Origin of the sequence: Rhizobium sp. NZLR1 (assembly GCF_017357385.1) — a bacterium.
Taxonomy (GTDB): domain Bacteria; phylum Pseudomonadota; class Alphaproteobacteria; order Rhizobiales; family Rhizobiaceae; genus Rhizobium.
In genome coordinates this window covers 3,902,757-4,085,000 of record NZ_CP071632.1, presented here as the reverse complement: position 1 = coordinate 4,085,000, position 182,244 = coordinate 3,902,757, and the positions used below count along the sequence as shown (strand labels likewise).

162 protein-coding genes, 1 tRNA gene, 2 rRNA genes, 3 pseudogenes and 1 riboswitch (2 of these 169 running past the window's edge) are annotated in these 182,244 nt (G+C 61.2%); of the genes and pseudogenes, 97 read left to right on the top strand and 71 right to left on the bottom strand.

Translation table 11 applies throughout. The features are described 5' to 3' along the window. The 6 genes from J3O30_RS20075 to J3O30_RS20050 form a co-directional block, all read left to right on the top strand. Window positions 1-2,215 (top strand): 23S ribosomal RNA (locus J3O30_RS20075); it begins 665 nt to the left of the window's first position. A gap of 220 nt (window positions 2,216-2,435) precedes the next feature. After that, window positions 2,436-2,550, top strand: a 5S ribosomal RNA gene (gene rrf / locus J3O30_RS20070). A gap of 170 nt (window positions 2,551-2,720) precedes the next feature. After that, window positions 2,721-2,797, top strand: a tRNA-Met gene (locus J3O30_RS20065). A 277-nt stretch (window positions 2,798-3,074) separates the two neighbouring features. After that, the gene (locus tag J3O30_RS20060) at window positions 3,075-3,869 is read left to right on the top strand and encodes a hypothetical protein (RefSeq protein ID WP_207581942.1); all 795 of its coding nucleotides are present in this window, start codon (window positions 3,075-3,077) and stop codon (window positions 3,867-3,869) included. A gap of 201 nt (window positions 3,870-4,070) precedes the next feature. Further along, window positions 4,071-4,859 (top strand): DUF2092 domain-containing protein, encoded by a 789-nt coding sequence (locus J3O30_RS20055; RefSeq protein ID WP_207581941.1) that lies wholly within the window; start codon window positions 4,071-4,073, stop codon window positions 4,857-4,859. Beyond that, window positions 4,856-5,185 (top strand): hypothetical protein, encoded by a 330-nt coding sequence (locus tag J3O30_RS20050; RefSeq protein ID WP_207581940.1) that lies wholly within the window; start codon window positions 4,856-4,858, stop codon window positions 5,183-5,185. Before J3O30_RS20055 ends, J3O30_RS20050 begins: the two co-directional genes overlap by 4 nt. A gap of 12 nt (window positions 5,186-5,197) precedes the next feature. On the opposite strand, the gene J3O30_RS20045 is transcribed toward J3O30_RS20050, so the two are convergent. The 10 genes from J3O30_RS20045 to J3O30_RS20000 all read right to left on the bottom strand — a co-directional run bounded on the left by J3O30_RS20045 (window position 5,198) and on the right by J3O30_RS20000 (window position 17,282). Continuing rightward, window positions 5,198-8,380: a multidrug efflux RND transporter permease subunit gene (locus tag J3O30_RS20045; protein ID WP_207581939.1), complete on the bottom strand. Its 3,183-nt coding sequence runs from the start codon at window positions 8,378-8,380 to the stop codon at window positions 5,198-5,200. Window positions 8,381-8,420: 40 nt separating this feature from the next. Then, entirely contained in the window at window positions 8,421-9,617 is a 1,197-nt protein-coding gene (locus J3O30_RS20040; RefSeq protein ID WP_207581938.1) for an efflux RND transporter periplasmic adaptor subunit, read from the bottom strand. Between the two features lie 173 nt (window positions 9,618-9,790). Further along, window positions 9,791-10,555: a DUF4239 domain-containing protein gene (locus tag J3O30_RS20035; protein WP_207581937.1), complete on the bottom strand. Its 765-nt coding sequence runs from the start codon at window positions 10,553-10,555 to the stop codon at window positions 9,791-9,793. Window positions 10,556-10,687: 132 nt separating this feature from the next. Beyond that, window positions 10,688-11,821 carry a calcium:proton antiporter gene (locus tag J3O30_RS20030; protein WP_207581936.1) on the bottom strand — a complete coding sequence of 378 codons (1,134 nt, stop codon included), beginning with the start codon at window positions 11,819-11,821 and terminating at the stop codon, window positions 10,688-10,690. 297 nt (window positions 11,822-12,118) lie between these two features. Next, complete coding sequence (locus tag J3O30_RS20025) at window positions 12,119-12,826, bottom strand: SDR family NAD(P)-dependent oxidoreductase (protein WP_207581935.1); 708 nt, start codon at window positions 12,824-12,826, stop codon at window positions 12,119-12,121. 159 nt (window positions 12,827-12,985) lie between these two features. Continuing rightward, a complete protein-coding gene (locus J3O30_RS20020; protein WP_207581934.1) occupies window positions 12,986-13,336 on the bottom strand; it encodes a ribbon-helix-helix domain-containing protein in 351 nt (116 codons plus the stop codon). Between the two features lie 24 nt (window positions 13,337-13,360). Beyond that, window positions 13,361-13,957, bottom strand: coding sequence for a DJ-1/PfpI family protein (locus J3O30_RS20015; protein ID WP_164016307.1), 597 nt, complete (start codon window positions 13,955-13,957; stop codon window positions 13,361-13,363). A gap of 189 nt (window positions 13,958-14,146) precedes the next feature. Next, window positions 14,147-14,542 carry a DUF779 domain-containing protein gene (locus J3O30_RS20010; protein WP_207581933.1) on the bottom strand — a complete coding sequence of 132 codons (396 nt, stop codon included), beginning with the start codon at window positions 14,540-14,542 and terminating at the stop codon, window positions 14,147-14,149. A 102-nt stretch (window positions 14,543-14,644) separates the two neighbouring features. Continuing rightward, window positions 14,645-16,153 (bottom strand): aldehyde dehydrogenase, encoded by a 1,509-nt coding sequence (gene adh, locus J3O30_RS20005; RefSeq protein ID WP_207581932.1) that lies wholly within the window; start codon window positions 16,151-16,153, stop codon window positions 14,645-14,647. Between the two features lie 169 nt (window positions 16,154-16,322). Next, window positions 16,323-17,282: a helix-turn-helix domain-containing protein gene (locus J3O30_RS20000; protein WP_207581931.1), complete on the bottom strand. Its 960-nt coding sequence runs from the start codon at window positions 17,280-17,282 to the stop codon at window positions 16,323-16,325. 208 nt (window positions 17,283-17,490) lie between these two features. Here J3O30_RS20000 and msrB point away from each other — a divergent pair, with 208 nt between their 5' ends. Continuing rightward, on the top strand, window positions 17,491-17,973 hold the full coding sequence (msrB, locus tag J3O30_RS19995) for a peptide-methionine (R)-S-oxide reductase MsrB (RefSeq protein WP_207581930.1): 483 nt from the start codon (window positions 17,491-17,493) through the stop codon (window positions 17,971-17,973). A 25-nt stretch (window positions 17,974-17,998) separates the two neighbouring features. Here msrB and J3O30_RS19990 read toward each other — a convergent pair whose 3' ends face one another. Both J3O30_RS19990 and J3O30_RS19985 read right to left on the bottom strand, forming a co-directional pair. Beyond that, the gene (locus tag J3O30_RS19990; protein ID WP_207581929.1) at window positions 17,999-19,225 is read right to left on the bottom strand and encodes a TIGR03862 family flavoprotein; all 1,227 of its coding nucleotides are present in this window, start codon (window positions 19,223-19,225) and stop codon (window positions 17,999-18,001) included. A gap of 69 nt (window positions 19,226-19,294) precedes the next feature. Next, the gene (locus J3O30_RS19985) at window positions 19,295-19,717 is read right to left on the bottom strand and encodes a helix-turn-helix domain-containing protein (RefSeq protein WP_207581928.1); all 423 of its coding nucleotides are present in this window, start codon (window positions 19,715-19,717) and stop codon (window positions 19,295-19,297) included. Between the two features lie 71 nt (window positions 19,718-19,788). Between J3O30_RS19985 and J3O30_RS19980 the strand changes: the two genes are divergently transcribed. The 6 genes from J3O30_RS19980 to J3O30_RS19955 all read left to right on the top strand — a co-directional run bounded on the left by J3O30_RS19980 (window position 19,789) and on the right by J3O30_RS19955 (window position 28,019). After that, window positions 19,789-22,062, top strand: a complete 2,274-nt coding sequence (locus J3O30_RS19980; protein WP_207581927.1) for a heavy metal translocating P-type ATPase — start codon at window positions 19,789-19,791, stop codon at window positions 22,060-22,062. A 328-nt stretch (window positions 22,063-22,390) separates the two neighbouring features. Then, a riboswitch (cobalamin riboswitch) is annotated at window positions 22,391-22,616 on the top strand. Window positions 22,617-22,885: 269 nt separating this feature from the next. Beyond that, on the top strand, window positions 22,886-23,107 hold the full coding sequence (nrdH, locus tag J3O30_RS19975) for a glutaredoxin-like protein NrdH (RefSeq protein WP_007631990.1): 222 nt from the start codon (window positions 22,886-22,888) through the stop codon (window positions 23,105-23,107). Window positions 23,108-23,120: 13 nt separating this feature from the next. After that, complete coding sequence (gene nrdI, locus J3O30_RS19970) at window positions 23,121-23,525, top strand: class Ib ribonucleoside-diphosphate reductase assembly flavoprotein NrdI (RefSeq protein ID WP_207581926.1); 405 nt, start codon at window positions 23,121-23,123, stop codon at window positions 23,523-23,525. Beyond that, window positions 23,504-25,708, top strand: a complete 2,205-nt coding sequence (nrdE, locus tag J3O30_RS19965; protein ID WP_207581925.1) for a class 1b ribonucleoside-diphosphate reductase subunit alpha — start codon at window positions 23,504-23,506, stop codon at window positions 25,706-25,708. Before nrdI ends, nrdE begins: the two co-directional genes overlap by 22 nt. A 16-nt stretch (window positions 25,709-25,724) precedes the next feature. Continuing rightward, window positions 25,725-26,699: a class 1b ribonucleoside-diphosphate reductase subunit beta gene (gene nrdF / locus J3O30_RS19960; protein ID WP_207581924.1), complete on the top strand. Its 975-nt coding sequence runs from the start codon at window positions 25,725-25,727 to the stop codon at window positions 26,697-26,699. Window positions 26,700-26,801: 102 nt separating this feature from the next. Then, on the top strand, window positions 26,802-28,019 hold the full coding sequence (locus J3O30_RS19955; RefSeq protein WP_207581923.1) for an adenylate/guanylate cyclase domain-containing protein: 1,218 nt from the start codon (window positions 26,802-26,804) through the stop codon (window positions 28,017-28,019). An 11-nt stretch (window positions 28,020-28,030) separates the two neighbouring features. Here J3O30_RS19955 and queE read toward each other — a convergent pair whose 3' ends face one another. The 4 genes and pseudogenes from queE to J3O30_RS19935 all read right to left on the bottom strand — a co-directional run. After that, the gene (queE, locus tag J3O30_RS19950; RefSeq protein WP_207581922.1) at window positions 28,031-28,759 is read right to left on the bottom strand and encodes a 7-carboxy-7-deazaguanine synthase QueE; all 729 of its coding nucleotides are present in this window, start codon (window positions 28,757-28,759) and stop codon (window positions 28,031-28,033) included. Continuing rightward, entirely contained in the window at window positions 28,756-29,112 is a 357-nt protein-coding gene (gene queD, locus J3O30_RS19945; protein WP_207581921.1) for a 6-carboxytetrahydropterin synthase QueD, read from the bottom strand. The genes queE and queD overlap by 4 nt, the downstream gene beginning before the upstream one ends. After that, a complete protein-coding gene (queC, locus tag J3O30_RS19940; RefSeq protein ID WP_207581920.1) occupies window positions 29,112-29,822 on the bottom strand; it encodes a 7-cyano-7-deazaguanine synthase QueC in 711 nt (236 codons plus the stop codon). The genes queD and queC overlap by 1 nt, the downstream gene beginning before the upstream one ends. A gap of 113 nt (window positions 29,823-29,935) precedes the next feature. Beyond that, window positions 29,936-30,460: pseudogene (locus J3O30_RS19935) on the bottom strand (substrate-binding domain-containing protein); the annotation flags it as partial. A gap of 229 nt (window positions 30,461-30,689) precedes the next feature. Here J3O30_RS19935 and J3O30_RS19930 point away from each other — a divergent pair. The 4 genes from J3O30_RS19930 to J3O30_RS19915 all read left to right on the top strand — a co-directional run bounded on the left by J3O30_RS19930 (window position 30,690) and on the right by J3O30_RS19915 (window position 35,131). Further along, window positions 30,690-31,949 (top strand): ABC transporter substrate-binding protein, encoded by a 1,260-nt coding sequence (locus J3O30_RS19930; RefSeq protein WP_207581919.1) that lies wholly within the window; start codon window positions 30,690-30,692, stop codon window positions 31,947-31,949. 141 nt (window positions 31,950-32,090) lie between these two features. Continuing rightward, entirely contained in the window at window positions 32,091-33,044 is a 954-nt protein-coding gene (locus tag J3O30_RS19925) for a sugar ABC transporter permease (RefSeq protein ID WP_207581918.1), read from the top strand. Continuing rightward, window positions 33,041-34,012: a carbohydrate ABC transporter permease gene (locus J3O30_RS19920; RefSeq protein ID WP_207581917.1), complete on the top strand. Its 972-nt coding sequence runs from the start codon at window positions 33,041-33,043 to the stop codon at window positions 34,010-34,012. Before J3O30_RS19925 ends, J3O30_RS19920 begins: the two co-directional genes overlap by 4 nt. Window positions 34,013-34,015: 3 nt before the next feature. Further along, a complete protein-coding gene (locus J3O30_RS19915) occupies window positions 34,016-35,131 on the top strand; it encodes an ABC transporter ATP-binding protein (RefSeq protein ID WP_207581916.1) in 1,116 nt (371 codons plus the stop codon). A 7-nt stretch (window positions 35,132-35,138) separates the two neighbouring features. Here J3O30_RS19915 and J3O30_RS19910 read toward each other — a convergent pair whose 3' ends face one another. From J3O30_RS19910 to J3O30_RS19900, 3 genes are all read right to left on the bottom strand, one after another. Next, the gene (locus tag J3O30_RS19910; protein WP_207581915.1) at window positions 35,139-37,385 is read right to left on the bottom strand and encodes a glycoside hydrolase family 2 TIM barrel-domain containing protein; all 2,247 of its coding nucleotides are present in this window, start codon (window positions 37,383-37,385) and stop codon (window positions 35,139-35,141) included. A 263-nt stretch (window positions 37,386-37,648) separates the two neighbouring features. Then, window positions 37,649-38,647 carry a LacI family DNA-binding transcriptional regulator gene (locus J3O30_RS19905; protein WP_207581914.1) on the bottom strand — a complete coding sequence of 333 codons (999 nt, stop codon included), beginning with the start codon at window positions 38,645-38,647 and terminating at the stop codon, window positions 37,649-37,651. A gap of 9 nt (window positions 38,648-38,656) precedes the next feature. Continuing rightward, window positions 38,657-39,664, bottom strand: coding sequence for a Gfo/Idh/MocA family oxidoreductase (locus J3O30_RS19900; protein WP_207581913.1), 1,008 nt, complete (start codon window positions 39,662-39,664; stop codon window positions 38,657-38,659). 202 nt (window positions 39,665-39,866) lie between these two features. Here J3O30_RS19900 and J3O30_RS19895 point away from each other — a divergent pair, with 202 nt between their 5' ends. From J3O30_RS19895 to J3O30_RS19875, 5 genes are all read left to right on the top strand, one after another. Further along, window positions 39,867-41,159 (top strand): extracellular solute-binding protein, encoded by a 1,293-nt coding sequence (locus tag J3O30_RS19895; protein WP_207581912.1) that lies wholly within the window; start codon window positions 39,867-39,869, stop codon window positions 41,157-41,159. Window positions 41,160-41,279: 120 nt separating this feature from the next. Beyond that, window positions 41,280-42,167, top strand: a complete 888-nt coding sequence (locus J3O30_RS19890; protein WP_207581911.1) for a sugar ABC transporter permease — start codon at window positions 41,280-41,282, stop codon at window positions 42,165-42,167. 1 nt (window position 42,168) lies between these two features. Continuing rightward, window positions 42,169-43,080 (top strand): carbohydrate ABC transporter permease, encoded by a 912-nt coding sequence (locus J3O30_RS19885; RefSeq protein ID WP_207581910.1) that lies wholly within the window; start codon window positions 42,169-42,171, stop codon window positions 43,078-43,080. Window positions 43,081-43,099: 19 nt separating this feature from the next. Beyond that, on the top strand, window positions 43,100-44,182 hold the full coding sequence (gene ugpC, locus J3O30_RS19880; RefSeq protein ID WP_207581909.1) for a sn-glycerol-3-phosphate ABC transporter ATP-binding protein UgpC: 1,083 nt from the start codon (window positions 43,100-43,102) through the stop codon (window positions 44,180-44,182). 19 nt (window positions 44,183-44,201) lie between these two features. Beyond that, window positions 44,202-44,951: a ThuA domain-containing protein gene (locus J3O30_RS19875; protein ID WP_207581908.1), complete on the top strand. Its 750-nt coding sequence runs from the start codon at window positions 44,202-44,204 to the stop codon at window positions 44,949-44,951. 38 nt (window positions 44,952-44,989) lie between these two features. Here J3O30_RS19875 and J3O30_RS19870 read toward each other — a convergent pair whose 3' ends face one another. The 3 genes from J3O30_RS19870 to J3O30_RS19860 form a co-directional block, all read right to left on the bottom strand. Beyond that, a complete protein-coding gene (locus J3O30_RS19870; RefSeq protein ID WP_207581907.1) occupies window positions 44,990-45,901 on the bottom strand; it encodes an SMP-30/gluconolactonase/LRE family protein in 912 nt (303 codons plus the stop codon). A gap of 94 nt (window positions 45,902-45,995) precedes the next feature. Further along, entirely contained in the window at window positions 45,996-46,817 is an 822-nt protein-coding gene (locus J3O30_RS19865; RefSeq protein ID WP_207581906.1) for an SDR family oxidoreductase, read from the bottom strand. A gap of 92 nt (window positions 46,818-46,909) precedes the next feature. Next, window positions 46,910-48,097, bottom strand: a complete 1,188-nt coding sequence (locus J3O30_RS19860) for a phytanoyl-CoA dioxygenase family protein (protein ID WP_207581905.1) — start codon at window positions 48,095-48,097, stop codon at window positions 46,910-46,912. A 92-nt stretch (window positions 48,098-48,189) separates the two neighbouring features. Here J3O30_RS19860 and J3O30_RS19855 point away from each other — a divergent pair, with 92 nt between their 5' ends. Both J3O30_RS19855 and J3O30_RS19850 read left to right on the top strand, forming a co-directional pair. Beyond that, window positions 48,190-49,215, top strand: coding sequence for a LacI family DNA-binding transcriptional regulator (locus tag J3O30_RS19855; protein WP_207581904.1), 1,026 nt, complete (start codon window positions 48,190-48,192; stop codon window positions 49,213-49,215). A gap of 64 nt (window positions 49,216-49,279) precedes the next feature. Beyond that, the gene (locus J3O30_RS19850) at window positions 49,280-50,497 is read left to right on the top strand and encodes an adenylate/guanylate cyclase domain-containing protein (protein ID WP_207581903.1); all 1,218 of its coding nucleotides are present in this window, start codon (window positions 49,280-49,282) and stop codon (window positions 50,495-50,497) included. Between the two features lie 22 nt (window positions 50,498-50,519). On the opposite strand, the gene J3O30_RS19845 is transcribed toward J3O30_RS19850, so the two are convergent. From J3O30_RS19845 to J3O30_RS19825, 4 genes are all read right to left on the bottom strand, one after another. Continuing rightward, window positions 50,520-51,299 (bottom strand): SDR family NAD(P)-dependent oxidoreductase, encoded by a 780-nt coding sequence (locus J3O30_RS19845; RefSeq protein WP_207581902.1) that lies wholly within the window; start codon window positions 51,297-51,299, stop codon window positions 50,520-50,522. Window positions 51,300-51,378: 79 nt separating this feature from the next. Continuing rightward, window positions 51,379-51,774 (bottom strand): DoxX family protein, encoded by a 396-nt coding sequence (locus J3O30_RS19840; protein WP_207581901.1) that lies wholly within the window; start codon window positions 51,772-51,774, stop codon window positions 51,379-51,381. Window positions 51,775-52,541: 767 nt separating this feature from the next. After that, window positions 52,542-53,690: a galactonate dehydratase gene (gene dgoD / locus J3O30_RS19830; protein WP_207581899.1), complete on the bottom strand. Its 1,149-nt coding sequence runs from the start codon at window positions 53,688-53,690 to the stop codon at window positions 52,542-52,544. Between the two features lie 64 nt (window positions 53,691-53,754). Further along, window positions 53,755-54,510 (bottom strand): FadR/GntR family transcriptional regulator, encoded by a 756-nt coding sequence (locus tag J3O30_RS19825; RefSeq protein ID WP_207581898.1) that lies wholly within the window; start codon window positions 54,508-54,510, stop codon window positions 53,755-53,757. A gap of 210 nt (window positions 54,511-54,720) precedes the next feature. Between J3O30_RS19825 and J3O30_RS19820 the strand changes: the two are divergent. The 10 genes and pseudogenes from J3O30_RS19820 to J3O30_RS19775 all read left to right on the top strand — a co-directional run bounded on the left by J3O30_RS19820 (window position 54,721) and on the right by J3O30_RS19775 (window position 67,791). After that, window positions 54,721-55,705: pseudogene (locus J3O30_RS19820) on the top strand (arabinose ABC transporter substrate-binding protein). A gap of 66 nt (window positions 55,706-55,771) precedes the next feature. Beyond that, window positions 55,772-57,277 carry an L-arabinose ABC transporter ATP-binding protein AraG gene (gene araG / locus J3O30_RS19815; RefSeq protein WP_207581897.1) on the top strand — a complete coding sequence of 502 codons (1,506 nt, stop codon included), beginning with the start codon at window positions 55,772-55,774 and terminating at the stop codon, window positions 57,275-57,277. A 17-nt stretch (window positions 57,278-57,294) separates the two neighbouring features. Then, window positions 57,295-58,245 carry an L-arabinose ABC transporter permease AraH gene (araH, locus tag J3O30_RS19810; protein WP_207581896.1) on the top strand — a complete coding sequence of 317 codons (951 nt, stop codon included), beginning with the start codon at window positions 57,295-57,297 and terminating at the stop codon, window positions 58,243-58,245. Continuing rightward, on the top strand, window positions 58,242-59,132 hold the full coding sequence (locus J3O30_RS19805; protein ID WP_207581895.1) for an aldose 1-epimerase: 891 nt from the start codon (window positions 58,242-58,244) through the stop codon (window positions 59,130-59,132). Before araH ends, J3O30_RS19805 begins: the two co-directional genes overlap by 4 nt. Then, window positions 59,133-59,912, top strand: coding sequence for an SDR family oxidoreductase (locus tag J3O30_RS19800; protein WP_207581894.1), 780 nt, complete (start codon window positions 59,133-59,135; stop codon window positions 59,910-59,912). 151 nt (window positions 59,913-60,063) lie between these two features. Then, on the top strand, window positions 60,064-60,495 hold the full coding sequence (locus tag J3O30_RS19795; RefSeq protein WP_207581893.1) for an OsmC family protein: 432 nt from the start codon (window positions 60,064-60,066) through the stop codon (window positions 60,493-60,495). 214 nt (window positions 60,496-60,709) lie between these two features. Next, window positions 60,710-61,318: a TetR family transcriptional regulator gene (locus tag J3O30_RS19790; RefSeq protein WP_207581892.1), complete on the top strand. Its 609-nt coding sequence runs from the start codon at window positions 60,710-60,712 to the stop codon at window positions 61,316-61,318. 49 nt (window positions 61,319-61,367) lie between these two features. Beyond that, window positions 61,368-62,507 (top strand): efflux RND transporter periplasmic adaptor subunit, encoded by a 1,140-nt coding sequence (locus J3O30_RS19785; protein ID WP_207581891.1) that lies wholly within the window; start codon window positions 61,368-61,370, stop codon window positions 62,505-62,507. A 25-nt stretch (window positions 62,508-62,532) separates the two neighbouring features. Continuing rightward, window positions 62,533-65,676, top strand: coding sequence for an efflux RND transporter permease subunit (locus J3O30_RS19780; protein ID WP_207581890.1), 3,144 nt, complete (start codon window positions 62,533-62,535; stop codon window positions 65,674-65,676). A 204-nt stretch (window positions 65,677-65,880) separates the two neighbouring features. Next, the gene (locus tag J3O30_RS19775) at window positions 65,881-67,791 is read left to right on the top strand and encodes a family 20 glycosylhydrolase (protein WP_207581889.1); all 1,911 of its coding nucleotides are present in this window, start codon (window positions 65,881-65,883) and stop codon (window positions 67,789-67,791) included. On the opposite strand, the gene J3O30_RS19770 is transcribed toward J3O30_RS19775, so the two are convergent. Next, the gene (locus tag J3O30_RS19770; RefSeq protein ID WP_207581888.1) at window positions 67,788-68,705 is read right to left on the bottom strand and encodes an ROK family protein; all 918 of its coding nucleotides are present in this window, start codon (window positions 68,703-68,705) and stop codon (window positions 67,788-67,790) included. The two genes, J3O30_RS19775 and J3O30_RS19770, sit on opposite strands and share 4 nt — an antisense overlap. A gap of 294 nt (window positions 68,706-68,999) precedes the next feature. Here J3O30_RS19770 and J3O30_RS19765 point away from each other — a divergent pair, with 294 nt between their 5' ends. The 9 genes from J3O30_RS19765 to J3O30_RS19725 all read left to right on the top strand — a co-directional run bounded on the left by J3O30_RS19765 (window position 69,000) and on the right by J3O30_RS19725 (window position 78,903). Then, a complete protein-coding gene (locus J3O30_RS19765) occupies window positions 69,000-69,578 on the top strand; it encodes an exopolysaccharide biosynthesis protein (RefSeq protein WP_207584382.1) in 579 nt (192 codons plus the stop codon). Window positions 69,579-69,703: 125 nt separating this feature from the next. Continuing rightward, complete coding sequence (locus J3O30_RS19760) at window positions 69,704-70,654, top strand: sugar-binding transcriptional regulator (RefSeq protein WP_207581887.1); 951 nt, start codon at window positions 69,704-69,706, stop codon at window positions 70,652-70,654. Between the two features lie 145 nt (window positions 70,655-70,799). Next, window positions 70,800-72,110, top strand: a complete 1,311-nt coding sequence (locus J3O30_RS19755; protein ID WP_207581886.1) for a sugar ABC transporter substrate-binding protein — start codon at window positions 70,800-70,802, stop codon at window positions 72,108-72,110. Window positions 72,111-72,248: 138 nt separating this feature from the next. Beyond that, window positions 72,249-73,121, top strand: a complete 873-nt coding sequence (locus tag J3O30_RS19750; protein WP_207581885.1) for a sugar ABC transporter permease — start codon at window positions 72,249-72,251, stop codon at window positions 73,119-73,121. Between the two features lies 1 nt (window position 73,122). Beyond that, window positions 73,123-73,953 (top strand): carbohydrate ABC transporter permease, encoded by an 831-nt coding sequence (locus tag J3O30_RS19745; protein ID WP_207581884.1) that lies wholly within the window; start codon window positions 73,123-73,125, stop codon window positions 73,951-73,953. A gap of 17 nt (window positions 73,954-73,970) precedes the next feature. After that, window positions 73,971-74,969, top strand: coding sequence for an ABC transporter ATP-binding protein (locus J3O30_RS19740; protein WP_207581883.1), 999 nt, complete (start codon window positions 73,971-73,973; stop codon window positions 74,967-74,969). Window positions 74,970-75,053: 84 nt separating this feature from the next. Next, complete coding sequence (locus J3O30_RS19735; protein WP_207581882.1) at window positions 75,054-76,535, top strand: mannitol dehydrogenase family protein; 1,482 nt, start codon at window positions 75,054-75,056, stop codon at window positions 76,533-76,535. A gap of 96 nt (window positions 76,536-76,631) precedes the next feature. Then, window positions 76,632-77,327 (top strand): HAD family hydrolase, encoded by a 696-nt coding sequence (locus J3O30_RS19730; protein WP_207581881.1) that lies wholly within the window; start codon window positions 76,632-76,634, stop codon window positions 77,325-77,327. Beyond that, window positions 77,320-78,903 carry an FGGY-family carbohydrate kinase gene (locus tag J3O30_RS19725; protein ID WP_207581880.1) on the top strand — a complete coding sequence of 528 codons (1,584 nt, stop codon included), beginning with the start codon at window positions 77,320-77,322 and terminating at the stop codon, window positions 78,901-78,903. Before J3O30_RS19730 ends, J3O30_RS19725 begins: the two co-directional genes overlap by 8 nt. A gap of 3 nt (window positions 78,904-78,906) precedes the next feature. Here J3O30_RS19725 and J3O30_RS19720 read toward each other — a convergent pair whose 3' ends face one another. After that, window positions 78,907-79,761 carry a MurR/RpiR family transcriptional regulator gene (locus J3O30_RS19720; protein WP_207581879.1) on the bottom strand — a complete coding sequence of 285 codons (855 nt, stop codon included), beginning with the start codon at window positions 79,759-79,761 and terminating at the stop codon, window positions 78,907-78,909. 233 nt (window positions 79,762-79,994) lie between these two features. Here J3O30_RS19720 and J3O30_RS19715 point away from each other — a divergent pair, with 233 nt between their 5' ends. Continuing rightward, window positions 79,995-80,708: a sulfate transporter family protein gene (locus tag J3O30_RS19715; RefSeq protein WP_207581878.1), complete on the top strand. Its 714-nt coding sequence runs from the start codon at window positions 79,995-79,997 to the stop codon at window positions 80,706-80,708. A 2-nt stretch (window positions 80,709-80,710) separates the two neighbouring features. On the opposite strand, the gene J3O30_RS19710 is transcribed toward J3O30_RS19715, so the two are convergent. Beyond that, window positions 80,711-81,136, bottom strand: a complete 426-nt coding sequence (locus tag J3O30_RS19710) for a VOC family protein (RefSeq protein ID WP_207581877.1) — start codon at window positions 81,134-81,136, stop codon at window positions 80,711-80,713. 82 nt (window positions 81,137-81,218) lie between these two features. On the opposite strand from J3O30_RS19710, the gene J3O30_RS19705 reads away from it, so the two are divergent. Beyond that, window positions 81,219-81,797, top strand: a complete 579-nt coding sequence (locus tag J3O30_RS19705; RefSeq protein WP_207581876.1) for a TetR/AcrR family transcriptional regulator — start codon at window positions 81,219-81,221, stop codon at window positions 81,795-81,797. On the opposite strand, the gene nth is transcribed toward J3O30_RS19705, so the two are convergent. Continuing rightward, on the bottom strand, window positions 81,762-82,541 hold the full coding sequence (gene nth / locus J3O30_RS19700) for an endonuclease III (protein WP_207581875.1): 780 nt from the start codon (window positions 82,539-82,541) through the stop codon (window positions 81,762-81,764). The genes J3O30_RS19705 and nth overlap by 36 nt on opposite strands. Window positions 82,542-82,563: 22 nt before the next feature. Between nth and J3O30_RS19695 the strand changes: the two genes are divergently transcribed. Continuing rightward, window positions 82,564-83,061, top strand: a complete 498-nt coding sequence (locus tag J3O30_RS19695; RefSeq protein WP_207584381.1) for a DUF2244 domain-containing protein — start codon at window positions 82,564-82,566, stop codon at window positions 83,059-83,061. Between the two features lie 79 nt (window positions 83,062-83,140). Continuing rightward, window positions 83,141-84,013: a bifunctional helix-turn-helix domain-containing protein/methylated-DNA--[protein]-cysteine S-methyltransferase gene (locus J3O30_RS19690; RefSeq protein ID WP_207581874.1), complete on the top strand. Its 873-nt coding sequence runs from the start codon at window positions 83,141-83,143 to the stop codon at window positions 84,011-84,013. A 37-nt stretch (window positions 84,014-84,050) separates the two neighbouring features. Here the strand turns inward: J3O30_RS19690 and J3O30_RS19685 are convergent, their stop codons facing one another. After that, window positions 84,051-85,076, bottom strand: coding sequence for a sugar-binding transcriptional regulator (locus tag J3O30_RS19685; protein ID WP_207581873.1), 1,026 nt, complete (start codon window positions 85,074-85,076; stop codon window positions 84,051-84,053). Between the two features lie 406 nt (window positions 85,077-85,482). Here J3O30_RS19685 and tal point away from each other — a divergent pair, with 406 nt between their 5' ends. Both tal and J3O30_RS19675 read left to right on the top strand, forming a co-directional pair. Then, a complete protein-coding gene (tal, locus tag J3O30_RS19680) occupies window positions 85,483-86,448 on the top strand; it encodes a transaldolase (protein ID WP_207581872.1) in 966 nt (321 codons plus the stop codon). A gap of 93 nt (window positions 86,449-86,541) precedes the next feature. Next, window positions 86,542-87,210, top strand: a complete 669-nt coding sequence (locus J3O30_RS19675) for a DUF1345 domain-containing protein (RefSeq protein ID WP_207581871.1) — start codon at window positions 86,542-86,544, stop codon at window positions 87,208-87,210. On the opposite strand, the gene J3O30_RS19670 is transcribed toward J3O30_RS19675, so the two are convergent. Further along, window positions 87,207-88,007 (bottom strand): anti-sigma factor, encoded by an 801-nt coding sequence (locus tag J3O30_RS19670; RefSeq protein ID WP_207581870.1) that lies wholly within the window; start codon window positions 88,005-88,007, stop codon window positions 87,207-87,209. The two genes, J3O30_RS19675 and J3O30_RS19670, sit on opposite strands and share 4 nt — an antisense overlap. Beyond that, window positions 88,004-88,756 (bottom strand): sigma-70 family RNA polymerase sigma factor, encoded by a 753-nt coding sequence (locus J3O30_RS19665; RefSeq protein ID WP_207581869.1) that lies wholly within the window; start codon window positions 88,754-88,756, stop codon window positions 88,004-88,006. The genes J3O30_RS19670 and J3O30_RS19665 overlap by 4 nt, the downstream gene beginning before the upstream one ends. A gap of 299 nt (window positions 88,757-89,055) precedes the next feature. Between J3O30_RS19665 and J3O30_RS19660 the strand changes: the two genes are divergently transcribed. From J3O30_RS19660 to J3O30_RS19625, 8 genes are all read left to right on the top strand, one after another. Beyond that, window positions 89,056-90,030, top strand: coding sequence for an MBL fold metallo-hydrolase (locus tag J3O30_RS19660; protein ID WP_207581868.1), 975 nt, complete (start codon window positions 89,056-89,058; stop codon window positions 90,028-90,030). A 20-nt stretch (window positions 90,031-90,050) separates the two neighbouring features. Continuing rightward, window positions 90,051-90,515 carry a tetratricopeptide repeat protein gene (locus tag J3O30_RS19655; RefSeq protein WP_207581867.1) on the top strand — a complete coding sequence of 155 codons (465 nt, stop codon included), beginning with the start codon at window positions 90,051-90,053 and terminating at the stop codon, window positions 90,513-90,515. Window positions 90,516-90,577: 62 nt separating this feature from the next. Further along, window positions 90,578-91,021 carry a DoxX family protein gene (locus J3O30_RS19650; protein ID WP_207581866.1) on the top strand — a complete coding sequence of 148 codons (444 nt, stop codon included), beginning with the start codon at window positions 90,578-90,580 and terminating at the stop codon, window positions 91,019-91,021. Window positions 91,022-91,120: 99 nt separating this feature from the next. Further along, complete coding sequence (locus tag J3O30_RS19645) at window positions 91,121-91,612, top strand: hypothetical protein (RefSeq protein ID WP_207584380.1); 492 nt, start codon at window positions 91,121-91,123, stop codon at window positions 91,610-91,612. Between the two features lie 143 nt (window positions 91,613-91,755). After that, complete coding sequence (locus tag J3O30_RS19640; RefSeq protein WP_207584379.1) at window positions 91,756-92,034, top strand: hypothetical protein; 279 nt, start codon at window positions 91,756-91,758, stop codon at window positions 92,032-92,034. Between the two features lie 260 nt (window positions 92,035-92,294). Further along, window positions 92,295-93,035 carry a response regulator gene (locus J3O30_RS19635; protein WP_207581865.1) on the top strand — a complete coding sequence of 247 codons (741 nt, stop codon included), beginning with the start codon at window positions 92,295-92,297 and terminating at the stop codon, window positions 93,033-93,035. Beyond that, window positions 93,032-94,405, top strand: coding sequence for a HAMP domain-containing sensor histidine kinase (locus J3O30_RS19630; RefSeq protein ID WP_207581864.1), 1,374 nt, complete (start codon window positions 93,032-93,034; stop codon window positions 94,403-94,405). The genes J3O30_RS19635 and J3O30_RS19630 overlap by 4 nt, the downstream gene beginning before the upstream one ends. Before the next feature lie 163 nt (window positions 94,406-94,568). Further along, window positions 94,569-95,234 carry a DUF3313 domain-containing protein gene (locus J3O30_RS19625; RefSeq protein WP_207584378.1) on the top strand — a complete coding sequence of 222 codons (666 nt, stop codon included), beginning with the start codon at window positions 94,569-94,571 and terminating at the stop codon, window positions 95,232-95,234. 17 nt (window positions 95,235-95,251) lie between these two features. Here the strand turns inward: J3O30_RS19625 and J3O30_RS19620 are convergent, their stop codons facing one another. The 7 genes from J3O30_RS19620 to J3O30_RS19590 form a co-directional block, all read right to left on the bottom strand. After that, the gene (locus J3O30_RS19620) at window positions 95,252-95,425 is read right to left on the bottom strand and encodes a DUF1328 domain-containing protein (RefSeq protein WP_007631868.1); all 174 of its coding nucleotides are present in this window, start codon (window positions 95,423-95,425) and stop codon (window positions 95,252-95,254) included. A 209-nt stretch (window positions 95,426-95,634) separates the two neighbouring features. Further along, window positions 95,635-97,062, bottom strand: a complete 1,428-nt coding sequence (locus J3O30_RS19615) for a gamma-aminobutyraldehyde dehydrogenase (protein ID WP_207581863.1) — start codon at window positions 97,060-97,062, stop codon at window positions 95,635-95,637. Between the two features lie 13 nt (window positions 97,063-97,075). After that, on the bottom strand, window positions 97,076-97,888 hold the full coding sequence (locus J3O30_RS19610) for an ABC transporter permease (RefSeq protein ID WP_207581862.1): 813 nt from the start codon (window positions 97,886-97,888) through the stop codon (window positions 97,076-97,078). Beyond that, on the bottom strand, window positions 97,878-98,840 hold the full coding sequence (locus J3O30_RS19605) for an ABC transporter permease (RefSeq protein ID WP_207581861.1): 963 nt from the start codon (window positions 98,838-98,840) through the stop codon (window positions 97,878-97,880). Before J3O30_RS19605 ends, J3O30_RS19610 begins: the two co-directional genes overlap by 11 nt. Further along, window positions 98,837-99,823, bottom strand: coding sequence for an ABC transporter ATP-binding protein (locus tag J3O30_RS19600; protein ID WP_207581860.1), 987 nt, complete (start codon window positions 99,821-99,823; stop codon window positions 98,837-98,839). The genes J3O30_RS19605 and J3O30_RS19600 overlap by 4 nt, the downstream gene beginning before the upstream one ends. A gap of 182 nt (window positions 99,824-100,005) precedes the next feature. Continuing rightward, window positions 100,006-101,166: an ABC transporter substrate-binding protein gene (locus J3O30_RS19595; protein ID WP_207581859.1), complete on the bottom strand. Its 1,161-nt coding sequence runs from the start codon at window positions 101,164-101,166 to the stop codon at window positions 100,006-100,008. 119 nt (window positions 101,167-101,285) lie between these two features. Then, window positions 101,286-102,194: a LysR family transcriptional regulator gene (locus J3O30_RS19590; protein WP_207581858.1), complete on the bottom strand. Its 909-nt coding sequence runs from the start codon at window positions 102,192-102,194 to the stop codon at window positions 101,286-101,288. A gap of 179 nt (window positions 102,195-102,373) precedes the next feature. On the opposite strand from J3O30_RS19590, the gene J3O30_RS19585 reads away from it, so the two are divergent. Continuing rightward, the gene (locus tag J3O30_RS19585; protein WP_207581857.1) at window positions 102,374-103,114 is read left to right on the top strand and encodes a hypothetical protein; all 741 of its coding nucleotides are present in this window, start codon (window positions 102,374-102,376) and stop codon (window positions 103,112-103,114) included. Window positions 103,115-103,179: 65 nt separating this feature from the next. On the opposite strand, the gene lysS is transcribed toward J3O30_RS19585, so the two are convergent. The 5 genes from lysS to J3O30_RS19560 all read right to left on the bottom strand — a co-directional run bounded on the left by lysS (window position 103,180) and on the right by J3O30_RS19560 (window position 109,002). Continuing rightward, window positions 103,180-104,676, bottom strand: coding sequence for a lysine--tRNA ligase (gene lysS / locus J3O30_RS19580; RefSeq protein ID WP_207581856.1), 1,497 nt, complete (start codon window positions 104,674-104,676; stop codon window positions 103,180-103,182). Window positions 104,677-104,697: 21 nt separating this feature from the next. Continuing rightward, window positions 104,698-106,152: a glutamate--tRNA ligase gene (gene gltX, locus J3O30_RS19575; protein WP_207581855.1), complete on the bottom strand. Its 1,455-nt coding sequence runs from the start codon at window positions 106,150-106,152 to the stop codon at window positions 104,698-104,700. Window positions 106,153-106,397: 245 nt separating this feature from the next. Then, window positions 106,398-107,147 (bottom strand): TerC family protein, encoded by a 750-nt coding sequence (locus J3O30_RS19570; RefSeq protein WP_207581854.1) that lies wholly within the window; start codon window positions 107,145-107,147, stop codon window positions 106,398-106,400. 218 nt (window positions 107,148-107,365) lie between these two features. Beyond that, window positions 107,366-108,205 (bottom strand): AraC family transcriptional regulator, encoded by an 840-nt coding sequence (locus J3O30_RS19565; protein ID WP_207581853.1) that lies wholly within the window; start codon window positions 108,203-108,205, stop codon window positions 107,366-107,368. A gap of 116 nt (window positions 108,206-108,321) precedes the next feature. Beyond that, window positions 108,322-109,002: a TetR/AcrR family transcriptional regulator gene (locus J3O30_RS19560; protein ID WP_207581852.1), complete on the bottom strand. Its 681-nt coding sequence runs from the start codon at window positions 109,000-109,002 to the stop codon at window positions 108,322-108,324. A 152-nt stretch (window positions 109,003-109,154) separates the two neighbouring features. Between J3O30_RS19560 and J3O30_RS19555 the strand changes: the two genes are divergently transcribed. The 5 genes from J3O30_RS19555 to xylA all read left to right on the top strand — a co-directional run bounded on the left by J3O30_RS19555 (window position 109,155) and on the right by xylA (window position 116,221). Further along, window positions 109,155-110,363: an HlyD family secretion protein gene (locus J3O30_RS19555; RefSeq protein ID WP_207581851.1), complete on the top strand. Its 1,209-nt coding sequence runs from the start codon at window positions 109,155-109,157 to the stop codon at window positions 110,361-110,363. Between the two features lie 27 nt (window positions 110,364-110,390). Further along, on the top strand, window positions 110,391-111,989 hold the full coding sequence (locus J3O30_RS19550) for a DHA2 family efflux MFS transporter permease subunit (RefSeq protein ID WP_207581850.1): 1,599 nt from the start codon (window positions 110,391-110,393) through the stop codon (window positions 111,987-111,989). 208 nt (window positions 111,990-112,197) lie between these two features. Continuing rightward, window positions 112,198-113,220, top strand: a complete 1,023-nt coding sequence (locus tag J3O30_RS19545) for a LacI family DNA-binding transcriptional regulator (protein WP_207581849.1) — start codon at window positions 112,198-112,200, stop codon at window positions 113,218-113,220. Between the two features lie 19 nt (window positions 113,221-113,239). Beyond that, complete coding sequence (xylB, locus tag J3O30_RS19540; protein ID WP_207581848.1) at window positions 113,240-114,694, top strand: xylulokinase; 1,455 nt, start codon at window positions 113,240-113,242, stop codon at window positions 114,692-114,694. 216 nt (window positions 114,695-114,910) lie between these two features. After that, on the top strand, window positions 114,911-116,221 hold the full coding sequence (xylA, locus tag J3O30_RS19535; RefSeq protein WP_207581847.1) for a xylose isomerase: 1,311 nt from the start codon (window positions 114,911-114,913) through the stop codon (window positions 116,219-116,221). A gap of 90 nt (window positions 116,222-116,311) precedes the next feature. Here the strand turns inward: xylA and J3O30_RS19530 are convergent, their stop codons facing one another. Then, on the bottom strand, window positions 116,312-117,343 hold the full coding sequence (locus J3O30_RS19530; protein ID WP_207581846.1) for a LacI family DNA-binding transcriptional regulator: 1,032 nt from the start codon (window positions 117,341-117,343) through the stop codon (window positions 116,312-116,314). Between the two features lie 168 nt (window positions 117,344-117,511). Between J3O30_RS19530 and J3O30_RS19525 the strand changes: the two genes are divergently transcribed. From J3O30_RS19525 to J3O30_RS19505, 5 genes are all read left to right on the top strand, one after another. Next, on the top strand, window positions 117,512-119,038 hold the full coding sequence (locus J3O30_RS19525) for a sugar ABC transporter ATP-binding protein (protein ID WP_207581845.1): 1,527 nt from the start codon (window positions 117,512-117,514) through the stop codon (window positions 119,036-119,038). 82 nt (window positions 119,039-119,120) lie between these two features. Then, on the top strand, window positions 119,121-120,125 hold the full coding sequence (locus tag J3O30_RS19520) for an ABC transporter permease (protein ID WP_207581844.1): 1,005 nt from the start codon (window positions 119,121-119,123) through the stop codon (window positions 120,123-120,125). 100 nt (window positions 120,126-120,225) lie between these two features. Next, entirely contained in the window at window positions 120,226-121,173 is a 948-nt protein-coding gene (locus tag J3O30_RS19515; RefSeq protein WP_207581843.1) for a substrate-binding domain-containing protein, read from the top strand. Between the two features lie 351 nt (window positions 121,174-121,524). After that, window positions 121,525-122,577, top strand: a complete 1,053-nt coding sequence (locus J3O30_RS19510; RefSeq protein WP_207581842.1) for a sugar phosphate isomerase/epimerase — start codon at window positions 121,525-121,527, stop codon at window positions 122,575-122,577. Window positions 122,578-122,777: 200 nt separating this feature from the next. Next, window positions 122,778-123,965, top strand: a complete 1,188-nt coding sequence (locus tag J3O30_RS19505; protein WP_207581841.1) for a Gfo/Idh/MocA family oxidoreductase — start codon at window positions 122,778-122,780, stop codon at window positions 123,963-123,965. A gap of 76 nt (window positions 123,966-124,041) precedes the next feature. Here the strand turns inward: J3O30_RS19505 and J3O30_RS19500 are convergent, their stop codons facing one another. Then, window positions 124,042-124,446 carry a DoxX family protein gene (locus J3O30_RS19500; RefSeq protein WP_207581840.1) on the bottom strand — a complete coding sequence of 135 codons (405 nt, stop codon included), beginning with the start codon at window positions 124,444-124,446 and terminating at the stop codon, window positions 124,042-124,044. Window positions 124,447-124,659: 213 nt separating this feature from the next. Between J3O30_RS19500 and J3O30_RS19495 the strand changes: the two genes are divergently transcribed. Both J3O30_RS19495 and J3O30_RS19490 read left to right on the top strand, forming a co-directional pair. After that, the gene (locus tag J3O30_RS19495; RefSeq protein ID WP_207581839.1) at window positions 124,660-126,033 is read left to right on the top strand and encodes a GH1 family beta-glucosidase; all 1,374 of its coding nucleotides are present in this window, start codon (window positions 124,660-124,662) and stop codon (window positions 126,031-126,033) included. Between the two features lie 206 nt (window positions 126,034-126,239). Then, a complete protein-coding gene (locus tag J3O30_RS19490) occupies window positions 126,240-128,453 on the top strand; it encodes a bifunctional diguanylate cyclase/phosphodiesterase (RefSeq protein WP_207581838.1) in 2,214 nt (737 codons plus the stop codon). Between the two features lie 48 nt (window positions 128,454-128,501). Here J3O30_RS19490 and J3O30_RS19485 read toward each other — a convergent pair whose 3' ends face one another. From J3O30_RS19485 to J3O30_RS19470, 4 genes are all read right to left on the bottom strand, one after another. Then, window positions 128,502-129,431, bottom strand: a complete 930-nt coding sequence (locus tag J3O30_RS19485; RefSeq protein ID WP_207581837.1) for a rhodanese-related sulfurtransferase — start codon at window positions 129,429-129,431, stop codon at window positions 128,502-128,504. A gap of 72 nt (window positions 129,432-129,503) precedes the next feature. Then, complete coding sequence (locus tag J3O30_RS19480; protein WP_207581836.1) at window positions 129,504-129,980, bottom strand: VOC family protein; 477 nt, start codon at window positions 129,978-129,980, stop codon at window positions 129,504-129,506. A gap of 114 nt (window positions 129,981-130,094) precedes the next feature. Continuing rightward, window positions 130,095-131,003 carry a CHAD domain-containing protein gene (locus tag J3O30_RS19475; RefSeq protein WP_207581835.1) on the bottom strand — a complete coding sequence of 303 codons (909 nt, stop codon included), beginning with the start codon at window positions 131,001-131,003 and terminating at the stop codon, window positions 130,095-130,097. Beyond that, entirely contained in the window at window positions 130,981-131,469 is a 489-nt protein-coding gene (locus J3O30_RS19470; protein WP_207581834.1) for a CYTH domain-containing protein, read from the bottom strand. Before J3O30_RS19470 ends, J3O30_RS19475 begins: the two co-directional genes overlap by 23 nt. A gap of 153 nt (window positions 131,470-131,622) precedes the next feature. Here J3O30_RS19470 and J3O30_RS19465 point away from each other — a divergent pair, with 153 nt between their 5' ends. The 4 genes from J3O30_RS19465 (at window position 131,623) to J3O30_RS19450 (ending at window position 134,100) form a co-directional block, all read left to right on the top strand. Continuing rightward, window positions 131,623-132,261, top strand: a complete 639-nt coding sequence (locus J3O30_RS19465; RefSeq protein WP_207581833.1) for a 2-dehydro-3-deoxy-phosphogluconate aldolase — start codon at window positions 131,623-131,625, stop codon at window positions 132,259-132,261. A 113-nt stretch (window positions 132,262-132,374) separates the two neighbouring features. Further along, complete coding sequence (locus tag J3O30_RS19460) at window positions 132,375-133,094, top strand: tellurite resistance TerB family protein (RefSeq protein WP_207581832.1); 720 nt, start codon at window positions 132,375-132,377, stop codon at window positions 133,092-133,094. Window positions 133,095-133,201: 107 nt separating this feature from the next. Next, on the top strand, window positions 133,202-133,897 hold the full coding sequence (locus J3O30_RS19455; protein ID WP_207581831.1) for a GNAT family protein: 696 nt from the start codon (window positions 133,202-133,204) through the stop codon (window positions 133,895-133,897). Continuing rightward, on the top strand, window positions 133,894-134,100 hold the full coding sequence (locus tag J3O30_RS19450; protein ID WP_207581830.1) for a hypothetical protein: 207 nt from the start codon (window positions 133,894-133,896) through the stop codon (window positions 134,098-134,100). Before J3O30_RS19455 ends, J3O30_RS19450 begins: the two co-directional genes overlap by 4 nt. Window positions 134,101-134,102: 2 nt before the next feature. Here the strand turns inward: J3O30_RS19450 and J3O30_RS19445 are convergent, their stop codons facing one another. The 3 genes from J3O30_RS19445 to J3O30_RS19435 form a co-directional block, all read right to left on the bottom strand. Next, window positions 134,103-135,179 (bottom strand): nickel/cobalt transporter, encoded by a 1,077-nt coding sequence (locus tag J3O30_RS19445; protein ID WP_207581829.1) that lies wholly within the window; start codon window positions 135,177-135,179, stop codon window positions 134,103-134,105. Further along, window positions 135,173-135,814 (bottom strand): DUF1007 family protein, encoded by a 642-nt coding sequence (locus J3O30_RS19440; RefSeq protein WP_207581828.1) that lies wholly within the window; start codon window positions 135,812-135,814, stop codon window positions 135,173-135,175. Before J3O30_RS19440 ends, J3O30_RS19445 begins: the two co-directional genes overlap by 7 nt. A gap of 122 nt (window positions 135,815-135,936) precedes the next feature. Further along, window positions 135,937-136,830 (bottom strand): LysR family transcriptional regulator, encoded by an 894-nt coding sequence (locus J3O30_RS19435; protein WP_207581827.1) that lies wholly within the window; start codon window positions 136,828-136,830, stop codon window positions 135,937-135,939. Window positions 136,831-137,359: 529 nt separating this feature from the next. Between J3O30_RS19435 and odc2 the strand changes: the two genes are divergently transcribed. From odc2 to J3O30_RS19420, 3 genes are all read left to right on the top strand, one after another. Then, on the top strand, window positions 137,360-138,493 hold the full coding sequence (gene odc2, locus J3O30_RS19430) for an ornithine/lysine decarboxylase (RefSeq protein ID WP_207581826.1): 1,134 nt from the start codon (window positions 137,360-137,362) through the stop codon (window positions 138,491-138,493). A gap of 94 nt (window positions 138,494-138,587) precedes the next feature. After that, entirely contained in the window at window positions 138,588-139,178 is a 591-nt protein-coding gene (locus J3O30_RS19425; protein WP_207581825.1) for an N-acetyltransferase, read from the top strand. 265 nt (window positions 139,179-139,443) lie between these two features. Next, a complete protein-coding gene (locus J3O30_RS19420; RefSeq protein ID WP_207581824.1) occupies window positions 139,444-140,601 on the top strand; it encodes a GGDEF domain-containing protein in 1,158 nt (385 codons plus the stop codon). Between the two features lie 33 nt (window positions 140,602-140,634). Here J3O30_RS19420 and cysE read toward each other — a convergent pair whose 3' ends face one another. From cysE to J3O30_RS19395, 5 genes and pseudogenes are all read right to left on the bottom strand, one after another. After that, window positions 140,635-141,453 (bottom strand): serine O-acetyltransferase, encoded by an 819-nt coding sequence (gene cysE, locus J3O30_RS19415; protein ID WP_207581823.1) that lies wholly within the window; start codon window positions 141,451-141,453, stop codon window positions 140,635-140,637. A gap of 109 nt (window positions 141,454-141,562) precedes the next feature. Next, a pseudogene (locus J3O30_RS19410) lies at window positions 141,563-142,009 on the bottom strand (GNAT family N-acetyltransferase). Between the two features lie 65 nt (window positions 142,010-142,074). Further along, entirely contained in the window at window positions 142,075-143,064 is a 990-nt protein-coding gene (locus J3O30_RS19405) for a WD40 repeat domain-containing protein (protein ID WP_207581822.1), read from the bottom strand. Continuing rightward, complete coding sequence (locus J3O30_RS19400) at window positions 143,064-144,146, bottom strand: GTP-binding protein (protein ID WP_207581821.1); 1,083 nt, start codon at window positions 144,144-144,146, stop codon at window positions 143,064-143,066. Before J3O30_RS19400 ends, J3O30_RS19405 begins: the two co-directional genes overlap by 1 nt. Before the next feature lie 145 nt (window positions 144,147-144,291). Next, window positions 144,292-145,080, bottom strand: a complete 789-nt coding sequence (locus tag J3O30_RS19395; protein ID WP_207581820.1) for a creatininase family protein — start codon at window positions 145,078-145,080, stop codon at window positions 144,292-144,294. An 85-nt stretch (window positions 145,081-145,165) separates the two neighbouring features. On the opposite strand from J3O30_RS19395, the gene J3O30_RS19390 reads away from it, so the two are divergent. From J3O30_RS19390 to J3O30_RS19360, 7 genes are all read left to right on the top strand, one after another. Next, window positions 145,166-145,678 (top strand): MarR family transcriptional regulator, encoded by a 513-nt coding sequence (locus tag J3O30_RS19390; protein WP_207584377.1) that lies wholly within the window; start codon window positions 145,166-145,168, stop codon window positions 145,676-145,678. 116 nt (window positions 145,679-145,794) lie between these two features. Next, window positions 145,795-146,817 carry a LacI family DNA-binding transcriptional regulator gene (locus tag J3O30_RS19385; protein WP_007631775.1) on the top strand — a complete coding sequence of 341 codons (1,023 nt, stop codon included), beginning with the start codon at window positions 145,795-145,797 and terminating at the stop codon, window positions 146,815-146,817. A gap of 29 nt (window positions 146,818-146,846) precedes the next feature. Continuing rightward, a complete protein-coding gene (locus tag J3O30_RS19380) occupies window positions 146,847-147,803 on the top strand; it encodes a 2-hydroxyacid dehydrogenase (protein WP_207581819.1) in 957 nt (318 codons plus the stop codon). 200 nt (window positions 147,804-148,003) lie between these two features. After that, on the top strand, window positions 148,004-149,179 hold the full coding sequence (locus J3O30_RS19375) for a Toxic anion resistance protein (TelA) (protein WP_207581818.1): 1,176 nt from the start codon (window positions 148,004-148,006) through the stop codon (window positions 149,177-149,179). Between the two features lie 22 nt (window positions 149,180-149,201). Continuing rightward, window positions 149,202-149,909 carry a TerD family protein gene (locus tag J3O30_RS19370; RefSeq protein ID WP_207581817.1) on the top strand — a complete coding sequence of 236 codons (708 nt, stop codon included), beginning with the start codon at window positions 149,202-149,204 and terminating at the stop codon, window positions 149,907-149,909. Window positions 149,910-149,979: 70 nt separating this feature from the next. Next, on the top strand, window positions 149,980-150,960 hold the full coding sequence (locus J3O30_RS19365) for a hypothetical protein (RefSeq protein ID WP_246762767.1): 981 nt from the start codon (window positions 149,980-149,982) through the stop codon (window positions 150,958-150,960). 2 nt (window positions 150,961-150,962) lie between these two features. Further along, a complete protein-coding gene (locus tag J3O30_RS19360) occupies window positions 150,963-151,742 on the top strand; it encodes a VWA domain-containing protein (protein WP_207581815.1) in 780 nt (259 codons plus the stop codon). A gap of 50 nt (window positions 151,743-151,792) precedes the next feature. Here J3O30_RS19360 and J3O30_RS19355 read toward each other — a convergent pair whose 3' ends face one another. Then, complete coding sequence (locus J3O30_RS19355; RefSeq protein ID WP_207581814.1) at window positions 151,793-152,575, bottom strand: gamma-glutamyl-gamma-aminobutyrate hydrolase family protein; 783 nt, start codon at window positions 152,573-152,575, stop codon at window positions 151,793-151,795. Window positions 152,576-152,865: 290 nt separating this feature from the next. Between J3O30_RS19355 and J3O30_RS19350 the strand changes: the two genes are divergently transcribed. Beyond that, window positions 152,866-153,972: a TRAP transporter substrate-binding protein gene (locus J3O30_RS19350; RefSeq protein ID WP_207581813.1), complete on the top strand. Its 1,107-nt coding sequence runs from the start codon at window positions 152,866-152,868 to the stop codon at window positions 153,970-153,972. Window positions 153,973-154,063: 91 nt separating this feature from the next. On the opposite strand, the gene J3O30_RS19345 is transcribed toward J3O30_RS19350, so the two are convergent. Both J3O30_RS19345 and J3O30_RS19340 read right to left on the bottom strand, forming a co-directional pair. Continuing rightward, window positions 154,064-155,551: a TRAP transporter large permease subunit gene (locus J3O30_RS19345; RefSeq protein WP_207581812.1), complete on the bottom strand. Its 1,488-nt coding sequence runs from the start codon at window positions 155,549-155,551 to the stop codon at window positions 154,064-154,066. A 21-nt stretch (window positions 155,552-155,572) separates the two neighbouring features. Continuing rightward, window positions 155,573-156,112 (bottom strand): TRAP transporter small permease subunit, encoded by a 540-nt coding sequence (locus J3O30_RS19340; protein WP_207581811.1) that lies wholly within the window; start codon window positions 156,110-156,112, stop codon window positions 155,573-155,575. A 327-nt stretch (window positions 156,113-156,439) separates the two neighbouring features. Between J3O30_RS19340 and J3O30_RS19335 the strand changes: the two genes are divergently transcribed. From J3O30_RS19335 to J3O30_RS19310, 6 genes are all read left to right on the top strand, one after another. Next, entirely contained in the window at window positions 156,440-158,743 is a 2,304-nt protein-coding gene (locus J3O30_RS19335; protein WP_207581810.1) for an EAL domain-containing protein, read from the top strand. A gap of 143 nt (window positions 158,744-158,886) precedes the next feature. Further along, window positions 158,887-159,639, top strand: coding sequence for a hypothetical protein (locus tag J3O30_RS19330; RefSeq protein WP_207581809.1), 753 nt, complete (start codon window positions 158,887-158,889; stop codon window positions 159,637-159,639). Between the two features lie 339 nt (window positions 159,640-159,978). Continuing rightward, window positions 159,979-160,203, top strand: a complete 225-nt coding sequence (locus tag J3O30_RS19325; RefSeq protein WP_007631760.1) for an aa3-type cytochrome c oxidase subunit IV — start codon at window positions 159,979-159,981, stop codon at window positions 160,201-160,203. Window positions 160,204-160,411: 208 nt separating this feature from the next. Continuing rightward, complete coding sequence (locus J3O30_RS19320; protein WP_207581808.1) at window positions 160,412-161,560, top strand: Re/Si-specific NAD(P)(+) transhydrogenase subunit alpha; 1,149 nt, start codon at window positions 160,412-160,414, stop codon at window positions 161,558-161,560. Beyond that, window positions 161,560-161,958: a proton-translocating transhydrogenase family protein gene (locus tag J3O30_RS19315; RefSeq protein ID WP_007631757.1), complete on the top strand. Its 399-nt coding sequence runs from the start codon at window positions 161,560-161,562 to the stop codon at window positions 161,956-161,958. Before J3O30_RS19320 ends, J3O30_RS19315 begins: the two co-directional genes overlap by 1 nt. Before the next feature lie 7 nt (window positions 161,959-161,965). Further along, window positions 161,966-163,363, top strand: a complete 1,398-nt coding sequence (locus tag J3O30_RS19310; protein ID WP_207581807.1) for an NAD(P)(+) transhydrogenase (Re/Si-specific) subunit beta — start codon at window positions 161,966-161,968, stop codon at window positions 163,361-163,363. A 39-nt stretch (window positions 163,364-163,402) separates the two neighbouring features. Here the strand turns inward: J3O30_RS19310 and J3O30_RS19305 are convergent, their stop codons facing one another. From J3O30_RS19305 to rpsU, 4 genes are all read right to left on the bottom strand, one after another. Beyond that, window positions 163,403-163,885 (bottom strand): DUF992 domain-containing protein, encoded by a 483-nt coding sequence (locus J3O30_RS19305; RefSeq protein WP_207581806.1) that lies wholly within the window; start codon window positions 163,883-163,885, stop codon window positions 163,403-163,405. A gap of 59 nt (window positions 163,886-163,944) precedes the next feature. Beyond that, window positions 163,945-165,597, bottom strand: a complete 1,653-nt coding sequence (locus J3O30_RS19300; protein ID WP_207581805.1) for a sensor histidine kinase — start codon at window positions 165,595-165,597, stop codon at window positions 163,945-163,947. Window positions 165,598-165,832: 235 nt separating this feature from the next. Next, window positions 165,833-166,699: a tetratricopeptide repeat protein gene (locus tag J3O30_RS19295; RefSeq protein ID WP_207581804.1), complete on the bottom strand. Its 867-nt coding sequence runs from the start codon at window positions 166,697-166,699 to the stop codon at window positions 165,833-165,835. Between the two features lie 135 nt (window positions 166,700-166,834). After that, window positions 166,835-167,047, bottom strand: coding sequence for a 30S ribosomal protein S21 (gene rpsU, locus J3O30_RS19290; RefSeq protein ID WP_207581803.1), 213 nt, complete (start codon window positions 167,045-167,047; stop codon window positions 166,835-166,837). Window positions 167,048-167,404: 357 nt separating this feature from the next. Here rpsU and J3O30_RS19285 point away from each other — a divergent pair, with 357 nt between their 5' ends. After that, the gene (locus J3O30_RS19285; RefSeq protein WP_207584376.1) at window positions 167,405-169,576 is read left to right on the top strand and encodes an adenylate/guanylate cyclase domain-containing protein; all 2,172 of its coding nucleotides are present in this window, start codon (window positions 167,405-167,407) and stop codon (window positions 169,574-169,576) included. Window positions 169,577-169,581: 5 nt separating this feature from the next. On the opposite strand, the gene J3O30_RS19280 is transcribed toward J3O30_RS19285, so the two are convergent. Further along, window positions 169,582-170,616 (bottom strand): FecR domain-containing protein, encoded by a 1,035-nt coding sequence (locus J3O30_RS19280; protein WP_207581802.1) that lies wholly within the window; start codon window positions 170,614-170,616, stop codon window positions 169,582-169,584. Between the two features lie 298 nt (window positions 170,617-170,914). Here J3O30_RS19280 and J3O30_RS19275 point away from each other — a divergent pair, with 298 nt between their 5' ends. From J3O30_RS19275 to J3O30_RS19255, 5 genes are all read left to right on the top strand, one after another. Further along, window positions 170,915-172,168 (top strand): sarcosine oxidase subunit beta family protein, encoded by a 1,254-nt coding sequence (locus J3O30_RS19275; RefSeq protein ID WP_207581801.1) that lies wholly within the window; start codon window positions 170,915-170,917, stop codon window positions 172,166-172,168. A 145-nt stretch (window positions 172,169-172,313) separates the two neighbouring features. After that, window positions 172,314-172,655 carry a sarcosine oxidase subunit delta gene (locus J3O30_RS19270; protein ID WP_207581800.1) on the top strand — a complete coding sequence of 114 codons (342 nt, stop codon included), beginning with the start codon at window positions 172,314-172,316 and terminating at the stop codon, window positions 172,653-172,655. Next, on the top strand, window positions 172,652-175,645 hold the full coding sequence (locus J3O30_RS19265) for a sarcosine oxidase subunit alpha (protein WP_207581799.1): 2,994 nt from the start codon (window positions 172,652-172,654) through the stop codon (window positions 175,643-175,645). The genes J3O30_RS19270 and J3O30_RS19265 overlap by 4 nt, the downstream gene beginning before the upstream one ends. Further along, entirely contained in the window at window positions 175,638-176,186 is a 549-nt protein-coding gene (locus J3O30_RS19260) for a sarcosine oxidase subunit gamma (RefSeq protein ID WP_207581798.1), read from the top strand. Before J3O30_RS19265 ends, J3O30_RS19260 begins: the two co-directional genes overlap by 8 nt. Before the next feature lie 47 nt (window positions 176,187-176,233). Continuing rightward, window positions 176,234-176,632 (top strand): VOC family protein, encoded by a 399-nt coding sequence (locus tag J3O30_RS19255; protein WP_207581797.1) that lies wholly within the window; start codon window positions 176,234-176,236, stop codon window positions 176,630-176,632. Between the two features lie 15 nt (window positions 176,633-176,647). Here the strand turns inward: J3O30_RS19255 and J3O30_RS19250 are convergent, their stop codons facing one another. From J3O30_RS19250 to glgA, 4 genes are all read right to left on the bottom strand, one after another. Next, entirely contained in the window at window positions 176,648-177,136 is a 489-nt protein-coding gene (locus J3O30_RS19250) for a MaoC family dehydratase (protein WP_207581796.1), read from the bottom strand. Window positions 177,137-177,225: 89 nt separating this feature from the next. Further along, window positions 177,226-179,205: a glycogen debranching protein GlgX gene (glgX, locus tag J3O30_RS19245; protein ID WP_207581795.1), complete on the bottom strand. Its 1,980-nt coding sequence runs from the start codon at window positions 179,203-179,205 to the stop codon at window positions 177,226-177,228. Window positions 179,206-179,217: 12 nt separating this feature from the next. After that, a complete protein-coding gene (locus J3O30_RS19240) occupies window positions 179,218-180,849 on the bottom strand; it encodes an alpha-D-glucose phosphate-specific phosphoglucomutase (RefSeq protein ID WP_207581794.1) in 1,632 nt (543 codons plus the stop codon). A 6-nt stretch (window positions 180,850-180,855) separates the two neighbouring features. Beyond that, a protein-coding gene (gene glgA, locus J3O30_RS19235) for a glycogen synthase GlgA (RefSeq protein ID WP_207581793.1) crosses the window boundary here: on the bottom strand, window positions 180,856-182,244 show its 3' portion. It continues 54 nt past the right edge of the window; only the last 1,389 of its 1,443 coding nucleotides appear in the window; the start codon falls outside the window, past its right edge — the gene reads right to left on this strand; its stop codon occupies window positions 180,856-180,858.

Sequence of the window (182,244 nt, the reverse complement as noted above, 5' to 3'; positions counted from 1 at the left end):
AAGGGTGACGGCGTACCTTTTGTATAATGGGTCAACGACTTAGTGTAACGAGCAAGCTTAAGCCGGTAGGTGTAGGCGAAGCGAAAGCGAGTCTGAATAGGGCGTCATAGTTCGTTGCATTAGACCCGAAACCGAGTGATCTAGCCATGAGCAGGTTGAAGGTTGGGTAACACCAACTGGAGGACCGAACCCGCATCTGTTGCAATAGATTGGGATGACTTGTGGCTAGGGGTGAAAGGCCAATCAAACTCGGAAATAGCTGGTTCTCCGCGAAATCTATTTAGGTAGAGCGTCGAGCGAATACCCCCGGGGGTAGAGCACTGGATGGGCTATGGGGACTCACCGTCTTACTGATCCTAACCAAACTCCGAATACCGGGGAGTACTACTCGGCAGACACACGGCGGGTGCTAACGTCCGTCGTGAAAAGGGCAACAACCCTAACCTCCAGCTAAGGTCCCCAAGTCATGGCTAAGTGGGAAAGGATGTGAGGATCCCAAAACAACCAGGATGTTGGCTTAGAAGCAGCCATCATTTAAAGAAAGCGTAACAGCTCACTGGTCTAAATAAGGGTCTTTGCGCCGAAAATGTAACGGGGCTGAAGCCATGCACCGAAGCTGAGGATGTGTAGCAATACACGTGGTAGCGGAGCGTTCCGTAAGCTGATGAAGGGAGACCCGTGAGGGCTCCTGGAGGTATCGGAAGTGCGAATGTTGACATGAGTAACGATAAAGAGGGTGAGAGACCCTCTCGCCGAAAGACCAAGGGTTCCTGCTTAAAGTTAATCTGAGCAGGGTTAGCCGGCCCCTAAGGCGAGGCAGAAATGCGTAGTCGATGGGAACCACGTTAATATTCGTGGGCCTGGTGGTAGTGACGGATTGCACAAGTTGTTCATTCTAATTGGATTGGATGGGCAGCGGAGCGGTTCCAGGAAATAGCTCCACCGTATAGACCGTACCCGAAACCGACACAGGTGGTCAGGTAGAGTATACCAAGGCGCTTGAGAGAACTATGTTGAAGGAACTCGGCAAATTGCACGCGTAACTTCGGAAGAAGCGTGACCCCATTCTACGCAAGTATGATGGGGTGGCACAGACCAGGGGGTAGCGACTGTTTATCAAAAACACAGGGCTCTGCGAAGTCGCAAGACGACGTATAGGGTCTGACGCCTGCCCGGTGCTGGAAGGTTAAGAGGAGAGGTGCAAGCTTTGAATCGAAGCCCCAGTAAACGGCGGCCGTAACTATAACGGTCCTAAGGTAGCGAAATTCCTTGTCGGGTAAGTTCCGACCTGCACGAATGGCGTAACGACTTCCCCGCTGTCTCCAACATAGACTCAGTGAAATTGAATTCCCCGTGAAGATGCGGGGTTCCTGCGGTCAGACGGAAAGACCCCGTGCACCTTTACTATAGCTTTACACTGGCATTCGTGTCGGCATGTGTAGGATAGGTGGTAGGCTTTGAAGCGGGGACGCCAGTTTCCGTGGAGCCATCCTTGAAATACCACCCTTATCGTCATGGATGTCTAACCGCGGCCCGTTATCCGGGTCCGGGACAGTGTATGGTGGGTAGTTTGACTGGGGCGGTCGCCTCCGAAAGAGTAACGGAGGCGCGCGATGGTGGGCTCAGACCGGTCGGAAATCGGTCGTCGAGTGCAATGGCATAAGCCCGCCTGACTGCGAGACTGACAAGTCGAGCAGAGACGAAAGTCGGTCATAGTGATCCGGTGGTCCCGCGTGGAAGGGCCATCGCTCAACGGATAAAAGGTACGCCGGGGATAACAGGCTGATGACCCCCAAGAGTCCATATCGACGGGGTTGTTTGGCACCTCGATGTCGGCTCATCGCATCCTGGGGCTGGAGCAGGTCCCAAGGGTTTGGCTGTTCGCCAATTAAAGCGGTACGTGAGCTGGGTTCAGAACGTCGTGAGACAGTTCGGTCCCTATCTGCCGTGGGTGTAGGAATATTGACAGGATCTGTCCCTAGTACGAGAGGACCGGGATGGACATATCTCTGGTGGACCTGTTGTCCTGCCAAGGGCATAGCAGGGTAGCTACATATGGACGGGATAACCGCTGAAGGCATCTAAGCGGGAAACCCACCTGAAAACGAGTATTCCCTATCAGAGCCGTGGAAGACGACCACGTTGATAGGCCGGGTGTGGAAGTGCGGCAACGCATGAAGCTTACCGGTACTAATAGCTCGATTGGCTTGATCGTTCTCATTGACTGTGCTCATCGAACAAAGTTCGATGATGCTTGACCTTTGTCCTGACGCGCCAATGGCGCTGCGGACGGCCCGCGCTACCGAGCGCGACGGCCTCTGGCCTGTATGGGTGCCACAAGCGCCCTCGGGTGGAAAAGATCGAAGACGTGTTCAAAAAAAGAAAACAGGCTAACGCCTGCCAGCTTCTCAAAACATAAAGTTGCGCTTTGCCGACCTGGTGGTTATGGCGGGGTGGCTGCACCCGTTCCCTTTCCGAACACGGCCGTGAAACGCCCCTGCGCCCATGGTACTTCGTCTTAAGACGCGGGAGAGTAGGTCGCTGCCAGGTCTGCAAAGCGCAACTTAACGCATGCTCCCGGAGCCTTAAGGCTTCGGAAAGATGCATGCGCCAACAAAACCAATCTTCTCAAAACAATCAACGGCAAACGCCGTCAAAAGGCGCTAACAAGCGGCCTTTTGTGTTATAATACTCAAGCAGATCCAATGGATTTGCCATGGCGCGGGGTGGAGCAGCCCGGTAGCTCGTCAGGCTCATAACCTGAAGGCCGCAGGTTCAAATCCTGCCCCCGCAACCAAACCTTCCATGATCAAACATACAATACCCAAAAACCCGCCTCATGGCGGGCTTTTGCGTTTCTGAGGCGACGGTAACACTATTCCGATGAGTTGCGGTCGCTTTTCAAGCGACGACTAGATAGTTGCTAAATAGATAATATTCTAATATACCTAAATCAGGCGCTTCTTACATTTTCACAGTCGCAAGTAACGTCCGTCCATTCGGCGGCGCCTATTTATCCTATTCAAAGGCAGTTCGATTTCATGAAGTAGATCAAAGATTTATTGGGGGGAATCATGGGAAAATGGGGATCTTTCCTGCTGGCGCTTCCGTATGGGCGGCGGCGTCTTCTATCGCTAATCTTCGGGTTGCCTGCGTTCTGCGCGGTGGTGTTTCTCGCCGGGATTGTGTCTGCGCAAGCGCCGACCGAAGAGCAGCGTGATGCCATCAGAGCAGAGTGCCGCTCCGATTTCATGGCGAAATGCTCCGGGGTTACGCCGGGAGGTATCGAGGCGCTCACTTGTTTGCAGCAGCATAGCGCTACGCTTTCGGCAGGTTGTCAGAAAGCGGTGTCCGCCGTGAACGTCAAACCCAAATCGACATCGGCGGCGCCGACGCCGGCTGCGCCTGCAAATACTGCGGTGACTACCCCGGCGCCTGCTACCGGCACGCCGGCGCATCAGCCGACGCAGGCGCAGCGCAATGCGGTCAAATCGGCCTGTCAGCGCGATTTCATGGCGCAATGTTCCGGTGTCACGCCGGGCGGTGCGGCGGCGCTCAGCTGTCTGCAACAGCACAACGCGGCTCTATCGGCGCCATGTCAGCAAGCGGTTGCGGCATTGGGGGGATCGGGCGGCGCGAAGACTGGCGATGCCGCGGCGACCGGTGCGATCGCGCCGGCCCCTCGGGCAATGATGCCAGCCTTCTCTCCACGTGAGGAAGTGATGATCCTGCGGGAAACCTGCGGAGCGGACTTCCGGGCATTGTGCCGCATGGTGCCTTTGGGGGGAGGGCGAGGCATTGCCTGCCTGCGCGACAATCTGCAACGCGTATCACCAGCCTGCCATCGCGTGCTGACCTCGGGCTTGTAACGCCCGGTCGAAGTTGCTCGCTGAAAGAGACCATCGCGGGCTGCGCCGAGGAATTTGGTGCGCGCGATCCCGCGAAGTCCGCAAGCGGCAGTTAGCCCGCATGCCTGCATTGCATCAGCACTTTTCATGTTCGGCTGCGGCAGGTCCGGCGCCATCTGCAATTCGATGAAATCAATGACGACACCAACGAAAGGCATTGCCATGTCATCGACTTTCCCTTTCCCGCGGTTGAAGCGGATGCTCCTGTATGTTTCGCTTGCCGCCAGCCTGGCGCCGCCGACCAGCGCATGGGCAGATGATGCGAAAGCTCTTTTAAAGACGATGTCCGATTTTCTGGCGGCGCAGAAGACGATCTCCTTCAGCTATCAATCGTCGCTCGAAGCAGTGACGCCTGCCTTCGAGAAACTCCAGTTCGTGAGTTCAGGGACAGCCAACCTCACTCGTCCCGATAAGCTGCGGGTCACGAGAACCGGCGGCTTTGCCGACCTCGATGTGAGTTTCGACGGTTCGTCGCTGACGGTTCATGGCAAGAACCTCGAAGCCTATGCCAAGATCGACGGCAAGGGTTCGCTCGATGATCTGATCGACAGGCTGATGACCGCAGGCGTCGAAGCGCCGGGCGCCGATCTTTTAGCCTCCAACGTCTATGACGTGCTTATATCAGATGTGACGGAGGCCAAGCATATTTCCAGCGCTTTCGTGGATGGGGTTGAATGCGAATATCTGGCCTTCCGAACGCCTGAGATCGACTGGCAGATTTGGATACAGAACGGCCCGCAACCCATACCGCGGCGATACGTCATCACCAGCAAGCACGTCGTCCAGGCGCCGCAATACACTCTCGAAATCAGCGATTTCAAAAGCGGGGCGGATGTGGCGGCCGTTTCTTACACCATCGAGATTCCAGCCAGTGCAAAGACGGTGGATCTCAGTGAGCTGCAATCGCTCGACGAGCTGCCTGAAGCCGCCGATATGGGAGACTTAAAATGATCTATAACAAGCTGTTCCTCGCCCTCGGCCTGGCCGGTTTTCTGACATTCACCGGCTTCCACATCGGGGAGCAGGGATCCATGCCACTGTCGATCAGCTTCGCTACGCCGGCGGGCGCCGTCATCGGCAGACCGCTGACGCCGCTCTCCTATGCAGGCGTTGCCCGCCGGACGACGCGCCGGGTCGTCACACGCACGACGACGACCATCGCCGTGCTTCCAGCAGGCTGCCGCTATGGTCCCTATTACGGCGGCTATTATTATCGCTGCGGCGGTTATTATTATGCCAAGAGCGGCAATGTCTATGTGCAGGTGATCGTCCAATAATTGCTGCTCGCCTTACCGGAGTTTCGCTATCTCCGCCTCCGCAACTGGTGCAGCCGTGCTTGTGGTCGCTCCGCGGCGCTTCCAGTGTTCCTCGAGGCGCTGCAGCAGCACGTAGAAGGAAGGAACAAAGAGGATGGCAAGGCAGGTCGAGGCGATCATGCCGCTAAAGACCGATATGCCGATCGACTTGCGGGCCGATGCTCCGGCGCCCGTCGCCAGCACCAGCGGCAGGACGCCGAGGATGAAGGCGAAGGACGTCATCAGGATCGGCCGGAAGCGCAGGCGGGCGGCCTTGACGGCCGCATCCAGGATTTCCATGCCTTCTGCCCGCTTTTCGCGAGCATATTCGACGATGAGGATGGCATTTTTGGCTGCGAGCGCGATCAGCAGGATGAGGCCGATCTGCGTATAGAGATTGTTGGCGACGCCCGCCGCCATGAGTGCTGCCACCGTTCCGAGAAGGGCGAGCGGCACGGCGAGGATGACCGCCAGCGGCAGGATCCAGCTTTCATATTGGCCGGCGAGCACGAAATAGACGAGGAGCATGGCCAGCGCGAACACAAAATAGATCTGCCCGCCCACGGCCTTCTCCTGATAGGACAGCGCCGTCCATTCGAAGCCGGTGCCTGGCGGCAGCGTCTGATCGGCGATCTGCTCCATCACCGCGAGCGACTGGCCGGAGCTGAATCCTGCGGCTGGCCCGCCGACGATGGTGGCTGTGGGATAGAGATTGTAGAGGCTGATCAGGGACGGGCCCTGCGTCGTCTTAACATCGACGACCGTGCCAAGCGGCACCATGGTCCCGTCGCCGGCCTTGACCTTCAGATTTCGGATGTCTTCAGGGCTGATACGGAAATCGGATGCGGCTTGCGCATAGACTTGGAAGGTGCGGCCGAACTTGTTGAACTGCGTCACATAGCTCGAACCGATATAGCCGGAGAGAGCGGAGAAGACCTGGCCCACCGTAATTCCCAGCGTCTCCGCCTTGATACGATCGACGGATACCGCAAGCTGCGGCACGTTTGAGCGAAAAGGCGTACTGAGCCTCTGCAGCGATGATTGCGCATTGCCGTTTTTGACGATCGTATCGGCAAGCGATTGCAGCAGTGGATAGTCGGATGCGCCGTTTCTGAGTTGGACCTGCATGGTAAAGCCGTTGGCATTGCCGACGCCCTGGATCGGAGGCGGCACGACGACCAAAGTCTTGGCGGCAAGCACGCTTTGCAGCGCCTCGTTCAGATGCTGATAGATCGACAGCAGGTCCTGTCCCTTCGCCTTGCCGCGCTCGTCCCAATCCTTGAGAACGACATAGGCGACGCCGGCATTCTGCAGGCTGGCACTGTTGTCGAGAACGGAAAGGCCGCTGATAGTCAGCACCTGATCGACGCCAGGTGTGGTTTCGGCGATCTTGCCGACCTCTTCCATCACCGCATCCGTCCGCTCCTTCGAAGCGCCGTCGGGCAATTGCGCGCTGATCAGCACATAGCCCTGGTCCTCGAGGGGCAGAAAGGCGGTCGGCAGGCGCGTGAGCCCCCAGACGGCGACGCCGATCAGCGCAAGTGCTGCGATCGCCATGATACCGCTGTGGCGGGTCATCGATCCGATCAATCCGGCATAGTGGCGCTCGCCCCAATCATAGCCCCTGTTGAAGCCGCGATAAAAGGCGTTGCGTTTCTCGAAGGGCACCGGCGCTCGCAGCCAGAGGGCGCATTGCGTCGGTTTCAGCGTCACGGCATTGATGGCGCTGATCAGCGCCGTGGCGGCGATAACGAGTGCGAACTGCCGATAGAGCTGGCCGGTCAGGCCGGGCAGGAAGGCGGCCGGAATGAAAACCGCCATCAGCACCAGCGTGATCCCAATGACGGGGCCGAGCAGTTCTTCCATCGCCTTCTCGGCAGCCTGCCGGCCGGACATGCCCGCCTCGATGTGCCGGGCGACGCCTTCGACGATGACGATGGCATCATCGACGACGATGCCGATGGCAAGAACGATGGCGAACAGCGTCGACAGGTTGACGGTGAAGCCCAATGCCGCCATGGCGGCGAAGGCGCCGATGATGGTGACCGGAACGGTGGTCGCCGGCACGAGCATCGCCCGCCAATCCTGCAGGAAGACGAGGATGACGATGAGAACGAGAACGCCGGCCTCGATCAAGGTGACGTAAACCTCGTCGATGGAGGCCTTGACGAATTTCGTCGTGTCGAACGGCAGATGATACTCAAGCCCCGGCGGGAAGCCTTTCGAGAGCTCCTGCATTTTAGCGTTCACCGCTTGCGCCACCGCAATGGCGTTGGCCTCGGGCAATTGAAAAATGCCGATGCCGGCCGCCGGCCGGCCGTTTTGCGTGAAGGACTGGCTGTAGGTCTGGGCGCCGAGTTCGACGCGGCCGATATCGCGGACGCGCGTGATGCGGCCGCCCTGTCCGCTCTCGACCTTGACGATAATGTTCTCGTAGTCGGCGGCTTCGTTCAGCCGGCCGTTGACGTTCAGTGTGTATTGAAAGACTTGTCCTTTCGGCACCGGTGGAATGCCGATTTGACCGGCGGCGACCTCTTGGCTCTGCTGCTGCACGACGCTGACGACATCCTGCGGCGTCAGGCCGCGGGCCTGCAGCAGGTTCGGATCCATCCAGATGCGCATGGCATATTGGCCGGCGCCGAACACGGTCACGTTGCCGACGCCCGGCAGGCGGGCGAGCTCATTCTGCAGATTGATGACGGCGTAGTTCGACAGGAACAAGCTGTCATAGCGGCTGTCGGGCGAGGTCAGGCTGACAAAGCCGAGGATCGCCGTCGATTTCTTTTGCGTCGTCACGCCCTGAAGCTGCACGGCTTCGGGAAGCGACGACATCGCTATGGCGACGCGGTTCTGCACCAGAACTTGCGCCTGATCAGGATCCGTTCCGATGGCAAAGGTGACGGTCAGCGAATAGGTCCCGTCGCTGGCGCTCGCCGACTGCATGTAGAGCATGTCCTGCACACCGTTGACCTGCTGCTCGATCGGCAACGCGACGGTGTCGATAAGGGTCTGCGCGCTGGCGCCCGGGAAGCGCGTCGTCACCTGCACCGTCGGCGGAACGACATTTGGATATTGCGCCACAGGAAGTTGGAGAAGGGCGACCGCGCCGATGAGCACGAAGACCAAGGCCAGAACGTTGGCGAGCACCGGTCGCTCGATGAAGAAGCGCGAGATCATGCTGGTGTCCTTAGACGTTCAGATGAGCATGGTGGCGAATTCACTGCGTGGTGGTGTTGGCCTTGGCATCGCCGGCGGCGCTCGCCGCCGGGTTCATTTCCATTTTCTCGGGTGTGACCTTGCTGCCGGGGATCGCCTGCTGGATGCCTTGAGTCACGACCCAGTCGGCCGGATCGAGGCCTGAGTCGATAACGCGAAGCGAACCTTCGCGCTGGCCGGTCTTGACCTGTTTCTGCTCGACGATATCGTCTTTGCCCAGAACGAGCAGGTAGCTGCCCAACTGGTTCGTTCCGATGGCGTCGTCGCGCACCAGCAAAGCCTTGTCGTTATGGCCGACCGGCACTCGGACCCGCACGAAGAGACCCGGCAACATGGCCCGGTCCTTGTTGTCGAATAAGGCGCGTACCTGAAGAGTGCCTGTGGAGGCATCGAGCTGAGGCGACACGTAGTCGAGATGACCCTTGTGCGGATAACCTTGTTCCGTCTGCAAGCCAATTTCCGCAGCCATGCTCGGAAGGTCCGTCTGCTTGAAGGCATGTCCCTGCCTTGCCATGGTTTCCTTGATTGTCAGGACCTGGACTTCGCTGACGTTGAAATAGGCATAAAGCGGATCCGTCTGGACGATGCTGGCGAGTTTGGTGGGGCCGGATACGCCGACGAGTGCGCCGATATCGACGAGATGGTCCGTGACGGTGCCATCGAAGGGGGCAAGCACCTCCGTATATCCGAGGTTGATCGTCGCCAGCTCGAGATTGGCTTGGGCGTTGAGGATGGACGCATTCGCCTCGTCGAGCGTCGCCTTGGCGCTGTCGACTGCGGTCTGTGTGGTGACCTGTTGCTTCGATAGATTGAGCTGCCGATCATATTCCTGCTGCGCACCCACCTGCGATGCCTGTTGCGAGGCGAGCGATGCCTTCGCCTGGTCGAACTGCGCCTGGTAGGTGTTTCGTTCGATTCCGAAGAGCTTGGTACCCTTCGTCACCGTCATGCCGTCTTGGTAATCGATGGACTCGATGTAGCCCTGGACGCGTGCTTCGATATCGACGGAATTCAGCGGCGCCGTATTGCCAGTAAGTTCGAAATACAAGGTGACCGGCTGCTGGACCGGTTGGGCGACGCGAACCGGAGCTGGCGGAGGGGGGACGTAGGTGTTGCCGCTGTCCTCGCAGCCTGCGAAAATTGCCATGCCGGCGAGCACCACTGACAGGTGCAGACCCTGATCCAATCTCACACGCATTGCCGCCGCCCCGATGTTTACGAGCCCCAGTCTTCATGCGTGCCTCGGCGGAGACGACCTTCTCCGAAAAGTTCCGGGCATGTGATATTATGTCGCGGCATTGCTGCAAATTGCAATAGCTGCTGGGGCACAATTGAATCATGTCGGAGTCGTTCGCGGACGCCACGCGATGGCTATGGTTTTCCCAGCCGTTCGATGGTGGACTGCAAGGGGGCATCGGAAACACGGATCAGCCCGACATAGGGATTGGCCATGTCCGAAATCAGGAAGACCGCGCCCGCGACGGACAGGGCGCAAACCAGCAGAATCGACAGCACGGTCAGGTTGGCCGGCGCCTGCAGCCCGAAGGTCGCAAAAAGCAGCGAGAGCCAGCAGACGAGCACAGCGAGGAAAGCCCAGGGCAAACCCTCTTTACCGGATTCGACCAGCAGCCAGTGGGTCTCGGCCACCATGCCGCTCACATCAAGAGCGCGCACCTGCAGCGAACGCTGTACGGCATCCTTCGGCGAGAGGGATCGAAGATCGCCCTGAACCGCCTCGATATCCTGATATTCTCCCAGCGCCTTGCCGGATGCCTCGTCGGTGGTCTCGGCCGACCAGCCGCGGCCCAGGCGTTTCTCGATCAATTCACGCAGCAATTGCCGCGCCATGTCTGTTTCCGGCCCGTACTGGGCCATGACGCGGTCAAGCAGGAGCACCCGTGCCGCCGCCGTTCTCATTTCCACTTCGGCATTGTCGTATGTCGTCTTGGCGGATGCGATCAGGAGGCCGAGTGCCAAGGCCGACAGCGTTCCTACCACCGCGGTCGCCAGCCTGATGGCATCCTTGGATTCAGCATTGAGGTGATGATCCGGCAAACGGTCGCGCGCCAGCAATCCTATCGATGTCGCCACCGACAGAAAAACAAATACAAGCCCGCCAAGCAACAGTGAGCTCAAGTCCCGGTCTCCGTCACGTCAAGCTTGCAAGCGCCGTGAGGCTTGCAAGTGGTGCATTCATTACAGTCACCATAGCGGAAGACAGGCAGAGCGTGGAACTCTTTACTTTGTTGTTCTCGCGCTGATCGGAGATCATTGCTGGAAAATGAGCAGCACGTAAGCCAGGAAAAGTACAAGGTGGACCGCACCTTGCATGAGATGCGTGCGGCCGCTGGCAAAGGTAATGATGCTGACGGCAAGGGTGAGCAGCAGCATCACCAGATCTCCGTGTTCCAGGCCGAGGGTGACCGGGTGCCCGTAAAGACGGCTGATCACTAGCATCGCCGGCACGGTCAGCCCGATCGTCGACAATACCGAACCAAGGAAGATGTTGACGGAGCGCTGAAGATTGTTGGCGATGGACGCACGCACTGCGCTGATCGCCTCAGGCGTTGCGACAAGGATGGCCATCACAACACCGCCAAATGCGGTTGGAGCATGCAGGGTTTCGATAATGTAATCGATCGGCCGCGCAAGCTGTTCGACCAGGAAGACGACGGGACCCATATAGGCGAAAAGCAGAATGGCATGTGGCCAGACCGGTCCGTGGCGAGGCACACGCTCGCCGCGCAGCTCGTGAGGGTTGCTTTCGTCAGAGAAATAGTCCCGATGGCGGCCGGCTTGAAGAAACAGAAATGTGGCATAAAGGCCGACCGATATGACACCCAGTATCAGTTGCCTCGGTGCCGATGGATGCTGCCCGTCCGGATCTGCAAGAAATGTCGGCATGACCAGGCTCAATGTCGCCAGCGGCACGATCACGCCGAGATAGGCGTTGGCGCCCTGCAGGTTATGCTGTTGTTCCGGTCGCCGCCACGCACCCAGCAGCAACGACAGGCCGACCATGCCGTTCAGGATGATCATCACGACAGCAAACAACGTGTCGCGCGCCAGTGTGGGATTGTTTTCGCCGTGAAGCATGACGGCTGATATTGCCATCACCTCGATCGAGGTGATGGCAAGTGTTAGAATGAGTGTGCCGTAAGGCTCCTTCAGCCGCTCCGCCAGGTGGTCTGCGTGCCGCACGACCGACAGAGCGGAGCCGAGCACGACCGCAAACAGCCAACCGAAAACGACAGTGAACCAAAGCGGATCGGAAAGCTGGCCGAAGAGCTGCTCCTGGAAAGCAAGAAATACGAAGCTCGTCGCGACGCTGACGCCCAGGAACCATTCCTCGCGCACCAGGCTGGTGGCGCTGACGGCACGCAATCCGGGATCGTCCGTCATCGAAACCACCCGCCTTCTGGCAAATGCCGTCGCAATGCGATCATCAACACCATCGTGTCCGCCCGCTGTCTCCTGCCTGCCACCTGAGCCAAGCGGAAATGAGGCTGCCTTAAGGCGAACCGAACCTCAAGCAAGATCGTATGTCACTGAGCAAAACTTGCAGGTCTTCGTCGTTTCATCACCCACTGATCGCGGCAAGGAACAGTCGCGAAAACGCAAGGCCAAGGCGAGGTTCGGTGAAATGTCGACGCTGGCGGCCGCAGCGCCTTGCGGCGGCCGATCACCCCACCGCTTCCGTCATTCGCGGCCGGTTGCGGGGATCGCCGCGCCGGTGACGACGGCTGCGGCCGGCGAAATTAGGAAGGCGATAAGACGGGCGATCGATTGCGGCGATACCCAGCCGTCCGTTTTCGCATTGGGCATGGCGGCGCGATTCTCGGGCGTGTCGATTGTCCCGGGCAAAATGCAGTTGGCGGTGATGCGGTCGTCGCGGCTTTCGGCGGCGATCGCTTCCGTCAGCCGGATGACGGCGGCTTTCGAGGCGGCGTAAGCGGCCTGATTGGCGCCGGCCTTCAGGCCGGGTGCGGCAGCAACATGCACGATGCGACCGTAGCCCGATGCCTTCATCGTCGGGAGAACCGCGGCGCTGATCGTCAGCGCGGTGCGGGCGTTCGCGGTCATCATCGTCTCCCACTGCGCAGGGGCGTCCGGCCCGACCGGTCCCACCCGGAAACCGCCGACCGTGTTGACCAAGGCGCTGACGCCGCCGAAGTGCTTGACGGCCCGGGCGACAGCGGCCGCGCAGGAGGCATAATCGGTGAGATCCGTTCCCGCGATCGACAGAAACTCGGTGGAGGCGGGCAGGTCGCCGGCCAAGGCTTCCAGCTCCTGGCTGGAGCGGTTCATGCAGACGAGTTTTGCGCCGCCTGCGGCGAGCTCGCGGACAACGGCGCTGCCGAGGTTGCCGCCGGCTCCCGTAACGATCACGGCTTTCTGGTCGTTCATGGCAATCGATCTCCTGCCGGTCCTTGATGGCGCGCATTGTTGATCCAGGCTGCGCGGCAAGGCAAGCCCACGCAGCCGCGACACGGTCAGACATCTTCCCTCGGCGCTATCCGCAGGCAGTTCCGCCGTCATTGCTCAACGGTTTCGTCGAGTCGGCCGTCAGTGATATTTCGTCCGTTCGCGACCGAGAATCTCGGGCGCGTCAAGGCCGGAAATCGGGCGGGTGACGTCGGCCGGGATGTCGCCGGTGAGCTGCAGGTCGAGATAGCGGGCGCAACAGACGCGCAGGAAGGAGGTGAAGTTTCCAAGATCATGGCCGGCATCGATCGATTCATGATGCAGCCGGGTGATCAGCTGGACGACATTCATGCCGTCGCGCCGGGCGACTTCCTCGAGCTTCGACCAGAAGAAGTTCTCCAGTCTGACGCTGGTGACCATGCCGTCGATGCGCAGCGACCGGGTGGCGCTTTCCCAGAGCCGCGCATCCGCCTTGATGAACAATTCGCACATGTCGTCCTCCCGGTGCCGCCCTCCTCAGGCGGCGTTGGTTTCGAGCAGCGCTGCCGCGTCGAGCACCGCCATGAACTGGCGCAGCCACGACGGATGTGCCGGCCAGGCCGGCGCCGTGACCAGGTTGCCGTCCGAGACCGCATCGGTGATTGAGATATCGGCGTAGGTGCCGCCGGCAAGCTCGACTTCCGGCCGGCAGGCGGGATAGGCCGAGCAGGTGCGGCCCTTCAAAACGCCAGCGGCAGCGAGCAGCTGCGCGCCATGACAGATGGCGGCAACGGGTTTTCCGGCATCGAAGAAGTGCCGGACCGCTTTAATGACGTCGGCATTGAGGCGCAGATATTCCGGCGCGCGGCCGCCGGGGATGACGAGGGCATCGTAATCTTCGGCCCGCACGCTGTCGAAAGTGGCGTTCAGCGCGAAATTATGGCCGCGTTTTTCGGAATAGGTCTGGTCGCCTTCGAAATCATGAATGGCGGTGGCGACCGTCTCGCCCGCCTTCTTGCCAGGGCAGACGGCGTCGACCGTGTAGCCGCAGGCGAGCAGCGTCTGGAACGGCACCATCGTTTCGTAATCTTCGGTGAAATCACCGGTGATCATCAGGATTTTTGAAGCTGGCATCGCATCCTCCTTTGAAACCAACGGCCGGAGATTAACAAAGAGCGGCGCGCAGAAGGTACTATGGGAATACTACAGCCGAAATTCCCTAAAGCGCGCCGCATCAAATTTGATTCATGCGATGCGCTTTAGTCCTTTGTTTTTATGCATGTCGTTATCCCGGAACCGCTGCACACTTCCGGGCGACATGCATTAGTAGACCGCCTTGACCGTCACATCAGGGACGGCGCAGGTCTCGCCGCCGCCGAAGAGGCGGGAGCGGGTGAGGAAGCGTTTCTCGCGACCGTTGTCGAGCGAGAACATGCCGCCGCGGCCGGGAACGACGTCGATGATCAGTTGCGTATGCTTCCAGGCCTCGAACTGGCTGGCACTGATATAGACCGGCACGCCGCCGATCTCGCCGAGTTTGACGTCGCTGTCGCCGATCATGAATTCATTGGCGGGATAACACATCGGCGAGGAGCCGTCGCAGCAGCCGCCGGACTGGTGGAAGAGGATATCGGAATGATCCCGCTTGATCTCAGCGATCAGGTCGAGGGCGGCGTTGGTTGCGAGAACACGCGGTTCGCCGTTGACGGTGGTTTCCATCGGTTTTCCTCCAAAAGTTTCGGGAGGAAGAAGTCCCCTCCCCAACCCCTCCCCACAAGGGTTGGGGAGGGGTTTTGACCCTCCTCTCACCATGCGAGTTTCTCAGAAGAAACCGAGCGCCTTCGGGCTGTAGCTCACCAGCATGTTCTTGGTCTGCTGATAATGCTCAAGCATCATCTTATGGGTTTCACGGCCGATGCCGGACTGCTTGTAGCCGCCGAAGGCGGCATGGGCCGGGTAGGCATGGTAGCAGTTGGTCCAGACGCGGCCGGCCTGGATCTCGCGGCCGAAGCGGTAGCATCGATTGGCGTCTCGGCTCCAGACGCCGGCGCCGAGGCCGTAAAGCGTGTCGTTGGCGATTTCAAGCGCCTCCTTCTCGTTCTTGAAGGTCGTGACCGAGACCACCGGTCCGAAGATTTCCTCCTGGAACACACGCATCTTGTTGTGGCCCTTGAAGATCGTCGGCTTGACGTAATAGCCGTTCGCCAGATCGCCACCGAGGTCGTTGCGCGAGCCGCCGGTCAGAACCTCGGCGCCTTCCTGCCTGCCGATGTCGAGATAAGCGAGGATCTTTTCCAGCTGCTCCGTCGAAGCCTGGGCACCGATCATCGTCGCGCTGTCGAGCGGGTTGCCCTGCTTGATCGCCTCGACGCGTTTGACGGCCTTTTCCATGAAGCGGTCGTAGATCGATTCCTGGACGAGGGCGCGGCTTGGGCAGGTGCAGACTTCGCCCTGGTTGAGGGCAAACATCGCAAACCCTTCGAGCGCCTTGTCGAGGAAATCGTCGTCCTCGGCCATCACATCGGCGAAGAAGATATTCGGCGATTTGCCGCCGAGTTCCAGCGTCACCGGAATGAGGTTCTGGCTGGCATATTGCATGATGAGCCGGCCGGTGGTCGTCTCGCCGGTGAAGGCGATTTTGGCGACGCGCGGGCTGGTCGCCAGCGGCTTGCCGGCTTCGAGGCCGAAGCCGTTGACGATGTTGAGCACGCCGGGCGGCAGGAGATCGCCGACCAGTTCGGCCCAGACCAGGATCGAGGCCGGGGTCTGCTCGGCAGGCTTCAGCACGACGCAGTTGCCGGCGGCCAGCGCCGGAGCGAGCTTCCAAGTGGCCATCAGGATCGGGAAGTTCCAGGGAATGATCTGGCCGACGACGCCGAGGGGTTCGTGGAAGTGATAGGCGACGGTATCGTGGTCGATCTCACCGATCGAACCTTCCTGGGCGCGGATGCAGGAAGCGAAGTAGCGGAAGTGGTCGATCGCCAGTGGAATGTCTGCCGCCATGGTTTCGCGGATCGGTTTTCCGTTATCCCAGGTCTCGGCCTGAGCAAGCAATTCCAGCTTATCTTCCATGCGCTGGGCGATCTTCATGAGGATATTGGAGCGTTCTGCAACCGAGGTGCGGCCCCATTTTTCCTTTGCCGCATGAGCTGCGTCGAGTGCGAGATTGATGTCCTTTTCATTGGAGCGGGGAATGTCGCAGAGCTTGCCGCCGGTGACGGGCGTGAGGTTTTCGAAGTATTTGCCTTCGACGGGCTCGCGCCATTCGCCGCCGATATAGTTGCCGTATTTCAGCTTGAACGGCGACTCGACGATTTTCTGATGAAGCATGTCATCCTCCCTTGATGAACCAAGTTCCGAAGCGAACCAGTGGGAGGAAAATGTGCATGTTTTGGCGGAGGGAACAGGGCGGCTCTTCAATACCGCACCGCACAGTGTCGCAGACATGCGACAGGTCGCGTCGTGATCGACGGTATCGGTGGAACTTTCGGGCGGCTGGTCAGTGAAGGTCGAACTTCTTCATTTTCCGGTGCAGGGTGGCGCGGCTTATGCCGAGGGCGGCGGCCGCCTGCGAGACGTTTCCGCTGGTGCGCGACAACGCCCGCAGCAGGGCTGCCTTTTCCGCTTCGACGATCTCTTCCTGCTGCGATACGCCGGCCTCATGCAGGGCATCGGCGGCCGGAATGCCCGCCGCAATGCGCCTATCGTCCAGCTGCAGCGCGATGCGGGCGGCGCGTGTTGCCCCGAGCACGAGGTCATGCCGGTCGACGGCAAGCAGGGCGGCGCCGGAATTGACGCCGGCCGGGACCATCAGGAAACGGGCGCTGGGAAAGGCCGAGCGGAAGAGGTTGAGCTCGATGCGCATTGCCGCATCGCGCACGGTCTGCGTCAGGATCGTCAGCGTCATCTCGTTGACGTCTTCACGGCAGGTGGAGATATCGAGGGCTGCGGCCACCCGGCCACGATGATCGCGGATCGGCGCCGTCGTGCAGCTGAGGCTGGTATTTGCGCAGAAGAAATGTTGATCGCGGAAGATGGCGACGGCACGCTCGTCGGCAAGGGCGGTGCCAATGCCGTTGGTGCCAATGCTCGCCTCGGTCCAGACGGAGCCGGTCCAGAGGCCGAGTTCGTGGAACTCCTTGTCGTCGCCAGCGGCACCCCGACGCTCCAATGCAATGCCGTTCCTGTCGGTCAGAAGCAGGCAGCAACCGGCCTTGCCAACGGTGGTAAAGAGACGATCGAGCTCTTCGGTCGCGCTGGCGATCAGTTGCCCGGACTGTTCGCGGGCACGCCGGAATTCTTCATCGGTAACGCGCAGCGGCGCCCGTTCGTCCTCCGGAGCGAGCTGGTGCATGGTCATGCATCGCCGCCAGGAGGCGACAACGGGGGAACTCGCCGCGGCGGAATCGCGCTGGGCAGAGGTGTAGACATGCTCGGCGTGTGCTGAGTGTTCGTGCATCTGCTCCTCCCACGGAACTTCAGCATAGTCTGATGGAAAAGCGGCCGGTTTGCAATCAGCCGGCCCTGACGGTCATCAGCGTGCGGGTTTTCCAGACGAAGGTGGCGGAATCACATTTCGGTGTTTGGACGCAGAGAGTGTAACAAAAGACCGCTCTCGCCCGTAATCCTGTGCAGAAACAGATGTGCAAGGCGAGGAGATCCCGACCATGTTAAACAGACGATTGTTGCTGATGGGTGCCGCTTTCGGAGCGCTTACGGTTCGCTTGGGGGCCGGCAAGGCGATCGCCGGCGAGACGTTTACGGTGACGCACACCGAGGAGGAATGGCGCAAGCTGCTGACGCCGGATCAATTTGTCATCCTGCGTCAGGAGGGGACGGAGGCTCCCTTCACCAGCGCCCTGCTGCATGAGGAGCGGAAGGGCAATTTCGCCTGTGCCGGCTGCGACCAAAAGCTCTTTTCCTCGGCGACCAAATTCGACAGCGGCACCGGCTGGCCGAGCTTTTGGGCACCGCTCGACCATGCCGTCGGCACCACCAACGACACGACGTTCGGCATGGCGCGCACGGCAGTCCATTGCGGCCGTTGTGGCGGCCATCTCGGCCACGTCTTCGATGATGGTCCGAAGCCAACCGGGCTTCGCTACTGCATGAACGGCCTTGTCATGACATTTCATCCAGCCTCGGCCTGATCGAAGGAAGGGCTTGTTTGCTGCCTCAGTGCTGGCGAGCGCCAGTGCCTTGCAGCCAGGCTTCGATGCCGCGTGCCGCGGCCCGGCCGGTCGCCAGGCAGGCAGTGAGGAGATAGCCGCCAGTCGGCGCCTCCCAGTCGAGCATCTCGCCGGCGACGAAGATGCCGGGCAGCACCTTCAACATATAGCTGTCGTCGATGCCGCTCCAGCGGATGCCGCCGGCCGAGGAGATCGCCTCGCCGATCGGCCGGGTTTCGAGAACCGGAAGCGGCAGGGCCTTGATCATAGCGGCCAGGCGTTCGGGGTCGCGTCGGTCACACTCCGGCGTGAATTCCCGCAGCAGCGCCGCCTTGACGCCGTCGAGGCCCGCGCCCTTGCGCAGGCGGTTTGAAAAACTCGATTTGGCGTCCTGCCGCGCCAGGTCGCGGGTCAGCCTTTCGGCCGTTCGGCCCGGTGCGAGATCGAGTGTCAGGGCGGCGTCGCCGTGGCTCTGCAGTCGGTCGCGCAGTGCTGCGGCATTGGCATAAACGAGGCTGCCCTCGATACCGCTTGTGGTGATGACGAATTCACCGGGAAAGGTACCGGCTTCGGATGTGGCGGTGACCGATTTTACCGGCTCGCCGGCGAAACGTGCGCGGAAGCTTTCGCTCCAGTCGACGACGAAGCCGCAATTGGCGGGTTTAAAAGCGTCGATATCAACGCCCCGCTCCGATAGCCAGGGCTGCCAGCGCGCATCCGAGCCGAGGCGCGGCCAGCTTGCGCCGCCGAGCGCCAGCAGGGCCGCGTCGCAATCGACGATGCGCCGCCCCTCGGGCGTTTCAAAGGCAAAACCCTCTTCGGCAAAACCGATCCAGCGGTGGCGGGTGCGAAGCGTGGTCCCTTGCGTCTCCAGCCGCCTGAGCCAGGCACGCAGCAAGGGAGAGGCCTTCATCACCTTCGGAAAAACCCGGCCGGACGAGCCGACGAAGGTCTCTGTCCCGAGCTCTGCTGCCCAATCTCTGATATCATCGGGGGTAAAGGCATCAAGCGCGGGGCGCAGGCGGGCGGCTGCCGCACCGAAGCGCGTGGTGAAACGGCCATAGTCCTCGGAATGGGTGATGTTGAGACCCGACTTTCCGGCCAGCAGGAACTTGCGAGCGAAGGTCGGCATGGCGTCATAGACCGTCACCGCATGGCCGGACAGCGAAAGCAGCTCGGCAGCCGCAAGGCCGGCCGGGCCGCCACCGATAATCGCGATCCGCTTCTGGTTCATGGATGTCTTCGCCTGATTCTTTCTGCGTGCAGTTTTGGCGCGGGCGCGCCTTGACTGCAAGGATGGAAATCAGTGGTGCGGATGGGTGCACTGGCCGTGATCGGCGAGAACCTCGATGACGCGGCATTGGTCGACGCGGCCGTGGCCGCAGCCTTCCACCATGGTTTCCAGTTCGGCCTTCAAAGCCATCAGGCTGCGGATGCGTTGCTCGACTTCAATAAGGCGGGCCTTGGCGATGGCATCGGCCGAGGCGCAGGACTGGTGCGGATCATCCTGCAGCGTGAGCAGCGCGCGGATGGCCTCGATTTCGAAGCCCAATTCACGGGCGTGGCGGATGAAGGCGAGGCGGTTGATATCGGCAGGCTCGAAGGAGCGCTGGTTGCCTTCGCTGCGGCTCGGGGCCGCAAGCAGGCCGATGCTCTCATAATAGCGCACCGTCGGCACCTTGACGCCGCTTTGGCGTGCAGCTTCGCCGATCGTGATCTTTTTCATGATTTTCCTCTTGCACCTCTAGCCGCTAGAGGATGTAGGAGGGATGCTTCTGTTTGACAAGGAAGCGGTTCATGGCTGAGACGAACGAGACACGATACCGGGTTGGCGGTATGGATTGCGCCGCCTGCGCGACCAAGATCGACACGGCCGTCAGGCGCGTGGCGGGTGTCGCCGATGTTTCGGTCTCGGTGATGGCGGGAACGATGACCGTCCGGCACGACGGCAACAGCGATCTCAAGGCGATCGAGAAGAAGGTGACGGGGCTCGGCTATTCGGTCTCGCCCTTTGCCGGAAGCACGACGCCGGCGAAAGGCCACGGCGCACACGATCATCACGACCACGGACATGATCATGGCGATCATGCGGGCCATGACCATGGAGATCACGATCATGCCAGCCATGATCACGCAGGTCACGATCATGACCACGACCATGGCCAGAAGGAAATCGAGGGGCTGCATAGGCACGACCATGCGCCGATGACCGGTCCCTGGTGGCAGAGCAAGAAGGGGCGGCTGACCATCCTTTCGGGTGCCGCACTCGTTGCTGCCTATGCTATCGACCATCTGGTGCCGGCGATCGCATCCTATGCCTTCATCGTGGCCATGCTGGTCGGGCTGGTGCCGATCGCGCGGCGCGCCGTCATGGCGGCTCTCTCCGGCACGCCGTTTTCGATCGAGATGCTGATGACGATCGCCGCCGTCGGCGCGGTCATCATCAATGCAGGCGAAGAGGCGGCAACTGTCGTGTTCCTGTTCCTCGTCGGCGAACTGCTGGAAGGGGTGGCTGCGGGCAAGGCGCGCGAAAGCATCCAGTCGCTGACGGCCCTGGTGCCGAAGAGCGCGCTGCTCGAAGACAATGGCCAGACGCGGGAGGTGCCGGCGGAAAGCCTTGCCGTCGGCGCGATTATCATGGTGCGTCCTGGCGATCGTATCTCGGCGGACGGCGTTATCATTTCAGGCGAGAGCGCGATCGATGAGGCGCCGGTGACGGGCGAGAGTACGCCGGTGCGCAAGGGCGTCGATGCCGTTGTGTTTGCCGGAACCGTGAATGGCGATGCGGTGCTCAGGGTTCGCGTCACCGCGGCCGCAGCCGACAATACCATCGCCCGTATCGTCAAGCTGGTGGAGGAAGCGCAGGAATCGAAGGCGCCGACCGAACGCTTCATCGATCGGTTCTCGCGCTATTACACGCCCGGCGTGGTGGTGGTCGCCGCACTTGTCGCGATCGTTCCGCCGCTGTTGTTCGGTGGGTCGTGGGGCGAATGGATCTATAAGGGCCTTGCCATCCTCTTGATCGGCTGCCCCTGCGCGCTTGTCATCTCGACGCCGGCGGCGATCGCCGCCTCGCTTTCTTCGGGTGCGCGGCGCGGGCTGCTGATGAAGGGCGGCGCGGTGCTGGAAACGCTCGGCAAGGTGACGATGGTCGCCTTCGACAAGACGGGCACGCTGACGGAAGGCAAACCTCAGGTGACTGATATCATTTCTTTCGGATTGAGCGAGGCGCAAGTCTTGTCGCGCGCGGCGGTGCTGGAGCAGGGCTCCAGCCATCCCCTGGCGCTGGCGATCCTCAACCGCGCCAAGGCGGACGGCGTTCCCATGCCGCCGGCCTTCGAACTGGAGGCGCTGCCGGGAAAGGGGGTCAGCGGCAAAGCCGGCGGCGAGGCGCTGGATCTTTTGTCGCCGCCCGCTGCCCGCGAACGCGGCGCACTCGGTGCTGAACAGGAGGCACGCATCACTGACCTGAACGACGAGGGCAAGAGCGTCTCGGTGCTGCTGGTCAACAATGTTGCGGCCGGGCTGATCGCCATGCGCGACGAACCGCGCGAGGACGCGCAGGCCGGGCTTGCCACGCTCAAATCAGCCGGCGTCAAGGCGATGATGCTGACAGGCGACAACAAGCGGACGGCGGCAGCCGTTGCCGGCATGCTCGGCATCGACTGGCGCGGCGAGATGATGCCTGAGGACAAGCAGCGGGTCGTCGTCGAATTGAAGCGCGAGGGCTTCGTCGTCGCCAAGGTCGGCGACGGCATCAACGACGCGCCGGCGCTGGCCGCAGCCGATATCGGCATTGCCATGGGCGGCGGCACCGACGTGGCGCTGGAGACCGCGGATGCCGCCGTGCTGCACGGGCGCGTCGGCGACGTGGCAAGGATGATCGAATTGTCCAAACGCACGATGCGCAATATCCTGCAGAATATTACCATCGCGCTCGGCCTGAAAGCGGTGTTCCTGGTGACGACGATTGCCGGCATCACCGGCCTCTGGCCGGCGATCCTCGCCGATACCGGCGCCACGGTGCTGGTGACGATCAACGCGCTGCGATTGCTTCGAGTAAGGATGTAAACATCCGATAACGTCCTTGCGGCGCTCGTCACCGTAGACCGCTGACAACGGACGCCAACCCCTCTTTCGTCATGCTCGGGCTTGTCCCGGGCATCTGCCTCCGGTCGATAGGCAGTAGATCCGCGGCACAAGGCCGAGGATGAGGCGGAGAGGGAGGTTTGTCATCAAACTGAGAGCGGCCATAGACCGGCTCTCTTCGTTCGAGCCTTGTCCACCGCCTGTTTTCCTTAAGCTTTCGTTATCCCTGTTTTTCACAGGAATGCAGTGATTTCAAACCTGCCGTAACGCAATGCACAAACCATCCATTGACGCGAATTTGGATTCGCGTACCATATCTAGTGTTCGAGGTTCCTTCGATTCGTGAGAATCGCAGGCTAAGACGGGAATACGGTGCGTTGCGCCATTATGGCGCGGCTATGCCGGAGCTGCCCCCGCAACTGTAAGCGGCGAGCAACTGTCCGATTTCAGGCCACTGGAGCATAATGCTCCGGGAAGGCTGGGCAGGATGCTTTGACCCGTGAGCCAGGAGACCTGCCTCGAACAAAACGTCCACGGGCGGGGAGTCCGGAAGGTCGCGTTGCATGGCTGCGGATGATAGCCGCGTCGCGTTTCGCAAGGCCGCTCGATCCTCCGCATGAGCCACTTCGGGGTGAAGTCATGTCAGTATCTCAGTTCAGGCCGCAACCCGCGCTAAGCAGAGGGCGGATCACGCCCGGCGGCTGAACAGGCCGCATCGTTCAAACCATCAGAGAATGTTTCGACGGATATCGCGAGATTTCCGATCGATGCCCTGCGTCCCAATCGCGTCGTCACGAGGAATATCATGACCATTACCGTCTACAGCAAACCGGCCTGCGTCCAATGTACCGCCACTTACCGCGCCCTCGACCGCCTGGGCGTCGCTTATGACATCGTCGATATCTCCGAGGATGCCGAAGCGCTCGATCGCGTCCGCAGCCTTGGCTACATGCAGGCGCCCGTCGTCATCGCCGGCGAGCAGCATTGGGCCGGCTTCCGTCCCGACATGATCAGCGCGCTCTCCTGATCGAGGCCGAACGATGGGGCTGATCGTCTATTATTCCAGCCGGTCCGAGAATACCCATCGGTTCGTCGCCAAGCTTGGAATGTGCGCGGCGCGCATTCCAACAGGTGCCGCAGACGCATTCCGTATCCGTGAACCCTTTGTGCTTGTTGTGCCGACCTACAGTGGCGACGGGGGCAAGGGGGCCGTTCCCAAGCAGGTTATCCGTTTCCTCAACGATGCGGAGAGCCGAGGACACATCCGCGGCGTGATCGCTGCGGGCAACAGCAATTTCGGCGAGACATATGGGCTCGCCGGCGACGTGATCTCACAGAAATGCCAAGTGCCGTACCTCTATAGGTTCGAGCTGCTGGGCACCGAAGCGGATGTCGCCAACGTTAAACACGGAATGGAACGATTTTGGACACGGGAACAACTCTGACGCGGGATGCGGGCGCAAAACCGCATAACACTTTTGCTCATCCCGCCGGCGAACGCCCTTTGAAAGCGGCGGAAGCGCTCGACTACCACGCGCTGAACGCGATGTTGAACCTCTATGACGACGAGGGGAGGATCCAGCTCGACAAGGACCGCATGGCGGCGAAGCAGTATTTTTTGCAGCATGTGAACCAGAACACGGTGTTCTTTCACAATCTCCGGGAAAAGCTCGATTACCTCGTGACCGAGGGTTATTATGAGCAGGAGGTTCTCGACCAGTATTCCTTCAATTTCGTGCGTGACCTGTTCGACCAGGCCTATGCCAAGAAGTTCCGCTTTCCGACCTTCCTCGGCGCCTTCAAATATTACACCAGCTATACGCTGAAGACCTTCGACGGAAAGCGTTATCTCGAACGCTACGAAGATCGTATCTGCATGGTGGCGCTGGCCTTGGCGCGTGGGCACGAGGCACTTGCCCGCGACGTGGTCGAGGAGATCATTTCCGGCCGTTTCCAGCCGGCGACGCCGACCTTCCTTAATGCCGGCAAGAAACAGCGCGGCGAGCTCGTCTCCTGCTTCCTGCTGCGCGTCGAGGACAATATGGAATCGATCGGCCGGTCGATCAATTCGGCGCTGCAGCTGTCGAAGCGCGGCGGCGGCGTGGCGCTGTCCTTGACGAACATCCGCGAGGCCGGCGCGCCGATCAAACAGATCGAAAACCAGTCGTCGGGCATCATTCCGGTGATGAAGCTGCTCGAAGACAGCTTCTCCTATGCCAATCAACTGGGCGCGCGCCAGGGCGCGGGCGCGGTCTATCTCAACGCCCATCACCCCGATATCATGCGTTTTCTCGACACCAAGCGCGAAAATGCCGACGAGAAGATCCGCATCAAGACGCTGTCGCTCGGCGTCGTCGTGCCTGACATCACCTTCGAACTCGCGAGGAATAACGAGGACATGTACCTGTTCTCGCCCTATGACGTCGAGCGCGTCTATGGCGTGCCCTTCACCGAGATTTCGGTGACGGAAAACTACCGGGAGATGGTGGCAGACGCCCGCATCGCCAAGAAGAAGATCAAGGCGCGCGAATTCTTTCAGGTGATCGCCGAAATCCAGTTCGAGAGCGGTTATCCCTACCTCATGTTCGAGGACACGGTGAACCGGGCGAACCCGATCGCCGGGCGCATTTCGATGAGCAATCTCTGCTCGGAGATTCTGCAGGTGAGCGAGGCGAGCGACTACAATGACGACCTCTCCTACAAGCATCTCGGCAAGGATATTTCCTGCAATCTCGGCTCGCTGAACATCGCCGCGGCGATGGATTCCGCCAATTTCGGCAAGACGATCGAGACCTCGATCCGGGCGCTGACGGCCGTGTCCGACATGAGCCATATCTCCTCGGTTCCCTCGATCGAAAAGGGCAATGACGAGAGCCATGCGATCGGCCTCGGGCAGATGAACCTGCACGGTTATCTCGCCCGCGAACGCATCTTTTACGGCTCAGAGGAAGGCGTCGATTTCACCAATATCTATTTCTATACGGTGACCTACCACGCAATCCGCGCCTCGAACCTCCTCGCGGTCGAACGCGGCACGAGCTTCAAGAGCTTCGAAAATTCGAAATATGCCTCCGGCGAATATTTCGACAAATATACGAGCCAGGAATGGAAGCCAGCGACGGAGAAAGTTAGGACGCTGTTCGAAACTGCCGGCATCGATATTCCGACGCAGGAGGACTGGGCGGCTCTCAAGAAGGCGGTGATGACTTCCGGTCTCTATAACCAGAATCTGCAGGCAGTACCGCCGACAGGGTCGATCTCCTACATCAACCACTCGACCTCTTCGATCCATCCGATCGTCTCGAAGATCGAAATCCGCAAGGAAGGCAAGATCGGCCGCGTCTATTATCCGGCGCCGTTCATGACCAACGACAATCTCGATTATTATCAGGACGCCTATGAGATCGGGCCGGAGAAGATCGTCGACACCTATGCGGCGGCGACCCAGCATGTCGATCAAGGCCTGTCGCTGACCTTATTCTTCCGCGACACGGCAACGACCCGCGACATCAACAAGGCGCAGATCCATGCCTGGAAGAAGGGCATCAAGACGATCTACTACATCCGCCTTCGCCAGATGGCGCTGTCCGGCACCGAGGTGCAGGGCTGTGTCTCCTGCACGCTCTAACCGACCGGGAAACTTCATGAACATGCAAATCAAACCGGCGTCCCGCGTGCGCGCCATCAACTGGAACCGGGTCGAGGACGACAAGGATCTCGAAGTCTGGAACCGGTTGACCGGCAATTTCTGGCTGCCGGAGAAAGTGCCGCTTTCCAACGACATTCCATCCTGGGCGACGCTGACGCCGGCCGAGCAGCAGCTCACTATCCGGGTCTTCACCGGGCTGACGCTGCTCGACACCATCCAGAACGGCGTCGGCTCCATCAGGCTAATGGAGGATGCGGCAACGCCGCATGAGGAGGCGGTGCTTTCCAACGTCTCGTTCATGGAGGCGGTGCATGCGCGCTCCTATTCCTCGATCTTTTCGACGCTGTGCTCGACGCCCGATGTCGACGATGCCTATCGCTGGTCGGAGGAAAACGAATTTCTGCAACGGAAATCGGCGCTGATCATGGAGCAGTATCGCTCCGGCGACCCGTTGAAAAAGAAGGTCGCCAGCGTCTTCCTCGAAAGCTTTCTGTTCTACTCCGGCTTCTACCTGCCGATGTACTGGTCAAGCCGCGCCAAGCTCACCAACACGGCCGACATGATCCGGCTGATCATCCGTGACGAAGCGGTGCACGGTTATTATATCGGCTACAAGTTCCAGCGCGGGCTGGAGCGGCTCAGCGAGGAGAGGCGGCAAGAGATCAAAGATTTCGTCTTCGACCTGCTGCTCGAACTCTACGACAACGAGGCTCGATATACCGAAGCGCTCTATGACGGAGTCGGGCTGACCGAGGACGTCAAGAAATTCCTGCATTACAATGCCAACAAGGCGCTGATGAACCTCGGCTACGAGGCGCTTTTCCCGGCCGAGGCCTGCAAGGTCAATCCGGCGATCCTCTCGGCGCTTTCGCCGAATGCCGACGAGAACCACGACTTCTTCTCCGGCTCCGGTTCCTCCTATGTGATTGGCAAGGCTGTCGCGACCGAGGACGAGGACTGGGATTTCTGAGGCTTTATCGCAGTCGGGCCCTTATCATTTGCTTCCCCATCGCCCACATTCAGCGGAAATGAAGTCGATCCTCGCCGATGATGTGGCGTAGCGGAGTTTTTAATGTCGTCTTTTCCAAACAAGGCCGGAACTGCCGCCGAAGCGGACGAAGGCGTCTGGCCGATCCGCAGGAGACGGATTCTCGACTGGCTGGTGAACGAGACGCGCGCGGAGCGCTTCATCGACAATATCCTGGTGCAGATGTGCGGGAAGCTGCTGGCGGCTGGGGTGCCGGTGGCGCGGGCGACGCTGCATTTCAGGGTGAACCACCCGCAATGGATCGGTGCCCGCATTCTCTGGAAGGAGGGACTGGCGGAGGCGAAGATCGATACATTCGCCTATGGCGTCGAAAACACGCCGGAGTTCCTGACGAGTCCCATCAACGCGATCCACCAGGGTACCGAGGAGGTTCGCAGGCAGCTGGAAAGCATAACCGACGGCGATTCATTCTATCAGGAACTGCATGACGATGGCCTTACCGAATATATCGCCTGGCCGCTCGAGCATACTTTCGGCAAACGGCACGTCGTGACGTTTTCCACCAGCCGGGCGGGCGGTTTTGCGAGTAAGCACGTCGATTTCCTGCGCGATCTCTTGCCGGCGCTGACGCTTGTCAGTGAAATCAGGCTGAAGAACATCATGGCGCGCACGCTGCTGCAGACCTATGTGGGGCCGCATGCGAGCGAGCAGATCCTGTCGGGCGTGACGACGCGCGGCAGTGGCGCCACCGTCGGCGCGGCGATCATGATCTGCGATCTGCGCGATTTTACGGCGATCTCCGATCTCTGGCCGCGTGATGACGTCATCCATCTGCTGAACGATTATTTCGATGCGATCTCGGACCCGGTCGAACGGTATGGCGGCGAGATTCTGAAGTTCATGGGAGACGGATTGCTGGCGATCTTCCCTCTCGCCAAGGAGGCGGCCTGCCTCGATCTGCTGCAGGCGATCCGCGAGGGGCAGGCGGCGATGGCTGAATTGAACGAGGAGCATATTCGCATGGGGCGCGAACCGCTGCGCTACGGTGTCGGCGTCCATGTCGGCGACGTCATGTATGGCAATATCGGCTCCCGCCGACGGCTGGATTTCACCGTTATCGGGCCGGCGGTCAATATTGCTTCGCGGCTGGAAAGCTTGACCAAGGAGGTCAAGCGCCCGGTGCTGCTGTCGCGGGCCTTCATCGAAATGGCGGGCTGCGCGAAAGATATGGACAGCCTCGGCACCTTCCCGCTACGCGGGCTCGGCGAGCCTGTCGATGTCTTCGCCTTTCCGGAGGGATAGCGCAGGCAGGCTCATACCCCCCGTTTGTTTCCCCAAAGCAGCACATGCAGTTGCGGCAGCACGCGGATTGAAAACCACCGGTCAGCCGTCACTTTCTCGATGAGCCAGTGCATCCGATCCATCACGCCGTCGATATCGACGCGTGCGTCGTCATCATCGGGCGGTGGCGGCGTATGGTTGCCCGGCTGAAGGAACAAGGGAATATCGGGATAGCGCTCGCCCACCTGTTGCGCGAAGAGGTAGTCGGTATCGTCGAAGACGACGATCTTCAATGTGATCTCCGGCCCGCCGGCGGCGAGCCGAATACAGTCGTCCACCTGCTCCCAATCGGTCGACATTCCGCTTGATGGCGGCTTGGGGCTCAAGACCAGCATGTCGAGATCGCGAAACCAGTCCCGCGCTACGCTTCCCTGCGTTTCCAGCGCGAAACGGTATCCTCGGGAATGGCCGAGCTCGATCAATGGCCCCAGTGGCTGAATCGCCGGGTTGCCTCCGGAAAGGGAAATCGTCAGCGGCCTGCCTCCGGAGAGCTTCGTGACCTCCTGCCAGATCGCCTCGGAGGACATGGCACTCCACTGATCCCGGAACGTGCTGTCGACCGCGTGAAGACTGTCACACCAGGAGCAGCGGTAGTCGCAGCCGCCTGTCCTGACGAACACCGTCGGCACCCCGATCAACTGGCCTTCGCCCTGTATGGTCGGGCCGAAGATCTCGCTGACACGGATGATCTCGCCGCTCACGGCCTGTACTCCGCCCACGTCTTCGGCGTCTCGCTGACGCGCACCGACGATGTCTCGGGGAAGCGCTGTTTGCACCAGTCGTAAAAATGCCTGGCCAGGAATTCGGAGGTGACTTTCGAATGGCCGAAGACCTCGTTCAGATGTCGATGATCGAGGGCTTCGTCGATATAGCGCTTGAGCGGCGAAAGGTCGTGATAGTCGCGAACGAAGCCGTCATCATTCAGGTTTTCGGCGGCGAGTTCGACGACCACTACGTAGTTGTGGCCGTGGAGCCTGGCACATTGATGGTCGGCAGGCAGGTGATCCAGCTGGTGCGAGGCGGAGAGATGAAACTCCTTGGTGATGCGGTACATCAACGCACCTCCGTGGCGGAATATTGCGACACGGCCGCTTTCCAGAAGTCATCGTCGTCGTATTCCGTCGGATCGGGCACGCCGGCAAGATGGAAAGCTTCGCGGCGTTCCACGCAGGTTCCGCAGCGGCCGCAATGGAGGCTGCCGCCTTTGTAGCAAGACCAGGTTTCCGCAAAGGGTGTGCCGTGTTTCCCGCCGTCGGTCACGATCGCCGCTTTGGAAACGTTGACATAAGGTGCAAGCAGTTTGACGCTGGCATAACCTTCCAGCGCTTCGTTCTGCATGCGCTGGAAGGCGTCGATGAAGCCCGGGCGGCAGTCGGGGTAAATGAAGTGGTCGCCGCCATGCACGGCAACAGCAACGGCATCTGCCTTCTGCGCGGCCGCTAAGCCGAATGCGATGGCCAGCATGATGGCATTGCGGTTCGGCACGACAGTGGCCTTCATGCTCTCCTCGGCATAGTGGCCATCCGGAACCTCGATATCGTCGGTCAGGGCCGATCCGCTGAGATGGCCGCCGATGGCTGCGATGTCGATGACATGATGGGGAACGGCAAGGCGTTCCGCGCACCGCGCGGCGAAGTCGAGTTCCTTGCGATGGCGCTGGCCGTAGTCGAAGGAGACGAGGCCGATAAGCTGTTCTTCCGCTGCTATCTTGTGCGCAAGCGAAACGGAGTCGAGTCCGCCGGAGCAGACGACGATGGTCTTCATATTTTGGATTCCCTTGTTTTGACCGGGTGGGCTGCGACCGGATTACGGCGTGCTTTTAGGGCAAATCACGCGTCAGGGAAATAGTTTTAAGACGCCAGGCTTCAGAGTTGGGTTTAGCCGATCGGAAAGTTGATCTGCGGCGGCAGCAGCAGGTGCAGATCCTGGGCATCGGAATTGTTGATGCGCTGCAGCAGCATGCGCCCCAGATCCTCGCCGGCCGCTGTGAGATCCTCGTGAATCGTATCGACCTTCGGCTGCAGCTGGGTAAGAAGGCGGGACGTTTCCTTGGCGACGATATCGTAATCGACAGCGAGCGTCCGGCCGGCGTCGCTCATGCCGCTGATGACGGCGAGAGCCGAGACTTCGCCGGGACAGATGAACCCTTCGGGAGCATCCGCGGCGACGGCGCGGCTGCAGATGAAATCGCGCAGCACGTCCGCCGGCGTATCGAGATCGACCGCTTCGGGGATCTCGTAGGCGATGCCTGCCTCGCGCACCGCGGTCATGAAGCCGTGCAGGATATGCTGGCAGAAGGTCAGCCGTTTCGGCGGCAGGATCACCGCCACCTTTCTGCGCTCCTTGGCGATCAGCCGGCGCGTCGCCTCATAGGCAAAGGTGAAATTGTCGTAGTCGACATAAATTTTAACGGTTTGTTAGTTGTTTAAAATTTAGCGAACTAAATCAGATATATAGTGAAATAACCATATTTTTCTCGGGAGTCGAGAAAGGGCTTGACGACTACACGCTTATAACGTTTTAAATTATCAACCGCGCGGAGGAGCGCGGCCGTATGTCGACCGCTGCAACGGCGGAAAACATCGGGCGGCAGGGAGGGCCCGCCGCCGATTTTCAAATGGGAGGAAATTCATGCGCAAGTTTTTGAGCTCGGCGGCGATTGCCGTCGTGATGATGGCTGGCCTCGGTGGCGCCCAGGCAGCTGACGTGAAAGAAGTTCAGATGCTGCACTGGTGGACGTCTGGCGGCGAGGCAGCGGCGCTGAACGTTTTGAAGCAGGATCTGTCGAAGGAAGGTTTTGCCTGGAAGGACGTGCCGGTTGCCGGCGGCGGCGGTGATGCGGCGATGACGGCGTTGAAGGCGATGGTTGCCGCAGGCACCTATCCGACAGCCTCGCAGATGCTCGGCTATACCGTGCTCGATTATGCCCAGGCCGGCGTCATGGGCGACCTGACCGAGACGGCCAAGAAGGAAGGCTGGGACAAGTCGGTGCCGGCAGCGCTGCAGAAGTTCTCGGTTTATGACGGCAAGTGGGTCGCAGCCCCGGTCAACGTGCATTCGGTCAACTGGCTGTGGATCAACAAGGCGGTGATGGACAAGATCGGCGGCACCCAGCCGAAGAGCTTCGACGAGCTGATCGCGCTGCTCGACAAGGCCAAGGCTGCGGGTGTGATCCCGTTGGCGCTCGGCGGCCAGAACTGGCAGGAAGCGACGATGTTCGATTCCATCGTGCTGTCGACCGGCGGTCCGGAATTCTACAAGAAGGCTTTCAACGACCTCGACGAGGAATCGCTGAAGTCGGACACGATGAAGAAGTCCTTCGACAATCTGGCGACGATCATCAAATATGTCGATCCGAACTTCTCGGGCCGCGACTGGAATCTGGCGACCGCCATGGTCATCAAGGGTGATGCGCTGGTGCAGGTGATGGGCGACTGGGCCAAGGGCGAATTCGTCGCCGCCAAGAAGACCCCGAATACCGACTTCCTCTGCTACCGCTTCCCCGGCACCGAAGGCAGCGTCGTCTACAACTCCGACATGTTCGGCATGTTCAACGTCCCCGACGACCGCAAGGCGGCCCAGGTGGCGCTGGCGACCGCAACGCTGTCGAAGAGCTTCCAGTCGGCCTTCAACGTCGTCAAGGGTTCGGTGCCGGCCCGCACCGACGTTCCCGACACCGACTTCGACGCCTGCGGCAAGAAGGGCATCGCCGACCTGAAGGCTGCCAATGAGGGCGGCACGCTGTTCGGCTCGCTGGCCCAGGGTTATGGCGCACCGCCGGCCATCGCCAATGCCTACAAAGATGTCGTCTCGAAGTTCGTCCACGGCCAGATCAAGACCTCCGACGAAGCCGTCAAGCAGCTCGTCCAGGCGATCGACGACGCCCGCTGAGACCACGCTCGATGACACCGCTTCCCCGCGCATTGTCGCGGGGAAGCCTCAGGCTCCGACGATCATCCCGCGACGATTGTGCGGAGAGGCTATGCAGGGATCATGCAGGGCCACCATCATGCAGGAGGGAGACGACATTCCATGAGCACCGTTGCGACCACCGATCCGGTTCTGACGCCGGCGCAATCGACGCCGATCTCGCTCAGAGGCCGGCTGCAGGATGCGTTGCCGAAGATCGTGCTGGCGCCGAGCTTCGTCATCACCCTGGTCTTCGTCTACGGCTTCATCGTCTGGACGGCCTATCTGTCGTTCACCAATTCCAAGACCTTTCCGTCCTATGCGCTGACCGGGGCGCGCGCCTATCAGCGGCTGTGGCGCTGGACCTTCGAGAGCGATCCGCCGTCCTCCTGGTATACCTCGATCACCAACATGGCGATCTTCGGCTTTCTCTATATCGGCATCTGCCTGGCGCTCGGACTGTTCCTGGCCATCCTGCTCGACCAGAAGATCCGCGGTGAAGGCATATTGCGGCCGATCTTCCTCTATCCGATGGCGCTGTCCTTCATCGTCACCGGGGTTGCCTGGAAATGGTTCCTCGATCCCGGCCTTGGGCTCGAGCAGACGCTGCACCACTTCGGCTGGACGAGCTTCCACTTCGACTGGATCAAGAACAAGGACTTCGTCATCTACACCGTCGTCATCGCCGGTGTCTGGCAGGCGTCCGGCTTCGTCATGGCGATGTTTCTGGCCGGTCTTCGCGGCATCGACGGCGAGATCATGAAGGCGGCCCAGATCGACGGCGCTTCCGCTTTCCAGCTCTATCGGCGCATCGTCATTCCGCTCTTGCGGCCGATCTTTCTCTCGGCCTTCATCGTGCTCGCCCATATGGCAATCAAGTCCTACGACCTGGTGGTGGCGCTGACCTCCGGCGGCCCCGGCGGCTCGGCCTGGCTGCCATCGAACTTCATGTATGAATACACCTTCAAGCGCAACGAGATGGCCGTCGGCTCGGCCAGCGCCATCATCATGCTGATGACGATCTCGGCGATCATCGTTCCCTATCTCTATTCCGAACTGAAGGAGAAGGCGCGATGAGCAGCGTCACCTCTTCGACGATAACTGCGACCACACCGCCTTCGCAGAGCGGCGACAACAGGAATAACAACACCCGCTGGATCGGCCGGCTGGTCATCTACGGCCTGCTGGTCATCTTCGCCGTCCTCTATCTGATGCCGCTCTTCGTCATGCTTACCACCTCGTTCAAGACTATGGACGAGATCCAGAACGGCAACATGCTGGCGCTGCCGCAGACGCCGACCTTCGATCCCTGGATCAAGGCCTGGGGCGAGACCTGCGTCGGGCTGACTTGCGCCGGCATCAAGGGCTACTTCTGGAACTCGATCAAGATGGTGGTGCCGGCGGTGGCAATCTCCACCATCATGGGGGCGCTGAACGGCTATGTGCTGACCAAGTGGCGTTTCCCCGGCCATACGCTGGTGTTCGGGCTGATGCTGTTTGCCTGCTTCATCCCGTTCCAGTCGGTGCTCTTGCCGATGGCAACGATCCTCGGTTCGCTCGGCCGCTTCGGCATGACGCTGCAAAACGCCACCGGCTTTACCTTCGGCTTCGGCAATCCGACCGTCAATCTGGTCTTCGTGCATGTCGTCTACGGCCTCGGCTTCACCACGCTGTTCTTCCGCAATTTCTACGAGGCCTTTCCGACCGAGCTGGTAAGGGCCGCCCAGGTCGATGGCGCCAGCTTCTTCCAGATCTTCCGCCGCATCATGCTGCCGAACTCGCTGCCGATCATCGTCGTCACGGTGATCTACCAGTTCACCAATATCTGGAACGACTTCCTGTTTGCCTCGGCCTATGCCGGCACCGGTGATTCCATGCCGATGACGGTGGCGCTGAACAATGTCGTCAACACCTCGACCGGTGTGGTCGAATACAATGTCAACATGGCTGCGGCGATGATCGCGGCCGTTCCCACGCTGATCGTCTATATCCTCGCCGGCCGCTACTTCGTGCGCGGTCTGATGGCGGGCGCTGTCAAAGGGTAACCCATGGCCTTCCTCGAAATCTCCGGTCTCAGAAAACGCTTCGGCGCCATCGACATTCTCAAGGGGATCGACCTCGAACTCGAAAAGGGCGGCTTTCTCGTGCTGGTCGGCCCGTCCGGCTGCGGCAAGTCGACCCTGCTCAACACCATTGCCGGGCTGGAGACGATCACCTCTGGCGATATCCGCATCGACGGGCGCGATATCAGCGGCCTGCATCCCTCCAAGCGCGACATCGCCATGGTGTTCCAGTCCTATGCGCTCTATCCGAACATGACGGTGGCGGGCAATATCGCCTTCGGCATGGAGATCCGCGGCGTTCCGAAGGAGGAGCGCGCCAAGGCGATCAAGCAGGTCTCCGACATGCTGCAGATCGGCCATCTGCTCGACCGCAAGCCGAGCCAGCTTTCCGGCGGCCAGCGCCAGCGCGTCGCCATGGGTCGGGCGCTGGTGCGCAATCCGCAGGTCTTCCTGTTCGACGAGCCGCTGTCCAATCTCGATGCCAAGCTGCGTGTCGACATGCGCACCGAGATCAAGCGGCTGCACCAGCGCATGGGCACCACCTTCGTCTATGTCACCCACGACCAGATCGAGGCGATGACGCTGGCGACCAAGATCGCCGTGCTGAAGGACGGGGTGCTGCAGCAGTTCGGCACGCCGGCCGAGATCTATAACAACCCCGCCAATCTGTTTGTCGCCGACTTCATGGGATCGCCGGCGATGAACCTGCTGAACGCCACCGTCGAGAATGGCGCGGCCGGGCTTGCCGTCGCGCTGGAGCGGCCGAACGCCGCCCCGCTCCGACTGCCGGTGGTCTCAGGCAATCACGGCCTGTCTTCCTATGCCGGAAAACAAGTGATCTTCGGCATCCGCCCGGAAGCCTTGACCGACCCCGACGGCGCCGACCGCAAGGCGCGCTCGCTGACCGAGGACGATTGCCTGATCGAGGTGGTCGAACCGGCCGGCTCCGACACCTTCGCCGTCACCAAGCTCGGCGGCAAATCCGTCGTCGCCCGCCTGCGCGCCGATGCCGGCATCGCTCCGGGACAGACAACTCGCCTTGCCTTCAATCTCGACAAGGCCGTGTTCTTCGATCCGGACAGCCAGGTGCGGATCGGGTGATCAGTCGTCAGGCCGCGGCCGTCACGCTGAAGGTTACCGGCTCGAAACGCGAGGAGACCGCTTCGACGGTGATCTCGCCCACCATCCCGGTCGCCTCCAGCCAGAAGCCGGCGGTGCCGCCCTGCAGCGGCACATTGGCCGGGCCGACGACCCTTGCAGGTCCATGCACCTTCAGCGAAATCGTGTCGTTCATGAAGGGCAGGCGCTGGCCGCACTGGTCCAGTGCGCGGATGATGACGCGGGTGCTGTCGCGTTCGCGGGCTTTCAGCGTCGAGCTGTCGGCGACGATTTCCAGCGTGGTCGGCAAGGGATCGGCCGCCAGCGTCAGGCTGGCCACCGGCTCGCCGGCGATATAGCCGGTCAAGGTGCCGTCGATCCATTCGAGACCCCAGGTGCCGAGTTCATCCGTGGTGAAGTGCCGATGGTCGAGCACGACGGGCGGATGCGGCAGATGCGGATAGTTTTCGCGGTCCGGACCGATGCGCTTGCTGAGCACGCCGTATTGCAGCTCCACCTCGTCGCAATTGGTCAGGATGATCAGCGGCAGCACGCCGCCGATATTGCGTTCGCCGCGCGCCCAGAAGGTCGCCGGCTTCATGACGATCTCTTCGGACGGGTCGCACTGGCTGATATAGGCATAGGCGGCGAATTTCGGCTCGCGGAACATGTCCATGACGCCGTGATAGCAGATGCGGTCGCCGGAGCCGAAATCCTTGTGGGTGTTGTAATCGAACATGCACCAGCCGATGGCGCCGGAGATATCCGGATCGCCATAGGCGGCGTTCAGAACGTCGAGGTGGCGGCGCACATGCTCGGCCTGGCGCTGCTCCTGGTCATAGATCTTCGTCGGGTGCATGTGGCCGTTGAACTCGGTGATGAGGTACGGCACCTTGCGGGACAGGCCGGTATTTTCCTCCTGGCCGCGCAATGCAGTGCGCGGGCGGTTGGCGCCCGGCAGTTCCTCGTTACCGAGGATGAAGTCGTTCATCGTATAGACGTCCTCGAGCAGCTCGCTCTCGGTGATATAACGCACGCCGCCGGTCTGGCGGGTGCTGTCGAGTTCACGGGCGAGCCGGTTGGTCTCGGCGTAGAAATCGTGATCATCCTGCGATTCGTTGATGCGCACACCCCAGATGATGATCGAGGGATGGTTCCAGTCGCGCTCTATCATGCGGCGGACGTTCTCGATCGATTCCTTCTGCCAGTCGGCATCGCCGATATGCTGCCAGCCGGGGATCTCCTCGAAAACCAGCAGGCCGATCGCATCGCAGCGGTCGAGGAACCATTTCGATTGCGGATAATGCGAGGTGCGGACGATATTGCATTTCAGCACCGACTTCATGATGTCGGCGTCGCGCTCCTGGGCCGACCGGCCGGCGGCATAACCGACATAGGGGAAGGCCTGGTGGCGGTTGAGGCCGCGCAGTTTCAGCGGCTTGCCGTTTAAGAGGAAACCTTCCGGGGTGAATTCGGCGGTGCGGAAGCCGAAGCGGGTGGAGAGACGGTCGGAGCCGTGCTCCGTCCTCAGTTCGACGGTGACCTCGTAGAGCGTGGGATCGGTAATGTCCCAGAGGGCGATGCCGGTGAGACCGCCGAAGGAAAGCCTGGTGCGGTCGCCGATCGTTTCGGTTGCTGCGGTGGCGATCACCGCGCCGTCTGCCTGCTTCAACGTGGCGGTGACGGTCGCCGAGAAGCTGCGCTCCTCGGGATTGGCGATATCGACGCGGATGGTTGCCGACTTCTCCGAGGCGAGAACGTCTGTGGTTTCGATCTTGAGATTGCGAATCGAGACGGGGTCGGTGACTTTCAGCCAGACGTCGCGATAGATGCCGGCATAGGTGAGATAATCGATGCGGCCGCCAAACGGCGGGATGGCAGGGTTTTCGCTGCCGTCGATCTTGACGGTCACGAGGTTCTTCCCCTTGAGGAGCTTGCCGGTGAGGCGTGCCTCGAAGGGAGTGTAACCGTCCTTGTGGGCGATGATTTCTTCGCCGTTCAAATAGACAACGCTGTCTGCCATGGCGGCGTCGAAAACGAGCGAGACCTCGCGGCCCTCGAATTCAGGCAGCCAGCGCAGCACCTTCTGATAGGTGAAGGCGCGCTGATAGCTGGTCTCGTCGAAGTAGTTGAAGGGCAATTCGACGGCGGTATGGGGCAGGCTGACCGACCTGGCGGCATCGAAGTTTTCGAGCAGGCGCTGGCCGAAGCCCTCGTGGAAACTCCAGCCTTCGTTGAAGGAAACGACGGACCGCATCTCAGGCTCTCCCGGTCATGGCTTCGGGAGCGGCGCGGCGCCTTTCGGCGCGTGAAAATCGGGTCATCGGCTATTCCTCCGTGATGCAATAAGGTGCGAGCCAAATTAAAGAATTAGAGCATGATGTTGTCCGAAAACCGCTCACACTTTTCGGCATCATGCTCTGAAGCGAGTCACATCGAATCTCTTTCATGCGACGCGCTTTAGCTTTTTTCATGCCTGTCGTCATCCTGAACCGCTTCACGCTCGGCTACGAACATGCATCAGGCGGTCGAGCCCCAGCGCGCGGTGCAGGTGAGCGTGATGTTGTGCGGGCCTTCGATCTCGGCGTCATGGCGTTCGATCAATTCGACGACGGCATCGATGAAGGCGATGTGGTCGAGGCTCAGCGTGGTGAGGTCATTGCAATCCCAGGCGGCCATGGCGATGCCATCCTGGCCGACGATGGCAATATCGTCCGGCGTGTTTCTGCCGAGCACGCGGCGGGCGGCATCACGTGCGCCGATCGCCATGACGTCGTTGCCGCAGATGATGGCGTCGACCTTGTCACGGTGCAGCAGCAGCACCGCTTCCTTGAAGCCGGAATCATAGGAATAGTCGCCAAAGGCCTGCGCCTCGAAGGCCAGGCCGCGCTTAGCCAGCGCATCGGCAAACCACTTGCGCCTGAGCTTGTCGATCCAGCTTGAAGTGGTACCGGCGAGGTAGGCGAAGCGCTTCTTGCCGTCGCGGACAATCTTGTCGATGATCTCGTCGGCGGCCGCAGAGCCATCGATGCGGATGCTGGAGACATTCTCGTTTTCGAGCGGCTCGAAGGAGACGATGATCGGCTTGGTCGTGTGGAAGATATCGACGGCGTCCTGCATCGATACCATGTCGGAGAAGACGACGACGTGATCGACCTGATAGGTGGAGGCAAGACGCATCAGTTGCAGCCGGTCGGCGTGGTCGGCGCAGCAAAGAATGATCGGCAGCAATTGCCGTGCCTGTAGGCGGTGGACGAGAAGCTGCTGCTCCTCCGCCTCGCATGGGTTGCCGATCGCATTGACGACCAGGGCAACCAGACGCGAGCGCTGGTTGTTCAGCGAGCGGGCGATCGCATTCGGCTGGTAGCCATGTTCACGGGCGACGGCGAGGATGCGGTCCCGGGTGGCGCTGCCGATACGCGAATCCGGCGAGAAGGCGCGGGAAACGGTGGCGGAGGAGACGCCGGCGAGCTTTGCCAGTTCCTTCGAGGTGATCCGCCGTCTGTTCATTCCGCTCATCTTCAGCGCCTATCGGGCGGCGATCCTGACGGAAGCGCCGTCGGCCGCTGCCGATTCCTTAATTGCATCCCATAGCCTAGCGAATCTGAGGCCCATTTCAACGGAGCCGGAGTTTTCCATCTTTCCCTCGCGAATGGCGAGGAAATTCTTCATCGGATTGCCGAGAATCTCGGCCTCCTCGCGCGGCTCGGCTTTGCTGCCGACACTGATCTCGCGCCAGCCGCCCCAGGCGTCGATGCGTACGATCGCCTTCGAATAGAAGAAGGTGATGTAGGAAGCGCAGCCGGGAGGGCCTTCGCCGGCGGCGGTCAGTGTCGCCAGCGCGCCGTTCTTCAGCCGGGCGGAGACGGCGGTGGCGATATCCACCTGTCTGCCATGGTTGTTCATGTAGGCCGACACGCTGTCGAAATCTGAATTGGCCAGCAGGCAGACGGTGTTCATCATGTGGGCGCCGGTATCGAACATGAAGCCGCCGCCCGATATGGCAGGCTGCTGCTTCCAATGGCCGTGATAGTTGGACGACCAGCTTTCCCAGATCATGCCCGATATGGCGATCAGCGCGCCGAATTCGCCAGCGAGAGCTCGCCGGCGGGTGTCCAGTACCAGCGGCGACAGGCCGCCCTGGAAGGCGGTGACGATGGTGACGCCGCTTTTCCTCTGGGCGGCGATCAGCCTCTCGGCCTCGGCGACCGTCGTCACCATCGGTTTTTCCAGGAAGAGGTCGAGGCCGGCCTCGGCGACGGCGGTTGCCTGTTCGGCGTGGAAGGCATGCGGGGTGGAGACGTAGATAATGTCGAGTTCACCGCGGCACTCGGCGAGCATCGGGCGATAGTCCTCGAAGCTCTTTGGCTCGGATGTGCCGGCGGCGAGACAGACGTCGATCAGGCGCTGACGCGAAGCCGCCGTGGTGTCGGCGAGCGCTGCAAATTCGATCTCCGGCATCCTCACCCAGCTCTCGGCATACTCCGCCGCCTTCAAGCCGGCGCCAATGACGCCGAGGCGTAGTTTCTCAGACATGAAATTCCTCCTCGGATGCATTGTGCACACGATTACACAAGTAATGCAGTTATCGCAAGACTTATAATAGTCTGTAAAATCAATGAATTAACTTTTACGCTCGAGTCTTTTCAAAAACGCCTTGCGACTCATTGGAATACGTGTACATTTTCACAGCCGGTGCTGGAGGGCGCCGTGTGTCTGAAAGAGGGAGGATTTTTCGTTGAAGAAAACGGTTCTTGGTGGCCTGTGGGCCATTTTGCTCAGCGCGGTTTCGACCCTGGCGCAGGCTGAGACAATCCGAATTGCAAATCATGGTCAGGCCGGCATCGATGCGATGAAATCGACGGTCGAGCGGATCGAAAAGAAATATGGGGTGACCGTCGAGGTCATCGAATATCCGGCGCCCGACAAGGACTACCTGACCAAGCTGCTGACGGAGCTCGGCGCCGGCAACGCGCCCGACCTGTTCTCTATCCCGACGACGGCGGCCGTCGCCGACATGGTCGAAGCCGGCTACCTCGCGCCTGTTACCAAGGCGTTCAAGGCCTGGGACGGCTATGCCAACCTCTATGACGTCGCCAAGGAGCTTGCCGTCAGCCCCGATGGCGAAACCTATGTGATGCCGTTCATGCTCGGTATCCAGGAAATCTATTACCGCAAGGACGTTCTCGAAAAGGCCGGTATTTCAACCGAACAGCCGAAGACCTGGCAGGAGCTTCTCGACCGCGCCGCCGAGATCAAGCAGAAGACCGGTGCCTACGGCCTGCTCTTCCCGGCCGGCGTCTCCTGGGGAAGCGGCGCTTTCGACGAAGGCTTCCAGCACCTGCTCGTCGGCTCGAAGACGCCGCAGCTGGTCGATGCCGACGGCAAGCTCGATCTCAATGGCGAAGGCATCAAGGATGTCTTCAACGTCTACAAGCAGCTGATCGATAAGGATCTGATGCCGACGCAGCCGCTGCTCGGACCGGAACCCTGGGTCGTGCCGAAGTACCAGATGTTCCCGGCCGGCAAGCTTGCCGCGACCACCTGCGGTTCCTGGTGCTACATTTTCGACTGGGGCCGCGAAAGCAAGAACCCGATCCCCGAGGTGACCAAGGTTGTGGGAACCTGGACGGTGCCGGGCCAGAGCAGTGGCCAGTATGTGCTCGCCAACCTCGCCGCGCCGTGGGCCGTCAATTCCAAGTCGGCCAATACCGAACTGGCAATCAAAGCGCTAATGGAGATCGGCTCGATCGAGACGCAGGTTTCCTATGCCGCCCGCATCGGCAACATTCCGGCCAGCAAGGATGCGGCCAAGAATGCCGACTTCCAGAAGCTGACGGAACTGGTTCCGATCCATGCAGCGGCCGGAAACGGCGTCTTCCTGAAGCAGGCCTCCGGTTTCGGCACGGTCTCTGAAGGTGTCGCGCGCGCCACCGAAGCATTGCTGCGCAAGGAAACCGATGCCGCCGGCGCCCAGAAGATCCTTGTCGACTACGTCAAGGAAACCCTCGGCGACGACATGGTCAAATAAGCTGGCCTTTTTACCTCGGGAGCGGGGACGCGGCGTCATCGCCCGCGTCTTCCCGCGTTCATTCGATAGACCGGTTCATACGACAAGGCCGGATTCACATGACAAGGTTTGTGAGCTTCCATGGCCCGAAACTCTCATGAAAGGCGCGCTGAGCGGCAATGGCTGCTGATCCTGCTGCCCTCGCTGGTGCTGCTTCTGGCCTTCGTCATCTACCCGGCCATCTATTCCATCTATCTGAGCTTCACCAACGAGGCGTTGACCGGGGCGGCAGCACTTCGGCCTCGCTTCGTCAGGCTCCGCAACTATACCAGGCTGTTCAACGACGCGAAATTCTGGAACTCCCTGTTCGTCACCTTCGTCTTCGTCATTGGTTCCGCAGTGGTCGGCCAGTTTGCGCTCGGCCTGATTTCGGCAATCGCGTTGCGCCGGCCGATCCGTTTCCGGCGGGTGTTCTCGTCGATCATCCTGCTGCCGAATGCCGCCCCCGAAGTGGTCGCCGGCTTCATGTGGATATCGATGCTGGCGGGTGGCGACAATGCAACGCTCAGCCGCATCGTCAGCGTCTTCGGCATCACGCCGGCCGACTGGCTGCAGGTCTTCCCGCTTTCGATGATCATCATCGTCAACACCTGGCGCGGCATCGCCACGGCAATGATCCTGCTGACCGCGGGCCTCAGCACCATTCCGGCCGAAATCTACGAGGCGGCGCGCATGGACGGCGCCACGCCGTCGCAGATGTTCCGCCGCATTACCCTGCCGCTGATGATGCCGACGATCCTGCTCTACATGCTGATCTCGGCCGTTTCCACTATCGCCGTCTTCGGCCTCGTCTACGCGCTGACGCGCGGCGGACCCGGCGGCGCCACCGAGGTCGTCAGCATTTACATCTACAACCAGTCCTTCACGTCGTTCCAGCTGGGATATGGCGCCGCAGTCGCGGTCGTTGCGCTCGTCATCTCGCTGGTTCTCGGCATTGCCTATGTCCGGGCGATGAAAGTGGAGGTCTGACATGGCCGTCGTTTCCCCAAGCGAGACCGCCAACAAGGGCCGCTCCGACCTCATCGCCTATGCGACGCTGTCGCTGATCTCGATCTTCTGCGCCGTGCCCTTCTTCTGGGTACTGCTCGCCTCGCTCGACGGCAATGCGCAGCTCTTCCTGCATTGGCCGGAGCAATGGACGTTCGCCAACTACGTGAAGGTCTTCACCAAGGAGGATGGGGCGAAGTGGCTGTTCAATTCGCTCTTCGTGGTCGGCGGTGCGACGCTGCTCGTCATGGTGCTTTCCGGGCTCGGCGGTTATGCGCTGTCGCGCACCCGGGCCTGGTGGAAGCTGCCCTTCCTCTATGCGATCCTGCTCATCCGCGTGCTGCCCCCGACCGCACTCGTCGTGCCGCTCTACAAGTTCCTGCTGACGCTGAACAATGCGGAAGCGGCAGTCCTCAGGCCAATCTTCGGCAGCTATGCCCGCGACATCATGCGCTGGACCGGCTTCATCGACGGTTATCTCGGGCTGATCCTGGTGCTGGCGACGATGCAATTGCCGCTGGCGCTCTGGATCATGAAGACTTTCTTCGACGGCTTGCCGCGGGATTACGAGGAGGCGGCGCTAATGGACGGGGCAACACTGATCCAGCGTATCCGCCGGGTGCTGATCCCGCTGGCGCTGCCGGGGCTGGCTGCGGCCGGGCTGTTCGCTTTCATGTCGGCCTGGGGCGATTTTCTGCTGCCGCTGATCTTCCTGTCGTCGCCGGAGCTGCAGACGCTGCCGCTCGGTCTCTTCCGCGCCTTCCTGCGTATCAACGAGATCGACTACGGACTGCTGACGGCGCTGGCATTCATCTACCTGCTGCCTGCCGTCATCGCCTTCAGCTTTGCCCGGCGCTTCCTCGTCCAGACATTTTCGGGCGGCGTGAAGGGCTGAGATCCAGAAAGAGAAACGGATGATCAATCTCAGAAACGTTCGCAAATTCTACGGCGCGCTCGAGGTCATCAAAGGCGTCGACATCACCGTTGAGGACGGCGAATTCGCCGTCTTCGTCGGCCCCTCCGGCTGCGGCAAGTCGACGCTGCTGCGGATGATCGCCGGCCTCGAAGGCATCGACGAGGGCGACCTCATCCTTAACGGCAAGCGCATCAACGACGTGCCGCCCGACAAGCGCGGCATCGCCATGGTGTTCCAGTCCTATGCGCTCTATCCGCATATGAGCGTTGCCGAAAATATTGGCTTCTCGCTCAGCCTGAAGAAGGTATCGGAGGCGGAGATCCGCCGGCAGGTGGAGGGCGTCGCCGAGATCCTGCAACTCACCGACTATCTCGACCGGCGCCCGGCCGCCCTTTCCGGCGGCCAGCGCCAGCGCGTGGCGATCGGCCGCGCCATCATCAAGAAACCGGCGTTGATCCTGTTCGACGAGCCGCTGTCGAATCTCGATTCGGCGTTGCGCGTGCAGATGCGCGCCGAGCTGCAGCGGCTGCACCGCGAGCTGAAAGCAACCGTCGTCTACGTCACCCACGACCAGGTGGAGGCGATGACGATGGCGGACCGCATCGTCGTGCTGAACAAGGGCCTGGTGGCACAGGAGGGGGCGCCGATGTCACTCTACCATCAGCCGCAGAATGAATTCGTCGCGACCTTCATCGGCTCGCCGAAGATGAACGTCATTCCGGTCACGGCGACGCGGGCTTCGGCGGGTGTCCTGCATCTCGACAGCCCGATCGGGCTCTCGTTCGATCTTGCCGACACGGGTGGCGCGGTGCCGCAGGGCGAGGCCAGGCTCGGCATTCGGCCGGAGCATCTGAGGATTGCACCAGAGGGGCAGGGACATTTCACGGCCGATGTCGTCATCGTCGAGCGCTTGGGCGTCGAGACCTACATGACCGTCGGCTCGCCGCAGCAGCCGATCGTCGTGCGCGCCGAGGGCGATATCGCGGTGCGGCCGGGCGATCGCGTGTCGCTGGCAGCCGATCCTGCCGCTTGCCATCTGTTCGATTCCGCCGGCCGGGTCACCCGTTCGCCTTCCGTCTAAAAACAACACGAGGAATGCCATGACAATCAAGGTCACCATCTGGAACGAGGGGCGCCACGAGCAGCTCCACAGAGAAGTTCAGGAGATCTATCCCGATCGTATCGACGGCGCGATCGCCGCCGGCATCGCCCATACGGATTTCGAAATCCGACGCGGCACGCTGGATGATCCCGATGAAGGCCTGCCGGACAGTGTGCTCGATGATACCGACGTGCTGCTCTGGTGGGGGCACATGGCGCATGAGGAGGTGAGCGACGGGCTGATCGACCGCGTGCAGCAGCGCGTGCTGAAGGGCATGGGCCTGCTTGTGTTGCATTCCGGCCATCATTCCAAGCTGTTCCGCCGGCTGATGGGCACGAATGCCAACCTGTCCTGGCGCGAGACGCCTGATGGAGACCTGGAGCGTGTCTGGGTGGTCAATCCCTCACATCCGATCGCCGAGGGGCTGCCGCCCTATTTCGAGGTCAATGCCTCGGAGATGTATGGCGAGCCCTTCGACATTCCGCAGCCGGATGAACTGGTTTTCATCTCCTGGTATTCCGGCGGCGAGGTTTTTCGCAGCGGCTGCACCTTCCAGCGTGGGCGTGGGCGCATCTTCTTTTTCAGTCCCGGCCACGAGACTTATCCGATCTATCACGACAAGATCGTGCACAAGGTGATCTCGAACGGAATCCGCTGGGCGCAGCAGAAGCATCGCGACGGCCGAATCCTGGAAAACTGGCATCGTGCCGAGCCGCTGCACGGCAGGCCGGACGGGGTGAAGGCCTGATCTTATGCCATGGGCCGGCGCCGGCAGGGCGCCGGTGCCTACGGATATTGGGCGCCGTTGGTCTTCGTGTAGATCGAATAGACCGAGCGTGTCGCGGTGATGAAGAGCCGGTTTTTCTTGGGGCCGCCGAAGGTGAGGTTGGACACAGTCTGCGGCACCCTGATCTTGCCGAGCAGCGCACCATCGGGCGAAAAGCAGTGCACGCCGTCGCCGGCACTCGTCCACAGATTGCCGCTGAGATCGAAACGGAAGCCGTCGGGATGGCCGGCTTCGATGCTGCAGAAATAGCGGCTATTGGCGACCTTCCTGCCGTCAATGACGTCGAAAACTCTTACATGGCACGGCACTTCATGTTTTGCCGAACCGGAATCGGCAATATAGAGCTTCGTCTCGTCGGGCGAGAAGGCAAGGCCGTTCGGCTGGATGAAGTCCTCGACGACAGCCTCGATCGCGCCGCTTGCCGGGTCGATCCGGTAGACGTTGCGGGTTGGCTGCTCGGGCTCGCCCTTATGGCCCTCGTAGTCCGACAGGATGCCGTAGGTCGGGTCGGTGAACCAGACGCCGCCATCGGAATGCACGACGACGTCGTTCGGCGAGTTCAGCCGCCTGCCCTTGTAGCTGTCGGCGAGAACGGTGATGCTGCCGTCCGTCTCGGTGCGGGTGACGCGGCGGCGGCCATGTTCGCAGGAGACCAGCCGGCCCTGCCGGTCGCGGGTATTGCCGTTGACGTAGTTGGAGGGCGAGCGGAAGACCGAGACTGTCCCATCCGGTGTCCAGCGCATCATGCGTTCGTTCGGGATATCGCTCCACAGAAGGCAGTTGAGGTCGGAAAACCAGACCGGGCCTTCCGTCCAGCGGCAGCCGGAATAAAGCTCCTCGAGCGCGGCGCTGCCGATGACCAGAGCGCCGAAACGTTCATCGCGAATGTCGTAAAGCGGATTGTCGGCCACGCCAGTTTCCTCCTGAATGCTGTCGCCTTCTTCCTAGCTACAAACGCGGGCAGGTGCCAGAGCCCGCCAATTGAAATGCCGAGCGCTTGCTTCTTTAAAGCGCCGCGACCGGATGCGGCGAGCCGTCATAAGCACCCCAGATCGACTGGTCGAAGCAGATGACCGAGCCGGTCATCAGGCCGGATTCGGCCGATGACAGATAGGCGCAGGCGCGCGCCACCTCATGCGGGTCGACGAGGCGGCCGAAGGGCTGGCTTGCTGCCGCCTTCTCCAGCCAGTCGGCGGGCGCGTGGTGAAATTCGCGCTGGATCCGATCCTCACCCTCGGAAGCCATCCAGCCGATATTAAGGCCGTTGACGCGGATACGGTTGCGCAGCAGCGCATAGGCGGTGTTCTTCGTCAGCGTTTCCAGCGCACCCTTGGAGGCGCAATAGGCGGCGATGAAGGGCTGGCCCGCCTTGGCCGACATCGAGCCGATATTGACGATGGTGCCCTCGATCTTTTCGCGACGCATGACCTTCACCGCTTCCTGCATCAGGAAAAACGGCGCACGCACATTGACCGCGAACATGGCGTCGAAGAGTTCAGGGCTGGTATCGAGAATAGTGCCGCGGTCGGTGATGGCGGCGGCATTGACCAGCGCGTCGACACGGCCGAAGGCCTCATCGCAGGCACGCACGACATTCTGCGCATCCTCGACCTTGCCGAGATCAGCTCCGACGTAGAGGACCCTCACGCCCGTCGCAGCCGAAATCTCTGCGGCCTTCGCCGTGCCCTTGGCTTCGTTGCGGCCGCAAATGACGATGCCTTCCGCGCCGCGTTCGGCGAACAGACGGGCGATGGTCGCGCCCAACCCTTGCGTGCCGCCGGTGACGATAGCGATCTTGCCGTCGAGGCGGCCGTGATCCGTGCTCATGTGGTTCCTCCTTGGTGATGATATGCGAATGGCCTTCCGCGGGTGCGGGAGGCTCATATGTCAATGCGGATGAGCGGCTTTCAATTCCTTAGTCAGCTCAGCTTCTTCTGCGCTTGCTCGGCAAGTGCTGCCATAAAGGTTTGGTCGCTCCAGCCTTCCCCCAATGCCTCATGCATCAGCTGCGCCTGCGTTTTCGGCGCCAGGCCGCCGAGCGGCGGGTCGCGGTCGAGATTGGTCGGGAAGGAATAACCTTCGGCGCAGGCAGCGACGGCGTTGGTGATCTCATCGGGCGAAAGCCTGCCCTGCAAGGTCTTCAAGGCGGGAAAGAGCTTGGCGCTCATCCTCTGGCGGTTGACGGTTTCCATTGCCCGGCCGAAGGCGGAGGAGACCTGCAGCAGGTTGGCGACACGCTTGATGTCGGCGGAACGATTGGTGCCGGCAGCGTGGAAGAGGGCGGGGTTGAAGAAGACGACGTCGCCTTTTTCGAGCGGCAGCTGGACATGGTTGACCTCGAAATAATCCCGGAACTCTTGCCGCTTGAGGGCGAGATAGCCGGGCACATAGGTCTGGCTGTGCGGCAGAAACAGCGTCGGGCCGCTTTCGAGCGGCATGTCGCAATGGGCGACCGCGCCCTGGAGCGTCAGCACCGGCGAGAGCCGGTGTACATGCGCCGGAAACTGTTCGATCACCCCAGACGACTGGAAGCCGAGATGGTAGTCGCGATGCGCCGATTGGGCCGCGCCGCCCGGATTGACGCGGTTGACCTGCGCCGTCATCTGGTAGCTCGGGCCGAGCCAGGCTTCGCTTGTCAGTGCGACGATGGCATTGCCGTAATATTCGGCGAAATTCGCGGGATCGGCGAGGCAATGTTTCTCCAGCGAATTCCAGATGCGGTCGTTGGCGCCGGGCTTGGCGAAGTGATCGCCGCCGCCGGTCGAGCTGCGGTGCTGGTCCGCGATGATTTGGTCGAAGATGGTGCTGGCGCGGTCGATAATGCCGGTATCCTCGTAAGCCTGCTTGAAGACGGCGACACCGGGACCCTCGCCAAAGGCCTCGCAGATCTCCGCCAGGACGGCGCGCCGGCCTTCCGGCGTTGCGACGGCCGCCATCACCTTGCGGCTGTCGTAGATCAGTACGTTTTTTTCGATCGCAGACGCCGTGGGGTAGTCGGCAAGCGCGGTGGTCTTTTCCGCCAGGCGGCGAAAATCGTCGAGATCGCAGCTGTCTTCGCTCAGCCAGACGCGGTCGGCGCGCAATTTCTGCGGGTTGTCGGTTTTCATAATGGCTCCTCCTCTTTCGATGAAGGCACTATACGCTGCGATGCCGGGTGATATAGATCAGCAATCCATCAAAAAACCATCAAGCGGATTCTATGGCCCACCTCTTCCTCGTCAAGGATATCGCCTTCCAGGCGGGGCTCAGCACCGCGACCGTCGACCGGGTGCTAAACGGCAGGCCGGGTGTGCGCCAACAGACGGCAATGCGAGTGAAGGCGGCGATCGCGGAGCTGGAGAAGCAGCAGGCGGGGGCGATGGGCAGCGGCCGTATGCTGGCCATCGATATCGTCATGGAGACTCCCCAGCGTTTCAGCGATGCGGTGCGCGCCGCCTTCGAGGCGGAGATAGCGGCCTTCCTGCCCGGCGTCTTTCGTTGCCGGTTCCACTTCGCCGAGGTGATGAAGCCGGCCGAGATGGCGCAGTTTGTCGATCGCATCCGGCTGCGCGGCACTGATGGTATCGTGCTCAAGGCGCCCGACGTCGCCGAAGTGGCCGCCGCCGTCGCGCGGGCGGATGCGGCCGGCATTCCGGTGGTGACGTTGGTGACTGATCTGCCGAATTCGGCGCGCATCGCCTATGCCGGCGCCGACAACCGGGCGGCCGGAGAGACCGCCGCCTATCTGATCGGCGAATTTCTCGGGACAAAAAGCGGCAAGGTGCTGGTGACGCTGTCCAGTGGACGCTTCCGCGGCGAAGAGGAGCGGGAAATCGGCTTTCGCCGCGTCCTCCGTGCTCATTATTCCGGCATCGGCATCACCGAAATCAGCGAGGGCCATGGCACCGATGCGGTGACGGGAACGCTCGCGGCGGCAGCTCTTGCGGCCGATCCCACGATTAACGCCGTCTATTCGATCGGCGGCGGCAACCGGGCGGTGCTGGCGGCCTTCGATGCGGCCGAGCGCCCGGTCTGCGTCTTCGTCGCCCACGATCTCGATGCTGATAATCGTGCGCTGCTTGCCGCGCGCCGGATCGGCTTCGTTTTGCATCATGATCTCAGAACCGATGCGCGTTCGGCTTTCAGGGCGATCATGAGCCGGGCGGCTTCACCGCGGCGGGCGGTCCCGGCCTCGCTTTCCTCCGTTGAAATCGTCACACCCTACAATATGCCCGCGGACGATTGAGGCAATTGGCTTCCTTCCATGCCGAAATCGGACTACAGCTTGGACGAGAGTGAAGGTGAGCGGCATGGATTATAGCGACGTCAGCACGATTGCAGCCTGGGTCACGGAGCAAGGACTGAAGGGTGCTTCGGAAGCCGAGCTCATGACCGGTTTCTGCTCGGCTTGCCGCAATGCCGGGCTGCCGCTCGACCGCGGCCTGGCACTAATGGATACGCTGCACCCTGTGCACGAGGGCCGGGCCTTCCGTTGGGACAGCGAGGAGGAAATCGAGACGGAGTTCGAATACGGCCCGACGAGCTCCGGGGAAGCCGCGGCGAACTGGCAGAGTTCGGCCTTCTATCATCTTTGGTCCAACAATGAACGGGAGATACGCCGGCGTCTCGGCTTCGGCGATCCGATCGATTTCACCATGCTCGACAAGATCGCCGAAGCCGGGCACACGGATTTCGTGGCGATGGTGCATCGTTTCAGCGAGGCCGGCACGATCGGCGAAATGGATTGTTTCTTCTCGCATTTCGCGACCAAACATCCGGAGGGCTTTTCCGATCACGACCTCGCCATCCTGCGCAAGCTCGTGCCGGTGCTGGGGCTGGCGATCAAGTGTATCGGGCTCGGGCGCATCGCCCGCACCATCGCCGAAGTCTATCTCGGCGAGGACGCGGCGCGCCAGGTGATGGAAGGCAAGATCAGCCGCGGCAAATCGGAGCGGATTTCGGCCGCACTCTGGTTTTCGGATCTTCTGAACTACACTAAGATCTCCGACAGCGTGCCGCCTGAGGAGATCATCCCGCTGCTCAACGACTATAGCGAGGCGGTAATTACAGCCATACACGAATCCGGCGGCAACGTGCTGAAGCTGATCGGCGACGGTGTGCTGGCGATCTTCAAGGGCGAGGTGCCGGCGGAGACCTGCCGTGCGGCGCTCAACGCCGAAGCGCTTCTGCGAGAAAAACTCGCCAAGTTGAATGGCGAACGCAAGGCCGGCGACCGGCCGACGACAGATGTCTATATCGGCCTGCATATCGGCGACGTCTTTTACGGCAATATCGGCAGCCAGGACCGGCTGGATTTCACGGTCATCGGCCCTGCGGTCAACGAAGTCAGCCGCATCGCCTCGATCTGCCGCTCGGTCGATCTCAATGTGCTGATGTCCTCCGATTTCGCCTCGGCGATCCCGGAGGAGGAGCGCGCTGCACTCGCCTGCATCGGGCGTTACGCACTGCGTGGCGTGCAGCGCGCCCAGCAGCTCTATACGCTCGAAAGCGCCCGGCTGAACGGCTGATCTTCACAGGGTCGGGTGAGGGCTATCGCAGCAGACCCTGGCCGCCGTCGATCCAGATCGGCGTCCCGGTGATGTGTCGGGCGCGGTCCGAGGCGAGGAAGAGAATGGTTTCGGCGACATCCTCGCTCTTGCCCGCTCTGCCGCCGGCGATCGGGATATCCCCTTGCGGCCAGATGACCGGAACCTCCGTCTCCTCGCGATGGCGGCTATTTGTGTTGGCGCCGATATTGGTCTCGATCTCGCCGGGGCAGACGGCATTGACGCGGATGCCGTGCCGGCCGAGTTCGAGGGCGAGCTGCTGAACCATGGCAACCTGGCCGGCCTTGGTTGCGGTGTAGGCGGTAGCGCCCGGCGTGGTGAATGTCCGGGTGCCGTTGATCGAGGAGACGACGATGATCGAACCGCCGCGGCGCTTCAGGTGAGGCACCGTCAGATGCAAGGTCAGATAGGTGCCGCGCAGATTGACGGCGATGGTCTTGTCCCATTCATCCGGCTTCAGATCGTCGATTGGCGCCCAGACGCCGTTGATCCCGGCGTTGGCGACAACGATGTCGAGGCCATGGAAGATATCGGTCAACCGCGCCACGGCGCTCCGCATTTGAGCCTCGTCACTGGTATCGGCCGTCAGCGCGATCGACCCGCCGCCGGCGGCCTTGATCTCGGCGCAGGTCTTTTCGACCTCGTCGGCCGTGCGGCTCAGCACGGCGATCTTTGCTCCCTCGGCGGCGAGCCTCAGCGCGGCCGCCTTGCCGATGCCGGAACCGGCGCCCGTCACCAACGCGATCTTATCCTTCAGCTCCATGGGCGGCTCTCCTTGCCGTTTGACCGTAAGCCAATGTTCGGCACCACTGTTGGTTCCGGCGGAGAGTGCCTCGAGGGAGCTATCTGAGGAGGCCGTGTCTCAACGCCCATTTCTCCGGCCCGTGGACGGCGGCAAAGAGTAGACCGGCAAGGAAGGTGAAGTGATCGATGAAAAAGCCGAACTCGGCCTGGTTCTGCTGCCAATGAGATGGACCGTGGAAAGCGAAGGCGAGGAAGATCACATAGATCCCTGCCAGCAGGCTCGCCTCGGTGAAGAAGGCCCCGGATATGAAGGCCAGCGCGAGCGCGATCTCGAAGAAGGCTGCGACCCAGGCAAGGAATGTCGCCATCGGAAAACCGGCAGCAGTGATGTAACCCGCCGTCGCACCGATGTCGGCGAACTTGAAGCCGGCGGCCATGAAGAAGATGAAGCTGAAAATGATGCGGGCGACGATGATTGCGATTGCTCTGGCCATCGTAAGATCTCCTGTTTGAGTTTCCACCATGACGGACGAGACGACCGATTTGCTACACGGCATATAAAAAAGGCTGCTCGCGCGGCCAGCCTCTAACTCAAATGTGGAATGCTTACAGTCGCAAACATACCGTTGCAAAGACCACGCGCAAAACTAGGAGTTTCGGGGATATTTGCGATAGAGTTCACCCCAGGCAGTTTCCTCCGATGGTTATTATTCCACACGAAAGCAGTTGTTCGAGTTTCGCATTGCAACGGTGAACTAAAGGACTACCCGATGCACGCTAGAAATTTGGTCGGTATCTGGATCATCGATTCGTTTCAAATTGAGGACTGCGCAACAGGCCAGCGAACGCATCCTTGGGGCGAGCGCCCGTCTGGAATGGTGATGTTCAGTCCCGAAGGCCGCATGTCCGCCCTGATCACACCTGGTGGTCGATCACGCCCAAAGACCGAAGCCGATGAGGCAGCAGCTTTCCGTTCGATGCTGGCTTACTCGGGTCGATACAGGGTCGAGCCGCCCAACCGGCTCGTTACCACCGTCGACATCGCGTGGTTTGAGCCTTGGGTCGGGAGCGAGCAAGTCAGATACTTGGACTTTTCGGGCGACAACCTGACACTCACAAGTGCACCTCTGAGTATGCCTCAACAGGATGCGCCGATGTTCGCTGTTGTGACTTGGAGGCGAGAACTGGCTCGGCAAAGCGACTGAATTCAAAGGCGCCGCAAAAAAAGACATTGTGCGACAGTTCAATGCAAAATGCGCTCTCACCACTCGGCGAAGCTGCCATCGGCGTGGCGCCAGATGGGATTGCGCCAGCGATGACCCTCCTTGGCACGTTCGATGACATAGGCCTCGTCGACCTCGATGCCGAGACCGGGGCCCTGAGGGATCGAGACGAAACCATCGGCATACTGGAACACCTCCTTGTTGGAGATGTAGTCGAGAATGTCGTTGCCCTTATTGTAGTGGATGCCCAGGCTCTGTTCCTGGATGAAGGCATTGTAGCTGACGGCATCGACCTGCAGGCAGGCGGCGAGCGCGATCGGACCCAACGGGCAATGCGGCGCCAGCGCCACGTCATAGGCTTCGGCCATCGCCGCGATCTTGCGGCATTCGGTTATGCCGCCGGCATGCGAAAGATCCGGCTGGATGATATCGACATAGCCGTCCGAAAGAACCTGCTTGAAGTCCCAGCGCGAAAAGAGGCGTTCGCCGAGCGCGATCGGCGTCGAGGTATGGTTGACGATATCGCGCAGGGCTTCCTTGTTTTCGGAAAGCACCGGCTCCTCGATAAACATCAGCTTGTAGGGATCGAGTTCCTTGGCGAGAACCTTGGCCATCGGCTTGTGCACGCGGCCATGGAAATCGACGCCAATGCCGATATGCGGGCCGATTGCCTCGCGGATGGCGGCGATGGTTTCGACCGCCTTTTCCACCTTCTCGTTGGTGTCGACGATCTGCATTTCTTCGCAGCCATTGAGCTTGATCGCCTTGAAGCCGCGGGCGACCACCTCCCTGGCATTGTTGGCGACATCCGCGGGACGGTCGCCGCCGATCCAGGAATAGACCTTGATCCGATCGCGCAGCTGGCCGCCAAGCAGGGAATGGATCGGCTGGCCGAGTGCCTTGCCCTTGATATCCCACAGCGCCTGGTCGATGCCCGAGATCGCGCTCATGTGAACAGCGCCGCCGCGATAGAAGCCGCCGCGATACATCACGGTCCAGTGGTCCTCGATCAGGAAGGGATCCTTGCCGATCAGATAGTCTTCCAGTTCGTGGACGGCAGCCTGAACGGTCAGCGCGCGGCCTTCGACGACCGGTTCACCCCAGCCGACGATGCCTTCGTCGGTTTCGACCTTCAAAAACAGCCAGCGCGGCGGAACGATATAGGTGGTGAGTTTGGTGATCTTCATCGCGTTCTTCAGTCTCTTCTTAGGTTTGCGATCAGCGGCACTTCCGCAGGTTTCCGGTGATCCATCATTTCGTTCTGCCGATCGCCTTTTCGGCGGCGGCAAGGTCGCGCACCGCAAGATCGAGCATGCGGTTGGCGCAGTCGCGGGCGCCAGCCTTGTCGCGCATGCGGAGGGCCTCGACCAACTGGCCGTGAACGAGCACCGCATCCTCGCGATTCTCGACGCCGATGTTGGAGGCATGCAGCGCATATTTCAGCGCCGCATGGATGGCGCTCGACAGGCGGCGGAAGACCTGGTTGTGACTGGCGGTCAGCAGCACCGTGTGGAACATGACGTCGGCATCGGTGAAGCCTTCCGGGTCATGGGCGCTGTCACGCATCTGCCGCCAGGCATTGTCGAGATCGGCGATCTCCTGGGCGCTGGCGCGCTCGGCGGCATATTCGGCTGCTGCCGGCTCGATGGTGCGGCGGGCTTCGAGAATGCAGCCGAGCAGGTCGAAGTCCTTGATGTAGGGTCCCATCCATTCCAGCACGTCGGCGTCGAGGATATTCCAGTCGTCCTTGTCGCAGACGGTGGTTCCGACCCTTGGTTTACCGCGGACCAGCCCCTTTGATTCCAGCACTTTCAGCGATTCGCGAATGACAGTGCGGCTGACGCCGTAGAGTTCGCAGAGGTCGTTCTCGCGGGGCAGCGGCGCGCCCGAGGGATAGCGGTCCGCACAGATATCCTGAGCGATTGCCGCCGTGACGTTGCGGCGGACGCGCGGGCGCTTCTCAATACCAGGGCTTTCGGCCTCGCCCTGTCGCTCGATTGTTTCCAACTCACCTCTCCGCTCTATCTCTGGCGCTAGGCAATCGAACCTCATTATCCGAATTCGATCCGCTATGCGACGCTCCTCCAGGCCCTCGTACATAATCCTATTATTCCAATCATCATACATTGGCAATTGACTGGTATGATGATTTGTCATAATTCATTGGACGCTGCCTGGGAGGCAGTTGCTCGGTTTTAAGAGTTCAGGGAGAGAGAAATGCGCTCGTTCAAAGCAGCCATCCTGGCTGGCACTTTCGCCATTCTGGCCGCCGGCTCGGCATTTTCGGCAGACGTCAAGATAGGGTTCATCGTCAAGCAGCCCGAAGAGCCGTGGTTCCAGGACGAATGGAAATTCGCCGACCAGGCCGCCAAGGAAAAAGGCTTCACCGTCGTTCAAGATCGGCGCCGAAGACGGCGAGAAGGTCCAGTCGGCGATCGACAATCTTGGCGCTCAAGGTGCGCAGGGCTTCATCATCTGCACGCCCGACGTCAAGCTCGGCCCCGGCATCGTCGCCAAGGCCGAAGCCAATCAGCTGAAACTGATGACGGTCGACGACCGCCTCGTCAGCGCCGACGGCAAGCCGCTGGAAGACGTGCCGCATATGGGCATCTCCGCTACGAAAATCGGCGAGACCGTCGGCCAGGCGATCGTCGACGAGATCAAGAAGCGCGGCTGGGACATGAAGAATGTCGGCGCGGTCCGGGTCTCCTACGACCAGCTGCCGACCGCCGTTGACCGCGTCGAAGGCGCGATCGCGGTGCTGAAGTCGGCCGGTTTCCCGGCTGAGAACATCTATGACGCGCCACAGGCGAAGACGGACACGGAAGCGGCACTCAATGCGGCGACCACCGTTCTCAACAAACATGCCGAGGTCAAATACTGGGTCGCCTTCGGTCTCAACGACGAAGCCGTCCTCGGCGCCGTCCGCGCTTCGGAATCGGTCGGCATTCCGGCGGCCAACGTCATCGGCGTCGGCATCGGCGGTGCGGAATCGGCGATCAACGAGTTCAAGAAGCCGGCGGCCACGGGCTTTTTCGGCACGGTCATCATCTCGCCGAAGCGTCATGGCTACGAGACGGCGCTGAACATGTACGACTGGATCGCCAACGACAAAGAGCCGGCAAAGCTGACGCTCACTTCCGGTTCGCTGGCGCTGCGTGGCGATTACGAAAAGGTCCGCAAGGATCTTGGCATCGAGTGATCATCCCAGGATGATATGTCCGGCGGCCGCTCAGCGTGCCGTCGGATCCTTCTCGGCGGAGCGGCGATGGCTTTCCTCGAATTCAACAATATCTCCAAGGGTTATCCCGGCGTGCAGGCGCTGGCGAATGTTTCCTTCTCTGTCGAGAAGGGCGCCGTTCACGGACTGATGGGCGAGAACGGTGCCGGTAAATCGACGCTGATCCGCGTCCTATCCGGCGATCAGGCCGCCGATGATGGCCGCGTCCTGATCGACGGCGAGGAGCAGGAATATGGCTCCGTTCGCGACGCTTTCCATGCCGGCGTCATCGTCATCCATCAGGAACTGCAGCTCGTTCCGGAGTTGACGGTCGCCGAAAATCTCTGGCTCGGGCGCTTTCCGGCCAAGGGCGGCATCATCCATTCGAAGACGCTGATCGAGACGGTGCGCTCGAAGCTCGAGGAGATCGGCATCGATGTCGATCCGTCGGCCAAGGTCGCCTCGCTTTCGATCGGCGCCCGGCAGATGGTCGAGATCGCCAAGGCCGTCATGCTCGACGCACGGGTGATCGCGCTTGATGAGCCGACCTCCTCGCTTTCCTCGCGCGAGAGCGAGATCCTGTTTTCGCTGATCGACAGGCTGAAGGCGAAGGGAACGGTCATTCTCTACGTCTCGCACCGTCTCGACGAGATCTTCAGGCTTTGCGACAGCCTGACGGTGTTGCGCGACGGCAAGCTCGCCGCCCACCATCCGGACATCGCTGAAACGACGCGCGAGCAGATCATTTCGGAAATGGTCGGACGCGAGATCAGCAATGTCTGGGGATGGCGCGAACGCGCGCTCGGCGACATCAGGCTCCAGGTCAAGAACCTGTCGGGGCCGAGGTTGCGCAACCCGATCAGTTTCTCCGTCCGCCAGGGCGAGATCGTCGGTTTCTTCGGCCTGATCGGTGCCGGCCGCAGCGAGATGGCGCGGCTGCTCTACGGCGCCGATAGCAGGCATCAGGGTCAGGTCGCGATCGATGGCGTTGCCGTCTCGCCGAACAATCCGAAGGCGGCGATCAACGCCGGGATGGTGCTTTGCCCCGAGGACCGCAAATTCGACGGCATTGTCCAGGGACGATCGATCGAAGAGAATATCGCGATTTCGTCGCGCCGGCATTTTTCGCCCTTCGGAATTCTGAGCCCGAGACAGGAAGCGGCGCTGGCGGATCGGTTCATTGCCCGACTTCGGGTACGAACGCCGTCGCGCAAACAGGACATCATCAATCTCTCCGGAGGCAATCAGCAGAAGGTCATTCTCGGGCGCTGGCTGTCCGAGCAGGGGATCAAGGTCCTCGTCATTGACGAGCCGACGCGCGGCATCGATGTCGGGGCGAAATCGGAAATCTACGACATCCTTTACGAGCTTGCGGTCGGCGGCATGGCGATCGTGGTGATCTCCAGCGAGCTGCCTGAAGTCATGGGCATCTCTGATCGCATCATGGTGATGTGCCAGGGCAGAGTGGCGGCCAATGTTGCCCGACAGGATTTCGACGAGCGCGCCATTCTGACCGCCGCACTTCCGGACAAGAATGCGGCAGGCATCATTTAGGACCAGGAATACGGATAATGAATTCGTTGAAAAAAATTCTTCTCGGCGAGCAGGGACTGGTGGTGATTTTCGCTGCCGCCTTCGTCATCGTCTCGCTCTTCGTGCCGAATTTCCTGACCGAGCGAAACATGCTGGGGCTGCTGCAGTCGGTCGTCACGATCGGCATCGTCGCCTGCACGATGATGTTCTGCCTGGCGTCGCGCGATTTCGACCTTTCGGTCGGATCGATCGTCGCTTTCTCCGGCATGATCGCAGTGATGGTCTCGAACGCGACGGGCTCAATCCCTCTTGGTTTGTTCGCCGCCCTGCTTTGCGGCGCCGTCGTCGGCTTGGTCAACGGCATCATCATCGCCCGCTTTCGCATCAATGCGCTGATCACCACGCTGGCGACTATGCAGATCGTGCGCGGTCTGGCGCTGATCGCCTCGGACGGCCGCGCCGTCGGCATCAACGATCCTGCTTTCTACCAGCTTGCCCTATCGCGCTTCCTCACCGTGCCGACGCCGATCTGGATCATGCTGGTCCTTTTTCTGCTCTTCGGTTTCGTGCTCAATCGCACCGTCTTCGGCAAGAACACGCTGGCGATCGGCGGCAATCCAGAGGCCTCGCGGCTTGCCGGCGTCAATGTCGTCAACATGCGCATCTGGATCTTTGCGCTGCAGGGTCTCGTCTGCGGCATTGCCGGCATCCTGCTTGCTTCGCGCATCACCTCCGGCCAGCCGAATGCGGCGACGGGACTTGAGCTCTCGGTGATTTCGGCCTGTGTGCTTGGCGGCGTCTCGCTGGCCGGCGGCCGGGCGGCAATGAGTGGGGTCATCGTCGGCGTGCTGATCATGGGCATTGCTGAAAACGTTATGAATCTGCTGAATATCCAGGCATTCTATCAGTATGTCGTGCGCGGCCTGATCCTGCTGATCGCGGTGCTGCTCGACAATTTGAGATCTTCGGCTGCGGGGCGGCGTGGATGAGTGAAGGTAGAGCCGTGAGCGACATCGAACTGAGGCACGGTGATCTCGCCGTCAGGGTCAGCCCCCGGGGTGCCGCGGTCACCGCCGCGACGTTTCGAGGCATGCCCTTTCTCGTGGCCGCCGGCGGGCCGGATGGGACGATGGCGAATTTTGCGATGGTGCCGTTCGGCAATCGCGTCGAGGGCAACGCCATGTCCTTTGCCGGACGCGATTATGCCTTCGAGCCGAATACTTCCGATCCGCTCTACCGGCACGGCGACGGCTGGCTGAGCCTCTGGCAGCTTGAAGACTCCAGCCCGGAGCATGCGCAGTTTTCCTTTTCCCGCGCCGCCGACGGGGTTTCACCCTATGCCTATCTTACCCGGCAGGAGATCCGTCTCGCCGGCGATGCACTGGTGCTGACGCTGTCCGTCGAAAACCGCGGCGAAGCGGCTCTCCCCTTCGGGCTTGGTCAACATCCCTTTTTCGCACGGACGCCAAAGACGCGACTGACGATTGCGGCCGATCGCTATTGGAACGAGCGGCCGGACCATCTGCCTGAGATGCCCGGTCCTGTGCCCGGCTATTTCGATTTCGGATCCGAAAAGCTGTTGCCGCAGAGATGGATGAACAATGCCTTCGAGGGTTGGAATGGGCAGGCGGCAATCGCCTGGCCGGAGCTTGGAATTCAGGCGGCGCTGGAAGCCGACGGCGCGCTCGATCGCTTCATGCTGTATATGCCGGTCGACCGGAGCGACTTCTTCTGCCTCGAGCCGATGAGCCACCTGCCGAACGGCCACCATCTGCCGGATTTGGGTGGGCTGACGCCGCTTGCGCCGGGGGAGGTTCTTGCCGGCGGGGTAACGATCCTGATGTCGGCGCTGCCGGTTCAATCGGAGGGGAGATAGATGGGCAGCCGCCTGCAGGGCAAGCACATCCTGATAACAGGAGCCGCGCAGGGTATCGGTCTTGCGATTGCAAAGGCTTTTATGCGGGAGGATGCCGCCGTCTTTCTCGTCGACCGCGACGCCGCACTGCTGGCGAAGACGGCGAAAGAGCTTAATAGCATCGGTGGGCGGCTTGGTTATCTGCCGGCCGACATTACCGATTCTGGAACGATCACGACATTGGTCGCTCAGGCGAATGAAGAGATCGGACAGCTGAATGCGCTCGTCAACAATGCCGGTGTCAATGTCTTTGCCGAACCGCTCGAGACGACCGACGAGGTATGGAACCGCTGCTTCGACATCAATCTGAAGGGCGCGTGGAACTGTTGCAAGGCGGTGCTGCCTGGCCTGATCGAACAGGGCGGCGGCGTCATCCTCAACATTGCTTCGACGCACGCTTTCACTATCATCCCGCACACATTTCCTTATCCGCTGGCAAAACACGCGCTGCTTGGAATGACGAAATCCCTGGGTCTCGAATATGCGGCCCGCAATATCCGGGTAAACGCGCTGGCGCCGGGCTATGTCTCGACGCAGAAAGTGATCGATTACTGGAACGGCTTCCCAGATCCTGAGGCGGCAAAGGCTGAGACGATGAGGCTGCATCCCAGCGGGCGCATCGCGACGCCAGAGGAGATCGCCTTGGCCGCCGTGTTCATGATCTCAGACGAGTGCCCGTTCATGAATGCCACCTGCCTGACGATCGACGGCGGTCTCAGCGTGCTGCAGCATCCAGCCTGAAAGCGCTTCGATTCCGGCTGATTTTTACAGGCCTGTCGTCTTCTCGCGATAGAGCATTATATTGCCCATCGGGAAGGCTATCTGATCTTCCGCAGGCATGGAGCGGCGCCCTGCCGCTCCCTCGAAAGCACAATAGAAACAGGAGGACGGCATGCAGATCAATCGCACGGCTTCGGCTCATTGGACCGGTGGCCTCAAAGACGGCAAAGGCCTGATCTCGACGCAGAGCGGCGCCCTGAAGGACTATCCCTACGGCTTTGCCAGCCGCTTCGAAGGCATTGCCGGCACCAACCCGGAAGAGCTGATAGGTGCTGCCCATGCCGGCTGCTTCACCATGGCGCTGTCATTGATCCTCGGCGAAGCCGGTTTTACCGCCGAGCATATGGAAACCTCCGCCAAGGTGACGCTCGAAAGCGTCGAAGGCGGCTTTGCCATTACCGCCATCCACCTTTCGCTCACCGGTCGTATTCCCGGCGCCGATGAGGCGACCTTCACCGAACTTGCCAACAAGGCGAAGGCCGGCTGCCCGGTTTCCAAGGCGCTCGCCTCCGTTCCGATCACGCTCGACGTCAAGCTCGGCTAATTTCCGTTGCCGTTGACGAGGTGCCGCGCGCGTTTGGCGTCGCGGCATTTTTCTATTGCGTTCGATAATAACGTTCGACCGCTCCAGGAAATCCTCACATCTACCAGAAGGACGCGCATCGGCATGGTGCAGCCTGTGTGTTGACAAATGATGCCTGATATTTTACGATTGACGAAATTCAAAAATCGTCAGTCGTAATTCGAGCATCGAAACCATGGACGACATTACGGAAAATACACTGGACGTCACCCGGCAGGAGAATGTTACCCGCATTCTCGATGCGGCCGAGCGGCTGTTCCGCCACTATGGCTACAGCAAGACGACGGTGGCTGACATTGCCCGCGATCTTGGCATGTCGCCGGCCAATGTCTATCGTTTCTTCGCCTCGAAGGTGGAAATCCACCAGGCGATCTGCGGGCGTATGCTCGCCACCTGCTATCAGCTCGCCTACGACGTCCGCCACCTTCCGATCAGCGCCAGTGAACGATTGCGCCGCTATGTCGAGACTCAGCACCAGTGGACGTTGGATACGATGCTCGATGAGACGAAGGTTCATGAGATGATCGTCGTCGCGATCGAGCGCGACTGGCACGTCATCGAAAAACATATCGATCGCATTCATGACATCATCGCCGAAATTATCGCCGAAGGCATTGCAGCCGGCGAGTTCGCCGAGCAGGACCCCGTCGCCGCCTCGCGTTGCTTCGGCGCGGCGACGAACACGCTCTGCCATCCGCAAATGGTGGCGCAATGTCTCTCCAAGACGAACCGCGCGAGCATCGACGAACTGATCGACTACGTGATCAGGGCGCTGAAGAAATAACGGACGGCAGCCGCCGCCGACCCCCCAAAACGATCCAGGAGTGCGGAAGATGTTTTCGCTCAAGACCCTTAGCCATCGCATGCCGTCCGTCGCCCGCCTTGTGCTTGTCGGCGCCATCGGCATCGGTGTTTCCGCCTGCTCGGAAGAAAAGGCTGAGGTCAAGCAAGTCATCCGGCCGGTGAAGGTCGTCGAGATCGCCAAGGCCGGCGACACGCGCAAGCTCGACTATTCGGGCTCGGTCAAGGCGCGCACGGAGATGAACCTCGGGTTTCGCGTCGCGGGCAAGATCACCGAACGCCTCGTCGATATCGGCGACCGGGTGACGCCGGGCGACGTTCTCGCCCGCGTCGACGCCACCGATTACCAACTGGCGGTCAGAACGGCGGAAGCCAATCTTGCTTCGGCCGAAAGAGGCGTTGAAACCGCCGACCTCGCCAACAAACGCGCCGAGCAGCTTTTCGACAAGAGTGTCGCTCCGAAGTCGCAGGTCGAACAGGCCGCGCTCAGTCATGACCAGGCGATTTCGCAGCGCGATGCCGCCCTTTCCGCGCTCGACCAGGCGAAGAACCAGGTGAGCTACACCGAGCTCAAGGCCGGTCAGAACGGCATCGTCACATCAATCAATGCCGATACCGGTCAGGTCGTCGGTTCCGGCGCCGCCGTCGTCACCGTTGCCGTCGACGGCGAGAAGGAAGTGCAGATCGCGGTTCCGGAAAACGACATTGCCGAATTCAAGCCGGGCAAGACGGTCAAGGCAAGCTTCTGGGCCGATGCCAGACTGGTGCTCGACGGCAAGGTGCGGGAGGTGTCCGGCAGCGCCGACCAGCAGTCCCGCACCTTTGCTGTCCGGGTGAGCCTGCCGAACGATCCGCAGGTGTTGCTCGGCATGACGGCGACGATCGAGGCCGACGTCAGCAACGGCAACAGCTATGTCTCGATCCCGCTCAGCGCACTGGCTGAAAAGGACGGCAAGCAGATGGTCTGGACCGTCGACCGTGACACGGCGACCGTGCATGGCCGCGACATCAAGGTCGCCGATTTCACCGGCGACGGCGTGCATGTGACCGAAGGCCTCGATACCGGCGATCTCGTCGTTGCCGCCGGCACGCAGTTCATGAGCGAAAATCTGAAGGTGAAGGCGCCGGACCAGCAGTCGGCCCTGGCCACCACGGACCAGACCGTCCGCTGATCAGGTCATAAAAGGGAACGGAACCATGGACGCCACCACCGAAAAGCGACCCTTCAATCTGTCGCGCTGGGCGATCGGCCATCCGAGCATCGCCCGCTTCCTCTTCGGACTGATCATCATCACCGGCGTGCTCGGTCTGATGCGCATGGGCCAGCGCGAGGATCCCGAATTCACCTTCCGCGTCATGGTCGTTCAGGCGATCTGGCCGGGCGCTTCCATCCAGGAGATGGAAGATCAGGTCGTCAACAAGATCGAGCGCAAGCTACAGGAAACCCCGCATATCGACTGGGTCAAGTCCTATACGAGGGCGGGCAGTGCGATCATCACCCTGCAGGTCAAGGGTGACACCAATTCGCAACAGGTAGCGGATGCCTTCTACCAGGTGCGCAAGAAGGTCGGCGACATCTCCAGCGAGCTACCGCAGGGCCTGCTCGGCCCCTATTTCAACGACGAATTCGGCGACACCTTCATCACGCTGCATTCGATCAGCGGCGACGGCTATTCCTATCCGGAACTGAAGAAATTCGCGATCGAGGCGCGCGACATGCTGCTGACGACGCCGGGTGTCGAGAAGGCGGTCATCATCGGCGACCAGCCTGAGAAGATCTATATCGACGTCTCGTCCAAGGCGCTCGCCGAGCGCGGCCTGACGATCCTCGACCTGCAGAACGCCATCAACGGCCAGAACAATGTCGATCCGGCGGGCTCCGTCGATACCGGCCTGCGCTCGGTGCGCATCTCCGTCGAAGGCGACGTGAAGAAGGCGGCCGATATCCGCGAATTGCGCCTTCGCGCCGGCGGCCAAGTGACCCGGCTCGGCGATATCGCCACCGTCAGTTCCGGGCTCGAGGATCCCTATCAGCGCAAGTACCGTTTCAACGGCCATGACAGCGTCCAGGTCGGCGTCGTGATGGCCAAGGGCTTCAACGTCACCGATGTCGGCAAGGGCGTCGAGGCGACCTATCAGCGCTTCGAGGAGGCGCTGCCCTACGGCGTCGCGGTCGATCAGATCGCCAACCAGCCCGACGTGGTGACGGATGCGGTCAGCGAATTCATGCATGCGCTCGGCGAAGCCCTTGTCATCGTGCTTATTGTCTCGTTCCTGTCGATCGGCTGGCGCTCGGGCCTCGTCATCGCCATTGCCATTCCGCTGGTGCTCGCTGCCACCTTCGCGCTAATGTACGAACTCGGCATCGACCTGCAGCGCATCTCGCTCGGCGCGCTGATCATCGCGCTCGGCCTGCTCGTCGACGATGCGATGATCGTCGTCGAGATGATGGAGCGAAAGCTGGAGGAGGGGCTGGTCAAGATCGAAGCGGCAAGCTTCGCCTATTCCTCGACCGCTTTCCCGATGCTGACGGGTACGCTGATCACCACGGCCGGCTTCATTCCCGTCGGCTTCGCTGCATCGACGGCCGGCGAATATGTGCGTTCGCTGTTTTATGTCGTCGGCATCGCGCTGGTCACCTCGTGGTTCGTCGCCGTCTATTTCACGCCGTGGCTCGGCTACATGATCCTCAAGCAGCGCCATCACGCCGGCGAGCATCACGACGCGTTCGACACCGGCTTCTATCGCCGTCTGCGCGGCACGGTCGGCTGGGCGGTGCGCCACCGGGTCATCGTGCTGCTGCTGACGCTCGGCACCTTCGTCACCAGCCTCTGGGCCTTCCAGTTCATTCCGCAGAATTTCTTCCCGCAATCGTCGCGGCCGGAAATCCTTGTCGATCTGTGGCTGCCCGAGGGCACCAGCATCAAGGAAGTCGAGGTGCAGGCAAAGGCGCTCGAAGCCAAGATGATGGATGATCCCGACAAGAAGTTCATCGCCACCTATATCGGCGAAGGCGCGCCGCGCTTCTTCCTGCCGCTCGACCAGCAGTTGCGCAACCCGAACTTCGCCCAGCTCCTCGTCATGGCCAATGACGAACCGGCGCGTGAGCGGCTGATCGTCAAGCTGCGGGCGATTCTTGCAGAGGATTTCCCGGAGATTCGCGGCAAGGTCGATCGTCTCTTCCTCGGCCCGCCGACTGGCTGGCCGGTGCAGATGCGCGTCATGGGGCCGGACCGACAGGAAGTGCGAGCCATCGCCGATCAGGTAAAGGCGCGCTTCCAGGCCAATCCGATGCTCGGCGCCATTCATGACGACTGGCTGGAACAGGTGCCGGCGATGAAGCTGGTGATCGACCAGGACCGCGCCCGGGCCCTTGGCGTCACCTCGCAGCGGGTTCGCCAGATGCTGCAGACCGCCATGTCCGGTGCGGCACTCGACGATTTCCGCGACGGCGAGGAGACGGTCTCGATCGTCGCCCGTGAGCCGGATGCCAGCCGTTCGCTGCTGTCGGCGGTGAACTCGGTCTATGTGCCGACGGATTTCGGCGGCTTCGTGCCGGTCTCGCAGGTGGCCAAGGTCGTGCCGGTCATGGAGCAGGGCATCGAATGGCGGCGCAACCGCCTGCCGACGATCACCGTGCGGGCGACGTTGCCCGATGGCGTGCAGCCGAACGACGTGGTGATGAAGATGTATGCCGACATGAAGGACATGCGCGACAGCCTGCCGGCCGGCTACAATGTCGAAATCCAGGGCGGCGCCGAGGATGCGGCGGAAAGCCAGATGTCGATCGCCGCCAAGGCGCCGATCATGCTCGCCGTCATCATCGTGCTGCTGATGGTACAACTGCAGCACTTCGGCAAGGCGATGCTGGTGCTGGCGACCGGTCCGCTCGGGATTATCGGCGCGGCGGCCGCCTTGCTGATCAGCGGCGCGCCGTTCGGCTTCGTGGCGATCCTCGGTGTCATCGCGCTGCTCGGCATCATCATGCGCAACTCGATCATCCTGGTCGACCAGATCGACCAGGATATCAAGGCCGGCATGCACCGGCAGGAGGCGATCGTCGGTGCTGCCGTGCGGCGTTTCCGGCCGATCATGCTGACGGCGCTGACCGCCGTGCTCGCACTGATCCCGATCTCGCGCGGCGTCTTCTGGGGTCCGCTCGCCTACGCCATGATGGGCGGCATCCTGGTCGCGACCGTGCTTACGATTCTGGTTCTGCCTGCCGGTTACGCGCTTTTCTTCGGCCGGGAGCCGAAGGCAAAGGACGAGCTAGGCCAGGATGCCGACGCCATCCAGGAAGAGGCGGATGACAGACATCCGCCGGCGTTGGCAGCAGAGTGAGGACGGCGCGGGGAAAGCCGCGCCGTTTTCCTTACGAGGTCGCAGCTCTCTCATCAAACCACGTTGCGCTGCCCGCTCGCCTTTGAACCTGCGTGCCGATTCCATTGCCGCCCCGAAAGAGCTAAGCTGCGAAAACATGCCGGAAGAGCAAGACGGCGTCTCGGCGATGCATTGCCGCCGACGAGTTTGCGGGGAGGCACGATCATGGCCGATTATCGTTTGGACGCGAGCTGGAGCCCGATCGAGGACAGTCTCGGGCGTTTGACCTTCACGCTCTTCAATCTTTCGGCCGAGCCGCTTTCCGGCTTCTCGCTTTCCTATGTATCGGCAACGCGGGTTGCCGACGCAAATGTCTGCGACGGCGCCAGCCGGACGCGGCAGGTTGCGAATTTCCATGAATTCCTGCCGCCCGACGGGCTGAGCATTGCCCCGGGCGGGCGCTGGCGGTTCACCGTCGAAGGGCTGGCCAGCGAACCGAAACATAGGACGGATGGTATCAAATCTGCCCATCTGACGCTTATGGACGGCCGTCACGTTCCGGTTACTTTCGGCGATCTCATGCTCGAAGGCCGGGATGGCGGTGTGGCGCCGCCGCTTCTGCCGCCGGGCCGGATCGAGGAGCCCTATGCGCTGCTGCCCTGGCCGCTGTCGCTCGGGCTGAAGGCGGGAGACTTGCCGGTCGTCCTTTATCCCGTTGAAAGGACCCGGCCCGATGCGATCAAGGCGCTCTCCCTGGTTCTCGCGCTTTGCCAGCGGCTCTATCCGGCCGACAGCGCGCCGTTCTCGCTCGGTGCCGTCAAAGGCGGGCGAGCCATTCGTTTCGTCACCGAATCATCGATCGCCGCCTTCGCTTACGAACTGCGTTTCTCCTCGCATGAGATCGTGCTTTCGAGCGCGGACCCAGCGGGGCGGCAATACGGGCTGATCAGCCTGGCGCAATTGCTGCACGGCGCCCGCGCCGATCGCGAGCGCTTCCAATTTCCCAATTTCGGCACGATCGCCGACCAGCCGCGCCATGACTGGCGCGGCTGTCATCTCGATGTGTCGGGGCGGTTTTATCCGGTGGCGGACGTCATGCGGCTGATCGATATCCTGGCGTGGAACAAACTCAATATTTTCCATTGGCACCTGACCGATGACGAAGCCTGGCGGTTGGAGATCAAGGCCTATCCCGCGCTGACGGAAATCGGCGCACGGGGTGGGCCTGACGAAGCGCTGGCGGCGCAGTACGGCGACGGGCCGGAAACACGCACCGGCCATTATACGCAAGACGACGTCAGGCGGATCGTTGCGCATGCCGCATCGCTTGGTGTCGAGGTGGTGCCGGAAATCGATATTCCCGGCCACAGCGCCGCAGCGCTGTCTTCATTACCCGATCTCGTCGATCCGCAGGAGGCTGAGGATAGTTACCGCTCACCGCAAGGTTATGCCAACAATGCCCTCAACCCGGCGGTCGAATTCACTTACGAATTCCTCGGCAACGTGTTCGACGAAATGGTGGCGCTGTTTCCCGGCGAGTATTTTCATATCGGCGGTGACGAGGTTGCGTCCGGCGCCTGGCTTTCCTCGCCGCTCTGCCAGGCGCTGATGGAGCGGGAGAAACTGGCCGGCGCCGCCGCGCTGCAATCTCACTTCCTGAAGCGCGTCCAGGGCATGCTGTCGGAACGCGGCAGGAAGCTTGCCGGCTGGAATGAGGTCTCGAACGGTGGCGGCGTCGATCGCGACGGCACGCTGTTGATGGCCTGGGAAAGGTCCGATGTCGGCATCGAACTGGCGCAGGCAGGTTACGACGTGGTGATGACGCCGGGACAGGCCTACTATCTCGACATGGCGCAGGCGGAAGCCTGGTCCGAGCCCGGCGCAAGCTGGGCAGGCTTCACGCCGCCGGAGCGGACCTATTGTTACGAGGCCGAGGGCGAGTTGCCGGAGGCGCTGAAGGGGAAGATGCGCGGCATCCAGGCCTGTATCTGGAGCGGCAACATCGCCTCGCGCACCCATTTCAACCGGCTGGTCTTTCCGCGCCTTCCGGCAATCGCCGAGGCGGCCTGGACGCCTCTGGCGCGCAAGGACTGGGATCGGTTCGCAGCGATCGTGCGGATGTGGCCGGTGCTTTAGGCCACCACCACGTCCGCCTTCAATCCCAGCAGTGCTGCGCCGATCAGGCCGGGTTCGATACGGCATTGGCTGCGCACCACCAGCGGCCGGTCGAATTTGCGCAGGATGCGGGCGCGCACGGCGTGATCGAGCTCGGCAAGCAGCGGCTCGACATTGGACAGCCCGCCGCCGACCGGCACGATGGTGGCGCCGGTGATGTTGATCGTCAGCGCCAGGGGCGAGGCGACGAGATCGACATAGACGTCGATCGTCCGTGTCGCCTTCTCCTCATCATGTTGCCATTGAGCGATGATTTCTTCGCTCGAAAGGTCGAGATCATGCAGCGTCTTGTGCAGGCGCTCCAGGCCACGGGCGCCGCCGACCGTGTCGACGCATCCCCTCTGGCCGCAGCCGCAGGCATAGGCAGGAATGGTGGCAGGCGGATAACCGGCTGCGGATGCGATGATCGGCCCGTGACCCCATTCGCCGGCAAAACCGCCGGCCTCATTGACGAGGCGCCCGTCGGCAACCAGGCCGCCGCCGACGCCGGTGCCGAGGATGGCGCCGAAGACGATGCGGTGGCCGCGACCGGCGCCGAGGCCGGCTTCGGCCATGGCGAAACAGTCGGCGTCGTTGGCGATCAGCACCGGAAGGCCGAGTTCCGCTTCGAGATCTGCCGCCAGCGTGCGGCCATGGATGCAGGGAATGTTGGCGCAGGTCAGCCGCTGCGTATCGGGATCAACGACGCCGGCGATGGAGAGGGCAATGCGGCTCGGCTCTTCGCCGGTTTCAGTGATGATGGCGCGCAAGGTCTCGACGAAAGCGGCGAAATCATCCCTCGGTGTCGGATGCCGGCCGAGGGGGACGATGTCCGTCTCGGAGCGAGCGATGCCACCCTTGATGGCGGAGCCGCCGATGTCGAATGAAATGATCATTGCCACCCTGCCGTTTCTCTGGTCTGTGATGTCTGCTCGCACTGTTGGCGGGGAATTACAAGCCTTCATTCCGCCGCGCGCCACGCGCTTGCGGCGCGAAGAGGAATGATCGAGCCAAATCGCCACCAACAGCTATTCCTGTCTCACAAGTCATTCAATTGGCATATTGCGCGGCCAAAATCTGCGCCTGTACTTCCATCATCTACTGGTATCATGACCATCGAAAACGCCGATTCCCATAGACGCAGAAGACCACGTCCACCCCGTCCCAAAGGCCGCCGCCTCTCATCCATCCTGCGTCAGCTGGCCGCCGACCGGAGCCGGGAGCGGATTTCGATCGGCGACCTGTTCCAGACGATGGGCGACAGGGCGATCAGCGCGTTGATGCTGATCTTCGCGCTGCCGAACGCTTTTCCCACGCCGCCCGGCACTTCGGCAGTGCTCGGCGCTCCGCTCGTCTTCCTGGCCGCGCAGTTGACCTTTGGGCTGAAACCCTGGCTTCCGAGGATAATTGCCGACCGTTCTATGCGGCGGGAGGATTTCGAGACCATTGTCGGCCGCATCCACCGCTGGCTCGCCTGGGCGGAGCGCATGCTGAAGCCAAGGCTTGCGATCTTTGCCGAGCCGCCAGCGGAATATCTCGCCGGGGCCGCGTGCCTGCTGCTGTCGATCGTGCTGCTGCTACCGGTCCCGCTCGGCAACATCCTGCCGGCGATCACGATCTCGGTCTTCGCTTTCGGCATATCGGGCCGTGACGGGCTCTTCGCCCTGATCGGCTTCGTGATGACGGCGGTGTCGCTGGTCGTTGCCGGCGGCGTGATTTACGGTCTCGTGAAGGCGGCGATCTATCTCGTCTTACAATGGTTTGCCTGAGCATTTCTGCAGGGTTCCTTTCAACAGGCTCGACATTTGCCGGAATTTTGTTTTGATCTGGCGGTTACAGATTCAAATCATGTTCGGCGGCGGCACGCCGGCTCACTTTGCGTGGTAGGCATTCAATGGCAAAAAGATCCGAGACCCCTGCACGGCTCGACGATGCGGCGCGTGCCGGCTGGCTCTATTACGTCGCCGGGCGTACGCAGGATGAAATCGCCGCCGCGATGGGGATCTCGCGGCAATCGGCGCAGCGGCTGGTATCTTTGGCGGTTGCCGAACGTCTGATCAAGGTGCGTCTGGATCATCCGATCGCCGCCTGCCTGGAACTCGCCAGTCAACTTCGGCGGAAATTCGGGCTGAAACATGTGGAGGTGGTGCCGAGTGATTCCGGGTCCTCGGCGACGGTCGGCATTGCCGAGGCGGCCGCGGCCGAGATCGAGCGGTGGCTGAAACGGGCCGAGCCGATCGTGCTTGCCGTCGGTACCGGCCGGACGCTGAAGGCGGCCGTCGACCAGCTTCCGGCGATCGAATGTCCCCACCACCGTATCGTCTCGCTGACCGGCAATATCGCCCCGGACGGATCGGCGGCTTATTACAATGTCATCTTCAGCATGGCCGATGCCGTGAAAGCGCGGCACTATCCGATGCCGTTGCCGGTGCTTGTCACCTCGGCGGAAGAGCGGGAACTGCTGCATGGCCAGCAACTGGTGCGCTCGACGCTTGACATCAGCGCGCAAGCCGATGTCACCTTCGTCGGCATCGGTGAGCTCGGCATCGACGGGCCGCTCTGCGTCGACGGTTTTCTCGAGAAGGACGAGATGATGGAGCTGATGCGCGGCGGGGCGGTCGGCGAGATCTGCGGCTGGATCTTCGACGTCGACGGCGGGTTGCTCGACAACCCGATCAACGAGCGCGTCGCGTCGGCGCCGATTCCGTCCCGCGACGCGTCGATGGTCATTGGGCTGGCCAAGGGCAAGCGCAAGTTCAAGGCGATCAGGGCCGCCGTTGTCGGCCATCAAATCAACGCTCTGATTACTGACGAAGAGACTGCTGAGTTTTTGCTCAGGAATTGAGCAAAAAATACGAGATTTAAATCAATGAGATAACTACCTCCTTCGGCACTGCAGCAACGATTGCCGATTGACATTCTGTATCGTTTATTGAGTAATTGCCCATGAGCGAAGCGAATGCTCACACCCCATCTTCTGGGAGGAAGATATGACATTGAGAACTTTTCTGCTGGGCGCCTGCTCAGCACTGGCGTTTGCCGGCATGGCCTCGGCCGAGACGCTGACAATCGCAACCGTGAACAACGGCGACATGATCCGGATGCAGAAGCTGACGGATGATTTCAAGGCGAAGAATCCCGGCATCGACCTTGAATGGGTCACCCTCGAAGAAAACGTGCTGCGCCAGAAGGTCACGACCGATATCGCGACCAAGGGCGGCCAGTACGACGTTCTGACGATCGGCACCTATGAAGTTCCGATCTGGGCAAAACAGGGCTGGCTGCTGCCGCTCGACAACCTCGGCAAGGATTACGACGCCGACGACCTGCTGCCGGCGATCCGCAGCGGCCTGACCACGGACGGCAAGCTCTATGCGGCGCCGTTCTACGGCGAAAGCTCGATGGTCATGTACCGCAAGGACCTGTTCGACGCCGCCGGCCTGAAGATGCCCGACGCCCCGACTTGGGACTTCGTGGCGGACGCTGCCCGCAAGATCACCAACAAGGACAAGGAAATCTACGGCATCTGCCTGCGCGGCAAGGCCGGCTGGGGCGAGAACATGGCCTTCCTGACAGCCATGTCGAATTCCTTCGGTGCACGCTGGTTCGATGAAAAGTGGAAGCCGCAGTTCGATCAGCCCGAGTGGAAAGACACGCTCGACTTCTACGTCAAGCTGATGAAGGATGCCGGCCCTCCGGGCGCTTCCTCCAACGGCTTCAACGAAAACCTGGCGCTCTTCCAGACCGGCAAGTGCGGCATGTGGATCGACGCAACGGTTGCCGCTTCCTTCGTCGCCGATCCGAAGCAGTCGCAGGTCGCCGACAAGGTCGGCTTCGCGCTCGCCCCGGACAAGGGCCTCGGCAAGCGTGGCAACTGGCTCTGGGCCTGGAACCTCGCCATCCCGGCAGGTTCGCAGAAGGTCGAAGCCGCTGAGAAGTTCGTCGCCTGGGCAACGAGCAAGGACTACACCAACCTCGTCGCCGAGAAGGAAGGCTGGCTGAACGCACCTCCAGGCACCCGCACCTCGCTCTACGCGAATGCGGACTACCAGAAGGCGGCTTCGTTCGCCAAGATGACGCTCGACTCGATCAACTCGGCCGATCCGACCAAGCCGACCGTCAAGCCGGTCCCCTATGTCGGCGTCCAGTTCGTGGCGATCCCGGAATTCCAGGGCATCGGTACGGCAGTGGGCCAGCAGTTCTCCGCAGCGCTTGCCGGCCAGCTTTCGGTCGACCAGGCCCTGCAGGCCGCCCAGCAGTTGACCACTCGCGAAATGACCAAGGCCGGCTACATCAAATAAAAACCTCCTGAGCAAGAGGCGGATTCTTGACGATCCGCCCCTCTGGGCCGCCGATTGCCCGAACAGCATCGGCGGCCGCTTTTTCAGACAAAGCTTTCCTGCGGCCGCTCCCCGCTTCAGATCAGATCGGTGATTGCCATGGCAACCTTGCATACTCGCTCCGCAGCGCGCCTGATGATTGCGCCCTCCGTGCTGCTCCTCTTTGCATGGATGATCGTCCCGCTGGCGATGACGATCTATTTTTCGCTGCTGAACTACAATCTGCTCAGCCCCGGCATGGAGAGCTTCGTCGGCTTTCTGAACTACGAATATTTCCTGTCCGATCCTGCCTTCTTCGCGGCGCTGATCAATACGCTGGTGCTCGTGGCCGGCGTTCTGTTGATCACCGTCATCGGCGGCATCGCTTTTGCGCTGCTGCTCGACCAGCCGATGTACGGCCAGGGTATCGTGCGCATCCTGGTGATTGCGCCGTTCTTCGTCATGCCGACTGTGGCCGCGCTGGTGTGGAAGAACATGTTCATGAACCCGGTCAATGGCCTCTTTGCGCATCTTGCCAAGGCCCTCGGCCTGCAGCCGATCGACTGGCTGGCGAATGCGCCGCTGCTCTCGGTCATTCTCATCGTTGCCTGGCAGTGGCTGCCCTTTGCGACGCTTATCATGCTGACGGCGCTGCAGTCGCTCGACGAGGAGCAGAAGGAAGCCTCCGAAATGGACGGCGCCGGGCCGATCTCGAAATTCATCTACATCATCCTGCCGCATATGGCCCGCGCCATCACCGTGGTGATCCTGATCCAGACGATCTTCCTGCTTTCGGTTTTCGCCGAAATCCTCGTCACCACCAACGGCGGGCCAGGCACCGACAGCACCAACCTCACCTATCTCGTCTATGCCCAGGCGCTCCTGCAGTTCGATATCGGCGGCGCTTCGGCGGGCGGTATCGTCGCGGTGGTGCTTGCCAATATCGTAGCGATCTTCCTCGTCCGCCTCGTCGGCAAGAATCTGGAGGCTTGAGATGGCCAGAAAAATCACCACCCGGCGCAAGGTCATTTTTACCGCGGTCGCCTGGACGCTCGGCATCCTGATCTTCTTCCCGATCCTCTGGACGTTCCTGACCAGCTTCAAGTCGGAAGCCGACGCCATCGCCTCGCCGCCGCAGTTCCTGTTCTTCCACTGGACGACAGAAAACTACGCGGAGGTGCAGAGCCGGTCGAACTATCTCAGCCACTTCATGAACTCGGTGATCATTTCCTTCGGCTCGACGCTGATCGGCCTGATCATCGCGATCCCGGCCGCCTGGGCGATGGCGTTTGCGCCGACCAAGCGGACCAAGGACGTGCTGATGTGGATGCTGTCGACCAAGATGATGCCGCCTGTGGGCGCGCTGATCCCGATCTATCTGTTGTTCCGCAATTCGGGCCTGCTCGACACCCGCACCGGCCTGGTGGTCGTGCTGACGCTGATCAACCTGCCGATCATCGTCTGGATGCTCTACACCTATTTCAAGGAAATTCCCGGCGAGATCCTCGAAGCGGCCCGCATGGACGGGGCCTCGCTGATGAAGGAGATCGTCTACGTGCTGACGCCGATGGCGGTGCCCGGTATCGCCTCGACGCTGCTTTTGAACATCATCCTTGCCTGGAACGAGGCGTTCTGGACGCTCAACCTCACCGCCTCGAAAGCGGCACCGCTGACGGCCTTCATCGCTTCCTACTCCAGCCCGGAAGGCCTGTTCTACGCCAAGCTCTCGGCGGCTTCGACGATGGCGATCGCGCCGATCCTGATCCTCGGCTGGTTCAGCCAGAAACAACTCGTCCGCGGCCTGACCTTCGGCGCAGTGAAATAAGATAAAGGGAGACAAACATGGGCAGCATTACCCTTCAGAAGGTTTCCAAGGTCTTCGGCGAAGCCAAGGTCATCCCTTCGATCGATCTCGACATCAGGGACGGCGAGTTCGTCGTCTTCGTCGGCCCGTCGGGCTGCGGCAAGTCCACGCTGCTCAGGCTGATCGCCGGGCTCGAGGACGTCTCCGGCGGCAAGATCGTCATCGACGGCCGGGACGCCACCGAAAAGGCGCCGTCGGAACGCGGCCTTGCCATGGTTTTCCAATCCTACGCGCTTTATCCGCATATGAGCGTGCGCAACAACATCGCCTTCCCGCTGAAGATGGCGGGCATCGACAAGGCGGAGATCGACCGCAAGGTGACGGATGCGGCCCGCGTGCTCAATCTCACCGACTATCTGGAGCGCAAGCCGCGTCAGCTTTCCGGCGGCCAGCGTCAGCGCGTCGCGATCGGCCGCGCCATCGTGCGCCAGCCTTCGGCCTTCCTGTTCGACGAACCGCTGTCGAACCTCGATGCGGCGCTCCGCGTCAATATGCGCCTCGAGATCAGCGAATTGCATCAGCAGCTGAAGACGACGATGGTCTACGTCACCCACGACCAGGTCGAGGCGATGACCATGGCCGACAAGATCGTCGTGCTGAACAGGGGCAATATCGAGCAGGTCGGCTCGCCGCTCGAGCTTTACAGCCGCCCGCGCAACCTCTTCGTCGCCGGTTTCATCGGCTCGCCGAAGATGAACTTCATCAACGGACAGAACGCGGCTCAGCTGGGCGCCCATACGATCGGCATCCGACCCGAACATATGTTGTTGTCGATGGAGAGCGGCGACTGGAAGGGCAGGGTCGTGGTCGCCGAACATCTCGGCTCCGACACCTTCCTGCATATCGACGCCGAGGGCATCGGTATGATGACAGCGCGCGGCAGCGGCGATTTTGCGGCCAAAGCTGGAGACACGGTCTATCTGACGCCGGATCGTTCGCGTATTCACAAATTCAACGAGGGCGGCCTTGCCATCTGAGGCGGGCTGCCGGGCTGGGGGCAGGCATGCGAGCCGGGCGATGGCGCCCGGCCGTTTGGGCAAGACCTTCAAGAGGACTGAAACATGACGTGCAAACTATCGCTGGCAACGCTTTCGGATGTGGCGCGCACCGCGGCCATCCCTGGATATGACAGGGCGTCGCTGAAAGCCGGCATCGTGCACTTCGGCGTCGGCAATTTCCACCGCGCCCATCAGGCGGTCTATCTCGACGATCTCTTCAATGCCGGCGCGGATCACGATTGGGCGATCGTTGGCGCCGGCGTGTTGCCATCCGATGCCGCGATGCGTGAAAAGCTTGCGGCACAGGATTTTCTGACGACGGTGGTCGAGCAGGACAACAACAAGACGGCGGCGCGGGTCACCGCGCCGATGATCGACATCCTGCCGGTCGGCGACCCCGCCGTGATCATCGCCAGGCTCGCCGATCCCGAGATCCGCATCGTTTCGCTGACGATCACCGAGGGCGGCTATTTCATCGACGCATCAGGAACCTTCAACCCGGCGCATCCGGCGATTGCTGCCGATGGCGACAGCCCCGACGCGCCGAAGACGGTGTTCGGCCTGATCGTTGCCGGGCTGAAGGCGCGCAAGGAAAGGGGCATCGAACCCTTTACCGTCATGTCCTGCGACAACATTCCCCATAATGGCATCGTTACCGCCAATGCCGTGGTCGGCACGGCCGCCCTCTCGGACACTGGCTTTGCCGAGTGGATCCGGGCGAATGTCGCCTTCCCGAATGCGATGGTCGACCGCATCACGCCGGCAACCGGCAAGCGCGAAATCGATTTCCTCAGGGACAATTTTGCGATCGAGGACAATTGGCCGGTCTATTGCGAGGAATTCAAGCAATGGGTGCTTGAGGATAAGTTCACCGCCGGTCGGCCGGCATTGGAAAAGGTCGGCGTGACCTTCGTGCCCGATGTCACGCCCTACGAGCATATGAAGATCCGCATCCTGAACGGCGGACATGCTGCGATCGCCTATCCGGCGGCACTGATGGACATCCATTTCGTTCACGATTCCATGGAAAACCCGCTAATCCGCACCTTCCTCGCCAAGCTCGAGAAAGACGAAATCATCCCGATCGTGCCGCCGGTGCCGAACACGTCGCTGACGGATTATTTCGCGCTGATCGAACATCGCCTGCTCAATCCGAAAATTGCCGACACCGTTCCGCGGCTGGCGCAGGACGGATCGAACCGTCAGCCGAAATTCATCTTGCCGTCGACGCTCGACAATCTGCGCCAGGGCAGGGACGTCGTCGGTCTGGCGCTGGTTTCGGCGCTCTGGTGCCGTTACTTCGCCGGCAAGACCGATAGCGGCAAGGATATCGTCTTCAACGACGCCAGCGCCGAGCGCCTGCATGCGGCGGCGCTGAAGGCGAAGACCGATCCGTCAGCCTTCCTGGTCTTCGACGATATTTTCGGCGAAGTGGCGAAATCCGAACTTTTCCGCAAGCGTTTTGCCGATGCACTCAAAAGCCTGTGGGAAAAGGGCACGCGGGAGACGCTGCAACTCTATCTCGACGGCAAGCTCGCAGTGTAAGGAATCCGGATGGCGGCATCTGCTGCCGTCATTCATCCGGCCTTGCGCGCAAGCGGGGCGGTGACGCGCTCGAATTGAACTCAGGTTGGGTCTTCCATGGCTGATGCTGAACCACGGCTGGTCATCTTCGATTGCGACGGCGTGCTCGTTGACAGCGAGCCGATCTCGATCAGCGTGCTCGTCGGGGCGATGAACGATCTCGGCGTCTCGATCACCGAGGATCAGGCCTACGAGCGCTTTCTCGGCCGCAGCCTTTCGACCCTCATCGATACGCTGGAAACCGAATTCAACGTCCGCGCCGGTGAAGAATTCCTCGAGCGCATTCGCACCGATCTCTACACCCGTTTTCGTACCGAACTGAAGCCGATCGAGGGTATTGCGGCGACGATCGATGGACTTGGCGTTCGCTGCTGCGTCGCCTCGTCCAGCCAGATGGAGCGAATCCGGCTGTCGCTGTCCGTCACCGGACTGCTCGACAAGCTGCCCGACATCTTCAGCGCGACGATGGTCAAGCGCGGCAAACCGGCGCCCGATCTTTTCCTGCATGCGGCGCGTGAAATGCAGGTGGCGCCTGCTCAGTGCATTGTTGTGGAGGACAGCCCTGCCGGCATTGCCGCCGCCAAGGCAGCGGGAATGACGGTCTTCGCCTTCACCGGCGGATCACACGCCAACTTCGCCGGCTATCGCGCCGAACTCGACCGGCTTTCGCCGGAAGTGGTGTTTGACGCCATGCCGGATTTGATCCACCTTGTCCGCAACCATAGCTGGACGGGACCAAGATTTGATGCGTGATCATGTGGTTGCGGTGGATATCGGCACGGGCAGTGCGCGCGCCGGCGTCTTCGATGCGCGCGGCCGTCTGCTTGCCAAGGCCGAGCATCCGATCGTGATGAACCGGCCGCGTGAAAACCATGCCGAGCACGATTCCGAAGATATCTGGTCCGCAGCCTGCACGGCGGTGCGCAAGGCGATGGAGCAATCCGGCATCGCCGCCGCCTCGGTCGGCGCAATCGGCTTCGACGCCACCTGTTCGCTCGTCGTGCGTGACGTCGAGGGCCGGCAGCTCAGCGTTTCCACCGGCGGCGAGACACGCTTCGACACGGTCGTCTGGCTCGATCACCGGGCGCTGAAGGAAGCCGATTTCTGCACGGCGACGGAGCACACGGTGCTCGAACATTCCGGGCACGTCATGTCGCCTGAGATGGAAATGCCGAAGCTGATGTGGCTGAAGAAGAAGCTGCCTGCCACATGGGAGAAAGCCGGTTATTTCTTCGATCTCGCCGACTTCATGACGTGGAAATCGACCGGATCGCTTGCCCGTTCGCGCTGCACGCTGACAGCGAAGTGGAACTATCTCGCCCATCGCGAAAAAGGCTGGCAGCAGGATTTCCTGGAGCGGATCGGCCTTGAGGACCTTCACGAGCGCGGCCACCTACCGGATGAAACCACGCCTGTCGGAGGCAACGTCGGTTGGCTGACGCCGGAAGCGGCGCAGGCGCTCGGGCTGACCACGGACTGCCATGTCTCCGCCGGCATGATCGACGCCTATGCCGGCGCGCTCGGCGCGCTCGGCGGCTACGCTGCCGATCCTGTAAAACGAGAGCACCAGCTGGCGCTGATCGCCGGCACGTCGAGCTGCATCGTCACATTCTCGCGGGAACGCAAGCCGAGCCATGGCATGTGGGGCCCCTATTACGAGGCGGTCTTTCCAGAATCCTGGCTGGTGGAGGCGGGGCAATCGGCGACTGGCGCGCTGCTCGACCACATCGTGCGCATGCACGCGGCGGGCGGTGAGCCGACGGCGGCACTGCATCAGAGGATCGTCGCACGCATCGCCGAATTGCGGGCCGAGGAGGGCGATGCCTTCGGCGCACGCATTTTCGTGCTGCCGGACTTTCATGGCAACCGTTCGCCGCTCGCCGATCCGCATGCCGTCGGTGTCGTCAGCGGGCTGACGCTCGATACGTCCTTCGATGGGCTTTGCACGCTTTACTGGCGCACGGCCGTGGCGATTGCGCTCGGCATTCGCCACATCCTCGAAATGATGAAGGAATACGGCTACGTGCCCGATACGCTGCATATTGCCGGCGGGCATGTGAAGAACCCGGTGCTGATGGAGCTCTATAGCGATGCCACCGGCTGCAAGGTGGTGGTGCCGAAAATGAACGAGGCGGTGCTGCTCGGCACGGCGATCGCGGCATCCGTCGCCTGCGGCCTGTACAGGGATTTGGCGGCAGCCGGCGAGGCGATGTATCCGGGTGGCGACGAACGGCTGCCTGACAAAACGAAACAGGCGCTCTACGATCGCGACTACCGCCGTCTTCTCGCCATGCACCGGCATCGTGCCGAACTGGAGACGATGAAGTAGCCCTCAGTGATTCGCCGTCTCGCCGAGGACGGTCGCGAATTCCAACATGCGGCGGCGGCGGAGAGCGGCCTCTTCTCCGACTTCGAGGATGACGGATTCCGACAGGCAATCGAGCAGCGCGATCAGCGGCGGAAGATTGTCGAGATCGGGGGCGCGCGCGGGCGGTAAGGGCAGCATGACATTCGACTGGTCCGCCATCCAGTCCGCTTGCTGCGGTGAAATGAGCACGACCTTATAGCCGTAGCGCCGAGCGGTTCGGGCAAGCAGCCGCGCCTTGGCGAAGCGGCGACAATCGATGATGACCAGTAGCGCGTCATCAACGGCCAGCCGGGCGAAAAGCTCGGCAAAACGGTTGTCGGCGCCGTCGAGCGTGCGCACGCCGTCGCGGGCTTGCGTCAGCCGCTGGCAGAAATGATGGGCGAGGCTTGCAAGCCGGGCATGCGTGACGATCGACACTTCGCGGGCAGTGCTGATCAAGCTGACGGCTTCGGACCAGTGTGGCTGCGCCGTCAGATGATAGATATGATGGAGCGCCTGGATCTGTTCGGCAACCAGCACGGCGAGCGGTTTGCCCTCCCCAGCGTCCTGATGCAGCTCGCTCATGGCGCTTTGCAATTGCGCCGGCGATGTCGTCACGGTCTCGCGAATCTCCACTTTGACGCTGTCCAATCCCTGATAGCCGAGCGAGCGCAGGAAGCGCCCGACGGTCATCGGCGAGAGATCCAGGCGATCGGCGACCGATGCAGCTGTCTCGAACGGCAGGTCGTTCAGGTGTTCGGTGAAATATTTCGCAATGCGACGTTCGGCCGGTGTGCCGGTTTTTGCGTATTGCCTGAGTTTTTGCACAAAGTCTTCCACATCAGCCTCCCCCGTTTTTCCTTAGAGGCGTTCCGTGGATGCGCTGTTGCGACCCCTTGTCTTTGCAACTATTTCGGAAGCTGCTTCTTAGGCCCGTGCATATTGGATACGTGACAATACTATATTAGCATTTAATTTTCGACAAGTTTTCTATTACCGCATGCAATTTATTCTCTCTTGTCGGTAGCCTCCATCTTTCCTACATCTTCGGCGCAACCGGAGACGCCTGAGATATGATTCTTGCCGCCGCTCGACTCTCGCTCACCAATTTGTTCGCGCCGGAAACACGTTCGGTCTTCTGGAAAGTGCTCGGCCTGACGATTCTCGTCCTGGTCGGTCTCTGGTTCGCGCTGCGTGGGGCCTTCATGGCTTTTCTCTTTCCCTGGCTCACCGGCTTCTTTCCCGATGTGCCGGATTGGGCGGGGTGGCTCGCTTTGGTTTTCGCAATTCTTGCCGGTGTCGGCCTTGCACTGATGCTGGCGTTATTGCTTTCGCCGGTGACGGCGCTGATCGCCGGCTTGTTTCTCGACGATGTCGCCGATGTCATCGAAAAACGCGATTATCCCAAGGACATGCCGGGCACCGCCATGCCGCTCGGCCCGGCGATGGCAAGCTCGATCAAGTTCCTCGGCGTGGTGATCCTCGGCAATATCGTGGCGTTGCTGCTGCTGGTCATTCCCGGCGTCAATCTGATCGCGTTCTTTCTGGTGAACGGCTATCTGCTCGGACGAGAATTTTTCGAATTCGCTGCCATGCGCTTCCGTTCGCCTGAGGAGGCGCGGCTCCTTCGCGCCAAACACGCCTCCACCGTCTTTCTTGGTGGGCTGGTGATCGCCCTGTTTCTGGCGATCCCGTTCGTCAATCTTCTGACGCCACTTTTTGCCGCCGGCATGATGGTGCATCTGCACAAGCTGATTTCCGCGCGTGACATCGGTTCGCGGGCCTGAGATCAACCGGGCAGGGCGGCGGCGGCGTACAGCGCCGCGAATTCGGCGCTCGGTGGAATCGGCGTGATGATATCGATCAGCACGCCGTTCGGATCGGCGGTGATGAAATGCCGCTGGCCGAAATTCTCATCGCGGATCTCGCGGAGAATTGGCAGGCCGGCGCTCCGGCAGGTTTCGTAAACACGATCGACATCCTCGACCTCGAAATTGAGCAGCAGGCCGGAGACCCTGCCGCGGGCCATGGCCGGGATAGTCTCATGGCTGCCGTCAAGGATGGCGAGCGCTATCTGCACGTCCTCAGCCGATTGCAGGTGAACGTACCAATCGCTTTCGAACAGCGCGTTGAAGCCGAAATGCGAGCAATAGAAGCTGGCGGTGCCTGTGACGTCGCCGGTCATGATGACCGGGTAGTAGCTGGTCGATTTCACGTCTCGCTCCTTTTCCATTTTACATACAGGTTGTATGTTTTTGGCTATTAACATACATGCAGTTTGTATGTAAATAGCCCACATGAGCCGGAGCAATCGCGAGAGAACGGAACAGACAAGGCAGGCGCTGATCGACGCCGGACGGCGCATCTTTGTCGAGAAAGGATATGCCGAAACGGCGACACCGGAAATCGTCACCGCGGCAGGGTTGACGCGTGGGGCGCTTTACCATCATTTCGAGGACAAGAAGGCGCTCTTCCGCGCGGTGATTGCGTGCGAAATGCAAGAGGTGACCAAGACAATCGAGGCGTCTTCAGCGCCTGAGGACGGGCCGCGCGATGCGCTGATTGCCGGCGCTTCGGCCTATTTCACCGCAATGACGCAACCCGGCCGAACACGGCTGCTGCTGATGGAAGCGCCTGCGGTTCTCGGCTTGCCGGCGATTGCGGCACTGGATGCCGAGAATACGGAGGCGACTTTGCGTGGGGGACTCGCAGCGCTTATACCTGCGGCAGGAACCCTGCTCGACCCGCTGACGTCGCTGCTGTCGGCAAGTTTCGACCGCGCGGCGATCGCGATCGAAGCGGGTGGGGAGAGGCGGGATTACGAGCAGGCGATTGCAGCTTTACTCGATGGCCTCGCCGATCACCTGCGGCGGTAGCTCGACGAGCGGCGCTGGCACATCCCAACTTTTCTCCGGCGATTTGCAGAGATCGGCGATGACGCAGCGTTCGCATTCGGGGCGGCGTGCCTTGCAGGTGTAGCGACCGTGCAGGATCAGCCAGTGATGGGCGTGATAGAGGGAATGTTTCGGGATCACCTTCATCAGCCGCGCCTCGACCTCGTCCGGTGTCTTGCCGGGGGCAAGGCGGATGCGATTGGCAATGCGGAAGATATGCGTATCGACGGCCATCGTCGCCTGACCGAAGGCCATGGACAGCACGACGTTGGCGGTCTTGCGGCCGACGCCCGGCAATCGCACCAACTCGTCGCGCGTCTCCGGCACCTTGCCGCCGAATTGGTCGACCAGCATCTGCGAAAGCGCGATGACGTTTTTCGCCTTGTTGCGGTAGAGGCCGATCGTTCTGATATGATCTCGCAGCCGCTCCTCGCCGAGATCGAGCATCTTTTCCGGCGTATCGGCAATCTGGAAGAGTGCCCGCGTCGCCTTATTGACGCCGACATCGGTCGCTTGCGCTGAAAGCGCGACCGCAACGACCAGAGTGAAGGGGTTGGTGTGCTCGAGCTCGCCCCTCGGTTCCGGCCGCTGCACCGAGAAACGGCGGAAGATCTCCTCGCGCTCGGCCAGGGAATAGGCCGTCTTCACCGCCGCCGGTTTGCGGCGGGCGATCACATTCGAGTTTTGCGATGGTCTGGTAACGGATTTGAGTTTCGGATTTGCCATGGAGAATCTATACTCAACGGCTATGATGGAAAGCAACGCCGACAGCTTCAACGAGCAGCCTGTTTTCGCCGCCGAGCTTTTCCCCCACCGGTCGCTCGGCCGCCGGGGCTTCAGGGTGCTGCTTATCCTATCCGGTTCCGTCTGCCTCCTCTATGGCATGTTCTTCATCGCGACCGGCGCTTGGCCGATCGGCTTCTTTTTCGGACTGGATTTCGTGCTTCTCTACGGTGCCTTCTGGCTGAATTACCGCTCCGGCAAAGCGCGCGAACAGGTGACGGTGTCGCGCACGGACGTATCGGTGCGCAAGTTCACAGCGTCGGGACGGATGGTTGAACATCACTTCAATCCGTTCTGGGCGCGCTTCCTCGTTCGCCGGCACCAGGAGATCGGCATCCTTTCCATGCAGATCTTCGGCGAGGGCCGGCGCACGGATATCGGCTCCTTCCTCAATCCCGACGATCGTGAAAGCTTCGCCAAAGCCTTCAAGGGCGCACTCGCCACGGTCAAGCAGCGTATCTGAGCTTACTTGGTGCATGCGCAAGAAACGGGTGGTTTGCCAACACCCTATTGATTATCTCCTTGTGACAAGGAGAAAGACGATGAACATGATTGCGAACCTGCAGACAGACATGACGCCTGACGGCCCTGATTACGACATTGTCCGTCGGGTGATCGAACTCATCACCGAGGATTACCGCGACCAGCCTTCGCTGGAGGCGATCGCGGCCCGGCTCAACCAGTCGCCGACGCAGTTGCAGAAGACCTTCACCCGCTGGGCCGGCCTGTCGCCCAAGGGTTTTCTGCAGGCAGTGACGCTCGACCACGCCAAGCGGCTGCTGCGCAAGGAAGACATGCCGCTGCTCGAGACCTCGATCGAGGTCGGCCTCTCCGGGCCGAGCCGCCTGCACGATCTGTTCGTCACGCATGAGGCGATGTCACCCGGCGAATGGAAGGCGAAGGGCGGCGGTCTCACCATCCGCTACGGCTTCCACATCTGCCCCTTCGGCATCGCACTGATCATGGTGACCGACCGCGGCCTCGCCGGCCTTGCCTTCAGCGATTCCGGCGACGAGAAGGCCTGCCTCGACGATATGACCTGCCGCTGGCCGAACGCCTGTTATGTCGAGGACCTGCAGGCGACGGTTCCCTATGCCGCCCGCATCTTCGAGCCGGGCAAATGGTCCTTGGAACAGCCGCTGCGGGTCGTGCTGATCGGCACGGATTTCCAAGTGAGTGTCTGGCAGAGCCTTATGAAAATCCCGTTCGGCAAGGCCGTCACCTATTCCGATATCGCCAATGATATCGGCCGGCCGACGGCGCAGCGCGCCGTGGGGGCCGCGGTCGGGGCGAACCCGATCTCCTTTGTGGTGCCATGCCATCGGGCGGTCGGCAAGAACGGCGCGCTGACGGGTTACCATTGGGGCCTCACCCGCAAGCGGGCGATGCTCGGCTGGGAATCGGCGCACGCCTGATAGCGTTCCGACCCTCGCTCGCCCCCTCATCGCCTTGCTAACGCTCCGGCACGTCTCCCCGCTGGGGAGAAGAGACAGGCGGTGATGTCTCAGCCAATTCCAGCAGTGCCCGTGCGGCACTTTCATCGGTGATCAGTGTGTTGCAGCCGATGCGTTTGATCGTGGCGCGGATGGCGACGGCCCGGTGGGCACCGCCGGAGGAGAGCACGATATGCTTGGCCTCCTTCAGCGTGTCGAGATCGACGGACATGACGCGGCGATTGATCGAGTGGTCGACAGACTTGCCGTTCTCGTCGAGGAAATTGAACATGGTGTCGCAGACGCAGCCGGCGTCGATCAACTCCTGCAGCTCGGCCTTCGAGATCCAGCCTTCCGACAGCGAGGTCGAATGCGGACCGATATCGCCGCAGCTGACAATCGCCAGATCGAGGTTTTCGGCGAGACGGTAAATCGTATCCAACCCGCATTTTTCGATCAGATTGCGCTTGGTCTCGATGGAATCGACGAGAAGCGGTGCCAGGAACATGTAACATTCGGCGCCGAGCTGGTTTGCCAGCCGCCAGGTATAATCGATCGGGTTCGTCTGGTGTACGGCGACGATGCCGCCCAGAAGCGAGACGATTTTGCAATTGGCGCGGCGTGGCGGCCGGAAGCTCGACAGGGAGGCGGTCATGGTGCGGCCCCAGCCGACGCCGATGGTATAGTCGTCGGGAATGGCTTCGGAGAGGAACTGGCCAAGCGCCAGGCCGACATTTTTCGCCAGCGCATCGACGTCGCAGTTGACCGGTGCTGGTACGACGATCGCCTCGTCGAGGCCATAGGCGCGCTCCAGTCTCACCGATAGCTCGACGCAGTCGCCGATCGAATCGTTGATCCAGATCTGGACTTCGCTGCGCTTCATCGCCTCATCGAGCAGGCGGATCACGGTGGTGCGGCTGATGCCGAGTTGTTCGGCGACGTCCTTCTGGGTCAAGCCCTCGTTGTAATAGAGCCATGCCGCCCTCAGCCGCAGCGAGGATGCTTCCGAAAAGGCCGTGTGCGTGCCGCGTTTAAGCTTGACCACATCTCCTCCGCACAATTCCTGGCCTTAGACCCCTCATGGAGGCGAGAGGTTGCGATGACGCGTTTGTTGCGGGGGATAATGACGGGTGTGACACTTATGTCAATTGAAATGCACAAATGTCCTTGACTTTTCGTCAGGCGAATGGCGATAGTCCGGATGATACAAGTCGTTCCTGTCCGTCCGAGGAGGACATAGTGCGGGCATGCCGAAAGTCACGATCGGCCTTCCAGCCGCAGGCGGTGTCGCTTGCGTTCGGGAACACGGCTACTGTCCTTCACGTTTATGAATCATCCGTGACGGATGCGCGCATTTTCGCCTGCAGCATGCAAATAACCTGTCGATAGACCACCTTTGCCCGGCGGAACTCGTGCCGGTCGCAGCCCAAGTTCAACAAGGATTATTGACCATGACATCCAAGCTTGACCAACTCCGCGAGATTACCACCGTCGTCGCTGACACCGGCGATATCGAAGCCGTCGCCCGCCTGAAGCCTGTCGATTGCACGACGAACCCGAGCATCGTGCTCAAAGCCCTCGGCACGCCGATGTTTGCCGACGCCATCAAGGAAGCCGTCGCCTGGGGCAAGAAGCAGGGCGGCAATCCTGAAGCCGTTTCTTCCGCCGTCGCCGATCGCCTCGCCATCTCGGTCGGCGCCGCCCTGGTGAAGCTCGTCCCAGGCCGCGTGTCGACCGAAGTCGACGCCGATCTTTCCTTCGATACCGAGGCTTCGCTTGCCAAGGCGCGCGCGATCATCGCCGCCTACAAGGATCGCGGTATCGGTCAGGACCGCATCCTCATCAAGCTCGCCTCCACCTGGGAAGGCATCCGCGCCGCCGAAGTGCTGCAGAAGGAAGGCATCGACTGCAATCTGACGCTTCTGTTCAGCAAGGCCCAGGCGATCGCCTGCGCCGATGCCAAGGTGTTCCTGATCTCGCCCTTCGTCGGCCGCATCCTCGACTGGTACAAGAAGTCGACCGGCAAGGACTACACTGCCGAGGAAGATCCGGGCGTCATCTCCGTCCGTGAAATCTACAACTACTACAAGGTGAACGACATCAAGACGATCGTCATGGGCGCCTCCTTCCGCAGCGCCGGCGAAATCGAAGCCCTTGCCGGCTGCGACCGCCTGACCATCAGCCCGAACCTGCTCGACGAGCTCGCCAAGGATGACGGCAAGCTGGAGCGTAAGCTCTCGCCGGAGAGCCGCAAGCCGGATCCGAAGGTCTCTGTCGACGAGAAGACCTTCCGCTGGATGATGAACGAAGACGCAATGGCGACGGAAAAACTCGCCGAAGGCATTCGCGCCTTCGCCAAGGATCTGGGAACGTTGCGCACCATGGTGCAGAAGGAACTGCAGCTCGCCGCCGCCTGATAAGGTCCGGCATGCAATCGAAGGCGCGGCTGTTGCTGGCAGGCGCGCCTTTTTTCATGCTGTTATCAAAGGCATATGCAGTTGGAGACCGATATGGCGGGTGAGAACCGGGCAAGTTCGCTGGCGGCATTTGCCTACAAGCATGCGAGCTTCATCATCGCCATCCTGGCCGGACTGGTGGTCTTCTTGGCTGTGACCTCGCGCGAAGTCAGCGCCGGCAACATCTTGTTCGGCTGGAATGTCAGCGCCGGCGTTTTTGTCGCGCTCAGCTGGCGCAAGATGCTGCGGGCAACGGTTGAAAGCATCCGGAAACGCTCCGAGGATCTCGATTTCTCCGACACCGTATTGCTGGCTCTTTCGATCGGTGCGGCGCTTGCCAGCGTCGCCGGTATCGGCCTCGAGCTTCATTCGATCAAGGAAGCAACACCTGACGTCGCGCTGGCCCGGGCAGGGGCCGCGGTGCTGACGATCCTGATCTCCTGGATCTTTCTGCACACCCTCTTCACCATCCATTATGCCCATTATTTCTATGGTGGGGCGGACGAGGAGGGTGGCCTCAAGTTTCCTGACGGGATCGAAGAGCCTGGCTATTGGGATTTCCTCTACTTCTCCTTCACGATCGGCGTTGCCGCGCAGACGGCGGATGTCGCGGTCAGTTCGACCAGCATGCGCAAGCTGACGCTGCTGCATGCCGTGCTGTCGTTCCTGTTCAACACGACGATCCTGGCGCTGGCGATCAATGTCGGGGCGAGTCTGCTTTAACCCTTCGCCGCCGCCCTGAAAAAGGTCTCGAACTCGGCCAGGTCGCCTGCGGCGACATCCGAAACCGCCCAGAACACCAGCCCTCCATCCGACCATTGCGTCATATTGTAGCCGTCATGCACCGTCGTCGTCTGTGCGGCCGATGCCGCCGGCCAGATGAACAGGTTGATGACATGGCCGTGGCGCCGGTAGACGAGGGCCGCGACGGCGCGATCTCCGATATAGTCGACACGCCCGCCGGTCAGCGGAAAGCCATCCTTGGAGAGATCGCTGACCGGTGGCGAAAAATCGATCTTGCCGTTGAACCAGGGCTTTACCGTGTGCTGATCCGAGGTCAGCACGTCGGTCAGATGATCGGCCATCATCGACCTGACATGGCTTGCCATGATCTGGTCCTGCAAAAGCAAGGTCTGCGACGGTGCATTGATGAACAGGAAAGCGCCTGCCGCCAGTACTGCGAGCGAAGGCACGAAGCTCCATTGTCGGATGAAATCCAAGGCGTGGCGCCAGACCGGCACCTGGCGTGGCGGGGGCAGGCTGGACGTCGCCGCTGCCTGTTCAAACGACAGCATTGACAGGACTTGCGAACGCAGTGCCTCCGGCGGCCGCCACTTGACACCATCCTGATCGATGATCTCTCTCACGGCACGGACCCCTTCCATCTCCGCCCTGCAATTCGCGCAGGTGCCAAGATGATCCTCGAATTGCGCTGCATGGACGGAATCGAGCTCGCCGTCGACGAAGCCGTGCAGCATGATGCGCCATTCCGGGCAACCTCTCTGTTGGGCTTCACTCATCCTGCCGTCTCGTTTTTGCTGCATGCATCCCAGGCTTCGCCAAATTCACGCCGCGCCCTGGCAAGCCGCGACATGACCGTGCCGATCGGCGCATCGATGATCTCGGCGATCTGCCGGTAGGAAAGATCTTCAAGCTCGCGCAAGACAAGGATTTCCCGCATCGCCACCGGAAGCCGACTGATAACCGCGCGTACACGTTGCTGTTCGCTTCGCCGGATCGTCGCCGTTTCCGGCGAATCCTCCTCCGAGGCGATCTGGTATTCGCCACCTTCATCGGGGTCAGCGTAGCCGTCATTGCCCAAAGGCTGCTCGAACCGCGCTTTGCGGCGATCCTGCTGGCGCCAAACATGGCAGCAGTTCCTGACAATGGCAAAGAGCCAGGCGCGCGGATCGCCGCCACGATAGGTTTCGAAATTGCGATAGGCACGCAGGAAGGCTTCCTGGACAATATCCTGTGCGGCATCTGCATCGCGGCTGAGGAAGCGGGCAAAATTATAAGCCGCGTCAAGATGCGGAACGATCATGTCCTGAAAGCGCTGCATGAATTCATGCTGCGCCGTCGCATCGGCTGTCGAAGCGACTCGATCGCTGCTCGATTTTTCCGAGACCATGAAGTGGAATAGCCGCACCGCGCCGCCCAGAAGCGCCGTCAGCGGTGATGGTCGAATGCGGGTCTTCGACGCTTGCCGGCCCAGCAGCAACCAGTCGTTCGATCCGACGGGATAGGTGATCTGAGCGTTTGTCATCATTCTCCCTGCCTCAACAGCGGCCGAATTTAGGCGTGAGACCCACAGGCATGCAATGCGGTCCTTGCCGTCTAGACCGATCGGCACATGGTTTTATTCCACGTCGACGCCAGGTTTTTTGCATGCAGCGGGCCGTTAATCGCACGCGATAGAAATCGAAAAACATTTTCAACAGCTTGAAGAAATAACTCCCCAGATTGGGAATAAGCGGGCTGTGCCAGCGATCTAGTTCGGCAGTGAGGACATCTGAACAGTTCCAGTCTTCGCCACCAGAAATGCCATCAACAAGAGGAGGCATATCCATGTTTACCATGTCACGTCGCGCCGTCCTGGGATCGGCTGCCGCGGCGGCCGCATTCGGTCTGTCGTCAAAGCTCGAATTCGTCATGCCGGCGCTCGCCGCGACGCCGCTGGAGCCGATGGTCGGCTTCTATAAATACAAGGTCGGGGATGTCGAGGTCACGGCGATCTATGACGGTATCTGGAAAAAACCGCATGACCCGACCTTCATCAAGAACGCTTCGATCGAGGACACCAAGGAGGCGCTTTCCAAGGCCGGGCTCACGACCGAATTCATGCCGATCCCGTTGACGGTGGTCGTCCTGAAGCTCGGCAACCGTCTGATCATGATGGACGCCGGCTCGGGCGTGGGTCAATGGCAGGCAAATGCCACCCACCTGCCGGCGAACATGGCGGCCGCCGGCATCGACTACAAGACGATCGATACGATCTTGATCTCGCATTTCCATCCGGACCATGTCTGGGGACTGATGGAAAAGGGAACGAACGATCCTGTCTTCCCGAACGCCGAACTCATCGTCAACGCCGTCGAATACAACTGGTGGACGGAACCCGGCCGGGTCGAGAAGCTTGCGGAAGGCCGCAGGCCGGCCGGCAAGCGCATCGCCGAGGTTTTCCCGAAATGGAAGAACTGGAAACTGGTGGACGATGGGGCCGAGGTTGCACCGGGAGTGCGGCTTCTCGCAGCTTTCGGCCACACGCCCGGCCATTCGACCTACCTCGTTACTTCAGGCAGCAAGCAACTGCTCGTCTCGGCCGATATCATGTATGTGCCGGCCCTGCTCGCGCCGCATCCCGAATGGCAAGGCAGCTACGATCAAGACGGGCCGATGGCCGTCGACACGCGCCGCCGTCTCATCGACCGCATCATTGCCGACAATATCGCCATTTGCGGCTCGCACTTCCCTTTCCCCGGCTCGGGCACCTTCGTCAAGGACGGAAGCGCTTTTGGCTTCACACCGACAATCCAGGCCTGAAAGGCCGGAAGGAGATCACCATGATGAAATATGCAATTCTCGGATTCATCTGGCTTTGTGCCATATCCGCCGGCTTTTCGGCGGTGACGGCGCTTCCCGCCTTTGCCGTCGACAACATGCAATCGACGGACGCTCCCGACTTGACGTCGGTGCGCGCCAAGATCGATGTCAAAGACTATGCCGGCGCCCTGGCGGAGCTTCGCGGCCTTGCCGAGGACAACCAGCAGGCAGATGTCTATAATCTGATGGGATATACGCTGCGCAAGACGGGCGACTACAGAACGTCGCTGACCTACTACACCAAGGCGCTGGAGCTTCAGCCCGACCACAAGGCAGCGCGTGAATATCTCGGCGAACTCTATGTTGAAACAGGCGAGACGGCGAAGGCCGAGGAGCAGGTGTCATCACTGAAGCAACTTTGCCCGAGCGGCTGCGAGGAACTCGAAGACCTGCAAAAGGCAATTGCGGCCAAGGGAGGGAATTGACGAGTATATGAATGTAAGAGCAGGCGGCGGAACCGTCTGCTCTTCTCAAACCGGAGGATATGATGGAAAACGCCCCAAGCCGGCTGCAACTGGCCGATCTCGTTCTTCTCCTGGGCAGGCTGCTGCTGTCGCTGATCTTCCTGCATGAAGGGTTGTCTCTCGCGACCAATATCGCCGCGACCATCGACACTTTCGCAACGCTCGGCCTGTCGGCGCCGGTTGCGCTTGCGGTGATCGTCCTTCAGATCGGCGCCGGCCTTTCTATTGCTGCAGGTTTCCTCAGCCGACTTGGCGCACTTGCATTGGCGCTCTTCTGCCTGGCGACCGCCTTTCTCTTCCACACGAATTTTGCGAGCCAGAACGAGCTGCTGCATTTCGAGAAGGACCTGGCGATTGCCGGCGGCATGTTCGTCCTGGCGGCTTCAGGCGCGGGATCGATATCGATCGACAATCTGCTGCGAAAGCGAACAAACAGACTGCATCCCTGGCTCCGGGCGGTGCTGTAATCGAAGCTTCGCGAGCCGTCCCCCGGCGCAATAAAACCGAATAAAACCGAACAACCCGAAGCGCCGATGCGGGCTACACTTATGGCGACAGTCAGGAGTGTGCCAATGATGTCTTCCGCGCAACGCGATCAGCAAAAGCCAATTCTCGTCTTTCTCGGAAAAGGCGCAGCCTGCGATATCGTCTCGAAATTGAATGAGAACGGATATGCCGCGGCGGCTGTATCCTCGGTGCCGGAGCTCTTTGACGCCTTGCGTTCGGACCAATATTTTCTGGCAGTAACAATGCGGTCGGATATCGATATGGTCCGGAACATCAAGCCGATACCAGTCATCAATCTGGAGGTGTTTTTCCATGCTGTCCAGTCGGCAGCACAGTCCGTTCAATCCGCGAAAGAATTCGACAGCGACGCATTCCTGAGAAGGATCGCCGCCCTCACGGAGTCAAGAACAAGCACGATTTCTGCCGTCCAAAAAGCCCCGGCTGCAAACGGGACGTCGATTGCAAGCACGGTCAAGGCATCTCGCTGGCGTGCCGCCACATCTCTTCTTTTAAGTCGCCGCGCCACGTCAAATGCAGAGCGGGCTGATTAGACGTGGGCAAATTCCCACCGCCGACGGACCGGACGCTGCGTCGCGCTCCGGGCGGGTCCGATAGGCATCTTTCTGCCTGGTCTCGTCGGCTTGAAGGCGTAGTTCCGAAACCGGAGCTTTTCACTTGGTGCGGGTGTCTTCTCATGTTTCAGTTGTTAGGAGCAGCTTCGGTAAGCGGATATATCATCACGGCGTTGTTCCTGCTCGTGGCGATCGGCCGTCTCGTCAGAGACGCCCTTCATAAATTCACCGCAAGGCTGCCGAAGCGCTCGGCGTTGAAACACTATACGACGGCCATCATGTCTTTGGTGTTCTTTTGCCTGCTGGTCGTTCGGATGTGTTTCATCGCAACTGTCATCATCGATTGCGCAATTCAAGGTGACAAGGTGGAAATCAGCGGCGGTTCCGGAAGCCAGTTTTGACGCCGGATCCATGTCGGAGATCCCCGCAACATATCTCAACATTATCGAACACATCAGTGCACGACAGTTGATACCCTGAGGTGGATCCCGCGTCGGCACGGCAACCGATATCGTGTGGTATCCGATTGCTCGGAGATCTCCTGTTCTAAATTAATAGTTAGAGGATGATGTCATCCGAAAACCGCTGACACTTTTCGGCACCATGCTCTAGCCACGGTGAAACGTGGTAATTTCGCGCCGTATCTCCGGCAAAAGAACGAATGACGATGGTATTTGAAATGGCAGTTTCCAATCAGGCTCATATCCTCATTGTCGAAGACGATCCCGCCATCGCGGATATGCTGGTGGACCTTGTTCGAAACAGCGGCTTTGGGGCCTCGTCGGTGGAGAGCGCGGCGGCTATGGATCGAATAATAGCGCGACAGCAATTCGATCTCATCGTCCTTGACGCGATGCTGCCGGGCGAGGACGGCTTCAGCATCTGCAGGCGGCTTCGTGCTTCGTGCCCGGTGCCGATCCTGATGCTGACGGCAATCCAGGAGGATATCGACCGCATTCTGGGCCTGGAGCTCGGAGCCGACGACTATGTTACGAAACCCTTCAACTCCCGCGAGCTGCTGGCCAGGATCAAGAGTATTCTCCGCAGAGCGTCATACGCTCATCATCAGGAGGAAGCCCTTGGCCCCATGACGTTCTCGGGATGGCGCATCGATCCCAAAAGCCGTCAGCTCCACGACGCGGACGGCGCGCAGGTTTCTATGACCACCGCGGAGTTCGATATCCTTCTGGCATTCTGCTGCAATCCGAACAAGGTTTTAACCCGCGAACAACTTCTGTCGATGACGCATGCCGGATCGGCGGGGCCGGTTGAGCGCAGCATCGACGCCCACATCAGCCGGGTCAGGCAAAAGATAGAGCCGAACCTGAAAGACCCGACGTTCATAAAGACGGTGCGGCTGGGCGGCTATCTTTTCGCATCCAAGGTAGAGCGCCTCTCTTGAGAAATTTTCGGCGAGCTTCGATCCAGAACCAGATCCTCATCCTGGCGACCCTCCTTGTCGTGCTGGTTTCCGTGGTGGCGACGGCCATGGAGCCATTCATCTATGGCCGTCATGATCGCGGCTTTCAGAACGGCCTTTTTGCTGCGAGAGCGGCAATGATCGCGGAGCAATTTGCTGACGCAAATTCAACGCAGGGCGAAGACGCCGTCCTCGACAGAGCTGCGGCCCTCAGCATTACGGTCGAAAGGACGTCCTCGGTTCAGTCAGGCGCAGTGGATCAACGGATATCTCCAAGCGAGTTGGTGGCGCGTATCGACGCGATGCTCGCCGACAATGTTCTGACGGCATTTCATCGCTTCGCCATGGGTCAATCGCGCCCTGACGTCTTGACTGTCGGAATTGACGGCAAGCGTGCCCTCGTCTTCCAACTGCCGGTTTTTCCCAGCTATTTGTGGTTCGTTCCGGCAGCTGCAAGCGGATTTCTGAAAATCGTCATTCCCTTAGTGCTGCTTGCCTATTTCAGCAGCCGGCTGATCACCGAACCTCTCAGGCGCTTTGCTGCCGCTGCGAAGCAAGCGTGCATGGAAGGCAGTCTGGAAAAACCTTTCGAACCGGACGGCGGAGCCGAGATTCGCAGTCTGGCGGAATCTCTTAACGTCATGAGCGATCGAATCCAGAGCATGGCGGAGGATCGGACAAGAATGCTGAGCGGAGTGGGTCATGATCTGAGGACACCGCTGACGAGACTGCGGATGCGGGCCGAGCGCTCCGCAGAGCCGGAACTTCGCAGCCTGATGCTGGCCGATATCGCCACATTGAGCTTCATGATCGACGAGTGCCTGGCCTATTTTAAAGACCCGTCGGTGAGAGCGGTCGATCGAAAGGTCGATATCTCGAGCCTGCTGCAGACGATCGCGACCGATTTCGCCGACACCGGCGTCGATGTGAGTTTCACCGGCCCGCGGCGGCTGGCGTTTATCTGCAAATCTCAGGCGCTCAGCCGCGCTATTACGAATCTGGTGGAGAATGCGTCCCGTTATGCGACGCAGGTCGAAATCGGCTTGGAATGCCGCGAGGATGGCGGGATCAAAATAAGGGTGAGCGACAACGGCCCCGGCTTGACGGATGAGCTCAAGGCGAAGGTTTTAGAGCCATTCTTCAAAGCGGATAAATCGCGACAGATCGACGCTAAGGGTGGTTCGGGGCTTGGGCTCGGTCTGCCGATCGCCAAAGGGATCGTCACTAAAGGGCACAATGGACAATTGACGTTGTTGGACAGGAAGCCGAGCGGCTTGGTTGTCGTGATCAATCTTCCGGCCGGTCAGTTGGCCCAGCCTGAAGGCCGGCCGTCGATCCCTTCATCACATTAGATTCCGGCCGCCCGGCGGAGTCGTCAAGCTTGGCGTCGTGTCTGCGTCGCAAAAATGCTCGCGAACATTTCCGCATATTATAGCAAACACAGCAATATTCGAATTCCATAAAACCGGTTCCAGATCCATGCCGTTCGGCATTTCCAAAGCTGGAGCCAAAACCTTGATAAAGAAATTAAAAGTCGGTGCCGCACTGATGCTCGCCAGTTCGGCCATCGCCGGATGCTCGACCCCTGACCCGACTGTTTATTCCGGACTTGCTTCGGCCCGGCAGCTTCAGCCGAACATGGCGGACAAAACCGGCCGCGTGCCATATCGTTATCAGACGAATGTTAACTGGAGCCAATATACCAGGATCATCGTCGATCCCGCTACGGTCTATAACGGTCCCGACAATCAGTTCGGCAAGGTCTCCGAAAAAGACAAAGCGTTGCTTGCCAACTATATGCAGGCTCAATTCACAGAAAAATTGAAGACGCGCTTCGCCATCATCAGCACGCCTGCTCCGGCAACGCTCAGATTGCACCTGACGCTGACGGGCGCCAAGGCGACGACTGCGGTGCTCGGAACGGCCTCACACATCGACGTCGCAGGTGGATTGTACAATACCGTCCAGGCCGTTCGTGGCCGAGAAGGCTCGATGACCGGTTCGGTGAACTATGCCGTGGAGATCTATGATGCGGCGAGCAATCGTCTGCTGTCGTCTTACGTCACCAAGCAATATCCAAATGCGATGAATATCGGTGCTAGCTTCACGGCATTGGAAGCGTCAAAGGTAGGCATCCGCAAAGGTGCGGACGCTCTGCTTGCCGAGTTCAACAGGCTGTAGGAGGGGCTGCGTTCCGCTCACAAGATCGCCTGGCCGGCCATCAGTGCCAGGACCAGGAAGATGAGGAAGATCACCAGCGCAATGCCGAAGAGAACGCGGGCGATCGTCGCGGTGGCCGCGGAGACGCCGGAAAAACCGAAGAAGCCGGCGATCAGTGAAATCACGAAAAATATCAAAGCCCATTTCAACATGACATGATCCTTTGCATCTATCTGAGAAAGACGCGTCAACTGGGAAAATGTTCCAAGTCGTTTGAATGGGATGGCGTCTCTGCGGAGAAATGACGCTGCTTGTGCGGCTCATCGTCTACGCGCGCGCCATGATCCGGAACGGTGGCGGGCGAGTGCTGGCGCTTTGCCGCCACACCGCCCGAGTCTCCGGATCCTAGCTTTCTCGCCGCTCAGCCGTGATTGATCATCACGTGGCGCACGGCGGTGTAATCCTCCAGCGCGTAGACCGACATGTCCTTGCCGTATCCCGACTGTTTGAGGCCGCCATGCGGCATCTCGTTGACCAGCATGAAATGCGTGTTGATCCAGGTGCAGCCATATTGCAGGTGGGCGGCAGTCTTCATGCCGCGGCCGATATCCTTGGTCCAGACGGAGGAGGCGAGGCCATAGTCGCTGTCGTTCGCCCAGGTGACGGCATCCTCGGCGTCGGTAAATCGGGTGACGGAAACCACCGGGCCGAAGACTTCACGGCGGACGATCTCGTCGTCTTGCGTGGCGCCTGATATGACAGTCGGGGCGAAGAAGAAACCCCTGTCGCCGGAGACCTTTCCGCCGGTGGTGATCTCCATGTGCTTGTGTTCTGAAGCGCGGGCGACGAAGCTTTCGACGCGGTCGCGTTGGCGCTTGGAGATCAGCGGACCGATCTCATTTTCGGTATCGTCGGCCTGATTGAAGCGGATGCTCGACACTGCCGAGGAGAGATCAGCGACGAAATTGTCGTAGACCCTGGCGTCGGCATAGACGCGGCAAGCGGCAGTGCAGTCCTGGCCGGCATTGTAGTAGCCGAAGGTGCGGATGCCGGCGACGACGGCGTCGATATCTGCATCGTCGAAGACGATGACCGGTGCCTTGCCGCCGAGTTCCAGGTGCGTGCGCTTGACGGTCTTCGCGGCAGCCTGCAGCACCTTCTTACCGGTGGCGATATCGCCGGTAATCGAGACCATGCCGATCTTGGCATGATTGATCAGGGCATTGCCGACACTTTCGCCGCGGCCGAGGATGAGGTTGACGACGCCTTCGGGAAGGATATCCGAGAGCAATTTGGCCATCTTCAGCGCCGTCAGCGGCGTCTGCTCCGAGGGCTTGAAGACGACCGTATTGCCACCGGCGATCGCTGGCGCCAGCTTCCAGGCCATCATCATCAGCGGATAGTTCCAGGGCGCAATCGAGCCGACGATGCCGATCGGATCGCGACGGATCATCGACGTGTGGCCGGGCAGATATTCGCCAGCGGCCGGTCCATGCAGATTGCGCACGGCGCCTGCGAAGAAGCGATAACAATCGACGATCGCCGGGATTTCGTCGTTCAGCACGGCATTGATCGGCTTGCCGCAGTTCAGCGCCTCAAGCGTCGCGAAGCCGGCGGCATCCTTCTCGATGGCGTCGGCAATCCTCAACAGGTAACCGGAACGTTCGCCCGGCGTCGTCCGCGACCAGCTTGCGAAGGCTTTTTCGGCGGCATCGACGGCGGCGTCGACCTGGGAAAGCGAGGCTTCAGGAAGGTCGATTACCGTCTCGCCGGTCTTTGGGTTCAGGATGCGCTCTTCTGTCTCCGTGCCTATTTCGAAGCGGGAACCGATCAGCATTTGGGTGTCCATGATGTTCTCCCTGTTATTTGCCGGCACCGGCGATCTGATCGCCGTCGCGGGTGAGGTAATAGGCTGCCAGGATCGGCAGGAAGGTGACGAGCACCACGACCATGGCAACCACATTGGTGACCGGGCGCTGGCGCGGGCGGATGAGTTCTTCCAGCATCCAGATCGGCAAGGTCGATTGCTGGCCGCCGGTGAAAGTGGTGACGATGACCTCATCGAAGGAAAGAGCGAAAGCGAGCATACCGCCGGCAAGAAGGGCGGTGCCGATATTCGGCAGGATGATATGACGGAAGGTCTGGAAGCCGTCGGCGCCGAGATCCATCGAAGCCTCGATCAGCGAGCCGGAGGTACGGCGGAAGCGGGCAACTGCATTGTTGTAGACGACGACCACGCAGAAGGTCGCGTGGCCGAGCACGATGGTCCACACCGAAAACGGAATGTCGAAAAGACTGAAGGCGGAGCGTAGCGCAATGCCGGTGATGATGCCGGGTAGGGCGATCGGCAGGATGACCAGCAGCGAGATCGCCTCGCGGCCGAAAAACCTCGTCTGGCTGACGGCTGCCGCGCAGAGCGTGCCGAGGAGGAGCGCGATCGCGGTGGCGATGACGGCGACCTGCACGGAGAGGCCAAGCGCCGACCAGACGTCTGGCCGGTTCCAGGCAATGGTGAACCATTGCAGCGTCAGGCCGGGCGGCGGCCACTGATAGCTCTTTTCCTCGGTCGTGAAGGCATAGACGAAGATCAGCAGGATCGGCAGGTGCAGGAAGAGCAATCCGACGGCTGCGGCGATCTTCAGGGTCAGTGGCGATCTCTTGAGGTCAGAGCGCATCGAAGGCTCCCATTTTCCTGGCGAGCGACAGATAGAGCGCCATGATGACGATCGGCACCACGGAGAAGGCGGCGGCGAGCGGCACGTTGCCGGCCGTTCCCTGCTGGGCGTAGACGGCCTGGCCGATGAAGAGCCTGGACGAGCCGATGATCTGCGGGATGATGTAATCGCCCAGTGTCAGCGAGAAGGTGAAGATCGAACCGGCGACGATGCCGGGGAGCGCCAAGGGCAGCAGCACGGTGCGGAAGGTCTGCCGTGGTGTGGCGCCGAGATCGGCCGAGGCCTCGATCAGGTTGCCGGGCACACGCTCGAGGGCCGCCTGGGTCGGCAGGATCATATAGGGAAGCCAGATATAGACGAAGACGATGAAGGTGCCGAGGTAGCTTACCGACAGCGAATTGCCGCCGACGACGGGCAGGTCCAGGATGCCGTCGAGCAGCCAGGAGAGGTGAAGCTTCTCGAAGATCCAGGTGAGGATGCCTTCCTTGGCGAGGATCAGTTTCCAAGCGTAGATCTTGACGAGATAGCTCGACCAGAGCGGCAGCATGACGCCGAGATAGAAGAGCGCCTTCCATCTGCCTTGCGCATAACGCGCCGCGTAATAGGCGATCGGGAAGGCAATCATAGCGGCAGCGACGGTGACCAGCGCTGCCATAACGACGGTGCGAATGATGATGTCGAAATTCGTCGGGCTCAGAAGCTGGGCATAGGTCGCAAGGGTGAATTCGTAATTCACCAGCCCGGAAAAATCGTCGATCGAGAAGAAGCTCTGCAGCAGCAGGGCGATCAGTGAGCCGATATAGATGATGCCGAGCCAGAGCAGCGGCGGCGTCAGCATCAGGAAGAGCAAGAGCTTCGGGTGCCGCCAGAAGGCATCCGACAGCCGGCCGAAAAGGCCGCCGCGCCCCGGGCGGATCGATGTCTTGCCGCCTGATAGGGTGAGCGCCGTCATGCCGCATCGTCCATGTAGTGAATATCGCCAGGCTGCCAGGCGAGATGGATGCTGGCGCCGACCTCGGGCACCGGCGCGCCCGCCGGCAGCATGACATGCAGCCGGCTGCCCCTGAGATCGACGCCGAGACGGGTGGCAGCGCCGAGGAAGCTTGCATTTTCGACTTTTGCCTCGATGCCGTCGCTTGCCAGGCGGATGGCCTCGGGGCGGAGGCTTGCCCAGCGCTTCTCGCCGCCGAGGAGGGCCATCAGATCAGGCGCAATCACGTTCGATGAGCCGACGAAATCGGCGACGAAGCGGGTCTTCGGGCAGCGATAGATATCCTGCGGCGTGCCCTGTTGAACGATGTTGCCATCGTTGAAGACAGCGACGCGATCGGCCATCGATAGCGCCTCGCCCTGATCATGCGTGACGAAGACGAAGGTGATGCCGAGCGCGCGCTGCAGGCTTTTCAACTCCTCCTGCATCTGCTCGCGAAGTTTCAGATCGAGCGCGCCGAGCGGCTCGTCGAGCAGCAGCACCTTCGGCTTGTTGACCAGCGCGCGAGCGAGCGCCACGCGCTGGCGCTGGCCGCCGGACAGTTGACCGGGCCGGCGGGCGCCATAGCCCGGCAGCTTGACAAGATCGAGGGCTTCGCCCGCAGCCTTCATCCGTTCTGTCTTGCCGATGCCCTTGACCATCAGCCCGTAGGCGACATTGTCGAGAATGTTGAGATGCGGGAACAGCGCGTAGTCCTGGAACACGGTGTTGACATTGCGGCGATAGGGCGGAATGCCGTCTGCAGTCTCGCCGAAGATCTGAATATGACCGGCGCTCGGCTGCTCGAAGCCGGCGATCAATCTCAGGCAGGTCGTCTTGCCGGAACCGGACGGTCCGAGCATGGCGAAGAATTCGCCGGGCGCGATCTCGAGATCGACGCCGTCGACGGCGCGAACCTGGCCGAAATGGCGCGATACCTGCTGGAAACGGACGGCTGACGTCATGGGGGGACTCCGGGATCACTATGTTCGCAGTGTCGGCCCCTCATCCGCCCTGCCGGGCGCCTTCTCCCCACCAGCGGGGAGAAGGAGACACGTGGCGCTGCTTTCGTTCGCAGGGCTTGTCGCAGGGCACGTCCCCTCTCCCCGCAAGCGGGGAGAGGGTTAGGGTGAGGGGCTTGACGCAATTACCGCCCGCCGATCACGCCGATATAATCCGACACCCAACGATGATAGGGCACACATTCGCTCTGCGTGGTGCATTTGGCGACCGGGGTTTTCCAGAACTTGATCTTGTCGAAGTGATCGAAGCCGTTGGTGGCGCAGCCGGCGTCTCCCATCAGTTCGTTGCCCTTGCAGGCGGCGGGAACCGAAGGCACGGCGCCGAACCAAGCCGCGGCATCGCCCTGGACTTTGGCCTGCAGCGAATGTTCCATCCACATATAGGCGCAGTTCGGATGTTCGCTGTCGGCGTGCAGCATGGTGGTGTCGGCCCAGCCGGTGACGCCTTCATCGGGGAAAGTCGAGGCGATCTTCTGTTTGTCGGCCTGCAACAGGTTCACCTGGAAGGGCCAGGAGCCAGAGGCGACGACGCCTTCGTTCTTGAAGTCGTCGATCTGGATCATCGCGTCGTGCCAGTAGCGGGAGACGAGCTTGCGCTGGCCGCGTAGCAGATCGAGGGCAGCCTTGTACTGGTCCTCGGTCAACTCGTAGGGATCCTTGATGCCGAGATCCGGCTTGTGCGCCATCAGATACATCGCCGCGTCGGCGATATAGATCGCGCCGTCATAGGCCTGAACGCGACCCTTGTTCGATTTGCCATCCGGCAGCGTCTGCTCCTCGAAGACGACATTCCAACTGGTCGGCGCCTTGTCCTTGAAGGCATCGGTATTGTACATCAGCACATTCGGCCCCCAGAGGTAGGGCACGCCGTAATGGACGTCGCCGACCGTATACCACGGGCCCTTTTGCAGACGCTCGTCGACGGTCTTGAAGCTCGGAATCAGGTTGGTGTTGATCGGCTGGACCCGCTTGCCGGCGATGAGGCGGAGCGAGGCGTCGCCCGATGCCGTGACGAGATCGAAGCCGCCTTCGTTCATCAGCGATACCATTTCATCCGAGGTGGCGGCGGTCTTGACGGAAACCTTGCAGCCGGTCTCCTTTTCGAAACCCGTGACCCAGTCGTAGTTCTTGTCGGTTTCGCCGCGCTCGATATAGCCGGCCCAGGCGACGATGCTGACGGCACCTTCGCCTTTGCCGAGCGCCTTCAGCGGTTCGGCGGCGATGCCCTGCGTCGCGAAGCTCAGGCAGGCAAGCGCTGCCGTGCAGGATTTCAAGAGATGCGTCATCATCCGTCTCCCCGTCTGGTGCCACTTTTGCGGCGGTTTGTTCCCGAATGAAAAGGTGGCGCGAAAAGGCCGCTTTCGCAAATTCATTTATCAGAAAGGTGTTATCGGAAATTCCGATATCAGCGGATGCGGCCGGAGCGCAGACTTTCGGCGATGCCGACGAAATCGCGTGCCGCCTGCGGCAGGCTGGAGCCCTTGCGCCAGACCATGCCGACCTGGACGACCGGCAGCGAACCGGAGACGTCGCGGCTTTCGATGCGGTCGCCTTCGAGCGACCACGGGCGGTACACGAGATCGGGAAGCAGCGCCACGCCGGCGCCCGTGGCAACCAGACTGCGCACCGCCTCCACCGATCGGGTGCGGAAGGCGACATGCGGGCGGGCGCCGAGGGCTGACAGCAGCTTGCCGGTATTCTCCTCGATTTCGTCGACCGTCAGCATGATCAGCGGTTCGCGGGCAATGTCGGCGACCGAGATGATTTCGGCCGAGACCAGCGGATGGCCCATCGGCAGCCAGAGCCGATAGGGCGAGGTTTCGAGGATCTCGGCCTGCAGCGCCATGCGGTCGCGCAGGTTTGATATCACCATGACGGCGACATCGAGTTCGCCGCCGACCAGGAGGTGTTCGAGGTAGCCGCCATTGTCCTCGATGGCGCTGACCTCGATGCCAGGGCAGGCGCGCCGGTATCGCGCCAGGAGGTCGGAGAGCACGTAGCCGGCGACAAGCGAAGTGACGCCGATGTTCAGCGTGCCGGAAAGGGCGCTTTGCTGGCCGGAGAAGCTGGTGCGCGCATCGGAAACGGAGGCGAGGATCTTCGTCGCGTGACGCAGGAACTGATGGCCGTTATGGGTGATCGTCAGGCCGCGCGGGTGGCGCTCGAAGAGCGTAACGCCGAGGTCCGTTTCGAGCTCCTTGAGCGCTTCCGTCACCGAGGATTGCGAGATCGAAAGGTTCTGTGCGGCGCGCGTTACCGAACCCTGTTCGGCGACGGCGACGAAATATTGAACCTGGCGAAGCGTGAAGGCCATGGGCGTTTAGAGCATGGCGGAACAGGCCGTGGCAAGCGGCCGGGAAAAGCGGACCTTTTTTGGTGTTTTCTCAAAATGGCGCAGGCTTTGCACCCCCACTTAAACTTTCGGAAACGTCATTTCCTTAGCATTATCAGCACTTGTCCTGCGTTGGAGTTTCAGATGGCGGAGCAGTTGGCGTGAAGGCCTTACTGCGCATGTTCCGGCCTTCCCGGAAATTGGCAATCATCATCGGTGGAGTCGCTCTTCTGGCGGGCGTTTCCGGCGGCGCGGCTGTTTATGTCGGCAAGGACAGGCTGATGGGTGCCGCCGGTGGTGGCTACGGGCTCGAATGCAGCGACATCAACCTGGTGACGATCCGGAAGCAGGACCACATCTGGGTGCGCAAATACATCAAGACCGAACCGACCGACGGGATGACGCGCGTCAAGACAGCGCTTCGGGTCGCCCAGGCCGTTTACGAAGCGCAGAAGCCGGATCTGGTCCAGGTGGTGGTGCTCGACGAGAACGGCCCGACATTGCGCGCCGACATCCGCGGCCGAGCGATCGGCGCCGACGTCGTCTATATCCCGCATCCCGACAAGACCGTTCCCGGCCTCGACGACAAGACGTATACGGCGCGCTATTATGACGGAAAGGCCAGCAAAAACGGGCTGTTTTTCGGCGAGCGCATAGATATGCCCTCCGACGAAATCGCCATGATCAGTTCCGGTTTCAAGGATCCCGAGGATTGCGTCGATCCGGTCGCCGTTGGCTCCACGAAAAACGGGGAAAAGGGCAAGAAGGTCGCAGGCGGCGCACATGGCGCAGCACCGGCGGCCGAAAGCAAGGCCGTGCCTGCTGCGGAGAGCGGCGGGGCGGATGTGGTGGCGGAGGCACCGGCCGAAGAGCCGCCGGCGGAAGCCGCCAAGACCCACTGAACGGCGGCATAAAAACGGAGCGCCGGCCGGCACTCCGCTTATTTTGTTTCGATACTTTATTTCCGTCAGTCGGCCTTGTTGCGGCGAGCCGGGAAGAGGATGACGTCGCGGATCGACGGGGCGTTGGTCAGCAGCATGATGAGGCGGTCGACGCCGATGCCGAGGCCGCCTGCTGGCGGCATGCCCTGGTCGATCGCATCGAGGAATTCCTCGTCCAGCTGCTTTTCCTTTTCGCCGCGGGCATGCGCCTGTTCGAGTTGCTCGACCATGCGGCGGCGCTGCTCTTCGGGATCGTTCAGCTCCGAGAAAGCGTTGCCGAGTTCCCAGGCATTGCAATAGGTCTCGAAGCGCTCGACGAGCCGCGGCTCGCCCGGCACTTCCTTGGCGAAGGGCGAGATGTCCTTCGGGAAATGCGTGACGTGAGACGGCTGGATCAGCGTCGATTCAACCTTTTCCTCGAAGATGAAGGCGAGGCATTCGCCCCAGGTCCAATCCTTCTCCACCGCGAAGCCGGCTGCCTTGGCGGCGGCGCGGGCTTCCTCGTCGGTCTTGATCGCAATGAAATCGATGCCGGTGGCGTGCTTGACGGCATCGGGCATCGGCACGCGCTCGAACGGCCCCTTGAAGGACAGGCGCTTGTCGCCGAAGTCGAATTCCGTCGTGCCATGGATGGAGAGCGCCAGGGTTTCGAACAGCCGCTCGACGAGGTCCATCATGTCCTCGTAATCGGCATAGGCCCAGTAACATTCCATCATCGTGAATTCAGGATTGTGCCGGGTAGAGACGCCTTCGTTACGGAAGTTTCGGTTGATCTCGAAGACCTTGTCGGTCAGGCCCGAAACCAACGTGCGCTTCAAGAACAGTTCCGGCGCGATGCGCAGGTACATGTCGAGCTTCAGCGTGTTGTGATGCGTCTTGAACGGCTCGGCGGTGGCGCCGCCATAGATCGATTGCAGCATCGGCGTCTCGACTTCCATGAAGCCGTCATTCTCCATGAAGCGGCGGATGCCGGATACGATCCTCGAGCGCTGCTGGAAGCGAAGCTTCGAATCCTCATTGGTCATGATGTCGAGATGGCGCTTGCGATAACGCAGCTCGATGTCGGAGAGGCCGTGCCACTTCTCGGGCATCGGCAACAGCGACTTGGTCAGCATTTCGATCTTCTGAGCGTTGATCGTCAGTTCGCCGCGCTTGGTGCGGCGTACGATGCCGGTGACGCCGATGATGTCGCCGATGTCGATCATCGGCAGCAGCGCCCGGGCCTCTTCCGGCGTCGTATCCTTATGGCTGAAGATCTGGATCTTGCCGCCGGCGTCGTGGATGTCCATGAACATGCCGGAGTTGCGCGAGGAATAAACGCGGCCGGCAACGGTGACGATGTCCTGCGTCTCGACGTCGGGTTCCAGAGATTCGTATTTGGCACCGAGTTCGGCATTGGTCATCGTCCGGTGGAAATGCGCCGGATAGACCTCGCCGATCTGCTCGCGCAGCAGCTTCAGTTTCTGGGCGCGCACCTCAGTCACGTCGGAGGAAAGGGTGTTTTCGGTCTTGTTGTCAGCCACTGTGGAATCCTCTGACTGTTCTTACTTCGAGCCAACGAGGGCGGCGACCGCCTGCGAGGCGAGCTTCAGGCGCTGACGCACGACGGACCGGCCGAGGATCGCCATGGAATCGAAGAGCGGCAGGGAACGCGACGAGCCGGACACAGCGACGAAGAGGGGCGAGACCACGACCTTCAGCTTCTTGCCCATGCGGTCGGCGATCGCGCGCAGCTCCGCCTCGATCGTCTCGACATTCCATTCCAGGATCTTTTCGAGATCCGGCTGAACAGTGTTGAGGATCTCCAGGATCTCTTCCGGCGGCGACTTGATCTTGGCGAAGTCGGAAGGCTGCAGGCCGAGATCGGACTTCAGCAGAAAGCCGGCAAGGTCGGGCAGTTCGCCGAGCTTTGAAATGCGCGTCTGCGACAGGCGCAGGCCCGCCATCAGGCGATCGTTTTCCATCGCCCAGCTCAGCACGCGGCCACGGAACTCTTCTTCCGACAGCTTCTCGCGGATCCAGCGGCCGTTCAGCCAGTCGAGCTTCTGGATGTCGAAGATCGCGCCGGCCTTGGAGAGGTTTTCCGGGTCGAACTTCTCGGAGAGCTCATCCACCGTCAACAGTTCCTCGCCTTCGGCGATCTGGATGAAGAACAGGCCGAGGAAGTTCATCAGCGCTTCCGGGATATAGCCGAGCGCGGAATAATAGGAGATCGAGGTCGGGTTCTTGCGCTTCGACAATTTCGATTTGTCGGCATTGCGCATCAGTGAGAGATGCATGAAGACCGGCTGATCCCAGCCGAAATAGCGATAGAGCAGAATGTGCTTCGGCACTGACGCCAGCCATTCCTCGCCGCGTGCCACATGGGTGATCTTCATCAGATGGTCGTCGATGACGTTGGCCATGTGATAGGTCGGCATGCCATCGGCCTTGATCAGCACCTGCATGTCAACGGAATCCCAGGGGATGGAGACATCGCCGTAGACACCGTCGTTGAAGTCGCAGGAGCCTTCGGCCGGGATCTTCATCCGGACGACGGTCGTCTCGCCGGCTGCCATGCGCGAGGTCACTTCCTCTGCGGTCAGGTTGAGGCAGAGGCCGTCATACTTCGGCGGCTTGCCGGCGGCGCGCTGGGTTTCGCGCATCTGTTCGAGGCGCGCGGGGGTGCAGAAACAGCGGAAGGCATGCCCCTTTTCCAGCAATTCCTCGGCGTAAGGCTGGTACATCGGCTTGCGGTCGGACTGGCGATAGGGGCCGTAGGGACCGCCGATATCCGGGCCTTCCTTCCATTCCAGGCCGCACCATTTCAGGGCGTCCAACACCTTCGTCTCGAATTCCGGGGTCGAGCGCGTCGCGTCGGTATCCTCGATACGCAGAATGAACTCGCCGCCGTGCTTCTTGGCGAAAAGGTAGTTGAAGAGAGCGATGTAAGCGGTGCCGACATGCGGCTCGCCGGTCGGCGAGGGAGCGATGCGGACGCGGACGCCGGAAGTTGTCATTGGTATGGCCCGTCAATGAACGGCGGACGGCTTTCCAGGGAAAGCGACGTTCGGCCGAAGGATGCAGATATCTTCATCGGCAAACCGGCCGAAAAAGGGCATGCGCCCGCACTATCCGCCAATCGTCCGTTCGGCTGGCCTTAGGCCATATTCAACCGGGCGCGTCAAGAAAAACCACGCCTGCAAAGGCCCGATGGCATTGAGGAGCGGCGCGCCGGTTTTCGGCGCGCCTTCCCGCTTCAACCTCAATGCGCGCCTTCCCGCTTGCGCTTGCGGGCATTGCGCGCAAACATGTTCAGCACCTCGACCAGCGCCGAGAAGGCCATGGCGGCGTAGACGTAGCCCTTCGGCACATGGAAGCCCATGCCTTCGGCGATTAGCGTCGTGCCGATCATCAGCAGGAAGGCGAGCGCCAGCATGACGATCGTCGGGTTCCGCTCGATAAAGTTGGCAAGCGGGGTTGCGGCAACCAGCATGACGGTAACGGCGGCGACGACGGCGACCACCATGATCGGCAGATGCGGCGTCATGCCGACGGCGGTGATGATGCTGTCGACCGAAAAGACAAGGTCGAGCAGCAGGATCTGGCCGATCGCCGATGCAAAGCCTGTCGTGGTGGATTTCGCGATGAAATCCTCCTGCTGGTCTATAGGATCGACGCTGTGGTGAATTTCCTTGGTGGCTTTCCAGACTAGGAACAAGCCGCCGGCGATCAGGATCAGATCCTTCCAGGAGAAGCCGTGTCCGAAAGCCTCGAACAGCGGTTCGGTCAGCTGCACGATCCAGGCGACGGTGCCGAGGAGTGCCAGGCGCATGACGAGCGCAAGACCGATGCCGATCTTGCGAGCCTTCTCCCGGTGCTCAGGCGGCAGTTTGTTGGTGAGAATGGAAATGAAGATCAGGTTGTCGATCCCGAGAACGACTTCCATAACCACCAGCGTGATGAGCGCCACCCAGGCGGCCGGATCCTGAATGAGCGTCATGATTCCCTGCATAAGCGTATATCCCTCTTGCGTCACATGCGTGAATGACGCGCGCAATGTAGTGTCGGTAGCCTGCTACGCAAGCGCCGCAAGGGGGTATACGAAATCGTTGTGACTTTTATTCCCTAGAACAGGATGATTTAAGGCCGGGTCGGCCTTAAATTTGAATCCTGTTCTAAATTAAAGAGTTAGAGCATGATGTCATGAGAAAACCGCTCACACTTTCGGCATCATGCTCTGATCGGCAGCCAGATTTCGGTGACGCCCATGCCTGTATGGGGGTCGAAGCGCTCATCGTAGCGTTCGAACATGTCGGGCGTCTCGCCATGTTCCAGGCCCGAGGTCGGCCACCATGTGCCGAAGATCCTGTGCATGGTCGCGGGAATGCCGGAGACATGGCCGCGGTGGGCAAAGACGACGTAACGTTGGCCGGGAAGCTTGAGTGTGGCAAAATCCGCCGGCAGATCACCGGCGTCGGCGACTTCGGCCGCGGCTATATAGCGGAATATCTCCGCCTCGCCGTCGATATGGGTGCAGATGCCGTAGGCGACATTGCCTTTCTGTCCCGAGATATGGCCGAAATGGGCATTGAACTTCTGCCAGAGAGACGGGATGGCGGCGTTGCCGCCATAGGGGTAGGTTTCCTGCAAGCCGGCAAACAGCATCGGCGGAAGGGTTTCGAGGCGGGGCGGTTCGAGGTCGTTGAGGTGGGTGGGGTCCATTCTGATTGGCTCCAGCAGGACAAGGTTACGGGCGTGCCCTTGCCGACGCGCAGCATCCGGCGTCACGCCGAACTGGTCGCGGAAGGCGCGGGTGAAAGCCTCGTGCGAGCCATAGCCCGCACAAAGCGCAACCTCGAGAATGGTGGATGAACCGCCGATCAATGCGGGCACGGCGCGGCTGAGGCGCCGCCCTCTTATGTAGCTGCTGATCGAGTGGCCGGTAACGAGCCCGAAGACGCGCGACAGGTGGTAACGCGACAATCCGGCTGCTTCCGATATCTCTTCCAGCGACAGATCGTTTTCGAAATGGCTCTCTATGAACCAGATCGCCCGTCCGACGGCGCTCATTCTCAATCTCCTGGTTGCGGCTTCTTCCTTAACGAAAAGCCGGTATCCGGATTTGATCGCTATTGCGGGATTCTGGCCGATCGAGCGCGGCAGTCAACGGTGGGGCCAAAGGTGGATCAGACGGTCTCGTGCTGGCGCGCGCCGTAGGCGGCCATGAAGACCCGGATTGCGCCGCAGATGACGCGCTCGATTTCGTCGCGATGCGGCGGCTCTTCCATGCTTCCGAACAGGCGGAGCTTGAAGAAACTGCCGCTGGCGAGGTCGAGAAACTGGCCGGCGGCCAGATCGATATCGTCGATTTCGAGCCTGCCTTCGGCGATGTGCCGTTCCAGGAAGTCGCGCATGATGGTGCGCAGGTTTTCCGGGCCCTTGAAGAAGCGTTGGCAGAGCACCGGCATGCGGTCGCGCACGCCAAGAACGGTGCGCATGGCACTGATGACCTTTTCATCGGTCATATGGGTGACGAAGCTCACCCCGAATTCGTACAGACCGGCTTCGGGATCGTCATGTTCGGCAAGCGCCGTGCGCACGGCCGCCACGAAGGCGGCGCGCTCGGCCTCGATCATCGCCGAAAACAATTCTTCCTTGTTGGTGAAATAGACGTAGAGCGTCCCCTTGGAGACGCCGGCCTCGCGCGTCACGTCGTTCATGCTGGCGGCGTCGAAACCCATCTTCATGAAGACGCGCTTGGCGCCGGCGAGAATCTGCTGACGCTTGGCCGGATCTTCGCCCGCAGCAAATCGGCCTCCTCCAACGGGAGGGCTGAAGACGGCGGCGTGGTCGGGTTTCAGCGTCATTTATCCTTAACCGTGTTCACGGTTTCGTTTTTTCTTTAAAAGAAATCGAACCGATTGGTTCTATACATCTTGATATGACGGTAAAACAGGTTTAAGTCAACTGAACCGAACCGTTCAGTTCGATTACTTACTCCAAGATCGGTAAAGTGGCCATGTCGAGCAACCAGAAAAGCAGCGTCGCGCGGATCGTTAGCGAAAACGCCGGAGCCGAAGAGGCCACTGCTGAAGTCGCGGCCGTTGCAGAAGCTCCGACGGCGGAAGCCCGCGAGATGCCATCTGCGCCTGCGCAGTCGGCGCCGGCTCCGGCCGCTGCAGCTGCGAAGAAGCGCCGCAGCCCGGTGCTGCCGATCTTTGTTCTCGCTCTTCTCGCGGGCGGCGGCTGGTATGGTTACGAATGGTGGACGAACGGCCGCTTCATGGTGTCGACTGACGACGCCTATATCGAGGGCGATATTGCAACGATTTCGCCGAAGGTCACGGGCTACGTCGCGAAAGTGAATGTAGTCGCCAACCAGGAAGTCAAAGCGGGCGACGTGCTTGCCACGCTTGATAACGGCGACTATCAGAACGCCCTCGATCAGGCCGAGGCCCAGATCGCCACTGAACAGCTTTCGCTGCAGCGCATTGACGCGCAGATCGAAGGCGCCAATGCCAGCCTCGTGCAGGCGCGGGCGCAAAAGGTGGCACTCGAAGCGGCCGTTCGCGGTGCCGAGATCACCCAGAAGCGCCAGAGCGATTTGCAGGCGAAGTCGGTCGGCACCGCCGCCGATCTCGATAATGCCAATATCGCTCTCGACCAGGCCAAGGCCAATCTTGCCGGCGGCGATGCCAACATCACTGCTGCGCAGGCTAACATCACCATTCTCCAGGCCCAACGCAAGGAGGCCGAAGGCTCGGTCCGTTCGCTGGAAATCTCGCGCGACAAGGCCGCCCGCGACCTGTCCTTCACCGTGCTCAAGGCACCTTATGACGGCATCGTCGGCAACCGCTCGGTTCAGGAAGGCGATCTCGTTTCTCCCGGTCAGCGTCTGATGGCGCTTGTTCCGGTGCGCCGGCTTTATATAGACGCCAACTTCAAGGAAACGCAGATCCAGCATCTGGTGCCCGGCTCGAAGGTCAACGTCCATGTCGATGCCTATAGCGATCATCCTGTGGTCGGGACCGTCGAATCGATCTCGCCGGCTTCCGGCTCGGTCTTTTCGATGCTGCCGCCGGAAAATGCCACGGGCAACTTCACCAAGGTGATCCAGCGCGTGCCGGTGCGCATCGCGCTGCCGCAGGATGCGCTCGACAGCGGGCGTCTGCGCGCCGGCCTCAGCGTCGTCGTCGACGTCGACACCCGCACGGCGCCGAGCAAGTAAGCCTTTAGAAAAGGCGGAGGTGGTCCGATGGCCGGAAGTGCGACAGCAACAGCAGGGACGATTCCGGCAGCGCCCGCCCACGCCGAGGATCACATGGATCCGAGGAAGCTCATCGCCTTCTTCGCGATGGTGCTCGGCATGTTCATGTCGATCCTCGACATCCAGATCGTCTCGGCCTCGCTTGCCGAAATCCAGGCCGGCCTCTCGGCCGGCAGCGACGAAGTCGGTTGGGTGCAGACGGCCTATCTGATCGCCGAAGTGATCATGATTCCGCTTTCGGGCACGCTGGCGCGCATCATCTCGACGCGTTATCTCTTCGCAATCTCCGCTGCCGGGTTCACCATGGCGAGCGCGCTTGCGGCGACGGCGACGAATATCGACCAGATGATCGTCTACCGGGCCATCCAGGGTTTTATCGGCGGCGGCATGATCCCGTCGGTCTTCGCGGCCGCCTTCACCATCTTTCCGGCGTCGAAGCGCAGCATCGTTTCGCCGATCATCGGCCTGATCGCGACGCTGGCGCCGACCATTGGCCCCACCGTCGGCGGCTATCTCAGCCATGCCTTTTCCTGGCACTGGCTGTTCCTCGTCAATATCGTTCCCGGCATCATCGTCACGATCGTCACCTGGAACTTCATCGATTTCGACAAGCCGGAACTGTCGCTTTTCAAGAAGTTCGACTGGTGGGGGCTTTTCTCGATGGGCATCTTCCTCGGTGCGATGGAATATGTGCTCGAAGAGGGCAATTCGAACGATTGGTTCAACGACAGCTCCATCGCCATCGCTGCCGTCGCCTCGTGCGTTGCGGCCATCATCTTCTTCTATCGCGCCTTCACGGTGGAGTTCCCCGTCGTCGACCTCAAGGCCTTTTCGAACCGGAATTTCTCCTTCGGCTCGATCTTCTCCTTCGTCATGGGCATCGGCCTCTATGGCCTCACCTACATCTACCCGGTCTATCTTGGACGCATCCGCGGCTATGATTCGCTGATGATCGGCCAGACGATGTTCGTCTCCGGGCTTGCGATGTTTTTCACCGCGCCGATCGCCGGCAAGCTGTCGACGAAGATGGACCTGCGCCTGATGATGGTGATCGGTTTCACCAGCTTCGCCGCCGGTACCTACATCATGATTCACCTGACGGCGGATTGGGATTTCTACGAACTGTTCATCCCGCAGATCCTGCGCGGTTTCGGGCTGATGATGTGCATGGTGCCGATCAACAATATCGCACTCGGCACGATGCCGCCGTCGCGCATCCGCGGCGCATCCGGCCTGTTCAACCTGACCAGAAACCTCGGCGGCGCCGTCGGTCTTGCCGTCATCAACACCGTGCTCACCAACCGACAGGACGTGCACTATGAACGGCTGCGGGAGAATATGGACTGGGGCAATCCGGCGGCGATCGACCAGATGAACAACATGACCGCCAATTTCAACACCTATGGCATGGATGGCGCCTCGGTCGCGATCAAGCAGATGGTCGGTCTGGCCACCAAGCAGGCGATCGTCCTCTCTTTCAGCGACGTGTTCCTCATCCTGACCGCGCTTTTCGTTGCGATGATCCTCGGTGTCGCCATGATCAAGAAACCTGCGCCGCAAGGCGGGGGAGGCGGTGGCGGCCACTGACCTCCGGCCTGCCGCCCCTTGAAAGGCCCTCTCCGGAGGGCCTTTTTGTTTGCCGGTTTCCGACCTCTATGCCATCGGGCGGATGATCGCTGGCGGGATCAGTCCGAAGCAGATATCAATACCGGAAAATCGATAAGGGAACCGGCCTGTTCGATTTTTTGATTTACGTACATCAAATTTGGCGCTAATGGTCTCGTCAGGAGGAATGATGAGGCCTACAGTTCACGATATCGCCGCTGCCGCCGGTGTCAGTCTTGCGACTGTCGACCGGGTTCTCAACCAGCGCCCAGGTGTGCGTCACGTCACGCGGGAGAAGGTCGAAACGGCGATCCGTGAGCTCGGTTATATCAGAGACGTCGCCGCCGCCAATCTCGCCAAGGGACGTACCTATCCACTGGTGTTCATCCTTCCGGCCAGCGACAATTCCTTCATGCACGGGCTCAATGCCGAGATCCGGCAGGCGGTGCTTCGCTCGCCGGCCGAGCGTACCGATATCCGCACCATCGAGGTGCCGGCTTTCGATCCGGCAGCCCTTGTCTCCGTGCTCGAAGAGCTTTCCCGGGAGAGGCCTTGCGGCATCGCGATGGTCGCGACCGATGCACCTGACGTGCGCGCCACCGTCGACAGGCTGGTGCGCGAGCGCTTTCCCATCGTCACCCTGGTTTCCGATCTCACCGGATCGCTGCGCCATCATTATGCCGGCGTCGACAATATCGCGGCCGGCCGTACAGCGGCCCGCTTGCTCGGGCGATTTCTCGGATCGCGAAAGGGCGAGATCGCCGTGCTCGCCGGCTCCATGCTGGTGCGCGACCATCGCGAGCGGCTGGAGGGCTTTGCCGCAGTCATGGCTGCGGAGTTTCCGCATCTTGCGATCCTGCCGGTTCTCGAAGGCCGCGACGACCCCGAGGTCGCCCATAGGCTCGTTGCCGACGCGCTCGGGAATGCCGATATCATCGGCGTCTACAGCCTAGGCGCCGGCAATCGCGGCCTGATCCGGGCGTTGAAGGAGAAGGCCGTCGGCCGGACGCTGACGGTCATCGCCCACGAGCTCACCGCCCATACGCGCGCAGCACTCGTCGACAATACGATCGATGCGATCCTCAACCAGGACGCCGGCCATGAAGTGCGTAGCGCCATCCGTGTATTGAAAGCCAAGGCGGACGGGCTTGCCGTCATCGAAGCGCAAGAGCGCATCCGCCTCGACATATTTCTGAAAGACAATCTGCCGTAACGGCAAAGGAGAATACCCCATGTATCTCGGTCTCGATCTCGGAACCTCCGGCGTCAAGGCGATGCTGATCGACGGCGATCAGAAGATCGTCGGCTCGGCCAATGGTGCGCTCGACGTCTCGCGTCCGCATTCTGGCTGGTCGGAGCAGGAGCCGGCCCACTGGGTGCGTGCGACGGAGGAGGCCGTCGCCGGCCTCAAGGCGAAACATCCGAAGGAGCTGGCTGCAGTCAAGGGCATCGGCCTTTCCGGCCAGATGCACGGCGCGACGCTCATCGATGCCACCGACAAGGTGCTGCGTCCCTGCATTCTCTGGAACGACACGCGCAGCCACGTCGAGGCTGCGGCCCTCGATGCCGATCCGCGCTTCCGCGCGCTTACCGGCAATATCGTCTTTCCTGGCTTTACGGCGCCGAAGCTCGCCTGGGTCGAGAAGCATGAGCCCGATGTCTTTGCCAGGATCGCCAAGGTGCTGCTGCCGAAGGATTATCTGCGTCTTTGGCTGACCGGCGAATATATCTCCGAAATGTCGGATTCGGCCGGCACTTCCTGGCTTGATACCGGCAAGCGGGCCTGGTCGTCCGAACTGCTGGCTGCCACCAATCTTTCCAAGGAGCAGATGCCGGCACTCGTCGAAGGCACCGAGCAGGCCGGCAAGCTGCGGGCGGAACTTGCTACGCAATGGGGCATTTCCGGCGATGCCGTCGTTGCCGGCGGCGCGGGCGACAATGCAGCCTCGGCCTGCGGCATGGGCACGGTCAGCGACGGCGCCGCCTTCGTCTCGCTCGGCACGTCGGGCGTGCTTTTTGCCGCCAACGGCTCCTATCTGCCGAAGCCGGAAAGCGCCGTGCATGCCTTCTGCCACGCGCTGCCGAACACCTGGCACCAGATGGGCGTCATCCTGTCGGCCACCGATGCGCTTAACTGGCATTCCGGGGTCACCGGCAAATCGGCCGCCGACCTGACCGGAGAACTCGGCGAGACGCTGAAGGCGCCGACCGGCGTCAGCTTTCTCCCCTATCTCTCCGGTGAGCGCACGCCGCACAATGATGCCGTCATCCGCGGCGCCTTCATCGGCCTCGAACATGAAAGCAGCCGTGTCGTGCTGACCCAGGCGGTGCTCGAGGGTGTTGCCTTTGCCATCCGCGATAATCTCGAAGCGCTGCGCTCGGCCGGCACCGGCATATCCCGCGTCACGGCAATCGGCGGCGGTTCGCGCTCGCGTTACTGGCTGGCGTCGATCGCGACCGCGCTCGGCGTTCCGGTCGACCTGCCGGCCGATGGCGATTTTGGCGCGGCCTTCGGCGCCGCCCGCCTCGGTCTTATCGCGGCAACCGGGGCAGATCCGATTGCCGTCTGCACGCCGCCGGTGACATCGGGCACGATCGAGCCGGTGTCTGCACTGAGCGGCACTTATGAGGATGCCTACAAGCGCTACCGCGCACTCTATCCGGCGATAAAATCGCTGGCGCATTGAGAACTGGAGCCAGCGGCCCCCTCATCCGCCGGCCGGCACCTTTGCCTGGTCGAGCCGCGGGTCTCGCCCGTCCTTCGGACCCCGGAGGGGAGAAGAGACTCGCAGCGGTGCCTCCGTTCCTCTTCTCCCCTCGGGGAGAAGGTGGCCCGAAGGTCGGATGAAGGGGCTGGATGGCACAGACGATAAGACTGAACTACCGACCCAAGGAGACCCAAGATGAGCACCGGATTTTTCGGCGATATCCAGAAAATAAAATACGAAGGCCCCGACAGCACCAATCCGCTGGCCTTCCGCCATTACCAGCCGGACGAGATCGTCATGGGCAAGCGCATGGAAGACCACCTGCGCTTTGCCGTGGCCTATTGGCACACCTTCACCTGGCCGGGCGGCGACCCCTTCGGTGGCCAGACCTTCCTGCGCCCCTGGTTCGAGGACACGATGAAGGCCGCCAAGCTCAAGGCCGACGTCGCCTTCGAATTCTTCTCGCTGCTCGGCTCGCCCTATTACTGCTTCCATGACGCCGACGTGCGTCCGGAGGGCAAGAATTTCGCCGAGAACACCAAAAACCTCAATGAGATCGTCGACTACTTCGCCGAGAAGCAGGCCGCAACCGGCACCAAGCTGCTCTGGGGCACGGCAAACCTGTTCTCCAACCGCCGCTACATGTCCGGTGCGGCGACCAACCCGGATCCTGACGTTTTTGCTTTCGCCGCCGCGACGGTCAAGACCTGCATCGACGCGACGCAGAAGCTGGGCGGCGAGAACTACGTGCTCTGGGGCGGCCGCGAAGGCTACGAGACGCTGCTCAACACCGATCTCAAACGTGAGCTCGACCAACTCGGACGCTTCCTCAACCTCGTCGTCGAATACAAGCACAAGATCGGCTACAAGGGCACGATCCTGATCGAGCCGAAGCCCCAGGAGCCGACCAAGCACCAGTACGATTACGACGTTGCGACCGTCTATGGCTTCCTCAAGAAGCACGGACTTGAAAACGAGGTGAAACTCAATATCGAGCAGGGCCACGCGATCCTCGCCGGCCACTCCTTCGAGCACGAACTGGCGCTTGCCAATGCGCTCGGCATCTTCGGCTCGATCGACATGAACCGCAACGACTACCAATCTGGCTGGGATACCGACCAGTTCCCGAACAATGTTCCCGAAATGGCGCTCGCTTACTATCACGTTCTGGCAGGCGGGGGCTTCAAAACCGGCGGCACCAATTTCGACTCGAAGCTGCGCCGCCAGTCTCTCGAGCCGGCGGATCTGCTGATCGGTCACATTGGCGGAATGGATTGCTGCGCCCGCGGCCTGAAGGCCGCTGCCAGGATGATCGAGGACAAGGCTCTGTCGCAGCCGCTCGCCGATCGTTATGCCGGCTGGGAATCCGCCGAGGCGCAGAAGCTCTTCCGCGGCGAGTATTCGCTGGATGAGATCACGACTTGGGTCGAGACCAAGGACGTCAATCCGCAGCCGAGATCCGGCAAGCAGGAACTGCTCGAGAACGTCGTCAATCGTTACGTCTGATCAAGCGCGCCGGCGGCGGCCAGCGGTCGTCGGCGCAACCCTTTCTGAACGGCTGCGGGCGCTATGTCCTCAGCCTCTATCTCTATCGGCTCAACGCTTCGACCAGTTGCGCGACGGCGCAGAGACGGAGTTTCGAACCACCAGATCCGGCCGGAGCAGGATTTCCGTTTCGGTCGGCCGGCCATCGGACAGGAGTTCGAGCAGCAGCGCCATCGCCTGTTTTCCGATCGCCGTTCTCGGTTGGCGGATCGTAGTCAGCGGCGGGGATATGAAGACGGCCTGCGGCACGTCGTCGAAACCGGTCACCGAGAAATCCCCCGGAATGTCGTAGCCTCGCGCGCCGAGCCCGATCATGACGCCGATCGCGGTCTGGTCGTTGACGCACATGAAGGCGGTCGGAAGCGTGTCGCGCATGAAAAGCTGTTCGACCGCATGCCGCCCGCTCTCGATCGTGCCATCGCCTTCGAGCACGATCCGCAAGTCGGGCGGGACGCCGGCGGCGTCGAGGCCGGCATCATAGCCCATGCGGCGTCTGGTATAGGCAAGCCGGGTGCGCGAATCGCCGATGAAGGCGATCTTTCGATGCCCTTCGGCCAGCAGCAGGTCCACCGCTTTCCTGGCGCCCTCGGTATCGTCGACGCCGACATAGGGAATGCCGCCGTTGAAGACAGGCTCGAAAACGCCGACGCTCGGCGGCAGCCGCGCAGTCATCGTCTGATGCCCGAAGGGCAGGATGCCGGTAAACAGGATAAGCCCGGCTGCCTGGTTGGAATTCAAGAATTTCAGATATTCGAGCCCGCGCTGGGCGTCGTTCTGCGTGTGGCCGATCAGGATGCCGTAGCCGTGCGCGCGCGCCTCGTTTTCCAACCCGACGAGAATGTTGGAGAAATTGGGGTCGCCGATATCGGGCGCCACGACGAGAATCATGTTGGAGCGGCCGAGCCTCAGGCTGCGCGCCATGGCATTGGTGGTGTAACCGGTGATCGCGATCGCCTGGTTGACCTTGAGGCGGGTGGAATTGGCGACCTTCTCCGGCATATGGATTGCCCGGGACACCGTCGCGATGGAGACCTCGGCGATCCGGGCGACGTCTTCGATTGTTGCGGGCGTGGAATTCGACACTGGGCTCTGCCTTGGGCTGTCTTCGCCGCGACACTACACAGACTTGTCGGGAGGTCAAAGGCAGGCTTCAACTGATCTGTGTAAATCAACGATGTAAACCTTTACACGATGTATGTAAAGGTTTACATAAGGTCCTTAGCGGCCGGAGAACCGCTTGGGGAGGATCTGATGACCGTGGAGACTGCCGACACTGCACCCGTGGTGCTGTCCGCTAGGCGCATATGCAAATCCTTCAGTGGGGTGCAGGTCCTCTTCAGCGTGAATTTCGATCTCCGCGCCGGCGAAATCCATGCGCTGATGGGTGAAAATGGCGCCGGCAAATCCACGCTTGTCAAGGTATTGTCCGGTTTCGAACAGCCGAGTTCCGGCGAAATCCTGCTCGACGGCAAGCCTGTCGTCCTGCCGCCCAACGGCGCTGCCGAGGCGCTTGGCATCGTCATCATTCACCAGGAATTCAACCTCGCCGAACATCTGACCGTGACGGAAAGCCTCTTTCTCGGGCGCGAAGTCACGCGCTTCGGCGTGCTCGACCGCAAATATATGAGGTCGGAGACACGCAAAGTTCTCGATGTGCTCGGTTCGCATGTCGATGAGAATGCGCAGATCAGCACGCTTTCCATCGCCGACAAGCAGATGGTCGAAATCGCCAAGGCAATCAGCCGCGACGCGCGGGTCGTGTTCATGGACGAGCCGACCGCGGTGCTGTCGCGGGAAGAGACCAATATGCTCTTCAAGCAGGTTCGCAAGCTGCGTGACCAGGGTACGAGCTTCGTCTTCGTGTCGCACAAGCTCGACGAAGTGATGGAGTTGACTGATCGTGTCACCGTGCTACGCGACGGCCAGTGGATCAAGACGTCGCCGACGTCGATTCTGGACGGGGAATCGATCGCGCAGCTGATGGTTGGCCGCGAACTTTCGAGCCTTTATCCCGCCAAAGTGGAACCTGATGTCGACGAGGAGGTCGTCCTCAGTGTCGCTTCGGTGTCGACGGGCTATGTGAGGGATGCGAGCTTCGAGGTGCGCAAGGGCGAGATAATCGGCTTTTCCGGTATGATCGGCTCCGGCCGCACCGAGCTGATGGAAGCGATCGCCGGGTTGCGGACCCGTCTCGAGGGTGAGGTGGTCATCAAGGGGGAAGCGGTTCCCTCCGGCGATGTCCATGCCGCCAATCGCTGCGGGCTCGCCTACATGACCAAGGACCGCAAGTCGAAGGGCCTGCTGCTGCGCTCCGGCATGATGACCAATTTGACCCTGCAATCGCTCGGAAGGCATTCTCGCCGAGGCTATCTCAGCCCGGGCAGCGAAGCGGGTGCTCTGGCGAAGGCCAAGCGCCGTTTCGACATCAGGGTGCGCGACGGCAATATCGTCGCCGGCCGGATGTCGGGTGGAAACCAGCAGAAACTGCTGCTGGCCAAGGTCATGGAGACCGAGCCCGACATCATCATCATCGACGAGCCGACGCGCGGCATCGATGTCGGCACCAAACAGCAGATCTATCATTTCATCTCGGCGCTGGCCCGGGACGGCCGTTCGATCATCGTCGTCTCGTCGGAGATGCCGGAGGTCATTGGCCTCTGCACGCGGGTGGTGGTGATGCGTGAAGGACATATCGTCGGCGTGCTCGAGGGCGATGAGATTTCCGAGCAGGAGATCATGCGTTACGCCGCCGGGCTTAAAAAGAAGGCGGCTGCCTAAGCCGAACACGAAGCGTCGTCGCGACGACGCCGATCACAGACAAGACGCCCAGCAGGTATGGGACGGGAGGTTGGTTTTGGAAATGAGTGTCAACGAGGAGACCAGGGAAATCCGGCGCCGATCCTGGCGGGATGTCGATCTGCGTGCGGTCGCGCCTTTCGTCGCCCTGGCACTGCTCCTGATCGTCGGGGCCCTGGTCAATCCCAATTTCATCGGCATCACCAACCTTGCCAATGTCGCAACGCGCAGCGCCTTCATTGCCATCATTGCGGTCGGCGCGACCTTCGTGATCTCAGCAGGCGATCTCGACCTGTCGGTCGGCTCGATGGTGGCCTTCGTCGCCAGCCTGATGATCCTGCTGATGAATTCGGGCGCCATCGAAAACCCGGTCCTGATGCTGACGGTCGCGGCCGTCTTCACGATCGTCGCCGGCGCGCTTTGCGGCCTGGCGAACGGCCTGATCACGACGGTGGGCAAGATCGAGCCCTTCATCGCAACGCTTGGCACGATGGGCATCTATCGCGGCCTGACGACATGGCTGTCGCAGGGCGGCGCAATCACTCTTCGCTCCGCCGATATCCAGACGCTCTATCGTCCTGCTTATTTCGGCACTATCGCCGGTGTGCCGGTGCCGATCGTGGTGATCCTGGCAGTGACGGCGGTTGCCGCCTTTATCCTCTATCGCACACGTTATGGCCGCCACGTTGTTGCTGTGGGATCAAACAGCGATGTTGCCCGCTATTCCGGCATCGCGGTCAATCGCGTCAGGACGATTGCCTTCGTCATCCAGGGCCTGTGCGTCGCCATTGCCGTGTTGCTCTATGTTCCCCGTCTCGGCTCGACGTCGGCAACAACGGGCATCCTGTGGGAGCTCCAGGCGATCACGGCCGTCGTCGTCGGCGGCACGGCGCTGAAGGGCGGCGCCGGCAGGGTCTGGGGGACGATCTGCGGCGCCTTCATTCTCGAACTCGTCGGCAATATCATGCTGCTTTCGAACTTCATCAGCGAGTATCTGATCGGCGCCATCCAGGGTGCGATCATCATCATCGCCATGTTCGTCCAGCGCTCGCTGGTGCGCAAATCATGAAATAATCAGGTTTGCATTGACCGGGGCTTGCAATTGACCGGGCTTCAGGGCGTCCGGTCCCGATATGGAAAAGTCCCTGAAATTATTGGGAGGAAATAGCATGCATAGATTGATGTTGGGCCTGGCGGTTGCGGCGGTGACGTTCGCCGGCGCCGCTCACGCCGAGGACAAGAAATTCACCATCGGCGTCTCCATTCCGGCCGCCGACCATGGCTGGACGTCGGGCGTGGTGTTTCATGCCGAGCGCGCCGCCAAGTTGTTGATGGCCGAACATCCCGGTCTCAACGTCATCGTCAAGACCTCGCCGGACGCTGCCAGCCAGGCAAACGCCGTGCAGGATCTCGATACACAGGGCATCGACGCCCTCGTCATCCTGCCGTCGGATCCGGATCCGCTCGTCAATGCCATCAAGGAAGTCAAGGGCAAGGGCAAGTTCGTCGCCCTCGTCGACCGCGCGCCGTCAAGCAACGACAACTCCGTGCGCGACCTCTATGTCGCCGGCAATAATCCGGCTCTCGGCGAAGTCGCCGGCAAGTACATCAAGGACACCACGCCTGATGCGCAGGTCGTCGTCATCCGCGGTCTGCCGATCCCGATCGACCAGCAGCGCCAGGACGGCTTCGACAAGGGCATTGCCGGCTCGAACGTCAAGGTTCTCGACCGCCAGTACGGCAACTGGAACCGCGACGATGCCTTCAAGGTCATGCAGGACTACTTGACCAAGTACCAGAAGATCGACGTCGTATGGTGCCAGGACGACGACATGGCCGTCGGCGTTCTGCAGGCAATCGAGCAGGCCAAGCGTACCGACATCAAATACGTCGTCGCAGGCGCTGGCTCCAAGGACATGGTGAAGAAGGTCATGGACGGCGACAAGCTGATCCCGGTCGACGTCCTCTATCCGCCGGCAATGGTCGGCACGGCAATGGAGCTGACGGCGGCGGCACTCTACGATCAGGTCCCGGTTCACGGCAGCTACATCCTCGACGCGACGCTCGTCACCAAGGACAATGCCAAGGACTTCTACTTCCCGGATTCTCCGTTCTGATCCATCGACTGGAGACATGCGCCCATTCGAAAGGATGGGCGCATTTTTAATGCGTCGATCCAGGGTACAGCCGAAAATGCTGCACGTACCTCTTGTCCGCCAAAGCCCACCGTGATTAGCTCGCGCCATTCGCTTCCGGCCTCGCGCCAAATCCGCTGGCTACTGCATAATTCCTTAAATCGGAATCGATTTAAGGATAAAATTATGCAGCGATCCTAAGTGTTACAGCGTCCTTTGCGCGTCTTTTCAGACGCGCGGCGCTGTAAGGTAAGGAGGCGCCTTGCGCCCGCCAAATTGCGTGCTACAACACTTCAGAAACGTTTACGGTCGATATTCAGGGAGGAATCTGACATGAAGACGATCAAAGGCCCCGGCCTATTCCTTGGCCAGTTCGCGGGCGATACCGCTCCTTTCAACTCGTGGGACGCGATTACCAAATGGGCGGCCGACATCGGTTACAAGGGCGTCCAGGTGCCGACCTGGGCAAGCCAGCTGATCGATCTGAAGAAGGCCGCCACGTCCAAAGATTATTGCGACGAATTCGCCGGCAAGGCCCGCGAAAACGGCATCGAGATCACCGAACTCTCCACCCACCTGCAAGGCCAGCTCGTCGCCGTTCACCCAGCCTATGAAGAAGCCTTCGACGGATTTGCCGCACCCGAGGTGCGGGGCAATCCGAAGGCGCGCCAGGAATGGGCGGTCGAGCAGGTCAAGATGGCGCTGACGGCCTCGAAAAACCTCGGCCTCAAGGCGCATGCGACCTTCTCTGGCGCGCTCGCCTGGCCGTTCATCTATCCCTGGCCGCAGCGTCCTGCCGGCCTGGTAGAGACCGCCTTCGACGAACTCGCCCGCCGCTGGACGCCGATCCTCGACCATGCGGATGAGAACGGTATCGACGTCTGCTACGAGATCCATCCGGGCGAGGATCTGCACGATGGTATCACCTTCGAGATGTTCCTGGAGCGGGTGAAGAACCATCCGCGCGCCAACATGCTCTACGATCCCTCGCACTACGTCCTGCAGTGCCTCGATTATCTCGACAATATCGACATCTACAAAGACCGCATCAAGATGTTCCACGTCAAGGATGCGGAGTTCAATCCGACCGGCCGCCAGGGCGTCTATGGCGGCTATCAGGGCTGGGTGGAACGGGCCGGCCGCTTCCGCTCGCTCGGCGACGGCCAGGTCGATTTCGGCGCGGTGTTCTCGAAGATGACGGCCAATAATTTCGACGGCTGGGCCGTGGTCGAATGGGAATGCGCGCTGAAACATCCGGAGGACGGCGCCCGCGAAGGGGCCGAATTCGTGGCCGCCCATATCATCCGCGTCACCGAAAAGGCCTTCGACGATTTTGCCGGCAGCGGCACCGACCAGGCGGCGAACCGGCGCATGCTGGGGCTCTAAGACATAGGGCGTGCTGCGAGGCTGCCCCTCACCCTAACCCTCTCCCCGTTCTGACGGGGAGAGGGGACCTGCCCACATCAAACGGTAGAGAGTGGCGAGGGACATAGCGGCATCGTCCTTCTCCCCGCCTGCGGGGAGAAGGTGGCGGCAGCCGGATGAGGGGCGCATCCGCACCAAGTTTTAAATTTCAGGAGGACAGAATGGCAATCGAAGCATCATCGGAACAGACCCGCGAGCCGCGGATCCGCCTCGGCATGGTCGGCGGCGGCGCCGGCGCGTTTATCGGTGCGGTGCACCGGATCGCGGCACGCATCGACGATCAGTACGATCTTATCGCCGGCGCGCTGTCGTCGACGCCTGAAAAGGCGGTTCAGTCAGGCCGCGATCTCGGCCTCGATCCGTCGCGGACCTATTCCAGCTACCGCGAGATGGCGATCCGCGAGGCAAAGCTGAAGAACGGCATCGAGGCGGTGGCGATCGTCACGCCGAACCATGTACATTACGACGCCGCCAAGGAATTCCTGAAGCGCGGCATCCATGTCATCTGCGACAAGCCGCTGACATCGAACCTTGCTGACGCGAAGAAGCTGAAGAAGATTGCCGACGAGAGCGGCGCGCTCTTCGTGCTCACGCATAATTACACCGGTTATCCGATGGTCCGCCAGGCGCGCGAGATGATCGCGAACGGCGAACTCGGCGATATCCGTGTCGTCCAGGCCGAATATCCGCAGGACTGGCTGACTGAGGCGGTCGAGCAGACCGGCCAGAAGCAGGCCGCCTGGCGTACCGATCCGGCACAATCCGGCGTCGGCGGCTCCACAGGCGATATCGGCACGCATGCCTATAATCTCGCCGCCTTCATGTCAGGCCTGGAGCTCGACAGTCTCGCTGCCGATCTCGACAGTTTCGTTCCCGGCCGCCGGCTTGATGACAACGCCCATGTGATGCTGCGCTTCAAGGCCAAGGGCTCGGAGAAGCCGGCCAAGGGCATGCTCTGGTGCAGCCAGGTGGCGCCCGGCCATGAAAACGGCCTGATGGTCCGCGTCTACGGTTCCAAGGGCGGGCTGGAATGGACTCAGAAGGACCCGAACTACCTCTGGTACACACCGTTCGGCGAACCGAAGCGGCTGATCACCCGGGGCGGCGCCGGTTCGGGCGCGGCTGCCGGCCGCGTCTCGCGCGTGCCGTCTGGACATCCGGAGGGTTATCTCGAAGCCTTCGCGACGATCTATACCGAAGCCGCGCATGCGATCAATGCCCGCAAGAAGGGCAAGGCCGTCGACAAGGCAGTGGTCTACCCTACTGTCGATGACGGTGTGAAGGGTGTGGCCTTTGTCGAGGCTTGCGTCGCCTCTTCCAAGAAAAACGGCGCATGGGTCAAGGTCTGAATCTGCCGATCCGCGTCGCCCAATGAAAAACGCCGAGGCGAGCTCAAAGTCGCCTCGGCGTTTTTGTTTATGGTGATTAGGCTGCGGCCGTGCGGCCACGCTTCAGCAGGTTGTCCACGCTCAACGGTCCTGCGCCTGCCGCCACCAGATATAGAAACACGAAGCAGAACAGGATTGCCGCGACGCCGCCGTTCTGCGCGGGGTAGATGCCTTTCGGCGCATGCCCGATGAAATAAGCGAAGGCCATCAGGCCGGAGAGCACGAAGGCTGCGATACGGGTCTGGAATCCCACCAGGACCAGGAAGCCGAGGGTGAGTTCGATAAGCCCGGCAATCCAGGAGAGCGAGCCCGCGGCCGGCACGCTTGCCGCAACCGGAAAATGCAAAATCTTCTGCGTTCCGTAGCTGAAAAGTACAAGTGACGAGACGATGCGCAGCAGGCTCAGCAGATGAGGCTGCAGCAGATGGACCGAAGAGAGCATGGGATTCCTTTCACATTTGTGATGCCATTTCCCGTGTAAGGATCGTGGCCTCAACAGCAAGTCACGCCTGCTGACATTGCCGTTATGAGTGCGGGCAGACGGGAAGAGGGGACTTCCTGCAACGTTGCAGTTTTTCTCGCTGCCAGCCTGTACTTTGCCTTCACGCTTGGCTAAATCCCGCGCAAACGGCCAACCTAGAGATAGGATTTTAAGATGATCGATCCGCAGAAACTCGCACAGCGCTTCCCCGGCGACTTCACCTTCGGCGTCGCCACCGCCGCCTTCCAGATCGAAGGGGCCAGCAAGGCCGACGGCCGCAAGCCATCGATCTGGGATGCCTTTTGCAATATGCCCGGCCGCGTCTATCATCGCGACAATGGCGACGTCGCCTGCGACCACTATAACCGACTGGAGCAGGACCTCGATCTCATCAAGGAGATGGGCGTCGAAGCCTATCGCTTCTCGATCGCCTGGCCGCGCATTATCCCCGACGGCACGGGTCCGGTGAATGAGGCCGGTCTCGATTTCTACGATCGGCTGGTCGACGGCTGCAAGGCGCGGGGGATCAAGACCTACGCGACGCTCTACCACTGGGATCTGCCGTTGCTGCTCGCCGGCGACGGCGGCTGGACGGCGCGCTCGACCGCCTATGCGTTTCAGCGCTATGCCAAGACGGTGATGAACCGCCTTGGCGATCGCCTCGATAAGGTCGCGACCTTCAACGAGCCCTGGTGCATCGTCTGGCTGAGCCACCTCTACGGCATCCATGCTCCGGGCGAACGCGATATGCAGGCCGCCCTTCACGCCATGCATTATATGAACCTCGCCCACGGCCTCGGCGTCGAGGCGATCCGCTCGGAAGCCCCCGATGTGCCCGTCGGGCTTGTGCTCAACGCCGCTTCGATCATCCCCGGCTCCGACAGCCCGACCGATCTTGCAGCCGCCGAAAGGGCGCACCAGTTCCACAACGGCGCCTTCTTCGATCCGGTCTTCAAGGGCGAATATCCGAAAGAATTCGTCGAGGCGCTTGGCGACCGCATGCCCGCCATCGAGGACGGCGACATGAAGCTCATCAGCCAGAAACTCGACTGGTGGGGTCTGAATTACTACACGCCCGAGCGGGTCACCGACGATGCCGAACGCAAGGGCGATTTCCCGTGGACGGTGAAAGCGCCGCCGGGAAGCGACGTCAAGACCGATATCGGCTGGGAAATCTATGCGCCGGGATTGAAGCTCCTGATCGAGGACCTCTACCGCCGGTACGAACTGCCGGAATGCTACATCACCGAGAACGGCGCCTGCGACAACACCGATATCGTCGACGGCGAGGTCGACGATAGGATGCGTCTGGATTATCTCGGTGACCATCTCGATGTGGTGGCCGGTCTGATCAAGGGTGGTTACCCCATGCGCGGCTATTTCGCCTGGAGCCTGATGGACAATTTCGAATGGGCCGAAGGCTACCGCATGCGCTTCGGCCTCGTCCATGTCGACTATCAGACCCAGGTACGCACAATAAAACAGAGCGGCAAATGGTACCGCGAACTTGCTGCCAAATTCCCGAAGGGCAATCACAGGCCGGGTTAGCGCCGTCGGCCTGATATAGGCGCCGGTTTGGAGCCTATTGCGTCTCATTTAAGCTCTCCGGCGCGGCACGGCGAGTCGATGCTGCTTGCCGTCATTTCGCGATGGCAATCCAGGCAGAAAAATAGATCGTTCGAAACCTGCAACAGCCGGTTGCTTAAACGTTTTTGAACCCTTGGCTGGCAAAGTCTGACGGTCAGGGAGCCGTAATGCAGACAGCCGGAAAGCCGCAGAGCAAGGGATTGGGAATAGGCCGTCACATTACCGTTACGGGCGTGCTTTTTTCCTTTGCCGTCATCGTCGCAATCGTCACCGTCATGGTGCTGACGGCGCTTGAACGCGTGGCCGAAAATGCCAATCTCCTCGATGATGAGCGCTCGCGCGAAACGACGATCGGGGCGTTGAAGACTTTCGAGGACCAGCTTGGCGCGACACTCGACGATTACGCTGCCTGGGACGATGCCGCCGTCAACGTCTATTCGCCCGATGGCATGGCCTGGACGGTGAGCAATTACGGCGAGATGTCGGTCAACAGCGCGCTTTTCGACATGGCGATCATCATCGATGACGGGAAGACGCCGATCATGGCCTATCGCGACGGCAAGCCGATGGAAGAGCCGCTCGCGGATTTCTTCGCGCCGTCGCTCTGGACCCTGTTCGAGACGGCGAAGACGGCCGGCCCGGCCGGTACGCCCCAAGCGGTCGGGTTCGTCACCACCAAACGCGGTGTCGCTGCTGTCAGCGTCGCATTGGTGCGGAAAAAATCCGGCGCGCTGGATGTGCCCGCCGGCCAACACCGCTATCTCGTTTTTGCCCGCCATCTCGACAATGACCGGGTGGCGGCGCTCGGCCAGACCTATGTCATCGGCGGGCTGAAGCTGGCGTCGGCGAGCTTCGAGGCCGATTATTTCGTACCGATCGTCGATCCGGCCGGGGGAACGCTCAAAAAACTCGTCTGGACCTCGCGTTCACCGGGTGATGTCGGCTACGCACAGGTGCGGCCGATGGTCCTGCAGGCGCTCGGCCTCGTCGGTCTGTTCTTCGTGGTGTTGCTGGTCATCGGCTGGCTTGCCGGCCGCCGGCTGAAGGCCGAGGAAAACAGCGCCCGCGAGGAGGCGCTGCGTGACCGGCTGAGCGGTCTTTCCAATCGAGATGGTCTCGGGCTTGCCGTCGACCGCTTCGTCGTCGAGGCGCGCCAGTCCAAGCGCAACGTGCTGCTCCTCTATCTCGACCTCGATGGCTTCAAGGAGGTCAATGACAGTTATGGCCACGGCACTGGCGACCAGTTGATCCGCGCGGTTGCGGCCGGTCTCGACGTGCTCATTCCGCAAGGCGCAGTTCTCGCCCGGATCGGCGGCGATGAATTTGCGATCGCCTTTCTCTCCGACAGCGAGAATGCCGCCGCACTGCAGCTTGCCGAGCAGATCCTCGATTTTCTTGTCGAGCCGCTGGAGATCGGTCGCCGCGTTGTCGTCGTCGGCGCAAGCATCGGCATCGCCATGTCGCCTTGCGGCATGATCGAGCGTGAAGAACTGGTGCGCCGCTCCGACCTTGCCATGTACAAGGCGAAGGAGGCCGGCCGCGCGCGGATGATGCTCTACGATCCGTCGATGGATGCGGATCGAGAGCAGCGCAATGCGCTGGAACTCGATCTCCGGATGGCCATCGAGAGCGGCGACCTGACGCTGGCCTACCAGCCATTGATCGATGCGGTCTCCCATGCGCCGACCGGTGTCGAAGCACTGGTGCGCTGGAACCGTCCGGGTCACGGGCCTGTTTCACCAGAGGTATTCATCCCGATCGCCGAGACCAGCGGTCTCATCGAATCGCTCGGCCTGTTCGTGCTGCGAAAGGCCTGCGAGACAGCCAAGCAATGGCCGGAACTCAACGTCTCGGTCAACGTCTCGCCCGGCCAGTTCCGCAATCCCGCCTTTGCCGACTATGTGCGCTACGTGCTGAAACAAACGGAAATCGAGGCCGGCCGTATTACGCTCGAGATCACCGAAGGCTACATGATTCAGAATCCGCAGCGTACCCGCCAGTCGATCGACCGGCTGAAGGCGCTGGGGGTCAAAGTGGCGCTCGACGATTTCGGCTCCGGTTTCTCCTCGATCGGTTATCTCAGGCAGTTCGGTTTCGACCGGATCAAGATCGACCGCTCGCTGGTCATGGGTGTCAACGAGGACAAACGCCAGCGCGAGATGCTGCAGGCGACGGTGGCGCTTGCCCGCTCGCTCGACATTCCGGTGACGGCCGAAGGCATCGAGACCGAGGAGCAGGCAATCGCCATGCGCCTCTTCGGCTGCGATTGCCTGCAGGGCTATCTGTTCGGAAAGCCGGTGACGGCCGAGCTTATCACCGAGATGCTGAACGAGCGACGCGCAGCGGAGCCGGCGGCCCGGCGCCGTATCGGCGCAGCCTGACCGGCAACGCCTCCCTCAGGCAGCGAGGCTGATCCCCTGAATATCGGCTCAGCTGCCGATATGCCGCTGGCCGCGCTTTCGTGCGAGGGCGATCTGGTGCTGCCGCTGACGATAACGCAGCCGGTCTTCTTCCGTCCGCGTGTTGTAGCAGTGGCTGCAGGAAACGCCTTCCTCGTAGTGCGGCGAGGTGACTTCCTCTGAAGTGATCGGGTTGCGGCAGGCGTGGCATAGCCTGTGTTCGCCTTGCTGCAGCCCATGCTCGACGGACACGCGTTCGTCGAAGACGAAGCAGGCGCCATCCCAGAGACTTTCCTCCTGCGGCACTTCCTCGAGATATTTCAGAATGCCGCCCTTCAGATGATAAACCTCGTCGAAGCCCTCAGCCTTCATGAAGGCGGTTGCCTTCTCGCAGCGTATGCCGCCGGTGCAGTACATGGCGACCTTCGGCTTGTTGTGCAGGCCGGGATTGTCGCGCACCCAATCGGGAAATTCGCGGAAAGTCTTGGTCTTCGGGTCGAGCGCGCCGCGAAAGGTGCCGATTGCCGTTTCGTAGTCGTTGCGGGTGTCGATGACGATCGTATCGGGATCGGAAATCAGCGCGTTCCAGTCCTTCGCCGCGACATAGGTGCCGACCACCTTGTTGGGGTCGATGTCCTCGACGCCCATGGTGACGATTTCCTTTTTCAGCTTCACCTTCATGCGCAGGAAAGGCATTTTCAAGGCGCGGCTTTCCTTATGCTCCAGGCTTGAAAATTCCGGCTGGGCGCGCAGGAATGAAAGCACGGCGTAAATGCCGGCATCCGGGCCGGCGATCGTCCCATTGATACCCTCATGCGCCACAAGCAGCGTCCCCTTGACGCCGTTCTCCTCGCAAAGCGTCTGCAGCGGGCCGTGCAGGCTGGCAAAGCGCGGCACGGAAACGAAATGGTAGAGTGCGGCCACGAGGAACGGGCTGATGGGTGTGAGGCTGTCGGTCATCGAGCGGAAATACAGAAAATCGGCGGCTCGCGCAATTGCCTTCGCCGGTTGGCGGCCTTGGCGGTCGAACGACTATGCTCGTGCCTGCCATTCGGAAAACGGCCGCACGCCGAAGCTTCGGTCGGGGATGTCGTCGAGAAGGCTGATGAACTCGATCGAGTGTCCGTCCGGATCCTTGAAGTAGATCGACAGCGCCGGCATCCACCCGAGAACCACCGGCTCCGTCACCGGTTCACCAGTAAAGCCGAGTGGCTCAACACCTTTTGCCTTGAGTATGGCGGGCGCCTGCAGCACGCCGTCGGCGGTCATGCGGAAGGCGATATGCAGCCGCATCTTCAGGGGGCCGGTTCCGGTTTCCCAGAGGCCAAGCATACCGGTCTTCCTGTCGTCTACCCAGAGGAAAGCCACTTTGCGCTCCTCGAATGAGGCCGCCGGTTTGAGCCCGACGACATCGCGGTAGAAATCGGTGGAGGTCTTGAGATCGGCAACGGTCAGATGGGTCTCGTAGAGTCCGAGCACCATTGGCATCGCGGCGTTTTCGGCGGTCATTTCTTCCTCACGGGTCAGGGCTCTGCTTGTTTGACCAACGGAGGCTAGGACCTCAAGATTGGTCGAGGTCAATAGATTTACCTTGGGAAATTTCAGATGCGCCGGCGTAGCCTCTCAACCGTCGGCCGTCAGCCAGAGAAGCTCGATGCGTTGCGCTTCCTCGTCGGGATCGTCGGCGAAGACGGTTTTGGCTTTGAGAAGCGCTTGTCGCCGGTCCTCCTGCTGGCGAAAGATGATGGCGTCGAGCAGATGGGCGAGGTCGTCATTGCGGGGGAAGAGCTGCGGCTCGGCCTCGACCAGTTCGGAGAGCACGGCAAGATCGTGAATGTGGCCGAGATCCTCGGCGAGCTCCTTGGCCGCATCGCGCTTGGCCTTCATCGCGCCGGGCCAGACGTCGCGCAAAAGGCCGTGATAAAGCTGATAGTCGTAGGTGCGTTTGCGCAGATCGTGGAAATCGTCGGCCGATGCCTCGCCGTGGCAAGCTGCGAGTGCTGCCTTGGCCTTCCCAGCGGTGCGGCGCCAGCTCTTTGCCAGCATGCGGGCATTCTTGCGGTGGCCGCCATCAAAGGAGACTGCATCCAGGGCGGTGATCGCCTCCTTCAGGACGTCGGAGGTTTCCTTCAGCCGCCGTTCCAGGCCGCTTTCGGCTTCCACCATCCAGTCACGGCGGCCTTCGAGAATCGTGACGATACGGACGAGCGCCTCGCTCTCCTCGTTCCCGCGGGCTGCATGCTGCAGATATTGCGCCGTGCCGATGAGGGCGGCAGCGTCGCGGATTGCAGACAGCGACTGCGCGGCATCGCGCAGCCTGGCGTTTTCGAGGCTCTGAAAATCCGGCACCTTGCGAGCCACGAGGCGGTAGAGCGAACGCAATCGTTTCAGATTCTTGCGGAAGGAATGGATCGCCTTATGTGCGCCGTCCGGCCGCTCCTCCAGAATCATGACGGCGCGTTCCAATTGCTCAGTCGCGACGCTGCGGAACTCGTCGGTAAAATCGGCGTCAGGCCGAATGCGATAGCCCATGCCTGTCGTGCCCATATTCTGTGGCGAGGGCCTGGTTGGAATAGCGGGAATCGCCGGTCACTTCGCGGCCGAGCCAGGCGGGCAGAGCCGGATCGTCGGTTTCCGCCGTCATCTCCACCTCGGCGATCACCAGCCCACGATGCTCGCCGGCAAAGACATCGACCTCCCAGACGAAGCCTTCGTGCGGAACCCGGTAGCGCGTCTTCTCGATGACGATGCCGATGGCGTTCTGCAAAAGCTCTTTGGCATCGGCGATTGGGATGTCGTATTCGAATTCGTCGCGGGTGATGGCGCTGCGGCCGATCTTGATCGTCAGTTTCGCCTTCCTTTCGTCGAGGATACGCACGCGGACGGAACGATCGTCCATCGAGGCGATATAACCCTGCTTCAGGACAGACTTCGTCTCGACGGCGGAACGCCATCCATCGCTGCGTACGAGAAACTTCCGCTCGATCTCTTTCGCCATATCGGTGAACCTTTTGTGACGATTGCGGCACGGTAGACCAATTTCCACGCATTTCCTACCCATCTTGTCATGTGGTCTGGTTTTATCTCGACAAGGTTCGACGGGGGCGTTATTCGGGGACGAATTCAATCGTTTCAAGGAGGTCGCGCGACCATGGGCGAGAAAACAGAGAAGCTCCTTTCCATCCTGAAACTCCAGCCTGTCGTTCCGGTCTTGATCGTCGACGATGTGAAATCGGCGGTGTCGCTGGCCCGCGCGCTCGTTGCGGGCGGTCTGAAGGCGATCGAGATCACCATGCGCACGCCGGCGGCACTCGAGGCCGTACGCGCCGTCGCCGCTGAGGTCGAGGGCGCCGAAGTCGGCGCCGGCACGATCCTCAATGCCGCTCATTGGGAAGCCGCCGTCGAGGCCGGTTCGAAATTCATCGTCAGCCCGGGCACGACGCAGGAACTGCTTGATGCCGCTGCCGATTCCGATGTGCCGCTGCTTCCCGGCGCTGCGACCGCCAGCGAAGTCATGGCGTTACGCGAAGAAGGCTACCAGGTGCTGAAGTTCTTCCCGGCGGAGCAGGCCGGAGGCGCGGCCTTGCTGAAAGCGCTCTCTTCGCCGCTTGCCGGCACGCTGTTCTGCCCGACCGGCGGCATTTCGCTGAAGAACGCCAATGACTATCTCTCGCTGCCGAACGTCATCTGCGTCGGCGGCTCCTGGGTGGCGCCGAAGGAGCTGGTCGCAGCCGGCGACTGGGCGGGGATCACCAAGCTCGCGGCAGAAGCGGCGGCGCTGAAGGCCTGAGGTCGGTAGGCGGCGGGGAGCGTCACGCTACAACCCCGCTCAACCCCATATTTGTATTCCAGCCGTCGCAAACCTATGTACGCTTCCAGCCTCAAACAGGGAGATGACGAGGAATGTTCGACGCAAGGAAGCTTCTCGACCAGTTCTTGGGTTCGCAGGTGCCGGGTCTCGGCGGTTCGGTCCGCGACAGGGCGGGTGATGCGGTCCAGACGGCCAGGAACAACCCGCTGGCGACCGGTGCGATCGCCGCCGCGCTTCTCGGCACCAAGACCGGCCGCGGTATTGCCGGCAATGCACTGGCGATCGGCGGGCTTGCCGCCATTGCCGGCCTCGGCTATCAGGCCTACAAGAATTACCAGGCGGGGCAAGCGCCCGCAGCCCCTTCGGATGCACCCTCGGCAAACAATCCGGTTCTCCTGCCGCCGCCTGTCGAATCCGGTTTCGGGCCGACGTCACCAGCCGGCAGCAATGAATTCGTGCTGGTGCTGATCCGCGCGATGATCGCCGCGGCCAAGGCCGACGGCCATATCGACGATGCCGAACGCGCCCTGATCATGGACAAGGTCAAGGCTGCCGATGTCAGCGGCGAAGCCGCCGCCTTTATCGAGCGCGAACTTGCGTCGCCGACCGATATCGATGCGCTGGTGGCCGCCGCGACGACGGAAGAACAGCGCGTCGAACTCTACACCGCCTCGCGGCTCACCATCGAGCCGGATTCGCGCGCCGAACGCGGTTATCTCGATCTGCTTGCCGGCAGGCTCGGCCTTGCCGACCAGTTGGTCGATCATATCGAGGCGACGGTCGCCTCCGCCAAGGTTACCTTGTCCCAGTGATGGGGTCCCGGTGATGGGGTCCCAGTGATTGGGTCACAGTAACAAGTCGGCCGGTTGCCTTTGTCGGGCGGCTGGCCTATCCACTCTTCGGATAAAGGGGAGTGAACATGCGCGATCTTGCAAATTTCAAGGGCTGTCCGGCGCCGAAGCCGGTCACACTGAAGGGCCGTTTCGTCACCGTCGAACCCTATCGGCGCGCCGAACATCTCGAAGCGCTGTGGGACGGGCTTGGCGGCATGGGCATCAACCCGTTGCTTCTCTATTTTGCTCAAGACGACTTTTCCGGTATCGAGGATTTCGCTAACTGGCTGGAAACCGTCTATACCAAGTCCGGCTGGCTCACCCATATCTTCCGCGACAATGCCACCGGCAAGATTCTGGGGATGGCGAACTACATGCGCGCCGACCCGGCAAACGGCGTGGTCGAAATCGGCGGGGTAGCGCATGGGCCTGAGATGAAGCGTTCGCCGCTGTCGACCGAAGTGCATTATCTGATGGCCAAGCATGTCTTCGAGAATCTCGGCTACCGCCGCTACGAATGGAAATGCGACAATAACAACGAGGCGAGCAAGACGACGGCCGCCCGTTACGGCTTCAGCTTCGAAGGGGTCTTCCGCCAGCACATGATCTCCAAGCGTCGCAACCGTGACACTGCCTGGTTCTCGATGATCGACACGGAATGGCCGCTGATCAACGATGCCTTCGAAACCTGGCTTTCGCCGGAAAATTTCGACGCGGCCGGCAACCAGATCCGCCGCCTGCAGGATATTCGTGCCGATCTGGAAAAGGAAAGGCTCGCGTGAGCCCGGAGAGCCGCTCGCAGGCCATTGCCGCCGCCGCCATCCTGTTCGGCGCCGGCCTGGTCATATATTTCCTGCCAAGCATCGTTCTGTGGATCGGCAATTTCTCGCCGACGCTCGGCATCGCAGTCGGCGCCTGCCTGATCCTGGCGTTTTTCGCGGTCTTCTGGCTACGAGCGCGCTATCAGCGGAGCAGGGGAAAGTAGGCCTATCCCTGCAGCGATGCCGCGAGCAGCAGGGCGCCCATCAGCATGACGAGCACGGCGCCGAGGATTTCGATGGCATTGCCGATCCAGATCGAGGCGGTCGAGCCGCGCCCGGAGAGGCGCACAGCGGCACTCTTGGCGGTTACTGCAAGCGTGGCAAGCAGCGAAACGGTAATCGCCGTGCCTAGCGACATGGCGGCGACCGACAGCACGCCGCCGAGATAGAGCCCGTTCAGCATCGAGAAGGTCATCACCAGCAATGCGCCGGAGCAGGGGCGAAGACCGACGGCGACAATCGCCGACCAGGCCTCGCGGGCGCTGAACCTGTCGCCGGCGAGCAGGGCCGGATCAGGCACATGGGCATTGCCGCAGGTTTCGCAGGCCATGCCGGGAACGAAGGTATGGCCCGCGTCGACAGGCTGCGCCTTGCCGTTGAAGGCATAGGCCTGGCGTTCGGCTGCATTGTCCTTCCAATCGAGCATTATGCTGACCGGACCGGCTGGCGTCGCCACCAGACGGCGGCGCGGCATGTTGCCCGCCATCGAGCGCAGTTTGCGAAATAGCAGCCAGCCGCCGAAGAGGATGACCATGACGAAGCTTGCGATCTCCATCGCATGGGTCGCCGCCGTCAATGTGATGCCGGTGCCGCGCAGCACCAGCCAGGCGCCGCCAACCAGCGCCACTGCCACCACGCCCTGGACGAAAGCCGAAATGAAGGAAATCACCACGCCGCGTTTCAGCTCGATCTCGTTGGCGATCATGTAGGAGGAGATGACCGCCTTGCCGTGGCCGGGGCCAGCGGCATGGAAGACGCCATAGGCGAAGGAGAGGCCGATCAGCGATGTTAGCTGCCACGGGTCTTGGCGCATGCCCTTTAATGCGCCGGTCAGCGCCCGGTAGAAGGCCTGCTGCTCATAGTTCACATAGAGCAAGAGCGGTGCGAGCGGCCCGCCGGTCGGCTGAAAGCTCGGCTCCGCCGTGCCGATGCCGAGCGGCGATTGCGCATGGACAAGGCTTGCCGCTGTCAGGAGCGTCAAGGCAGCGGCGGAAAAGATGAAGGGCAGGCGTTTTGTCAGCATGTGACCTCCAGCCGGGTGGCGAAGAGCTTGGACATGTTGGTGCCGGTGGGATCATTGAAGAAGGCGTCCGTCAGCGACTGCTTGTTCTGCGAGATCACCTGGTCGGCATCGGGTCGCACCACCTGACGCTTGCAGGCCTTGAAGCCGTCGCCGACGATTGCCAGTTCGTCGTCGGTGGGAAAGTCGATTGAGGTGTAGAGCGTCGGGTCGTAGACGCCAAAGGTGAGCCTGCCCTTAAGCGGCATCTTCTCCGCCGGCTTGACCGCGAAGAACATCAGGAGCTGGCCGTCCTTATAGTCGACATGGATGATGTCGGGCTTTTGAACGGTGATGTTCTTCCCGTTGATGGTCAGGTTCATGTAATAATCGTATTCGGAAAGCGACTGCTTCACCGTTTTCCCGACCGCCGCGAGTTCGTTCGGCTCCAGCTTCAGGTCGGTGTTCTTGTCGAAATCCATGACCACTGAGGAAGAGAAGACTTCGTCGAAGCGCCAGACGTTGCGCAGTTCCTCGATGTTGCCATCCTTGTCGGCCACGACCTCGAGGCGGGCCTCCACGAAGATGTGTGGATGGGCAAGGGCGGCGGCCGGCGCCAGTGAAGCAAGCGCGGCCATCAGTATCGTCGAATATCTCATCTATCCCGCTGCCCTGTTCGGTGACCCTGACTTCTTGCCAGAAATTGGGACGGAATTGGGACCGGATTCCCTACTGGATTCAGATAGCCGCCGGTCGCGATGTCGCATCCGCAAGGGCGGCGCTACGGATGTTTCTTGAACCAGTTGTTGAGGTAGTCGACGAAGATCCTCACCTTGGCCGGCAGGTAGCGGCGGTGCGGATATACGGCATAGATGCCGCGGTCGGTCGGGATATAGTCATTGAACAGTGTGACCAGTTCACCGCTCTCGATTGGCTTGCGAGCGATGAAATCCGGGATGAAGGCAATACCGATGCCGGTGAGCGCGGCGCGCAATGTCGCATGCGGACTGTTGACCTCTATCGGCCCGGAAACGGCGACGGCGAACGAGGTGTTGTCGGGGTTGTGGAAGCGGATGCTCGCCTGGGTGCGCGCATTGGTATCGACGATGAAGGGGACGTTGGAAATATCGGTGGGATGCTCGATGTTGGGATAGCGCTCGAGAAATTCCGGCGTGGCGCAAAGATGGATCCGGAAATCGGAGATCTTGCGGGCGATCATGCCGGAATCCTCGAGCTTGGTGATGCGGATCGCCACGTCGAAGCCTTCCTCGATCAGATCGACAAACCGGTCGTCGGCGGCGATCTCCAGCGAAAGGTCCGGATTCTCCTTGGCAAAATCGATCAGCGACTGGCCAACATCGGCATCGACGAAGGTGCGCGGCACTGAGATGCGAAGCCGTCCTTTGAGTTGCGCATTGTTTTCGCGCACGAGATCGGCGAGGTTGTCGATCTCCTTGAGGATATCGGAGGCGGTGCGGTAATAGGTATGGCCGGCCTCGGTCATGGAGAACTGCCGGGTGGTGCGGTTGAGGAGCAGCGCGCCGAGCTCATCCTCCAACTCGCGCACATATTTGGAGAGCAGCGCCTTGGAGCGGCCGGTGCGCCGCGCGGCGGCGGAAAAGCCTTCGGCTTCGACGACATCGATGAAAGCACGTATGCGAGTCAAGGTATCCATGGACGTCCCTTACGCTGTTTCGGAATGTTGAACAAATCGGCTCGTTTTGTTCAATTATTTTTTTGGCCCCGCGATCAAAAAATCGCTTGATTATGAAGGCGAATATTCTTATTTCCACATCAGCCCAAAGTCGCACGTGCCCATGGGTGTCCGCCGAACCCTCGAATTGGTGAGGAAATCGGTAAGGTACCTGGAATTAACCCCTCCAGTCGCTATTCCGGCCAACCGGAAAATGCGAGGACGCCTGAAGCAACGACGGTGCGGGCCTTTTTGTTCTCTCCCTGCTTTCCATCAGCGGGGGTTACTGAAGAGGCACACCATCATTGCCGGAAGTGCGGTTGGGATTCTCCCTCCAATCCATGGCAGACAAAGCCGAACTTACACCGCATGGCGGCGTTGGTTCACTATCTGCGCATCGAGCGCTTGCTATGGTTCCGGGGTCTCCACCGGCTGGTTCCAATGCGGGTTCTCGTATGCCCTTTGTCCTCCGGTTCATGCCGGAGCTCTGGAACTGGAAGAGGGAATCGATATGACCACCCAGCGCATCCGCGACTTTCTCGCAACCCGACGTCCCGACGGTCCCTGCCTCGTGGTTGACCTCGACGTCATCAGTGACAATTTCCACGCTTTCCGTCACGCAATGCCGGACAGCGCCATCTACTACGCCGTCAAGGCCAACCCGGCCCCCGAAGTGCTGAAGCTGCTTGCAGGCCTCGGCTCCAATTTCGATTGCGCATCCGTTGCCGAAATCGAAATGGCGCTCGAAGCCGGTGCGACAGCCGCTCGCATCTCCTTTGGCAATACGATCAAGAAGGAACGCGACGTTGCCCGCGCGCATGCGCTCGGCGTCAGCCTCTTTGCTGTCGACAGCCACGAGGAAGTCGAGAAGATCTCGCGCGCCGCTCCCGGCGCCCGTGTCTTCTGCCGCGTGCTGACGGATGGCGAAGGCGCCGAATGGCCGCTGTCGCGCAAGTTCGGCTGCGTCCCGCAGATGGCTGTCGACGTTCTCGTCTACGCCCATCAGCTTGGCCTGCAGTCCTACGGCGTCTCGTTCCATGTCGGTTCGCAGATGACCAAGGTCGATGCCTGGGATTCGGCGCTTGCTGATGCCAAGCGCGTCTTCGTATCGCTTGCCAAGCAGGGCATCCACCTGCAGATGGTCAACATGGGCGGCGGCTTCCCGACCAAGTACCTGCGCGACGTTCCGTCCGCAGAAGCTTACGGCAAGTCGATCTACCAGGCACTGCGAACGCATTTCGGCAACCAGATCCCGCAGACGATCATCGAGCCGGGCCGCGGCATGGTCGGCAATGCCGGCGTCATCAAGGCGGAAGTCGTGCTGATTTCGAAGAAGTCGGACAATGACGATGCCCGCTGGGTATTCCTCGACATCGGCAAGTTCGGCGGTCTCGCCGAGACGATGGACGAAGCCATCCGCTATCCGATCCGCACGGATCACGACGGCGACGAGATGGAGCCCTGCGTCATCGCCGGCCCGACCTGCGATTCGGCCGACGTGCTCTACGAGAAGAACCTCTATCCGCTGCCGATCTCCCTTTCGATCGGCGACGAGGTCCTGATCGAAGGCACCGGCGCCTATACGACGACCTATTCGGCCGTCGCTTTCAACGGTTTCGAGCCGCTGAAGGCCTACGTCATCTAAGATCGTTTCCGCCGGCCCCGTAACCAGCCGGGGCGGCAAATTCACAATTTTCCTTCATCGCCGCTGATAACGGTATTGGGTACGGGAGGCCAAGATGGCCGCTGTTCTTGATTCTGTCCGCGCATTCTTTGCGCCTACCACTTTTGCCATCGACGCCGAAAATCCCTCGGATGTCGTAGCCCGCGAGACCTTGCTCGACCGCGTCATGGGCGCCGATCGCCGCAAGAAGTCGTCGGAAAAGATCCGCCGCAACCGCATTCCGGCCGAAGGCCTGGCGCTGGTCGCGCGCGATCGCGACGGCCATGTCATCGGCTCGGTGCGGCTCTGGAACATCGAGGCCGGCGTCAATGACGAGGGCACGCCGATTAATGCGCTGCTGCTCGGTCCGCTCGCCGTTGCGCCCCATCTCGGCGGCAAGGGCATCGGTTCGGCGCTGATGCGCGCGGCGATCCTCGAAGCCAAGAAGCGCGGACATGGCGCCGTCCTGCTCGTCGGCGATGCTGCCTATTACGAGCGTTTCGGCTTTTTTTCCGAGAAGGCTCGCCATCTTGTCATGCCGGGTCCGTTCGAACGCTCGCGCTTTCTGGCGCTCGAGTTGACGGAAGGCTGGCTCGACGGCGCGGCCGGCATGATCGTCCCCTCGGGGCGCATGCTGGCTGGCGCGCCGGTTCGCCGCGCAGCCTGAAGCAACAGCCGGTCGGGTCGGACTCGTTCCGCCTAGCCGGCAATATCCGCGCCGTTTGATCATGGAGGCAGGCGGGCCTGCCGTGATTGCGGCGCGGATTATTCTTTTGGGTACCGCGGCGCATGGTTACCGGGATGCCCTGTGAAGATGCCAACACAATCGCCTGCAGCAGGGAAAAACCCGTAATCGTTAAACTTTTAGCGAAGCCCCCAATCAAACCGCAAAACGCTTCCTGTACGTTCCCCGAGAATTTCGGGAAAGCGTCATGCTGCTGGATCTCAGGACAATCTATTTCATTGTGGCCGTGAGCTGCTTCGTGCAGGGCATGCTCCAGCTTGCAGCCTATGCGACCGGCCGCTTCGAGAGGTGGCCGCTGTGGTGGGGCCTGAGCAACATTCTTGTCGGCCTCGGTTCTTTCCTCGTCGCCTTGCGCAATCTCGTTCCCTACTCCGTCTCGATCGACGGCGGTAACGTGGTGACCATCGCCGGCTACATGCTGATGTTCTTTGCCGTGCGCGTCTTTTCGGGACGAGCGCTCGAGCAGCGCTATTTCTGGCTTGCCATCGTTCTCGTCAGCGTGCCTGTCGCACTTATTGTCAGAGATCCTTCGGCAGTGTCGGCGAGGCTTCTCTATGTCTCCGTCATTTGCTGCCTCTGCGACCTTGCCGTCGCAAGGGAGGCAATCCGTATTGCCCGGTGCGAGAGGCTGTATTCGGCAGCCCTGCTTGTCGGCCTGTATGTTTGCACTGCCTCGATCTTTGCGGTTCGCAGTCTTCTTGCGGCGACCGGCGAAATCGGCGGGCCGGATCCATTCGGCAGCAGTGTGGTCCATAGCTGGATGGCGGTATCGGCGGTTGCTTTCATCATGCTTCGCAGCATGGCCATGGTGCTGATGGCCGCCGAGCGCAGCCGAAATCAGCTGACTGAACTCGCCCACCGCGACCCGCTGACCGGCGCGCTCAATCGCGGTGGCCTTGCCCAGCATCTGCCTACTCTCGGTTCGCAGCCGGTATCGCTGCTCATCATCGATATCGACCATTTCAAGCAGTTGAACGACCGGCATGGCCACGCCGCCGGCGACGATATCCTGCGGCTTTTCGCCAGCGTTTCGAGAGGCATCATGCGCTCGGACGATCTGCTCGCCCGTCAAGGCGGCGATGAGTTTCTTGCCGTGCTGAAAAATGTCTCCCTCGAAGATGCTATGGTGATTGCCGATCGCATCCGTCTCGCCTTCGCCGCCGCCGTGATGCAGTGCCCCGATCTGGCCGTCTTTCCGACCCTGAGTATCGGCGTTGCCGCGTGTGGGCAAAACGGCGGAGATTTTGAAAGGCTGATTCAGAAGGCGGATGAGGCACTCTATCGTTCGAAACGCGAAGGCCGCAACCGGGTCGAAGCCTTCGGAGAAACGCACCAAGCCGCGTAGGAACGGCGCGAACTCGCCCATCTCAAAGTGATCCTAGATATTCTGGTCCATCGTCTCGGCCGGGATTTCGTCGGCGCGGTGGACGCGCACGAGCGTTGCCGGCACGCCGGCGACCGTGCAATGCTCCGGAACCGGCTTCAGCACGACGCTGCCGGCGGCGACCTTGCTGAAGGCGCCGATTTCGATATTGCCGAGGATCTTGGCGCCCGCGCCGATCATCACGCCGTGGCGGATTTTCGGGTGGCGATCGCCAGTCTCCTTGCCGGTGCCGCCGAGCGTGACATTCTGCAGGATCGATACCTCATCCTCGATCACCGCCGTTTCGCCGATGACGATGCCCGAGCCGTGATCAAGCATGATGGAAGCGCCGATCCGCGCGGCCGGATGGATATCCGGGCCGAAGACTAGCGAGGCGAGATTGGCGAGCCAGCTGGCGATCTCCGGTCGGCCGGCGTTCCAGAGCGCGTGGGCGATGCGGTGGGTCTGCAGCGCATGAAACCCCTTGAGGTTCAGGAGCGCGTGCAGAAATGTCGTGCAGGCCGGATCGCGCTCACGCACGGCAACAAGATCCGCCTCGATCTTCCGCATGATATCATCATCAAGCATGGACAGGATGAGATCGAACAGATCGCCAGTTGCCACCTGCGTCGCGGACAGCCGCGCGGCCAGCACATGGGCGATGATTTCTTTGTTGCCTGCAGCATTGGTTATTTGCACCGCAAGCAATTGCTGCAAAATCGGCTCGCGTCCGGCAAGCGCAACTGCCTCGGCGCGGATGACGGCCCAGACGGATGCGCCGTCCGAAGGCTGCGACTGTTGCTCGGCCAAACCGAGGTCGGTCGATTTCGACATTCCCGTTTCCTCTGTCCGAGGCGGCGCAAGACGCCGCCTGCGCGGGGCACATATTTGGCCAGCCAAGACATTTGGCATGCCCGCCACTTTGCGGCGTTAGTCCGTTATTCTAGCCGCCAGACGGTTGCAGGCCGGGCATCAGCTCCGGAAGCCTGCGCCAATAATAGAGCACATCCGGCTCTCTTTCCTCATTATCAGTACCGTCGGTCTCCTCCTCGGCGGCAAAACCGTGTCGTACCTAGAACGCCCGTGCGCCGGTATTGCGCTGAAACGGCCAGAGCCTGATCTTGTCCATTTCCTGCTTGGCACAGCCGAGGAGCAGAGAGCCGGTGCCCAAACCCTGGAAATCCGGGAGAACGTAAAGCTGCTCTATCCAGCCGTCGCCATAGGCGATGACACCGACGAGCCGGTTTTCCAAGGCGGCGCCAAGGATCGTGCAATTCGGCAGCAGATGCATGCGCCAGTACTCTTCTTCCTCTTCGGGCGTATGAAGATCCGGCAGCCAAGGCAGTCGTTGCCGCAGGGAGACACGCCTGATTCCGGCTACGGCTTGCATGTGGTCGGCGGTGAGCGTCACGACTTCAGGCCCGATAGGATATCGTCCGTTGCCGCCAATGTGCGTCAAGCCGAAATATCGATGACGCCGCAGTCGCCGGCTTCGGAAGCGAAGGCGAGCAGCTTGCCGTTCTTGCTCCAGCTCATCGCTGTGACGGCGCCTTTGCCGGGGCGGCGCAACAGCGCCTCCTTGCTGTCGGCGATGCGGACGGCCAGAATCATGCCGTCGATGAAGCCGATGGCGAGGATATCTTCGAGCGGATGGAATTTCACCGCGGTTGCCATGATATTGGCGCGAGTGCCGAGTTCGAGCGGCGCCTTGCCCATCGGCCCGTCCTTGCCCTGGAAGGGCCAGACGATGGCGGCCGGCGCGCCAGACGAGGCGAGCCATTTGCCCTTGACCGACCAGGAGAGCGATTTGACCTTGGCGGGGTAGCCGGTCATGCGCATGTGGCGGGCTTCGGAGCCCGGCTTGCTGTCGAGTTTCCAGCCGTGAAGCGCGTTTTCCTGCATCGAAGTGACGAGGAAATTACCGTCCGGCGAAAAGGTGACGCCGGTATGCGCACCCTTCCATTCGAGATCGACTGGTTTGGCGGTCGTGCCGATCCAGTGCAGCGACACGCCGTTATACCGCGCGGCCGCGATGCGCAGGCCCTTCGGCGCAAAGGCAAGGCCCTCGACCGTGCGCTCCTCTGCAAATTCCTTGGTCGTCCCGTCGGCAAGGCGCACGAGCGAACTTTTGCCGTAGGAATAGGCAATGGCCCCTTGCGGGCCGGCCGCGACCTGCGAGATCCACTTGCGCGGCGCGGTGGCGAGTTCGCTGACGCTGCCGTCGGCTGAAATGCGCAGCACCCTGCCATCCTCGCCGCCCGAAATCAGGCTCTCGCTATAGGGATCGCGGATGGCGGTGAGCATGCCCTGATGGGCTTCAGAAACCCTGTCGCCGCCGTCCAGCCGGTGAAACGTGCCGTTGGCGCTGGCGAAGAAGGGGACATCACCTAAAAATTCGACGGCCAGAACGTGGCCGTCGAGATCAAGCGGTGCAACTGTCGGCATCAGGCGGCTGCCTCGCAGGCCTTGAAGGAAGCTTCAAGCTTCTCACGGTCGAGATCGCGGCCGATGAAGACGAGACGGCTTTCGTGTTTTTCGCCTTCCTTCCACGGCCGCTGGTGATCACCTTCGATGATCATGTGCACGCCTTGGACGACGTACCGCTCGGGATCATCCTTGAAGGCGATGATGCCCTTGAGGCGGAGAATGTTCGGTCCCTGCGTCTGGGTGACCTTCTGGATCCAGGGGAAGAAGCGCTCCGCGTTCATCTCGCCGCCGCGCAGCGATACCGACTGCACCGTCACATCATGGATCGCCGACATGGCGCCATGGTGATGATGCTCGTGCCCGTGGTGATCATGATCGTGATCGTGATGATGATGGTCGTGATCGCAATCCGGGCCGCAGACATGGTCGTCATGGCCGTGCTCGAGGAAATGCGGATCGTTTTCGAGCGCGCGCTCCAGGTTGAAGGCGCCCTGATCGAGCACACGAGCGAGGTCGACGCCGGAGCGGCTGGTCTTATAGACGCGGGCGGCCGGGTTGATGGCGCGGACGATGTCCTCGATCACATCAAGTTCTTCAGGAGTCACGAGGTCGGTCTTGTTGATGACGACGACGTCGGCGAAGGCGATCTGGTCTTCGGCCTCGCGGCTGTCCTTCAGACGCAGCGGCAGGTGCTTGGCGTCAACCAGGGCGATGACGGCGTCGAGCTCGGTCTTGGCGCGCACATCATCGTCCATGAAGAAGGTCTGGGCGACCGGCACCGGATCGGCAAGACCGGTGGTTTCGACGATGATGCCGTCGAAGCGGCCGGGACGGCGCATCAGGCCTTCGACGACGCGGATCAGGTCGCCGCGCACCGTGCAACAGACGCAGCCATTGTTCATCTCGTAGATTTCTTCGTCCGACTCGACGATCAGGTCGTTGTCGATGCCGATTTCACCGAACTCATTGACGATGACCGCATATTTCTTGCCGTGATTTTCGGAAAGGATACGGTTGAGCAAGGTCGTCTTGCCGGCGCCGAGATAACCGGTAAGCACGGTAACGGGAATGGGCTTCTGGGTGGGAATCGCGTCGGTCATGAGAACCTCTAGGATTAGGCGTGCGGCCGAGTAGCTTCAGATCGGCTGCTTGAATGGTTGGTCTCATATAATGGCATGGGCGCGGCAGTTCAAAGGGTTTTATAATGTTATAAGATCACATCATCCGTCAGGCCCAGATGGCCATTCACCGGAGCTGCGTGACATCGAAGGCATCGACATCTTCCAGCAATTCCACCAGTCCCTTGACCGCATGCGCAATCAGCGCCTCGCCCTTTTCAGCCGTCGCCGCCGCGGCGTTGCCCGTCACGCCCTCTGCGTTGAGATCCGACATCTTCCAGCCGAAGGCGTGCGGCCCATAGGCGCGCAGATGCTTGAAATGCCTGGCAAATTCACTCTGTCGCGAAGGGAAATCCGCCGCTTTCGTCATATCCACCCTGCCCGGATGAAGCGCCAGCATCACCGAGGTCTCGATATCGCCGCCATGGATGCCGACCGCCTTTTCCTCCGGCGGGATGACGCCATCGGGCAGGCCGAAGCGGGTCCAGCTCGTCGCCACCGCCAGCATGGCAAAGCGAACCCGCGCCTCGGTCGCGACAATGGTCATGATGGGCGAATTGCCGCCATGAGCGTTCAACATCACCAATTTGCGGATGCCCTGCTTCGCCAAGCCTTCGGCGATTCCGAGCCAGCGGTCCACCGCTTCGCCGAAGGCAAGCGTCTTCGTTCCTTCAACATTCATATGCTCTATGGAATAGCTGACGGATTCGGCGGGCAGGAATGTGACGGGAAGGCCAGCCGGTAGGGCCATCCTCAATCGCCTGGCGATGCCTTCCGCAATCAGCGTGTCGGTTTCGAAGGGCAGATGCGGGCCGTGCTGTTCATGAGCGCCGAGCGGCAGCACGGCGATCAGGCGACGCACGTCAACGGCAGAGGCCGGGTCGCTGTCTTCGAAACGGGGCGAAGGCGTCATCATCCAGTCGTTGCCTCTTGTTTATGACGAGATCCTGGGCAATGTCATATCGCAGCGGCGCCAAGGCTTAAAGATCAAAGGGATGGCTATGGGAAAGAAGCAGAAGGACGGCAAGAAGCACAAGTCCAAGAAGAAGGACAAGACCGAGTATACGCTCGTCGACCTCTCTCCAGCGCTCACCCAGGCGGCTCGCTCCATGCGCACGGTGCTTTCGCGCAACCTTCTCGAAAGCGGGCTCTATGCCGGCCAGGACGGCGTCATCCACTCGCTTGCCGAGAGCGACGGCATGACGGCCGGCGGCCTTGCCCAGAAACTCGGCGTCAAGGCGCCGACGATGACGCGCACGATCGGCCGCATGGAGGCGCAGGGCTTCCTCGAGCGCAAGCCCGACGCCGAGGATGCGCGCCTCACCAAAGTCTATCTCACCGAGCTCGGCCGTGGCAGCGTGCAGGGGATCGAGATGGCGGCCGCGGCCTGCGACAGGCTGGCGACGCTGGAATTCTCCGAAAAGGAAATCCGCAATCTCGTCCGCCTGCTGAAGGCGATCGATGCCAATCTGCAGGCCGAAGCTCTTCATATCGAAGATCCGGATGAAGACTGAAATTTCGCAGAAAGACGAATTGCTTCCACCGATTAAATCTTTTAATTAAACATTTTAAGGGCCACGCCGGTTTTCCGGCGGCTCTTGCTGCTTGCGTGCTGCCTGGAGGAGGACACGTGGTCCAGAAGATCAAGCTTTCGACGATCGCCGAAACGCTCGGCATTTCAACGGCGACCGTATCGCTTGCCTTACGCGACAGTCCGCTCGTCGCCAGCAATACGCGGGACAAGATCAAGGAACAGGCGCGCGCCCTCGGCTATATCTACAATCGCCGCGCTGCCAGCCTTCGCACCTCGCGTTCCGGCATCATCGGCGTCGTCGTGCACGACATTATGAACCCCTTCTACGGGGAGATCCTGAAGGCGATCGAAAGCGAGCTCGATCGCAGCCGCCACACCTTCATCCTTTCCAATCATTACGACAATGTCGAGAAGCAGCGCACCTTCATCGAGACGCTCCTGCAACTCGGCGGCGACGGCGTCATCATGTCGCCGGCGATCGGCACGCCGCCTGAGGACGTGCAACTGGCGGAAGACAATGGCATGCCGGCGATCCTGGTTGCGCGCTCGATGGAGGGCCAAGACCTGCCGACCTATCGCGGCGATGACAGCTATGGCATCTCGCTTGCCACCAACCACCTGATCGGCCTCGGCCACCGCTCGATTGCGATGATCGGCGGCACGGACCAGACATCCACCGGCCGCGACCGCTACCAGGGCTACGTCAATGCGCTGCGCAAGGCCGGCATCGAAGTCGATCCGAACCTGCGCATTCCCGGCCCACGCTCGAAGCAGGGCGGTTTCGAAGCCGCCGTGCATTTCCTCTCGTTGCCACAGAAGCCGACGGCCGCCGTCTGCTGGAACGATCTCGTGGCGATCGGCCTGATGAACGGCATTGCGCGCGCCGGCCTGGTGCCGGGACGCGACATCTCCGTCACCGGTTACGACGATCTTGAGGAGGCTTCGATCGCCACCCCGGCGCTGACGACCGTCTGGAACGGCCAGACCGAGGTCGGTCGCCTGGCGGCGCGGGCGCTGCTCGATCGCCTTGCCGGCAGCCACGAGCCCGACGGCATGCATCTGATCAAACCGGAAATGCGCATTCGTCAGTCCACCAGCCCTCATCGGCCCCGCGCCTGAACCAAGACGGTCATCCAAGAGGAAAAGCCATGTCCCGCATCGCCATTCTCGTTCCCGGGAAGATACACGAGCGTGTTATCGAAAGGCTGAAGGATCGTTTTGAGATCATCGCCGTCGCCCGGGAGGAAAGGCTTGCCCTCGACGACGGGACTGCCGCCCGCATCCGCGGTGTCGCTGTCTCCGGCCCGTTCCCCGGCGCCTGGATCGACCATCTGCCGCATGTCGAGGTGATCGCCAATTTCGGTGTCGGCTACGACGGCGTCGATGTGAAACAAGCCGCCGAGAAAGGCATCGTCGTCACCAACACGCCTGATGTGCTGAACGACGAGGTCGCCGATACGGCGATCGCCCTGCTGCTCAATACCGTTCGCGAGTTGCCGCGGGCCGAAGCCTGGCTGCGTGCGGGCAACTGGAAGCCGGGCGCGACCTATCCGCTGTCGCGCTTCTCGCTCAAGGGCCGTCATGTCGGGCTTTATGGCCTTGGCCGCATCGGGCTTGAGATCGCCAAGCGGCTGGAGCCGTTCAAGGTGAAGATCAGTTACCACACACGGTCGCGACATTCCGATGCACCCTACGATTATCACCCGACGCTGAAGGGGCTAGCGGAAGCGGTGGACACGCTCATCGCCATCGTTCCGAAGACGCCGCAGACGCATAAGACGATCGACGCCGATATTCTGGCAGCACTCGGCCCGAACGGCATTCTCGTCAATGTCGGCCGCGGCTGGACGGTGGACGAGGCGGCGTTGAGCGCGGCGCTTGCCTCCGGCGCTCTCGGGGCGGCCGGCCTCGATGTCTTTTATGAAGAGCCGACCGTGCCGGGTGACCTGCTGGAGCCGACCAATGCCGTGCTCTTGCCGCATGTCGCTTCCGCATCGGTGCCGACGCGCAATGCGATGGCCGATCTGGTCGCCGACAATCTCATTGCCTGGTTCGAGAAAGGTGCAGCGCTGACGCCGGTGTCGGAGACGCCGCAAAAGGACTAGGCGCGCCGCATAGAAGTTGATTTATGCGAGGTATACAGCGCTGCCAAATCGACTGTGGTTCGTGGATGATATGTTGCCCAGTGCGATGCCGTCGGTTACATTCTCGCCGATTTTACAACTAAGATTCTCAACTTTTCCGTGCGTTTGGGAATTGCGCCGGCGGGCTGCAGGATAAAGGCCGAACAAAGGGGATTGACGGCATGTCGGAGCCAAGTGCGTCGAACACGAAGAGCCTCGAGACCAGCCCGGGCTTGATGCCCGCGCTTTCGACCGGCGGCCTGCCGGCCGTGGTGACGGTCGTTCTTCCGCCGGAGAAAGCCGGCGAGGTCGGCGACCTCGCAGAGCGGTACAGGCTGGCAACGGTCGAGCCGCATCATTTGATTACCTTCGGCCAGGAAGCCATCGGCGGCTTCGGCGCCAAGCTCGATGCCATCCTTTCCCAGATCACCAATGCGCAGTCGCCGGTGCTGTTCGAATTGTTCCGGACGATCCGGGACGGCATCAATGACGCCGATCTCAAAGGGCTCGAAGCAAGCATCCGCGAGAAGCTGAAGGGCAATTTCCTCGAACGCCTGTTGACGGCCGTCGGTCTCGGCGACCCCGCCAAGCGCCTCAAATCGGTGACCGACGAGGTTCGCGGCATGCTGCAGAGCAAGGCCAAATCCCTCGGAGATCTGGTCAGGCCGATGGAGGCTGAGATCGAGGAGGAGAGCAGCAAGCTCATTCTCGAAGTGTCGCGCATGAGCACGCTGGCCGAGGGATATCGCGATACGATCGTGTCTCTCGGCGTTTTCGTTGAGGCCGGAAGACGCATCCTTGCCGATGCCGGCCGCGAGCTCGACCGGTTGATGGAAGAGGCGGCTTCCGGCGATCCGCTCAAGGTGCAGGAAGCCCGCGACTTCTCGCAGAAGCGCGATATCTTCCAGAACCGGGTCCTCGTTCTCGAAACCGCCTATGCCAAGGCGCCGGCCGACCTCGACTCGATCGGCATTGCCCGGGGTGCAGCGCTTGCCACCCTTGCAGATACCGTCACCTCGGCCAATGCGGAATTCAACGACATCAAATCGATGCTGATCCGCCTGCACGCGCTCTTCCAAATGCAGTCGATCCAGCAGATGAACACGATGCGACGTGAACTGCGTGCGTCGCTGCAGCAATATGGATCCGAGGTGCTGGAGGATGTTTCGGTCAATTCGGTCAGGGCGGCCGGAGAGACCCGGCTTGCCGATGCCGATCTGGTGCTCGGCACCGCGCAGCGGCTGCGCAATATCGCCGACAAGGTGGTCGCCGAAGGCGAGCGAAACAAAGAACGTTATGCCGCCGCCCGCGCCAAACTCGAACAAGCCCGGCAAATCGTGACCGATCGTCCGATCTGAGACTTCAGGAGAAAGATAGCGCATGGCAACCTTCAAGCTCAACAAGGGGCAATCATTCCAGATCCAGAAGGAGATCCAGCTCGTCCATTCGGGACTTGTTTGGGATCCGCCCGAAGGTTCGGGGCCGGCCTTTGATCTCGACGTGCATTGTTTTGCGCTGGTCCATCCCGGTGGCGATGCGAACCGCGCGCGGCTCTACAATGAAGGCTCGCATGCACTCTGCTATGCCTTCGTGCGCAGTTCCAGCAATCCGGAAGGGTCTTTGAGCAAGAATGCCGACGGTTCCTTCCAGACGGATGACGGCTCGATGTGGCACGAACGCGACGACCGGACCGGGCGTGGCGGCCTGATCAAAGGGTCGGAACCCGATGAGGACGGCGACGATGACGATCATGGCGGCGGCCACCATGACGAGGGTTTCCGCGAGGAGTTCAAGATCGTGCTGGCGAAGCTGCCGGACGAGGTTTCCGAGCTTGCCGTCTGGGCGACGATCCATGATGCGGAGCGCAAGAAACAGGATTTCGGCAAGGTCAGGAACGCCTATATCGAAGTTTGTGACGCGATGGATGACGAGCTTTGCCGCTACCAGCTCACCGCCGAATTTGCCGGCAAGACGACGATACAGGTGGCTTCCTTCCTGAAGCAGCCGGACGGATCCTGGCGATTCCATGCCGTCGGTGCAGGGTCGAATGCCGGGCTTGGCGACGTCATCCAGGCTTATTTCAACTGAACGGGGGCCTCGTTTGATGAGCGGCAAGGCAGATGGACCGCCGGGAAAGGAGCCGGGCCGGTTGCCCAAGGTGCTTTTTCCAAAAAGCGCCTCGCCTGACGTTGCCCAACCTCCCGGACAATCCACCCAGCCGAAAGTCCTATTCGGTTCGCCGCAACCGCCGATGCTCAAGGGCGACAAGCCGCGTGTTCTCGGCGCCGGGGAAATTCGCCGGCGCATTCCCTGCAGCGTGGAGGCGTTCCTGAAGATCGATCCCGGCGCTGCCGCATCGGTCGCGACGGCAGCGTTGCGCATCGTCGACGGCACCAATCTCGACGATCATTATTTCGACGACGTCGTGCGCTTCGGCGCCCGCCTTCAGACAGAGCATGGCAGGCTTGCCGAAAGCGAACTCGCGCTTGCCGACAGCGAAGCCTTGGCGATGGGAAGGCGTCTTGGCGCCGAACTGCTCCAGCGTCTCGGCGATCTGGATCCAGACCGTGTGTTTGCCGTTCGCGGCGGCGTCTTGAAGGCAATCAAGGCGCTGGCGGCTCCGCGCGATCCCGACAGCCTCTTTCTGCAGCTTTATCCCGACGTGCAGGCCCTGGCGAAGGAGCTCGATGCGCTTGCGCCCGAAATCGTTGCGGTCGCAAAACGGCTTCGCGCCATCGGCAAGGCCTATGCGGCGCTCGGCCGTGATCTCGCCGCACACATCCTGGCGGCGCGCTTCCTGGTCGATCATATCGGCGGAGTTCAGTTTTCCGATCGCGAACGGCAGGCGCATTACACCTCGCAAGCCGACGCGATCGAGACGAGGATTGCCAGCCTGTCGGCGACGAAGGCCACGATCGAGATGAGCACGCATACCGTTGCCGGGCTCGCGCGGCACGTGGACGCGCTCGGACACGCTGGCGATGGCCTGTTGCACGAGGACCTGCCTGCCTGGCATGCAGCCTATTCCGCGGCGCTGACGGCGGCCCGAAGCGCGCAACCGCCAGCGCAGGCTGGCATCAGATCACTGCTTCGCGACATTCATGCGCGCATTCTTGGAAAACTCAGATCGGAGGGATGATAATGACGACATTCAAACTGCACAAGCCCGAGGAAGAAGTTCGACGCGTCGGCTTCGTCCTTCAGAAACAAGGCATTCACGAGCGCATTCCCGCCCAGGTCGGCATCAACATCGATGTCTCGGGCTCGATGACCGACCTTTTCAAATCTGGTGTGGTCCAGGCGGCGCTCGAGCGTATTCTTCCCGTCGCTCTTTATTTCGATGACGACGGGCGTATCGATACTTGGGTGTTTTCCAATCAGGAGAGGATGGCATCGATCGCACCGGCCACCGCCAAAAATTACGAGGGTTACGTCGAGCGTGAAATCATCGGCAACGATGCGCTGAAAGCCGTACTTTGGGGTGGCACGGATTACGGACCGGTCATCCGCTCGAACCTGATGACGTACGGTTTGATGGAAGAGGAGGCGGCTGGCGGCTTGCTCGGCATGATCTTCGGCATGAGCCGCGATACATTCGGCGAGGAGACACGGTCGGGCATTCCGGCGATCAATTACTTCCTCACCGATGGCGAGAATGCCGACAGAGATGCAGCCTGGGCCCTGCTGCAGAAGGCCGAGCATGCCGAATCGCAGATCTACTATGTCATGGTCGGTGTCGGTGACGAGCGTTTCGACTTCTTGCGCAGCGCGGCCGAGCAATTTCCGAATGTCGGCTTCGTCAGCGTCAAGGATCTTGGGGAGTTCGTCGGCAGCGACGACGCCTATGAGAAACTGCTACCGGCGGAGCTCTGCACCTGGCTCAAGCACGAGCATGACGACGAGGACGACGATCACCATTGATGGTTGCTGCTCAACGCTCGGCGGGCTGATAGCGCGCCGGCGCCGCACCGTCAGGCGGTCGCCTTCGCGGGGATGAGCGGGAGCTTGGCGGCGGCGGCGTAGGCGCGGACGGCGTCGCCGAAAGCGGCAAACAGCTTGTTCGAAGGCCTGTCGGTTTCGGCCCAGTATTCCGGATGCCATTGCACGCCAACGGCAAAGGCCTTGGCGTCGATGACGGAAACGGCCTCCACCGTGCCGTCCTCGGCGCTTGCCTCCACCTGCAGCCGCGGTGCGGTTCTGGCGATTGCCTGTCGGTGCAACGAATTCACGCGGACCTCGCCCGGGCCGAGAATGCCTGCGATGCAGGAGCCTTCCTTGACGTAGACGCTCTGGCGAATGGCGTACATGCCGTCGCGGTCGACGCCTTCCGGCCGGCGGTGGTCTGAGATGCCCGGCTGCTCCTGGATCTCGCTTGCCAGCGAGCCGCCGAGCGCGACATTAAGCTCCTGGATGCCACGGCAGATGGCGAGCAGCGGAATGGCGCGGTCGATGGCGCGGCGGATGAGCGGCAGGCTGGTGGCGTCGCGGGCGAGGTCGAAGGGACCGTCCCTATCGCTGGCATCGGCACCGTAGAGCGAAGGATGCACGTTGCTGGCCGAGCCGGAAACCAAGAGGCCATCGACACGGTCGAGGATCGCGTCGGTATCGTAGCCCTCCTCGAAGGCGGGGATGATGAAGGCCATAACGCCGGCCGCAGTCAATGCGGCACTGAGGTACTGATGTTGTACGGCGTGCCAGGTCGCGCCGTCGAAGCTGCGGATATCTGCAGGAATAGCAACGATTGGTTTCGTCATATCAGCCCCGATAAAATCTTTCTGCACATCGTTTTGCCGCCAGAACGGCGGTCAAGTCAACGCTTGGCTGTGTCAGGTGACCAAAATGCGGCGGAAGCGCTGCCGCGGCTCCGGGTTCGCTGCTAAGCCGCTGATTTTGATGGATGCGTGCCCGTTGTCCTATTGCCGTCTTGATGCCAAAGGCTAACAGACTAACGCTTGAATCGCGGCTCTCGCCATGCTTAGCTTCCCCTCGCTGCGGATAGGGGTGAAGATTGCCCGCGCAGTGCCATCTATACGGGAGGTTTTTGATGGATCGTCGTTCGTTTTTCAAGAAGGCGGGAACCGCCGGTGCCGGCGCGGTGGCCGCAACGGCATTGGCCGCGCCTGCGATCGCGCAGGAGAATCCGAAGATTGCGTGGCGCATGACGTCGTCGTTTCCGAAGAGCTTGGATACGATCTATGGCGGCGCCGAGGATATCGCCAAACATGTCGCCGCGGCGACAGACGGCAATTTCACGATCCAGCCTTTTGCTGCCGGTGAAATCGTGCCCGGCCTGCAGGCCGTCGATGCGGTTGCCGCCGGTACGGTCGAGGCTGCCCATACGACCTCCTATTATTTCGTCGGCAAGGACCCGACCTATGCCATCGGAACAGCCATTCCGTTTGGCCTGAACAGCCGCCTGACCAATGCCTGGTATTACGAGGGCAACGGCAATAAGCTGATGAATGAATTTTATGCCACACAGGGTATGTATGCGCTGCCGGCCGGCAATACCGGTGCGCAAATGGGCGGCTGGTTCCGCAAGGAAATCAATACGCTAGATGATCTCAAGGGCGTCAAGATGCGCATCGCCGGCCTTGCCGGCCGCGTCATGGAGAAGGTCGGCGTCATCCCGCAGCAAATTGCCGGCGGCGACATCTATCCGGCGCTGGAAAAAGGCACGATCGATGCGGCGGAATTCGTCGGTCCCTATGACGATCTGAAGCTCGGCTTCCACAAGGTGGCGAAGTATTATTATTATCCCGGCTGGTGGGAGGGCGGCCCGACGGTGCATGGATTCTTCAATCTCGAAAAATGGAGCAATCTGCCGAAGCATTATCAGGCGGCGCTGACCGATGCCTGCGCTTTCGCCAACACCAACATGCTGGCGAAATACGACACGAAGAACCCGACCGCGCTGAAGCAGCTCGTTGCCGAAGGCGCGACGCTGCGCCCGTTCAGCCAGGAAATCATGGAAGCCTGCTTTCAGGCGGCAATTGGCATCTACAGCGAAATCTCGGGCACCAACCAGTATTTCAAGAAGATCTACGACGACCAGACCGCCTTCAAACGCGACGCCTATCTCTGGATGCAGCTTTCGGAATACACTTTCGATACGTTCATGATGATCCAGCAGCGGGCCGGAAAGCTCTGAGAGCTTCCATCGGCGCATTACACGAACGCATACCAAAACCCCGGATCACGCTTGGTCCGGGGTTTTGTTTTGGCTCTGTTACTTGGTGGGGTTATTTGGCGGGTAGAGGCGGTGCTTGCGGCAGGCCGAGTGGCGGCAGGGTCAGGCCGGGGATCTGCGGCGAGCCATTGCCGCCGCCCAGCGGCGGCAGGCCGAGCTGGCCGCCGAAGCCCGGGACTTCGATCTTGATCGAGTTCGGGTCGACCTTCGGACCGTGATCCAGCCAATAGGTTACCGATTGCGGCCAGAAGATCACGATCGCCACCAGGATCAGCTGCATGCCGACCCAGGGAAGGGCGCCGATATAGATATCGGAGGTCTTGACGTCCTTGCCGGCGATCGAGCGCAGGTAGAAGAGCGCGAAGCCGAACGGCGGATGCATGAAGCTCGTCTGCATGTTGACGCAGATCAGCACGCCGAACCAGATCAGATCGATGCCGAGACTGGAGGCGACGGGGGCGAGCATCGGGATGACGATGAAGGCGATCTCGAAGAAATCGAGGAAGAAGGCGAGCACGAAGATGAAGATGTTGACGAAGATCAGAAAACCGACCGGGCCGCCGGGAATGCCCGACAGCATATGCTCGATCCAGCGCGAGCCGTCCATGCCCTGAAACACCAGGCTGAAACAGGTGGAGCCGATCAGGATCATCACCACCATGGATGTGATGTGCGTGGTCGATGCCATCGCCTCGCGGATCAGCGGCCAGGTGAGGCGGCGATGCAAGGCGGCGAGCGCCATGGCGCCGACGACGCCAAGCGCGCCTGCTTCCGTCGGTGTCGCAAGGCCCATGAAGATCGTGCCGAGCACCAGGAAGATCAGCACGATCGAGGGCACCATGCCCATCAGCACCTTGATGAGCAGTGCCCAGTTGAAATCGCCGCGCACCTCTTTCGGCAGCGGCGGCATCGATTTCGGCCGGATGATCGACATCACCAGGATGAAGAGCACGAAGATCGTCACCTGCAGGATCGAAGGGCCGATCGCGCCCAGATACATATCGCCGACCGACCTGCCGAGCTGATCGGCAAGAACGACGAGCACGAGCGAGGGCGGGATGACCTGGGTGATCGTGCCCGAGGCGGCGATGACGCCGGTGGCAAGGCGTGGGTTGTAGCCGTAGCGCAGCATGATCGGCAGCGAGATCACCCCCATGGTGATGACGGAGGCGGCCACCGTGCCGGTGATTGCGCCGAGCACCGCGCCAACGAGGATGACGGCATAGGCGAGGCCGCCGGGTATGCCACCGAAGAGTTTGCCAGTGCCTTCGAGCAGGTCTTCGGCCAGCCCGCAGCGCTCCAGCACCGCACCCATGAAAGTGAAGAAGGGGATGGCGAGCAGGAGGTCGTTGGAAATGATGCCGAAGAAGCGCAGCGGCAGCGCCTGCAGAAAGACTTCGCCAAAATGGCCGGTGACGATGCCGATGATGCCGAACAACAGGCCGACGGCGGCAAGCGAAAAAGCGACCGGGAAGCCGTAGAGCATGAAGATGACCATGCCCAGGAACATCGCCGGCGGGATGATACCGAAATCAAACAAATGTGTTTCTCCCAGCCCGCGTTACTGCAGCGGCTTTTCGTAGGTCATGTCGATGCTGATATGGCCGGTAATGGCTGCGATCCGCTTGATCAGTTCGGAAACGCCCTGAAGGGAAAGCAGCGCGAAACCGGCGACGAGCACCAGCTTGACGGGCCAGCGGATCAGCCCGCCGGCATTGCCCGAGATTTCTCCCTGTTGGTAAGAAAGCGCAAAGAAGGGCCAGCAGACCCAGGTGAGGAAGACGCAGACGGGGATGAGGAAGAGGATCAGGCCGACGATGTCGATCCAGATCTTCGCCTTGTCGGAAACCGAACCATAGATCAGATCGACGCGGACATGCTCGTTGTTGCGCAGCGCATGCGAGGCGCCGAGCATGACGACGAAGGCGAAGAGATACCATTGAATCTCAAGCCAGCCGTTCGAACTGTAGTTGAAGGCATAACGGACGATGGCGTTTCCGGCGCTGATCAGACAGCAGAGCAGCACCATATATTCGGAAATTTTGCCCATGACGCGGCTGACCCGGTCGATCAGCCGACTGGCGGCCAGGAATACCGACATTCGCCTCCCCTTGTTCTTGTCCTGCCGGTTTTCCAGCAGTTTTCCCTCTTGCAATCGATGTAGACCACGGCCTTTGAAATTGGAAGGATAAATGCCTGGCGTTGGAGTATAGTCTTAGATGCGCCGGTTGGCCGATATGACCGCCGAATATTTCAACAACCCAGGCGTGGACGAATATTTCAATAATCTCGCCATAAGGCTGCAATAACGCGCGTAGGCTGTGCTGTTCATCCTGTGGTTTTAGAAAATTTGACCAAATGTTTGATTCCATTGAAATCAATTTTTAAAGGGTTGGGCTTAGAATTCCCGCGCACAGGGAAAGTGTGGATGAAGCCAGATAACCCGAACAGGGTCCCTTTAGATGTCTATCTGTCGTTTGTGAGTTCCCTGTCCGGGAACCGCATGACGCTTTTTGTTGGCGTGATCGTGCATATTGCTACGTGCCTTGCCGTGGCCGCCAAAACGCAATCCTCCGTCTATATTCCGCTGTCGGTTGCCTTTCTTCTGGTTTTCAGCGTTCGCATGGCCATCTTCCGACGGTTCGATCGTGTCGACAAGGAGAGCTTGTCGCATGCCGGAATCGAGCGCTGGGAGCGGATTCTGGTCGCCAGTGGGGCTTGCACCACCGCCCTGCTTGGCTTTGCCAGCGGCTACGCCATCTTCGTCGTGCACGATTCCTTTGCCGAACTTGCCTGCATTTCCGTCACCATGGCGACCATGGTTTCCGTCGTCGGCCGCAACTACGGCTCACGCTTCGCAGTCGATCTCCAGACGTTCTTCTGCTGCCTGCCGATGATCGTCTGCAGCCTGCTGGCTATGGATTTATATCGCGGCCTGCTGTCGATCTTCCTCATTCCCTTCTGGCTGACGACGCGAGCCATGGCGAACGGTGTGCGCGAGTTCCTTTATGAGAATGTCATCGCGCGCCGGGAAATCACCATCATCGCCGACCGCTTCGATACAGCGCTCAACAACATGCCGCATGGCCTGGTCATGGTCGATGCCGAAAACCGTATCCAGGTCGTCAATCGCAAGGCCTGCGAGCTTCTGAAGATAGGCGCGCCGGAGCGGCTGAAGGACCGCGACCTCGGCGCCGTCCTGCGTTACGGCGCGCGCTACAGTTTCATGGACGCCTCGCAGCCGGAGCTCATCCTGCGCCAGCTCACCCAGGTCGCCGAAGGCAACCTGTCGCGCACCCTCATTCATTTTCCCGAGGGCCTGTCTCTGGAATTCTCTGCCAGCCGAAGGGCTGACGGCGGCGCCGTACTGATTTTCGAGGACGTTTCGAGCCGCGTGAAGGCGGAGCAGAAGATCATGCACATGGTCCGCTTCGATGCGCTGACCGGCCTGCCGAACCGGGAATATTTCGGGCAGCTGGTGCAGGACTATCTCGCCAAACATCAAAGGAAGTCCGGGCCGCTCGGCTTCATGGTTCTCGATATCGACGAATTCAAACATGTCAACGACATGCGCGGCCATATCACCGGCGATCATCTGCTCTGCGCTATCGCCGCACGCGTCAAGCAGGCCTCCGGCAACGCCATTCTCGGCCGGCTGATGGGCGACCAGTTCATCCTGTTCTTCCCGCACGCGAAGGACCCGGCCTTGCTCGACGTCGAGATCCGCCGCGTGCACGCCGCGATCCAGGGTCATTACGAGGTCGATGAGCTGACCTTCCTCGTCTCGCTCAGCGCCGGCTACGCGATCCTCGAAAGTACCGCGTTCGCGATGGACGAATGGAGCGTCAAGGCGGATCTTGCCCTGTTCGAAAGCAAGTCGCGCTTCAAGGGCGGCATATCAGGCTTCGAGCGGGAGATGGATGGCCGCTATATCGAGCAGCAGAAGCTGAAGGCGGATCTGCGCGATGCGGTTTCGGCGCAGGCGCTGCATCTCGTCTTCCAGCCGATGTTCCGGGCCGATGGTTCGCGGATCGAATGCGCCGAGGCGTTGGCGCGCTGGGTGCATCCGGAGAAGGGCTTGATCCCGCCCGATGTCTTCATCCGGCTCGCCGAGGATATGGGCATCATCTCGGACATCACCCGCTTCGTCCTGTTCAAGGCATGCAGCGAATGCATGAACTGGCCGGACCATATTGCCGTCTCGGTCAACCTTTCGGCGCGGGACCTCAGGGATGCCGACATTCTCCAGGTCGTCGCCGATGCGCTTGCCCATTCCGGCCTCGATTCGGCGCGGCTGCATCTCGAGGTCACCGAAAGCTGCCTGATCGACGAGCCGGCGGCGGTGCGCGCCATTCTGGCGGAGCTCAGGGCCCGCGGCATCACCATCGCGATCGATGATTTCGGGACTGGCTTCTCCAGCCTCAGCTATCTCGACACGCTGCCGCTTGATATCGTCAAGATCGACCGCTCCTTCGTCCGCAACATCGTCGAGGATAACCGCCGCCACAAGCTCCTGCGCGGTACGGTCCATCTCGCCCGCGAACTGGGGCTGAAGATCGTCATCGAGGGGGTCGAGACCGAAGAGCAGCTCGCTCTGCTCAACAAGCACCGCAGCACTGATCTGGTGCAAGGCTATGTTTTCTCTCAGCCGGTGCCTTCCCAGAATATCCCGCTATTGCAGCAGGGCATCGGCCGCCGCCCCGTTCAGCGTCGGCGCAACAAGGTCGCCTGAGCGCTCTGCTACGGCCGCTTTTCCGCTGACAATCCTCCGCGCCGTTAACCTTAATACTTTATAAACGGCCCGAATTATCGGATTTTCTTGCCTAAATCTCGCCGGCATATGATTAATGATCCGTTAACGAGCGGATCGAGAAAATGTCAGAGACACTGTTCAAGCGTAGCGATTTCAGCGCGAAAATTTTGGAAGTTTTGGATCATGTCGAGTATCGCCGCGTCGAAAGCAGCGAAGACATGGAGCAGGTGGAACGCCTGCGCTACAAGGCCTACAAGGCCCACGACGCGCTGTCGCTTGCCCCGGGAGGCCTATTGGATGATGTCGATTTCGACAGCCATGCCTATATCTTCGGCCTGTATTATTATGGGGAATTGGTCAGCACCATCCGGGTTCATTATGTGACACCCGAGCACCGTATCAGTCGGTCCGGAGAGGCCTTTCCCGAGGCGATGGATGAGCTTTTGGACGCCGGGCTGACCTTGATCGACCCCGCGCGTTTCGCGGCCGATCCCGAGCTCACCGCCGATCTGCCCTGGGTTCCCTATCTGACGCTGCGGCCGACCATCGTTGCGGCAGCGTATTTCAGGGCGGACCGCGTTCTTCAGTCCGTCCGGCCCCCACATGCCGCCTTCTATAAGCGGGTTTTCTATGCCGATACCATTGTGCCGGGCCGACTGGCGGAGAGTTACGGGGTTGACGTGACGTTGATGGCGACGAATGTGATCGAGGTCGGGCGCAAGCTGTTGACGCGCTACCCCTTCTTCATCTCCAGCGCCAGCGAGCAACGCATGATGTTTTCGCGCAATCCCAACGACACATTGCCGCCGCTCACCATCATTCCGACGGCGCGCTTCGTGCCGCAAGGCGAACTCGGCACCGACCTGCCGCTCTGATTTCTTCTTCTCTCACCGGGCTAGCATCTGAGTGAGAACAATGAGGGCGGCAACAATATCCGCAGTCGTCGCCCCTCATGCTTTTGCCGCCTGGAAATAGCTGGTTTTGAAGCCTAAAGCGCGTCGTATCAAATTTGATTCATGCGACGCGCTTTAAGCCTTTGTTTTATGCATGTCGTTGTCCCGGAACCGCTGCACACTTCCCGGCGACATGCATTAGCTGCGGCATTCTCATGCATTGCGCTTTCGCCTGTCATTGTGTAATTCCTGCAGGCAGGGACTTCCCTCGCGGGGCGGGGGAATCAGGCAGCGCAGAGGCATTTCAGGGAGACGATATTTATGGCCGAACATCATACCGGACCGGTCGAGACCGGCGCGCCGATGGATTACAAGGAACATGAAAACACCTACGACATGTTCATTGCTGCCGCGAAATACGGCTCGATGCTTCTCATCTGCCTCCTGCTTGCGATGACCGCCGGTTTCTTCGGCGGCGCCGGCCTCCTTGGCGGCCTCTTCGTCTTCATCATTCTTCTCGCCATTGGCATCTTCCTGTTCCGCTGATCGCAGCAAGGGGAGGAGGGGCTTCTCCGAAACTTTGTGACTAAAGCGCGTCGCGATCTTTCAGATCCGCTCCACGCGCTTCAGGTCGTTATTTTTGCGCATGTCGTTATCGCAAAGCGCCGTATAGTTTTGCACGACGACATGCTTTAGGTGCTTGGCCCGCGCAGGAAAGCCTGCGGCGGTCCGGCTGACCCGGAGGAGGGGGCAGTTGGGCAATATCGTTTTCGTTGCAAGGGAAATTGTGGGCGAGGAGACGCGTGTCGCGGCCTCCGCCGAGACCGTGAAAAAAATGAAGAGTTTCGGCTTTGACGTTGTCGTCGAAGCCGGTGCCGGTGCGGCTTCGCGCATTCCGGACGGAGAGTTCGAGGCAGCTGGCGCCAGGATCGGCAGTTTTGCCGATGCTGCCTCGGCCGACGTCGTGCTGAAGGTGCGCCGCCCGAGCGAACACGAAATCGCAGGCTATAAAAGTGGCGCCGTGGTCATCGCCATCATGGATCCCTATGGCAATGACGAAGCCATCGCAGCTCTGGCAAGTGCCGGACTTTCGGCCTTCGCGATGGAGCTGATGCCGCGCATTACCCGCGCCCAGTCCATGGACGTGCTTTCATCCCAGGCCAATCTCGCCGGCTACCAGGCGGTCATCGAGGCGGCGGCGGTCTATGACCGCGCCATGCCGATGATGATGACGGCTGCCGGCACCGTGCCGGCCGCCAAGGTCTTCGTCATGGGCGCCGGCGTTGCGGGTCTTCAGGCGATTGCGACGGCGCGGCGCCTCGGCGCGGCGGTCTCGGCCACCGACGTCCGCCCGGCCGCCAAGGAGCAGGTTGCCTCGCTCGGCGCCAAGTTCATCGCTGTCGAGGACGAGGAGTTCAAGGCGGCGGAGACGGCCGGCGGCTATGCCAAGGAAATGTCCGCCGACTATCAGGCGAAGCAGGCCGCACTCGTGGCCGAACATATCGCCAAGCAGGATATCGTCATTACTACCGCGTTGATCCCGGGTCGCGCGGCGCCGCGGCTGGTTTCGCGCGCCATGCTCGCAGCAATGAAACCGGGCGCGATCGCCGTCGACCTCGCAGTCGAGCGCGGCGGCAATATCGAGGGCGTCGTTGCCGGCGAGATTGCCGATGTCGACGGCGTCAGGGTGATCGGTTTCGCCAACATGCCGGGCCGCGTTGCGGCCAGCGCCTCGGCGCTCTACGCCAAGAACCTCGCGACCTTCCTCGAGACCATGGTCAACAAGGAAAGCAGGAGCGTCGTCGTCAACCTCGACGATGAACTCGTCAAGGCGACGATGCTGACCTATGCCGGCGACGTGGTTCATCCCGCCTTCGGCGGCGCGAAGAAGGGAGATCTCTGATGGCCAGTGAAGCAATGGACAGAGCGCTGGAGCAGCTCGACCAGGCGGTGACTGCCGTCGTCACGGCAGCCGCCCACGCACCGGAAGCGGCAAGTGCTGCGACCGGCGGGGCAATCGATCCGTTCGTCTTTCAGCTGGCGATCTTCGTCTTGTCGATCTTTGTCGGTTACTACGTTGTGTGGTCGGTGACGCCGGCGCTGCATACGCCGCTGATGGCCGTCACCAATGCGATCTCCTCCGTCATCGTCGTCGGCGCGCTTCTGGCGGTCGGCATCTCCACAAGCGGACTTGCGACCGGCTTCGGCTTCGTCGCCCTCGTGCTCGTCTCGGTAAACATCTTCGGCGGCTTCCTCGTGACGCAGCGGATGCTCTCGATGTACCGCAAGAAGGACCGGTGAGGATCTGATGACCAATATCGCAGCTTTCCTCTATCTCGTCTCCGGCGTTCTCTTCATCCTGGCGTTGCGCGGCTTGTCGCATCCGGCCACCAGCCGTAAGGGCAATCTCTACGGCATGATCGGCATGGCGATCGCCATCCTGACGACGCTGGTGCTGGCCACGCCGAATTTCGGCGGCTTCGTGCTGATCGTCCTTGGACTTGCCATCGGCGGCAGCGTCGGCGCCTATATCGCCCGCACCATCGCCATGACCTCGATGCCGCAGCTCGTCGCCGGCTTCCATTCGCTGGTCGGTCTGGCCGCCGTGCTGGTCGCGGCTTCGGCGCTCTATACCCCTGCCTCCTTCGGTATCGGCGAGATCGGCTACATCCACACCGAAGCGCGGGTCGAAATGGCGCTCGGCGTGGCGATCGGGGCGCTGACCTTCACCGGTTCGATCATCGCCTTCCTGAAGCTCGACGGACGCATGTCCGGCAAGCCGATCCTGTTGCCCTACCGGCATGTGATCAATGCGAGCCTGCTCGTGCTGATCGTGCTCTTCATCATCGGGCTTGCCGCCACCGAGAGCCATTTCGACTTCTGGGCCGTGGTGGCGCTGTCGCTGGCGCTCGGCGTTCTGCTGATCGTGCCGATCGGCGGCGCCGATATGCCCGTCGTCGTTTCGATGCTCAATTCCTATTCGGGGTGGGCTGCGGCTGGCATCGGCTTCACGCTGGGCAATCTGGCGCTGATCATCACCGGCGCGCTCGTCGGTTCCTCCGGGGCGATCCTCTCCTACATCATGTGCAAGGGCATGAACCGCTCCTTCGTCTCGGTCATCCTCGGCGGTTTCGGCGGTGAGATGGCATCGGGCGGGCCCGACACATCGGACAAGACGGTCAAGCTCGGCTCGGCCGAGGATGCCGCCTATCTGATGGCGAATGCATCGAAGGTCATCATCGTGCCGGGCTATGGCATGGCGGTCGCCCAGGCCCAGCATGCGCTACGAGAACTCGCCGACAATCTCAAGAAGAACGGCGTCGAGGTGAAATATGCGATCCACCCGGTCGCGGGCCGCATGCCCGGTCATATGAACGTGCTGCTTGCCGAAGCGAATGTTCCCTATGATGAAGTCTTCGAGCTCGAGGACATCAACTCGGAATTCGCCCAGGCTGACGTCGCCTACGTCATCGGCGCCAACGACGTCACCAATCCGGCGGCGCGCGACGACAAGACCTCGCCGATCTACGGCATGCCGATCCTCGACGTCGACCGGGCAAAGACCTGCCTGTTCGTCAAGCGCTCGCTCGGTTCAGGCTATGCCGGCATCGACAATACGCTGTTCTACAAGGACGGGACGATGATGCTGCTCGGTGACGCGAAGAAGATGACCGAGGATATCAACAAGGCGATCGCGCATGGATGACGCAGATACAGCCGCTCAGCTCGAACGCGGCCGCTTCGCTCAGGTTTCACCCGGCACCAACGTTATCTTCTCGACGCCGATGGCGAGGTTCAGTCCTTCCTGGGCCTGAACATTCAGTGGCTGCAGCATGAAAGCCTTGTTGGTGCCGCCGGCGATCACCTTGGCGCCGCCGCCAGCTCCGATGCTCGCATCGGCGCCGACCCCGTAATATTCGCCGGCCAGCGCGAATTGCGGCATATCCGTGCCGGTCTTTGCCAGTACCTGCCAGATCATCACGGTCTTGCCGGTCTGGCCGAGATCGATGCCGAATTTCTCGATCTTGCCTGCGTAGACCGCCTTGGCGCCGCCTGATGCCGGGGTATAGGTGCAGATGAGGTTCTTCTGCGAGGTGACGATCAGACCTTGACCGCCATCCGATCCACAGATCAAACGGCCAAGCGCGACATAATTTTCCGCGCCCGCCGGGCTTGCCCAGGCAGCGGCCGCCAGAGCCACCGCTGTGATCATCGTTTGTTTGAACATGGTCTTTCTCCTTGGGAATGACCTGTTCGAAACGGGTAGAGGTGGCGAATGTTCCTAGCTTATTCCCGCTCCAGCGTGCCACGCTGTGCCGTCAGCACCCATAACAGGCCTTCGGGCCGAAAATCGACCTGCACCGTGCCGCGGAAGGCGGAGGCGGCATGGGCCTTGATAACGGTCGTGCCGAAGCCAGAGCGCGATGGCTCTACGACCGGCGGGCCGCCGCGCTCCTCCCAACTGAAGCGGAGCAGGGCATCCGGCTTGTCTTCCTCCGCGACATCGCGCCATTCGAAGCGGACACGGCCTTGCGGGACGGATAGCGCACCGTATTTCACCGAATTGGTGGCAAGTTCATGCAGGGCAAGACCAAGGTTCTGAACGGCATCCGGCTTCAGGATGAAATCTTTTCCTGTGATTTCGATCTGTTCGCGCGATTGCGGGAAGGCCTGCAGGTGGATGTCGACCACCCGCCGCAGCGACACGCCTCCCCATTGCTCGCTGGTCAGGAGCTCGATCGAACGCACCAGCCCCTCGAGGCGGTCGGCGACGGCGGCCTGGAAGGTCTCGACGCTGTCGGCTTGTTTGGCGAGCTGGCGCATCATTGCCTGGGCTAGCGTCAAAAGGTTCTTGGTGCGGTGGACAAGCTCGTGCATAACGAAGCGCAGCCGGTCCTCGTTTTGACTGCGATCGAAGGAGGCGTTCGACAGGGCGATCGCTACCTGGTTCGCCTCGATGACGCTGGTTTCGACCGGCGAGACGATATGGCCTTCGCCCATGCGGTTCGCCATTCCGGCAATATCGCGGATGGTGGTGCGCACCTGCCGTGCGACGGCATAGGCGCCGAGCACGGCGACCAGCAGAAGGGCCACGCCGCCGATGATGAGGAAACGCCAGGTGCTGAGGATCGACGCCTGAGCGATCGGTCCCCAGATCACCGTTTTCCACGACCAGCCGGGAATCCTGGCATAACCGAGCAGCATGTGTGGCAGGATCGCCTCGTCCTGGAAGACGCCGCGTGGAGCGGTGAACGCCGGCAGGATGCGCGGATCGAAGGGCGTGCCGGGTTCGAGATTGGCCGGGCCGGTGGCGGCGACCACGTGGCCGCTTTGATCGATGACAGCGGCCGACCAGCCGGGAGCAAGGCCCTCGGTTGTCACGAGCTTGCTCAGATCCTTGGCATCCTGGGTGATGATGAGGGCTGCGACGGGATCGTTCGCCCGCGGCAAGGTGACGTTATACACCCAGTCGCCGCTGATGCGGCCGCGAAAGACGTCGGAAGCCTCGATTCGGCCGGAGGTCATGACCGACTGGAGGGCGGTGATGTTCGCTACCTCGCCGAGTGGCGTGCCGAAGGCTCGGCGCGTGTTCAGGAGTTGCTGGCCGGTGCGGTCGACGGCGATGACGAACAGCGTATTGTCTCGGAGGGCGGTTTCCGTGCGCTCGTGGAAGGCGGCAAGATTACCGTTTTCGAGCTCCGGTGAGCTCGAAAGCAGCCGCAGCGTCGTCGCCATGTCCTGAAGCTGACGGTCGATGATCCGCGAAAGGGCGAGTGCATCCTGGGCCGTCTCGCGTCTCAGCGTCGAACGCTGGTTGTCTTCCAGCTGCAGCAGAAGCAGCGTCACAAAGGCGAAGATCGGCAGGGCGATCGCCACCGCCATGGCGACGAGGTAAGTGCCGATCGAGGCTTTGGGAAAGAACAGCGCGACGATCTTCATCTGTTGCGCCACATCTCATGCGCTGGCGAAAGACAACAGAGTTCGCGAGCGGTCAGGAAAGCAAAGATCCGCATCTCTCGCAAGCCGCCCTCAATAAGTTTCGAACACCCGATAGCAGGCTATCGAAGCAGCGCCATGTTAGGGGGAGCAAGAGCAGGTTGCAACATACTATGATATGTCATCGAGGACGACGAGCCCTGCGGCGGCCGATTTGCCCGCCGCCCAGCTGATGTCCTTAGCCGGCGGAAGCACCGACGCGGGCGAGACCGTCGCGAGCTGGCTGGTACTTCGGATCGAGGCCGACGGCGTGACGATAGGACCGGGTGGCCTTCGCCTTGTCGCCGCGGCGTTCGTAGACGAGCGCCTGGTTGGCCCAGGATTCGGCAATGTTGCCGTTAAGCTCGATCGCGTGGTTGAAATCGGCAAAGGCGTTGTCGTTGTCGTTCAGTGCGATGTAGGAAATGCCGCGGCCATTATAGGGCTCGGGCGAATTCGGCGCGAGCGAGATCGCCTTCGAGAAATCGTCGATCGCCTTATCCTGCTGATTGCGCTTCTGATAGATCAGGCCACGATTGTGATAGGCACGGCCATCGGTGGTGCCAAGCTGGATCGCCTTGTCGAAATCGTTGAAGGCCTGATCATCCTGGCCGGCCGTGCGGTAGACATTGCCGCGGCCGATATAGGCGACGTCATAGCTCGGATTGATCTGCAACGCGGCATTGTAATCGCCGATCGCCTGGGCCTGCTGACCCATGTTGCGATAGACGAGGGCACGATTGGCGTAGGCCTGGAAAAACCGTGGATTGATCTGCAGCGCCGTATTGAAATCATTCAGAGCCGGACGGAACTGGCCGGCGCGGCCATAGGCGGAGCCACGGACATTGTAGCCTTCGGGATCCTTGGGATTGGCGTTGATAACCGCCGTCAGCGAGGCGATATTCTCTTCCGAGCCCTGCGCCTTGTCGATGCGGATCACCGCATCCGAGGTATTGGTCGTCTCGCAGCCGGCGAGGGCGAACATTGCCGCTAGCGCCAAAGCGGGCAGGAATGCGGTTTTCTGCAAGCGCAAAGCGCGGGACGGATTGAAGGTGTTGACAGCCATTCGGGCTCGATTTCCCCATGCGGCATATCCGGTGCGCGGATATGCGATCTTCAGCGGCAAACTAAAAAAGGCGGCGGCGAACCCATCGCCCCCGCCACAATGCATCTGAAAACGTCGAAAAAACGACGGCAACGCTCAGTGTGCGACCAGACCTTCGCGCTGGGCGCGCTTACGGGCCAGCTTGCGAACGCGACGAACAGCCTCGGCCTTTTCGCGAGCACGCTTCTGCGACGGCTTCTCGTAGTAGTCACGCATCTTCATTTCGCGGAAAACGCCTTCGCGCTGCATCTTCTTCTTGAGAACGCGGAGAGCCTGATCAACATTGTTATCGCGGACAAGTACCTGCACGAGAATCACGTTCCTTTGGTTGGTTGATGCCGGCGGCGGCGCAGCGCCAGGGGCAAAAATATAACGTTCGCGCGGCCGCAGCCTTGCGATTGGTCATGCCAGATAGCAGATCGGGTTTAGGAAGTCCAGATGGATATGGGAAGCGGGGTGGAAAAATCCCGCTTGCCCTATCAGGTCAAGATCCGGCTCTGGCGCGACTTCGTCCAGCGCGGCGATCTCCTCCATGAGAGCGGTCCTGGCCCGGAGGCGATCGTTTACCCGGATGCATGCGCGAATGGCATTTGGACCGAAAGCGGCGTAGCCTATCGGCAGGTGCGAGCCGTTCTGCCGGCCGTCGAGGGAACACCCGGTGAGATCATGACGCGCGTCCAGCAAATCGGTGTCGCTATCGGCCTGGCGATCGTGGCTCTGCTGACGATCCTGCGGGCAGGCGATCCCGCGATTTTCAAGCTGATCCGCGGCGTGACTTTCGACGAATATCAGCGTCTGGTTCCGAGGACCTTCGAGCCGATGCCGGTCCGCGTGATCGACATCGACGAGGCCTCGTTACGGGAATTCGGTCAATGGCCATGGCCGCGGGACCGTTTGGCCCTGCTGGTGGACCGGCTTTCGCAGATGGGCGCTTCGGCCATCGCCTTCGATATTCTTTTCGCCGAGCCGGACCGGCTGTCGCCGCGCAATGTTGTCAGCGAGGTTGCAGGCGTCGATCCTTCCCTTGCCGAGAAACTGCCTGATAATGACGAAATATTCGCCCGCTCGATTGCCGGCAAGCCCGTCGTACTCGGCTTCGGCCTTTCCAACGAGGGCCATTATCGGCCGCCTGTGAAGGCGGGTTTCGCCTTCACAGGCGAAAGCCCTGTCTCGGCTCCTCCCTATCTCGGCGCCTCGACGCCGCTCAGGCCGCAATTGGAGGCCAATGCGGCGGGGCTCGGCCATATCAGCCTCAACCCCGGCAACCCCTCGCCGGTGGTGCGGGCGGTTCCGCTGTTCCTGACCGACGGCGAGCAGCTCTATCCAAATCTCGCCATCGAGGCCCTGCGCGTCGCCCAGGGGGCGTCGACCTATGTGCTATCAGGCGCGCCCGATCGCGCCGGCATTATGACATCGGCGAAGATCGGCGATTTCGTCGTGCCGCTGACGGCGGCGGGCGAACTCTGGCTTTATGTCAGCCCCGACCGGGCTGAGCGGTACATATCCGCCCGGCAGATGCTTGCGGCCGAAGGGGCTTCTCCCGAGGTCGCGGCTGCCATTAACGGCAGCATCGTCTTCGTCGGCACATCGGCGGCCGGGCTCCAGGACATCCGCGTCACGGCGCTCGGCGAGAACGTTCCTGGCGTTTCGCTGCATGCGCAGGCCGTCGAGCAGATCCTCTCCGGCCATTTCCTGTCGCGGCCCGACTGGGCGGACGGGCTGGAAATCCTTGTCATCGCGGTGCTCGGATGCCTTCTCGTCGTGGTGACGACCTTCGTCAGCCCGGCCGTCGCGCTGATCTGCGGCCTGTTGATTACGGCAATGGCGCTCGTGGCATCCTGGGTGTCGTTTCTTTATGCGGGGCTTCTTTTCGATCCGCTGGCGCCGATTGTCAGCGGATCAATCATCCATTTTGCCGCGACCTCATTCCGGATCCTGGTGATCGACCGGGAACGGCGGGCGGTGCGGCGCGCCTTCGGGCATTATCTTTCGCCATCGCTGCTCCATCGCATCGAGCATACCCGCGATGCATTGCGCCTCGGCGGCGACGACCGTGAACTGACGGTCATGTTCGTCGATGTCAGGAACTTCACCGAGATCAGCGAGCGGCTGGCACCGACGGATGTCGTCGCATTCCTGAACACGTTGCTCGATGCGCTGAGCCGCCATGTGGTGGCCAATGAAGGTACGCTCGACAAGTTCATCGGCGATTCGATCATGGCGTTCTGGAATGCGCCCATCGATGTGGCCGATCATCAAACCAAGGCGGTCCGCGCAGCGCTTGCCATGCGTGAAACCCTGGCCGAGTTGAACGCCGGCGACGCTTTCGGCTTCGGACCCGGACAACAGGTCGGGATCGGCATCGGCATCCACACCGGCCTCGCCTGCGTCGGCAATATGGGCGCCAAAACGCGCTTCAACTATTCGGCGGTCGGTGATGCCGTCAACGTCGCGGCGCGGCTGGAATCATGCTGCAAGGAAGTCGGCTTCGACATTCTGATATCCGACAGCACGGCAAGGTCGGTGCAGGGAATGGCGCTGATCGAGGCTGGCGCCATTCCGCTCAAAGGAAAGAGCATCCGAACGCAGATCCTTGCCGTTGTCGGCGACGAACGCGTTGCCACATCGGCCGAATTTTCAGCCCTTGTTGTCGCCCACCAGCAGCTGATGCAGGCCCTGCTTGCGCATTCGAAGAACACCCGCAAGCTTGTCGGCGCAGCAAAGCTCAGGGCGGCGGGGGTGATCGACGGCCTGGCGGAATTCTATCGGCGGGTATCCGGCAGGACCGATCATTTTCGCGAGGTGAGTGATCGGTTCGAGAAGAGCGCGGCCGACTGAACGGGTCAGCGGTTGCGATTGAAACCCCAGCCCCCGTCGTGATGCCGATCCCTGTCGTAATCGTGATCGCCATCGTGATTGCCATCGCGGTCGTGTCCTTGATGATCCTGGTCATTCCCGTGATGCTGGTCGTGGTTCCCGGGCCGGTCGTGATCATCATGACCATCATGCTTGTCGGGACGATCGGGCCTGTCATGATGCGGCCTGTCGTGATCTGGCCTGTCATGATCTGGCTTGTCGTGATGCGGCTTGTCCGGCTTGTTCGGCCGCTCCTTCTGCGGCTCGGCCTGCCTCTGCGGCGGATCCTGCCTTTTGGGAACTGGCGCAATCGCCGGCGGAGGCGGTTTTCTGTCTTTTCTTTCCGGCGCGGCTGACGCCATATTGCAGCCGCCGATCATGCCGATGCCGCCTGAAAGCCGCTGATTGCCGGAGAGAAAGGGGAGCGCGCGGGGATTTCCGAGCGTATCGAGAATGCTGGGATCGACCCGGCGTGCCGCCGACATATTGCCGTTCGGCTTGGCCACCACGCAATCGCAGCGTTGCTGCAACTGCCGGCAGCCGCCCGGGCCGCAAAACCGAGCCGCGCCATTCAACAGGACGACGGCGGTCGTGCCATCAGGGCCGACGTAGAAATCGAAAGCGGTGCCGCGCACCCCGATCGTGCCGGCGGGCGTCAGGATCTGGTAGGCTGAGGAGTTGGAACTGCCGCTCACCCAGCGGAACGTACCCTTTGCCGCTCTGATGGTCAGTTTCTTGACCGATTGGGAATCATCGAAGACATATTTGTCGATCACGACCGACGAGCCCCAGCCCACTGCGAGCTTCGTGCCGTCACGGAACAGGAACTGGCCAAGTCCCGATGGGGATGTCTTGATGCGTTCGTTGCGATGGACGCTGGTGTCGACTTCGATCGGGCCGCTCTCTCCCGTCACCTCCGTCTTGATGACGACAGCTTGGCCGACCGGCTCGGCGGCGAGTGCCGGTTGCGCGCCAACAACCACAATGCAAAACGCCTGGAGTAATGAACGCCGACCCCACATGATACAGGAACCCCGGAAACATAAGGTGAATTAACATTTTAGTAACTGGTTGTCTTCTCGCCCACTTGGGCTAGGACCGGGCGGCTGGCCGAGGAAAGGTCAGCTTTGCCTTATCCCGCCGAACGGCTTTCGCAAGCAGCGCACGATGTCGTCTGAAAACCGCGCCGTTTTCGGCATCATGTCGCTTAGTGTCAAAAGCAAAGCTCTCGCGCGTCGCAAAACAACCGTTGTGCCGCATTTGGATTTGCGATTTGTATGGGCGCGGAGAACAGCCCTTTCCTGAAGGAGAAGAAGGCGGATGCGGAAATATTCGGTTTTTGCCGTGGCGAGGGAGGCCCTTCGTGGCCACAAGGGCTGGGAGAAGCAGTGGACTTCGCCGGAGCCGCGCGCCGAATATGATGTCATCATCATCGGCGCCGGCGGCCACGGGCTGGGTGCTGCCTACTATCTCGCCAAGGAGCACGGCATCACCAATGTGGCGGTGATCGAGAAAGGCTGGCTCGGCGGCGGCAATACCGGGCGCAACACCACCATTATCCGCTCGAATTATCTCTACGAAGAGAGCATGCACATTTACGAGCATTCGATGAAGCTCTGGGAAGGGCTTTCCCAGGAGCTCAACTACAACGTGATGTATTCGCCGCGCGGCGTGATGATGCTCTCGCACAATATTCACGACCAGCAGTCGTTCAAGCGGCATATCCATGCCAACCGGCTCTACGGCATCGACAATGAATGGCTGACGCCGGAGCAGGCGAAGGCCTATTGTCCGCCGCTCGATATCTCGGCCAGCGCACGTTATCCGATCAACGGGGCAGCGCTGCAGCGGCGCGGCGGCACGGCGCGGCACGACGCGGTCGCCTGGGGTTATGCGCGCGCAGCCTCAGACCGCGGGGTGCACATCATCCAGAATTGCGAAGTGACCGGCATCCGCCGCGGCCCCGATGGGCGCGTGACCGGGGTCGAGACCTCGCGCGGCTTCATCGGCGCCAAGAAAGTCGCCGTGTCGGCGGCCGGCCATACGACGACAATCATGAAGATGGCCGATGTACGCGTGCCGCTGCAATCGAGCCCGCTGCAGGCCCTGGTCTCCGAGCCGTTGAAGCCGATCTTTCCGTGTGTCGTCATGTCGAACACGGTGCATGCCTATATCTCCCAGTCCGACAAGGGAGAGCTCGTCATCGGTGCCGGCACCGACCAGTATAATTCCTATTCACAGACCGGCGGCTTGCAGATCATCACCCACACGCTCGACGCCATCTGCGAGCTTTTCCCGATGTTCCGCCGCGTCAAGATGATGCGGCAATGGGGCGGCATCGTCGACAATACGCCGGATCGTTCGGCGATCCAGTCGAAGACGCCTGTTCCCGGGCTCTACGTCAATTGCGGCTGGGGAACCGGCGGGTTCAAAGCGACGCCGGGCTCGGCCAATCTCTTCGCGCATCTGATTGCTCGCGATGAGCCGCACAAATTCAATGCCGGGCTGACACTGGAGCGTTTCCGCAGTGGCCGGCTGATCGACGAGGCGGCGGCGGCGGCGGTGGCGCACTGATGACGAATATCATGACTGAGATTTTGTGGGGCGTGCCATCCTCGCTTCCCACTCGGATGCTCGCTCCTTTCGTCGCTCACCCCCTCATCCGCCTTTCAGGCACCTTCTTCCCGCTGGGGAGAAGGGGAGGAGAAGGAAATCACACATGCTGCTGATCCATTGCCCTTACTGTCAGGAAGAGCGCTCGGAGCTTGAGTTCCGCGGTGCCGGTGACGCGCATATCGTGCGGCCCGCCGATATCGCCTCGATCTCGGACGAGGAGTTCGAGGCCTATTTCTTTATGCGCGACAATCCGAAGGGGCTGATCTTCGAACGCTGGCGGCACATCCATGGCTGCGGGCGCTTCTTCAACGCGGCGCGCGATACGGTGAGCGACAAGTTCATCGTGACTTACAAGGCGGGTGAACCGAAGCCTGAGATCGGTGCGGCGGCCCAGCAGCATGCGCCTGTCGAGACATATGAAGCCGTGGAAGGAGAGGCGCAATGAGCGGCGTGAACCGTATCGTCGGCAAGGGGCGCCTGACACCGGCCAAAACAGCGCGCTTCAGCTTCGACGGCAAGACCTATACGGCGCTCGAAGGCGATACCGTCGCCTCGGCGCTGATCGCCAACGGTGTGCATCTCGTCGGCCGTTCGTTCAAATATCACCGGGCCCGCGGCATTCTGTCGGCAGGGGCCGAGGAGCCGAATGCGCTGATCGACGTTGCCCGCGATACGGCGCGCAAGCAGCCGAACGTGCGCGCCACCGTGCAGGAAGTTTTCGACGGCATGATCGTCACCTCGCAGAACCGTTGGCCGTCGCTTGCCTTCGACGTCGGCGCGGTCAACAACCTGATGTCGCCGTTCTTCGCCGCCGGTTTCTACTACAAGACCTTCATGTGGCCGCGTGCCGCCTGGAAACATGTCTACGAACCGATCATTCGTCGCGCCGCTGGTCTCGGCGTCGCGCCGACGGAAGAGGATCCCGATCATTATGCCAGCCGCTATGCCCATTGCGACGTGCTGGTGGTTGGCGCCGGCCTTGCCGGGCTTTCAGCGGCGCTGGCCGCTGCCGAGAGCGGCGCCAGGGTGATCCTGTGCGACGAGCAGGCGGAAGCGGGCGGGGCGTTGCGTTACGATACCGGCGTGACGATCGACGGACAGGACGGCAATAGCTGGGCGCAGAAGGCCGTGACTCGCCTGAAGGCTATGGACAATGTCGAAGTGCTGGTCCGCACGACCGCCTTCGGCTACTACAACCACAATTTCGTCGGTCTTGCCGAGCGCGTCACCGATCATATCGCCAAGCCTTCCCGCGATCTGCCGCGCGAGCGGTTATGGCAGGTCCGGGCCAAGCGGGTGATCCTGGCCACCGGCGCGATCGAGCGGCACATGGTATTTCCGAACAACGACCGGCCGGGCATCATGCTGGCCTCGGCGGGGCGGATGTATCTCAATCACTACGGCGTCGCCGTCGGGACCAAGGTCGGCATCTACACGGCGCATGATTCGGCCTATGAGGCCGCTTTCGATCTGAAACGATCCGGTGTGTCGATCGCCGCCATCGTCGATAGCAGGCAGGCGCCGGGAGCGGCGGTGCTGGAAGAGGCGCGAGCGCTCGGCATCGATGTTCTGGCCGGCCAGTCGGTCGTCAACACGTCGGGACGGCTGCGCATCTCATCGATGACGGTGGCGCGCAACGGCGGTGGTTCGCCGCGCAAGATCGCGGTCGATGCGCTGCTGGTTTCGGCCGGCTGGACGCCGTCGGTGCATATGTTTTCGCAGTCGCGCGGCAAAGTGGCCTTCGATGCCGAAAGCCAACGTTTCCTGCCCGGCTCCTATGCGCAGGACTGCCTCTCGGTCGGCGCCTGCAACGGCACCGACGACCTGCAGCGGACGATCGAAGAATCGCTTGCCGCCGGCGAGCTGATGGCGCAGGCCACCGGCGGAAGCAGCGGCGAGAAGATCGCAATTTCGGCCGAGCAGGCCTATGACTGGACAGGCGGCATGATCGGCGCTGCCGAAGGCGCCGGACCGAAGACCAATGCCAAGGCCTTCATCGATTTCCAGCACGACGTCTGCGCCAAGGATATCCGCCTTGCCGTGCGCGAGGGCATGCATTCGATCGAGCATATCAAGCGCTTCACGACCAACGGCATGGCCTCCGACCAGGGCAAGCTCTCCAACATGCACGGCCTGGCGATCGCCGCCGAAATGCTTGGCAAGGAAATCCCGCAAGTCGGGCTCACCACTTTCCGTGCGCCCTATACACCGGTCACCTACGGCACGCTGATCGGCCATTCGCGCGGAGAGCTGTTCGATCCGACGCGCAAGACGCCGCTGCACGACTGGGAAGAAGCCCACGGCGCGGTCTTCGAGGATGTCGGCAACTGGAAGCGCGCCTGGTTCTATCCGCGGGCGGGCGAGACCATGCATGAGGCGGTCGGCCGCGAATGCCGGACGGCACGCGAGGCGGCAGGCATCTTCGATGCCTCGACGCTCGGCAAGATCGAGGTGGTGGGGCCGGATGCGGCGAAGTTCCTCAACCTCATCTATACCAATGCCTGGGACACGCTGAAGCCCGGCAAGGCCCGCTACGGCATCATGACCCGCGAAGACGGCTTCGTTTATGACGACGGCGTCGTCGGACGGCTGGCAGACGACCGTTTCCATGTGACGACGACGACAGGCGGTGCGCCGCGCGTTCTCCATCACATGGAAGATTATCTGCAGACGGAATTCCCGGATCTGAAGGTATGGCTGACCTCGGTGACCGAGCAATGGGCTGTCATTGCCGTGCAGGGACCGAAGGCGCGCGACATCGTCGCGCCGCTGGTCGAGGGGCTCGATCTTTCGAACGAAGCCTTCCCGCATATGAGCGTTGCCGAGTGCACGGTCTGTGGCGTGCCAGCACGGCTTTTCCGCGTCTCCTTCACCGGTGAAACCGGCTTCGAAATCAACGTGCCGGCCGATTACGGCCAGTCGGTGCTCGAAGCGGTCTGGGCCAATGCCGAGCCGCTCGGCGTCTGCGTCTACGGCACCGAGACGATGCATGTGCTTCGCGCCGAGAAGGGTTACATCATCGTCGGCCAGGATACCGATGGGACCGTAACTCCCGATGACGCCGGACTTTCTTGGGCGGTCTCGAAGAAAAAGACGGATTTTGTCGGCATCCGCGGGCTGAAGCGGCCGGACCTAGTCAAGGATGGGCGCAAGCAGCTCGTCGGCCTTATCACCAACGACCCGAAGCTGGTGCTCGAAGAAGGCGCGCAGATTGTCGCAAGCCCGAACGAGCCGAAGCCGATGACCATGCTTGGTCACGTCACATCGGCCTACTGGTCGGATAATTGCGGCAGGTCGATCGCCTTCGCGCTCGTCGCCGGCGGCCGGGCGCGGATGGGCGAGACGCTCTATGTGCCGATGGCGGACCGGACGATCGCCGTCGAAGTGACGGATATGGTGTTCTTTGACAAGGAAGGAGGCCGCATCCATGGCTGATGTTGCAATTCGCAAACCGGCGCTTGCCGGCCGTCTCGGCGGTTCCGCAACGGTGCGGCTGACGACCGCACCCACTGCAAGCCGGGTGGCGCTGCGCGCCCCGGCGGAATCGCTTGCCGCGCTTTCCTCGGCGCTCGGTCTATCCGTGCCGACCGCCCCGAAAACATCGGTCCGGGCCGGCGCCCGATCGGTGCTCTGGATCGGGCCAGACGAATGGCTGGTGATCGACGAGGACGGCGCCGATCTGATGACAGTGCTTTCGCGCGTGGGCGCCGTGCATTCGGCGACCGACGTTTCTCACCGCAATCTCGCGATCATCGTCTCGGGGCCGGGTGCGGAAAAGACGCTTGCCGCCGGCTGCCCGCAAGATCTGTCGTTGTCTTCTTTTCCGGTCGGAGCCGCGTCGCGCACGATCCTCGGCAAGGCGGAGATCGTGCTTCTGCGCACGGAAGAAGACACGTTCCGGGTGGAGTGCTGGCGGTCGTTTTCGGATTTCGTCTTCGGGCTGCTCAACGAGGCGGCTCATGACGCCGGCCATTGAGCCCGTACGGATCCCGGCTTCGTAAGTCTCATTCAAGGGATAGGTGAATGCTGCACCATGCCTCCCTCGGCGTTTCCGATATCGAGCGGTCAGCGGCATTTTACGATGCCGCCCTTGGTGCCCTCGGCTATGTCAGGGTCTGGGATGACATGAGGCCGGGGCAGACGGGACAGGCGGTCGGCTACGGCCTTCCCGGCGGCGGAGACAAACTGGCGATCAAACATCGGCCGGATGGCCAGCGTCCGGCCGGCCCGGGTTTTCATCTGGCCTTTGCCGCCCCGAGCCGCCAGGCGGTCGATCAGTTCCATGTCGCGGCAATCGCACATGGCGGCGGTGACAATGGTGGTCCAGGCTTGCGCGCCCACTACGGCGAACACTATTATGCGGCGTTCGTGATGGATCCGGACGGGCACGCACTCGAAGCCGTCTGCAATTCGGCCGAGTAACAAGCCGCGTTTCGCTCAAACGTCCTCGGGACGGTCCTTGGGGTCGAATTGGATAATGGTGATCCATTTTGCCGTCAGCGCCGGCTTCTTCTCGTTTTCGATTTCGATCGAAACGTCATAGGTGGTCATCAGCATGCCGGCGCCGCGGAAGCGGGCGTCGGAAAGCAGGAAGCGACCACGGACGCGGGCGCCGCTTTTCACCGGCGTCATGAAGCGGACGCGATCGAAACCGTAATTGATGCCCATGGTCTGCTCGCGCACTTTCGGCAGGCAATTGTAGTTCAGCGTCGACAGCAGAGATAGCGTCAGGAAACCGTGGGCGATGGTGCCGCCGAAAGGGCTCTCCGCCGCCGCGCGCTCAGGATCCACATGAATGAACTGATGGTCGTCGGTTGCCCCTGCAAAAGCGTCGATCATCGTCTGGTCGACGGTGATCCAATCCGAAAGGCCCGTTTCCATGCCGATCAATCCCCGCACGTCGGAGAGTGAAATTTCCGTGACCATAAATTCCTCGTGAAACAAGCCGCCGGCCCAAGCCTTATCGTGCATTTGTGACGATTGCGACAAGGATTTGCGCAAGCGAGAGGCGGCGGTCAATTTTCTACGAAAAAGGCGACGGACCGCGGCTCGACGGTTGCGCGGTCGCCGATTTTCTTCGCGCCCTCCGGTGTCAACTGGCGCCAGCCCGGCTCGGCCCCGGACGGCAGCGTGAAAAATTGGCGATCCCCCGAACGGTTGAAAAGCACGGCAAGCCGGGTCTGCCTGCCGCGCAAGGAGCGGTCGCCGGTCGACAGCAGCATGCCGAGCGTGGAAAGCGACGGCGTCTCCCATTCGACAACCGTCATCGGCTCGCCGGAGAGCGAAATCCATTCGACATCGCCGTTTCCTGACAGCAATCCCGTTTCGGAGAAGGCGGTGAAGCGGCGACGCAGGCCTGCGACGAAGGCGGTATGGGCGACCAGACCTTCGTCCAGCGCCTTCCAATCCAGCCAGGTGATCTCGTTGTCCTGGCAAAAGGCGTTGTTGTTGCCGTGCTGGCTGCGGCCGCCCTCGTCGCCCGCCGTCAGCATGATGCTGCCGCGGGTGGCAAACAGCGTCGATATCAGCGCCGTCACATCGTCCCGGCGGCGCTTGCGGATCGTCGGATAGACGGTTTCTCCCTCGACGCCGCCATTCCACGAGTGGTTCTCGTTGTGGCCATCACGATTGTGTTCGCCATTGGCGTCATTGTGCTTTCCGGCGTAGGAGACGAGATCTGTCAGCGTGAAGCCGTCATGGGCGGCGAGGAAGTTGACGCTACGCGTCTGCCTGCCGTCGTTGCGGGAGAAGATGTCGGAGGAGCCGGCGAGTGCGGTCGCCAGCGCGCCGGTCTTCCAATCGTCGCCGCGCCAGTAGCAGCGCAGATCGTCACGAACACGATCGTTCCATTCGAGGAAGGAGCTGGGGAAATTGCCGAGCTGATAACCGCCCGGGCCGATATCCCAGGGTTCGGCAATCATGATGCGGTCGGCAAGCACTTTGTCGGCGAGGATCGCGGCAAGCGTTCCGCCGTCGCGCTCGAAGCCTGTCGCGGTGCGGCCGAGAACCGGGGCAAGATCGAAGCGAAAGCCATCGACGCCGGCGTTCAACACGAAATGGCGTAGGCTATCAATGATGAGACGCCGGACCTCTGGATGGTCGCAGGCGAGCGTATTGCCGGTACCGGTGTCGTTGACGAGCTCGTTAGGGCTGCTGTGGGCGTGGCGATAATAATGCAGGTTGTCGAGACCGCGCAGCGATAGCGTCGCGCCGTAACGGTCGCTCTCGCCGGTATGGTTGAAGACGAGATCGAGGATGACGGCGATGCCTTCGGCATGGAGGGCCGCGACCGTCTGGCGCAGCTCGGCCATGCCGCCGGGGGCGAGCCGCGGATCGAGCGCCATGAAGGCGACGGGATTGTAGCCCCAGCCATTGGTGAGGCCGAGCGGCGGCAGGTGGCGTTCGTCGATCCAGGCGGTTATCGGCATCAGCTCGACGGCATCGACACCGATCCGCTTCAGATGGGCGATGACGGAGGGATGGGCAAGGGCAGCGACCGTGCCGCGCTCGGCCTCCGGCACGTCGGGATGGAGAATGGTGAAGGGCCGTACCGCCACTTCATAAATAAAGCCGCCCGGTTTGAAGAGCGGCTTGCGGATTTCGGCAGGCGTATCGGTGGTGACGATCGCCTTCGGCATCAGATCCTGGCTATCCTCGCCATAGATGCCGAGGCGGGGATCGTAGCGGAACGGCCTATCGATTTCCTTGGCGTAGGGATCGATCAGCAGTTTGGAGGGATCGTACCAGAGGCCGTTGTCAGGGGCGTAGATACCGTCGGCACGATAGCCGTAGCGAGCCCCCGCCTTCAGCCCGTCGACAAAGAGACGGTGGGTGTAGTTGCTGTCGCGCGCCATCGGCAAGCGCGCGAACTCCCTGTTGCCGTCATCCTCGAAGAGGCAGAGTTCGATTTGTGCGGCATGATGCGACCACACGCCAAATTCGACGCCGGTCTCGAAGACGATCGCGCCGCTTTGCGCCGAACTGTTCCCCCGCATGTTCCCCCCGGATCAGGTGATCACGGTTGGCGCATCGCGTCCCGTGCGTTCACGAATGCTGGCAATGCTTTCGGCGGCCGCAATCAGATCGGCGAGCGCTTCCTGCGTTTCGATGTTGTGGCGAGTCGAATCCGGCTCGTAGCGCTCGATATAGACACGCAAGGTTGCGCCAGACGTGCCGGTGCCGGACAGGCGGAAGACGACGCGCGAGCCGCCTTCGAAGAGCACGCGGACACCCTGATGCTCGCTCACCGATTTGTCGATAGGGTCGTGATAGGCGAAGTCGTCAGCCTTTTCGACCTTCAGGCTGCCGAAGCTCTTGCCGGGCAGGGTGGAAAGCTGGCTGCGGAGATTGTCCACAAGGCCGTTCGCCGCATCGGTGTCGAGACCTTCGTAGTCATGGCGCGAATAATAATTGCGGCCGTAGGTCTGCCAGTGCTGGGTGACGATATCGGCGACGCTCTCGCCGCGCACGGCAAGAATGTTCAGCCACAGCAGCACGGCCCAGAGGCCGTCCTTTTCGCGGACGTGACTGGAGCCGGTGCCGGAGCTTTCCTCACCGCAGATCGTCGCCATGCCGGCGTCGAGCAGGTTGCCGAAGAACTTCCATCCGGTCGGCGTTTCGTACATGCCGATGCCGCGCTTTTCAGCGACACGATCGGCCGCGCCCGATGTCGGCATCGAGCGGGCGATGCCGGCAAGGCCGCCGGAATAGCCGGGAGCGAGATTGGCGTTGGCGGCCAGAATCGCCAGGCTGTCGGAGGGCGTGACGAAGATGCCGCGGCCGATAATCAGATTGCGGTCGCCGTCGCCATCGGACGCGGCGCCGAAATCGGGCGCGTCATCGCCCATCATCTCATCGAAGAGTTCTTTGCAGTGAACCGGGTTGGGGTCCGGATGATGGCCGCCGAAATCCGGCAGCGGCATGAAGTTGCGCACCGATCCCAAGGGAGCGCCAAGGCGATTTTCGAAGATTTCCTTGGCATAGGGGCCGGTGACGGCGCTCATCCCATCGAAGGCAATGCGGAAGCCGAGGCTGATCAGGTTGCGGATGGCGCCGAAATCGAACAGCTCTTCCATCAGCGCGGCATAGTCCTCGACCGGGTCGATGACCGACAGGATCGTGCCGCCGGGAAGCTCGTCCTTGCCGATGCGGTCGAGATTGACGTCGGCGAAATCGGCGATCTTGTAGCTGTCGATCGTCTTGGAGCGTGCATAAATCGCGTCGGTGATCTTTTCCGGCGCCGGGCCGCCATTGTTGATGTTGTATTTGATCCCGAAATCTTCGGTCGGACCGCCGGGATTGTGGCTGGCGGAAAGAATGATGCCGCCGAAAGCCTTGTACTTGCGGATGATGTGGGAGGCGGCCGGCGTCGACAGAATGCCGCCTTTGCCGACCATGACCTTGCCGAAGCCGTTGGCGGCGGCCATCTTGATCGCCTTCTGGATGACTTCGCGATTGTAGTAGCGTCCGTCGCCGCCGATGACGAGGCACTTGCCCTGAAAGCCTTCCAGTGAATCGAAGATCGACTGGATGAAGTTCTCCGCATAGTTCGGCTGCTGGAACACCGGAACCTTCTTGCGCAGGCCCGACGTCCCGGGCTTCTGGTCCAGATAGGGCGTGGTGGGTACAGACTTGTTCATTTTAGTTCACATGCCTTTCGAGACGAGGCTTGAATAGAGGGCAGCGTAGCGTTCGGCGCTCTTCTCCCAGGAGACATCCGATTTCATGCCTTGCTTTTGCAATTGGGTCCAGAGTTTCCGGTCCGCGTAAAAATGCATTGCACGGCGGATTGCCTGTAGCATGCCCGTTTCCGTCACAGGTGAGAATTGTATGCCGGTTGCCACTTTCGCCGCAAGTGCGGCGTGATTGGCGTCGATCACCGTGTCATTCAGTCCGCCGGTGCGGGCGACGATCGGCACGCAGCCATAACGCAGGCCGTAAAGCTGGGTCAGGCCGCAGGGTTCGAAGCGCGAAGGGATGATGATCGCATCGCAGCCGGCCTGCATCAGATGCGACATCGGCTCGTTATAGCCGATCGAGACGCCGATGCGGCCGGGATGGCGGGCGGCGGCGGCCAGCAACGCGCCTTCAAGTGCCGCTTCGCCGGAGCCGAGCACAACGAGCTTGCCGCCCATGGCAACAATCTCGTCGGCGACGTTGGCGACGATATCCATGCCCTTCTGCCAGGTGAGACGGCTGATGACGCAGAAAATCGGGGCGTCGTCATTGTCGAGATGGAAGAATTCGGCGATCGAGCGACGGTTCTCCTCGCGGTTCTTCAGCGTCGTCGCGCCGTAATGGGTGTGGACGACGGGATCGGTCGCCGGGTTCCAGATATCGGTGTCGACGCCGTTGACGATGCCGTGCAGATTGTCGATGTGGCTGGCAATGACGCCCTCGAGCCCCATGCCGAATTCCGGCGTCAGAATCTCGTCGGCATAGGTCGGGCTGACCGTCGTAATCGCATGGGCGGTCTGCAGGCCACCCTTGAGGAAACCGACAGTTCCGTAATATTCGATGCTGTCGGTGGCGAAGGCATGGGCGGGCAGGCGCAGGCCGGGAAAGATCTCGGACCCGAACTGGCCCTGGAAGGCGATATTGTGGATGGTCAGCACGCTCGGCAGTTCCGGCGTCGGATAATAGCGCATGTAGACCGAGGTCAGCGCCGCCTGCCAGTCGTGGGTATGGACGAGATCCGGCCGCCAGCCGGGCAGCAGGCCGGCGGCGATCTCGGAGGCGGCGAGCGATAGAGCGGCGAAACGCCGCCAGTTGTCGGGATAGTCCTTGCCGAGCGGATCGACGTAGGGGCCGCCCGGCCTGTCGTAATAGGCCGGCGCATCGAGAATGAGCAGATCGAGGCCCTCGTGCTGGACCTCAAGTACGGTCGCCGGCTCACCGAGCAGGTCGGGGAGTTCGAGCATGACGACCGGGTCGCGAATGACCTTCATGACGGCGGGATAGCCGGGCAGAAGGGTCTTGGTCTCGACCCCGAAGGCTTGCAGAGCAATCGGCAGGGCGCCTGACACATCGGCCAG

Excerpts from the sequence above, each read along its gene's own strand:
- J3O30_RS20060 (WP_207581942.1), top strand. The coding sequence starts at position 3,075 with ATGGGAAAATGGGGATCTTTCCTGCTGGCGCTTCCGTATGGGCGGCGG.
- J3O30_RS20055 (WP_207581941.1), top strand. The coding sequence starts at position 4,071 with ATGTCATCGACTTTCCCTTTCCCGCGGTTGAAGCGGATGCTCCTGTAT.
- J3O30_RS20050 (WP_207581940.1), top strand. The coding sequence starts at position 4,856 with ATGATCTATAACAAGCTGTTCCTCGCCCTCGGCCTGGCCGGTTTTCTG.
- J3O30_RS20045 (WP_207581939.1), bottom strand. The coding sequence starts at position 8,380 with ATGATCTCGCGCTTCTTCATCGAGCGACCGGTGCTCGCCAACGTTCTG.
- J3O30_RS20040 (WP_207581938.1), bottom strand. The coding sequence starts at position 9,617 with ATGCGTGTGAGATTGGATCAGGGTCTGCACCTGTCAGTGGTGCTCGCC.
- J3O30_RS20030 (WP_207581936.1), bottom strand. The coding sequence starts at position 11,821 with ATGACGGACGATCCCGGATTGCGTGCCGTCAGCGCCACCAGCCTGGTG.
- J3O30_RS20025 (WP_207581935.1), bottom strand. The coding sequence starts at position 12,826 with ATGAACGACCAGAAAGCCGTGATCGTTACGGGAGCCGGCGGCAACCTC.
- J3O30_RS20020 (WP_207581934.1), bottom strand. The coding sequence starts at position 13,336 with ATGTGCGAATTGTTCATCAAGGCGGATGCGCGGCTCTGGGAAAGCGCC.
- J3O30_RS20015 (WP_164016307.1), bottom strand. The coding sequence starts at position 13,957 with ATGCCAGCTTCAAAAATCCTGATGATCACCGGTGATTTCACCGAAGAT.
- J3O30_RS20010 (WP_207581933.1), bottom strand. The coding sequence starts at position 14,542 with ATGGAAACCACCGTCAACGGCGAACCGCGTGTTCTCGCAACCAACGCC.
- adh (WP_207581932.1), bottom strand. The coding sequence starts at position 16,153 with ATGCTTCATCAGAAAATCGTCGAGTCGCCGTTCAAGCTGAAATACGGC.
- J3O30_RS20000 (WP_207581931.1), bottom strand. The coding sequence starts at position 17,282 with ATGCACGAACACTCAGCACACGCCGAGCATGTCTACACCTCTGCCCAG.
- msrB (WP_207581930.1), top strand. The coding sequence starts at position 17,491 with ATGTTAAACAGACGATTGTTGCTGATGGGTGCCGCTTTCGGAGCGCTT.
- J3O30_RS19990 (WP_207581929.1), bottom strand. The coding sequence starts at position 19,225 with ATGAACCAGAAGCGGATCGCGATTATCGGTGGCGGCCCGGCCGGCCTT.
- J3O30_RS19985 (WP_207581928.1), bottom strand. The coding sequence starts at position 19,717 with ATGAAAAAGATCACGATCGGCGAAGCTGCACGCCAAAGCGGCGTCAAG.
- J3O30_RS19980 (WP_207581927.1), top strand. The coding sequence starts at position 19,789 with ATGGCTGAGACGAACGAGACACGATACCGGGTTGGCGGTATGGATTGC.
- nrdH (WP_007631990.1), top strand. The coding sequence starts at position 22,886 with ATGACCATTACCGTCTACAGCAAACCGGCCTGCGTCCAATGTACCGCC.
- nrdI (WP_207581926.1), top strand. The coding sequence starts at position 23,121 with ATGGGGCTGATCGTCTATTATTCCAGCCGGTCCGAGAATACCCATCGG.
- nrdF (WP_207581924.1), top strand. The coding sequence starts at position 25,725 with ATGAACATGCAAATCAAACCGGCGTCCCGCGTGCGCGCCATCAACTGG.
- J3O30_RS19955 (WP_207581923.1), top strand. The coding sequence starts at position 26,802 with ATGTCGTCTTTTCCAAACAAGGCCGGAACTGCCGCCGAAGCGGACGAA.
- queD (WP_207581921.1), bottom strand. The coding sequence starts at position 29,112 with ATGTACCGCATCACCAAGGAGTTTCATCTCTCCGCCTCGCACCAGCTG.
- queC (WP_207581920.1), bottom strand. The coding sequence starts at position 29,822 with ATGAAGACCATCGTCGTCTGCTCCGGCGGACTCGACTCCGTTTCGCTT.
- J3O30_RS19930 (WP_207581919.1), top strand. The coding sequence starts at position 30,690 with ATGCGCAAGTTTTTGAGCTCGGCGGCGATTGCCGTCGTGATGATGGCT.
- J3O30_RS19925 (WP_207581918.1), top strand. The coding sequence starts at position 32,091 with ATGAGCACCGTTGCGACCACCGATCCGGTTCTGACGCCGGCGCAATCG.
- J3O30_RS19920 (WP_207581917.1), top strand. The coding sequence starts at position 33,041 with ATGAGCAGCGTCACCTCTTCGACGATAACTGCGACCACACCGCCTTCG.
- J3O30_RS19915 (WP_207581916.1), top strand. The coding sequence starts at position 34,016 with ATGGCCTTCCTCGAAATCTCCGGTCTCAGAAAACGCTTCGGCGCCATC.
- J3O30_RS19910 (WP_207581915.1), bottom strand. The coding sequence starts at position 37,385 with ATGCGGTCCGTCGTTTCCTTCAACGAAGGCTGGAGTTTCCACGAGGGC.
- J3O30_RS19905 (WP_207581914.1), bottom strand. The coding sequence starts at position 38,647 with ATGAGCGGAATGAACAGACGGCGGATCACCTCGAAGGAACTGGCAAAG.
- J3O30_RS19900 (WP_207581913.1), bottom strand. The coding sequence starts at position 39,664 with ATGTCTGAGAAACTACGCCTCGGCGTCATTGGCGCCGGCTTGAAGGCG.
- J3O30_RS19890 (WP_207581911.1), top strand. The coding sequence starts at position 41,280 with ATGGCCCGAAACTCTCATGAAAGGCGCGCTGAGCGGCAATGGCTGCTG.
- J3O30_RS19885 (WP_207581910.1), top strand. The coding sequence starts at position 42,169 with ATGGCCGTCGTTTCCCCAAGCGAGACCGCCAACAAGGGCCGCTCCGAC.
- ugpC (WP_207581909.1), top strand. The coding sequence starts at position 43,100 with ATGATCAATCTCAGAAACGTTCGCAAATTCTACGGCGCGCTCGAGGTC.
- J3O30_RS19875 (WP_207581908.1), top strand. The coding sequence starts at position 44,202 with ATGACAATCAAGGTCACCATCTGGAACGAGGGGCGCCACGAGCAGCTC.
- J3O30_RS19865 (WP_207581906.1), bottom strand. The coding sequence starts at position 46,817 with ATGAGCACGGATCACGGCCGCCTCGACGGCAAGATCGCTATCGTCACC.
- J3O30_RS19860 (WP_207581905.1), bottom strand. The coding sequence starts at position 48,097 with ATGAAAACCGACAACCCGCAGAAATTGCGCGCCGACCGCGTCTGGCTG.
- J3O30_RS19855 (WP_207581904.1), top strand. The coding sequence starts at position 48,190 with ATGGCCCACCTCTTCCTCGTCAAGGATATCGCCTTCCAGGCGGGGCTC.
- J3O30_RS19850 (WP_207581903.1), top strand. The coding sequence starts at position 49,280 with ATGGATTATAGCGACGTCAGCACGATTGCAGCCTGGGTCACGGAGCAA.
- J3O30_RS19845 (WP_207581902.1), bottom strand. The coding sequence starts at position 51,299 with ATGGAGCTGAAGGATAAGATCGCGTTGGTGACGGGCGCCGGTTCCGGC.
- J3O30_RS19840 (WP_207581901.1), bottom strand. The coding sequence starts at position 51,774 with ATGGCCAGAGCAATCGCAATCATCGTCGCCCGCATCATTTTCAGCTTC.
- dgoD (WP_207581899.1), bottom strand. The coding sequence starts at position 53,690 with ATGAAGATCACCAAACTCACCACCTATATCGTTCCGCCGCGCTGGCTG.
- araG (WP_207581897.1), top strand. The coding sequence starts at position 55,772 with ATGGCTTTCCTCGAATTCAACAATATCTCCAAGGGTTATCCCGGCGTG.
- araH (WP_207581896.1), top strand. The coding sequence starts at position 57,295 with ATGAATTCGTTGAAAAAAATTCTTCTCGGCGAGCAGGGACTGGTGGTG.
- J3O30_RS19805 (WP_207581895.1), top strand. The coding sequence starts at position 58,242 with ATGAGTGAAGGTAGAGCCGTGAGCGACATCGAACTGAGGCACGGTGAT.
- J3O30_RS19800 (WP_207581894.1), top strand. The coding sequence starts at position 59,133 with ATGGGCAGCCGCCTGCAGGGCAAGCACATCCTGATAACAGGAGCCGCG.
- J3O30_RS19795 (WP_207581893.1), top strand. The coding sequence starts at position 60,064 with ATGCAGATCAATCGCACGGCTTCGGCTCATTGGACCGGTGGCCTCAAA.
- J3O30_RS19790 (WP_207581892.1), top strand. The coding sequence starts at position 60,710 with ATGGACGACATTACGGAAAATACACTGGACGTCACCCGGCAGGAGAAT.
- J3O30_RS19785 (WP_207581891.1), top strand. The coding sequence starts at position 61,368 with ATGTTTTCGCTCAAGACCCTTAGCCATCGCATGCCGTCCGTCGCCCGC.
- J3O30_RS19780 (WP_207581890.1), top strand. The coding sequence starts at position 62,533 with ATGGACGCCACCACCGAAAAGCGACCCTTCAATCTGTCGCGCTGGGCG.
- J3O30_RS19775 (WP_207581889.1), top strand. The coding sequence starts at position 65,881 with ATGGCCGATTATCGTTTGGACGCGAGCTGGAGCCCGATCGAGGACAGT.
- J3O30_RS19770 (WP_207581888.1), bottom strand. The coding sequence starts at position 68,705 with ATGATCATTTCATTCGACATCGGCGGCTCCGCCATCAAGGGTGGCATC.
- J3O30_RS19760 (WP_207581887.1), top strand. The coding sequence starts at position 69,704 with ATGGCAAAAAGATCCGAGACCCCTGCACGGCTCGACGATGCGGCGCGT.
- J3O30_RS19755 (WP_207581886.1), top strand. The coding sequence starts at position 70,800 with ATGACATTGAGAACTTTTCTGCTGGGCGCCTGCTCAGCACTGGCGTTT.
- J3O30_RS19750 (WP_207581885.1), top strand. The coding sequence starts at position 72,249 with ATGGCAACCTTGCATACTCGCTCCGCAGCGCGCCTGATGATTGCGCCC.
- J3O30_RS19745 (WP_207581884.1), top strand. The coding sequence starts at position 73,123 with ATGGCCAGAAAAATCACCACCCGGCGCAAGGTCATTTTTACCGCGGTC.
- J3O30_RS19740 (WP_207581883.1), top strand. The coding sequence starts at position 73,971 with ATGGGCAGCATTACCCTTCAGAAGGTTTCCAAGGTCTTCGGCGAAGCC.
- J3O30_RS19735 (WP_207581882.1), top strand. The coding sequence starts at position 75,054 with ATGACGTGCAAACTATCGCTGGCAACGCTTTCGGATGTGGCGCGCACC.
- J3O30_RS19730 (WP_207581881.1), top strand. The coding sequence starts at position 76,632 with ATGGCTGATGCTGAACCACGGCTGGTCATCTTCGATTGCGACGGCGTG.
- J3O30_RS19725 (WP_207581880.1), top strand. The coding sequence starts at position 77,320 with ATGCGTGATCATGTGGTTGCGGTGGATATCGGCACGGGCAGTGCGCGC.
- J3O30_RS19715 (WP_207581878.1), top strand. The coding sequence starts at position 79,995 with ATGATTCTTGCCGCCGCTCGACTCTCGCTCACCAATTTGTTCGCGCCG.
- J3O30_RS19705 (WP_207581876.1), top strand. The coding sequence starts at position 81,219 with ATGAGCCGGAGCAATCGCGAGAGAACGGAACAGACAAGGCAGGCGCTG.
- nth (WP_207581875.1), bottom strand. The coding sequence starts at position 82,541 with ATGGCAAATCCGAAACTCAAATCCGTTACCAGACCATCGCAAAACTCG.
- J3O30_RS19695 (WP_207584381.1), top strand. The coding sequence starts at position 82,564 with ATGATGGAAAGCAACGCCGACAGCTTCAACGAGCAGCCTGTTTTCGCC.
- J3O30_RS19690 (WP_207581874.1), top strand. The coding sequence starts at position 83,141 with ATGAACATGATTGCGAACCTGCAGACAGACATGACGCCTGACGGCCCT.
- tal (WP_207581872.1), top strand. The coding sequence starts at position 85,483 with ATGACATCCAAGCTTGACCAACTCCGCGAGATTACCACCGTCGTCGCT.
- J3O30_RS19675 (WP_207581871.1), top strand. The coding sequence starts at position 86,542 with ATGGCGGGTGAGAACCGGGCAAGTTCGCTGGCGGCATTTGCCTACAAG.
- J3O30_RS19670 (WP_207581870.1), bottom strand. The coding sequence starts at position 88,007 with ATGAGTGAAGCCCAACAGAGAGGTTGCCCGGAATGGCGCATCATGCTG.
- J3O30_RS19665 (WP_207581869.1), bottom strand. The coding sequence starts at position 88,756 with ATGATGACAAACGCTCAGATCACCTATCCCGTCGGATCGAACGACTGG.
- J3O30_RS19660 (WP_207581868.1), top strand. The coding sequence starts at position 89,056 with ATGTTTACCATGTCACGTCGCGCCGTCCTGGGATCGGCTGCCGCGGCG.
- J3O30_RS19655 (WP_207581867.1), top strand. The coding sequence starts at position 90,051 with ATGATGAAATATGCAATTCTCGGATTCATCTGGCTTTGTGCCATATCC.
- J3O30_RS19650 (WP_207581866.1), top strand. The coding sequence starts at position 90,578 with ATGGAAAACGCCCCAAGCCGGCTGCAACTGGCCGATCTCGTTCTTCTC.
- J3O30_RS19640 (WP_207584379.1), top strand. The coding sequence starts at position 91,756 with ATGTTTCAGTTGTTAGGAGCAGCTTCGGTAAGCGGATATATCATCACG.
- J3O30_RS19635 (WP_207581865.1), top strand. The coding sequence starts at position 92,295 with ATGACGATGGTATTTGAAATGGCAGTTTCCAATCAGGCTCATATCCTC.
- J3O30_RS19620 (WP_007631868.1), bottom strand. The coding sequence starts at position 95,425 with ATGTTGAAATGGGCTTTGATATTTTTCGTGATTTCACTGATCGCCGGC.
- J3O30_RS19615 (WP_207581863.1), bottom strand. The coding sequence starts at position 97,062 with ATGGACACCCAAATGCTGATCGGTTCCCGCTTCGAAATAGGCACGGAG.
- J3O30_RS19610 (WP_207581862.1), bottom strand. The coding sequence starts at position 97,888 with ATGCGCTCTGACCTCAAGAGATCGCCACTGACCCTGAAGATCGCCGCA.
- J3O30_RS19605 (WP_207581861.1), bottom strand. The coding sequence starts at position 98,840 with ATGACGGCGCTCACCCTATCAGGCGGCAAGACATCGATCCGCCCGGGG.
- J3O30_RS19600 (WP_207581860.1), bottom strand. The coding sequence starts at position 99,823 with ATGACGTCAGCCGTCCGTTTCCAGCAGGTATCGCGCCATTTCGGCCAG.
- J3O30_RS19595 (WP_207581859.1), bottom strand. The coding sequence starts at position 101,166 with ATGACGCATCTCTTGAAATCCTGCACGGCAGCGCTTGCCTGCCTGAGC.
- J3O30_RS19590 (WP_207581858.1), bottom strand. The coding sequence starts at position 102,194 with ATGGCCTTCACGCTTCGCCAGGTTCAATATTTCGTCGCCGTCGCCGAA.
- gltX (WP_207581855.1), bottom strand. The coding sequence starts at position 106,152 with ATGACAACTTCCGGCGTCCGCGTCCGCATCGCTCCCTCGCCGACCGGC.
- J3O30_RS19570 (WP_207581854.1), bottom strand. The coding sequence starts at position 107,147 with ATGCAGGGAATCATGACGCTCATTCAGGATCCGGCCGCCTGGGTGGCG.
- J3O30_RS19565 (WP_207581853.1), bottom strand. The coding sequence starts at position 108,205 with ATGAGCGCCGTCGGACGGGCGATCTGGTTCATAGAGAGCCATTTCGAA.
- J3O30_RS19560 (WP_207581852.1), bottom strand. The coding sequence starts at position 109,002 with ATGACGCTGAAACCCGACCACGCCGCCGTCTTCAGCCCTCCCGTTGGA.
- J3O30_RS19555 (WP_207581851.1), top strand. The coding sequence starts at position 109,155 with ATGTCGAGCAACCAGAAAAGCAGCGTCGCGCGGATCGTTAGCGAAAAC.
- J3O30_RS19550 (WP_207581850.1), top strand. The coding sequence starts at position 110,391 with ATGGCCGGAAGTGCGACAGCAACAGCAGGGACGATTCCGGCAGCGCCC.
- J3O30_RS19545 (WP_207581849.1), top strand. The coding sequence starts at position 112,198 with ATGAGGCCTACAGTTCACGATATCGCCGCTGCCGCCGGTGTCAGTCTT.
- xylB (WP_207581848.1), top strand. The coding sequence starts at position 113,240 with ATGTATCTCGGTCTCGATCTCGGAACCTCCGGCGTCAAGGCGATGCTG.
- xylA (WP_207581847.1), top strand. The coding sequence starts at position 114,911 with ATGAGCACCGGATTTTTCGGCGATATCCAGAAAATAAAATACGAAGGC.
- J3O30_RS19525 (WP_207581845.1), top strand. The coding sequence starts at position 117,512 with ATGACCGTGGAGACTGCCGACACTGCACCCGTGGTGCTGTCCGCTAGG.
- J3O30_RS19520 (WP_207581844.1), top strand. The coding sequence starts at position 119,121 with ATGAGTGTCAACGAGGAGACCAGGGAAATCCGGCGCCGATCCTGGCGG.
- J3O30_RS19515 (WP_207581843.1), top strand. The coding sequence starts at position 120,226 with ATGCATAGATTGATGTTGGGCCTGGCGGTTGCGGCGGTGACGTTCGCC.
- J3O30_RS19510 (WP_207581842.1), top strand. The coding sequence starts at position 121,525 with ATGAAGACGATCAAAGGCCCCGGCCTATTCCTTGGCCAGTTCGCGGGC.
- J3O30_RS19505 (WP_207581841.1), top strand. The coding sequence starts at position 122,778 with ATGGCAATCGAAGCATCATCGGAACAGACCCGCGAGCCGCGGATCCGC.
- J3O30_RS19500 (WP_207581840.1), bottom strand. The coding sequence starts at position 124,446 with ATGCTCTCTTCGGTCCATCTGCTGCAGCCTCATCTGCTGAGCCTGCTG.
- J3O30_RS19495 (WP_207581839.1), top strand. The coding sequence starts at position 124,660 with ATGATCGATCCGCAGAAACTCGCACAGCGCTTCCCCGGCGACTTCACC.
- J3O30_RS19490 (WP_207581838.1), top strand. The coding sequence starts at position 126,240 with ATGCAGACAGCCGGAAAGCCGCAGAGCAAGGGATTGGGAATAGGCCGT.
- J3O30_RS19485 (WP_207581837.1), bottom strand. The coding sequence starts at position 129,431 with ATGACCGACAGCCTCACACCCATCAGCCCGTTCCTCGTGGCCGCACTC.
- J3O30_RS19480 (WP_207581836.1), bottom strand. The coding sequence starts at position 129,980 with ATGACCGCCGAAAACGCCGCGATGCCAATGGTGCTCGGACTCTACGAG.
- J3O30_RS19475 (WP_207581835.1), bottom strand. The coding sequence starts at position 131,003 with ATGGGCTATCGCATTCGGCCTGACGCCGATTTTACCGACGAGTTCCGC.
- J3O30_RS19470 (WP_207581834.1), bottom strand. The coding sequence starts at position 131,469 with ATGGCGAAAGAGATCGAGCGGAAGTTTCTCGTACGCAGCGATGGATGG.
- J3O30_RS19465 (WP_207581833.1), top strand. The coding sequence starts at position 131,623 with ATGGGCGAGAAAACAGAGAAGCTCCTTTCCATCCTGAAACTCCAGCCT.
- J3O30_RS19460 (WP_207581832.1), top strand. The coding sequence starts at position 132,375 with ATGTTCGACGCAAGGAAGCTTCTCGACCAGTTCTTGGGTTCGCAGGTG.
- J3O30_RS19455 (WP_207581831.1), top strand. The coding sequence starts at position 133,202 with ATGCGCGATCTTGCAAATTTCAAGGGCTGTCCGGCGCCGAAGCCGGTC.
- J3O30_RS19445 (WP_207581829.1), bottom strand. The coding sequence starts at position 135,179 with ATGCTGACAAAACGCCTGCCCTTCATCTTTTCCGCCGCTGCCTTGACG.
- J3O30_RS19440 (WP_207581828.1), bottom strand. The coding sequence starts at position 135,814 with ATGAGATATTCGACGATACTGATGGCCGCGCTTGCTTCACTGGCGCCG.
- J3O30_RS19435 (WP_207581827.1), bottom strand. The coding sequence starts at position 136,830 with ATGGATACCTTGACTCGCATACGTGCTTTCATCGATGTCGTCGAAGCC.
- odc2 (WP_207581826.1), top strand. The coding sequence starts at position 137,360 with ATGACCACCCAGCGCATCCGCGACTTTCTCGCAACCCGACGTCCCGAC.
- J3O30_RS19425 (WP_207581825.1), top strand. The coding sequence starts at position 138,588 with ATGGCCGCTGTTCTTGATTCTGTCCGCGCATTCTTTGCGCCTACCACT.
- J3O30_RS19420 (WP_207581824.1), top strand. The coding sequence starts at position 139,444 with ATGCTGCTGGATCTCAGGACAATCTATTTCATTGTGGCCGTGAGCTGC.
- cysE (WP_207581823.1), bottom strand. The coding sequence starts at position 141,453 with ATGTCGAAATCGACCGACCTCGGTTTGGCCGAGCAACAGTCGCAGCCT.
- J3O30_RS19405 (WP_207581822.1), bottom strand. The coding sequence starts at position 143,064 with ATGCCGACAGTTGCACCGCTTGATCTCGACGGCCACGTTCTGGCCGTC.
- J3O30_RS19400 (WP_207581821.1), bottom strand. The coding sequence starts at position 144,146 with ATGACCGACGCGATTCCCACCCAGAAGCCCATTCCCGTTACCGTGCTT.
- J3O30_RS19395 (WP_207581820.1), bottom strand. The coding sequence starts at position 145,080 with ATGATGACGCCTTCGCCCCGTTTCGAAGACAGCGACCCGGCCTCTGCC.
- J3O30_RS19390 (WP_207584377.1), top strand. The coding sequence starts at position 145,166 with ATGGGAAAGAAGCAGAAGGACGGCAAGAAGCACAAGTCCAAGAAGAAG.
- J3O30_RS19380 (WP_207581819.1), top strand. The coding sequence starts at position 146,847 with ATGTCCCGCATCGCCATTCTCGTTCCCGGGAAGATACACGAGCGTGTT.
- J3O30_RS19375 (WP_207581818.1), top strand. The coding sequence starts at position 148,004 with ATGTCGGAGCCAAGTGCGTCGAACACGAAGAGCCTCGAGACCAGCCCG.
- J3O30_RS19370 (WP_207581817.1), top strand. The coding sequence starts at position 149,202 with ATGGCAACCTTCAAGCTCAACAAGGGGCAATCATTCCAGATCCAGAAG.
- J3O30_RS19360 (WP_207581815.1), top strand. The coding sequence starts at position 150,963 with ATGACGACATTCAAACTGCACAAGCCCGAGGAAGAAGTTCGACGCGTC.
- J3O30_RS19355 (WP_207581814.1), bottom strand. The coding sequence starts at position 152,575 with ATGACGAAACCAATCGTTGCTATTCCTGCAGATATCCGCAGCTTCGAC.
- J3O30_RS19350 (WP_207581813.1), top strand. The coding sequence starts at position 152,866 with ATGGATCGTCGTTCGTTTTTCAAGAAGGCGGGAACCGCCGGTGCCGGC.
- J3O30_RS19340 (WP_207581811.1), bottom strand. The coding sequence starts at position 156,112 with ATGTCGGTATTCCTGGCCGCCAGTCGGCTGATCGACCGGGTCAGCCGC.
- J3O30_RS19335 (WP_207581810.1), top strand. The coding sequence starts at position 156,440 with ATGAAGCCAGATAACCCGAACAGGGTCCCTTTAGATGTCTATCTGTCG.
- J3O30_RS19330 (WP_207581809.1), top strand. The coding sequence starts at position 158,887 with ATGTCAGAGACACTGTTCAAGCGTAGCGATTTCAGCGCGAAAATTTTG.
- J3O30_RS19325 (WP_007631760.1), top strand. The coding sequence starts at position 159,979 with ATGGCCGAACATCATACCGGACCGGTCGAGACCGGCGCGCCGATGGAT.
- J3O30_RS19315 (WP_007631757.1), top strand. The coding sequence starts at position 161,560 with ATGGCCAGTGAAGCAATGGACAGAGCGCTGGAGCAGCTCGACCAGGCG.
- J3O30_RS19310 (WP_207581807.1), top strand. The coding sequence starts at position 161,966 with ATGACCAATATCGCAGCTTTCCTCTATCTCGTCTCCGGCGTTCTCTTC.
- J3O30_RS19305 (WP_207581806.1), bottom strand. The coding sequence starts at position 163,885 with ATGTTCAAACAAACGATGATCACAGCGGTGGCTCTGGCGGCCGCTGCC.
- J3O30_RS19300 (WP_207581805.1), bottom strand. The coding sequence starts at position 165,597 with ATGAAGATCGTCGCGCTGTTCTTTCCCAAAGCCTCGATCGGCACTTAC.
- J3O30_RS19295 (WP_207581804.1), bottom strand. The coding sequence starts at position 166,699 with ATGGCTGTCAACACCTTCAATCCGTCCCGCGCTTTGCGCTTGCAGAAA.
- J3O30_RS19285 (WP_207584376.1), top strand. The coding sequence starts at position 167,405 with ATGACGCGCGTCCAGCAAATCGGTGTCGCTATCGGCCTGGCGATCGTG.
- J3O30_RS19280 (WP_207581802.1), bottom strand. The coding sequence starts at position 170,616 with ATGTGGGGTCGGCGTTCATTACTCCAGGCGTTTTGCATTGTGGTTGTT.
- J3O30_RS19275 (WP_207581801.1), top strand. The coding sequence starts at position 170,915 with ATGCGGAAATATTCGGTTTTTGCCGTGGCGAGGGAGGCCCTTCGTGGC.
- J3O30_RS19270 (WP_207581800.1), top strand. The coding sequence starts at position 172,314 with ATGCTGCTGATCCATTGCCCTTACTGTCAGGAAGAGCGCTCGGAGCTT.
- J3O30_RS19265 (WP_207581799.1), top strand. The coding sequence starts at position 172,652 with ATGAGCGGCGTGAACCGTATCGTCGGCAAGGGGCGCCTGACACCGGCC.
- J3O30_RS19260 (WP_207581798.1), top strand. The coding sequence starts at position 175,638 with ATGGCTGATGTTGCAATTCGCAAACCGGCGCTTGCCGGCCGTCTCGGC.
- J3O30_RS19255 (WP_207581797.1), top strand. The coding sequence starts at position 176,234 with ATGCTGCACCATGCCTCCCTCGGCGTTTCCGATATCGAGCGGTCAGCG.
- J3O30_RS19250 (WP_207581796.1), bottom strand. The coding sequence starts at position 177,136 with ATGGTCACGGAAATTTCACTCTCCGACGTGCGGGGATTGATCGGCATG.
- glgX (WP_207581795.1), bottom strand. The coding sequence starts at position 179,205 with ATGCGGGGGAACAGTTCGGCGCAAAGCGGCGCGATCGTCTTCGAGACC.
- J3O30_RS19240 (WP_207581794.1), bottom strand. The coding sequence starts at position 180,849 with ATGAACAAGTCTGTACCCACCACGCCCTATCTGGACCAGAAGCCCGGG.